Origin of the sequence: Bacillus cereus group sp. N11, from assembly GCF_016483605.1 — a bacterium.
GTDB classification, from domain to species: Bacteria; Bacillota; Bacilli; order Bacillales; family Bacillaceae_G; genus Bacillus_A; species Bacillus_A toyonensis.
Genome location: NZ_JAEHBN010000002.1, coordinates 230,687 through 461,372 on the forward strand (window position 1 = coordinate 230,687; position 230,686 = coordinate 461,372).

Below are 230,686 nucleotides of genomic sequence, written 5' to 3' on the forward strand. Positions count from 1 at the left end.
TATAAATGCAACGTATGAAGCGACGCTTAAAGCAGTTAGTACGATGAGTAAAACGAGTATTTTAGACTACATGTAACTTATAAGGAGTGAGAAAAATGGCAGGAACAACGATGACAGGTATTGGTGGTAGACAACAAATTTGGAACCTCGGAAATAATATGATCGATACGTCAAACTTCGTCGAATTAGAAATGAATGCGTTAGATATGAGGAAAACACCATATACGAAAGAAAAGAATGACCTTACAAATGATAAATTATTATATACAAGCTTAAAATCAGAATTTAGTTCTTTCACACAAACCTTTAAAAACTTAGCGGCTTTTAAAGGGAATGAGAAAAAAGTAACGACAACGCAAGATGGTTATATAAATGTAAAAGCTGATGGTGGTGCGATTGCAGGAACTTTTAATATGACAATTACACAGCTAGCGCAGCGTCATCAAATAGCCTCTAATGAAATTAAAATAGATGATAAGCTTCCTAGAAGTGAAACATTACAGCTAGGTGGTAAGGAACTAAAAGTAACAACTGATATGACATATAAAGATTTAATTAATAAGATTAATGATGGAGATTATGGCGTATCAGCTTATACACTTGGAAATAAAATTTTCATGACCTCGAAAAAAGAAGGAACAGATGGAGTAATTAATTTTAAGGGGAACACATCTACACTATTTCAAGATATTGGTTTAGCTAATGCGGATGGCGTAGCGCTTAATATGATCAATGAAGCGCAAAATGCTATGTATACTATTAATGGTATTAAAGGGGAAGGTTCTACTAATACAATTGAAGCTCTTCCAGGTGTGAAGATTGAATTATTAAAGGTAACTGAGCCAAAAGTAGAAGGAACACCAGATGCGGGTACAACAACAGATCCAAAAGCAGATCCAAAAACAAAAGGTATAGACCTAAAATTCACAGTAAATGATTCAAACGTAACAGATGCATCGAATGTTATTAAGAAGATGGTTGCGGATTATAATAAAGCTGTTAATACGGTAGATATCTTTGCTGGAAAAGGTGGGGCTTTCCAAGGTCAAGCCATTATGCAAAGTGTACGTCAAGCGATGAACAATGTCGTAACATTTTCTCAAGATGGTAATTATTTATTCACATTTGGTATTCAATTAAAGCAAGATGGAACGATGGAAGTTAATGATGAAAAATTAACACAAGCATTAAAAGAAAAACCCGATGCAGCGAAGCAATTTTTCTTTAGTTCTAACGGTTTAGGGAAAATGATGGAAGAGCCGCTTGATAAACTATTTGGTGATAAAGGTGTAGTCGGTGAGAGAGTAAAAAATATTGACTCACGTGTAAGTGATTTAGATAAAAAGATTAAAGATATTGAGACGCAAAACTTGCAAAAGCAAGATGAAATTGTGAAGAAGTATCAAAAATTAGAAAGTACATTAGCGGCGCTTGATAGCCAGCTAAAAACAATTAAAGCAATGACAAAACAAAAAAGTGATGATTAATGAAAGTTGAGGAAGTGATCGTATGCAAGCATGGCAACGTTATATGCAAAATGATATTATGACGAGTAATCCGATTAAAAATACAATTTTTATTTATGAAAGATGTATTGTAGAGTTTCGTAATTTAGAAGAGCTTTTAAACACTTTTAAACTACAAGAAGGAGATGCGCTTCTTGAAAAGTTAGAACGTATTTTTGAAGAATTGAAGCTTCAATTAAACCCTGAAATTACGAAAGACTTATACGATAGTCTTTATGGTTTATACGATTGGATTAGCATTCAAATTCAAACGATGAAAGTAACGCGTGAAGCAAAAGATATGGATGCGATTGTGAAAGTGTTACAAGATTTAATAGACGGTTACCGCGGAGCACTTGAAAATGAACAATGATATTTATCGGACGTTTGTCGGCTGTTTTAATGAAATCGGTGAATTGCAAGTGTCAGATGGAGAGTTTGCTGAGAAGAGTGAGATGTTAAATCGCTGGATGATGACATTGGATGAAGAAACGCGTGCGCAAGTTGCAGCAGAAGTAAGTCCATTCATTATTAAGGCAGCGCAGCATATTCGAGATAAGCAAAAGATTTTGGAAGAAATGATTATGACAAATGATGGGCGAATGAAAGCTAATTCATTTTACGGTAAATATTAATAATATAGTTTGGAAACGGATTTCCCCTTTTTAAAGGGGGTCCATTCCGTTGTTTAAGTAAATAGTTCCGCTGATTGAGGTTTCATTTTATGACTGTAATGAAAAAATAGTAGTAATCTAAATAATATAAAAATGGACTTTAATGTGTAGTGCATGTATGGAAATAGTTCACGGATTACTGTCTGTATACAGTTTTTTGTATTCTTTTTTTATATTTTTGTATTTTTCTAAAGACAACAATGGAAAAATGGAATAAAATATGTAAGGGTACATAATAGTTAATATTTTAATAAATACATATAGTAAAATAAATAATGAAGTGAAACTTCCATCAGTGGATCATTAAGGAAGAAAAGGAAGGGTGTGGAATATGCCAGATTTAGTGAGTGATGTAAGCCATTATATGAATTATTTAGTGACGAAACGAAATACTGTTTCTAGTAATATTGCAAATGCGAATACACCTGGCTATAAAGCACAAGATGTAACATTTGCTGAGCAGATGAGTAAGAGTAGTGCGTTATATAAGAACAATGCGGCTGATTTAAAGAGCAATCCAGATTTATATCAAACGAATGAAATGCACTTACCGACAGTAAATATGAAAAATACATATGCAAAGATTCAAACGAAATCAATGCAAAAGAATCAAGATGGAAATAGTGTGGATGTAACGACAGAAATGCTAGATTTAATGAAAGCAAATCAGTTATACGGTATTTCAATTAATGCAATTAATACACAATACGCAATTAACCAAGCGGCACGTGGACGTTAAAGGTAGAAGGAGAGACAACGATGTTTCAGGCAATGAATGCAAGTGGCTCAGGACTAACGACAGCGAGAAAGTGGATGGAAGTTACTTCAAACAATATTGTAAATGCGAATACGACAGCAGCTCCGGGGGCAGATTTATATGAGCGTCGTAGTGTGGTGTTAGAATCAAATAATAGTTTTGCAAGTATGTTAGACGGGGCTCCTACTAACGGAGTGAAAATAAAAAGTATTGAAGCAGACAAAACGGAAAACTTAGTGTATGATCCGACGCATCCGCACGCAAATGAAGAAGGATATGTACGTTATCCAAATATTGATGTAACTGCTGAAATGACGAATGTTATGGTTGCTCAAAAAATGTATGAAGCAAATACGAGTGTATTAAATGCGAACAAAAAAATGCTCGATAAAGATTTAGAAATTGGACGAGGATAAGGGGGAAGATAGGGATATGAAAATTCAACCAATGTTACATACACAGCCATTTGGAGCAATTCAGTCAATTGGTGCACCGAAAACTTCGGAAACTTCTGTAGCTTCGGGAAAAAAGTTTATTGATTTATTGGAAGATATGAATCAAACGCAAAATAATGCGCAAACAGCAGTATATGATTTATTAACAAAAGGGGTAGGAGAAACACATGACGTTTTAATTCAGCAAAAAAAAGCTGAATCTCAAATGAAAACGGCTGCTCTCGTACGTGATAATCTTATTGAAAATTATAAGTCACTAATTAATATGCAAATTTAGGAAAGTGGACGGGTGTGTTTAAATGGAAAAGATAAAAAATGTTATCCAATCGTTAAAAACGTGGCATAAGTTAGTAATCGGTGCTGCGCTTTTAGCGGTTGTAACAGGAGCACTTTTATACTTCACCTTGCCAGATAAATATGTTGTTGTATATCAAAATTTAAATGATGCAGATAAACAAGAGATTACAGCAGAATTATCGAAGTTAGGTGTCGATTACCAATTAGCGGCCGATGGTTCAATTCGTGTGCAAAAGAATGATGCTCCATGGGTTCGAAAAGAAATGAATGGAATGGGCTTACCGTTTAATTCTAAGAGCGGCGAGGAAATATTATTAGAAAGCTCGCTCGGGTCAAGTGAGCAAGATAAAAAAATGAAGCAAATTGTCGGTACGAAAAAACAATTGGAGCAAGATATTGTACGAAATTTTGCGACGGTTGAAACGGCAAATGTTCAAATTACATTACCTGAAAAAGAAACAATTTTTGATGAAGAAAAAGCAAAAGGAACAGCGGCGATTACTGTTGGTGTGAAGCGTGGACAATTATTAACAGCTGATCAAGTTGCTGGTATACAGCAAATGATTAGTGCGGCAGTTCCTGGCGTGAAAGCAGAAGAAGTAAGTGTTATTGATAGTAAAAAAGGTATCATCTCAAAAGGAGCAGATGAAGCGCATTCTAACAGTTCCTCTTCTTATGAAAAAGAAGTAGAGATGCAGCATCAAATTGAAGGTAAGTTAAAGCAAGATATTGACGCAACGTTAATGACGATGTTTAAGTCAAATGAATATAAAGTGAATACGAAAGTGTCTGTAAACTACGATGAGGTTACACGTCAGTCAGAAAAATATGGCGATAAAGGTGTACTTCGTAGTAAACAAGAGCAAGAGGAAAGCTCTACTGCACAAGAAGGAGCAGATACGAAGCAAGGTGCTGGTATTACAGCGAACGGTGACGTACCAAACTACGGTACGAACAATAATCAAAACGGTAAAGTTGTCTATGATAATAAAAATGGTAACAAAATTGAAAACTATGAAATAGATAAAACAGTTGAAACAATTAAGAAACATCCAGAATTAACGAAAACCAATGTTGTTGTATGGGTAGATAATGATACGTTAGTAAAACGAAAAATTGATATGACTACTTTCAAAGAAGCGATAGGCACAGCAGCTGGGCTTCAAGTTGATCCGAATGGAAACTTTACAAACGGTCAAGTTAACGTTGTAACTGTTCAGTTCGACCAGCCGAAAGTTGAAAAAGAGAAAGAGCCAGAAAAAAGTGGTATGAACTGGTGGTTATTCGGTGGAATTACAGCTGGCTTGTTAGCACTAATTGGTCTAGTATGGTTCTTCTTAGCAAGACGTAAGAAAAAGAGAGAAGAAGAGGAATATGAAGAATACTTAGCCGAAGAGGAAATTGCCGCAAGTAACGAAAGTATTCTGGAAATTCCTGAAGAAAAAATAGTGCCAGAGCCAACACCGGAACCAGAAGGACCGAAAGAACCAACGTTAGATGATCAAGTGCAGGAAGCTACGAAAGAACATGTAGAAGGTACTGCAAAAGTAATTAAAAAATGGTTAAACGGACAGTAAGGGAGGAACAACGATGTTAGATGAAATCTCCTCCAAAGAAAAAGCTGCCATCCTCATTCGTACATTAGACGAAGGGGTGGCAGCAAAAGTCATTGAATATATGACAGCTGAGGAAAAAGAAGTATTACTTCGTGAAATTGCGAAGTTTCGTGTATATAAACCAGAAACGTTAGAAAATGTGCTAGGGGAGTTCTTATATGAATTAAATGTAAAAGAATTAAACTTAGTCACTCCAGATAAAGAGTACATTCGTCGCATATTTAAAAACATGCCCGAAGATGAGTTGGAAAAATTATTGGAAGATCTTTGGTATAACAAAGATAATCCGTTTGAGTTCTTAAATTCACTTACAGATTTAGAACCACTTCTTACAGTGCTCAATGATGAATCACCACAGACGATTGCGATAATTGCTTCTTACATTAAACCGCAACTTGCTTCTCAATTAATTGAGAGATTGCCAGATCATAAACGAGTAGAGACGGTAATGGGTATTGCAAAACTAGAACAAGTTGATGGTGAATTAATTAATCAAATTGGTGAGTTGTTAAAAGCGAAATTAAATAATATGGCATTTAGTGCAATTAATAAAACTGATGGCTTGAAAACGATCGTGAACATTTTAAATAATGTTTCACGAGGTGTTGAAAAAACAGTCTTTCAAAAGCTGGATGAAGTCGATTATGAGTTATCTGAGAAAATTAAAGAAAATATGTTTGTCTTTGAAGATTTACTTGGTCTTGAAGATCTTGCGCTTCGCCGTGTATTGGAAGAAATTTCAGATAACGGTGTTCTTGCGAAAGCACTTAAAATTGCAAAAGAAGAAATTAAAGAGAAATTATTTACATGTATGTCTTCAAACCGTAAAGAGATGATTCTAGAAGAATTAGATGGCTTAGGACCGCTTAAGATGACGGATGCTGAAAAAGCGCAGCAAACGATTACAGGTACAGTTAAAAAGCTAGAAAAAGAAGGAAGAATTATCGTTCAAAGAGGTGAAGGGGATGTCCTTATTTAAAAACAGAATTCCGAAGAATTCTGTTTCTTTTTCTGAAGAAACGTATGAATTACAATTTCCAAAACCAGCTTCAGTCCAAATAGAAGAGGAAGAATTACAAGCTGATCATGCAGAGCTTCGCGCCCAGCAAGAATCATTACATATGGAAATGAATCAGTTAAGACAAGGGCAGCAAATGCTAGAACGAGAGCGTCAGCAGCTAGTACAAGATAAAGAACAATTTCAAATGCATATTCATGAACAAATGGAACAGATGGAAGCAGCACGTATGCAGTTTCAAAAAGAACAACAGGAAACAGCATACGAATGGACAGAGTTATTGTGGGATCAATCTTTTCATCTAGCAGAAAAAATCGTAAACCAAGCGGTAGATTCGCGATTACTTGATGTGTTACCAATTTTAACTGGCATCGTTCAAACGTTGCCTACTTCATTTGAAAAATTAATAATAACAGTACATCCAGAAACGTTTGAACGTATTCAAGAAGAGAAGGAAAATACGAAAGAGTATTGGTTACTACAATTAGTAGAATGGAAATATGATTTCTCCCTGCAGTTCGGTGAATTTGTTTTGGAGGAAGAGAAAGAGTTTTTTGAATTTAAATTTGCACCTATATTTGCGAAACTTCGTCAGAAATGGGAAGAAGAGAAGTTGTTTGAGGAGCAAAATGTATGAACAACAAGCTCATAAATGAACAAAATAAGTGGAATACGTTTATCGACACACCGTTTTATACGAAAATCGGTAAAGTTCATAGTGTACAAGAACAGTTTTTCGTAGCGAAAGGACCGAAAGCGAAAATTGGAGATGTTTGTTTCGTTGGAGAACATAATGTTTTATGTGAAGTAATTGCGATTGAAAAAGAGAATAATATGTTACTCCCATTTGGACAGACAGAAAAAGTATGTTACGGGGATTCAGTTACATTAATTGCAGAAGATGTTGTCGTACCTCGTGGTGATCATTTACTTGGAAAAGTGTTAAGTGCGAATGGTGAAGTGTTAAATGAGGACGCTGAAAACATTCCACTACAGAAAATAAAATTAGATGCCCCCCCTATTCATGCATTTGAGCGTGAAGAGATTACTGATGTATTTGAAACGGGAATAAAATCAATTGATTCTATGTTAACAATTGGTATTGGTCAAAAGATTGGTATTTTCGCTGGATCAGGTGTTGGTAAATCTACTTTACTTGGAATGATTGCAAAAAATGCAAAAGCTGATATTAACGTTATTAGTTTAGTAGGAGAACGTGGCCGAGAAGTAAAAGACTTTATTCGAAAAGAATTAGGCGAGGAAGGTATGAGGAAAAGCGTTGTTGTTGTAGCGACGTCAGATGAAAGCCATCTGATGCAACTTCGCGCGGCAAAGCTTGCAACATCTATTGCTGAATACTTCCGTGATCAAGGCAACAACGTACTACTTATGATGGATTCTGTCACTCGTTTTGCTGATGCGCGTAGAAGTGTTGATATTGCAGTGAAAGAGTTACCGATTGGTGGTAAAACACTGTTAATGGAAAGTTATATGAAGAAGCTGTTAGAGCGATCTGGTAAAACAAAAAAAGGATCTATAACAGGGATTTATACCGTACTCGTTGATGGAGACGATTTAAACGGTCCTGTACCAGATTTAGCACGTGGTATTTTAGATGGGCATATTGTATTAAAGCGTGAGCTTGCTACGCTTAGTCATTATCCTGCCATTTCAGTGTTAGATTCAGTAAGTAGGATTATGGAAGAAATTGTGTCGCCTAACCATTGGCAACTTGCAAATGAAATGAGAAAAATCTTATCTATTTATAAAGAAAATGAATTGTACTTTAAATTAGGGACGATTCAAGAAAATGAAGAAAATGCTTATATTTTTGAATGTAAAAATAAAGTAGAAGATATAAATATGTTTTTAAAGCAAGGTCGATCGGATAGTTTCCAATTTGATGATATCGTTCAAGCGATACACCATATAGTATAAGGCCTCGTACGCGGAGGCCTTATTTTTTTGTTTTTTAATATTTCACAGATTTTTTTGGAAAAAAACTATATAATAGAAAAAGAGAGCGTTATAATAGGAAGGGGCTATGAAAACAGGTGGATAAACAGCAGTACGACACGATAAAATTGCAAATAAATCAAGAAAAAGAACATATTTTAAAAGAAGTGTATGAATTAACAGCTGAAAAAAGAAAAATAGAACAAAAAAAAGAATATGATTTATACGTTGTGAAATCACGTAGCAAAGTCGTACAAACTGGTCAACGTATTATGGCTGGCATGCTTTCTTCACATACGTTTTCACCTGAAAGAATAGAAGAATGGAATCGAAAAATTAAAAAAACAGAAGGTTTTATTCAAAAAAATGAAAGCCTTTTAGAACAAGTAAAAGAAAAAGAACGTGTCATTGATGAAATGTATCAAGAAGATTGCAAGAAGCTTGCAAAAGTGCAAGAAAAGCTAGAAGAAAAAATGCTTCTTGATTTAAAAATGTGTATGAATGGATGAGGTGAATGTAGTGATACAGTCCGTATTACCGGTGCAACAAAGTTTACCTCCGCAAAAAGAAAAAGGGCTAGAAATACAATCGAAAAATGAAAATTCTTCATTCGATCGTACGTTGAGAATGGAAAATAAAAAGCAGCCGAAAACGGAGAAAACGAAACGAGAAGAAGCACCAAAAGAAGAGAAAAAAGAATATAACCTTTCTAAACCATCGGTAACGAAAGAAGAACCAATTGTAAAGAAAGAAGAAAAAAAAGAGACAGAACAGTTGTTATTAGCTGTATCTGAGCAAATGGTTGCAATTGAGCAATTACGTGTGCAGCCAGAATTGTTATATCAATACATACAAAAAATACAAGAGCTGTATAAAGAATATGGAAATATAAAACTTAACGAATTACCCGCAGGTGAATTACAACAATTACAAGAGCTCCTTTCAAATATGAATATTAAAAATGCTATATGTTTAGAAGATACAATACAAATGGTGTTAGACAAAGTGAAGATGCCAGAGCAAATGATGCAGGCTTTGAAAGTTGTAGAGACAGAAACTTGTAATATTGCAAAGAAACAAGAAGAGTCTAAAGATGTAGATCTTATGAAATCAGAGAGCGATGTTGTGAAGGTAGAGTTGCCAGAAGTCGATTCGTTAAGCGATTCGAGTTCAACGGGTGCGGAGTTATTAAATAAAGCGACGAGTACTGATCAAATCGGAAAATCAAATAGTGGCGCTGAGAAGGTTACATTACCTGACTTAGGAAAGAAAATGGAAGCGCAAGTAGAAGCATTGCAAAAATTTGTAGTGAAACAAGAACGTGTTTTATTCCAGCTAAATCCAGAAAAATTTGGTACGTTAACTGTATTTATGAAAAAGCATGGCGATCAAATTGATGTGCATGTAGAAATGGAAAAACACGATGCAAAAAAACGTGTTGAAATCATTTTTGATGAATTGAGGCTAAAGTTAAAAGAAAAAGAAATTAATATTCAAATTAGCTATTCTGATAAAGATGAAAACCGTAAAGAACAGCGAGAACAAGAACAAAGACAAAAGCAAAAATTGGCAAGTACGCCACATGAGAAACAACAATCAAAAGAATTTGCGGGATTATTGGAGGAATAAAGCGTGCCAACAGTTGGGTTAAATACAACGAGTACAAATCATATTCCGTTACAAGCAGGAGCGCAAGCAAAAAACGCATCTGTTAATGGTGTACAATCGCCAGTTCAACAAACAAACGGAGTTTCAGCAGGAGCGCAAAAGACTCCTGGAGTAATGGGGAAAGATGATTTCCTAAAATTGTTTTTATCAAGTTTCCAACATCAAGATCCATTTAATGCAATGGATATGAATCAAATGATGAACCAGACAGCGCAGTTATCTCTTATGGAACAAGTGCAAAATATGACAAAAGCAGTTGACTCTTTAAGAACGACGATGTATTCGACAGCGCTTGATGGCGGCATGAAGTTTTTAGGGAAGTACGTAAGAGGTGTTGACGGCGACGGAAACAAAGTAACTGGTCAAGTAGAGACGGTTCGCCTTGCAGAGAATAATGATGTACAGCTCATTATTAATAATAAAGTCGTATCTCTTCGTTTCGTTGAGAGAGTGTCTGATAAACCGATTGGAGAAACGAATCCAGAGGATGTCAAGAAAGATGATCAAAAAACAACTGAAGAAGTAAAAACTACAAATTCATGAGGAGTGTCCATACGTTATGATTAAAGCGTTATATACAAGTATTACAGGAATGAATGCAACACAAAATGCATTAAGTGTAACTTCAAATAATATTGCTAATGCACAAACAGTTGGTTATAAAAAACAAAAAGCAATGTTTGATGATTTACTATATAACAATTCGATTGGTGCAAAAGGTGACGGTAAATACGCAGGAACGAATCCGAAAAGTATTGGTAACGGTGTGAAAATGAGTGGTACGGTTACGGATTATAGTGATGGTACAATTACGTTAACTGGTGGCAAAACACAAGCAGCAATGGAAGGTAATGGTTTCTTCGTTGTAGGTGATTCAAAAGGCGGAAATATGGAATTTACTCGTAAAGGTACGTTTGGGATATCTTCAGATTACTATATTACGAATACTGAAGGTCAATATGTATTTGCATATCCTGCAAATGAAGCAACTGGTGAAGTTGATTTATCTGGAATCCCAGGACCGTTGCAAATTCCAATGGGAACAGCAATTGGTGGTATTCGAACATCGAAAGGGACAATTAAAGGGAATATCCCAACTGGTGAAAAACAAATTACACAAGATTTACCTGTATATGATAATGCGGGGAATACATGGACAATGCGTGTAGAGTTTAAACAAACGAGCGAACATAATTATACATATAAAGTACAGATGCGTAATGACTCGAAAAAAGAAACAGAGTTTAAGGATGTTCAAGGTGCAGGTGGTAATATGACATTTGATGCTGTTGGAAATCCTAATCCGAAAGAGCAAAGAGCCAATATTCCATTTGATGGCGGCTCTATAAATTTAGACTTAAGTCATTTAACAAACCATCCAACAGATAAAACATTATCAGTAACAGACGTAGATGGTAGAGCAGCAGCGACGGTTAAAGATTGCTTCATTGCTGACGGTGGATATGTAATGGTAAAATATTCTGATGGAAGTATGAAATCTGCTGGTCAATTAGCTGTTGCGATGTTCCCGAACGAAGGCGGTCTAATGAAAACAGGTAATGGTAACTATACAGCGACGAATACAACAGGTATTTTAGCACTTGGAGCATCTGGTCAAAACGGTGCAGGTAAAGTACGTGGTGGCGCACAAGAAGGGGCCAATGTAGATTTATCTGTTGAGTTCGTTGACTTAATGCTGTATCAACGTGGATTCCAAGGAAATGCGAAAGTAATTAAAGTATCAGATGAAGTATTAAATGAAGTTGTAAACTTAATTCGATAATATATTATAAAGAAAACTTGTAATGTAGTAGAAAGGGTTTTTTATTCGTATGACAAGACAAGAGCGAGTTTTACAATTGCCTTTTTTCGAAAATAAACGTGAACTTGCCGAGCAAGTGTTAAAAATGGAACGAGAAGAGCATGTATATTTACCGGATCAATTTGAAATTAAGCAAGTGCCTCCGTATTCATTTGGTGAAAAGGATGCCATCATTGGCCGTATTCATGAGTTTTATTTCGTAAGTGTTGGTAGTGATGGAGTTTGGAAGTATCAACTGTTTAAGGACGAGATGAAGTGCCGTGAGTTTTTTGTTACGTTATCAGGGATAACGGATCAGCAAATTGCGTTTTGGTTCAATAATATCGAGTTGTTGAAAAACTCTTAAAAGTTCTTTTTTAGGGTTGGATAGTGAACCCAGCAATGTTTTGGAGCGGTTAGTTCCTAATAGAGTCTCGACTGGTGTGTAAGGACAGAGATATGGAGAGTTACTAATGTAGTTTAAGCAGTGGTAAGCGAAGTGTAGTTATAGTATGGGTGATATCTTTGGTCCTGTGAGGGGCTCGTAGATGTAAAAATAGAGCTATGTAAGGGTACTGTGATGGTTGGAGATAAGATAATTGTCTCATAGCAAACCAGTGCCTTTTGAATAGTTTGTGGGGATACATTTTTATAAAAGGAGAGGTGAGGAGGATGGCGCAGAATAAGTATCGCGTTACATTCATTTCGCCAAGTGAGGTTGAGCAGCGGACTGTAATGGCGGCGAATAGTTTGCCAGATCTAATTCGTAAAGTAGAGAGTATTATCGCAGATCCGAACGGTTATTTTGTGAATGATAAAAAAAATAATTGCTATTTTAAAGTGATTAAAGAAAATGTTACGTTTATTCAATACGAGCTACTATTTTCGGATAAGGAAATTCATATTGAAAAATTAAAACATATAGCGCCGGCTATATTAAAACAATTATTTAAAAAAATAAATGACCCAGAACTATATGCACTCGCGTTACTTGATGTTGATATAGCGACGAAACAATATGTACTCGAAGAAATGAATCAAGAATTAAGAATGAGAGTAGAAACGGAACTTTCAAAAAAATGGGAAGCAATGCCGACAGAAATTGTAGGAGCACAAGAAGTGTTATTAGAGGCACTTGCTTCACTTATACAAGATTAAGCGTAAATAAATTGTTCGACTATCTATATTTTTTATATAGGTAGTTGACTTTTTCGCTTTTATAAAGCTTAATAATTAAATATACGGAATTATTGGAAGGGGAGCGACACCTTTATGTCACAAGCACAAAGTATTTTATTAGAAAGTGGAACAAATGAATTAGAGATTGTCACATATACTGTTGGTGAAAATCTATTTAGTATCAATGTAATGAAAGTACGTGAAATCATTAATCCATTCCCTGTTACAACTGTGCCAGAATCTCATCATGCAGTTGAAGGTGTTGTTCAAGTACGTGGTGAAATTTTACCTGTTATTAACTTAGCAACGGCTCTTAATTTAAAATCAACAAAGCCACTTGATCAAACGAAATTCATCATCTCAGAATTAAACCAAATGAAAGTTATTTTCCGCGTTGATGAAGTACATCGTATTCAACGCATTTCATGGGAACAAATTGATGAACCAGCTTCCTTATCAATGGGACTAGAAGAAACGACATCTGGTATTGTAAAGCTAGATGGGAAAATCATTTTATTATTAGATTATGAAAAGATTGTATGTGAAATTAGCGGTACTGGTTATGATAATAAATCACTTTCAGGCTTAGAACAAAAAACAGATCGTGCTGAAAAAGTTATTTATATTGCAGAAGACTCAGCAATGCTTCGTCAAATACTAGAAGAAACACTATCATCAGCTGGATATACGAAAATGAACTTCTTCAGCAATGGTGCAGAAGCGTTAGCGCAAATTGAAAAATTAGCGAAAGAGCAAGGTGAAAAAATGTTTGAACACATTCACTTGCTAATTACTGATATTGAAATGCCAAAAATGGATGGACATCATTTAACGAAAGTGGTTAAGGATGGTGAAATAATGAATCGTTTACCGGTTATTATTTTCTCTTCATTAATTACAAATGAATTATTCCATAAAGGTGAAGCTGTAGGAGCGAATGCTCAAGTAAGTAAGCCAGATATTCAAGAGTTAATTGGCTTAGTTGATAAGTTAGTGTTGTAAAAGAGTTTTAAAAAGCGTTTTTTCGCTGGAATAAAACCTCTAGCGAAGTTTGGAAGCGGTCAGTGCCTAATAGAGCTCTGTATGATGTAAGACCAAAGATATGGAGTGGTTTCAAGTAAGCAGGAGAAGAGAGCTTTCGACTGAGGGTTGGAAACTCTCTTCTATTAGTGGGGACAAGGGAACTAGCCAGATATAGTAGTACTGGCTAGTTCCTTTTTAGTATTCTATACGCTGTACAGGTAGAAGGAGTATTTGTGGCTGTATGAATAGTCTCTATTTCGAGATTTTCAATTGGTTTAATTAATAAGTAGCGTTTGGTGTTTAAAAATATAAGAGAACGTATTTTGGTTTATATTAGTAATATTTCGTGGTAGCGCAAATTTTTTCGGTGAAAATATATTGAAAATACCATATAATATAATTATATGTAATTAATATGTATAATTGCATATTAATTAAAAAATACTCTTTCTTTTTTATACTTTCCATACGTTTTTGTATGTTAATTATTTGACAGACAATTTCGAAATGTTATAATATGGATATGTAAAAATTGCTATTTCTTAAAAGACATGGGAGTCAGATGAGAATTGTGAAAGGATGAGGGGGAGTGGCACAGATTATGTATCACCACACAGCAATCAATGTATTAAAACTTTTACAAAACATGTCAAATAATAAAATGAATGATATGAAATTAGAAACGGAATTTAAAAAAATAGAGAAACAATTCCGAGTGGAGTATGAAGAGTTAGTCGATTTATATAATAGAATGGTTTTATTCCAAATAGATATAGAAAAACATGGCGGTATGCGAGCTTATGAAAAATCAACAATTACATGGCTGAAGTCTGAGCTAGAGTTACTGTATGAAGTGTATCAATTTTGTCAACGTCACGGTTTAAACATTTTAAATATTTCAAAATACGTTAGTAAAAATGAACTAAATCTTTTTCCGAAAACAGAAAGTCAATTGCAAAATACGTATTATAAATTGAAAAAACGTGAAATACCGTTTGAAAATATTGAAAAACAAAAACCAGGACGAAAGCGAAAATATACACCCGTAAAAGAACAAATCGTTGAAATGAAAAAAGAAAACAAGCAAGAAGTAAGAAAAGAAGTTCAAAATACAGAGAATGAAAAAAGTCTTGTAACAGTTATATCTGGTATCGTTGATAATTTTGAAACAATTAGTCAATGTAGTGAAAGAAAAGAAGATGAACTCCATCAGTTTATGGAAGGCATTTATAAGCTTTCAAGCATGGCTGCTGGGCGTTCGGAAAATGAAAAGAACGTACGTGGTCTCGAAGGCGAATTACATGTATTACGAGCTGAAAATGAACGACTAAAGCGTGAAAAGGAAGAGCTTGTTCATGATATAAAAGAAATGACGCATCATTTAATTCATTTCATTACGAGTTCTGATATTGATCAAATTCGCACATTGCCTGTCTTCGTAAAAGAATGTAAACAAGATTTGCATAAATTAGGGTTATATAACGCACAAGACGGGAAAATGAAAATTATGGTTGATCGTAGTGGACAGGTTATGACTGTAACACAGTAATAAAATTTGGGTACAAAATAAAAGGGAGATACATAGTTTATATGTATTTCCCTTTTGTTTTGTGTGGAATCGTTTCAAAGAGGGAAGACAAATTTTTAAGATTGTAGTAATTTAGAAACCATTTGCGGAATTTGATTAGCCTGTGAAACCATACTGAGCGCAACTTCAGTTAACAATTTAAACTTTAAAAAATCGCTCATTTCCTGCGCCATATCCGCGTCTTCAATTCGAGAAGAAGCATCTGTTAGGGCCGTACTTTGACTATTTAAATTTTCAATATTAAACTGTAAACGATTCATCATAGCCCCAAGATCAGCACGATGAAGTGATACATTTTGCAAAGCCTCTTCAATTTTACGAATCGCCGCTCTTGCTTCTTGTTCTGTTGAAATCTTGATGTCATGTTGTGTAGGGGAAGGGGGGATATGGTTCGTCATATGTACTGTATGACCGATATCGTCTAACGTAATAGGACGGATTTGTCCATCAAATACAAATAAATCATTAAACTCAGTTGTCGCACCAATATAGCCAATTTGCTCTGTTAAAGATTGAAACTCTTTATTTAGTGAAGCACGATTTTTATTTGAATTTGTACCGTTCGCGGATTGAGCAGCTAAATCACGCATACGTTGTAAAATATTCGTCACAATTTGAAGGGCAGCTTCTGCCGTGCGAAGCATTGATATCGCATCCTCATTATTACGAATCGCCACATGCATACCACTTGCTCTCGCATGCATACGAGTCACAAGTGCAACATTCGCGGGATTATCAGAAGCGTTATTCAACTGCTTACCAGTGGCCAAGTGCTTCATCGCAACATTCATACGTTTCTCATTCTCATACAACGACTGCCTAGCATTCATACTCAAAACATTCGTACTAATACGCATAATAGACACTCCTTATAGATTGATATAGTCGGTATCTTTTAATCTAATAAACAGTTATGGAAGGATAGAGGGGCTTATGCTTATTTACTGTTTGTGTTTTAACATAAGAGGGGATCAAGATAAGCACTGACCGCTTCTAAGCATCGGGGATACTCTCTTCCACATAAAAAAGAAAGTTTTATAAATAATCTATCTATATAGAAAAAATAAACCTCTCCGCAAGCAGAGAGGTTTATTCAGGAAACTAACTCAAATGGCTTATTGTAATAATTTAGAAACCATTTGTGGCGTTTGGTTTGCTTGAGAAAGCATGCTGATACCAGCTTCGTTCAAGATTTTGAACTTAGTCATTTCAGACATTTCTTTCGCCATGTCAGCGTCTTCTACTTGAGAAGCAGCAGATGCCATGCTTGATGCTTGGCTCTTAAGGTTGTTTACATTAAAGTCTAGACGGTTTAATGTAGCACCTAGAGTCGCACGGTTAGAAGCAATAGCTTCTAATGCAGCATCGATTGCTTTAACTGCAGTAGATGCGTTGCCTGTTCCAGCAGTAGCACCACTAGTAGATTTACCTGCGATAGCAGCTGAGAATAGTGCGCCTACTGCACGAGCGTTCTCAATTGTTTTTCCAGATCCATCAACTTTGTTGTAGTTATCAATGGCAGCTGAAATTTTTTCAACGTCATCAGCGCTCATAGCATGTTTAATTGTGTTGAAATTAGTAGCAAATGTATCCATTTTTGTATCTGCATCTGTTGCATTAAGAGCTAAGTTAGATAAAGCGTCTGCAGCAGTTTTTGCTCCATTAACGTCAGTAGTTGCTACAGGTGCATTTTTTGCAACAGCTGCTTCGTAGATTTTTCCAATTTCTTTTGCGTTATCTAAAGTAGTACCAGAACCAGTTTCGAATTTTTCGATAGCAGCTGAAATCTTTTCAACATCAGAAGAATTCATGCTACCTTTTACTTTATCAAATTCTGTTTTAAATGCCTCTACAGAAGTAACTAATGAGCCTTTAGTGTCCCCTTTACCAGCAGAACCATCTAGTGCCACTAACTTGCCAGCTTCAGTACCTGCTTTAGTAATATCAGCAGCAACTGCACCTGTCAGTGCTGTGCCACTTCCAGCAGTAGAACCAGCGTCAGCAATTGTTAAGTTAGCAATTTTTAAAGCAGTTGTAGAAGTATCTGCTAAGTTAATTTGAATTTGTTTAGATTTGTCAAATGAATCTAATGTTTGAATTGCGATAGATTTATTAGAACCATCTAAAAGTTTTTTATCATTGAATTCTGTATTTTTAGAGATGTAATCGATTTGTTCTTTTAATGCAGAGAACTCTTTGTCTAGTGCTGCTTGGTTTTTATCTGTATTTGTGCCGTTAGCTGATTGGTTAGCAAGGTCACGCATACGAAGTAAAATGTTAGATACTGAGTTCATTGCTGAATCAGTTGTACGAATTAAAGAAATACCATCTTGTGTGTTATTAGCTGCTACTCCTAATCCGCTTTCACGAGCACGCATACGAGTTGCGATTGCAAGACCTGCTGCATCGTCAGAAGCGTTGTTGATACGTTTACCGCTTGATAAACGGTCCATAGCGTTGCTCATTTTAGCTTGGTTTTGGCGCATGTACTCTTGTGTACGCATGCTATTAATGTTTGTATTAATTCTCATGTTAAGAACCCCCATTTTTTTATATTGACTTTTCTGCAAATTGAAAAACGGTAATATGCGAAAAAATCAATTTCGAGATTTATTGTAATCCTTGCTACAACGGGTGTCAACTAAAAATTCGAATTAATAAATATAAAAAAATAACAGTTTAACAATATATTCATTTTTTTATTACATAATTATTAAAAGGATTATTGCAAACTTTAAAAAAAAACTCTAATATTAGATTATCTTTGTTTACCGAAAAGGTGATATTATGGTAGTTGGAAATATAGTAAAAGAAGTGCTTGCCTATAAAAAAGGACAAATTCAGCAAAAGCTAAGTAGTCCACAAGCATTCGTTAGTAGTCGTTTTCAAGAGAAGTTGCAGAGTGAACCTGCGAAGGAGACGAAGGGTGCTACGCAGCCGGCAAACATAGAAGATATGAGTCAGCCGGTACAATCTACGAAAATAGAAACGGTTGTTACTAAACCGGAACAATCTATTCATAAAGTAGAGGAAGCGAGTAAGCCTGAAGAAAAGGCTGAAACGAAGAAAGCAGATGAAGTGCAAGTTGCGCAAAAAGAGTTTGAACGACGTTTCCCAGAAACGAAAAATGAGGCTGTTGATACGTGGGGATTAACGAAGAAGTATAATATTCAAAAAATACGTTCTTCCAATGAAGGGAAGTATGAGGATATTATTGATCGCGTTAGCCGTACATATGGAATTCCGAAAACGTTAATTCAAAAAATGATTGAAGTAGAGTCTAATTTTAATCCGAAAACGGTGTCACATGCAGGGGCGATGGGACTTATGCAACTTATGCCAGCGAATGTGAAGGAGATGGGTGTGAAGAATCCATTTTCACCAGCTGAAAGTATTGAAGGCGGCGTGAAAGAGTTAAGCGGTTATTTAAAGAAAAATAACGGTGATTTAGTATTGGCACTTGCTTCTTATAATGCGGGTCCTGGTAATGTGAGAAAGTACGGAGGCGTACCACCATTTAAAGAAACGCAAGAATATATTAAAAAAATATTAAATATCGACGTTTCAAAATAAGAAATTTCATATATAGAGAGAACATGAAATTTTCGTGAACATGATATGGGAGTTGGCTAGATTTGAAATTACAAGATGATATTCCGTTAACAATTTATTTTGAAATCGGAAATACGAAAAAGAAAATTGAAGATCTGCTTCATATTACGAAAGGTACATTGTATCGTCTTGAAAATTCAACGAAAAATACGGTGCGTCTTATGCTTGAGAATGAAGAGATTGGAACCGGAAAGATTTTGACGAAAAACGGGAAGATGTACGTTGAAATCGTTGAATTGAAAAGGTAGGGAAGGGGATTGTCATGAGTGGCGAAAAATTAAGCCAAGAGCAAATTGATGCCCTGCTGAAGGCGGTAAATGAAGGCGAGGAAATGCCAGCTTTTGCACAAGAAGCAGGGAAGCAAGAGAAATTTCAAGAGTATGATTTTAATAGACCAGAGAAGTTCGGTGTTGAGCATTTACGTAGTTTGCAAGCGATTGCTTCTACGTTTGGAAAACAGACGTCACAGACGTTGTCAGCTCGTATGCGTATTCCGATTGAGCTAGAGCCTTCAACAGTTGAGCAAGTTCCATTTACGAGTGAGTATGTGGAGAAAATGCCGAAAGATTATTATTTATATTGCGTAATTGATCTCGGTTTACCAGAGCTTGGAGAAATTGTTATTGAGATTGATTTAGCATTTGTTATTTATATTCATGAATGCTGGCTTGGCGGAGATAGTAAGCGTAACTTTACGATGCGCAGACCGCTAACGGCGTTTGAGTTTTTAACGCTTGATAATATATTCTTGCTTCTTTGTAAAAATTTAGAGCAATCATTTGAAAGTGTTGTTGCGATTGAACCGAAGTTTGTAACGACGGAAACAGATCCGAATGCATTAAAGATTACAACAGCGAGCGATATAATTTCATTACTGAACGTAAATATGAAAACAGATTTTTGGAATACGACGGTGCGTATCGGGATTCCGTTCTTATCTGTTGAAGAAATTATGGATAAGTTAACGTCTGAAAATATTGTCGAACATTCTTCAGATAAACGTAAAAAGTATACGTCTGAAGTGGAAGTGAAAGTAAATCAAGTGTACAAACCTGTTCACGTTGCAATTGGTGAGCAGAAAATGACAATGAGTGACATTGAACAAATTGAAGAAGGCGATATTATTCCACTTCATACGAAAGTTTCGGATGAATTACTCGGTTATGTAGATGGAAAGCATAAATTTAATTGTTTTATCGGGAAAGATGGAACGCGTAAAGCGCTCCTATTTAAAAGTTTTGTAGAGTAGGAGGATCCATATGAAGCATGAAGTATCTCCTGTGTCCTTAATGGGATTAGAAGAATTTGCAGGAAAACGAAATGAAGCGGGTAAAGCACATATTGATACTGTTTCAGATATTTCGATTGAACTTGGCGTAAAGCTTGGGAAGTCATCTATTACGCTCGGTGATGTGAAGCAGTTAAAAGTTGGCGATGTTCTTGAAGTAGAGAAAAACTTAGGACATAAAGTAGATGTGTATTTAAGCAATATGAAAGTCGGCATCGGTGAAGCGATCGTAATGGACGAGAAGTTCGGCATTATTATTTCTGAAATTGAAGCTGATAAGAAGCAAGCTGCGCTTATGAAGGCGCAAATTCAAATGCAAGATAAAGAGTAGAGGAGGAGTCATATGTCGTATATGACGACCTTATTTCAAGTCGTTTTACTGTTTGGTGCGCTCGGTTACGGTGCATATTATATGACGAAAAAGACGCGCAAACAGCAGTTTTTTAAGCAAGGTGAAAATGGACATATTCAAGTAAAAGACGGTGTATATTTAAACCATCAAACGAGTGCTTTTTTATTTGAAGTGGATGGCAAGCAAGTATTCACTGTTATTAGTAATAACGGTGTGCAGTCTGTGCAATTAACAGGAACAGGAAATCAGTTTCAACAAGCGCTAGAAGACGCGGTGAAGAGTGAAACGAAAAAAGTAGAGGATCCATCATGAGAATAAAGAAACAGTTATCATTATTAGCCGTTATTTTCGTATTTTCTATCGTTTTTTCAATTATTTTTGTAAATCCAGCGTATGCAGCCCCGAACGGTTTTATTAATTTCGAAAATGGAAAAGAGTTTACGAGTAATTCAAGTGTACAGTTATTTGCACTCGTTACCCTTCTATCATTATCTTCTTCTATCGTTCTTTTATTTACGCATTTTACTTATTTTATGATCGTTCTTGGAATAACTCGTCAAGGGCTTGGGGTAATGAACTTACCACCAAACCAAGTGCTTGTTGGACTTGCTTTGTTTTTATCACTATTTACGATGCAACCGGTGCTAGGTCAGTTAAAGAGTGATGTGTGGGATCCGATGACGAAAGAACAAATAACAGTAAGTCAAGCTGCGGAGACGACAGCTCCGATTATGAAAGATTATATGGCGAAACATACATATAAGCATGATTTAAAAATGATGCTGAAAGTACGCGGTGAAGAGTTGCCGAAAGATTTGAAAGATCTTTCATTATTTACGCTCGTACCATCCTTTACGTTAACGCAAATTCAAAAAGGATTATTAACGGGGATGTTCATTTATTTAGCGTTTGTATTTATAGATTTGATTATTAGTACACTTTTAATGTACCTCGGGATGATGATGGTACCGCCGATGATTTTAAGTTTACCTTTTAAAATACTCGTTTTCGTATATTTAGGTGGATATACAAAAATCGTCGATATAATGTTTAAAACGGTCGCCTGAAGCGTTTGATGCTATGTGATAGGAGCCATATAAATGAATACGTCACCAATTATAGATATTTTTCAAACCTTTTTTTATAAAGGGGTTATGATTTTAATGCCGGTTGCCGGTGTAAGTATGATTGTCGTTATTATCATCGCTGTCATTATGGCGATGATGCAAATTCAAGAGCAAACGTTGACGTTTTTACCGAAAATGGCGAGTATTGTACTCGTTATTATCATTTTAGGTCCGTGGATGTTTCAAGAGTTAACGACGCTTATTTTAGATTTATTTGATAAAATTCCATCGCTATTGCGTTCGTACTAAGATAGGTGAACTGAAATGAATATGGAATTATGGGTGGCGACGTTTTTTGCGTTTTGCCGTATTACTTCATTTTTATATTTTTTACCTTTCTTTTCAGGACGGTCGATTCCTGCAATGGCAAAGGTTACATTTGGACTTGGTCTTTCGATTACAGTGGCCGATCAAGTTGATGTCTCTCACATAAAGACAGTTTGGGACGTCGCAGCTTATGCAGCAACGCAAATTGTAATTGGATTATCCCTTGCAAAAATTGTAGAAATGCTGTGGAACATTCCGAAAATGGCCGGACATATTTTAGACTTTGATATCGGTTTATCACAGGCAAGTTTGTTTGATGTAAACGCAGGGTCGCAGTCTACTTTACTATCAACAATTTTCGATATATTTTTTCTCATTATTTTTATTTCACTTGGCGGCATTAACTATTTCGTTGCCACGATTTTAAAGTCGTTTCAATATACAGAGGCGATTTCAAAATTGTTGACGACTAGTTTTTTAGATAGTCTACTCGCAACGTTATTATTTGCGATTACATCAGCGGTCGAAATTGCTTTACCGCTTATGGGAAGCTTATTCATTATTAATTTCGTCCTAATTTTAATCGCAAAAAATGCACCGCAATTAAATATTTTTATGAATGCATTCGTCATTAAAATTACATGTGGTATTTTATTTATTGCAATGAGCGTACCAATGCTCGGTTATGTGTTTAAAAATATGACAGATGTATTACTGGAAGAGTATACGACACTATTTAACTTTTTCTTAACGAAGTAGGGGGACGCGTATGGCAAAGGATAATAAAACAGAAAAGGCCACCCCGCAGAAGCGTAAAAAATCGCGTGAAGAAGGGAATATCGCCCGGAGTAAAGATTTAAATAATTTATTTTCTATTCTCGTATTAGCAGTTGTCGTTTATTTTTTCGGAGATTGGCTAGGGTTTGAGATTGCCAATTCTGTAGCGGTGCTGTTTGATCAAATCGGAAAAAATACAGATTCGACCGAGTATTTTTATTTAATGGGGATTTTGCTACTAAAAGTATCAGCTCCTATATTAATACTCGTATATGCTTTTCATTTATTCAATTATATGATTCAAGTCGGTTTCTTATTTTCTTCTAAAGTCATAAAGCCGAAAGCATCACGTATTAATCCGAAAAACTATTTTACGAGACTGTTTAGTCGTAAAAGTTTAGTAGATATTTTGAAATCACTGTTTTATATGGGATTAATCGGTTACGTTGCGTACGTTCTTTTTAAAAAGAATTTAGAGAATATCGTGAGTATGATTGGATTTAACTGGACTGCGTCACTTACTGAAATTATTAGGCAAATTAAATTTATCTTTTTAGCTATTTTAATTATTTTAATCGTTCTTTCTATTATTGATTTCATTTATCAAAAGTGGGAGTACGAGCAAGATATTAAGATGAAAAAAGAAGAAGTAAAACAAGAGCATAAAGATAATGAAGGGGACCCACAAGTAAAGGGGAAACGAAAAAACTTTATGCATGCCATCTTGCAAGGGACTATTGCGAAAAAGATGGATGGTGCAACGTTTATTGTAAATAACCCGACGCATATTTCAGTCGTACTTCGTTACAATAAACAAGTTGATGCGGCGCCAATTGTCGTTGCAAAAGGGGAAGATGAGCTCGCATTATATATACGGACGCTTGCCCGTGAACAAGAAATACCGATGGTGGAAAACCGTCCGCTCGCTCGTTCTTTATATTATCAAGTCGAGGAAGATGAGACGATTCCAGAAGATTTATACGTAGCTGTAATTGAAGTTATGCGCTATTTAATTCAAACGAATGAACTTGAAGTATAATAGCGCGTTTGGAGGGGATCTCTTTGTTTAAGATGGATTCTGCAAGAACCTATTTTTCTATCTTTTTAGCAGCGTCATTCGTTGTGGCGCTCCTAATTCCACTTCCACCATTTGTACTTGATATCGTTATCGTTTTTCTACTAAGTATGTCAGTACTTATTTATATGCGAGCGACAAGTATTAACGAGTGGGATGAATTAAAGTCATTTCCGACGATGTTGTTATTAATCGGGATTTTCCGCGTATCGATTAACGTTTCGACGACGCGAGCGATTTTAACAGACGGAAATGCGGGTCATGTTATTGAAGAGTTCGGTCAGTTCGTAATTGGCGGAAACTTATTAATTGGTATCGTTATTTTTATCGTTTTAATCATTTTCCAGTTTATCGTTGCAAACGGTGCATCTCGTACAGCTGAAGTAGCAGCTCGTTTTACACTTGATTCTTTACCAGGGAAACAAATGTCTATCGATGCGGATTTAAACCAGCGTATTATTTCAGAAAAAGATGCACAAGCAAAACGAAAAAAATTAAATATGGAAACAGAGTTTTACGGGGCGATGGATGGTGCCGGGAAGTTCATTAAAGGGGACGTTATTTTCGGGATTGTCATTTTATTCGTAAATATCATTTTCGGTTTAATTGTCGGAATGATGCAGCAAGGAATGAGCTTTGCAGATGCGGCTCTTCATTATACACAGTTAACTGTCGGTGACGGAATCGTAAACCAAATCGGTTCGTTAATGCTTGCGATTTCAACAGGTATTATCGTAACGCGTGTATTTGATGGTTCACCGGATACGGTAACGGAAGGTATCTTTAAAGAGTTATTAGCACATGAAGTTGTTGTATATGCGCTCGGTGGTTTGTTTATCGCAATGGGTATTTTTACTCCGCTACCATTCCTACCGTTTGCTCTCGTTGGTGGAACAATTATCTTCTTAGGAATTCGCAATAAAAAGCGAATAAAGAAAGAGAAAGAAGACGAGCTCCAAAAAGAATTAGAAATGATTCAAGGCGAGGATGAGCAATTACAACAAGTGGAAGATTCATTTGGAGTCTTTACAGATAAATATCCGATTATTGTAGAACTCGGTTTAGATTTAGCGGCACTTGTAAAGCAAAAAATTAATGGGGAGACAGCTCGTGATAAAGTTGTTCTTATGAGGAAATCGATTATTACCGACCTTGGTATTAACGTTCCTGGCATTAACTTTAAAGATAATACGAGTTTTAGACCACGTGGTCGTTACATTATTCGTATTAAAGGTGCGAAGGCGGCTGAAGGTGTTTTAAAATCAGGTTACTTATTAGCACTAAAAACACCGAACGTAATGGCTGATCTAGATGCAGAACCAGCGAAAGATCCAATCTTCGGTGAAGATGGATATTGGATTTTAGAGCATATGGTGCAAGATGCACAAATGAAGGGCTATCAAGTGTTAGAGCCACTTAGTATATTAATTACACATTTAGATGTTGTCGTTAGACGTAATCTTCATGAGTTAATTCAGCGTCAACATGTGAAAGACTTAATCAATTCTCTTGAAAATGATAATGGCGTTTTATTAGAAGAGATTAAGAAGAAAGAAATCGATTTATCACTCGTTCAAAATGTTATTAAACAACTTCTAAAAGAAGGTATTTCAATACGTGATTTACCAACGATTATTGAAGGTATTATTGACGGAAAAGAAGTGTATCAAAATCATGTTGATGGTGTAACGGCATTCGTCCGTGAATGTATTTCAAAAGTTATTTGTGAAAATGCAAAAAATCCGGACGGGAAAATTTATGCGGCGCTTTTCTCTGATTCAATAGAGCTAGATGCGGATGTTGTGAACAATTCCTATCAAGGTTACTTATTAAACTGGGATTTAGATTTAGAATCGCGAGTAGTTGAGCAAGTACAGCGCGTCTTTAAACAAGCGCGATTAATGGGAAGAGAACCAGTATTATTAACGCGTAGAAAAGATTTCAGATTTGCGATTGTAAGACTGCTAGAACGATATCAAATAGAAGCGCAAGTGCTTTGTATTAGTGAATTAGCACCAGAAATTGTTGTAGATCAAATTGCCTATATTGAATAGTAGGGGGTGAAGTAATGGAAAGTACAGAAAAGAAAGAAGCGTTAATGCGAATAAAAGCAGCTTCGAAAAATGAATTGTATCGAAAGTTATTTGACCAATATGGTACAGATTATTATTACGTTGTCGATGAAAGTGTAAAACGAAATATCCCGTTTTTTTGGAAAAAGGATTATGAAATGTTAGTTGCTTTTCCAGAGGATAAACAGGAAGAAGTGAATGAAGGAACAGCACAATTTCATGAACAATTAATGGATGTTGTGAATGATTCTTCAGAACAAATTGTGAAGGCAAATGGAATTCAATCAGTACTGCACAATTTAGAAAATGTAACGACTTCTATGTCATACGCGGCAATGCAAACAGGAAATAGTGAAGAATGGGCAAGAAAAAAAGAGAAACTATTAAAGTTGTTTGAAAAAGGAATCGTCGTGGTGAAACAGACGGAAGAAACGAAAGTAGTGAAAAAGCAAAAAGTTGTGAAACAAGTCGTTCCGACCAAGAAAAAAGAAGTAGTTGCAAAGAAAGAAAATCAAGAATCTGTACCGTTTATTATTCAAAAAGTAATTCGGATGCTAGAACAAAACGATGTAGAACAATATTTCATTCATGCATATGCTGAAAAGTTAAAAGTGAAGTTTGAAAATGCAACGATGATTACAGAAGAGGAAGTAATCGGATATATATTGGAAGATATGAGATCTCACTTCAACACTGAAAATGTATTTGAAAAAGAAGTACAAACAATTGCATTAATCGGTCCAACCGGGGTTGGGAAAACGACGACGCTTGCGAAAATGGCATGGCAATTTCACGGTAAGAAAAAAACGGTTGGCTTTATTACGACGGATCACTCTCGCATTGGGACAGTACAGCAACTGCAAGATTACGTAAAGACAATTGGATCAGAAGTAATCGCTGTGCGTGATGAAGCGGCAATGACAAGAGCACTTACGTATTTTAAAGAAGAAGCACGCGTCGATTATATTTTAATTGATACAGCCGGAAAAAATTATCGTACGTCAGATACAGTAGAAGAAATGATTGAAACGATGGGACAAGTAGAACCAGATTATATTTGTTTAACGTTATCAGCTTCTATGAAAAGTAAAGATATGATTGAAATCATTGCGAACTTTAAAGATATTCATATAGATGGTATCGTGTTTACGAAATTTGATGAAACAGCAAGTAGTGGCGAATTGTTGAAAATCCCAGCAGTTTCATCAGCTCCAATTGTATTAATGACAGACGGACAAGACGTAAAGCAACATATACATATTGCTACAGCTGAACATTTAGCGAAACAAATGTTACAAACATCGTAAGAAAAGAGGTGAAGAATAAGGCGGTTGCCTTATTCAAAGGAATATGAACGGTCTTTATATAGGTTCTATGGGAATGATGAATTACATGCAGCGTATTAATGTTCATTCGAATAACGTTGCAAATGCCCAAACGACAGGATTTAAAGCAGAAAATATGACTTCTAAAGTATTTGATGTACAAGACACATATCGCCGCGGAGATGGGGCTATGACAAATATCGGTTCGGTCGATTACGCTGTAGTACCAGCTGCGACGCATGTGAACTTAGTACAAGGAAATGTACAAATTACAAATAGTGCTACAGATTTCTTTTTAGATGACGGTGCGGCAGGCACATCATCATTTTTCGTTACATCTAAAAATGATGAAACGTTTTTAACGAGAGACGGAAGCTTCACATTAAATAGTGATCGTTATTTGCAAACATCTTCAGGTGCTTTCGTAATGGGAGAGAATAATGAGCGTATTCGTATTCCAGAAGGAGCAAAGGTTGCTGTACAAGCAGATGGTACATTATATGATGAAGTAACACAGAATAATATTGCCCGTTTGCAAACAAAAACAGTAGATGCAGAAACGAATGCTCGTCTCGTGCAGCGTGAAAACAAAAGCTTTACACTAGCAGAAGGAAATATTGCTAATTTACCGAACGGAACAGGAATAGTAAAAAATCATATGCTAGAAAATTCAAATGTAGATATGACGAAAGAGATGGCAGATCTTATGTCGAGTCAAAAAATGATTCAAGCATCTCAGCGTATTATGACTTCATTTGATAAAATTTATGAAAAAGAAGCGAATGAAATATTGAGATAAAGGAGACTTCCCGTTAAGGGGAGTCTTTTTTTTGTTGCTTATATTACAGTTACATCATAAAATGATATTGATAATCATTATCGTTTTATGATGTTTAATATGAATGGAAGTTGTGATGGTCGTATCAATTGTTTAACTAGGTGAATTAAAAACGAAGGGGAAGGTGTATTTATGTCTACTAAAAAGAAACTTTGCATTGGATTATGTTTAATTTCTAGAAAGAAAGAACAAGAGAGTATGTTTAATTCAGGGATAGATGAACAAGTAGAGTTGGCACTACAGGCAGAAGAGGCTAAGTTAGATTTTGTTTTTAAAGCAGATTATTTAGTGGCGCACCCGGATTTAATCGCTCGTAATAAGGGGAATGTAATGTTAGATCCGACATTATTATTTACTGCTATTGCGTATGCAACAGAAAAAATTGGAGTGGTTACGACTGCCTCCACATCGTTTTATCCACCATACATACTTGGGAGGCAATTACAATCTTTAAATTGGATTAGTAATGGCCGAGTAGGTTGGAATATTGTCACATCCATTGATGGTGCAGAAAACTTTGGAGAAGCCATCCTTATGAAGTTTTGAAAGTAGATAACACTGAAGTCATTAGAGAGATGGTAAAGCCTATTGAGCACAGTGGTGAATACTTTGAGGTGAAAGGACCACTTAATATTCCGCAGCATATTTCAGGAGAAATGCCATTATTTCAAGCGGGTGCTTCAGAGGCTGGCCGGAATTTCGCTGCTTCTGTTGCGGATGCGATTTTCGCCGCGATGCCAGATATAGAATCAGGAATCGAACTTCGTCAAAATTTAAGAAGAAGAGCAGAAAAGCATGGCCGAAAGCAAGATGATATACGGGTATTATCTGGATTATATTTCTTTATAGGTGATACATATGAAGAAGCGCTAGAGATGCATAGGCAAGCTCATCAACATCTCACAATGGAGAAGAGATTGGCTTTACTTGAAATGGTACTCGGATTAGATGCTAGAGGAATTCCACTAGAAAGTAAGATAAAGGAAGATATGTTGCCAAGTAGAGAGCAAACTGTACGCAGTAAAACACATGCCGAATTATTACGGAATTTCATCATTAAAAATGAACCAACTGTTGAACAAATACTAGAACGACCAGAAGTTGTTTGTTCTGCTCATTGGGTTACGATTGGTACACCACAAGATGTATTCCAGCAAATTATGAAAAGATTTGAAGCAGGAGCACTAGATGGATTTATTGCAATTCCAGGTGGGCCTCAGAAATCATTGGATCTATTCTTTAGTGAAGTTATTCCGTTATTTGTGAAGGCGGGTGTATTTAGGGAAGAATATACTGGTTCAACTTTGCGTGAACATTTAGAGGGGACTTTATCAAATACTTTGCTGTTAAAATAAGTGGAATACTATGTAGAAAATGCCTTTCATAAGAAGGCTTTTTCTTTTTGTTAAAATTTCAGAATTATCAATTGACTTTATGGGTCTTCTTTTTTTATATTAGTAGGTATAATAATAACTACTAATATAAAATGAATGCATCGTTTTCAAATGAGAGCTATGTAGATTGTGAGGGGTTACCGATGGATGAAATAATAAAAGAGTTACAAAAGCTAGGTTTTTCCCAATATGAATGCAAAGCGTACATTGGATTATTAAAACATTCCCCAGTAACAGGATACGAAGTGAGTAAACAAACAGGGGTACCTCGTTCGATGATTTATGAAGTACTTGGCAAGTTGATGGATAAAGGAGCGGTGCATATCGTTCCTTCTGACCCAGTGAAATATGTACCAGTGCCAGCTACGGAATTAATGGATCGAATGCGAAAAGACTTTGAAAAATCTTTTGCATTTTTAGACCAGAAATTAAATTGTTTAGAACAAGAGCGGCAAATTGATGTAATTTCGCATATTCGCTCAAATGATCGTGTTTTGAAAGAAATATGCAATATAATTAATAGAGCAAAAGAAGAGCTATGGATTTCAGTATGGGAAGAGCAAGTGCACGAGATTGAGCCGTTCACTCATCAAAAGGAAGAGGAAGGCGTACATATTTTTTCCATTTTATTTGGTGCTCCAGAAACAAAAATAGGAGCGACATTTCATCATAATTATATGACACCTCACGTCGTTGAAAAGAGAATGGGAGGTCATTTAACTGTTATCGCGCGTGATGGGGAAGAAGTATTAATTGCTAACTTTTCAAATGATAGCACTTCATGGGCGGTGACAACGTATGATCCAGCTTTAGTACTCGTCGCTACAGAGTATGTTCGGCACGATATTATGGTGGAAGAGATTACGAAGGAATTTGGAGCTGATAAATTAGATACATTATGGCGTGAAAACATAGATTTAGTTCATGTCGTAACAGGCAAACGCACGATGGAAGAAATGGAGGGAGATAATGGTGAATAAAGCTCAAGCACATATGACACTGCAGAGCGATGATTCATTTCAGCAAGGTGTAAAGGATTGTTTACCAACTGTATTTGGATATTTGAGCATCGGTATAGCAGCTGGTGTTATTGCGAAAACAGCAGGTTTTTCGGTCATAGAAATCGCCTTTATGTCCACGTTAATTTACGCAGGTTCTGCTCAGTTTATATTAGCGGGGATGTATGCAGCAGGTGCCCCAGCCTCAGCAATTATTTTTACCGTGTTCTTTGTTAATTTACGTCACTTATTAATGAGTGCGGCACTTGCGTCTTACTTCACGAAGATACCTCTTTTTAAAAATGTAATAATTGGTTCGCAAATTACAGATGAAACTTTCGGCGTTGCAGTGCAACAAGCAGCGCAAAAAGGATATTTAGGCGAGAAATGGATGATGGGCCTTAATGTAACAGCGTATTTAAATTGGATTCTTGCTACAGTTATCGGGGGGCTTTTTGGTGAGTGGATACCAGACCCTCATACGTACGGTATGGATTATGCATTACCAGCGATGTTTATCGGATTATTTGTACTTCAGCTAATAAGTAGTAAACCGAAACTAGCAATTCATCTCAGTGTAGCAATTGTAGCGATTCTTATCGCATACGTTTCACACTTATTTATGCCAGATAGTATAGCAGTTATTATTGCAACATTACTAGCTGCGACGATTGGAGTGCTGATTGAAAAATGGAAATGAGATTAGATGTATTATTACTATTACTAGCGGCAGGAGCTGTCACACTCGTTCCGCGTATTTTGCCTCTTCTCGTATTTAGTAAAATACAAATTCCAGACTGGGGTTTAAAATGGTTAAATTACATACCAATTGCGATATTAGCAGCACTTTTAGCACAAGTATTATTTATGCATGAGACGATGCAGTGGGATTATCTTATCGCCGCAATTCCAACATTTCTTGTCGCAATCTATACTCGTAGTCTATTAGGAACCGTATTAACTGGAGTGATTGTGATTATTTTGTTACGTTTCTTTTTCTAGAAAGGATTCGGCTCATATAATAGCGAAAGGTGTAATAATAAGAAATATATAGGGGTGGTGTTATGATACTTTTAACGATAGGAGCAATATTGTTAACGTTGTTTATTTTCTTTATTATCGGCTTTATTACGTTTATGATGTTTGTTGATAAGGCGACACCTCAAATTTATTATACACCTTGTGAATCAGTGACAGTGAAGTCTAAAGGTAAAGATAGAAGGAAGAAAAGTTGATGTTGTGCTTTTCTTCCTTTTCTTTTACATTCCTGAAAGAACTAACAACAACACTCCGAATAGAAAACTAATAAAAGAAAGAAAACCGATACATATCGATAACACACGATTATTTCTCCATTCGCGCCAGAAGACGATAGATCCTAAAATGCAAAGGAAAAACCAAATGGGTAAAAATATGAACTCACTCATTTTCTTGGGGAGTAACGAATAAAAAGTTGTTACATATAGTACCCAATTTGTTAAAAATAAAATACAAACGATAATGGATTGTGAATAGGGACGTTTTAAAAATTTCTCATTTTTAACTGTTATAAAAATGAGAGTTAGCGCTGATATAAAGGCAATGATTATGAAAATAAGTAAGAGTAATGTAAGGGGCATTAGAACCTCCTTTATAAGAGTGCTTTCATAAGAAATGAATCTATTAAATTGTATACTTGTTTTGTAGAGTGTTCGTTATATTTTTCAGTGTATGGATTTAAAAATCCATGCTCACCTTGTAGTTGTTTTATTTCTAATAAAGGATTATCTTGTTGCTGTAATGTTTTCGTTAAGGAGGATACTGAAAAACTAATTTCTTTTTCAGGAAAAATGAGTAATGTAGCACATGCAGGCTTCATGTGAACATAATCGCGTATACGAGAGCCGTAACATCCAATAATAAAATCTAGTTTTGGATTGTTACTACATAGCCATGAGATGGTAGCTCCAACGCTAAAGCCGATAAGTCCAATATGTGTGTAACGATTGGAAAGGCTATGAATGAGTTCCTCAATTTGCTTTTTTCCACCATCAAATCCAATGCGGTTCATAAAATATTGGTATGCTTTTTCTTCATTATTATAATGAAATGCCTGTTGTAGTTGTAGAAGATTCGGGCAGAATACATCTATTTGAGATGAAGTGAAGTGGTCAATTACATGATGCATATGATCATTTACACCATATATTTCATGTGAAACAACGAGAGCTAATTTTTTCTTCATCATTACAAAATTTCTCTTTGAAACTTGTATTCTTTCTCTACAAGGCAAATACGCAAGTGGAAGTTTTCATACCATTGCTCACGGCCTCTTTTTTTCGCTTCTTTATGTAATGTGTTCTTTTTCCAATTTTCAATTGCTTCAAGTGATTCCCAATAAGAAATTGTAATGCCGAGGCCCGAATTACCGCTTGCACTTTCTACACCTAAAAAACCAGGTTGCTGTTTCGCAAGTTCCTCCATTGTTTCGGCAACGGTACTATAATCTGTTGTATCATTTGATAAATTAGAAGTGAATATAACTGCATAATAAGGTTTGTTTTTTTCTAAATCAGATTTCATTGTCTTTCCCCCTTAATGTATAGTACGAATAATTCATCCATAGTTTGTATTTTAGCAGGTCACAAAAAGAAAAGAAGTGGAAAATTCAAATTTTTTCATCCCATGTAAAATAGAAGATAGAAGAAATTTATAATAAATAATCTAAAGAAAGAAAAACGCCACTTCAAAAAATTGAAGTGGTGTTTCTTATATTTCCTCTAAGCTATTAACTGGAACAGTTAATTCGCGACCTGGATTTTTTACTTCATATATGCGGGCGGTTTCGTTGCTTTCGTCGACGTGTTGAATCATAACAGGCATGCCTTGAAAACTGACATTAGCATGTTCCGCTGACACAGAAAGCTCTTTTGCACGTTGAATATTCATTTATATTCCTCCCATCATTATTATCTTTGCTAAAAAAGAGGAATAATATACCATTTCGAGACATTCTTAAAGTTTTTGTATTATTTGTAATGTTTCTTTAATAAATGAAGTGAAGATGGAATCAGGATAGGACTGTACGATTTCATATGCTTCTGTTACTTCTTCAAGAGCTCTTTTTTTATCATTAAGTTTGACATAACAAAGAGCACGATATGCCCCAGCTGTTATAAGCCGTGCGTGATCAAGTGGATGGTTTATATAATCTGGTATGATAGCACGTTGTAATGTTTTTAAAGCTTCTTCGTATTGTTTTAAACCATACAAAGCTTTTCCTTTTTCAAGATAATACGATCCATCATCTTGAAAAATTCGCTCATCTTTTAGTTTTTCTCGAAATTGTTCTACATGTTCTAATGCAATAGTATATTCATGAGTAATTGTGTTGTAGTAGTAAGCTTTTAAAAGATTAATAACCGCTGCAGATAAAGTATCTTCTGTAAAAATGGCAAATTGCTCTGATTTTTTTATGTAATGTAAATATTGTTCTTTATCAGCCGTTAGGACTTTTTGGTAAGATAAAATACGGTAAAATTCATCTGTTTTATAATACACTTGATGTTTTTTTGAAAATGCAAGTGCATCTAAAATGACACTTTCACATTGTTCGTAATTACCATATGCAAGAAAAATAATCGCCTCATATAAATATAACTCGATATGTATAATGAGATCCATTTCTAAATGTTTCTCTTCATAGTCATTTCGGATGCTAGCAATGAGTTGTAAACATTCAGCATACTTTTTACGTGTGAATATCGTAAAGGATAATTTTAATTTTGTTTCCGTACTTTCCCGGTATAACGTATATTTTTCAAAAATAGAAGTAGCCTTTTCCACGTAATGTTCAATATTGTAATCTTTCATTTTAGCCGCAGCTGTTACAAATTGTTTATATAAACGAGCGGTATTCAAAGTAGGAGGTAGCTCTTTTTGAACGATAGGTAGTAAAACCTCATATACTTCATCGTACTTATTTGCTTTTATTAGTTGTTCCATTTGTTGAATGAGTTCTATCATTTCCACATCATCATCTTCTAGTAAAAAACTCGTTTCGCATCCAAGTTTTTCAGCAATATATTGTAATGTTTTCATGGAAGGTGTAGCTTTTCCGTTTTCAATTTGGCTTAGCATACTTTTTGTCAGTTCTGAACCTGCTAAATCAGTTTGAGTAAGCTTTTTTTCTTTTCGTAACGTTTTAATTTTTGCACCGAGAGTAGCCATTATATGCTCCTTTATAATTTAAAAGTTAAATACAATTAAACTTTTTATTGTAAAAATTGGAAAGTTGATTATATAATAAGTTTAACACAATTTAACTTTTAAGGGGAGAGTGGCATAATGGGGGATGTAAGTATAGGTCAACATGATTGGAAAATGAAGATTGCAACGAGAAATATTATTTTAATGATGATTGGAAAAATGACGTCCTTGTTAGGGGCGGGTATTTATACGTTTGCAATGGGGTTATACGTATTAAAGACAACTGGTTCAGGAATGGGGTTTGCAACTACTCTTATTTGCGGATCAATACCAAGAATGATCTGTGGCCCAATTGCAGGTGCTGTAGCTGACCGCGTCAATCGAAAATGGCTTGTCATTGGCACAGATTTATTAAGTAGTTTAACGATGCTTATTATGTTTATTCTTGCAACTACTTTTGGGCCATCACTACTGTTTATTTATGTATCAGCGGCATTATTATCAATTTGTGCAAGTTTTTATTCTGTAGCATTAACTTCGTCTATTCCTAATTTAGTAGATGAGGAGCGTATTCAAAAAGCGAGTGCTTTGAACCAGACTGCAGCATCATTATCGAATATTTTAGCACCAATTATTGGCGGAGTTGTATTTGGTTTCTTTTCAATTAAGTCGTTCTTTCTGTTAAATAGTATTACATTCTTTTTAGCGGTAATTGTACAATTATTTATCGTATTTGATTTATATAAAAAAGAAATGGTTGAAAGTAAAGAGCATTTTTTGATGAGTATAAAAGAAGGTTTTTCATATATAAAAAGACAGCATGAAATATATGGTTTAATGAAAATAGGGCTATGGGTAAACTTTTTTGCAAGTGCACTGTTCGTTTCACTACCATTTATTATTATTCAAAACCTGCATTTATCCTCGAAGCAACTCGGTGTTGTAGAGGGCATGTTAGCAGTCGGGATGCTAATTGGTGCGATTGCATTATCAGTACGTAAAGAAGTGAATAATCCGTTTCGCTCTGTTTATATTGGGCTGTTTTTATTTGCGGGTTTAAGTTTATGTACAGTCTTCCCATTGTTAGTTACCATTCCGAAAGTAGTAAGTTTTATGTACTATATTGCTTTTATGATTTTAACGGGTATATCAATGATGGCTGTAAATATCCCGATGCAAGTACATTTGCAAAAGACGACAGATCCAAGTTATTTAGGCCGCGTTTTCGGTTTGCTTGAAACAATTGCTACTGCTATCGCACCGCTTGGTATGATTGTATATGGATTATTATTAGATATGTTACCGACTAGCATTGTTATGATGACAATAGGCGGAGGATTATTGTTAGTTGTTTTAGTTGGAGTGAAGAAGCATGTAGCGAAAAAGCAAGTGGATGTGTCAGCCTAAAAGAAAATTTGACTTAATGATAAAAAATGACCAAATTAGTATTTTAGTTTTTGAAACTCTTTTTCATGTATGTTACAGTAAAGTGAGCAGGCAAAGAAAAGGAGAAAACATCATGAAAAAAATAAGTTTTGTTATGCTTTTTCTGTTAGTTGTAATGGCTGGATGTAGCAATTATGACACGTATATTGAAACAGGTATGCAATCATTGAAAGATGAAAAATATAGTGATGCAACAATGTGGTTCGAAAAAGCAGAAAAAGAGAAATCAGGAAATGAAGCGAAATCATATAAAGAAATTGCCGAGATAATGGATCACGGAGCAACAGCATTAAAAGACGGTAAGTATTTAGAAGCGAAAGATATTGCAAATGAAGTGTTACAAAAGAAAAAAGATAATGAACTTGAAAAAGCTGTAAAATCAAATGCAGAGAATATGCTTCAAAAAGCAAAAGATGTGGAAGAGAAAGTAAATGAAAGAGTGGCAAAGCGGAGAAAAGTAGAAGAAGAAGGAATCGATAAACTTATTAAAGCTGTCGATAGTATAGATGAAGTGAAAGAAAAAGAGAAAAAAGTTTCAGAAGCATTAGATAAGGCTGAAGAGGCACAAGCAAAAATTGAGGCGAAGAAAAATAAATAGAGTTTTAGTTTAAAAGGCTGTCGTGTATAACGACAGCCTTTTAATTTTTGGCTGCGAAAGAAATGATGCTATGTAGTAAAAAAGAAATGATTTTAGAATTCCATCTGTCCTCATGATGAATCGTATAAATGTTACGCTGAAATTCAAATCTTGGAATTGGTATATAGCATAGCTCATTTCGTTGTATTTCTTGTTCAATAGCAAGTTTAGAAATAAAAGCGACGCCATTCCCATATTTTAAAATTTGTTTCATCGTTTCTAATGAATCTAGTTCAATTTCAGATTTGAATGTGATGTTATGTGCTAGTGTCCATTGTGTAAGTAAATCTCTCGTTGTAGATGGATTACGATGCAATAATATACGTTCTTTTTCGATATCTTGTAATGATACATTTGTCTTTTTAGCAAAATGATGTTCTTTGGAAAAAGCGAGAACAAGTGTATCAGGCATTACATTCGTTTGTTTTAAAAGTGGTTCATCAAATGGTGCAGCAGAAATTACTCCGAGATCAATTTCATGATTTTGTAGCATGATTCGAATTTCAGGAGCTGGTTTTACCATGAGTGTTATTTTTATATTAGGAAATTCGCATTGAAATTGGTGAACAACTTCTGGTAAAAGATAAGTCGCTGGTACATAACTAGCACCGATTGTTATAGCACCTTTATGAAAATCTTTAAACTCTTGTGTGACCCGCCTAGCTTCTTTCATAAGTGCATCTATTTTACAAGCATAATGATGCAATGCCTCGCCAGCCTCTGTTAAGAAATACCTTCCGGAACGTAATTCAAATAAAGACACACCGAGTTCCTCTTCTAAGCTTTTTATATGAAATGTAATAGTAGGTTGTTTCACGCCAAGTTTTTCTGCGACAATCGTAAGCTTTTTGTATTTCTTAATAAGCACTACAATTTCTAATTTTAAGAGATTCATTATGAATTGCCCGCCTTTTTTATTTTAACTATAGAAAAAATCTATAGAAATAAATAGTTTATTAGAAGTTTTTTAATTTAATCTTTACAGTACATTAACATTCAGTATAAATCTTCCATATAGAATGAAAGCAGGTTAAGAATGAGGGGAGAGAGGTGAAACGATGGATATTAAAATTCACGGATTAGAAAAGACATTTGGACAAACACAGGCGTTAAAACCACTGCAAATTGTCATGAAACAAGGGGAATTTACCACACTTTTAGGACCTTCTGGATGCGGAAAAACGACTTTACTTAGAATGATTGCAGGGCTTGAAGAGCCGGATAAAGGTGAAATATATTTTGGAGATAAGTGTATGTATTCCGGTGCGAAAAAAATAAAAACATCTCCTCATGAACGGAATATCGGTATGGTATTTCAAGATTTTGCTTTATGGCCGCATATGACTGTGTTTGAAAATGTTGCATTTGGATTAAGGGCTACAAAGCAAACGAATCATTTACGAGAAAAGGTAGAAGATGCGATAAAGCGAGTTCGCCTACAAGGTATGGAGAAAAGATATCCACACGAACTTTCTGGTGGACAGCAGCAACGTGTTGCATTTGCTAGAGCAATTGTAACAAAACCTTATTTTATTTTGTTTGATGAACCGCTTAGTGCACTCGATGCAATTTTGCGTGAAGAAATGCGCTTAGAGCTTATGGATATCGTTCATTCTATTGGCTTAACGGCATTGTATGTAACGCATGATCAAACGGAAGCTATGTCAATGTCAGATCAAATTATTGTCATGAAACAAGGAGAAGTATTACAAAAAGGAACGCCAGAAGATATTTATGTGAAGCCGTCTCATGAATTTGTTGCAAAGTTTGTTGGTAAGGCAAATTGGCTTGTAGAGAATAAACAAATGGTTCGTCCAGAGCACGTGAACTGGGCAAAAAATGAAGTGTGCGATACGTATACAGGTGAAATTCAGCACGTTACATATGTCGGAGAACGTTATGAAGTGAAAGTAAACATGGGGACACTCGGTGTATGGACAGCTTATCACAATTGTAAGCTAAGCGTCGGTAAACCGGTATCGTTATATGTACCAAAAAAATGTATTCATCATATAGGGGGAGAGTCGTATGAAGAAGTTCAGTTCGCTTAAGTCTTTATTTGTATGTACTTTACTATTTTCAGCTGTAGTAACAGGTTGTAGTTCAAAGACAGGTAGTGCAGATGCAAAAAATAAAAATTCTAATGAAAAGAAAATTGTTGTATATAGTGCAGGACCGAAAGGATTAGCAGAAAAAATTCAAAAGGACTTTGAAAAGAAAACCGGTATAAAAGTGGAAATGTTTCAAGGAACAACAGGTAAGATTTTAGCGAGAATGGAAGCTGAAAAGAAAAATCCAGTCGTTGACGTTGTCGTACTCGCTTCTTTACCAGCGATGGAAGGACTAAAGAAAGATGGTCAAACGTTACCTTATAAAGAAGCGAAACAAGCTGATAAGCTACGTTCTGAATGGTCAGATGATAAAGGACATTATTTCGGATATAGTGCTTCCGCATTAGGAATTGTGTACAACACAAAAAATGTGAAAACAGCACCTGAAGATTGGAGCGATATAACGAAAGGAGAATGGAAAGGAAAAGTGAATCTTCCAGATCCAGCACTTTCAGGTTCAGCTTTAGACTTTGTAACAGGATATGTGAAAAAGAATGGACAAGATGGATGGAAATTATTTGAACAACTTAAGAAAAATGAAGGTACAGTAGCGGGGGCAAACCAAGAAGCGTTAGACCCAGTTGTAACAGGTGCGAAAGATATGGTAATTGCGGGTGTTGATTATATGACGTACAGTGCAAAAGCTAAGGGTGAACCGGTTGATATCGTATATCCAAAAAGCGGAACAGTTATTAGTCCACGTGCGGCAGGCATTATGAAGGGTAGTAAAAATGTAGAAGGTGCAAAAGAGTTTATTGATTATTTATTATCAGATGATGTACAAAAACAAGTTTCTAAAGCGTATTTATTGCCAGGTAGAAAAGATATAAAAGCTGAAAATAGACCGGATGTAGAAGAGATTCCAGTATTACATATTGATTGGAAAACAGTTGAGAAAGAACAAGATGCAATAGGAAAACAATTTAAGAAAGTATTTCAATAAGATGGTGATTACATGGTAAATCGATTCGTGTCAGTAAGACAAGTTGGAATGACAGTAGCGTTGTTACTTGTGGCGATGTTAATCGTCATTCCGCTTTTTCTCATTTTATTTTCTAGTGTATATGAAAATAGCAGTTGGAATTTTTTAAAGCCTTTTGAAGTCATGCAGAGTGGCGGATTAGCTGGGATTTTTCTGAATTCGATGCTGCTAGGTGTACTCGTTGTAATAGGAGCTACAATATTTGCATTTCCATTGGCGTTCATTATGAGTAAAACAGATGTAGGAAAGTATAGTAAGTTAGATATTGTTTTTATGATTCCATTTATGACCCCGCCTTATATCGGATCGATGGGATGGATTTTGTTCATGCAACCTAACGGCTATTTTGAACAATTTTTTCCGATGCTAAAGACGATTTCATCATCGTTTTTTAGTTTAGGAGGTATGGTCTTAATTATGAGTCTGCATTTATTCCCATTCCTTTATTTCATGTTGAAAAACACGTTACTTCAGATTGGGAGTAGTAAAGAAGAAGCGGCAGCAGTTCATGGTGGGAGCTTTTTCTATCGTTTGCGAAAAATAATATTGCCGTTATTAGTATCAAGCTATGTCATGGGTGCTTTACTCATTTTCGTAAAGACGATTGCTGAATTTGGAACACCAGCTACATTTGGGCGTAGAATAGGATTCCACGTGTTAACATCAGAAATCCATAAATTTATTTCGAGTTGGCCGATTGATTTTAGTAGTGCAACAGCATTATCTTCTTTATTACTTAGTGCATGTATGCTCATTTGGTATATGCAAAACGTATTGAATCGAAAGTATACATATGCAATGGTTAGTGGAAAAGGTGTGAAATCTAAAAGGTATACTTTGTCTATATTTGCGCGCGTTGTAGCATGGGTTTATGTGATTAGTTTGCTAATCGTATCAATTGGTATCCCATACTTTTCTATACTGATTGCTTCATTGTCGAAATTAAGAGGCGGTGGCTTACATGTAAATAACTTTACAATAAGTCATTATGAAGCATTGTTTACAATGGGTTCTCCAGGATTAGAAGCTTTATGGAACAGTTTTCTTTTTTCGCTCGTAACAGCGGTTGTTGCTGTAATGATTGGAGTCTTTTTAGCACTTATGATTCGAAAGGGGAAGAAGTCTTCTGAAAAATGGCTTGATATGTGCGGTATGTTACCAAATATGGTACCAGGAATAGTGATGGTTGTAGGTCTTATTTTATTTTGGAATTCACCATATATGCCTATGTCCATTTACAATACACCTGTTATGGTTATCGTAACGTATGTTGTTCTTTTTTTACCTTATACAGTGCAGTATGTAAAATCATCGCTCGGACAAATTGATGACTCTCTTGTGCAGGCAGGAAGTATTTTTTCCGGGAATTATATTTATATTTTTAGGAAAATAATATTGCCTCTTATTATTCCTGGCATTCTCGCTGGATGGGCGATGACATTTACGATTTCAATACGAGAGTTAGTAGCATCGCTTCTCGTATTACCTCCATCAGTAGAAACGTCAGCAACGTTTATTTTTGCTCAATTTGAACAGGGGGAAGTATCTATAGGAATGGCGATGGCAGTTGTTTCTGTTGGACTTACAACACTATGCTTATTACTTCTGCAACATATGGAGCAAAAAAGAAAAGGGGTCGCATGATGAGGGTAGAAGTATGGGGAGGAGCAGGAGAGTACGGTCGTTCCTGCTATTTTGTAAAAAATAAAGAGACAAAAATCGTATTTGATTGTGGTATTAATCGATCGTATGAAGATAGTTATCCAAAACTAGAAAGAGAAGTCGTTCCATTTTTAGAGGCGGTATTTTTATCGCATATTCATGAAGATCATACGATGGGTTTACCTTTATTAGCGAAGTATGGATATAAGAAAAAAATATGGACAACTCGTTATACAAAGGAACAACTTCCAGCTTATTTTGAAAAATGGAGAAACTACAATCTTTCGCAAGGGTGGAATGTACCTTATAACGATCAAAATATAAAAGATTTAAATTATGTATGTATTGATGAGATTAGTAATCCAAATGAATGGATACAAATTACTCCTACATTGCGGTTTCAATGGGGGTATAGTGGGCATGTATTAGGAGCGGTTTGGTTTTTAGTGGATATGTGTAATACATACGTATTTTATTCTGGTGATTATTCCGCAGAATCTAATATACTACGAGCAAATTTACCTGAGAAGTTGCGAAGCAATATAAAAATTGCAATTGTAGATGCCGCTTACCATACTGATGATGTTTCGCAAAATGAAAGATTAGATAATCTATGTGCAGAAATTGAACGAGTTATGAAAAATAAAGGAATAGCATTACTACCGCTACCGCAACTTGGTAGGGCGCAAGATATAGTATTGTATTTATATGAACGATATAAAGAATTTCCGCTTATAGTAGATAAAGAAATTTTGGCTGGATTTGAAGAGATGTTCCTATATAAAGATTGGATAAAAAATAATGAAGAACTTCAATGGGTTATGGAGAGTTTAAAAAGAAACATAATCGTTATGGATCATGACATTAGTCTGCAAAATAGTTACGGAATAGTTGTAATGAGTGATGCGAATATGCAAACGAAACGCGCACAGTTATACTATGAACAAATTCGGCATGAAGAACGGAATTCCATTATTTTTACAGGACATATTGCGAAAGAGAGTTTTGCAGAAAAAGTTATGAAAGAGCATGTAAGGAATACATGTAGGGTGAATCGAGTTCCGTATAAAGTTCATCAAAGTATGGGTGATGTTAAGGCAATGTTAAATATATTATTACCGGAACATACTTTGTTAGTGCACGCTCTTAAAGAGGATACGGATCGATTACAACAAAAGCTAAGTACAGCAGGATATGAAAATATATATTCACTTGCAATGGAACGTATAGAAGTCATTTAAAATGTAAAGGGGATAGGTATATGAAAAAAGTATTTGTATTCGTAAGCATTTTCTTTTGTTGTTTCCTTTATAACGTGATGGAAGGGTTTGCTGCTAGTCCAATGAAACCTAGTTTTGAAGTGAAGTTATTATTAAAGCCAGAACAAGTATTAGGTTATAACAAAGAGATGAAGCAAGAGGTACTAGAACATTTCCAAGCTGGTACAAATGATGAAAGAATACAAGTGCAATTTTTAGATACGGCGAATAAAAGTTTAAGTAACGAAGGTTGGTTTGCGAGAATTCGAAAGAAAGAATTTAGTAAAGATTTTGAGCTAACATATAAAAAAAGATATCCTATTCAAAATGGTGTAATTCAAGATGCACTAGAAGTAGCTAAAAAAGAAGGATTTGATAGTAAAACGGATAGTTATGAGGCGGAAATAGATTGGGGATTTGGGAAGAAAACGTTAAGTATTTCAAATAAGAAAAGTTACAGTGCGAAAGGATATGGGGTACTTGATTTACCAAATGAACAAGCTTCTCAAAATATGTTAATAGAAAAGTTACCAGGGAAAATGAACAAATGGTTGTATACGAATTGGGGAGAAGAAATGTTAAGGGATTCTCATATTTACGGTCCTGTATTAATGAAACGATATACAGGTGAATTTGAAAATATAAAAACGAATATTGAAATTTGGCCATTAAGTAATACTGGGAAGATAGAAGATGACTTCGTAATAGAAGTGTCGTTTAAAACAAATGAGGAAAGTATTGCGACAAAACAAAGAGAATTATTAATGGCGAGTATAGAGAAAAAAGGATGGTTGTTACCGAAAGATAGTTTGAAGACAGAGCTTATTTTTCAGTAAATGAGAAAAAAGGAATCCATATTTCGTGGATTCCTTTTTCTAATATATGAGTATTAAGCTAAGTCAGCTGACACGAACATATCACTATTTTGAAGATTTTTAGAGCGTAAACTATAAGCAACTACCTTCTTTTTATGTTGTTTTACAACATCAACATGCTCCTCGTGACTATAAATATAAAATGTAAAATCCTTTTTGCCACGTTTTGCATTAATAATTAAAGGAGTGCCTTCATTGTGAGGCGGTGCATAATAGCGATCTAAAAATAAACCTTCATTAAAATCATGAATGATTTGAGACTTTTTTTCGTCTTCTACGCTCTTCCCATTAATAGTAATAGTCACATTCTCTTCTTCAAGTTGTGGATGTGTTTCGTACTTGCTAATAATGGATTCAATAACAGTGTTAGGAAGGCTAGAAACGATAATTTTAAATGCCCCAAATACAACTAACATTACAATAAACCAAGTCGTCATAGTATATCATCCCCTTTATTCTATTTAATAATATAACTCATATGGTAATAGTACATATGGTGAAGTTTTGTATAATTTGTGAAAAATATGCCATTTTTACGAACGAAATGTTAGAAAAATCAATTTTGTTACAAAAAGTTGAAATCGAAGTATTTTAAAAGAAAAAGGTTTATAATAAAAATATAACTAATAACCACATTACTAATTATAAGGAAGTGTAACTATGAGTACTGTAGCAATCGTGTATGGTATTATTCTTTCTACAATTATTGTTTTATTTTTCGTTGGAGTTTCACGTTATATTCATAAATGGAAAGAAGGCGTTGCGAAATTAAATCATATTGAAGAAGAACTTAGTGATTTAATGTTACATCATGGTAAGTAAAAGAGTTATTATTTAACTAAACAATGTGAAGGATATCACAAAACATGCTTTCCTAATGAAAGCATGTTTTTTTATTATGTGCTGAATAGGCACATATCATCTATTTTTTCCATACGATACATCGTTAAGTACAAAATGTTAGGAGCGGAAAAGAGGGATGATATGAGTACGTCAGGTTATGTTCCAGATAATAAAAATTTAAAGAAAAGCTCAGGAACTCCAAACCTTTTCTTTGATTCAAGAAAAAATGTCTTTTTTAAAAGGGATGAGAAAAACGTTGCATATGAAGTTACTTCAACGCAGTTACCAGCAATGATTGGAGGAGCATTTGTTGATTTATTTATGACGAAGGGACATATGCGAGAACCGCATTGGCATCCGAATGCATGGGAATTAGATGTTGTTGTATCAGGAGAAGCAGTTACATCCATTTTAAATCCTGAAACGAATCAATTGCAAAATTATCATGTAAAAGCGGGGCAAACAGTCTTTATTCCAATGGGATGGTGGCATTGGATCACAGCCATAACAGAAGAAGTACAATTACATTTGTTCTTCAATAACGATCAGTTTGAAACAGCAGAAGGATCAGACATACTTAGATTAACACCACCAGAAGTATTTCAAGCTGCATACGGTGTAAGTGCAGAGAAATTAGAGAAGGACCTTTCGCCAATTAAGGAGTCAGTTGTAATTGGTCCACCTAACTCCAAACGGCTAAAAGATGTTAAAGAAAGTGACGACTCAAATATAGTCGTTACGTTAAATGGACAAATAACTTCATGTGAAATAGAGTAACTCTTTCTTTTTTAGGAAGAGTTATTCTGTTTTGTATAATTTTGTAATTCAATTCGTTATAATAATTATATAGAAGGGAATGTATCTGGCATTAACGGGCAGTAAAACTCCCACCTTAAAATTCGGCTGGAGCGAAGATGTTAGGTGAGAGTCGGGCTGCCCGTAAACGCCGATTGGTTCAACTAATAATCAGTGGGGGATGAACACCCCCACTGATTATAGTTTCACTTTATTAGAGGGGGTATATTGTGAATATATTTAAGATTATAGGAATTGTTGCAGGAGTGATTCTAGTAGCTGTTATAGCTTTCTTTGTCATTATGAAGTACTATTTGTCAAAAGAAGATCCTGATTACGTATTAAAGTACATAAAAGAACATAAAGACGATGAAACATGTTCATTATTTATTAAAAGAAATGGAGAAGTATTAACTTCTATAAATGCCAATAAAAAATTACCATTGGCGAGTACGGCGAAAATCGTAATAGCAGTTGAATTTGCTAAGCAAGTATCAGAAGGGAAAATAAGTCGAGATGAACAAATTTCATTGCAGGAGCTAGAAAAATATTACGTTAAAAACACTGATGGTGGAGCGCATCCTAACTGGTTAGAAGATGCTAAAGCGAGAGAGTTAGTGAAAAATGGACAAATCGCTTTGGAAGAAGTCGCTAAAGGGATGATTCATTATAGTTCGAATGCAAATACAACATATTTGTTAGAAAAGCTTGGAATAGAAAGAGTAAATGAAAGTATAAAAGAGTTAGAGCTTACTAGTCATGACAAGTTCTCTTCGTATACTGCTTCACTATATATGAGAGGGTATGTAGAAAAAGAGCTTCATGAGCCAGAAAATCAATCTTTAGAAACGATACGTAACATGTCAAAGGATGAGTATAATAAACATGTGTTACAAATACATGAATGGATGAAAGATGAAGAAGAATGGAAAAAACGGGATATCCCATTAAAGGTAGATATGGAATTTCAGCGAATTTGGTCAGATCGATTAGTGGGTGCAAACGCTAAAGATTATATGAGTATAATGGGGAAAATAAATAGTAGAAATTATTTTCCAAAATCAATGCAAGATGAAATTGAGAATATTTTTAACGGAACAGTTAAAAATAGTAAGTTTGAATACGCTGGACAAAAGGGTGGTTCTACCGCATTCGTATTGACAAAAAGTTTGTATACTACGGATAAAAACGGCAATAAGGTGGAAGTTGTAATTATGTTTAACGATATAGATAATCAAGTTGCATATCAAAAACTTAGAAGTAACATAGATTATTTTATTCAAGATTTTATAACAAGTAAGGAATTTAGAAATAAATTATAATGAAATAATTTTATTATGTAAACAAAAGAGTGCTTTTTAAAAAGCACTCTTTTCTATAAATGATACAGGATTTTCTAATTATGCCATTGAATATAGATTGAAAATAAGAAAGGAAGTTGAAGAATGACGACAATATATTTCGTTCGCCATGCCCACTCAACATATACAAAAGAAGAACGTGAACGGCCTTTATCTGAAAAGGGACACTGTGATGCAGAAAATGTAACACGCTTATTAAAAGATGGGCATATTGATGTTGTGATCTCTAGCCCGTACAAAAGAGCAATTCAAACTGTACAAGGAATTGCGAATACATATAATGTATCGATACAAATAGAAGAAGATTTACGGGAAAGGTTATTAAGTTCAGAGCCACTAGAAGATTTTAATGATGCTATTGAGAATGTGTGGGAAGATTGGACTTTTGCATACGAAGGCGGAGAATCAAATAATGTAGCACAAAAGCGTGCTATATTATGCATGCAAAATATATTGGAAAAATATAAAGGGAAGAATATTGTAATAGGTACTCATGGGAATATTATGGTGTTACTTATGAATTATTTTGATTCGAAATATGATTTTCAGTTTTGGAAAACAATTCAAATGCCTGACGTGTACAAATTAACTTTTGATAATAATCGTTTCATTTCTGCTGAAAGAATAGAGGAAGCAGGTCATCGGATAAATATTTTGTAAAAGTTTATCAAAAAAAGAGGAAAGAGAGAAGTTATTGTAGAAGTATGACTTTGTAACATAAAAAATATATGTTAAAGGAGGCTGTTTACATGTTTGAGAAAGAGAAAGAAGGGCTTATTGAAGTTCACAACGTATATGAAATTGCACCAGCAGATGGAACAATTATTGGTATGGCAACGGAAGAAGAAATGGAAATTGCTGCTGAGCTAGAGTTACAGTACTGTGCCCATTCTCGTTTGTTAGAAGCAAATATTCAGTTAGACGGTTCCTCCTATAAAGAGTTACTTCAGGAGTTCCAGGAGTATGAAAGAAAATCGATGAACTTTTGGCGAGCATTACATAAACGTTTAGCTGTGCCATGGGCATGGGTACTACGTATTGATGTTGCGAATGGTCCTATATATGTAAGCAATGGGTATTCGTATTATGAAGAAATTGATGATGAAGAAGATTATGAATAGATAAGTAAGGAAGCAGCTTTAGTTGCTTCCTTTTTTTGTGTGTAATGAGTGAATAGCTTCAATGATAATATCTGGTCGATCATTTTCTATTCCGTGACTAGCATGTTCAGCTAGAATATATTGACTGTTTATAGAGAGGTGAAATTGTTCACGAATTAGTTTTTGCCACGTCGATTCAAGTTGTGTTGCTTCCTCTTTTGGCATGCCGCCCTCAATCATTTGAGTAATAGAATAATGAGGATCTCTACCGATAACGATTAATGGTATTTCTAATATTATATCCAGCTCTTTTATTGAACGAGCACAGTTTTTCCACTCGGATAGTTCAGAAACCGTCGCTTTATATAATGAGGGTGATGTAGAGAATTCTATATAATGTTTTGGTTTGTTGACGAGCATAGGTTTTTGTTCATTATAAAGTGTGTCGACATCCATTTTGGAGTACGTATTATATTTTTGAAGCCACATATCATCAGAATCAGTTTGATCAGAAATCGGTAAATGAAGTTCGTCTAATCGGTGTAAGTTCATGGAAGTAGAATCAACTAAAAGAAGTGCTTGTAGCCTATCTTCATGTAACATCGCAAAATGTTGTGCACATAATCCTCCATAGGAATGACCGATTAGAATGATTGGCTCATGAATATATAGTTTGTCTAGTAACATATGTAGTTCTTTTGCTACTTGTATCGTAGTACGCGGATACATTCCCAACTCACTTTTTCCGTAACCTGGGCGATGGTATGAAACGACTGTAAAGTGCTCGGAAAGCTTTTTCATAATGGGAAGCCAATCATAAAAGGAGCAAGTCATTCCAGTTTGAATGACTATAGTTTGTTTACTACTTCCTTTTATATATACTTCTATATTTTGTCCCAATATCTCTACAAATTTATGAATAATAATTCCTCCTAAGTTTGAAATAATTTTTGGCAAGCAAAAACGATACACCAAGCACCTATACCGAGTAGGACAGATGTACTAAGTGCAAATGAATTTTTTAAACTAATATAGACGATAAATAGTAGTAGTGCTGATGCAGGAAATCCATATAATACACCTAAAGCAAATTGACTCAATTCTTGTTTGTTGCCACCTTCGAAAGAAATCCAAAATAGACTAAGTAAACTGACAAGAGGAAGGGCAGCGATAAAGCCGCCTATCGTACTATAATGTTTAGCGACTTCAGTAATGATACCGATAATAAGTGCCGAAACGATAACTTTAACGAGGAAATGCATATTTTGCCTCCTTCGCTAATAAAGAAAAGGCTTTTTCAATTAATTGTTGTTCTTCTTTTGATAACTGTGATTCTAATATTTTTATCTTTTCTTTATCTAGTAAAGTATGCTTTTCTAATACTTCCATTCCTTCGGTTGTTAATGTAAGATTTACGACCCTTTCATCTTGTTTATTTCTCTCTTTAAGGAGGAAATCCTTTTGAATAAGGCGCTTTACGTGTTCAGATGCTGTGTTATGAGAGAGACTAAGCTCAGAAGCAACTTTTCCAATTGTTATATTTTTCTCACGGGAAACGATTTGTAAAATACGAATTGCTTGGTGGGAAAGGTTGTCCTCATATTCACATCGTAAGTGATAATAAATGCTCTCCCAATGTTGATTGATGTCTTTCATAATAATAAATCCCCCTGTTTTTATATCGTATAATAAGATATATTCGTTAATACAGAAATAAAATCCTTTTATTTGGATAAAAAATATTGAAAAAGTTTATTTTTATTGAAATATAAGGTAATCTATGTGTAAAGGTATACATTTAGCAAGAGAGAGGATGATAGCTGTGAATACATTTAAATGGATTAGTCATGAACAGATGTATGTAGATGAAATACATGTTGAAAAATGTGGTCCTCTTTCAGTCGGCGTATACGGTGGAAACCAAGAAAGTGATGCATATGAAAGAGGAGATGCGGTGCTTGCTTGGTGGGATCCTGAATTACAATTTGAATTTGTTATGATTTTTGATACACATCATAAAACGAAAAATATCCATTATATAATAGAAGCAATTTCAGAAAGAAAAGAGAAACTAAAAGAATTATTTTCATACCCAATACATTTAGCTTTTCATCATACACATATGTACTTATTAGCGTTATTCACAGATGAGTTATTTATTGAAAAATGTGATCAAAATGATGAAGAACTTGCATGTTTAATTTGTTTGCGAAAAGGCGAGTTCTTATATTGGCTATCAGTTGGTGATTGTTTCGCATACTTATTCCATTCTGAGCAAACGAAGAATGGAAAAGGACGATTAAATAAACGGAAGAATTACGAATATATTGGCAGGAAAAATATTTTCGCAGCAAATACACCTTGTTTTACTTCAGGTGTGAGGGGATTAGAAAAAGGTACGAATCACATTGTAATGGCAACGGACGGTATTTTAGAGTGTGATAAACGAAGGTTTGATGATGATCAATCTTTAGTAGAAATATTACACGACGGAAATAGCTTACAAATTGAGCCGGTATTAACAAATGTACTGCAGTGGAAAGGTAGAGATTGTGCCACGATTATCGGATGGTCTATCGATACTGAAAATAAACAATGCGCTAATTAATAACAAAAAGGAGTTCAAGGTTTGTTGTCCTTGAACTCCTTTTTGTTAAGCAATATGAATATGATACGTTTTCAACCATTCATTTACTTGTAGCATATACTCCATAGCACTCCTCGCTTCAAAAGTGTTAATCTCTTTATTACTTTGATCAGCAATTGAAAGTAGAATGGAATGGTTAATGAGTGAGAAAATAGGATTGTTTTTATTACTACACATATCAAGTGTTAAATTACGAATCGTTTGTAAGTAGTGTGGGTCTTGTGAAGTTGGATAAGCGCTTTTTCTTCTATTTCGTATATCGTCAGGTAAAGCTGGTTTTAGTGCTCTACGTAAAATGCCTTTTTCAATATTATCAATACTTTTTATGTTGAAAGGAACGTTCCATAAATATTCAACTAATCTATAATCGCAAAACGGCACACGAACTTCAAATCCTACAGACATGCTCATACGGTCTTTACGATCAAGTAAGAACGGGAGAAATCTCGTTAAAAATAAATAAAACATTTGGCGTTGTTTCGCGGATTTTTTACTTTCCCCTTCAAGAGTAGGTACTTCAAGAACTGCTTCATGGAATCGTGTATGAATATAATGCTCAGGATTACATTGCTTTGATACGTCGTTTAATAATAGAGAAGATGTGTTTTTCCAGTTTGTTAACCACGGAAACTTATCTACATATAATAGTTCTTCTTGATGAAACCAAGGATACCCACCGAATACTTCATCGGCAGATTCCCCGGATAAAGCTACAGTTGCATCTTTTTTCATTTCGCAAAATAGTAAATATAGTGAAGTTTCCATTTCGCCTGCACTTGGTAAGTCTTTCGCATGAAGGGGAACGAATAAGTGATTTGCTAATTCTTCAGCATTCACAATAATGTCATGATGCGACGTCCCTACATGTTCAGAAACACGTTTTACCCAAGGAGCATCTAGACCAGTTCGAGCAAATGTCAGTTCGAAATCTTTCGCGCTATTTAAAAAGTCGATTGAATATGTGTGAAGTGTTTTGTGTTCCTCTGCAAATTCTTTCCCCGCAAGTGCAGTAATACCACTAGAATCTAATCCGCCTGATAACATACAAACGAGCGGAACATCGGCAATTAATTGTCTTTTTACTGTATCTTGTAAAATAGATAAAATATGAGAAGATGTATCTTCTATAGAGTCTATATGGATCTTACTTTCTAAGTTCCAATACTTCGTAACTACTTTTTTATCACGTGTAAATGTTATAGAATGTCCAGCACGTACTTCTTGAATATGCTTAAACACACCACATCCTGGAGTTCGAAATAACCCTAATCCAAATATTTCATTTATTCCATCCGTATCAATTTCAGCAGGGACAGATGGATGCGCTAATAATGCTTTAATTTCAGATCCGAAAATAATACTTTCATTTCTTTCTGTATAAAAAAGTGGTTTTACACCTAAATGATCGCGTGCTAAAAACAATTGTTGTTTCTGATCATCCCATAAGGCGAAAGCGAAAATTCCATTTAAATGTTGTACGCAGTCTTCTTTCCATTCTAAATAAGCATGTAGTAACACTTCTGTATCTGAATGAGTTTCAAATGTATGTCCACATTTTTGAAGTTGCTCTCTCAGCTCACGGAAATTATAAATTTCTCCATTATAAGTAAGAGCATACGTATAATCACCAGTACGGAATGTTTTTGGTTGTGTCCCGCCTTCTGGATCAATTACAATTAATCGCCGGTGTGCAAAGGCCGCACGTGGTGAAAACCAAAATCCTTCAGCATCAGGACCACGATGCTGAATACTATTTGCCATCTTTTCTAAAATACCATGTTCATTGGAAAGATCCTTATTCCAATTTACCCAACCTGTAATTCCACACATACACATCTCATCTCCTAATTTAAAATGTTAAAAAGTAGATTAATGAAATAAAATGTACACTAAGTTAAAAAATAGCTATATAAATAGTGTACTACATTAATTAAAAGGCAGACTTGAGAAAATTTTCTTGTAATACATAGTTATGTGAGACAATGGCTTAGGGAAAGTATTCCATAACATACAAAAAATAAAAAAAGATGAGAGAAAATATTTTGTAAGACGTTATATAGGGTGTAAAAGCTTTTACAAAAAAATAAGGGGAATCGCTACATGAAATCAAATGAGAAAAATTTTATAAAAAGATTACAACGGCAAAAAGAAGATGCACTAGAATTCGTTGTCGATACATACTTACCACTCATAAAAGGAATCACGCACAAAGTTCTTCTTCCGGTTCAAAATGATGGACTCATAGAGGAATGTGTAAACGATATATTTCTTTCCATTTGGAATAACGCAAATAAATTTCACGGAGAGCCGAGTGACTTTAAAAAATGGATAGCGGCAATTGCGAAATTTAAGGCGATTGATTATTACCGGAAAGCAACTAAAAAAGTAGAAATTGGTTCAGATGAGTTTCATATCAGTACGGAAAGGTCAGCTGAAGACGAACTAATCGTTATGGAAGATAGAGAAGAATTAATGCAGCTTATTAATCAATTAGAACCGTTAAATCAAAAGGTATTCATTATGAAATATCTCCTCGGTATGAAGACAGAGGAAATCGGAGAGAAATTAGGATTAACCAGGGCGGCAATAGATAATCGTGTGTACCGTGGAAAAAAGAAACTACAACAAAATGCTACGAAAATTAGTTTTGGAGGTAGTGCAATATGAAAGACATTTATGAACTATTAAATGATATTGATATAGATGAAAAAGAACTTGAGGAAATTGAGGCTTCTGAAATTGAAAAAGAAAAAGTGAAGCGCAATGTAAAACAATCGATACGTACGAAGAAAAAGATGAAAAGTTGGAAAAAGGGTGTCGCTGCTGCATCTATTTTAGTCGGCGTATCGGTTGCCATGCTAGGCATAGGATTTCCTACATACGCTGGAGGACTACCAATAGTAGGGGACATATTCCGATTTTTAGATAATGGTAGAACAGGGCTATATGAAAATTATAAAGAGTTTTCGACTGAATTGAATATGACGAGAGAGAGTAATGGGGTTAAGGTTATAATTAATGATGTAATTTCTGATGGCAGAACATTATCTATAACGTATTCACTGGAAAGTGAGCAAGACTTAGGGGATGATCCTATTATATTAGGCGGATTGGATATAATGGACGCCCATGGTAGTTCAGGAAGTGGGAAAATGACTAAAGTTACTGAAAAAAAGTATGTAGGTATGGTAACAACGACGCACCATGATAGTAATAAAAAGGACAAAGTAAATTTTAGATGGAATATAGAGGGAATAGAGATGCCAGATAGGGAAAAATCAATACAAGGTAATTGGAATTTCGCGTTAACTGTAAAATCAATGGATAGTAAAGAGAGAACAATTGGTGAAAGTTCGGAAAAAGAAGGTATAAAGGCAAATATGGAAAAGGTCGCAATGTCGCCGGTTTCGTTTATTCTTTATTACAATCAAGAAGTTTCTAAGGGTGCGAGGAAAGAATGGGATAGTGTAGATGTTGAATTGACGGTTAAGGATGATCTAGGGAATGATTATTCGGGTGAAGGAAATGGAGGAAGTGGCAACGATCCTTACAATATTCGATGGAGTGCTACATTTCAAAAATTGAACGAAAATGCAACAAAGCTTATCGTTACACCTCGCGTACACTTACGAGTTCATACACCTGAAAATCATGGTGGAGTGGAGTATGTGAATGGAAAAGAGAAGAAAATTGAAGTGCCGAAAAAAGAAGCGAAGAGTAAAGATATTGTTCTAGATGATATCGTAATTGATTTAAAGAAATAAAAGAGAGACTGCCTAAAAACATTAGGCAGTCTCTTTTTCGTTAAAAACTAGTTACGAGTAAAGCATACGGATGCTGCGTTTTATACTCATCTTTCCACGGAATGTTTAGTTGTTCCCACGATTCGCCGCTATCATTGGATTGAAAGACGCCATTGTTATTTAAAGTGTAAAACGTATGTGGTTCTGCTGGATTTGTCGCAAACATCGAAATAACTGTACCGATTGCAGACGATAGTCCTTGCTGTACTTGCTTAAAAGGAGTATCTTTCGTTTTTCGATATATATAAGATTCATAAGGAATACGGTGATGAGCGAGATCGGCACTTGGCGCAGCAGAAACGAGAACAGTATCGCAATCAGCTGGATCGATAGCCATGCTGTATAAATAATGATGCTCAAGTCCTTCACTACATGAGATCCAGCTGTTTCCGCTGTTATAACTTTCAAGATAGGCACGATCAGGTCCGCCCATAAATCCGTCACCACATGATGCATAAAGGCGATTGGGGGCTTCGGGGTGCATGAGTAATTGATGGGCGTCGATAGGAGCACCGAATTTTTTATCAATCCATGTATGCCCTTTATCGTTACTTTGAATTACAGCACCAGCTTCGATTGAAACGTGAATTGTATTGGGATTGTTTGGATCAACTGTAATCCAGCGTACGTGATGAGTAAAAGGTCTAGGCGGGAAAGCCCACGTATAAGAAGATAATAATGATTTCATATTTTTAAGTTCCGTCCACGTTTCACCACCGTTTTCTGAACGGAATAAAGCACTCGGTTCAGTCCCTACATAAACGACTCCATATCCGCTAACTTGTTCATTAGGGCTTATCGTTATAGAAGTGATAGAGGAGTGTAAAATACCATCATCTTTAGGGAAATCAAAGTAACGATAGGAATCCCCAATTGGTCTCCACGAATCTCCGCCATCGTCGCTTAACCATAAACCTCGTCCAAATGTTCCGCAATATATGCGATTTTGTTGGAACGGATCAACGGCAATACAGGTAGGTTGCATATTTTGCAAGTGACAAGTCGTTTCGTAGTTACCATCTTGTTCTTTCACTACAACAAGTTCACGCTCCATACAGAGAAATAAACGTTTCATTTTCGTAACCTCCTTAAAATTTCTTTCAATAGTAAACAATATGAAAATAAAAAAGAAGTAGTCTTGTTTTTATTTGAGAAAAAGGGATTGTTTAAAAAGTAGCGAAGTGTGTATACAGAGGAAGCGGGGTTTACGGGCGGTCAATTCGGGATAAAGATGGGGAGTTTGTTTCATACTAACATACAGATATGGCACTTAAAGGAGTATAAGTATGGGACATTCACATGATCACGGGCATTCTAAAAATAAAAAGGCGTTACTACTTGCATTCTTACTAACAACAAGCTTTATGGTTGCTGAAGTTATTGGCGGATTTGTAACAAATAGTTTAGCACTATTATCTGACGCGGGGCATATGTTAAGTGATGCAGTATCCTTGGCTTTAAGTTTACTTGCGTTTAAGCTTGGAGAAAAAGCAGCGACGACTGCAAAAACATACGGGTATAAGCGCGTCGAAATGTTAGCGGCATTATGTAACGGTGTCGTTCTTATCGTCATTTCTATATACATTTTTATTGAAGCAATTCGTCGTTTTAAAGAACCAGTTGAGATTGCTAGTAATGGGATGCTCATTATTGCTGTACTTGGTTTGCTTATTAATATTTTATCAGCTTGGATATTAATGAGAGGCGGAGATGTGAAAGGTAATTTGAACTTAAGAAGTGCTTTCTTACACGTACTAGGTGATCTATTAGGGTCAGTTGGAGCGATTATTGCTGCGTTACTTATTAAATTTTTCGGATGGAATGTTGCAGACGCAATTGCTAGTATTCTTGTGTCTATTTTAGTCATTATTAGTGGGTGGCGTGTAACACGTGATACAGTCCATATATTAATGGAAGGTGCACCGCAGCACATAGATATGGATGAGGTGAAAAATACATTATTAACGATTGCGATTGTAAAAGAAGTTCATGATTTGCACATATGGTCTGTCACATCGGATTTTCAAGTATTAACTTGCCACCTGATTATAAAAGGTAATGAAACGCAAAGTGTATTAAAAGAGGCTACGGATGTATTAAAGGAGAAGTTTCATGTAGAACATGTCACTATCCAAGTAGAAATAGAAGGTGAGTTTTATCATAGCGAGACAACTTGCAAAGTATGAAAGAAAAAGGATCAGAAAAAGTGTCATAACATTTTTCGCAGGGCATACATATATATAATGTGGCCACAAATACTTTGTAAGGTAAATATTTCATAAGATTACTTTACTTATTAAGAATCATCTTTTATAATCAAAAGTGGTAATTGATAAAGATTATCATTTTCAATGATCGTAGAAAGGAGTTTTTTAAAAGATGAGTAGTCAACTCCGTTTTGCTGTTGAAAATCGTAAGAGGCATTTAATTGATGAGTTAATTGGAGCAGGGGTGTTTAAGATTCGCGACAGACAATTATACGAGCTATCTTTAGAGGAATTGGAAAAAGAGTACGAAGATATTGAATATTACGCGAATATTCAGGCATAGCATATAGATTAGTAAAGAGGGAGCTGGTTACACTTTTGTGTAACCAGCTTTCTTATTCTTTCATAGAAATCATTTTTTGTATTTCTTTCATGGGACGGAGCCAGTTTTGAGCCATCATTTGTTCCATTTGTTTTTCGTCCTGCTTTTGAAGTGCTTGAATGATAGAGTGATGTTCTTTAATAGATTGACTTGCAGGCACAAAGTTTTGGAAAAACAAATATTCAAGTCGTAAAACGTGAAGCTGCATATTTTCTAGAAAAGGTTCAATATATCGGTTTTTAGCAATAGAAGTAATTGTATTGTGAAATTGTATATCTAGTTTTAAAGCTTTTTTTGAATCTTTTTCATGTATAGATTGTTGAAAAGTATCATTTATCTCGGAAAGTAGTTTAATATCAGCATCTGTAACTTTTTGAAGTGCTTGTTTTCCTATAATTGAGTGAAGACCGGCCAGCGTCTCATAAATGATAGATACGTCTTCTAATTTAATAGGAGCAATTTTCGTTTTTTGACCGGGAATCATTTCTACTAGCCCAGAAAGCTCTAAAATTTGTAAAGCTTCTCTAACTGGTGTTCTGCTTACACCTAGTGCTTCCGCCAATTCCCCATCATTAATTTTTTCATCTGGTTGTAATACACCTTCTATAATCCAATCTTGTAGTTGGGTTAAAACGAGTGACTTTGCGGAAACTCTTCCAGGTTTTTTATAATTTTGAGGGACAGGCATAAATAATTCAATCCTTTCATTGTATGTTTTGTTTTTTTCTACTCATAAGTTTTAGCTTCGGTTTTCCTTCATCCGGCTTTTGGCTTAATATAAGCACCATTACAATGACACAAAAAGCACCTAATAACTGAAAAGATTGAAACGGTACGTGCAAAATAAGTACGGAAGAAATAATAGCTGCGAGCGGCTCTGTACAACCAAATAACGTTGTTTCTTTCGGCGTAAGGTATCTTATACTATCTAAGTACAAATAAAATGCTATGAGTGTCCCGAAAATGACTACAAATGTAATGAGCGGGAGGGTACTTAGTTTTACATACTTTATAGTGGATAATAAAATGAATTCGTTTGTGGAAACAAAGTGTAAAATCGTTACACTAATACCCCCAATAATCATACCCCAGCCAACGATAACAGATGAAGACCACTTTTCTAACAATTTTTTTGAATACAAACTATAAAATGCAAGAGATAGTCCAGATAAAATGCCCCAAATGATAGCTGGTGTAGATACAGCTAAGTTATGCATAGACCCGTTTGTTAATAAGAGAAAAGTCCCTACTAATGAGAGTGTAATTGAAATATAATCAATTTTTGATGGACGAACGTTCCATTTGAAAAGTAAGTATACAGTGATAAATATAGGGGCTAAATATTGTAACAAAGTTGCAACAGCAGCGTTTCCTTCTTTAATAGAGGCGAAGTACGTATACTGTACAGCAAGCATGCCGAAAAGACCGAACAAAATCATTTTACTAGCGTCGGATTTTTGCTTCCAGATGGTAAAAATCTCTTTTTTTCTCGTTCCGAATGATGAGATAATGAGTAGAATAACCCCAGATATAAGCAAACGGATCGTAACTAACCATTCGGTTGAAACATTTTCATATTGAAAAAGTTGTTGCGCAGCTGTTCCGGACAAGCCCCATAAACAAGCACCGATTATGACCATTATAATTCCTTTTAATCGATTTGGATCCATAAGACATATAATCCTCCTTCCAAAAATATATATTGGATACAATATGCAATATATCACAAAAAAGAGCATCAATAAACTGAAACTTCTAATTAAATGAAAAGTTATTAATAATGGAGACGAAATTTTTTTTGTACGTGGTAAAATATTGTAGAGAGGGCGGTATTGAAATGCTAGCAGGATTTTTGGTTTGTTTATTTGTTGGATTACTTATCATTTTTTTAGGGTATCAAATATATGTGAAAAAGAGATTGTTTTTGCTAGCAGGATATCAAGAAGAAACGTTTGTTGGAGATAAAAATAAATTAGCGAAGCTTTCAGGAGTATTTTCCTATATAGTCGGAGTTGCTACTATACTATTACCGTTTGGCTTAGAAAAAATAGGTGATGTAGTTGGTGTCGTATATGCTACCTTAATTGTTTTCGGTACAATGGTGTTTCTTATGAAAGCAAATATGTTAAATAAGAGTACTACAAAGTGAAAAAAGGCTCCATGCTATGGAAGCCTTTTTTCACTTTGTTATGAAGTATAAGTAAAAGCTGGAATAGGATCAACAAAGTTATTCCAATCTTGTTTCATTTCTTTTTCTGTTAATAGACAACTATCTAATGATTGTTCAATTAAAGAACGATCCATGTCAATTCCGATAAATACGAGTTCAGTTATTCGATCTCCATATTGTTCATCCCAGTTTTTCAATACTTCGGGTTCTTCTGTAATGATTTGATTTTTTTCCGCCTCAGGTAATGCCGCTATCCATTCACCAGCACCTTGAATTGTAATAGAGGAACCAGCTTGTGATAGAAGCCCTATCATAGTATTACGAGAGGCGAGCCAGAAAAATCCTTTCGCTCTTACAACATCTAATGGCCATTTTCCTAGCCAATTCATAAGGCGTTCAGGATGAAAAGGATATTTACGACGGTACACAAAGGAATGAATACCGTATTCTTCCGTTTCAGGTGTATGATGGTCACTATTTAATTCTTGCATCCAGCCAGCCGATTGACTGGCCTCTTCATAATTAAATAAATTTGTGTTTAAAACTTCTTGCAATGGTACTTTGCTAAATGAAGATTCAATAACCTTGGCGCTAGGATTTAATTTCTTTAGTAAATGATGGAGTTCTATCACATCTTCTTTTTCTAGTAGGTCTATCTTATTAAGAATAATTACATTTGCAAACTCAATTTGATCTATTAATAAATCAATAACTTCCCGAGTATCAGTTTCATCGATTGCCTGTTTTCGGTCTAGCAAACTTTCTCCATCTGCAAAATCATCCCAAAATCTATGTGCATCTACAACTGTAACCATCGTATCGAGGTGACAATTTTTCGTTAAATCAATGTTAAGAACTTCATCTGTATAAGTAAAGGTTTGGGCAACTGGAATAGGCTCACTTATACCAGAAGATTCAATAATAATATAGTCAATATCACCATTTTCAACAAGACGATTCACTTCTATCATTAAATCTTCTCGTAGTGTACAACAAATACAACCATTTTGAATTTCTACTAGTTTTTCCTCTGTGCGTGAAAAACCACCTTTTTTTATAAGGGACGCATCAATGTTTACTTCGCTCATATCATTAACGATAACAGCTACTTTTAAGTTGTTCTTATTAGTCAAAATGTGATGTAGTAAGGTAGTTTTTCCAGATCCTAAAAAACCACTTAATACAGTGATAGGTACTTTTTTCATGAAATAATCTCTCCTTCAAATCGTAATCATTACGTTTTATAATAAATGATGGGAAAGGAAAAATCAATAATAAATCATAATGATTACGATTTAAGAATAGAAATAGACTATAAAATTTATGCTGTAGTATGAAGCATTTGGACAAGCGCATGTTTACAAATAAATAAAATGGAGGCGAGAAGCTTGGTCTTTAATAGAGTTTCAAAAGAATTAATAGGCATAGCTCTTATCGCTATGTTTCTCTTTTTATTATTTTTTGTAGATTTTACAAGTCTAGTAAATTTGCACAAAAATATGTCGCAAGAATGGTTGAATGTGAATACGGTGTTTTTAAGTATCATTTTTGAAGCAATCCCCTTTATTTTATTAGGGGTAATTGTTTCTTCATTTATTCAAGTGTTTGTGACGGAAGATATGATTCAAAAAATACTGCCGAAATCTCCGATTGTTGCAATGATTCCAGCAGTATTTGTGGGAGTTCTTTTTCCAATGTGTGAATGTGTCATTATACCAATTGTAAGAAGGCTCATTCAAAAGGGGTTACCACTTCATGTAGGCATTGTTATTTTACTGAGTGCACCCATTATGAATCCAGTTGTTCTTTTATCTACTGTATATGCGTTTCAAAAAAATGATTACGTTGTATATGCACGCTTTGGGATAACAATTCTAGTTGCTCTATTCATAGGTCTAATTGTGTATTATCGCTATCGCGAAAGAAATGTTTTAAAAGACATAGAGGTTTCAGTTCAAACAAGCAAAAAAAAGAGTTGGAAAGATGTTATGAATCACACTGTAGATGAGTTTTTTGATACTGGTAAGTATTTATTGATTGGTGCTTTTTTAGCAAGTGTATTTCAAACGTTTTTTGATCGGAATGTACTGGATGCAGTAGCACATAATGAAGTAATTGCTCCCGTTATTATGATGGGATTTGGTTATGTTTTATCAATTTGCTCTGTAGCCGATGCTTTTATAGCGGCATCTTTTGGACATGTTTTCTCGGTAAAGGCACTTCTCGCATTTCTTGTGTTTGGGCCTATGCTTGATATGAAAAATACGTTAATGCTATTTGCGTATTTTCAAAAGAGATTTGTATTCTTTTTGATGGGAATTGTCATTGTATCTGTGTATACCATCGTGCAAATCATAATGTTATAGGAGGTGAGAAAGAATGGAGAAAGAGGAGCAGAAGGCGTATCATCGCTATATACGTGGCATTATTTTAATTGGTTTAGCAATGCTCTTATTTAAACTACTTGTAACAGGGAATATTTATAATTTTATCGCTCCAAAAATGATCAAATTTACGTATATAGCTTTTGTAGTAATTTTAATTTTGGGTACTGTACAAGTTTGGGGAGATGGAAGAGAAAAACAGCATGATTGTAATTGTTGTAAACATCATAAAACATCAAAATCAGGGATAAAAAGTTTCTTTGTATATGTTTTATTTGTTGTTCCGATAGTTAGTGCTTTTCTCTTTGGAAGTGTAACAATTGATGGAAGTTTAGCAGGAAAAAGGGGTATGAATCAAAGTGTACAGGCGAGAAGTATGGAAAGGAACGAAAAAGAGGGGAAACAGGTTAATTTTGATGGGCGAGAAGTATCAGTTGATCCAGAAGAAACATCAAATTTATCAACGACTTATGAAACGGAAGAGCAAGTAGTAAAAAGTATGTTAGGACAGCGTAAACTACAAGTAAAGGATAAGGATTATGTTCAAACAATGAATGTAATTGGTCAAAATGTTAATTGGTTTAAAGGGAAAGAAATTACATTCTTAGGGTTTATATATAAGGATAAAGATGTGACGGGTAATAAAGCAGTAGTGGCTCGATATGGCATAACTTGTTGTATTGCGGATGCATCAGTCTGGGGGATGATTGTCACTGGGCGAAACGTTGAAAAAATTCCAGAAGAAACATGGGTGGAAATAACAGGATTATTAGATGAAACGACATATAAAGGAACAGTCTTTCCACTTGTAAAAGTAAACAAAATCGAGAAAATTAATAAGCCAACTGACCCATATGTATATGATGCTTTACCTCAATAGAAAAGAATAAATTCTTTATATTTTCATGAAATAGAATCATAATCATGACGATAAAAAAATAAAGATAAGAGTAATTTGGTTTGTTAAAAATATGTGTATAAGGAGATATGCAATGAACTGGGTTACTCATAAACCATCGTTTGACTTTGAAAAATTTAGTCCTATTATTCGGTCACAATCTGCGTGGAGTGGGCATTTGAATTTCGCATATGACTTAGTACGATTTGAAAAACCAGCAACTTTAGTTGAGTTAGGTACACATCTAGGTGCTTCCTTCTTCAGTTTTTGTCAGGGAGTAAAAGATGGTGGGTTAACTACAAAATGTTTTGCTGTAGATACTTGGGCTGGAGATGGGCATACAGGTCCATATGGAGAAGGGGTTTTTCAAATAGTAGAAAAAGTTGTGAGTGCTAACTACCTTAATATAGGAAAATTAATTCGGTCTACTTTTGATGATGCTATAGATCAGTTTCAAGATGAAACGATAAATCTTTTGCATATTGATGGCTATCATACGTATGAAGCTGTTTCTCATGATTATAAAACGTGGTTACCTAAAGTTGCCAAAAACGGTATTGTATTATTTCATGATATTGAAGTGAGAAGTGGTGATTTTGGCGTGTATAAGTTTTGGGATGAGATCAAGGCGAAGCACCCTCATTTTCAGTTTGGACATTCATACGGACTCGGAGTATTATTTCCAAAAGGGTGTAGTGATAAGTTTTCGGAGATACTTAAAAATAAAGAAGAAATACAAAATTTGTATAAATAAAAGTGGAGCATGCATCATTTTAATGATGTGTGCTTTTTTTGGGGAGAAAAATGGTAGTCCTTAAAAGGTGAAGATAATAGTAAAAAATCTTATTGTGGCAAATATTAAAAAAGTTATTCTTAGATTATTCTATCTAAATAAAAATGTAACATTTTTTATATTTTCCATTGCGAAAAGTAACATCTACTTTTACAATAGAAAAGGTGTCCAATATATTATACTGAAAAAATAAATCGAAATAATATGAAAATTTTGTTTTGTCTTCGCTAATTGTATACTACATACATGTAAGACGACATACATCATGTTATCGACTTGTAAGGAGAGAAAAAAATGAAAAGTGTAAGATTACCATCGATACCAGAAATTATCGTTCTTTTAATGCTATTTCTTGCTGTCGTCTTTTCCTTCCAAACGATTTTTGATCTCCCAATTCAATTAGCGCTGTTTATTTCATGGTTTTTAGTTATTGCGCTTGGATTAAGGTTAGGATTTCGTTATCAAGAATTGCAAGATGCAATTACAAAAGGAATTTCTAATGGATTAGAAGCTATTCTTATTTTAGTTGCAGTAGGGGCTTTAATTGGAACATGGATTGCTGGTGGGGTTGTACCAACATTAATTTATTATGGATTAGAATTTATCCACCCAAGCATATTCTTACTGGCAACTTTAATTATTTGTTCTATAACTTCTATTGCGACCGGAACATCATGGGGAACAGTTGGAACAGCTGGTATAGCTATGATGGCGATTGGTGAAGGGCTTGGATTACCACTTCCGCTTGTTGCTGGTGCAGTTCTTTCAGGAGCTTATTTCGGAGATAAATTATCACCACTTTCTGATAGTACAGTTCTTGCAGCTTCTATGGCAAAAGTAGATGTTATTGCTCACGTTCGAGCTATGCTTGTATTAGACGTTCCGGCGTATATTATTACTAGTATTATGTTTACTGTAGCTGGCTGGATGTACGGCGGGGATAATGTAGATTTGAACCGAGTAGAGTTTTTAAAAGAAGCTTTATTAAAGCAATTTGATATTAAAATATGGATGCTTGTTCCAGCGGTCATTGTTATCGTTCTATTAGCAATGAAGAAACCGTCGATGCCAACAATTGCAATGGGAGCTTTAATCGGTGCAATTTGGGCAACTCTTTTCCAAGGGATGAACTTTGGAGAGGCAATTGGAACAGCTTATAATGGATTCTCAATTCAATCTGGTGTTGAGTTTGTCGATAAGTTATTAAACCGTGGTGGAATTAACGGTATGCTTGGCTCAGTAGCCGTTATTATATTTGGCTTAGGTTTTGGTGGATTACTTGAAAAGCTAGGTGTTCTTAAAGTAATCGTATCGAAATTTGAGAAGAAATTAAATTCTGCAGGTAATGTAACGTTGTCTACATTAATCGTTGCATTTTTAGCGAACGTATTTGGTTGTGCGATGTACGTATCACTTATTTTAACGCCGAAAATTATGGAAGATAGCTATGATAAACTAAAAATAGACCGTCGTGTATTAGCACGTAACTCAGAAGTAGGTGGAACGTTAACTTCAGGTATGGTTCCATGGTCGGATAATGGTATTTTTATGGCTGGTATTTTAGGTGTAGCAACGTTATCATATATTCCATTTATGTGGTTAAGTTTTGTATCGTTAATTTTAGCAGTTATTTACGGATATACAGGCAAGTTCATTTGGTATGTAGATGATGCGGATAAAGGAAAGCAAGCATCATAAATGAAAAATCACCTTCTACACATTGTAGAAGGTGATTTTTTTATTTTGTATTTTGAGCTATTGAGGTTATTTCATGCTCATATTTAGTGATTTTTTGTTGTATCTTTTTTAAGTTCTTTTCAGTATCTTTAATGTGCTGTAAAACATTTATCTTTTGTTGTTTCATTAATTCTAATCGTTGAAGGATAGTAGATTCTCCATCCATGGACCAGTCAATAAATTGTTTTATTTTTTGAATAGGCATACCAGTTTCTTTTAAACATAAAATCATCTCTAAATATTTGAGTGCTTCTTCGTTAAAAACTCGATCTCTTTTTTCATTTCTTTGAAGAAAAGGGAACAGTCCTTGTCGATCGTAATAATGTATTTGAGAAATAGTTAAGTGGTGCATTTTGGCGACTTGACCAATTGTATAATACATGTGATTCATCCTCTTGTTACCAGGGTATAATTCCGTTTTTATTTAATATTTTACCATTATAGTTTGTTGCACTTAATGCATATTTAATAATAATCTTAGCACTTTCATTGGTTGTATGGCCACCAGGTGCATTTCCATTAAGGTCGGTAGTTGTAAAACCAGGTGTTACCCCGAAAACTGCTGGACCGTTAGTACCAAATTCTTTGCTAAAAGCTAATGTTAAAGCGTTAATAGCTGTTTTTGAAGAATTATATCCTAAAGCATTAATTGGATGTGTTTCACCATTAGCGAACATTGTTTGTGAAGCCATGTCAGTTGTTACATTTATTATTTTGCTGTTGTTTGACTTCTTTAATGATGGTAAAAAGGCTTGCATCATTTGGAAAGTTCCAAAAAAGTTAATTTCAAATCCTTGACGTAAAGTTTCAATATTTAATTTGCTAGGTAGCGTATTGAAGTCTAGTGCTATACCTGCGTTATTGATTAGTAAATCTAAGTGATCAGTCGTTTCATACATTTTTTTCATTGCTTTTTGAATGGATTGTGAATTTGAAATATCTACTTGAACATAAGAAACGTTGGAAATATTTAAAGATTTCACAGCTTCTTGACCAAGTTGTTCATTGCGAGCACCTAAAAATACGTGATAGCCTTTCTCTGCTAATTGGCGAACGAGTTCATATCCAATTCCTTTATTTGCACCTGTTACAAAAGCGTATTTTTTCATATTGAATTCCTCCAGTATCTTTTTAGTAGGTCACAATGGAAAGGATACAGCCTAAACTTAAGTTTAGGTCAAGAGGAATTTTAAAAAATAAATATCAAATATTTATATATACGAGTGAGAATTCTTATCATTTGAAGGGAAGTCTGTTAATATAAGAAATGTAGGTATTAAATTTTCAAGGGGATGAAAAAATGGAGTACAGAATTGAAAGAGACACATTAGGAGAAATAAAAGTTCCGGCTGATAAATTATGGGCAGCGCAAACACAAAGAAGTAAAGAGAACTTCCCAATTGGAACAGAGCAAATGCCGCTTGAAATTGTAAAAGCATTTGCGATTTTAAAGAAAAGTGCGGCCCTTAGCAATCAAAAACTAGGGAAGTTATCAGAAGAGAAAGCAAAAGCAATTGTGGAAGCTGCTGATGAAGTGATTGAAGGGAAATGGAATGAGCATTTTCCACTTGTTGTATGGCAAACGGGTAGTGGTACACAATCTAACATGAATGTGAATGAAGTAATTGCAAACCGCGGGAATCAAATTTTGAAAGAAAAGGGATCTGACGTACATATTCATCCGAATGATGATGTGAACATGTCTCAAAGTTCAAACGATACATTTCCAACAGCGCTTCATGTAGCATGTGTAATTGCGGTAGAAAATCACGTATTACCAGCAATTACGAAGTTAAAAGAAACTTTAGCAGAAAAAGCAACTGCATTTGAACATATTATAAAAATCGGTCGTACACATTTACAAGATGCAACACCGTTAACTTTGGGACAAGAAATTAGTGGATGGCACCGTATGCTTGAAAAAACTGAGCGTATGATTGCTGAGAGCAATACATATATGAAAGAGTTAGCAATTGGTGGTACTGCAGTTGGAACGGGTATTAATGCTCATCCTAAATTTGGTGATATGGTATCTGAGGAAATTAGCCAATTTACAGGTAAGAACTTTATTTCTGCACCAAATAAGTTCCATGCATTAACGAGCCATGATGAAGTTGTATATACTCATGGTGCATTAAAGGCATTAGCGGCTGATTTAATGAAGATTGCTAACGATGTACGTTGGCTTGCAAGTGGTCCACGTAGTGGTCTTGGAGAAATTATTATTCCAGCAAATGAGCCAGGAAGCTCGATTATGCCAGGTAAAGTAAACCCAACACAAAGTGAGGCGTTAACAATGGTTGTGGCGCAAGTGATGGGAAATGATACAACAATCGGATTTGCTGCGAGCCAAGGGAATTTTGAGTTAAACGTATTTAAACCAGTTATTGCTTATAACTTCTTACAATCAGCGCACTTATTAGCAGATGCAATTGTTTCGTTTAATGATAATTGTGCAGTTGGTATTGAAGCGGATGAAGAAGTAATTAACGAAAACGTGAATCGTTCATTAATGCTTGTTACAGCATTAAACCCTCATATTGGGTATGAAAATGCAGCGAAAATTGCAAAACATGCTCATAAAGATGGTTTAACTTTAAAAGAGGCAGCATTGCAATCGGGATTATTAACAGAAGAGCAATTTGACGAAATTGTAGATCCGAAAAAAATGATCGCTCCAAAAGAATAATAGAAGAAGCCCAGATTCGAAATTTCGAATCTGGGCTTCTTTCTCACATATAAATTTTAATCCCTTTTTATGTTTTCTTCAACTGCACAACTGTAAGTTCTGAAATATTATTTGGTAGTGGTCGAATGGATTACTTTTATATGTGGGCAGTTCTCTTTTAAGAGTGAAATGAATTTTTCTTCGTCTTGTGGTACGAAAGTTTTCACGGAATCAAATAAATTGTAATCAATTTCTAATTGTTGTCGAGTCCATTTTTCTGAACGGAGTTTTTTGCCAGAGTATTTAATGTGACGAATGTCTTCAAATGGAATTTCAGTGCGCAGTATGAAACCGTGTTTTACAACAATTGATGATTTCGTTATATTATAGTGTGAAAAATAGAATGAAGAAAGATTCACGATATTTAACAGCATCATAAGAGTAAAAAAAATAGAATTTTCATTTTGGAAGAATAGTGAAATGAAAAAAATAATTATAAATAATATAATGAAAATGACGTGAAATGGATTTTTTTTTGCTTTAAATTTCAAGTAAGTCACCTCGATAAAAGTGTTCTTTAAATAAATTAAATCACAATATCTTAATGAAACCCAAAAAATATGCAAGATTGCATATTTTTTGGGTTTGTTATTCGTGTAAAATTTTTTGATAGGATAAATGTAAATAAAGTTTTTTTATAGTGGAGTGGCATGAAGTGGCTTATAAGAATAGAAATGTAGCGCTAGTCATATTTAGTTGTATAATGATTATGAGTGGCTGTTCAAATAAAATGGTTGAGGATGGAAACCGAAAACATGTATTTATAGAGACAAGTAAAGTTTTAGTAGAGGTTGTTTGCAAAAAATATAAAAGATGAAAGGGTGCTTCCATAAAAGGAAGCGCCTTTTTTGTAGTTAAAATGGAATATTTGATAGGGGGTAAATAGAGGGTTTGTTTCATTTCGGATATCACTTTAATTAAGTTATTACAGTTTCTCCATGGAATAATAATTTCATTATAGTTAGCGGTTATTTGAGAAATTTATAGATGATTTTATAAAAGTTTGCAAAATAGGTAAACGAAACATTGAAATGTCTGATTTATGTATGTTAAGATGATGAAGTGATAATAAACGTAATTGTAATTTGTTTGTTTTTAAATAAACATTTTGAAGGAGTGTTTAGTGTGAACGATATTTCAGAGAAGTTTTGGGATGCGTCGGTAGAGGAACTGAAAAAAGGGTATGTGTTTGATGAGGAAGCAGAGGAGTATATTTGTTTAGCATGTGGAGAAGCGTTTATTAAAGGAGTTATTTATCAACATAATCAAGTTTTGTATGAAGCAGAGAAGTTTGTCCAATTGCATATGCATAGTGAGCATACGTCTATGTTTGATTATTTATTAAATCTTGATAAGAAGTTTACTGGTTTAACCGATTTACAAAAGAAGATGGTTCAGTTTTTCCATATGGGACTGAATGATAAAGAAATTGTAAAAGAGATGGACGGCGGTAGCACATCGACGATTCGTAATCATCGTTTTACATTGCGAGAGAAGATGAAGCAAGCAAAAGTATTTTTAGCGTTAATGGAATTATCAGAAGAAAAATCGAAGGTACAAACGAAATTTGTACCAATTCATAGAACGGCAACGATGGTGGATGATCGATACAATATTACGGAAGAAGAAAATGATGAAGTATTAAAAACTCATTTTATAGATGGATTAGATGGCCCGCTTTCTAAATTTCCGAAGAAGCAAAAGCGTAAATTAATTATATTACGTCACTTAGTGAAAAAGTTTGATAGTAATCAAAAGTATTCCGAAAAAGAAGTGAATACAATTTTAGAAAATGTATATCCAGATTTCGTGACTTTAAGAAGATATTTAATTGAATATGGATTTTTAGATAGAACAGCAGATGGAAGTCAATATTGGGTGAAGTTATAATAATGCGGAAAGAAAATGAATAGAAGCAAATCATTATAACAACTATACAAAGAGATAGAGATGGAAAAAAGATTTTTAATAAAAGGAGAAATGTAATTTGAAACCACCTACAGATAACAATAAAGAAGGTGTGGAGTCACATAAGTTAGAAAGTGAGAGTAAACCGATTTGGAAATCGATGTCTATGTTTTTAGTACCGCTATTATTAAGTAATGTACTTCAATCAGTTGGACAATTATTTGGTATGGTCGTAGTAGGGAGATGGCTTGGTGTCAATGATTTAGCAGCTATATCAGCATTCTTTCCGTTATTTTTCCTACTCGTTTCATTCGTAATTGGAATTGGGTCGGGTAGTTCTATTTTAATTGGTCAGGCGTTTGGCGCTAAAAATGAAGATCGTTTAAAAGCTATCGTTGGTACGACACTTACATTTACGTTTATTATCGGAGTTGCATTGGCGATAATAGGCAGTATTTTTGCAATGGATATTATGCGTCTAATGGGAACGCCAGAAAATATAATTGAAATAAGTGTACATTATGCAAGAATTTTATTTATATCGATGCCAGTATTATTTTTATATTTTGCATACACAACATTTATGAGAGGGACAGGAGATTCTAAAACGCCATTTTACTTTTTAATTGTAAGTACAGCGCTAAATATGATCTTATTACCAATTCTTATTTTTGGCTGGCTAGGAGCTCCGAAATTAGATGTGTATGGAGCAGCATATGCTTCTGTTATATCGACAGTTATTACGTTTATTGTCATGCTAGTGTATTTAAAGAAGAAAAATCATCCACTACAACTAGATGGAACGGTAAGGAAATACCTTCGAATGGATGGTGAGTTGTTAAAGCTATTGCTACGACTCGGTATTCCAGCGAGTATTAATATGATATTAGTTTCATTATCTGAAATTGCGGTAATCGCGTTTGTAAATCGTTATGGTTCGGATGCAACAGCTGCTTATGGCGTCGTGAATCAAGTTGCCAGTTATGTACAAATGCCAGCCGTTAGCCTTGGCATTACAGTCTCTATTTTTGCGGCACAATCAATTGGTGCAAATCAATTTGATCGATTGCAGAAAGTTGTAAAGGCTGGAATTATTATGAACTATGTTATCGGTGGTATGTTAATATCTCTTATTTACTTGTTCTCAAGAGACATTTTATCACTATTTTTAACGAGTCAAACTACAATTGATATTGCTCATAGTTTAGTTATGATTACATTATGGAGTTATTTAATTTTCGGTCATGCACAAATTATTAGTGCGACAATGCGAGCGAGTGGTACAGTATTATGGCCAACTGTTATTGGTGTTGTATCAATTTGGCTAGTTGAAGTACCAGTAGCATATTATCTTTCTTACCATACAAGTCTTGGAATTGAAGGGATATGGATTGGATACCCAGCAGCATTTATTGTTAGTCTCATATTACAGTATGCATATTATAAGCTTTCATGGCAGAAGAAACGAATTACACGATTAGTTAGTTAAATAGTGAAAATGTCCCTAAGTTATTATACTTAGGGACATTTTTTTGAAGCGTATGTTTATCTCGCAAAATCCTGATTGATGAGGGCTAATAATTAGTGGGGATGAAGAAAACCCCCACTGATTAAAGTTTCACTTTATAAATAGCTTTTTAAAGTGATATCAAAATGTTGTCTAATAAGTTTTTTATCACTCATATAAAACTCCCACGCTTTTTCTGGTGCACCGATAATTTCAAAGGATTCTTCTGTAATATATAAAGCGCAATCATCTTCTAGTGCAATCCCCTCTATATTACCTTGGTGATTTTGTAAAAAGGAATGAAAAGCATTCATTCTATTTAATTGATTATAATGTGGGCAAAACCTTTTGTTAACAATCCCCCATCCGTTACTTTCTACATAACCAGAACCTTCATAATCTGATCGGATACTAGATGTGAACCAACACATAGCACCAGCACTATACCCTGCAATGAGTGTTCCTTGCTCGAGAGCCAATAGTAATTTCTCATCTAGTTTATGTTCTTTCCATTGTGTAAGCATTTCAACATAGTTTCCACCACCAAGGTAAATGAAATCGGCTGAATGAATCATCTCATCTATTTCATATTTAGAAGGTATATCGGTTATTGTACGTAAAATTTGTACATCACAATGGAATTGGTTTTCAAACGTGTCTAAAAATAATTTTATATAGCTTTCATCATCATGACTAGCTGTTGGAATGAATAATATTTTTGGGTACTGTTTATTTGTTAATTCTATAAGTCGTTCATTAATATGAAAGTGATTTAAATCTTGTAAATCACCACCACCAATGACAGCTAATTTCATAGTAAAGCACCACCTAATCATTTTTGTTATGTAAAAATTCGATAGAAGAGAGTTACATTCCTTCTCTAATGTAATGAATAAAGAGAAAATACAGTTTAAATATATTGGAATAGTAAAGGGAACGATGATTATATAGAGTGATGAATTAGAAACAGTTTATTGATATATAATATTGCATACTATTGTTTCAAAATATGGAAACAATATGGTTAAATGGATATAACGACTCATTAATTAATATTGAATTAGTGTATATATTTTATAAAGGCGTCGGAAATACTAGGGATTTTACAAACGTATTTTTTACTTTTTATAGGAACTTGTATTACAATATGGTAAAATTATATTAATATATTTATTCGGTATAGAATGAAAAAAGGAGCGTGAAAAAAGTGGATTTTCGATTTGAATTTACAACGAAGTTGAAAGAATACTTAGATGATGAGAAGGATGAAAAAGTAATAAAAGATGGACATAGAGATATAATTTTTCATTATTTATATGCATTAGAGAGTGAAATTGGCGTCGTTAAAAATCCTAACTTTACTTTTTTTGCATCAGGAAGACGTTCACATATAGTATTGGAGAATGTTGAATTTAAAACGGAAGTCAATGTGAAAAGTAATATAATTGAAATTACAAAAATAGTGGATAATGTAGCTATTCCGTTAGACACTATCGTAGCGAAAAATCGGGAATTATTTGCACTTGGGCGTAATGAGAAGTTTAGTGTACAAATATTAGAGCAGTATCTATTTGATACATTTGGAGAGAAGTTAGGTTTACAATGAATGGATATTCATAATTAGTGGATAGCAGTTTATATCATTCGTGTTTGACCTTTCATTTAATTTGTACTACAATCTGTAGTGTGAAAGGAGCCATACTATGTTTACTCAAAATTATAAGTTAAATGAGCAAGGGTTAAATCACTTCTTTGGACCGCTTGAAGCGAAAATAATGGAGATTGTTTGGTCCACTGAAGGTATTACCATTAAAGAAGTACAGCAGAAATTAAGTGAAGAATCACCGGTGAACTTTAATACTGTTATGACAGTTATGAACAGGTTAGTAGAGAAACTACACTTAGAAAAACAGACTGTGAGAAGAAGTGGCATATATCATGCAGTACAAACAAAAGAAGAATTCTTATCCAATCAAACGAAGAAAATGACGCAGGAATTAATGGGGGAATTTGGAGATTTAGTTGTAAATCATATGTTAGATGAGTTAGAGCAGGCTGATCCGACTTTACTAAAAAAATTAGAAGATAAATTGAGTCAGTTAAAAAAAGAGGATCGATAAAATGAAATGGCAAATGCGTAAAATCGTATTGTTAGCAGTAATTGTTAGTACTCTCTTTTTTTGTATGTTAACGTATTACGTTACATATCCATTTCTTTTTCAAAATAAGGCGTTCTTTCTTTCAAAGTTTTGCTTGTTTCAGTTAGAAAAACATATGAAAGAACTATCGTTGATTCGTATCATAATAGCTGGATTATTATTACTTACTGTACTGATAGTGTGCAAAAAAGTTTGGCGGCAATTTTTCTATAGTAAAAAATTACAAAAAGTACTTGTACCTTTTATTAGAAAAGGAAAACAAATATATATATTACCGACCGAGGAAATTGCAGCATTTACAATTGGATTATTTCGTCCGAAAGTTGTCATGTCAGAAGGGATACTTCACACGTTTTCAGAGGAAGAAATTGATGCGATTGTTTTTCATGAAGAATATCATCAAAACAATCGGGATCCACTAAAATTATTTTGTTTTACGTTATTAGCAGAAGGAATGTTGTACATCCCGATACTAAAAGGGCTGCTACAGCGATACCATACGTATCAAGAGTTAGCAGCAGATAAATATGCGATGCAAAAAATGAAATCCTCATTCGAGTTAGGTAACGCGTTATTAAAATTAATTAAAATAAAGACAATGGAAAATCGATGTGTGACAGCTTCATTTGCAAAAACAGCAATAAATTTACGAATTGAGCAAGTGTTAAATGAAAAAGTTGTGAAGCTTACTATCCCGTTACATACAAATTCGGTATATGTAACGCTAGGTTTATTCTGTATGTCGATTGTACTTATTGTCGGAGAGTGCATATAGCCTCTTTTTTTAACAATTAACACTACTAGGTGTAGTGTTTTTAGGGGGAATAAAATGAACGCAGCAGATTTAACAATTTGGCTTGTAGCTGGGGCGGGAGTATTGTCATTTATATCGCCATGCTCTTTACCTCTATATCCATCTTATTTATCTTATATTACAGGTGTTTCAATTCAAGATTTAAAAGAGAATCGTGGGATTATGCAAAAATCAGCGATTATACATACCGTATTTTTTATGATTGGATTTTCGGTTATATTTTATGCGTTAGGTTTGTCGGTAAGCTGGATTGGAATAACATTCTCATCTAACCAAAAATTGATTCAACAAATTGGTGGGGTTTTTATTGTTTTGATGGGGTTATTTATGACTGGATTGTTTCAGCCTAAGTGGCTTATGGCAGAGAAAAAGGTGCAGTATAGAAGTAAATCGACTGGATATATTCGTTCGATATTAGTCGGTATGACATATGCAGCGGGATGGACGCCATGTGTTGGGCCGATATTTTCAGCTGTACTCATGCTTGGTGCGACGAATCCTGAAGGGGCACTTCTTTATATTACAGCGTATACGCTTGGATTTGCAGTTCCATTTTTCGTGATGGCATTCTTTATCGGAAAGGTAAAGTGGATTGTTACATATGCCAATGTCATGATGAAAATTGGCGGCGTAATGATGATTGTAACAGGTGTTTTATTGTATACAAATCAAATGACGAAAATTACAGCGTTCTTTATTCGCCTATTTGGTGGATTTACAGGATTTTAAAAAATGAGGAGGAAGAAAAGTGAAGAAACTAATTGCTATTATATTAGTAGGAGCACTCGTTTGGGCGGGTGTTAACTTTTATAATTCAAAGAAAGAAGAAAAGGAAAGAAAAGCGAAACAAGCGGAGTTAAAAGAGAAAGAAGTATTACCACAAATAGGATTTAAAGCACCAAATATAACATTAAAAGGATTAGATGGAAAGTTGTATTCGCTAAATGATGCGAAGGGAAAACCATATATTATTAATTTTTGGGCATCGTGGTGTGGACCATGTGAAATGGAGGCACCTGACTTAGTTCGTTTTTATGACAAATATAAAAAGGATATTGAAATCTTTGCAGTAAATGCAACTGTTAGTGACCCAGTACAAGAAGCAACTGCATTTGCGGATCGCTATGGATTTGAGTTTCCAGTTCTTCTAGATATAGATGGAGTAGCTGGATTAGATTATAAAGTATTTTCTTTACCAACGACATTTTTTGTTAATAAAGATGGAATTATAGTAGATCATGTACGAGGGGTATTACCTCCAGATCAATTAGAAAAGAAATTTCAAAAATTAATTGAGGGTTAAGAGGGGATTTTGCAGCGATGGAGTGGATCATGAGGTTACAACCCGTATCTCTTATAATTGGAAGTCTATTTGGATTTATGCTGATGAAACGAAAGATGAAGCATCAAAATGTACTGTATGAAAAAATGATGGATGCTGTAACAAATGCGTTTCTTATTATCGTATTTGTATGGAAATTTGCACCGGCAATTTTAAATCCAGTATGGGCTTTTAGGTCGCCATTGCAAGCATTACTAGCTGTAGGAAGCATGCAGCACATTTTAATAGGGGGCATAATTGCGAGTGCATACATTGTTTGGAAAAGTAAAAAGGAGCAATTTTCGCTTCATATTTTACTTGATGCATTGCCTTTTGCATTGTGCGTGAGCAGTATCTTTTATTTTCTATTCCATCGAGAAGTAGGTGTACAAACGACACTACCATGGGGAATGAAAATATATGAATCTAAATTTTTATATCATCCTATTTTCGCATACGAGATCATCCTCGCCCTTTGTGTAATTGGTTTGTTATGGATGAAAAATGAAAGATTAGGAACTGGAAAAAATATAAGTGTTTTTCTAATTTGTGAGGGGACTGCTCATATTGTTATTTCGCTTATTAGTGAACAAAACTCGGTTCTATTTGGCCTGTCAATACAGCAAATACTTAGTTTTTGTGTTATTAGTTTAGGCATTTTGTTCATGCCGAAAAAATAAAAATAGCCATGTACGGAGAGTATCCGTGCGTGGCTATTTTTATTTTATATATTAAAAAATCGGCGGGGTAACAGAAAATAAGACAATTGCATTTTTCTCGAATTGATTTACCCATTTATGCTTTAAATAAGCAGGTATTTTTACACTATCACCAGTTTCTAATGTGTACTCTTCTTCATTTAAATACAATGTAATTGTTCCGCCTAATACAAATGCTAATTCTTCACCTTTATGTTCTAGAATATTATCTGATGAAGAAGTATTTGGGGGAACAGTCATAATTGCTGTTGCTAAATTACCTGTGAAATCAGGCGATAGCATTTCATATGATAAATTATCGATAATCATTTTTTTTCGTTTATGAGAGCGCACGATTAAATCGTCTGTATTTGTTTCTTCAAGTAGAAAACTAAATGTTGGAACATCCAGTGCCTTTGCGAGTACCTTTAACGTTTGAATGGAAGGGTTAGCAGAACCACGCTCAATTTGACTTAACATAGATGGTGTAATTTCAGCCATATTTGCTAGTTGTTTACTAGTTAAACCTTTTTCTTTTCTTTGCTTTTCAATCTTTTTACCAATATCTATATTTTCCATAAAACATTCTCCTTAATGATTATTAAATTATATTTAAATAAATTAAATTAAAATTAACTAAAATGAATAATTTATGTTAAACTATATTAAAATTAATTTAATTATAATTTATTGTATAGCAAGCTACAAGGATATGAGGAGGAAACGGAATGAAGGAAATAGAGGTATTAAAAGCAGAGTATCCATTAGTTAACAAGCTTATTGCAACAGAAGAAATATTTTGGATAAACCCGAATATAGAAAAATATGAAACAGCAATAACAGCTTCACCACTTAATGAAGAAGATGTCAAAGACGCGGAAGAGAGATTAAAGCGTTTTGCACCATATATTGCGAAAGTTTTTCCTGAAACGAAAGAAACGAATGGTATTATAGAATCACCTTTAGTAAAAATACCTTCAATGAAACAGTCTTTAGAGAAAAATTACGGGCAACTTATACTAGGAAAATTACTATTAAAATGTGATAGTCATCTTCCGATATCAGGATCAATTAAAGCTAGGGGCGGGATTTATGAAGTGTTGAAACATGCTGAACAATTAGCTCTGCAGCATGGAATGTTAACAGAGGAAGATAATTATTCTATTTTAGATAGTGACACATGTAGAGAGTTTTTTGCAAAATACTCAATTGCGGTAGGTTCTACAGGTAATTTAGGGCTAAGTATTGGGATTATGAGTGCGAAACTAGGTTTTAACGTAACTGTCCATATGTCAGCAGACGCAAAAGAATGGAAAAAAGATTTATTAAGAAATAAAGGTGTAAATGTTATTGAATATGAAGCTGATTATAGTAAAGCAGTAGAAGAGGGGCGTCAGCAAGCAGATGCAGATCCTAGCTGTTATTTTGTAGATGATGAAAACTCACATGATTTATTTTTAGGATACGCAGTAGCAGCATCTCGTTTACAAAAGCAATTAGAAGAGTTAGAGATTATAGTAGATGAAGAACATCCTTTATTCGTTTATCTTCCGTGTGGAGTAGGTGGGGGACCTGGCGGGATAGTATTTGGTTTAAAGTTATTGTATAAAAACAACGTCCATTGTTTCTTTGCAGAGCCAACACATTCTCCATGTATGTTACTCGGGTTAATGACAGGACTTCATGATAAAATCGCCGTTCAAGATATCGGGATTGATAATATAACAGACGCGGACGGACTGGCAGTAGGAAGACCGTCTGGATTTGTCGGTAAAACGATAGAACCATTTTTGAACGGAAATTACACAGTAAGTGATGAAGAGTTATATAGATTATTAAAAGAACTGGCTGATAAGGAAAATATTAATTTAGAGCCTTCTGCATTAGCTGGTATGGTTGGGCCAGTGAATGTATGTAAAAATGAAAACGAGTATTTACAAAAGCAACAGTTAACAGAGACGGTGAAAAAAGGTACTCATATTGTGTGGGGAACTGGTGGGAGCATGGTTCCAGAAGATGTGATGAATGGGTATTATAAGAAAGGTTTGGAATTAACAATATAAGAAAAATGAGGCTAGTTGTAGCCTCATTTTTTCATGTACATAAAAATCTTTGTTATTTTCACAATAGTTCTTTATAGTATAGATATGAAGGATTACTAATATCGAATAAATATAACAAAACAGCTTTATTTTACATAATAAGAGGATGTGTGTATACGATGTCATTACAGACTAAATATATAGCGGGTATTTCGCTTGGGGTTATGGGAGTAGGCTTTGCTGCTTCTATCCCTTTTCAAGGAACGATAGCTGGAGAGATTATACAAGGGGGATTTGAAGCTGGATTAGTTGGCGGACTTGCGGATTGGTTCGCGGTTACAGCATTATTTCGTCATCCGATGGGAATCCCAATTCCGCATACAGCTTTGTTACCTAAAAACCGTAAACGAGTAACGAAAGGGCTCATTCATACGTTAGAAAATGAGTGGCTGACGAAAGAAAGTATTACGAATAAAGTAAAAGAAATGCAGTTAGCGCAAATGGTGCTACAAATTGCTGAGAGAAAAATGCAGTCTGATGCTGTGAAAAAGGGAATTGTAACGATTGCTGAGAAAGCGATTGTTTCAATAGATACAGAAAAGTTAGCTGTTATTATTGAAAAAGAACTTAAAACATATTTGCATACAATTAATACGAGTAACATCTTACAAGTGCTTGTTGATCAATTAGTTGTGCAAGAATATGATGAAAAGACACTTGATTACATATTAGTAAAAGTGAAAGATTGGACAGCGCAAGATGAAGCTCGTTACCAGCTTGGAAGCTTAGGTATGAAGGCGATGGAAAACATAAAAGTAGATGGATTCTTACAGTTTACTTTGAAATCGTTTATGAATATTGTAGATGAAGATAAAATTGGCGGCATTTTGCAGAAATTTATTATTAGCAATATTAACAGCTTACAAGATGCAGATAATGGCACAAGACAACTTATCTTATCAAAAATTCGCCAAGAAATTATAAATGTAAAAGAAAATGAAGCTTTACTGCAGGAATTAGAAAATTGGAAAGAAAAATGGATTGCCAATTGGGATGCTACTGACAAAATTAAAGAGATGCTAGAGCAAGTACAACAAAGGGCAATTATTTTTGTGAAAAATGAAGAATTTACGGATAAATATGTTATTCCATTTTTACAAACACAAATGAATAAAATAAAAGAAGATGAACAAACTGTTCAAAAAATAGAAGATTGGTTACAAAAGCAAGTTGTCACACTTGTTGAAAAGAATCATTCGAAAATTGGAAAACTTGTACAAGAAAACCTTGATAAACTAGACGATAAAACATTAATTGAAATGATCGAAAATAACGTCGGTAAAGATTTGCAGTGGATTCGAGTGAACGGGGCTGTTTGCGGATTTATGATTGGCTTAATTTTAGAAGGAATTAAAGCGATTATATGAGAAAAACCTTCCACATTTGTGGAAGGTTTTTCTTATTTTTCGATAACGTTCATATTCAAATTATAAGCTTTCTCAATATTTAATTTGTACGTTCCATTTCCAGTTTTAATTGAATTTTTATACCAATGTTCTCGGTCGATTAATTCTGGATTTTCTTCTGAAGTATTATTTTCTTTTTTCGTTAAATCTTCAACTTGTTCCCAAGGTGTGTTTCCATGTGTTTCTTTTTGATTTGTTACTGCTGTTAAAGATACATCACTCTCTTTTGCAAGATGGACAGACACTCTTGAGCTTTCTTGTACAAACCAATTATTTTGTAATTGACCTGGATAAAGAGATAGTTCGTTATTTGAAGCACGGATTTCCACATTTTTATTTTGCGGAAGAACAAGCGTTGGTTTCACCTGTGGTGCCGAGTTAAATAACGTATGCTGAACAGGTAATGATTTTAATGTGATATGCATCGTTTCTCCAGCCGTTTGAACGGAAAGGAAATCATCTCGTTTTAAATTGAGTTTTTCATTTGCTTTCGTCGTCATTTCATACGTTCCCAAAAGATGAATTTGATTTGTATTATTTCCCTCTATGGTTAGAGGCTGATGTCCTGCATCTACTACGATTTTTTTGATAGATTCAGGTATATCAAGTGGTCCGTCTGGAATATTACTCGTTTGCCTCGTTGTATTCATAGAATGACGAACTTCGTCTAGTAATCCAGTAGATAATAAACAGTAAAAAGCAATTCCAACACTTCCTAAAACGCCGATAAAGAAAATACTAAAAATATCATATTTAATAAATGATTGTTCCTTTTTAGAAAATAGAAGGTATAGTAAAATTTCAGCGCCAAGTATAATAAGTAAAACAGGCCACCATGCTGTTAATGTATCCAATACTTGGGTGCCTTTAATGACTGAAAATAGTAAGAAGCAACCTAATGTAATAATGGAAAGCCCCATTGAGAATGTTCCAACGCGCCATGTTCTCATTCGTTTGTACCACCTTTATTTTCTTTATTTCCAAGTAACAATTTAAAGCCGCCGCCAATTAAAAGGAGAGCAACGATAGACGTTTGGAAATAGCGATAATATAGTTCGCTAAGATGAATATTAAATATAGTTGCAAAATAGTCATTCAAAATAGGAAGGACTGTTTGATCTAATAAATAATAACCACCTAATACAATTAATCCGATACCGATCCATCTTTGATGATTTATAAAATAATCTATGATAGGTTCGTCATTAACACGTTCTTTTCCGTATTTTGCAGTTTGCTGTAACGCATCAAAAAAGCTATAGAACCAAATGATTGGTACTAAAAATAAAAACGCAGAAAGTCTTAATAAGTCGAGCAAATAAATGGATAGTAAAAAGGCTGCCATAAGCTGAAGACCACGGCGCTGTAAGCCTAAATACATATGTCCTGCTCCAGGAAACATCGCTAAAATGGAAGCGAATGTTTTATTTTTCTTTCCTTGTTCTCGGTGCTCTTCAAACTCTTCAAAAATAGTACGGTCATCTAGTTGCTCTCCGCGTTCTTTTTTCTGTAGTTGTTGAACAACATCGAAGAAATTATAAATCCATAAAACAGGTAACGTCACGAGAAAGATAAGGAAACTTTCTTGAGATGTTAAAAGGGCAACGAAAATGATCATACTTCCGATTCCTGTACAAGCTACTAAAAATGTAAGGCCACGTTGCATAAGTCCTAATTGAAAGTGACCAAGTCCAGGGATAATTGATAGAAGAATGATATAAAATCGTTCGCTCTCTTTAGAGGACTCTGTAAATTCTCCGGCCGCTTGTTTTTTCGATTGATTAATAATAGTGATAACTAAATCTAATAAATTGATCGCCCATAACACGACTAGTAAAAATAGAGAAAGAAAAGCAATATCACGCTCTCCTAATGCTATTGTGCAAAATGCTGCAAAGATAAATAGAAATACAGCCCCTCCGCTATATAAAATAAACCGTCCAAACTTCTTTAAATATAAATGTCCAAGCCCAGGAATTAGCCCTAATACAAGTGCTAAAAAGGGGTTTTTATTCATGCTTTGAACCTCCGTCCTTTGTTGATGTGTCTACCGATTTGTTTACAATTTGTTGTGAGATAGAAGACTCGTTATGTTTTGAAGATTTCTCGAAATTTGATGTCGCTGTAAAAATATATTGGAATAAACCACTTACCATAAAAATAATTGTAGCCGCAGTCGCAATTATGTAGTGAATAATTGTGCGTTTTAGTGAGTTTGTTTTTATATATTCATTAGACTGTAGTGTTTCAAAATTAATTTGCGTCATAACTTCGTTCGTAAATGAATCATCATTTATCATTGGAAGGTTTTCATGTTGTTCATCAATACTTTCCATATAAAGTGCTAAACAATAATCACATTCAAAAAGATGTTCTTCCATAGATTCACGTTCATTGCTTTCTATAAAATCTAATGTATAATTGCGCCAATCTTCTTTTGAATAATGCATCATAGAAACTCTTCCTCCTTCCAATGTTTTTTAATCCATTTTCTTGCCCGATACAGTTTCATTTCGACTGTTTTCACTTCGATGTTTTCCTGCAAAGCAATTTCTTGATAACTTTTTTCTTCTAAATAATGCGAGAGAACGACATCACGGTAATTTTCAGGAAGTTCTCTTAGTTTTTGAGCAATGAGTAATTTTTGCTCTTTCGTCAATAGTAAAGCTTCAATGTTATGAGAGGATTTTATATTTTCCTCAGTTTCTTTACATAAGGAGAGTTCTTCGTGTTCTCTAGCTTTCTTCCTTTTATAATCAATAGCGTGATTGGTGGCAATACGCGCCATCCACGTTTTTAATCCGCGAAATTGATAATTTGGGAGAGAGGCGTGAATTTTTACGAATACTTCTTGTGTAACATCTTTCGCATCTTCTTCATGTCTTAAAATAGAAAAGATAACTTGGAAAATATAGTGACGATATGTTTGCACAAGGATACGAAAAGCATGTTCGCTTCCTTGCTGTGCTTTTTCAATTAATTGTTTTTCCTCAATGGGTCTCTCCCTCCTTTTTGACGCATTCTATTATATAGACGTAAGAAATGATAAGTCACCCTACACATGTTGTAAAAAAAGAATAATATATTTTTAGAAAGGAGGCTATATAAAAAAAGGTGTGAAAAAATGGTAAAAAGGAGTATATAATGAGCAAAGAGGAAATGTTACGCGGAGAAAGGATGTGAATGTTAGTAGGAGGACGTCCATACTAACAAACATGAAAATTAAAATATTAATAGCAGATGATAATTCTTTTATTAGAGAAGGTATGAAAATTATTTTAAATACATACGAAGAGTTTGAAGTATTAGCTACTGTAAATGATGGAAAAGAAGCCGTAGCATATTGTAAGAAGCATGAAGTCGATATTGTGCTTTTAGATGTTCGTATGCCAAACATGAACGGGGTAGAGGCGACGAAAATAATTTGTGAAGAGACGAAAACGAAGTCACTTATTTTAACGACGTTTGATGATGATGAATATATATTGGACGCAGTAAAAAACGGAGCAAAAGGTTATTTATTAAAAAATAATGATCCGGAACGTATTCGTGATGCGATAAAAGGAGTGTATAACGGTCAAACTGTTATGCAAGATGTAGTACTTGATAAAATTAAATCTAATTTAATGGAAAGTAAAGAGGAAGAATGTAAAATAGATAAAAGTCTTTTTACAGAAAGGGAGCTTAGTATTATCGCATTAATTGCGAAAGGTTTCTCGAATAAAGAAATTTCGAAGCAACTTTTCATATCCGAAGGAACAATTGCAAATTATATTACATCTGTTTTAGGGAAAACTGGACTTGAACATCGCACACAAATCGCGATTTATTACTTAACAGGGAAAGTAGATTAATGATATGGAATTTTGGTTAATTGTAAGTAAATTAATTGTCTTTATATATATTGTGTTCAGTTACATCCATTCAAACGTTACGAACTTACCGTGGGTTATACTTACTTTGCTTTTATATCTTTCTATAAACGTGCTGATCTCCATATTTAAAAAAGATACGTACAAAAAAATATTAACTTGTGTGTCAATTGGTGTAGTTATGTTATTGACATGGAAGGTTCATCCGTTTTTTATTTTGTTTTTACCTTTGAATGTATACGAAGTGACATTTCATTATATAGAGAAGAAATGGCAACTTTTTATCATTATGATGATACCTATTATTATTACAGATGAAAATATTCGAATGACGTATGGATTAATTGTTGCATTTTCTTTTCTCGTTTTAACTATGGCAAATCGATATATATCGCGTGTAGTAAAGCTGGAATCACAAAATGATAAGATGCGAAAAGATATGCAGCGACTGACGAAAAGCTTACATGAAAATAAAGAATACATAAGACAATCAGAGTACACGTTTAAGTTAGAAGAGAGAAATCGACTATCTCAAGAAATTCATGACAAAATCGGTCACTCGATGACAGGTGCGCTTATTCAAATGGAAGCAGCAAAGAGATTGCTTGAAATAGATAAAGAAAAATCTGCCGAGTTATTACAAAATGCAATTCATATTTCGAAAGATGGCATTGAAAGTATTCGGGTTACATTAAAAAATATGAAGCCACCTACTGAGCAAATTGGTATTCATCGTATGAAATTATTCATAGAGGAATTTGCCGGTAAGCATGATGTAAATATTCCTTTCGTATATAAAGGGAATTTAGATATGATTTCACCGATTCAGTGGAAGATTATCGGTGAAAATGTTACGGAGGCATTAACAAATGCGATGAAATATGCTGATGCGACAGTCATTTCAATCGATATTCATGTACTTAACAAGATGGTGAAAGTGCAAGTGAAGGATAACGGAAAAGGTGCAGCACTTGTAAAAAAAGGTCTCGGTATTATGGGGATGGAGGAGCGAACAGCATCTGTAAATGGAAAAATTATTGTAGATGGGACAAGTGGTTTTTCAGTAACAATGTTGCTGCCGATATAAAAGAATGGGACGAGGATGAATCATCTCATATGAAAAAAGTGAATAATCTCATGTGAAAAGAATGAACTTCTGCACTGAGCAGGTTCATTCTTTTTGTTTATACTAAAAGCAGAGAAACCGAAATAGGGGTGAAATGATGAATACATTAGAAATTAAAAATTTAACGAAAAAATTTGGTGATTTCATCGCGGTAGATAATATGTCTTTATCTATTAAAGAAGGAGAAATATTTGGCTTTTTAGGATCAAATGGTGCAGGTAAGAGTACAACGATTAATATGATTGCTGGTTTGCTAAGAAGTAATGAAGGTGAAATTAGCATACTAGGAAAAAATATAAAGAAACATAATCGATTTGCGAAAATGAATATTGGTATCGTTCCGCAAGATATTGCGATTTATGAAGAGTTAACTGCCTATGAAAATGTGAAATTCTTTGCTGGATTGTATGGATTACGAGGAGCCGAGCTAAAAGCGAGAGTAGAGGAAGCACTTCAATTTGTAGGGCTTAGTGATAAACATAAAAGTTACCCGAAAAACTTTTCTGGTGGGATGAAACGAAGACTGAATATCGCTTGTGCAATCGCTCATAGACCGAAGTTAATTATTATGGATGAGCCGACAGTTGGAATTGATCCACAGTCAAGAAACTATATTCTCCAGTCTGTTCGAAAATTAAATGAAATGGGAAGTACCATTATTTACACGAGCCACTACATGGAAGAAGTAGAAGAAATTTGTACGAAAATAGCAATTGTTGATCACGGTAAAGTAATTGCAGAAGGAACGAAAGAACAGTTAAAAGCGATTATTACCGATACGAAAGACATTTGGATTGAAGTAAAATCAGTAGAAAATTTAGATGTAGAAAAATTAAAAGAGATAAACGGTGTGAAAGCTGTTCAAATTGAAGAGAACGTAATTAAGGTAAACTCGGATGCAGGAGTAAATAATTTAAATAAAATTATTCAGCATTTCATTAATCATGACATTGAAATTCGTTCGTTAGAGGAGCAGGCTCCGAACTTAGAAACAGTATTCCTTACGTTGACTGGAAGAAACTTACGAGATAAATAAAAGGTAAATGAAGAAAAGGTAAAGGGAGGTTCATCAATTGAACATCTTCAATATTGCAGTTATGCATATTAAAAGAGATTTCAGGGACGTAAGAACTTTAGTTTTTATGTTAGCATTTCCTATTGTGCTTATGCTTGTGTTAGGAACAGCGTTAACGAATGCATTTAATAGTGATAGTCATTCTATTAAAGATATTCAAGTGCTATACAAAGACGAAGCGAGTAGCACGTTTTCTCAATCATTTGAAACATTTACGAAAGAAGTCGATAAATCGGGCATTCATTTTAAAAAAGCTTCTGAAGGTATAGATGGGAAAGAGGCAGTGAAGCAAAATAAATATGCTGCTTATGTAGAGTTAAATAAAGATGGTGCGAAATTTTACGGAAGTGACAGAAGTAGTATAGAGGGAAGTATTGTAGAGGGAATGCTTACAACATTTGTTGATAAGTACAATGTAGCGTTCGAAGTTGCAAAAGTAGATCCTAGTAAGGTTAGCGCAGTTATTTCAAACGGAAATCATAATGATTATATAAAAGAAACATCTTTACAAGCTGCGAAAAAACCAGGTTCTATGGATTATTATGCGGTTGTAATGACGACGATGATTGCACTATATGCTGCGATGGGAGCGAGTTCTTTAATTCGAGGAGAACGAATACGTAAAACAGGAGATCGTCTCATTGCTGCACCTATAAGTAAGGCTGAAATTTTCATTGGGAAGGTGCTAGGTAGTCTAGTAGCAAATGCCCTGTGCATATTACTCGTCATGTTATTTAGTAAATTTGTTTTTCAAGCGAATTGGGGCGACCATCTTGGAATTATATTTCTTATTTTATTAACAGAGGTTTTTCTGGCAATTAGCTTCGGTTTAGGGATCGGGTATATTACGAATACAGGTGAAGCATCTAGAGCAATTGTTTTAGTTATAGTGCAATTAGCTTCTATTTTTGGCGGAGCATACTTTGTAGTAGAAGAAAATGTCGTTACGAATTTATCACCATTAACGTGGGCAAATACAGCTGTTATGAAAATTATTTATGCGAATGATGTAGGAGCTGCACTACCGGTAATATCTTTAAACCTTGGAATTTCAGCACTCTTTTTAATCATTGCGATTATTGCATTACGCAGACGGGAGGGGCTATAGTATGAAAGATATTTTATGGCTTATACAAAAAACACTAACTGTTCTTTTGAAAAATAAAAAAGGATTATTCATTATTATTAGTTTGCCGATAATAGGAACATTAATCTCCTTTTCAATGTATGGGAATGTGGGGCAAGGGACGTTAAATATCGGAGTTATAAATAAAGAAAATCAACTTATAGCAAATGATACAGTGAAATTTTTAGAACGGTTAAATCATGTAAATGTGAGTAAGGTTAAGGAGTCTGAAGTAGAAGAAAAACTCACTTCCAAAAAACTTGATGGTGTGATTACGTTAGAGGCTGGTTTTTCCGAAAGTGTTCGAGAAGGGAAACCAGAGCATATTGAAATTTCATCGATTAAAGGTGATCAAGTAACAGGATTTATAAAATCTTATTTATACAACTATATTGATAATGTAGCAGCTATTAGTAAAGTAGCAGGAACAGATCAAAGTGCATTTGATAGTATGTACGCAGGATATCAAAAAGGTTCATTTAAAATGAAAACGGAGACGCTAGAAGATACTTCGAAAAATAAAGATATGACAAACCAAACGATGGGTTATCTTATTATGTTTATGCTATTTTCAGCAGCGAACTTATCAGGTTATATTTTAAAAGAAAAAGAAAATAGAACGTATTTTAGACTATTATCAACGCCGATAGATGGAAAGAAATTTATATTATCTAATGTCGGGGTAAATATGATGATACTAACAGTACAAATTCTAATTACAATCTTATTCCTAACGAATGTATTTCATACGAATATCAATATGCCTTTCATAGTGATGATTGGTGTACTCATGCTATTTGCTTTAATAGCGATTGGAATATCGTTAGTCCTTGTCGCCTTTTCGAAAAACTCAGCATCGGCAAATGCACTGCAAAATATGATTATTGTACCGACATGTTTACTGGCTGGATGTTATTTTCCGTATGACATTATGCCGAAAGCGGTACAAAAAGTAGCTGATTTTCTTCCACAACGCTGGTTGTTAGATACAGTATCAAAAATACAACAAGGAATTCCATTCTCTGAGTTGTATTTAAATATTTTAATCTTATTCGCCTTTGCGGTCGCATTCTTCTTAATTGCTATTTATAAGTTTGGAAGAAATAATGATGCGAGGAATTTTGTTTAATGTGAAAAGGATGTGACGTTAAGTCACATCCTTTTTTGTATGAAGCATGAAATCTAAACTTGAATGACAAAATAGAAAGGTGGAAAGAAAATGATCGGAAGGAAATCAAAATGATTAAAAAAATATTGCGAGTTACTTCTATTGTTATTGCTATTTTCGTTTTTATTTTAATATGGATGCATATCGATGTTACCTTAGGTAGGAAAATGGAAGCTGGGAAAAACATGCCGACAGAGTATGCACCTCATTATAGTGATTTTCAATTATATGTAAAAGGGAAGTCGTTTTATAAACAGTTATTTACCGACATAAGAGAAGCAAAGCAATCTATTTACACGTATTTTTTTATTTTGTCGGATGATAAAAGTAGCCATACGTTTTTAAATTTATTAAAAGAGAAGGCAAAAGAAGGAGTAAACGTCTATTTATCAGTTGATCGCATTAATGATTTATCATTTGAAGGAAAGATGATAAATGAATTGCGGGAAAGTGGTGTACATTTTACGTATAGTAGAAAACCTGAATTGCCATTCGGATTTTATTCACTTCACCATCGTAATCATCGCCGTATTACGACAATTGATGGGGAGATTGGATATACAGGTGGTTTTAATATAGGAGATGAGTACTTAGGAAAAGATAAGCGATTTGGATATTGGCGTGACTATCATGTGCGGCTTAAAGGAGAAGGAGCAAAAGATTTAGAAGAACAGTTTGCTTTAGATTGGAAACGAGATACGAAAGAAAATATAAAGAGAAGTACGAATAAAGCTAGTAAAGGGAACACGTTACATACGATGGCCAGTTACAATGGGCATAACGTCGCCGAAAAATATGTAGAGTTAATAAACCAAGCAAAGCATTCGGTTGTCATTACGACGCCGTATTTTATAGCGAAAAATAAAGAGCTAATGAATGCTTTAATCGCAGCACAAAAGCGTGGTGTTACAGTAAAAATACTTTGGTCATATAAACCAGATCTACCTCTTATAAAAGAAGCGGCGTATCCGTATATACGTCAAGCTGTTAATAATGGGATTACTGTATATGGGTATAAAAAAGGAATGTTCCATGGCAAATTAATGCTGATTGATAATGAGTTAACTGTTATAGGTACAACGAACTTTACTGCACGTAGCTTCTATATTAATGATGAGATGAATTTGTATATTCATGGTGGATCTATCGTCTCAGAAGTGAATGAGGCGTTAACGCAAGATTTTCATGATTCGAAAGAAATGACGAAAGAATTTTTTGAGAAGTTATCATTTTGGGAGCATTGTAAGGAGAAGTTGGGGGGATTGGCTGATTTTTATTTATAAAGGTTAATGAAAAAGGGTGTCTTTTAGAGACACCCTTTTCATGAGAAATAACTATTATTCATGCACAAGCATCGAAACATCATCATTAATCAACGTCCCCACATGTTCCCCTAAACATATTTTCTTCATCACCCCAGGCTCATCGAAGTTAAAGACATGTGCTGGTAAATTGTAGTCCCGAGCAAGCAATAAAGCGGCTTGGTCCATGACTTGTATGTTTTGTCTAACAACATCGTTATAGTTCAGCTTTCGATACATTTTTGCTGATTTGTTATGCTTCGGATCACTTGTAAAAACGCCGTCCACACCTTGTTTTGCGACTAATATGGCGTCACTATTCATTTCGATTGCTCTCTGTACACTTGGGTAATCTGTCGTAACGAAAGGTTGCCCGTTACCGCCTCCAAAAATAACGACATAACCGTTATCTAAATGATGGACTGCACGCAAGCGAATATATGGTTCAGCTACTGCGTTAAAAGGGATGGAAGTCATAACGCGTACTTCTTTATTTGTTTTACTAGTTAAAACACCGCGTAGCATTAAGCTATTAATAATCGTACCTAACGTACCGATATTATCAGCTTCTACACGATCAATTCCCCATTCTTCAGCTAGATGACCTCTGAAAATGTTACCGCCACCGATAACGATGGATACTTCGATACCTAAATCAACAATGGATAAAATTTCGTTTGCGATATGTTCTAATCGTTTGGAGTTAAAGCTATTTCCAGTTTGATCGGCAAGAGCGCCGCCGCTTAGTTTTATTAAAACTCTTTTATATGGCCTCATAACAATTCCCCCTATATAGATCGCAATAAAAAAGGAACAAAGGCGAATGCCTTTGTTCCTTTTTAAGAAAACGAAAAAGAAAAGAAGAAGATAGGACGAATTTTTTCACGTAACTTTTCATACTATCCACTCCTTTTCATTTTGATTTGTTTTAAGTATATATCTTTTTGATTATACGAAACAATCTGATTACTTATCAAGTTTATTTTATCATTTTTTAACAAAATGGTGTCAATGAAAAATATAAGAAAAATATTTGAATTTTTTGTGACAAACTTGTAGGTTTTTGTATGATTTTGTAGGTTCGCTTATATGATGTGTGAGTAGCTTTTATAAATTCAAATTGAAAGCGTTCGCATGAAGGGGATGAACATAAATGAAAAAATTCGGATTGGCAACACAAATTTTTGTCGCGCTTGTTTTAGGGATTGTAGTAGGGGCAGTCTTTTATGGCAATAAAACGGCGATTTCTTATATCACACCAATTGGGGATATATTTATTCACTTAATTAAGATGATTGTAGTACCAATTGTTATTTCAGCATTAATTGTTGCGGTAGCTGGCGTGGGAGATATGAAAAAGCTTGGGAAACTGGGCGGTAAGACAATTCTTTATTTCGAAATTATTACGACGATTGCTATTTTAATGGGATTACTTGCAGCGAATATATTCCAACCAGGTACTGGCGTTGATATGAGTAATTTACAGCAAAGTGATATTTCTTCTTATAAACAAACTGCAGATGCAACAGAGAAGAAAGGATTTGCTGAAACGATTGTTCATATTGTACCGAAAAACGTATTTGAATCTATCTCACAAGGTGACTTATTACCGATTATATTCTTCTCCGTGTTATTTGGTTTAGGAGTTGCGGCAATTGGAGAAAAAGGAAAGCCTGTCTTTAACTTTTTTGAAGGTGTACTCGAAGCGATGTTTTGGGTTACAAATCAAGTTATGAAGTTTGCACCATTCGGTGTATTCGCATTAATTGCTGTTACGGTTGCAAAATTTGGTGTAGCAACACTACTTCCGTTAGGAAAACTAGTGCTAGCTGTATACGTAACTGTTATACTATTCGTTGTGATTGTATTAGGTATTAATGCACGAATGGTTGGCGTAAACATTTTTACATTAATAAAAATTTTAAAAGAAGAACTTATTCTTTCATTTACGACAGCAAGTTCAGAAGCTGTTTTACCTAATATAATGAGAAAAATGGAAGAGTTCGGTTGTCCAAAGGCAGTTGCCTCTTTCGTAATTCCGACAGGTTATACATTTAACTTGACTGGATCGGCTATTTATCAAGCGTTAGCGGCATTGTTTGTTGCACAAATGTATGGTGTACACATGTCACTGACGGAGCAAATAACGTTATTATTCGTTCTCATGTTAACATCCAAAGGTATGGCGGGAGTTCCAGGTGCATCGTTCGTTGTTGTATTAGCAACGTTAGGTTCAATGGGGTTACCACTAGAAGGTATCGCGTTAATTGCGGGAATTGACCGCATTTTAGATATGATTCGCTCATCTGTCAATGTATTAGGAAATGCATTAGCGGCCATTGTTATGTCGAAGTGGGAAGGCGAATTCGATAATGAGAAAGCAAAACAATATGTAGAAACAGTCAAAGAAACAAAAGCAGCATAAGAAATCGTTAAGGAGTGAATAATCATGGCAACATTAACTGAAGTTAAAAATGGTGTGCGAATTGAAAAAGATTTTTTAGGTGAAAAAGAAGTACCAAATTATGCTTACTACGGCGTACAAACAATGCGTGCAGTAGAAAACTTCCCAATTACAGGTTACAAAATTCATGAAGGTTTAATTCAAGCATTCGCAGTTGTAAAAAAAGCAGCAGCACTTGCAAATACAGATGTAGGTAGATTGGAATTGAATAAAGGCGGCGCGATCGCAGAAGCTGCTCAAGAAATTCTAGATGGAAAATGGCACGATCATTTCATCGTCGACCCAATTCAGGGCGGTGCAGGTACTTCAATGAACATGAATGCAAATGAAGTCATCGCCAATCGTGCTCTTGAATTATTAGGAATGGAAAAGGGAGACTATCATTATATTAGTCCAAACAGTCATGTAAACATGGCACAATCAACAAATGATGCATTCCCAACGGCGATTCATATCGCAACATTAAACGCATTAGAAGGTTTATTACAAACGATGGGTTATATGCATGATGTATTTGAATTAAAAGCAGAACAATTCGACCATGTTATTAAAATGGGTCGTACGCATTTACAAGATGCTGTACCAATTCGTCTTGGACAAGAGTTTAAAGCGTATTCTCGCGTACTTGAACGTGATATGAAACGTATTAAGCAATCACGTCAACATTTATATGAAGTAAATATGGGAGCAACTGCAGTTGGTACAGGCCTAAATGCAGATCCAGAGTATATTGAAGCAGTTGTAAAACATCTTGCTACAATTAGTGAATTACCGCTTGTTGGTGCAGAAGATTTAGTGGACGCGACGCAAAATACTGATGCGTACACAGAAGTGTCTGCAGCACTAAAAGTATGTATGATGAACATGTCTAAAATCGCGAATGACCTTCGCTTAATGGCATCAGGTCCACGTGTTGGTTTAGCAGAAATTATGTTACCAGCTCGTCAACCAGGTTCTTCTATTATGCCAGGGAAAGTAAACCCTGTTATGCCAGAAGTTATTAACCAAATTGCGTTCCAAGTTATTGGTAACGATCATACAATTTGCCTTGCTTCAGAAGCAGGACAATTAGAATTAAATGTTATGGAACCAGTACTTGTTTTCAACTTACTTCAATCTATTAGCATTATGAATAACGGTTTCCGTGCCTTTACAGATAATTGCTTAAAAGGAATTGAAGCGAATGAAGATCGTTTAAAAGAGTATGTTGAGAAAAGTGTAGGAATTATCACAGCCGTGAACCCTCATATCGGTTATGAAGCAGCAGCTCGTGTTGCGAAAGAAGCAATTGCAACAGGTCAATCCGTTCGTGAACTTTGTGTGAAAAATGGTGTATTGTCACAAGAAGATTTAGAGTTAATTCTAGATCCATTTGAAATGACACATCCAGGGATTGCAGGAGCAACTCTTTTAAAGAAAAATTAAAAGAAGAGGGGGACAATCCCCTCTTTTTTGTTTACAATATAGAAATGCTATATATGAATAGAGGTAGGGATGTTATGAGTAAGTTTACAGTGGCTTCTAATGGTGCATTAGAAACAACATTAAGAGGAGCAGAAGTATTATCAACACCACTTTTAAATAAAGGGGTAGCTTTCACACAAGAGGAAAGAGAAGAGTTAGGTTTAAAAGGTTTATTACCGCCAGCGGTTTTAACATTAGAAGAACAAGCACGCCGAGCATATGAACAATTTAGTTCTCAGCCGGATGATTTATTAAAAAATGTATACTTAACGGCGTTACATGATCGAAATGAAGTATTATTTTATCGTATATTAACAGATCATTTACGTGAAATGTTACCGATTGTATATACACCAACTGTAGGTGTAGCAATTCAAAGGTATAGTCATGAATACCGTAAACCACGTGGTATTTATTTATCAATTAACGATCCATCAGGTATTGAAGATGCATTTGCCAATATCGGTGCAACAGCTGAAAATATTGATTTAGTCGTTGTAACGGATGGAGAAGGTATATTAGGAATTGGTGATTGGGGTGTTGGTGGAATTAACATCGCAATTGGGAAATTAGCTGTATATACGGCCGCAGTTGGAATCGATCCTAGCCGTGTATTACCAGTAATTTTAGATGTAGGTACAAATCGTGAGGAATTATTAAACAATCCATTTTATATCGGAAATCGTCACCCTCGTATAACAGGGGAAGCTTACGATGAATTTATTGATACGTTTGTTCAAGCGGTAAATAAACAATTCCCGAAGGCGCTTCTACATTGGGAAGACTTCAGTTCTCGAAATGCACGAAAAATTTTAGATAAATATCGTCATGACGTTTGTACATTTAATGATGATATTCAAGGTACAGGGGCAGTTTCACTTGCTGCTGTATTATCGGCAGTAAAAGCTTCTGGTGTACCGCTAAGTGAGCACCGTGTTGTTGTGTTTGGTGCTGGTACGGCTGGAATCGGTATCGCAGATCAAGTAAGAGATGCAATGGTTCGCGTCGGCTTATCAGACGAAGAATCTCATAATCGTTTCTGGTGTATTGACCGTAACGGATTAGTTACAGATACTATGGAAGATCTTCTTGATTTCCAAATTCCATATGCAAGAAAAGAAGCAGAAGTAAGTGATTGGAAACAAAATGATGTGATTGGGCTTGCTGAAGTTGTGAAATATGTAAAACCGACAATTTTAATTGGAACATCAACAGTTGCGGGCGCATTTAAAGAAGAGATTATTAAAGAAATGGCTTCTCACGTAGAAAGACCAATTATTTTACCAATGTCGAATCCAACACCACTTGCGGAAGCGAAACCAGCAGATTTAATCGAGTGGACAGAAGGAAGAGCGTTAGTTGCAACAGGAAGTCCGTTTGAACCGGTTACATATAACGGTGTAACGTATGTGATTGGACAGTCAAATAACGCACTTATTTTCCCAGGACTAGGTCTTGGTACAATTGTTGTTCGTGCAAGCGTCATGACGGATGGAATGTTCGCAGCAGCAGCTGAAGCAGTTGCAAGTATGGTAGATACAAGTCAGCCAGGAGCACCTATTTTGCCAGAAGTTGAAGAGTTACGTAATATCTCTGAACTAGTTGCAATTGAAGTAGCGAAAGTTGCAGTTGCAGAAGGTGTTGCTAGAGAGAACTTAAGTGATAACGATATTAAGATTGCAGTGAAAGAAGCAATGTGGAAGCCTGAGTATCGTCAAATAAAAGCGGTAGAAAAGGTTAGTATATAGAGAAAAAGCCCGTTTATAATAATAAACGGGCTTTACTTATACATTTTGAAAAAATATATAGGAAGTGGCAGCTTTGAATTGGAATCAATTATGGAAGAAAGATATGTATCTTTTAATTATATTAATGGTAGTTGTCCCAATTGCTGGAGAGCTTAATTTTCATCCTTTTAATGATATGTTTCGTGTTAGCTTCGGGACACCGCTTTTCTTCTTTTTATTACTATTTTTAAGAAGAATACCAGCAGCTGCTGCAGGTGTTCTCGTCGGTATATCTGTAGTTTTATTCCGTGTAAGTCTTGACTGGGTATTGCAAGGTTCATTCCATATGACAGAATCATTTTATTTGCGCTATCCTGTGTTCTTTTATTATTTTATTTATGGAAGCCTCTTTTCGTTTTGTAGGGTAAATAAGTTTCATCAGAAGCCAATTGTTATTGGGTGCCTTGGAATTTCAATTGAAATTATTGCAAGTATGTCAGAACTTGCGTTTTATCATATGCTCGTACTAGGCACAACAATAACAGTTTCTGAAGTGAATAAACTAATCATTATAGCTATTTTCCGTAGTTTCTTTGCGCTCGGTTTTTTAAATATGATGAATTTATATGAAACGAAATTAAAAGAATCCCAAGTTCGAAAAGAAAATGAAAATATGTTAATGTATCTCTCTAATTTATATGTGGAATCTGTCCATTTGAAAAAAACGTTACAAAATGCTGAGTTAATTACACAAGAAGCATATCAACTATATCGAAACTTACAATCGAACGATGACTTAAATAGCAAAACAGCTTTAAAAATAGCAGGAGAAGTGCATGAAATAAAAAAGGATAATCAAAGGATTTTTGCAGGGTTATCTAAACTGTTATTAGATAAAAATGTGGCTGAGTATGTAGAAGGACATGAATTAGCGGAAATAATTGTAAGAATAAATGAGAAGTATGCTGAAATGCTAGGAAAAGAGATACGTTTTTCTAAACATATAGAAGGTGAGCACGCTGCATATCACGTGTATACAGTTCTATCAATTCTTAATAATTTAGTTGCAAATGCAGTGGAAGCAATTGAGGATAGAGGTCTCATTAGTATAAAGCTATATAAACGAGATAAACATATATTCTTTGAAGTAATTGACGATGGTCCTGGTATTGCACAGAAGTATAAGAAATTAGTATTTAAGCCAGGGTTTACTTCAAAGTATGATCAAACGGGAACACCGTCAACAGGTATTGGACTTTCTTACATAAACGAAATGGTAACAGAGCTAGGTGGAGAAGTGAGATTAGAAGACCGAGAAACTGGCGGCGGGTGTAAGTTTATCGTTTGTTTACCGGAGTGCAGTTTAAAGCGGGAAGGGGAATAATGTTGTTTTATTATATCGTAGATGATGATGAAGTTTTCCGTTCTATGCTTTCGCAAATTATTGAAGATGGAGATCTTGGGGAAGTAATTGGAGAGTCGGAAGACGGAGCTTTTATTGAAGCGGACCAACTGAATTTTAAAAAAGTAGATATTTTGTTTATTGATTTATTAATGCCAATGCGAGACGGAATTGAAACAGTTCGTCATATTGCGTCCGCTTTTACTGGGAAGATCATTATGATTTCTCAAGTTGAATCGAAGCAACTTATAGGTGAGGCGTATACACTTGGAGTAGAATATTATATTACAAAGCCACTGAATAAAATTGAAGTTGTATCTGTTGTACGAAAAGTAATGGAGCGTATTCGTTTGGAGCGTTCTATACATGATATTCAAAAATCATTGAATAACGTTTTTAAGTGGGAACAGCCGCAAGTTCGAAATGAGCCAATACAAGAAGGGAAGAAAATAGCGGATTCAGGGCGCTATTTATTATCAGAACTCGGTATTGCGGGAGAGAACGGAAGCAAAGACTTGCTTAGTATGTTGGAATATTTATATGGGCAGGAAAAGGCACAAACATTTGAATTTGGATTTCCTGCGTTAAAAGATATTTTCCATCATATTACAATAAGAAAATTAGGGGATGTAGCTTTAGATACGGATATTGATAAAGAGAAGAAAGCATCTGAGCAAAGGGTAAGAAGGGCGATTTATCAATCGTTAAATCACTTAGCTTCCCTCGGGTTAACAGACTTTTCGAATCCAAAATTTGAAAGCTATGCTCCGAAATTTTTTGATTTTACTATAGTTAGAAAACGGATGACAGAAATGACGAAAGATGAAGTAGCGGCTTCTGGTCATATACGTATTAACACGAAGAAGTTTATTCAAGTGTTGTATTTTGAGGCAAAACGGTTGATGGAGGTAGAATGAAAAGAGATAAGTGTTTCAGATTGTAGACAAAGTCTTGTTCAAATGACATTGAGTTTCTTGGTGCTCAACACGCTTTTGACTCTCTTTTTTCATTAGAGTTGGAATAGAAGCAAAAAATAAATATAATATGGTTAATGCACCAACGGGGAGGAGGACAGGGCATGAATAAAGAAGAAAAGATCATAGTGGGTTTCAGGGACTTATATAATAAGATTGTTTGGCTTAATAAGGATAAGATGGAAGACAGTCTTAAGGGGTATAATTCTTCTGAAGTACATTGTATCGAATACATTGAAAAAAATGTAGATTCTAACGTGACAAAACTTGCGGAGTCCTTTTATATGACTCGCGGTGCCATAAGTAGAATAACAAAAAAACTTATAAAAAAAGGCCTTATCGAAAGTTATCAGAAGTCGGATAATAAGAAAGAAATCTATTTTAGGCTTACTGAACAAGGGAAAGTAATTTATAAAATACATGAGGATCTGCACAAAGAGTTTGAAGAACGGGATAAAGTTGTGTTTGATCAAGTAACCGAGGAAGAATTTGATAGTATACTTAGCTTTGTGGAAAAGTATAGTAGACATTTAGATACAGAAATAAAGAAACAAGGTGTACATATTAAGTCGTAATCTATTTAAAAAATAAAAATGAAACGAAAGGCAGTCCAAGGATGGATTGCTTTTTTATTGTTGTAATTTTGTTGACAGGGAAACAAAATGGAGTTATTGTTTTGTTGATAAGGAAACAAAAATAACTGTTGGGGTGAGAATGTAAATGTCCAAATTCAGATCACATAATGAACATAATACGGAAAGAGTCATAGATAAACACGCCTTACTATTCGGTCTTATCTCTGTGTTTCTTTGTGGAATAGGATTCAGCATTATAATACCTGTCGTTCCATTTTTAGTGCAGCCGTATACAAGTAATTCGGCAGAACAAGCGGTCGTCGTTACGCTATTAACTTCTGTTTATGCAGTCTGCGTATTTTTTGCGGCTCCCGCACTTGGAGCTTTGAGTGATAAATATGGTCGTCGTCCATTACTTTTAGTATGCCTTTTCGGTTCCGCAATCGGGTACTTAGTTTTTGGCATAGGAGGAGCTCTATGGATACTATTTGCTGGACGCATAATAGAAGGTATAACAGGAGGGAGCATAAGCACTATCTTCGCATATTTTGCAGATATTATTCCTCCAGAACAAAGAACGAAATACTTCGGATGGATAAGTGCGGTTGTAGGAGTAGGCACTGTTATTGGACCAACTATAGGTGGATATCTTGCCAAGTTTGGTTATTCTGTACCTATGTATTTTGGAGCAATCATAACTTTATTAAATGTTGTTTATGGAATCTTATATATGCCTGAGAGCCTTGACAAAAATAATAGATTGAAAGAGATTACCTTTGTAAGATTGAATCCATTTACACAACTTGCAAATATACTTTCCATGAAAAATTTAAAATGGCTACTTGTCTCAGCATTCTTACTTTGGATACCAAATGGATCTTTACAGGCAATTTTTTCACAATTTACAATGGATACTTTTAGTTGGAAGCCTGCGTTAATCGGACTTATGTTTTCAATTATGGGATTCCAAGATATCATTTCACAAAGTTTTATAATGCCAAAACTTTTGACAAAACTTACTGATAAACAGATAGCAATTCTCGGAATGGTTTCGGAGATTATAGGTTATAGTCTTATTGCAGCATCAGCTTTGTTCTCATTTTATCCGTTTCTTATCGCTGGAATGTTTATATTTGGTTTTGGTGATTCCATCTTTGGACCTTCATTCAATGGGATGCTCTCGAAGTCTGTCGATTCTAGTGAACAAGGAAGGATTCAAGGAGGTAGTCAATCTATTCAAGCTTTAGCAAGAATGATTGGGCCGATTATTGGAGGTCAAATTTATGTTTCACTTGGGCATGCCGCACCTGCTTGTATGGGGATCATCCTTATACTAGCCGCAATAACAGTCTTATATAAGGGCACGCATGAAAATATGTAAATTATCTACTTTATCCTCTTATTATAGACAGTAAGCCCCCTGCATCAAAATATGCACATCCATCTCTACGGTGTGTGTGTGAAAAACCTTTATCACTCTTCTTCATAAAATCATATCTTTTAAATTGTTGATGCGATGGCCGGTAAAACTTTTACATGAAAAATGTAGAAAATATTTAAATACTATGCTGGAATCTTTCAGAATCGCCTGTATAATAGGCGGTTTTAAGAGTTTAGGGACAAGTACTGAAACTCTATTTGCTTACAGTCTGAGGCGTTTATAAATAAGTATCTTTTTTGTTAAACCAACATTTTATATTTTCTCGTGAAGCATGTAAAATGTTAAGTAAGAGAAAATTGTTTTACAGTAAGGAAGTGTCAAAGCAATGAGTTTTACATTAAATAAATCGATTATTAAAGAAGTGTGCGGAGAGACCTCATATAAAAGAGGCGAAGCTTATTATAAATCAAATAAAGTAATAATAAATCATTATGATGAAAATAAAGAAATTTGCGAGGCAACAGTAAAAGGAAACGAAGATTTTCATGTTACAGTCGAAAAAATTAAAAAGGGTGATGTTGTTGCGAAATGTAGTTGTCCTTCATTAGCGTCTTTTCAAACGTACTGTCAACATGTTGCAGCAGTATTGATACAAATAAATTATAATCAGCAAACGGGTGGAATGCGCCCAGCTAGTAGTGAACACATGAGCGGAAATGATCAATTAACAAGTGGGATGTTTCAGTTGTTTGCAGACAAGCCACTGAGACCGAAAAGTAAACAACATCGTTTTGATACACGTGAAATACTTCATGTTGAATTTATTTGTACACCAGTAGTTACGAAACAAGGTGGAGCGCTTCTAGGAATGCAGCTGAAACTTGCCAAAACGTATTTCGTAAATCAGATTAGAGAATTTCTTTTTAAGGTGGAGAGAAGAGAACTTTTTAATTGTTCCAATGAGTTTACATATACACCAGATGTACATAGCTTTAAACAAGATACAGATGCGATTATTCAGCAACTTATTAAAATTCATCATAATGAAAAAATGTATGAGGATACGCTAGAAGTACATGCAAAACAAGATGATAGCATGATTTTAATACCGCCAGCGTCTTGGGGGGATATGCTTTCTTTACTTTCTAAAGTTGAGTGTGTGAGACTGAAGCAAAATGGACAATCTTTTCATGGTTTACAAATTTCAAAAGGACTCCTTCCATTACATTTTGAGTTTAATAAAGGGAGTAACAGTGGGTTTACGCTTTATATTGATGGCTTACAACGAGTTGAGGTAATGGATACGTATAGTTATGCTCTATTTGGAGGGAAACTGTATCAGTTGAACGCTGAGGATTGCAAGCGGCTTATCGAATTACAAAAAATGATGAATCGCTCTAGTAGTAACCAATTATACATTCCGGCAGATAAGATGGAATATTTTGTAGCGAAAGTTGTACCAGGTTTAATGAAGCTAGGAACTGTACGAATAGATGAGGTAGTATCAGATCGTGTTGAAACACCCGTATTAAAAGCGAAATTATATTTAGATAGAGTGAAAAATCGCTTGTTAGCAGGTCTTGAATTTCACTATGGAAACGTCATAATTAATCCGTTAGAAGAGGATGGACAGACGTCTGTTTTTAATCGTGATGAGAAAAAGGAAAAAGAGATTTTAGATATTATGAGTGAAAGTGCCTTTGCGAAAACGGAAGGCGGTTACTTTATGCATAATGAAGAAGCTGAGTACAATTTTTTATATCACGTCGTTCCAACATTAAAAGGTTTACTTGATATTTATGCGACGACAGCAATCAAATTACGAATTCATAAAGGAGATACAGCTCCTCTTATTAGAGTTAGACGAAAAGAGAGGATAGACTGGTTGTCATTTCGTTTTGATATAAAAGGAATACCGGAGGCGGAAATTAAAGGAGTATTAGTAGCTCTTGAAGAGAAACGGAAATATTACCGATTAGCGAACGGTTCTTTATTATCACTGGAGAGTAAAGAGTTTAATGAAATTAATCAATTTGTAAAAGAAACGGGTATTCGGAAAGAATTTTTACATGGGGAAGAAGTGAATGTTCCGCTTATCCGGAGTGTAAAATGGATGAACGGACTTCACGAAGGTAATGTTTTAAGTTTGGATGATTCTGTTCAAGAGCTAGTAGAAAATATTCAAAACCCGAAAAAATTGAAATTTGCTGTGCCAAATACTTTACATGCAGAAATGCGAGAGTATCAAGTGTATGGATTCGAGTGGATGAAAACACTCGCCTATTACCGTTTTGGAGGCATTTTAGCAGACGATATGGGACTCGGGAAAACACTGCAAAGCATTGCTTTTATAGACTCTGTTTTGCCTGAAATTCGAGAGAAAAACATGCCTATATTAGTAGTCTCTCCGTCGTCCCTCGTTTATAATTGGCTGAGTGAATTGAAAAAATTCGCCCCGCATATTAGAGCAGTTATTGCAGATGGAAATCAAATAGAGCGCCGAAAAATTTTAAAAGATATAGCAGAATTTGATGTCATAATTACGTCATATCCATTGCTGAGAAGAGATATAAGGTTGTATGAAAGGCCGTTTCATACACTATTTCTTGATGAAGCACAAGCGTTTAAAAACCCTACAACGCAAACTGCAAAAGCGGTGAAAACGATTCAAGCGGAGTATCGTTTCGGATTAACAGGAACACCTGTAGAAAATTCGTTAGAAGAGCTATGGTCTATCTTCCATGTCGTCTTCCCAGAATTATTACCAGGAAGAAAAGAGTTCGGTGATTTAAGGCGTGAGGATATAGCGAAGCGAGTGAAACCATTCGTATTAAGACGATTAAAAGAGGACGTATTAAATGAGTTGCCAGATAAAATAGAGCATTTACAGTCATCGGAGTTATTACCAGACCAAAAGAGATTGTATGCAGCTTATTTAGCGAAATTAAGGGAAGAAACGTTAAAACATTTAGACAAAGATACGTTACGTAAAAATAAAATTAGAATTTTAGCTGGTTTAACGAGATTACGACAAATTTGTAATCATCCTGCTTTATTCGTTGATGATTACAAAGGCAGTTCAGCTAAATTTGAACAACTGTTAGAGATTTTAGAAGAATGTAGAAGTACTGGGAAGAGAATTTTGATCTTTTCTCAATTTACGAAGATGCTTTCCATTATTGGTCGTGAGTTAAATCGTCAAGCGATTCCATACTTTTATTTAGACGGGAGTACACCAGCGCAGGAACGTGTAGAGCTATGCAATCGGTTTAACGAAGGTGAAGGCGATTTGTTTCTTATTTCTTTAAAAGCTGGTGGTACGGGTCTTAACTTAACTGGTGCAGATACAGTGATATTATATGATTTATGGTGGAATCCAGCTGTTGAACAACAAGCAGCAGATAGAGCATATAGAATGGGACAAAAAAATACGGTGCAAGTTATTAAGTTAGTAGCCCACGGAACAATTGAAGAGAAAATGCATGAACTACAAGAAACGAAGAAAAATTTAATTGCTGAAGTAATTGAGCCAGGAGAAGGGAAATTATCCTCCATAACTGAGGAAGAAATTCGAGAAATTCTTATGATTTAAAATAAAAAAAGCTATGCTTTCAAATTTATGAGAGCATAGTTTTTTTGTTTTAATAATTATATTTTGTTTTGAACAAAGTAAAGAAATCAAATGGTATTTAAATTATTTCTTTGTGCCTTTACTTTTGTATGGCTTTGCTGCTTTCTTTTTCTTTGCACTTGATTGCCAACGGTTCCATCCTTTACTTCCTGTACCTTGTCCTACACCTTTTTTCGGTTTCGCTTTCGTTTTGCTCATATGATCACTCCGTTATATAAAAATCTTGTTTGATAATAGTCAATGAATTAGAAAATACTCTTGATAAATGACTATGTTTGCTTTAAGTAAAAACAAACTGCTTGAATGCTATAGTATATCATGAAATTGCAAGTAAACTGAAAGGAATTACAAAGAAAATGAAAATAATAAGAAATACTGCGGATTCTATATTTCGAACGATTACACTAATTGTTGTGTATACGTTAGTTTCGGTTAGTGAAACATTTTTTGGATTGACGAGGCAGAAGAAGTAAAGATGTTAAATTAACAACAATCAATAAAGCCGTAAAATATAGAATTGAAAAATATTTTAAAACTTTTTGTTGACTTTCTTTATTTTTTGTATAGAATAATCATTAATAAAATGTTTCAGAGATGTGACAACAAAACGACTATGAAAGGACGAGTAGTAGTAGGACGTAGTCTAAGCGAGTCAGGGGTGGTGTGAGCCTGATACGAAGCCTATTATGAAGAACCTCCTGGAGTTGCTAACCGAAACCCTTTATAGGAAAGTAGACTTAGCCGGGCACTTCGCCGTTACAAGAAGAACAGTATCGAGATCTTCATCTCCGTACTGTATAAGTGAGCAACCTCTGTTGCTAATTTGGGTGGTACCGCGGAACCAAAGCCTTTCGTCCCAGTTTTTTGGGGAAGAAGGGCTTTTTTTGTTGGCTTCTTTTCACAACATCCAAACATTTTAGGGGGAAACCACCATGTATCAATCATTAATGACAGTAAGAGAGACTCAAATCGCAATTAAGGAAGTTAAAACATTTTTCGAAGACCAATTAGCAAAACGTCTTGAACTATTCCGCGTATCTGCACCATTATTCGTAACAAAAAAATCAGGATTAAACGATCATCTAAACGGTGTAGAACGTCCAATTGAATTTGATATGTTACATTCAGGAGAAGAATTAGAAATTGTTCATTCACTAGCAAAGTGGAAACGATTTGCACTACATGAATATGGATATGAAGCTGGTGAAGGTTTATATACAAACATGAACGCGATTCGTCGTGATGAAGAACTTGATGCAACACATTCCATTTACGTCGACCAATGGGATTGGGAAAAAATCGTTCAAAAAGAATGGCGCACTGTAGATTACTTACAAGAAACAGTACGAACAATTTATGGAATATTCAAAGATTTGGAAGATCACTTATTTGAAAAATATCCGTTCCTTGGAAAGTATTTACCAGAAGAAGTTGTTTTCATTACTTCCCAAGAGCTAGAAGATAAATATCCAGAATTAACGCCGAAAGACCGTGAACATGCAATTGCAAAAGAACACGGTGCAGTCTTCATTATCGGAATTGGTGATGCACTTCGTTCAGGTGAAAAGCATGACGGACGCGCAGCCGATTATGATGATTGGAAATTAAACGGTGACATTTTATTCTGGCACCCAGTATTACAAGCTTCATTCGAATTATCATCAATGGGAATTCGTGTTGATAGTAAATCACTTGATGAACAGTTAACAAAAACGGGTGATGATTTCAAACGTGAGTATGATTTCCATAAAGGTATTTTAGAAGATGTACTACCATTAACAATTGGTGGTGGTATTGGACAATCAAGAATGTGCATGTACTTTTTACGCAAAGCACATATCGGTGAAGTTCAATCTTCTGTATGGCCTGACGATTTACGTGAAGCTTGTAAGAAAGAAAACATTCATCTGTTTTAATTAATATAAGTGAGAGGGAGAGTAGCTTGAAAATAGAGTTACTCTCCCTTTTTTTATTGTGTAAACTAGTGGTTTACAGTGCGTATTACTAATAGTTTCTTTCTTTTTTATCTCCTTTTATGTAATAATTTGTTAAAGGAGGGGGCGTTATGAGTATAGGAGAACAGCTAAAAAAACTACGAGAATCAAAGGAGTTTTCGCAAGAGGATGTTGCTAAAAAAATTGGTGTGACGAGGCAAGCGGTTTATAAGTGGGAAAATGATAAAAGTTACCCTGACATTGATAATTTAATTTTACTGAGCGAAATGTACAACGTTACGCTAGATGAGTTAATAAAAGGGAATCAAAGCTTTAAAGAGAAAATACATATTGATGAAGAAGAGGCGGATTTTGAGAAAGAGAATGAGTTTGGTTTTTATATTGGATGTGGTTTGCTCATTATGAGTGCGTTCATTGAGTATGAAAAAATACAGGTGGTTGTATTAGGAATTGCACTATTCATGATGGTCTTTTACTCGGATGTGAAGAAAATTATTTTCAATGAATATAGATCATTTTTTCAAGGGAAAGAGAGAAACGATATGTGTGATAAGAAGTAAGAAGAGTCAACTATATTTCCTAGGAAAGAGTTTAAAGAATAATTTTATTTTTTTATAATGATTTTTGGATATCGATAATATATTAAAAAGCTGTTTGCGTAGAGTCTTGAAATCTATGCAAACAGCTTTTTATTTATATAGGAAAGAAATAGATTAATATGTTTTTGTAAGTTGCAATAAAAATATTAAATTAGCTCATTTGCACTAAAGGCTCAATTTTCGCCATAAATGATTGATGAAGTGCTTCCACACCTGTTACTAAATGAAGGCGGTCAATAACGACAGACACTTTAATTTCAGATGTACTTACCATTTTAATATGAATATCTTCTTCTTTTAAAGTAGTGAACATATTCGCAGCAACACCTGGATTAGATACCATACCAGATCCTACAATTGATACTTTTGCTAAATGATTTTCATGTTCTACAGACTCATAGTGAAGATCTTCTTGATTCTGTTCCAATACTTCTAGTGTTTCTTGTAAGTCATTAGAATGGATAGAGAAGGAAAGATGAACACTTCCTTCATTTGTAATACTTTGAATAATAATATCTACATTAATATGTGCGTTAGCTAACGTAGAGAAAATTGTTGAAAGTGAACCTTGCTCTAATCCTTTAATTGTTACACGAGTAATATTATCTTCAAAAGCAATACCTTTAACGATTGATTGTTGTTCCATGTTACATTCTCCTTTTACAATTGTTCCGTTTTCTTGTTCCATACTTGAGCGAACTTCTAAAACGACATGATGATTTTTGGCAAATTCAACAGCACGTGGATGTAATACGCCGGCGCCGAGGTTTGCCAGTTCTAACATTTCATCATAAGAAATTTCATCTAATTTGTAAGCTGTCTTTACAACTCGTGGATCCGTCGTGTATACGCCTGTTACATCCGTATAAATATCACATTTTTTCGCTTTTAGTGCCGCTGCTAATGCAACAGCTGTCGTATCAGAGCCACCACGTCCAAGCGTTGTAATTTCATTTTTTTCACTGATTCCTTGGAAACCAGCTACGATAACAATCGTGCCTTCAGTAAGATAAGACTGAATACGCTCAACGTTAATGTCAGTAATCCGTGCACTACTGTGTACAGATTCTGTCGTAATACCAGCTTGCCATCCTGTTAATGAAATTGCGTTATAACCTTTTGCTTGTAGTACCATTGTTAATAATGAAATAGTTACTTGTTCTCCTGTAGATAGAAGCATATCCATTTCACGTTTGCTTGGATTTTCCGCAATAGCGTTAGCAAGTGCTACAAGTTCATCTGTGCTTTTCCCCATTGCTGAAACGACAGAGACGATACTATGTCCTCGTTCATATTCTTCAATAATTAAATTTGCCACATGTTGAATGCGCTCAACACTTCCGACAGAAGTACCACCAAATTTTTGTACAATCGTTTCCATTACGAATTCCTTCTTTCGTCCATTTTTAAGAATAGATTAGGACATATATAAATCCCAATATTCCTGTAGTTACCAGAGAGAAAAACAAAAAACACCATCTCAAATAAGTGAGGATGGTGCTGTTACAGGAAAAGGGAAACAGAAAACGGAGCTAATAAAAAAACCGCCAAAAAAGGAATACCATGAAAATGATATCTCTTTTTTGTAGATAGCTCTTCATACGTACATGTCTGTACATATGACAGTTCTGTTTCTATTCGAAAACAGCCCCAATTGATAAATGCAGAGAAATTTATCAATTTCGGCAACACTTCCTTTCATCCAATTTCATAGACATCTCTGTGTCTCCATTAGAATACTCATAAGTATTGCAACCTCTATCTCACGTTTTAGGCGAGAGTGTTTGATTTATGAAGTTGTTGGTAACATTTGTTTTATAATAATTTAAATTATTCAGGGAATCAAGTGTTTTATATATATTTTCAAAATTCTTTCTTTTTAGAGATAAAGTTTGTGAAAAATGTAGCAAAATACATATATTACATGTACATTAAAAATATAGAGTATAGGAGGTCGGAGTATGAAAAGAAAAAGGCCTATTTATGTTGCAACAGAAATGAAAACGACAATAGAGAAATTATGGGAATATACGCAAGAACCAGACCTACATACAGAGTGGGATGCTCGTTTTACTGAAATTTCGTATTTAGAGAAAAAAGAGGGAGAACCACAGAAGTTTTTATATAAAACAAAGATAGGATTTGGGCTTGAAATAGGCGGAGAAGGGGAATCGATAGGTGAAATAAGAAAAGAAACTGGTGAACGGATTTCTTCTTTGAAATTTTGGACAGACAATACATTATCACTTATACGAATAGGGCGTGGTTATTGGAAGTATACACCGCATAAAGAGTGTATTCATTTTGAAACGCAATATGATTATGATACGAGATATGGTCGTATAGGAAATGTGATTGATTCATATATGTTTCGTCCATTATTAGGTTGGGCGACTGCTTGGAGTTTTGATGCTCTCAAATTATGGTTGGAAAAAGGTTTGCATCCTAGTTTGCTAATTAGAAGAACGATGACGTATTGGCTCGTTTGTTTTTTATTTGCTTTTGTATGGATATATCAAGGGATAGTGCCAAAACTACTGTTTACTCATTCAGAGGAAGTAAAGATGCTTTCTTTATTAATCGGTTCAAATGAAAGTAGTGTATGTATACTTAAAATAATTGGGGTGTTAGAAATAATTTTCGGTGTCGTATGGCTGTTGCCAATAATAAAACGAAAATTATTTATACTGCATATTATTGTATTACTAGTTTTAACGTTAGCGGCAGGATTTACGAATATCGCAAGCTTTACAGGGCCGTTTAATCCGATTACATTAAATGTTCTTCTAATGGGGTTATCAATTGTCGGTTATATAAATAGTTTCGATTTACCAAGCGCGAAAAATTGCAAGAGGGCGAGAAAGGGACAAGTGTATGGCTAATATGTATGAACGATTATTAGGGGATACCTATAAAAATCTTCATCCTGAATTGCAGAAGCGTTATGCGATTACAGAAGAGAATAGTTTTACAGGGGAAGGAAAGATGGATGAAATTTACGGTGGCTCTTTTTTCGTAAAATTTATATTGAAAATTGCATCGAAGTTTCGAATGTTTTTCTCGGAACGAGGGGAGGAAATTCCATTTACGATACAAAACATAGCTGAGCGAGATGAATATGGACAAGAATTAGTAAGGTGGAACCGTACTTTTTATTTTCATAATAAGAAAAGATATTTTAACGCAGTTATGCAATTGGATGAAAACGAAAATGAAATTGTAGATTATTTTGGCGAACCACATTTACTCGTTTCTACACTGCATTTTCATATCGATGAGTTAGGGGCAATGCATATTTCTTCAAAGGAACAATGGTTTTATATGTTTGGAAGAAAAATGCCGTTACCAAAATTTTTGTATGGTGAGGCAAAAATTGTTGAAAGTTATGATGAAACACTTAAGTGTTTTCGAATTCATGTACAAGTACGAAACCCGTTAATTGGTTCGCTTTTTTCATACAAGGGAACATTTGTAGAAAGGGAATAAACGATATGAAAAATATAATATTTGGGCTTGCTTGTTATGTTGTTTTTCTAATATGTGAGTGGTCGAATATAAATCCTGTTGAAGCAATTATATTATTATCTGTTTTATTATTTATACCGATGTCTTTTTGTATTATTGATAAAAGAACAAGAAATGGATCGTATTTATTATTTTATAAATTCGTATCGTTTTTATATCCAATCGCAGCAATTTGCGCAATGCTAGCTTTCGTCACAAATCACTATTTATTTGCGCTAGTTTGGTTTGTATATACAGGAATTGTTGCGTTATTTGGTGTAAGTAGATTGCTAGAAAGAGGATGGAAGCCGTTAGAGGAGACCGTCATAGATAGTGCGTTTATTTATTTGTTTTTAGGTGGTTTTTGGTTTTTTGCTTCAGTAGCAAAACTTTCAATTATGCATTTTAGCTCTGACATTGTTTTACTCACAGCTGCACATTTTCATTATTCGGCGTTTTTATTGCCATTATCAGCTGGTTTAATAGGGAGAAAAAGAGAAAAGAGAAGTAAAGTGTATGATGCTATTATGTTTATCATCATGATTTCACCTATGACAGTTGCAATAGGAATTACATATTCGAGGATATTAGAATTTTTTGCAGTTGTGATATATTTATGTGCTATTTATGGATATGGTATTTACGTTTGGAAAGCGAAATTTAATGCTATTCGTGCAAAGGTTCTCTTAATCATTTCGTCTAGTACGCTCATGGTTACAATTATGTTCTCACTCATATATTCATACGGAAATTTAAAACAAGTACTGACGATTACAATTGCTCAAATGGTTTGGATTCACGGTGTGGTAAATGGCATTGGAGTAGCATTACCAGCATTTGTAGGTTGGATGATTGAAAAGAGTGCTCCAAATTATAAGTACTATGGGAAACCAATGAGTAGATTAAGAGGAAGCGTGAGAATTGGTGGGACATTTTTACAGAATGGAAATTTAGTAGATAGTAAGGAATACAACGGTTTAGTTGATAAAATAAATGATTTTCATAGTGAGTCATTTGACGTGACGAAGGTTCCTTTAAGTATGATTCGTTTTTATGAAAATACAGCAGCGTATGAGTTACAATCGAATATTAAATGGGCTCGTTGGTTCCGTCCATTTGCATTTTGTTATACGAAAATGAGTAAACGAGTAGGACAAATACATTTAGGTATGGGCGATAAGTGGGAAACAATGTATGGCTCTATCATAGGTGTAAATGATGAGAAAGATGGAAGAGAGAATGTAAGGGCTTGGCTAAGGGAAAATGAAGCAGGAGAGTCTATTTTTTTGGCTCTGTATTCAAAACATACGCATAAGAACGAGACATATATGAATATCGCATTGCCTTTACCTTATTCGAATATGACAGGTATTTTAAAAGTATGTAATGATAGCAATGATTTAATCATTACTAGTAAGTTGAGAGAAAATAGTAAGGGAGATGAGGGGATTTATCTACATACTGGTTTCTTTACAATCCGTTTACCGTTAACAGAGATTTTTATCATTAAAGAGGGAAAGGGTCACATGCTAACTGCTCACCATAAAATGTGGATATTCGGAGTTAAGTTTTTAGAAATTGATTATGAGATTAAGAAAATAGAGGTGAAGTAAGAAAAGCTTGGAGGGATTCCAAGCTTTTTTACGTATGGGTAATTGTCATAGCGACTTGTTTATCTAAGTCTCGGTCCCAAACACGTTGAATTTCAAACGTGCCTTTTTTAAAAAATAATGGGAATCTTTCTTTAAACCAATCTTGCATAGGAAGATTGAGTGCTGTATCGATTGGCACCCATACTAATTCACCCTCAGGAGGATTAATAAGAAGCTCGCCTTCAAATGAGTCTGTCCAATAGTTGAATACCATATATCGAACATGCTCCTTAGGATTTACATATTCGTCTACCCCTTTAAAAGTTAAATTAGAAACGTGTAGTCCAGTTTCTTCTTTCACTTCTCGTATAGCAGCTTGGACGATACTTTCTGGGAAATCTACTTTTCCGCCAGGAGCTATATAGCCAGGAAAGCCTCGATGATTGGGACGTTTTAAAAGTAAAATTTCATTGTTACGCTGGATCATACACATTGTATAGATCTGGTGCTCGATGTTAGGTGAATTGGAAGGCATGACCATATTTTCTCCCTTGTATTTTTTTGATAATTTTACCATAAATATAGTAGTTTCATATTATAATTTAAAATAGAATATTAATATTTTTCAGATGTTTATTATAGAGTTTATAGTTAATTGAAAAGAGGTGAGGAAAATGCAGGGAGAAATACAAACCCAAAAAGGTTTAGGATATGTCGGAAAATTACTGTTGCCAGTCAAAGTATCACGGCATTTTAAGTTTTTGTGGATTGGACAATTGCTTTCAACTTTAGGGAGTTCTATAACAATGGTTATTTTGCCAGTCGTTGTTTACTCACTAACTGGTTCAACAGTTGTAATGGGGATGACTATGGCAATGTATATGCTACCTAATATTCTTGCTTTACCGTTTGCAGGGTTAGTTGTAGATCGAATTGATCGAGTAAAATTAATGTTATTTACGGATATAATCCGCTGTATAGTAATGCTATTACTTGCATCGCTTATATTTACGGATTTGTTAACGATTAGGCTGTTATATGTCCTCGTTGCCGTATATGGACTTATGGAAGGGATATTTCAGCCAGCATATTCTGCCGTGAGGGCGAAAGTATTCGTACCTGAAATTCGCAATGCAGCTAATGCATTAACGCAAATGAGTAATCAAGGCATACGGTTAATTGGACCAGCACTTGGTGGATTAATCGTTTCAGTTGCATCTGCTGGGATAGGATTTGGATTAGATGCAGCAACGTACTTATTATCATTTTTATGTTTATTATTTTTAAAAGAAATTAAGTTTAAAAAAATAAAATCGATTGAAAAGAGTAAGGTTGATTATAAAAAGGAGTTTATGGAGGGTGTTTTAGTTTTAAAAAGTCATCCGTGGCTTTGGATTACAATCTTAGTTTTTTCTTTCGTAAATATTTGTTATGCCGGCATTATCGTCGTATTAATTCCATGGTTATTTAATATTCATCATCATTTTGAAGCTTACGTTTACGGACTGGGAATGGCATCTTCTGGTGGCGGTGCTGTAATTGCCGCATTAATATTTGGTGGGAAAGAGCGGTGGCACAAGAGAGGGTTACTGGCCTATGGAGGTGTTTTAATTAGCGGCTTCGCTCTATTAGTTATGCCTTTTATTTCTTGGGCGCCTGCTTTAATATTCTTAATGGCAATTGAAGGATTCGGTATGATGATATTTGGACTCATTTGGGAAACGAGTTTACAAGAGCTCGTACCGGAAGAAGCTTTCGGAAGAGTAGCAAGCCTTGATATGTTAGGTTCTTTTGCTTTATTGCCATTAGGATATGTAGTTGTTGGTTGGTTAGCGAATGTAATAGGCGGAGAGGTAACTATATTAATGCTAGCATTATTCGTAATCTTTACAATTGTAATTGCTCTATCTGTCCCAAGTATTCGTAAGTTTGATTAATAATTTGAATGAATAATGAAAGGAGTTATTTTATATGGTTGTAGATTGCCTCAACGAATTTTTAGAATCGGAACTACAAGGCGAATATGTTGTAAAAGAACAGGTATTTGATACGAAGAATTTTACTGTATATATTGTGACTCCTGTTGATAATAAACTAGAGTATGAACGGCTCATATTACTGAAGCATCTTTCTAATGAAGAGCCTTCTGTACATATATGGGAAACATGTATTTGCAAGAAAGCAACGAAAATGGAAATTGCAAAAGAAGTGACAGAAGCGATCCAATCGGGTTTCATAAAAAAAGACTAAGCCATACTTAAAATAAGGCTTAGTCTTCATTAAATACAAATGTTTGTTTCATTTTTTTACCCTCATTTACCGGATGACCATTGTAAGAGAAATTCTTTTCTTCCCAAGTAATAACGACTTTAAAATTATGGCTATTAAAGTCTAATGGAAATACCATGTGGTCAAAGCTTGTATGACTTTTTGAGATGTTTTCATCAGATGTAGTAGGTGTAAAGGTAGCTTTAGATGTAGGCGTGTTATCAAGTATTTCTACAGATACATTTGAAACATCAGTACCGATATTTTTTACGAGTAAACTATACGTATCATATACACCTTGTTTTGACCGGATTACTTGTTCATTTGAGTTATGAGATTTATCAATTTCGATATACCATTGTTTAGACTTTAACACAATTGGTAGCGATTGAAATGTGTAAGCGCTAGCTTGCATTGGTAGTACTACACAAATAAGCACAAAGAGAAAGAATATTTTTCGTTTCATTTTTTGAGAACTCCCATTCTGTAACGGATTTATTTGTTATTATCTTCTCTTTATAAGAGGATATACCATTTAATGTAAGGGTGATTGTTAAGAATTATTACATTTGATTCATATGCTAATACACATCAAACGCAATGAAAAAAAAGGAATGGTGAACATAAGGGGAAGCGTATGTTGAGAATATTAATAAGTATGGGGAGCAGTGTTTTTCTGCAACTATTATTTTTGTATATAGTTATTTCTGGACTCTTATTAGACTTTAATCCTTGGTATGCAGTAATTGTGTATATAAGTATTGCGATACTTAGTTTTATTTTAGGTATATATTCAATTGTCAGTTCTGTAAGAGAAAGTTCAAATGTTACGCTGCTTACAATACCAATAGGAGTTGTAACTACATAATTTTCAGTAGTAATCATTGGCTTTACAGTATTTGCTTATTTTTTACTAGAAGGGGGATTCCCCCAATCATTCGATTGTAAAATGTGAAAATCGCTTCTAACATTCCACTAAACATATCTCCGATTGCAGGCACGGTTATTACAGTTGTTTTAATTGCTATATTCTTTATGAAAGCTGTGAGCAATAGAAAAGGGAATATCGAGGTAGATGTAAAGTTAGAGTGAAAAACTGTGTAGAGATTTTCCTGCACAGTTTTTTTTAATATGAAAAATTTACCAAAAATATGTTAAAATAATATTATCATACAACAAGGGGGATTTGTTTTATGGAAAATGGGCATCTTGCTAAAGTAGATTTAACGAAAAAAATTGAATCAAAATCTAAGTACAATAAGAAACTCGAAAAATATCAAAGGCGCTTATTAGCATTACAGCAAATTTTAAAAGAAGAAAAAATCGCGGTTATGCTCGTTATGGAAGGTTGGGATGCGGCTGGTAAAGGTGGGGCAATTAAGCGGGTGACGGAACATCTTGACCCGCGTGGTTTTCAAGTAACTCCAATTGGAGCGCCTGCACCTCATGAAAAACGTTACCATTATTTGCAACGTTTCTGGCGCAAAATTCCACAGTACGGGCAAATTACTATTTTTGATCGCTCATGGTATGGTCGTGTGTTAGTTGAGCGTGTGGAAGGATTTGCTACAAAGGAAGAGTGGATGAGAGCATATGATGAGATTAATGATTTTGAAAAACTATTAACAGATGACCATTACATAATAGGGAAGTTCTTCTATCATATTAGCAAAGATGAACAGTTAAAAAGGTTTAAAGATAGAGAGAATAATCCTTTGAAGAGATGGAAAATTACAGACGAAGATTGGCGTAATCGTGAAAAATGGGACGAGTATGTTGAAGTAATGGAAGAAATGTTTGAAAAAACAAATAAGCCAAATGCGAAATGGCAAATTATCGCGAGTAATGATAAATTATATGCACGTTTGAAAACATTGAAAGTGATTATTTCATTAATTGAGGATTATTTCTTAGAGCATGGTATAGAATTACCTTCTTATTATTATGAAATGAAAGAAGGTAAGGCAGAGGGCTTTGAAAATAATCAAGATGTAGTTGTAAAATAGTCGAAAGTTTGAATGTGAAATATAGGAAGATCTACCCTGTGATTTTGGGAGCCCCTCGGTAATGAGCGAAACATAAACCGTGGGGTTCTTTACATTAATAAATAAACTGTAGCATTTTAAATTTTGGAATTTTGTTGTTCTATAGTACATTAACAAGAGGTATTAGTTTTATAGAGAGGGTGAGGAAATGATAGAGACAGCAGATGCTTCAATACGTAATCGTATGTACACAGAAGAAGAGCAACAAAAATTATATAAACGAACATTAATAATCGTAAGTATTTCACAAATGTTCGGTGGAGCGGGATTAGCTGCTGGAATTACAGTAGGTGCACTTCTTGCGCAGCAAATGCTTGGGACAGATGCATATGCAGGATTACCGGCTGCTATGTTTACAATGGGGTCTGCGGTAGCGGCTTTCTTTGTTGGGAAGTTATCGCAAAAATATGGTCGCCGAATAGGACTTGCAACAGGGTTTATAGTAGGGGGGCTAGGGGCTATTGGAGTTGTATTGGCTGCTTTAACAAATAGTATTATTTTATTACTAGTCTCTTTACTCATATATGGTGCAGGTACAGCGACGAATCTACAAGCTCGTTATGCTGGTACCGATTTAGCAGATAAGAGACAACGAGCAACTGCTATTAGTATTACGATGGTTATGACGACTTTCGGTGCAGTTGCAGGACCGAACTTAGTAGGCGTAATGGGAGATTTTGCCCATTCAATCGGAATTCCTAACCTTGCAGGTCCGTTTATATTATCAGCAGCGGCATTTATACTGGCGGGTCTTATCCTTTTTATTATGCTTCGTCCAGATCCATTAATTATTGCTAACATAATAGAAACATATAAACGAGAACATACATATAAAGGGCAACCAGTAACAGAAGAAGTGAAAGAAAACAAACGAGGTATTACAGTTGGAGCAATCGTTATGATACTTACTCAAATAGTGATGGTTGCGATTATGACGATGACGCCAGTTCATATGGGGCATCATGGTCATGGTTTAAGTGCAGTAGGGCTTGTAATTGGTTTTCATGTAGGTGCAATGTATCTTCCGTCTCTCGTTACAGGAATGTTAATTGATAAAATCGGACGAACTACGATGAGTATAGCTGGTGGAATAATTTTATTAGCGGCGGGTGTCATAGCTGCGATGGCGCCGAGTGATTCTTTACTATTATTAATTGTTGCTCTGTCTTTACTTGGGTTAGGTTGGAACCTCGGTTTAATAAGTGGCACAGCTCAAATTGTTGATGCAACTATACCTTCTACACGTGCAAAAACACAAGGCAAAATAGATGTATTTGTTGCGTTAGCTGGGGCTTCTGGTGGAGCGATGTCAGGTATGATAGTAGCGAATTCCAGTTATGCCGCATTATCATTAGCGGGAGGAGTGCTAGCATTATTGCTTATTCCTATTATGATATGGTCTCGAAAAGGGGCGAGAAATTAAATGAGAAAGAGGTTCTAGTTACTAATTAGAACCTCTTTTTCAATACTTAACTTAAATCCCACTCCACAATAAGCCCTAAATGCGTAAGTCCACCGCCAAATCCGTATAGCAAAAGTGTATCTCCGTTATTTAATCTTCCTTTTTTTCTAGCTAAATCTAAAGCGAGTGGAATAGAGACGGAAGATGTATTCCCCATATCTTCCACACTCGTTAATGTTTTTTGAATAGATATTTTTGATTTTTCGCAAATAGATTCAATCATTCTTAAGTTAGCACTATGTGGTATGAACCAGTCTATATCATCTATTTGCAAATTTGCAGTATGTAATAGTTCTTTTATGCCGTATGGTACTGTTCGTACAGCCCATTTATATACTTCTCTTCCGTTTTGAACGATTTTTTCATTTGTTTGTAGTGGTGTGCCATTCATAGTAGTAGATAAGTTTGTTCTGTATAGATGAATACCACCGTTACCGTTTGTTCCCATGTGAGCAGCAATAAAGCTTGGTTTGTTTTCATCTCTTTCTAATAAAATAGCTCCAGCGCCATCACCGAACAAAATACAGGTCGTTCTATCGGTGTAATCAGTAACTTTAGATAATGTCTCTGTCGCTATGACGAGTACTTTTTGATGTGATCCAGAAGTGATTAAGCTATTACCGACATGCAGTCCGTATGTGAAACCAGCGCAAGTCGCATTTAAATCAAAAGCTAGTGTATGAGGTATGTTGAAGTATTGTTGTATTTGGCAAGCGACACTAGGAAAAACATAGTCAGCAGTAGTTGTAGCAACGATGATACAGTCAATATCTTCTAAGTTTTTCTTATATGTTGTACACAAATTTTCGACTGCTTTAATGGCTAAGTATGAGGAGTATTCGTCTTCGTTAGCAATTCTTCTTTCTTTCATGCCTGTTCTTTGCACAATCCATTCATCATTCGTATGGACCATTTTTTCTAAATCGTTATTAGACAATATTTGATTTGGAACATAAGTACCAATTGCGGTAATACGAGATTTAGAATTCATAGGGACATCTCCTAACTTATTTTTATAACCTTATACTAATACCAGGTTATAAAAAATGTCAATAAAGACTTTTATTGTATGGAAACGATACTGTTTAATTTACTCTGGAGGAATTTGACGAGTAGCGTAAAAATAATATACGAGAAGCTTTTGAAATTGATAATGAAGGGAGTGGGGCTCCTTGAAAAGAATTTTGCGCATGTTGCCTGTTGTCATTATTTGTAGCTTTATTCTTATTATTTTTCCAGAGAAATCTCATGCTTGTGATTGTATTAATGTAACAGCAGAAGATGCATTTCAAAAAAATGATGTAGTGTTTGAGGGGAAAGTAATTGAGATTGGAAGGAAAGAAGGGATTGGGATTGAAGTATTATTTGAAGTGAAGAAAATATGGAAAGGGACAACTTCTTCGCAAATTATCGTATATACAAATGGTGGTGATTGTGTGTTTCACTTTGTAGAGGGAGGAGAGTACTTAGTGTTTTCTTCTCAAAGGGGATCAGAAAAACAATTACACACACATAGTTGTAGTGGAACGAAGAGATTGGATGAGGCAGGGGTGGACAAAGCGGCTTTAAGTCATATTGCAAAAGAGTCTGTTCCGACGAAGAAAGTGAATTTAAAAGGTGGAATGGTGAGTGGTTTCAGTTGGTGGCAAGTTGCTATCATATCCATAGGTCTGCTATTGATCATTGCTGTTGTTAGTTTTTTTGTGAGAAGAACACGCAAAAAATGACGATTAAAGTAAAAATATAAAGATTTTCTTTCTGTTTCTATAGGGGGGGTAACCTTGTGAAAGCGAATTACTTATGCTACACTTTATATAACTTAAAATGAACGGAGGGGCTTCCTTTGATCTTAATCAGATTACGTCTCAATACTTTGTGCCAATAATTGAATAGCGCTCAAAGGCTCTGTCTGTGTACAGAGTGAACGGGATTGGTCTGCCTATTTTAAAGGAACCCTTTATTAAGCTTATATGTGAAAAAGAGGGAGGGACGAATACGCCCTCTTTTTGTTTTGCCTTTAAAATTAGATTGGGATCGTATAGGTGAACACTTGTTGTGGATTCGTATATGATCTTGAGACTTATTGACTATGAGATAGGATGGAAGTATAACTTTCTTCTATTTCTTTGGTGAACCCTTATCCGTTTACGAAAACACAGGCAGCGACCTGTGTTTTTTATTTTACGTAATCGAAATGGAGGAATAAATATATGGAAGAATTATTACAAAGAGCAGTTTTAGTTGGAGTGAATTTAGGAAATGAAGATGATTTTGTATATTCTATGGAAGAGTTAACGAATCTTGCAGAAGCTTGTGATGTAGAGGTAATCGGGCAAGTGACGCAAAATTTACAACGAGTAAACCCATCACATTATATTGGAAAAGGAAAGATTGAAGAAGTAGCAGCCTATGTAAATGAAGTAGATGCGAATATGGTAATCTTTAATGACGAATTATCTCCTTCACAAATTCGAAATTTAGAGGAAGATTTAGACTGTAAAGTTATTGATCGTACCATTTTAATTTTAGATATTTTTGCGCAACGTGCGAAAACGAAAGAAGCGCAGCTGCAAGTAGAAGTAGCGCATCTTCAGTATATGATGCCTCGTTTAATCGGTCTTCGTGAATCATTAGGAAGACAGAGCGGAGGCGTTGGTACGAAAAATAAAGGTGTCGGTGAGAAAAAATTAGAGTTAGACCGTCGTAAAATTGAAGAGCAAATTTCAGTTTTAAATAAAGATTTAGAAGCGCTTGTTGCTCAGCGTCAAACGCAGCGAAAGCAACGTAAGAAAAATGCAGTACCAGTTGTAGCATTAGTAGGCTATACAAACGCAGGAAAATCAACGACGATGAATGCAATGCTGGAAATTTATAATGGCACGGAAGAAAAACAAGTATTTGAAAAAGATATGTTATTCGCGACATTAGAAACATCTGTACGAAATATTGATTTACCAGATAATAAATCATTTTTATTAACGGATACGGTTGGATTTGTAAGTAAATTACCACATCATCTTGTGAAAGCGTTTCGTTCAACGTTAGAAGAAGTAGCAGAAGCAGACTTACTTATTCACGTTGTAGATTACGCAAATCCAAATTATGAACAATTAATTGATATTACAAATGAAACGTTAAAGAAAATTGGAGTAGAAAATATTCCAACGATATATGCATATAACAAATCAGATATGATAGATGTTGAAATTCCAAAAGTACAAGAAGACCGCGTGTATTTATCTGCGAAGAAGCATGTTGGAATTGAAGAGCTTGTAGAAATGATTCGCTCGTATATTTATAAAGAGTATACGAAGTGTGAAATGTTAATTCCGTATGATCAAGGACAGGTAGTTTCTTATTTCAACAATCATGCGCACGTTTTATCTACGAGTTATGAAAACGAAGGTACAAAAATTGAACTAGAATGTAAGACGAGTGATTACGAAAAGTATAAGCGTTTTGCGATTTAATTTGAGAGGCAACCCAGTATGTGATTGGGTTGCCTTTTTCTGTAATGTTTTGCCGCTGAAAGTTACAAGGATGCAAGCCAATGACGGAAGTTAAGTTATATTTCTGGAAAAAGAAATGAAAGCAGTATAGAATAGAAATGTTTCAAAAGTCAGAATTTATTACACCTACTTTAATAAATAAATATTTTGTACAGAAAGGGGAGATTCACATATGCAGGCAGTTTCGCAAAAAAACACAGTAGAAACACCGACAATATATCGAATATTATTTGCGATAAGCTTTGGACATTTTTTAAATGATTCAATGCAAGCAGTTGTGCCGGCGTTGTTTCCTATTTTGGAAAAAACGATGAATTTATCCTATATGCAAGTAGGGTGGATTGCATTTGCGTTAAATATGACGTCATCGATTATGCAACCGGTGTTTGGTATGTATTCAGATAAGAAGCCGTCACCATTTTTATTACCACTCGGCATGTTTTCAAGTATGCTTGGGATGATTGGACTCGCATTTGCGCCGAACTTTATAGTTGTTATTATTTCTGTTTTATTTATTGGCTTAGGTTCTGCAGTCTTTCATCCAGAAGGCGCTCGTGTTGCGTATATGGCGGCAGGTGCAAAACGAGGGTTAGCGCAAGCGATTTATCAAGTTGGGGGAAACACGGGGAATTCCTTAGCTCCCATTTTTACAGCGCTAATTTTCGTTCCGCTTGGTCAAATTGGTTCTTTAGGTTTTACAGCATTTGCAGCAGTAGGAATTATATTATTAATTTTCGTATCGAATTGGTACAAAAATGAATTAGCAACCGGCGCTGTAAGAAGGAAGAAGAGAGCTGCGCTTGAGGCGGAAAATGCAATTGTAAGTACACACATTAAATTCGTTATTATACTTCTTGTTTTTCTTACTTTTGTGCGCTCTTGGTACGGTGCCGGTATCGGGAATTTCTATCAATTTTACTTAATTGAGCATTACGGTTTATCTATAAAAAATGCGCAGTATTTCGTATTCGCATTTATGATTGCTGGTGTGTTAGGAACTTTCTTCGGAGGACCGTTAGCAGATCGATTTGGTAAGAAAAACATCATCGTATTTTCAATGTTAGGTTCAGCGCCACTTGCACTGTTATTACCACATGTCTCACTTGTGTGGGTCGTACCTTTATTTTTATGTATCGGTTTTATTAGTTCAAGTAGTTTTAGTGTAATTGTTGTATACGCGCAAGAGCTTGTACCTGGAAAAGTGGGAATGGTGTCAGGATTAATCGTAGGTCTTGCGTTTGGACTTGGGGCATTAGGTGCTGTAGTTCTTGGGAAATTAGCTGATATATATAGCCTTCAGTTCATTATGATATTATGTAGTTGTTTACCGTTAATTGGACTTACTTCATGGTTATTACCAAGTGATAAGAAAACGATAGAATAGGGGATGCACTATGAAATTATGTGAAAACGTAACAGAATTAATAGGAGATACACCTGTCGTCCGATTATCTAAATTTATTCCGGAAGACGCAGCGGATGTGTATGTGAAACTAGAAATGTTTAACCCATCACGTAGTGTGAAAGACCGTGCTGCTTATAATTTACTTCATGTTGCAGAAGAAAATGGTCTCATTAAACCAGGGGATACAATTATTGAACCGACAAGTGGGAATACAGGAATTGGTTTAGCGATGAACGCAGCTGCTAAAGGGTATAAAGCGATTTTAATTATGCCAGACAATATGTCAAAAGAGCGTATTAATTTATTGAAAGCATACGGGGCAGAAGTAGTTTTAACACCAGCAGAACAAAGAATGCCAGGAGCGATTGCAAAGGCGTTAGAACTGCAAAAACAAATACCGAATAGTTTTATCCCGCAACAATTTGAAAATCCAGCTAATCCGAATATTCACCGTTATACGACTGCACTTGAAATTTACGAACAAATGGATGGAGAGCTTGATGCTTTTGTTGCAACGGCAGGAACAGGCGGAACGATTACAGGGACTGGTGAAACGTTAAAAGAGAAATTACCAAACTTATATATTGCAGTAGTGGAACCGAAAGGATCTCCCGTTTTATCAGGTGGTGTACCAGGTCCTCATAAACTAGTAGGAACAAGCCCAGGATTTATTCCGAAAAACTTAAATACAGAAGTGTATAACGAAATTATTCAAATTGCAGACGAAGAGGCTTTAACGACAATGAGAAACTTAGCTAGACAAGAAGGCTTATTAGTAGGGCCGTCTTCAGGAGCTTCTGTGTACGCAGCAATTATGATAGCGAAGCGCCTAGGCGCTGGTAAAAAAATTTTATGTATTGCACCTGATACTGGTGAACGTTATTTGAGTATGGGGTTATTTGAATAAAAATGATAGAAACCCCTTAATGGTGAAATAGAGCTATTAAGGGGTTTGTTTTAGGGGGTTAAGAGGGGGAAAGCACGATGAAACTATTAAAACCAACGCATGAATATAGTGAACAAATTATAGAGTATCGGGAGGCTTTTTTACATGCAGGAGAACAACCACACGGTAGTAGCTCTTTACAAAATTTTGATTCCCTAGCTGAATGGTTTGAAAAAGTGAGTATACAAGAAGTAGGAGAAAACTTACAAGCGAATCGAGTGCCATCTAGTCAGTTTTTAAGTTTTGAAAAAGGGGAACTTATAGGTTTTGTGAATATTAGACATAGATTAAATCCAGAATTATTAAGGGAAAGCGGCCATATTGGATATAGTGTCCATCCGAATAAACGTCGCCACGGTTACGCTACGAAACAACTAAAGCTTGCATTAGCTGAAGCGCAAAAATTAGGATTGCAGAAAGTATTAATAACTTGTGATAAATCCAATATCGGTTCTGCTAAAACGATTCAAAAGGTTGGCGGTGTGTTAGAAAATGAGGTAGTTTCTTCTCATACTGGTGAAATTGTTCAGCGTTATTGGGTAGAAATTTGATTAAGTGTGAATTTGAAAAGGTAATATAATATGCAATATCGAAATAGATAAATGAAGAGTAAGGGGAGTACTGCAGTTTTAGGGGGGAATGAAATGGGATTAAGAGAGAAAGCGATAGAAATGTCGGAGATTTATAGAAAAAACCCGAAAATCGAAGCTATTATTTTAGCAGGTTCAGTAGCTAGAAAATTAGAGGATGAACATTCAGATATTGAATTACATATTTTATGGTCGGAACCACCAGAGGATGAGGATCGTAAAGAACCTATTAATCATATTGGTGGAAAAATTTCATCATATTATCCTTACGAGGAAGAAGAATGGTCGGAGACGTATTTGACGAAAGAAGGAATTAAACTAGAGATTAGTAATTTTTTAACAGTGACCGTAGAAAAAATTATTTCAGAAGTTGTAGAGCAGTATGATATCAATTATGAGAAACAATGTATTGTATCATCCATTCATGATGGTGTGAGTTTGTATGGAGAAGTGAAAGTACATACTCTAAAAGATAGAGTTGAAGCGTATCCAGAAGAATTGGCGCAAAAAATGATTGTAGAAAACCTTTGTTTAAGCAATCGTTGGCATAATCGAGAGGCTCTTTTAAAACGAAAAGATTGGCTTATGCTATATGATGTTATTTGTGAAGTTCAAAGAAATATATTTGGAGTCTTATTTGGTCTGAACCGCATGTACGTGCATCATCCTGCATTTAAATGGATGCCATATAATGTGGAACGAATGGGGATTAAGCCTGAAAATTTATATGAGCGTATGGCGAATATTTTAATAGGACATCCAGAGAATAGTGTGAAAGAGTTAGAATTGTTAATGGGAGAGGTATTACATTTAGTAAAACAATATACTCCAGAATTAAATATTGCGGAGCAACAAAAACGCATTCAATATGCAAAGTAAAAACAAAAGATGTAACAACGAGTTACATCTTTTGTTTTTTTATTTTACTAATTTTCTTAGTACAGGTAAACGTTGAATACGATTACCAAGAATATGTGAAGCGAGTCCACTCGTTAATACGAATAAAAGGTAAACAAGCCCTCCTGCCGCACCACATATAAATACAATGAGCAGTGATTCGATATAAGATTGGCCAGGAATAATCCAGCTTATAATTGCTTTTAATGCAATTACAACAGCAGACATTGCTGCGGAGTATATCGTAATAAGAAATACTGTTTTCACCGTTTCACCAATTTTAAATTTCGCAAACTTAATGATGCAATACAACATAATAATATTCGAAACGAGGTATCCGAGAATTGTTCCAAGTACAGCACCGTGTCCACCGAATAAGTGTAAAAGTGGTATGTTTACTACAATCTTCACAAGAATACCGATTGAGAATGCAATCATTGTTTTTCTTTGATAATCAATGCCTTGTAATATAGCTGCAGAAACTGTGAAAATCGCACCTAATATAGCAGAAGGTGCAAATGAAATTAAATATTGTGATCCATCAAGTGCAATTTTAGGATCTACATAAATCATTCGGAATGCATCGTAAGCGATGCTAGCAAGACCAAATGCAGCTGGGATAGTGAAGAATAACAATACTTGGAATATCTTCGAAATTTGTTCTTGTAATTCTTCTAGTTTTCCGCTTGTAAATGATTTCGTTATAGCCGGAATAATTGTTAATGAGAATCCAGTTGCAAGTGAAGCCGGAATCATAATTAACTTTTGTGCATAGTTCGTTATATAAGCGAAAACTGCATTCGCGGTTTCTAAAGGCTCTCCCATCGCTCTAAGGACATCAGCTACGGTATATTGATCTACTAACGTATAGAGTGGAATTGCAATACCCACAAATACAATTGGGATTGCATATCGAAGTAATTCCATATAAATATTTCGTAATGGAATATCGGATGCCCTTGACTTTAATTCACCTTCAGGAGGCTTTAATCCGTTATACTTTTTCCAGTACAGCATTAAAATAGAGGCGCTGGCAAGTGCCCCGATAACAGCACCGAATGTAGCAACAGCAACAGAAGAGGCTACGGAACCTCCAAATATTTTGGAAACGATGAAGCTACCAACTAAAATGAAAACAACGCGTGCGATTTGTTCTACGACTTGAGAAACAGCACTTGGTTTCATATGTTGAAAACCTTGGAAATAGCCGCGTGTAACACTCATAGCCGGTACGATAATAAGTGCGAAACTTAATGCCCGCATTGTAAGTGTTACGTCAGCGATAAATTGTGGATTTGGCGTTTTAGAGCGAATAATAAATTGTGATATGTAAGGCGCTCCAATAAATAAAATTAAAAATCCTAAAAAGCCCATAAATAGCATTAATTTTATGCTCGAGCTATACAATTTTTTACTTGTACTATAATCACCGAGTGCATTATGTTTTGCAACAAATTTGGAGACGGCAATAGGAATACCGGCAGTTGAAAAGCTTAATAAAATACCATACCAAGTATATGCATATCCGTATAAAGCGACCCCTTGTGTTCCAACTAATAATTGAAAAGGGAAGAAATATATAAAACCTAAAATACGTGAAATCATTGTTGCGCCGCTTAGTAAAGCAGTACCTTTTAAAACTTTTGAAGTAGACAAAATTTGTTCCTCCTACTCATGTTGCCTTGCATGTATCTCGCTATTTGAGGGCAGTAAGACTCCTACCTCAAAATGAGGCTGGAGAAAGAAGTTAAGTGGGAGCCCTGCTACTACGAGTAAACGCAAAATTGGTGAAACTTTAATCAGTGGGGCATCCTCCGCTGATTAAAGTTTCACTTTACCGTATACTACTATAAACCTGTTAGAGAAGTTAATACAGTATAAACCATATAAGTTCAAATACTATTCATACAAAAGTCATATTTCAAATTTTTAAATAGAATATAAGACATAAAAACTTAAAATATAAGTTGACACTATTTTTAATGTGTGATAAAAATGATAGTAATCAATTCGGAAAATAATATTTGGGCAATGAAAGGGTATAGTAATGAAAATCTCCCTATTTCAGAGAGCTGATGGTTGGTGTGAATCAGTATATAGATTATTCATGAAGTTCGTCCTGGAGCATCTTTCATAAATCTCACATTATGAGGAAATGGAAGACGGTAGTTTATACCGTTATCAAATAAAGTGGTGAAGATTTTTTCACAACTAGGGTGGTACCGCGATATTTATCGTCCCTACGTATTTACGTAGGGACGTTTTTTATTTAGGTCCTAACTTTGCTGTGGCTTCATAACTAGGGTGGTACCGCGATATTTTATCGTCCCTACGTATTTACGTAGGGACGTTTTTATTTAGGTCTTACTTTTGTTGTATCTTCATAACTAGGGTGGTACCGCGATATTTTTGTCGTCCCTACGTATTTACGTAGGGACGTTTTTTTATTAGGGAGGAAGTGAACGTATTAGAAAAAAGTATTGATAGAACAATATAAATACCAAATTATAAAACAGAAAAAGATAAAGAGAGGAGATTAACAGATGAATTCACAGCAATGGACATCGAAATTAGGTTTCGTATTAGCTGCAGCAGGTTCAGCAATTGGTCTTGGGGCGATTTGGAAATTCCCATATATGGCCGGCATCGGAGGAGGCGGCGCATTCTTCCTTATTTTCATCGGTTTCACATTATTAATTGGTTTACCGCTATTATTAGCCGAATTCGTTATTGGGAGAAGTACACAAAAAGAGGCCGTTGATGCGTATAGAGAAATCGCACCGAAAACGTTATGGCCGTGGTTAGGTAAATTAGGAATTGTAACATGTTTCATATTACTTTCTTTCTACAGTGTTGTAGGAGGATGGATTTTATTATATTTATGGAATGCAATTACAGGTAGACTGTGGGAAGGAAATGGGGCGTACGAAGCTACGTTCGGTGAAATCATTTCCAATCCGTATTTAGCAGTCGGATCACAACTATTATTCATCCTTATTACTATTTTCATCGTAAGTAAAGGTGTACAAAATGGTGTTGAAAAAGTAAATAAATATTTCATGCCAGCACTATTCGTTTTATTCTTTGTCTTAATTGTTCGTGCACTTACATTAGACGGTGCTGGTGAAGGAGTTCGCTTCTTCTTACAACCTGATTTCTCAAACGTAACGTCAGAAATTATTTTATATGCGATGGGGCAATCGTTCTTCTCATTATCTGTCGGTGTAGCCGTTATGGTAACGTATAGCTCATACTTACCGAAAGAAGAAAGTTTACCGCGTTCAGCATTTTCTATTGTAGCTTTAACGCTCGTTATTACATTACTTGCAGGACTTGCGATATTCCCGGTTGTATTCGCATTTGGAATGGAACCATCTCAAGGACCAGGATTATTGTTTATCGTATTGCCAGCTATTTTCAGTAAAATGGCGTTCGGAAAATTATTCTTCATCGTTTTCTTATTACTATTCTTCTTTGCTACTATTACATCAGCAATTTCGATGTTAGAAATTAGCGTTGCATCTTTAACTGCAAAAGGTAAAGGGAAACGTGAAAAAATGGCTTTAATCGTTGGATTATTAATCTTCGTTGTTGGAGTACCATCAGCATTATCATTTGGTATATTAAGTGATCTGAAGATTTTTGGAAAGACTATTTTTGATTTATCGGACTATGCAGTTAGTAACGTATTAATGCCGCTTGGTGTTCTATTAGTTTCTATCTTTGTTCCTTTAAAAATGAAGAAAGATGTATTAATGAAAGAGCTTGGTGTAAGTAAAAATAAAGGCTATAAACTATTCGTATTATGGTTATTCTTACTTCGCTATATCGCACCAATTGCGATTATTATCGTATTCCTAAATGCACTTGGAATTATTTAACAAAAAGGTAGCGTATCGTTATATGATACGCTACCTTTTTTATCCTTTTATTTGCCGGGCAGTAAGACCCCCACCTCAAAACTCAGCGAAAGCGAAGAAGTTAAGTGGGGGATGGGCACCCCCCCACTGATTAAAGTTTCACCTTATTTTGCTCTTTTTTGCAGTTCATTTACTGTGACGAATTGATATCCCTCTTTAGATAAAGAGTCTAAAATACCTTCAATGGTCTGTAAATTTTTATTAGATTTATCATACATAGGGTGTAATAAAATGATAGAACCTGGTTTTACATTTTTATTAACGTAGTCAATTTTATCAGCTGTAGATTTATAAAAAGTATCAGGCTCAAGATCCCACGTAATCGTTTCAATATTATTTTTATTTAAATAATAGGGTAGCCCAATTAATTTTTTTCCGTTAGGGGGTCTAAAATCAATTTCGTCTGTAAATCCTGTTTGGCGGATGAACGAATTCGTCTTTTCAATTTCTTCTTTAATAAAAGAAGGTGTTTTAAAAACCATTCTGTTATGAGAATACGTATGGTTTCCAAGTTGATGACCTGATTGAACAATTGCTTTTCCTAATGGTAAATTGTGTTCTAATTCGTTTCCGATAACAAAGAAAGTAGCTTTTGCATTGTATTTATCCAGTAACGGTAATATTTGTTTTACATTGTTAGTAGGACCATCATCAAAAGTTAAAGCGATCACTTTTTCATTAGTTTCTATGTGATTTGTTAGATTTCCAAATAATTGAAAGTTTCTTGCGTTCATTAATTTGTACGTTCCGAATAATGCTATGATAATAAAGAATAGCGTAACGATTGTAATGATAATTTTTTTCTTCATAATGTAACCTCACAATGATTTTTGATTCAATAAAAAGTATTATATCAAAATTAATTATTTATTGCTGAAAAAGCATGAAGATGCAAGGAGAGGAAATTTATCATATAATAAAATGCAAAAGGTATATTAGGAGGTGTTTATATGGCGATTATAATTCAATTGCCAGACACTGCAGCGTCTCATGCAAAGCCAAGTATGGAAATGGCGATACTTTGCGTGAGGTAGACAAGTAATATACAATCGCCTAAATGAGCTCGTATCATTTTTTATATTTGGCTTTGCACCTTATTGAAATGAATCATAAAAATAAGGGGCGAGCAGAGATGAAATACGTAAAAGCTGCGGCAGTTTTACCAGAAAGTTTAATTGCTGAAATTCAAAAGTATATACAAGGTGAAACAATTTACATTCCAAAACAAGAAACGAAACATTATAAATGGGGTACACGATCTGGAGGAAGAAAACAATTAGATGAAAGAAATAACGCGATTAAAGCAGCATTTAAAAGCGGAATTGCTATTCATCAACTTGCAGAAGAATATTTTCTTTCCGGAGAAACGATTAAAAAGATTGTGTATTCTAAGTGAAAAAAAGGAAAGAGTCTGGTTCAAATATTATTTTGAATCAGACTCTTTTTGTTTTGTATTTATTGGATGTGAATGGACATGATAATAGCGATAATGTGCCGTTTTTTACTAAATTGGATACATAGCATTTGAGTGAAAAGCAGAAAGGTGAACATATATGAATCATCTTGGACAAATAACGATAGAACTTTTTGTTGGTTTTTTTGTTTTATTAATTGCTACTAAAATATTAGGTAAAACACAAATATCGCAGCTAACACCTTTTGATTTTATTTCTGCCATTGTTCTCGGAGAATTGGTTGGAAATACTATATATGATCCGGAAATAAAAGTATGGTCTATTTTATATGCTGTACTTGTATGGGTAGTGTTAATTTATACAATAGAAGTAATAACACAAAAATTTAGAGGAACGAGAAGTTTTTTTGAAGGCTCTCCGTCAATCATTATCCGTAATGGATATATTGACCGGGAACAACTAAGTTCAAATCATTTGGATATTAACCAATTACAGCAAATGCTTAGGCAACAAAAAGATATATTTTCAATTCGAGAAGTTGAGTATATGATATTGGAACCTAACGGAAACATAAGTGTATTGAAAAAAAGTAAATATGAATCTCCTACTATAAATGACTTAAGTTTAAAACATAAGCCTGTATACTTACCGATTTCATTAATTAGTGATGGGAAAGTAGTTAAGGATAATTTGAGGGAAGCAGGTTTTGATGAAGGATGGCTTTATAAACAAATAAAGCAAAAAGGAATTACTAAATTTGAAGACGTATTATATGCAGAATGGAAAACAGACGATGGTTTCTTTTGTCAGGAAATGCAGCGGTAGAGAATAGGCGATGTATGTAATGTTTGTTTCTAAGTTATCTTTTACATATCAAAAAACTGAATCATTGTATACAATAAAACTAGATCAACAATTTGTATGGAGTGATAAAGATGGAAGCGTTTATTAGAAGTGATCAATATAATTTTATAAAATCACAAGCTTATATTTTAGCAAACGGGCATGCAACGGCAAATGATAGAGGAGTAATTCAAGCGTTAAAATCACTTGCAATTGAAAAGATAATACATGTATTTGAGAATTTAACGGATGAACAGAAAGAGTTAATCGATACGGTATTAACAGTTCAAAATAGAGAAGATGCAGAATCGTTTTTAATGAAAATAAATCCGTATGTCATTCCGTTTCAGGAAGTTACAGCGCAAACATTAAAAAAATTATTTCCTAAGGCGAAAAAGTTAAAACTTCCTGATATGGAAGAACTGGATATGAAAGAATTATCTTATTTAAGCTGGATTGATAAAGGATCCAGTAGGAAATTTATTATAGCGAAAAATGATAAGAATAAGTTTGTTGGTCTGCAAGGAACTTTTCAAAGTTTAAATAAAAAAAGCATTTGTTCATTATGTCATGGGCATGAAGAAGTAGGAATGTTTTTAGTGGAAATTAAAGGTGATGTACCAGGAACTTTCGTTAAAAAGGGAAACTATATTTGCAAAGATGGTGTAGCTTGTAATCAGAATATGAAATCACTTGATAAATTGAACGATTTTATTGAACGATTGAAGAAATAAAGAAGGAACCTCTAGTATTTAAACTGGAGGTTTTTATTTTTTGAAGAAGTAATAATAGGCTTCTTTTGTAGCTGTAAATTTATAAAAAAAGTTGGGGCATTTATAATGAAATTAGATAAAAATATCTATTTGGATACAGTTGCTTATATGCAAGGAGGAAAAACATGAATTACATTTCACCGAAAGAAGAAATGTTAAAAGCGAAACGGTGGCCTAAAGATACGATAGCGGCAGGTCGTGGTCATACCGTTGCTCTTAAATTGGATGGCACGGTAGTAGCAGTGGGGCGAAATAAAGAAGGAGAATGCAATGTAAGCAGCTGGTGTGATATTGAAGCAGTCGCAGCGGGTAATGTTCATATGGCGACGAACACGGGTAATGCACATACAATCGGTCTTGCATGTGACAGTACTGTGGTAGCTGTGGGTTGGAATAAGCATGAACAATGTGATGTACACGATTGGTATAATGTTGTAGCGGTTGCGGCAGGGTGGCGTCGTACCTTTGGCCTAAAACCGGATGGCACAGTAATAGTGGTGGGACGAAATAAAGAAGGAGAATGCAATGTAAGTAGCTGGCGTGATATTGTGGCGGTCACGGCGGGTGACTGGCATACAATCGGTCTTAAATTGGACGGCACAGTGACCACTGTGGGGAATAATCGATATGGCCAATGCGATGTAAGTGGATGGTGTGGTATGGTGGAGTTGGCGGCAGGTTATCTTCATACTGTTGGTTTGAAATCGGATGGAAAAGTGATGGCAGTGGGTAATAATAAACTTGGTCAATGCGATGTAGGCGGCTGGAAAGATATTATGGCAATAGCAGCTGGTACGAATCATACAATCGGACTTAAATCAGACGGTACCGTGGTGGCAGTCGGCTGGAATGAGTATGGTCAATGTAATGTAAGCGATTGGCGTGATATTGTAGCGATAGCGGCGGGTTGTGCGCATACGGTCGGTCTGAAATTAGATGGCACGGTGGTAGCAGTAGGTGATAATACATATGGTCAATGCGACGTAAGTAGCTGGTGTAACATCCGATTGCCTGGCAAATAGTTAATTCGTAACAAATCACTAGTAATATTATTCTATTTTAGGAGTAATTATGGAATGGGATATGTAAAAAAATAATCAAAATTAAATTTGCTGAAAAAGAATCCTTTTAAAAAGGGGTTCTTTTTATTTTTCCGTAAAATGAGGGTCTAAATGGAATTTTTGAACAAACTTTATTTCAAAGCTACAGTAGAACAAATAAATAAAGCATAGGAGAGTTGAAGAAATGCTTAAAAAGTTTTTGCTTTCTTTACCGGATGTTTTACTTGTATGCATTGTTATCTACATAACATACACAACTACTCTTAGTTTTGTACAGATGTTAGTAATTTCAATTGCAATCGGAATCGTCGGTGGTCTTGTTATAAGAATTTGTAAGGATGTATTCACGTATATAAGGTGGACAATTAAACAGAGGAAATCTTGAATATGTTGTATTGCTATTAGGAGGAGAGGAAATGACTAAGAAAAAGAGTAGAGTGAAAAATGAAATAGCACTTTGGACATTAACAGCGGTTGTTCTCATCATTGTATTGTACTTTTTTCAAAGATAAAAACGCATCGCACTTTGAAAAGAGAGTACGATGCATTTTTATTATTTTTTTTGCCAATTTTCTTTTATAAAGTCTGCACGGCCAGATTCTTTTTGCTCAGTAGCATATTTCTCTGGGTTCTTTTTATAGAAATGTTGGTGGTATTCCTCTGCTTCAAAAAAAGGTGCAGCCGGGCGAATTTCAGTTACGATTGGATCTTTAAACATTCCGCTTTCAGTAAGAGCTTGTTTTGATTTTTCAGCAAGCTCTTTTTGCGTTTCGTTATGATAAAAAATAGCGGTGCGATAAGATGGACCACGATCAAAGAATTGTCCGCCATCATCAGTTGGATCGATTTGTGGCCAATATAAATTTAGCAATTTTTCATATGGAAAAATAGAAGGATCGAATGTAATTTGTACAACTTCTAAATGACCAGATGTACCAGCTTTTACTTGTTCATATGTTGGGTTTTCTACATGACCACCTGCATAGCCAGAAAGCACTTTATGAATACCAGGAAGTTCATCAAATGGCTTTACCATGCACCAAAAGCAACCGCCTGCGAAGGTTGCGAGTTCGTATGTTTTTTCGGACATTGTTGTAATCCTCCTAAATGTATATGTTTTATATAGTATTATATAAATTGTTTTATTGCGCAATAAAAAAGATTTGAAAATATATGTTTTTTATAAACAAGATCCTCCACTCACATCAATTAATTGTCCAGTAACCCAGCGGCTGTCTGGAGAAGCGAGAAATGCAGCAGTATCGGCAATGTCTTCTACTTCACCTAAGCGATTGAAAGCGGAAATAGTAGTAGCGTACTGCTTCATCATCGGGTCGCTCAAGAGTTCTGCATTCATATCTGTTTTAATAAATCCTGGAAGTATTGCATTCACCGTTATTCCTCGTGCTCCAAGCTGTTTTGCTAGCGTAAAAGTCATTGTATTAATAGCGCCTTTCGTCATACTATATGCAACGAAATCAGGTAAAGAAATGCGGGTCGCAGCGGATGAAATATTAATAATTCGGCTATTGTCACGTAAACGTGGCAGTGCTTGTTGAATGATAAAGAATGGTGCTTTTGCATTTACTGAAACAATTCTATCAAAAAATTGTTCAGTTGTTTCTTCAATAAAAGCACCAGGACCAATGCCGGCATTGTTTATTAAAATATCAAATTGTGTTTCACCAGTGCGCTTTTGTAATTCAGTATCTAAAGCGTTATAAAGGTTTTCTACACCGTGTAAGGATTCTAAATTTGCGCCGATAGAAAAAGCTTGGCCACCATTTGATCGAATTTCATGAACAGTTTCTTCAGCGTCATCTTTTCGATTACCGTAATGAACAGCAACCAATGCACCGTCATTTGCTAAACGTTTAGCAATAGCACGTCCAATTCCTCGGCTTGCTCCTGTAACTAATGCCACTTTTCCTTTTAACATATTTTTCTCATCTCCCCATAAATTTTATATGTTTGTCAGTAGTTTTTCTTTATGTAGTAATGCGAACATACTTAAGTAATATATGAGTATGTGTAAGAAGTTCATTCCGATTTTGTTTTGAGAAAAAATAAATAGATTTCTAGTAAATAGAATGAATTTTATTTTTTTCTAAAAACATGTTGACAATGAAAAGAACAACGTCCTATAATACGTGTAACAAATAAAAGTTAATTAAGAATTTTCTAACTTTATATGTTGTATATGCAAAGAAGAGGAAAGTAGATGATTATGATCGTTTCAGAGAGCTACTCCTAGGCTGTGAGAGTAGTAGCAATCGAATCATTGAAGATCACCTCGGAGCATCGCTTGCGAAAGGGAAACTGAGTAGAGGGCGGCGGCATCGTCTCCGGTAAAAGGACGGGGGTCTGATTGGACCTACAGAGCTTATATTTCGCGAGAAGTATAAGGAAGCTGAGTGGTAACGCGAAACTCTCGCCTCAGCAATCAAAGCTACTAAGTTGTAGTAGTTGATTGCTGAGGCGAGAGTTTTTCTTTTATAAAAATAGAATAAAAGAATGCGTGGAAGAGGAGAGTAAATGATATAGATTGTTTCAGAGAGCTGCCCCAAGGCTGTGAGGGTAGTAACAATCGAATCATTGAAGATCACCTCGGAGCACTACTTTTGAAAACTAGTAAAAAGTAGCGGAATTGTTTCCGATAGAAAAACAAAAGTCTAATTGGACTTGCAAAGCTTATATTTCGTGAGAAGTGTAAGGAAGCTGAGTGGTACCACGATTCCCTCGTCTCAGCAATGGGTTGCTACAAGTATGTACGTAATCGATTGTTGAGATGAGTATATTTTTAAGGTTTGTATACTGAATATTCTGTTAAAATACTCATCTCAGCAATCGATGTAGAAATAGATTGCAAAAATAGAGAGAAAAAAAGAGGAGCGATGTGAGATGGGTAACCAGTACATTTATATGAATGGGGAATTTGTAGAAAAAGAAAAGGCAGTTGTTTCAGTATATGATCACGGTTTTTTATATGGAGACGGTGTATTTGAAGGGATTCGTAGTTACGGAGGAAATGTATTTTGTCTAAAAGAACATGTGAAACGATTATATGAATCGGCGAAATCTATTTTACTGACGATTCCAATGCCGGTAGAAGAAATGGAAGAAGCCGTTTTACAGACACTTCAAAAAATGAATACGCTGATGCCTACATTAGATTAATTGTTTCAAGAGGAAAAGGGGATTTAGGGCTTGACCCGAGGAGTTGCGTGAAACCGAGCGTAATTATTATTGCAGAACAATTAAAGTTATTCCCTCAGGAATTTTATGATAATGGACTAAGCGTTGTATCTGTAGCATCAAGACGTAATACGCCAGATGCATTAGATCCACGTATTAAGTCAATGAACTATTTAAATAATGTACTTGTAAAAATTGAAGCAGCGCAAGCAGGCGTACTCGAGGCGCTTATGCTTAACCAACAAGGATATGTTTGTGAAGGGTCTGGAGATAATGTTTTCATTGTGAAAGATGGAAAAGTGCTAACACCTCCTTCGTATTTAGGGGCGCTAGAAGGTATTACGAGAAATAGTGTTATCGAGTTATGTGAGCGTCTTAATATCTCGTGTGAGGAAAGGCCATTTACTCGCCATGACGTATATGTAGCAGATGAAGTGTTTTTAACAGGAACGGCAGCAGAGTTAATTCCAGTTGTAAAAGTTGATTCTAGAGAAATTGGAGATGGGAAACCAGGAAGTGTAACGAAACGATTAACTGAAGAGTTTAAAAAATTGACGAGAGAAAGAGGAGTACGTGTTCCAGGACTGGCGGAAAGTTTAGCGTAGAAAGGGAGAGGAGTTAATCGAAATGGAGGAACAGTATACAACATGTGAGAAATTACAGTGCGAAGAAGTGACAGGTGCCGGACACGTTATTCAATGCTTGAAAAAATTAGGTGTAACGACTGTTTTCGGTTATCCAGGCGGAGCGATTTTGCCAGTATACGATGCGTTATATGGAAGTGGATTGAAGCACGTTTTAACTCGTCATGAGCAAGCTGCCATTCATGCGGCTGAAGGGTATGCGAGAGCTTCTGGAAAGGTCGGGGTAGTCTTTGCTACCTCTGGACCAGGAGCGACGAATTTAGTTACGGGCTTAGCAGATGCTTATATGGATTCGATTCCTTTAGTAGTTATTACAGGGCAAGTTGCAACGCCTTTAATTGGTAAAGATGGATTTCAAGAAGCTGATGTTGTCGGAATTACTGTATCTGTTACGAAGCATAATTACCAAGTTCGTGAAGTAAATCACTTATCACGTATCGTGCAAGAAGCTTTTTACATCGCTAATAGTGGGCGACCGGGACCGGTATTAATTGATATTCCAAAAGATATTCAAAATGCAAATGTGACAAGTTTCTTTAATGAAGAAGTTAACATTCTAGGATATAAACCGGAATTTGTACCAGACAGTATGAAACTGAGAAAGGTGGCTAAAGCAATTTCAAAAGCAAAGCGTCCCCTTCTATATATTGGAGGAGGCGTCATTCATTCAGGTGGATCTGAAGAACTCATCAAGTTTGCAAGAGAGAATCGTATTCCAGTCGTTTCAACTTTAATGGGACTAGGTGCATATCCGCCGGGAGATCCATTGTTTTTAGGAATGCTCGGTATGCATGGTACGTACGCTGCAAATATGGCAGTAACAGAATGTGACTTACTACTTGCTTTAGGTGTTCGCTTTGATGATCGCGTAACAGGAAAATTAGAACTTTTTTCTCCACATTCGACAAAGGTACACATTGATATTGATCCTTCGGAGTTCCATAAAAATATAGCTGTAGAGCATCCGATTGTAGGGGATGTGAAAAAAGCGTTACACATGCTGTTACATATGCCTATGTATACACAAGCAGATGAATGGCTTCAAAAAGTGAGGAAATGGAAAGAAGAATATCCTCTTTCCTATAAACAAAAAGAATCCAATTTAAAACCACAGCATGTGATTGATTTAATAAGTGAATTAACGAATGGTGAAGCAATTGTCACGACAGAAGTAGGACAGCATCAAATGTGGGCTGCTCACTTCTATAAAGCGAGAAAACCTCGTACTTTTCTTACCTCAGGTGGATTAGGAACAATGGGATTTGGTTTCCCAGCAGCTATTGGTGCCCAGCTTGCTAAAGAAGAAGAACTTGTCATCTGTATTGCGGGCGATGCTTCTTTTCAAATGAATATTCAAGAACTGCAAACAATTGCAGAAAATAACATACCTGTAAAAGTATTTATAATAAACAACAAATTTTTAGGGATGGTAAGGCAATGGCAAGAAATGTTTTATGAGAATCGTTTATCAGAATCAAAAATTGGATCACCTGATTTTGTAAAAGTAGCAGAAGCATATGGAGTGAGGGGGCTAAGAGCAACAAATGCAACAGAGGCGAAAAAAGTGATGTTAGAAGCTTTTGCGCACAAAGGTCCTGTCGTAGTTGATTTTTGTGTAGAAGAAGGTGAAAACGTATTTCCGATGGTTCCGCCAAACAAAGGGAATAATGAAATGATGATGAAGAGGTGGGAAGAATGAGTCATACTTTTTCACTAGTTATCCATAACGACCCAAACGTCTTATTACGCATAAGTGGAATTTTTGCTCGGCGTGGTTATTATATTTCTTCATTAAATTTAAATGAAAATGAAATGGAGTTAACAACAGTTTGTACAGAACAAGAAGCAACATTACTCATCAGTCAGCTGAAAAAATTAATCAATGTACTACAAGTAAACAAATTATAAGGAGTGTATGGAATATGAAAACGTATTATGAGCAAGATGCAAAAGTAGAGTTATTACAAGGGAAGGCAGTTGCGGTAGTCGGATATGGATCTCAAGGTCATGCCCAAGCACAAAATTTACGTGATTCTGGTGTGGAAGTTGTAGTTGGCGTTCGTCCTGGTAAGTCATATGAAGTAGCGAAAGCTGATGGGTTTGAAGTAATGTCCGTTTCAGAAGCGGTTCGAACCGCACAAGTTGTACAAATGTTATTGCCGGATGAACAACAAGCACATGTTTATAGAACAGAAGTAGAAGAGAATCTTCGTGAAGGGCAAATGTTACTTTTCTCACATGGATTTAATATTCACTTCGGACAAATTAATCCGCCAAGTTACGTAGACGTAGCGATGGTCGCACCAAAAAGCCCAGGTCATCTCGTTCGCCGTGTATTCCAAGAAGGAAATGGTGTTCCGGCATTAGTTGCAGTGCATCAAGATGCAACCGGCACGGCATTACATGTAGCTCTTGCATATGCAAAAGGTGTAGGTTGTACACGTGCAGGTGTAATTGAAACGACATTCCAGGAAGAAACAGAGACAGACTTATTCGGTGAGCAAGCTGTGCTTTGCGGCGGAGTAACTGCACTTGTAAAAGCTGGTTTTGAAACGTTAACGGAAGGCGGATATCGTCCTGAAATTGCATACTTTGAATGTTTGCATGAATTAAAGTTAATTGTTGATTTAATGTACGAAGGTGGATTAACGAACATGCGCCATTCTATTTCAGATACGGCAGAGTTTGGAGATTATGTAACAGGATCAAGAATTGTTACAGATGAAACGAAGAAAGAGATGAAACGAGTACTTACAGAAATTCAGCAAGGTGAATTCGCGAAAAAATGGATTTTAGAAAACCAAGCAGGTCGTCCAACATACAACGCGATGAAAAAAGCAGAACAAAATCATCAGTTAGAAAAAGTAGGAACAGAGCTTCGTGAAATGATGAGCTGGATTAAGGAACCAGAAAAGAAAACGTTAGTAAAGAAATAGATTAAGAGAATATAAGTGAAAAATACGTAAGAGGGGATTTGACAAGATGAGAAGCGACATGATTAAAAAAGGTTTTGATAAAGCGCCACATCGTAGTTTATTAAAAGCAACTGGTTTGAAAGATGAGGATTTTGATAAGCCGTTTATTGCGATTTGTAATTCTTTTATTGAAATTATTCCAGGGCATAAGCACTTGAACGAGTTTGGGAAACTTGTAAAAGAAGCCGTTCGTGCAGCAGGTATGGTACCATTCGAATTCAATACAATTGGAGTAGACGATGGTATTGCGATGGGACATATCGGTATGCGTTATTCGCTTCCGAGTCGTGAAATTATTGCAGATTCAGTAGAAACGGTTGTAAATGCACATTGGTTTGACGGCATGATTTGTATCCCAAACTGTGACAAAATTACACCAGGTATGATGATGGCAGCTCTTCGTATTAACATTCCTACTGTGTTTGTTTCAGGTGGACCGATGGCAGCTGGGAAAACATCTAAGGGGGAAGTTGTTGACCTTAGTTCTGTTTTTGAAGGGGTAGGAGCTTATCAATCTGGGAAAATTTCAGAAGAAGAATTAAAAGATATTGAAGATCATGGCTGTCCATCTTGTGGCTCTTGTTCCGGCATGTTTACAGCGAACTCTATGAACTGTTTATGTGAAGTATTAGGTTTAGCCCTTCCTGGAAACGGTAGTATTTTAGCAATTGATCCAAGACGTGAAGAGTTAATTAAACAAGCAGCAGAGAAACTGAAAATTTTAATTGAAAGAGATATTAAGCCGCGTGATATTGTAACAGAAGAAGCAATTGACGATGCTTTTGCACTTGATATGGCGATGGGTGGATCAACGAATACAGTATTACACACGCTAGCACTCGCACAAGAGGCAGGGCTAGATTATGATATGAGCCGTATTGATGCTGTTTCAAGACGTGTACCGCATTTATGTAAAGTAAGTCCAGCCTCTAACTGGCATATGGAAGATATTGATCGAGCGGGTGGAATTAGTGCAATCTTGAAAGAGATGAGCAGAAAAGAAGGGGTACTTCATTTAGACCGTATTACGGCTACTGGGCAAACATTAAGAGAAAACATTGCTCATGCAGAGATTAAAGATAAGGAAGTGATTCATTCTCTTGAAAACCCTCATAGTGAAGAGGGGGGCTTACGTATTTTAAAAGGAAATCTAGCGAAAGATGGAGCGGTTATTAAAAGCGGGGCAACCGAAGTAAAACGATTTGAAGGACCTTGCGTTATTTTTAATTCACAAGATGAGGCACTGGCTGGCATTATGCTTGGGAAAGTGAAAAAAGGAGATGTAGTTGTCATTCGTTATGAAGGGCCAAGAGGCGGACCGGGTATGCCTGAAATGTTAGCACCAACATCAGCAATCGCTGGAATGGGATTAGGTGCTGAGGTTGCATTATTAACGGACGGACGTTTCTCTGGAGCTTCACGTGGCATTTCGGTAGGGCATATTTCACCAGAAGCAGCTGCGGGTGGAACAATCGCACTACTTGAACAAGGGGATATTGTATGTATTGATGTTGAGGAACGCTTGCTAGAAGTAAGAGTGAGTGATGAGGAATTAGAAAAACGTAAAAAAGAATGGAAACGACCAGAACCGAAAGTGAAAACGGGCTGGCTTGGACGATATTCTCAGATGGTAACATCGGCGAATACAGGTGCAGTTCTAAAGGTGCCGAATTTTGATTGAGTCAAAATAAAAGAGATAAGGATGATAGAAAATGGTGCAAAATGTGAAGGAGAGAGTGAAGATTGAAGATATCCTTATGGCTCATAACTGTATGAAGGATATCGTCATGAAAACGCCCTTGCAACGTGATAAGGTTTTATCTGAAAAATACGAATGTGAGGTGTATATTAAACGAGAAGATTTGCAAGTAATTCGGTCTTTCAAAATTCGCGGTGCATACAATTTAATTCAAAGTTTGTCGAAAGAACAATTACAAAATGGTGTTGTTTGTGCAAGTGCTGGCAATCACGCACAAGGAGTTGCGTATACGTGTAATTTATTAAATATTCCATCGAAAATCTTTATGCCAACAACGACACCAAAACAGAAAGTATCACAAGTTCAATTTTTTGGTGGTAGCTTTGCAGAAATCATGTTAGTTGGCGATACATTTGATGGTGCTTTTCAAGAAGCGCAGCGCTATTGTGAGGAAAATAGGATGACATTTGTGCATCCGTTTGATGATCCGTATGTAATTGCAGGGCAAGGAACAGTAGCTGTTGAAATTATGCACGATATGGATAAGGCAGTTGATTATCTCTTTACAGCAATTGGCGGCGGTGGGTTAGCATCAGGTGTAGGTACATATGTGAAAGGTGTTAGTCCAGCTACAAAGGTAATTGGTGTAGAACCGATGGGGGCTGCATCTATGAAAGAGGCTTTCCTTCAAAACGAAAATGTAGCATTAGAGAAAATAGATAGTTTTGTTGATGGAGCAGCTGTCAAAAAAGTAGGGAAGTTAACATTTGAAACTTGTAAAGATGTCATTGATGACATTGTTTTAGTACCAGAGGGAAAGGTTTGTACGACGATTTTAGAACTGTATAAGAAAAATGCAATTGTAGCTGAACCGGCTGGTGCACTCACTATTGCAGCACTTGATTTATACAGGGATGAAATAAAAGGTAAAACAGTTGTATGTACGCTAAGTGGTGGAAATAATGATATTGATAGAATGCAAGAAATGAAAGAACGTTCTCTCATTTACGAAGGGTTAAAGCATTATTTCATCATTGAATTTCCGCAGCGTTCAGGTGCGCTAAGAGAATTTCTTGATAAAGGATTAGGACCAGAAGATGACATTACGCGCTTTGAGTATATTAAGAAACATAATAAAGAAAATGGTCCAGCGCTGGTCGGGGTAGAATTAAAACATAAAGAAGATTATGAGCAATTAATTACTCGTTTTAAAGAAAATAATATTCAATTTGTGGAGCTTAATAAAAATCCTGTTTTGTTTGATTTGCTTATTTAGTAGAAAAAATAAAAAAAGATAGATACAAGCAAGGAAAATGCTACTTGTTCTATCTTTTTATAGTGAAACGAAATACTCTCCAAATTCATGAAGGAGAAAGCTAGTTAACCAAAAATATATCGCGATACGAATGATTATGTACAATGAAAATTCAAAGGGAGAAAGTTTTCTTTCTCCCTTTATTTTTTTAGTAGTCTAACAGAAAAAAGGAGCATAAAAGCAGGATTGCTATAAATATTATGAAAACGTTTTCTAACAAGTCTTTCAGTATGTCTATCAACTATTCTGTAGTATTTGTTACAGAGAAATAGATTTCGTGCTGTTTAGTTACGTGTGTTTATTATTTTTCCAGTACTATCAATTTCTACATCAGTTGAAACCGTTTGTAAATATTGTAGAGCTTTTTTCTTTTCTTCTTCATTTACTGGGGAAACTTGGTTATTACGAATGATGTAAGGGTTAAATGACATTTGGACATCCTTTCCTTTAAAAGTTAAAGTTAAGACGCCAGTTTCTGCACTTTTTCCATTCACATAACTCGGGAACAAAAAGTTACCTAATGAGTAAGCAATAGGAACTTTATTATAATACTCAAACCCTTGTAACCAATGCGGGTGACTTCCGACAATAGCGTCAGCACCTGCTTCAACCATTTTAGGTACATATTGTTTTTGGTATTCTACTGGACGATTTGATTTTTCAACGCCCCAATGCATATAGACGATTAAATAGTCTGCATCTTGTTTTTGCTCCTTAATTGTTTTAGTTACAAGATTTAAATCATATCCGTTCGCAACGCCAGGTTTATTGTCACCAGCTACCCAATTAGAATCAGGCATAAATCGAACGAAGGAAAGAAATTTGAACTTTTTCCCTTTTACGGTCATTTCTCGTGCAGTATATGCATCTTTTGCATTTTTTCCGGCCCCGATGTAAGGGAACTTTAATTTTTCTACGTGAGAGATAGTGTCTAATAATCCATCTTGCCCATAATCAAGTGTATGGTTATTCCCAATATTTACGATGTCATATCCAGTGTTTTTAATGGCTTGTAGTGTAGATGGATCACTTTTAATCCAAAACAATTGCCCAGGTGCTTTCTTTTCTCTCGTTGTAAAGGCCGACTCTAAATTAACAAAGGAAATATCTGCTTTTGTTATTTCTTCTTTTACATGTTGGAATGGATAATCAGCCCCGTTTTTTTCGATAATAGGACGTAATTGCCAATCGAACATTGTATCACCAGAGAAAGTGAGTGTAATTTCCGGGTCTTCTATTTTCTTTTTGCTTTTTGTAACTGTTTTACTAGATTTGCTTTGCAAATCGGGTTTGTCTTTCGCTTTTGAAATAAAAGAGTAGTTGATTAATACAACAATTGGTGTAATACAAAAGGCTATTAACAGAAATCGTTTTAGTAAAGTTTTCATATATACCTTCCTTTTGAGTTTATCCCGTTATTGAAAACTTCCGCATTTAGATTAAAATGAATCCACTAAAGGTAGTTATCGAAATATGTATAGTTACAAAAAAACGGGTTATAGTAGTGAAATTCATTTGTTAATATTCTCAATATTAAGTTAACATATAGATAACTTGTAAATCAATGTGTAAACCAAAATATAGAAATAAAGAATTCGAAAGGTGAAGAATGAGAAATGGTTATATTAGGGGCAGTTGTAAATGGCATTTGTATTATATTCGGTACTTTACTTGGTAAATTATTTAGTAAGATTCCAGAAAGTATGAAGGGAACAATTATGCATGCAATCGGTTTAGCGGTTACTGTACTTGGCCTTCAAATGGCATTAAAAAGTGAAAACTTTCTTGTTGTGATTCTAAGTTTAGTTATTGGTACTGTAATTGGGGAATGGTTACAATTAGAAGAAAAGTTAAAACTGTTAGGAGATTGGTTAGAAAATAAAGTTGGATCGAAGGGGAAAGGGAGTATATCAGAAGGGTTTGTAACAGCGACGCTTATTTTTGCAATTGGCGCGATGGGGATACTTGGTGCATTGGACAGTGGAATTCGCGGAAATCATAATATTTTATTCACAAAGGCGATTATCGATGGATTCATTTCGATTATATTAACGACAACTCTAGGAATCGGCGTAGTATTTTCAGCGATTCCAGTTATTTTATATGAAGGTGCTATTGCCATTTTTGCAACACAAATTAATAGTTTTGTCCCGAAAGAATTAATGAATCAATTTATAGTGGAAATGACAGCTACGGGCGGCATTATGATATTCGCCATTGGATTAAACTTACTTGGATTTATTAAAATTAAAGTAGCGAATTTACTTCCAGGTATATTGGTAGTTGGAGTAATTGTTTCAATTATTTATGGTTACGGTTTGTTAGTAAAGTAGTTGAGGATGGAGATACATATGGGGGAATTCCAATTTACAAAACGTGTTCATAAAATACTGGAGATTGCAGCAAAAGAGACTAAATATAATATAATTCAACCAGTTCATCTTTTTATCGGCATGTGTAAAGAAGGTACAGGAGTGTGCGCAGAGTTATATATGTATTTGTTTCGTAAAGTTGGCACGGATTTTTTAGAAGAACTTTCTTTACAAGAACAATATGAAATAGAGTACATAAAAATAGAACAATATAAATTAGCTAATAAAACGCTAGAAATTTTGCAAATAGCGAAGAAACGTATGGAACGTTTTCAGCAAGTATTAATAAATGAAGGACATGTAATATATGCATTATTTCGTTTAGGTATAGTGAGTGAAAAAGTTATAAACAAAGAAATACAAAAAGATGTGTTACGTATTATAGCTGAACCAAGAGATTTGGCGGTGGATTTAAAATGCTTTGATCCCATTTATAATAAATTATCTTGTAATGTTAGAAGAGCTAGCTCTGCTGATTTTGAAACATTAGTACGTTTTGTTACGTGGAAATTTGGTGAACGCTGGTTACAGTCGATAGATTATGGGTTTCAAACATATAAAGAAAAGGTACCTATTTATATTGCACAGCAGGGTGAAGTGATAGTAGGTTTCGCTTGTTATGATGTAGTCAGGGGAAAGAAAGGACTATTTGGTCCGATGGGGACAGCGAAACGAAATCGTGTGAAAGGTGTAGGGAAAGAATTGTTGCATCATTGTTTATATAATATGAAGCAAGACGGATATGAATATGCAATTATTGGACAAGCAGGTCCGATTGAGTTTTATGAGAGAAGTTGCAATGCTCGTTTAATACCGCTAGAAGATAATTGACCAACTCCATATAGGGGAGTTGGTTTTATTATGAAAAAAATGTGGAATTTACATGGTTTTTGCTAGGAAATAGCGGCTTTTGTAATGAATATTACGTCTAAATCAAATTACTAAACTTTTTACAAGAAAAGGTGTAGAATGGGTATCGAATGAAAGAAGGTGTGAAAATGGCCAGCTGGAAACGAAATTTAATGATTTGTTGGCTAGGTTGTTTTACCACTGCAGCCGGTATGAGTTTAGTAATTCCTTTCTTATCTTTTTATATTGAGGAATTAGGAGTGACTGGCACTTCGAGTATTGCGCAGTGGTCGGGACTTGCATTTGGTGTAACATTTTTAATGGGTGCGATCGTATCACCAATATGGGGAAAGCTTGGTGATATACATGGACGGAAATTGATGCTTATACGTGCTAGCCTTGGTATGGCGGTTATTATGACGCTTATGGGGTTTGTAACGGATGTGTATCAACTAGTCGCACTTAGATTTTTGATGGGAGCAGTATCTGGTTTCCTTTCAACCGCAATGACATTTATTGCAGCAGAAACTCCGAAAGAGCATTCAGGTTGGGCAATTTCCACAATTTCAACCGGGGGCGTGAGCGGCTCATTACTCGGACCATTACTAGGCGGTTATTTGTCTGAGTTAATTGGAATGCGTCATGTCTTTCTTGTTACAGGAGCTTTCTTATTCCTTTCCTTCCTCATCGTCTTTTTCTTCCTACATGAAGAAAATCACTCTGCTCAAGCAAAAAAGGTACAGCAAAAAAAAGTATGGACGATGGTCCCAGCAAAGCATGTAATTATTAGTTTATTTGTAACAACATTTATTATTCAACTTGCCAATATGTCAATTCAACCTATTATTACATTGTACGTAAAGAATTTGGAAGGACCAGGAACAGCTCATATCGAAATGATTGCAGGGGCAGTTATGTCTGCGACAGGATTAGCAGTTATTTTGGCAGCGCCTAAATTAGGAAGATTATCAGATCATATCGGTCCTCAAAAAACATTAGTAGTAGCATTGTTTGCTGCAGGGATTATCTTTATCCCGCAAGCATTTGTAACCTCAGCTTGGCAACTATTAATTCTTCGATTTTTATTAGGTATCGCACAAGCAGGATTATTACCTTCCGTACAAACTCTACTAAAACAACATACGCCAACCCATGTAACGGGACGAATATTTGGATATAATCAGTCGTTTCAGTTTTTAGGAAATATGATTGGTCCAGTGCTTGGGGGGCAAATTGCAGCTCATGCAGGCTTCCAATATGTTTTTTTCTCTACATCATCACTATTATTTATTGCATGCATTTGGGTTTATTTTCATAATAAGAACGAAGAGGTATCAGAGAAACAACATTTGGAAGTTAGTTAACTAAGTGAATGAAATAGAAAAAAGGATGAAGCAATGAATGCTTCATCCTTTTTCTTTAAAATTGAAGGCAAAGATAACTTAATGTACCAAGCTCGTAACTACGGTGAATGACTTTTCCGTCACTTTTACCACTGCCCATAGCGATAAATAAAGGAACAAAATGTTCTGCTCTTGGTACTGCTAATTGTACATGAGGCGCATTTTTCTCCCAATTAAACAATGCATCTTTATCGTTATTCTGCATATGTTTCATAATCCAGTCATCAAATTCAATTGCCCATTTTTCAGGTGTAGTTTGATTCCATTTCAGGGCTCGTAAATTATGAACGGTAACGCCACTCCCGATTACTAAAATATCTTCTTGTCCAAGTCCTTTAAGTGCTTCTCCAATCTCAAATTGTTCTTTTGCAGGAAGGAATGGATTGACTGATATTTGTACGACAGGAATATTTGCTTCTGGATACATGCGATGCAAGAGTGTCCATGAACCATGATCTAAACCTCTCGTCATATTATGATGAACTGGAATGCCTTTGTTTTTAAATTTTGTTTCTAACATAGATGCAATACTAGAAGAGCCTTTTGCCCGATATTTAATTTCGTATAACTCTGGAGGAAAACCTCTAAAATCATAAATTGTTTCATACTCGTCATCTGATGAGGAGATTGTTAATACTTCACTTTCCCAGTGAGCGGTAAAAATAACAATTGCTTTCGGTTTATATGTTTCTCCAAGTGTTTTTAAAAAACGTGTATAATCTGTATCTTGAATAGCAAGCATTGGTGAACCATGTGCTAAAAATAGTGATGGCATCATAATAGAAACCTCCTAAAGATATAATAATTACTTTATGTAAGTAACTATATAATTTTATTGTTTATTCGTCAATATAATAGTTTGATAGCTAATCGGAAAAGTACAGTATTTGTCATAATGAAAGCAATTGCATATAATACATAATAAGAATAATGAACGGATATTCATTATTTTGAGATACATAATAGAGTTGGGGGCTGACGAAATGAACGTACAGGAAAGTTTCGTTACGGCATTGGATGGATCGGAAATTTATTTGCGTAAGTGGTTACCAGAAGGAGATCCGAGAGGAATTATTCAAATTGCACATGGCATGACAGAGCATGCAGGGGTGTATACAGAATTTGTAGATGCTTTATTGGAAGCAGGGTATGGTGTTTATGCGCATGATCATAAAGGACATGGGAAAACAGTAAAAAAAGAAGAAGATTATGGTCATTTTGAACCAAATATAGGGTGGAATCAAGTTGTATCGGATGTTATCTTTGTTTCAGAAAGGATAAAAGAAGAGCAGTCAAGTCCTTTGTTTTTACTAGGACATAGTATGGGTTCTTTTTTATCAAGACGTGCTGTACAACTTAGGGGTGAACTATATGATGGATTTCTGATTTCAGGAACAGGTGGAAATCCAGGGCTTTTAGGGGCTATTGGTCATAAAGTAGCAACAATCGAAATGAAATTGCGTGGGGCAAAAACGAAAAGTCCAGTGCTAAACTTTTTATCTTTCGGAAACTTCAATTCGAACTTTAAGCCAAATCGTACGAAATTTGATTGGTTATCTTCAGATATAAATCAAGTTGATAAATATATCGCGGATCCGTTATGTGGATTCATTTGTACGACGAGTTTTTATAGAGAACTATTTTCTGGTGTATTAGAAGTAAATAAACTAGAAGAATACAAGAAGACGCCAAAACATCTTCCAATACATATATTCTCTGGTGATCGTGATCCTGTTGGAGATATGGGAAAAGGTGTAAAAGAAGTTTATGAAAACTATAAAAAATGTGGTGTGAAAGATATTACACTACGTTTATATGAAAATGGAAGACATGAAATGTTCCATGAAGTGAATAGAGATGAAGTGTTTAAAGATTTAATTTCTTGGTTAGATGCGCATAATAAATGAGAATGAAAGCTAAGCCCAAACTGTTTGTAGTTCGGGCTTATATTTATAGATAGTACGGATAGTCGCTAATGGAGTTTGCGTAGCGGCTATATATATTTGAAGATCGATTGAATGCCTATATAAGTTTTATATATAAATTTAGTGAGGAGACGAGTGTATGAAATTTGGAATTATTGGGCCATCAGAAGATGAAATTATGCCTTTTATTGAAGATATGTCTAATAAATAAATAACGAATCTTGCGATGTTAACGTTTCATAGTGGGACATATGAAAATGTAGAAGTTGTTGCATTATATTGTGGTGTATGTAAAGTTAATGCAGCTATTGCAGCTCAAATATTAATAGATAAGTTTAATGTGACGCATATTATTGTAACAGGTGTTGCAGGAGCAATCGATAAAGTATTAAAAATTGGAGATACAGTCATTTCAACAGAAATTGCGTATCACGACGTGGATGAAGGAATATTAACTGAATATCATCCATGGATGGAAAGTGTATATTTTAAAACGGATAGTAAACTTCTTGAATTAAGCCGAGCAGTAATCGAGAACAATCAATTTACCCAAAATGTTTATTTCGGAAAGATAGTTACTGGAGAGGCTTTTATAAGTGAGAGTGGCCGTACAGAAATAATTTCTACATACAACCCACTTTGTGTAGATATGGAAACAGCAAGTATAGCTCACGTTTGTTATGCCAATACGATTCCATTTATAGCAGTTAGATCTATAACAGATACAGAAGAAGCGTCTGGTATTGAAGTATTTGAAGATAATTGTGTTTCAGCTTCACATCATTCCATTCATTTTGTTAAAAAGTTACTAGAATCGTTGTAAAAGACATAGCTCTACTTTGAGAAAAAGCGAGTACTGAACTATAAGAAGCACGTGTAATACTGCTCTGTAGTTGAGTGTTCGCTTTTATTTTATGAACTAAATGCGTGGAGATGTAAGTATTGCAGCGAGGGATAGTAAAGATATTTATAGAATAATTGTAAAGTATCGTATTTTACTATGGAATGTGAAAATAGAACTACAAGTAATAAAAGAGAGGATAAATAAACTATGCAAATACGAGAAGCTGCATTAGCAGAAGCAAATGAATTAAGTGAACTCGCACTACATTCAAAAGCAACGTGGAATTATAGTGAAGAATTCATACTTTCTTGTAAGGCAGATTTAACAATTACAGAAGAGTACATAAAATATAATTTTGTATATGTTTTAGAAAAAAATAATATGAAGATTGGATTTTTCTCATTTTTACGTAATGAAAATGCTCTCGATTTTTTATACATTCATCCTCGCTACAAAGGAAAAGGTTACGGGAAAATACTTTGGAAGTTTGTAATAGAAAAAGCAAATGAATTAGGAATAAAAAGGTTTACGATTGATAGTGATCCGAATGCAAAAGGCTATTACTTGAAAATGGGAGCAAAGCTAATTGGAGAGACACCATCAACAGTATGTAAGAATCGATTTTTACCTCTTTTGCAATATGATGTGTAAAACTATTAATGTCAGGGGAAGATGAGAGTGGATAATGTGAAGAAAAAACAAATATATGAAATGTTAAAAAAATCGTGGTCGATTGAAACAAGTTCAAAGTGGACGAGCGAAAATCCGGCAAAGGGACAATGTGGTGTAACAGCTCTAGTCGTTCAAGAAATATACGGAGGGAAAATTAAAAAGACGAAAGTAGGAGAGGTGTGGCACTTTTATAACTGTATAGATGGGAAGGTGTTTGATTTTACAGAGACGCAATTTAATGAAAAATTGAAGTATATGGGCGTGGAATCAAATCGGGAAGAAGCATTTGCAGATACAGATGAAAAGCAATATGGCATTTTGAAGGAAAAGATAACGAAAGAATTAAATTTATCTTTTGACTCTTAATCTTTAATAAGTTACTATAATGGTGGTAACTTATTAAAGGGAACTTCATAGAGTTGAAAGGGGAAATACTTTTGAAAACAACTTATGTAAACGCTACAATTGCAACGATGAATGAAAAAAATGAAGTGATAGAAAATGGATATATCATTGTAGAAAATGATCAAATTATAGATGTAAAGAGCGGAGAATTCGCTAATGATTTTGAAGTAGATGAAGTAATTGACATGAAAGGAAAGTGGGTTTTACCAGGGCTTGTAAATACACATACACACGTTGTAATGAGTCTTCTAAGAGGTATTGGAGATGATATGTTATTACAGCCATGGCTTGAGACGAGAATTTGGCCACTGGAAAGTCAATTTACTCCAGAGCTTGCGGTCGCTAGTACGGAATTAGGATTACTTGAAATGGTGAAAAGTGGTACGACATCATTCTCTGATATGTTTAATCCAATTGGAGTAGATCAAGATGCAATTATGGAAACGGTATCAAGGAGTGGAATGCGCGCTGCTGTTTCAAGAACTTTATTTAGCTTTGGAACGAAAGAAGATGAAAAGAAAGCAATTGAAGAAGCTGAGAAATATGTGAAGCGTTATTATAACGAAAGTGGAATGTTAACTACGATGGTTGCACCACATAGTCCATATACATGTTCCACAGAACTGTTAGAAGAGTGCGCACGTATTGCAGTAGAAAATCAAACTATGGTTCATATTCACCTTTCGGAAACAGAGCGTGAAGTACGTGATATTGAAGCGCAGTACGGAAAACGTCCGGTAGAATATGCAGCAAGTTGCGGATTGTTTAAACGCCCAACAGTTATTGCGCATGGTGTAGTATTAAATGAAAATGAGCGTGCATTTTTAGCAGAACATGATGTTCGAGTAGCTCATAATCCGAATAGTAATTTAAAACTAGGTTCTGGTATAGCGAATGTGAAAGCGATGCTAGAAGCAGGAATTAAAGTAGGGATTGCAACAGATAGTGTTGCGTCTAATAATAATTTAGATATGTTTGAAGAAATGCGCATTGCAACTTTATTACAAAAAGGTATTCATCAAGACGCAACAGCATTGCCAGTAGAAACTGCTCTTTCTCTAGCGACAAAAGGAGCTGCAGAAGTAATTGGTATGAAACAAACTGGATCACTTGAGGTTGGAAAGTGTGCTGATTTTATTGCGATTGATCCGTCTAATAAACCGCATTTACAACCAGCTGATGAAGTGTTATCACACCTTGTATATGCAGCTAGTGGAAAAGATATAAGTGATGTAATTATTAACGGAAAACGTGTCGTTTGGAATGGTGAATGTAAAACGTTAGATGAAGAGCGTATTATATTTGAAGCAAGTCGTTATAAACGAGGTTTACAAAGATAGGTATGTGCAAGTTGTTTGAAAAAGCTGTCCTTTTTTAAAAAGGACAGCTTTTTTCTTGAGCGAATAAATATTCAATATAATGTCGCATCTTTCTGTTAATATTTCTGTTATAATATATAACGTTTATAATATTTTATTTTTAAGGAGAACAATTCATGAAGCGAAAAAAGAGCCATTTAATGGTAATGGCAATTATTACATCTTTATTTTTAACAGCTTGTAATAATAAAGCGAATAAAAGTGATACAGAGGCTAAAAAACAAGTGTTAAATGTAACAGTATCAGAAGAAATTCCTTCACTTGATACTGCAAAAACGATGGATGGGACATCATCACACGTTATGCAAAACATATTTGAAGGATTGTATGTGCTAGATGATCAAGATCATCCTATTCCAGCAGTAGCAAAATCGTTTAAAAGAAGTGAAGATGGTAAAAAATATACATTTGATTTGCGTAAAGATGCAAAATGGTCAAATGGAGACAATGTAACAGCAAATGACTTTATATTTGCATGGAAACGTGCAGTTAACCCGCAAACGGCATCTCAATATGCGGACATGTTCTTTCATGTGAAAAATGCGAAAGAAATAAATAAGGGAACAATGTCACTTGATGAACTTGGGGTTAAAGTTATAAATGATTATAAGTTAGAGGTTGAACTTGAACAGCCAATTCCGTATTTTTTACAGTTGTTAGCACTGCCGATATACTTACCACAGCATGAATCATTTTTGAAAGAACAAGGAAATAAATACGGATTGGAACCTAGTAATCTCATATATAACGGCCCATTTGTATTAGAAAAATGGAAACATGAACAAGAGTTCCAATTAAAGAAGAATGCTACATATTGGGATCAAAAGAAAGTGAAATTAGACGAAATAAATTTTCATATTGTAAAGGATACAATGACGGCTGTAAATTTATATGAGGCCGGCGATTTGGATCGAGTACCTATTAATTCTCAAGTTGTAGACAAGTATAAAGGGAATAAGGAATTACATATGTCAAGTGATCCTGGAATCGCTATGCTACGTTTTAATGAGAAAAATAATGCGTTAGCCAATAAGAAAGTACGTCAATCTATCTCATTAGCATTAAATAAAGATGATTTTGTTACTCACTTTATTAATAACGGGGCAAAACCTGCAAATGGACTTGTACCAGTTGGTCATATGAATGAAGAGACTGGCAAAGATTTTAGAAAAGAAAACGGAAATATTTCTTCATATGATTTGCAAAATGCGCAAAAGATTTGGGAAGAAGCGAAAAAAGAGCTTGGAGTAGAGCAAGTAAACCTCGAGTTTTTAACGTTTGAACAAGATAATGCAAAACGTATGGCAGAATATATAAAAGGTGATTTAGAAAAGAATTTGAATGGATTAACGTTACAAATTAAACAGCTGCCATTTAAGCAAAAGTTACAGTTAGAACAAACAGGTGATTACGATATAACGATGGCAAATTGGGGACCTGACTATAAAGATCCAATTAATTATTTAGAGTTATTTACGACGGGGAATCCGAATAATAAAATGAGTTACTCGAATTCTCATTACGATGATTTAATAAAGAAAGCGAAAAATGATTTTGTACTTGATCCGGAGAAACGATGGGAAGCGTTGCGAGAGGCTGAGCAGGTCTTATTAGAAGACGCTGCCGTGGCACCGCTTTATCACCTTGGTTCAGCTTATGTACAAAAGGATTATGTAAAAGGAATTGCAAAACATCAATTTGGTGGCGTCTATACTTATAAGAATGCTTATGTTGATAAGAAGTAAATAAAAAAGCCTTACTTTTAAAAGTAAGGTTTTTTTACAGAGTGTTGGGAAACCCTTTAGGGTTGTTGCCAGCACATGAAAAAGATGAATGCGTAATTGTTGTTACGTATTCACAAAAAGTTGCAAAAAAATCAGATTGAGCAGTTTATTTAAGTAAAACGAAGTTAGTAGTAAACGAAATTAAATAGCTAAGAAAAAAGCTCAATTTCTTAATTTTAATACTGAGAAACTGGTCAGTTATTAAAAAATTAGGGTATATTAACGGGGATTCATATTGGAACTAAGGCAGATCCATTTGACTGTATTCTTAAGTTGTAGACTTAGAGATTGAAGCTGGAATTAATTATTTAATTCCTATTTCTGTACATAATATCGTGGGGAAGAAGGTAGTACTTTGAGAACAACAGAAAATTTTAACGACAAGGCCGATATATATGCGAAATATCGCCCCGATTACCCTAATGCATATATTGATTATTTGTTTTCGGCTAACCAACTGAAAGAGGACCGAATTGTGGCTGATATTGGTTCAGGTACGGGGATATTTAGCCACCAGTTGCTTGAAAGAGGTTTAAAGGTTATTGGAGTTGAGCCAAATGATGACATGAGAAAGATGGCTGAGCAATCGTTAAAACTATATACTCGTTTTCAATCAATAAAAGCAACTGCTGAAAATACCACTTTAAAAGAGCATAGTGTGGATTTAGTAACTGTTGCTCAAGCATTTCATTGGTTTGATAAAGCAGCTTTCAAAATGGAATGCCAACGAATCTTGAAACAAAAGGCAAATGTTGCTCTCGTTTGGAATAGTAGAGATTTAACTAGTTCGATTATGAAAGAGAATGCAGAAATTTGCCAGAAAACCTGCCCGAATTTCACAGGATTTAGCGGTGGAATAGAGGAAACTCCCGAAGTATTCAACACCTTTTTTAAGGATGGAAAGTATGAGTTTAAAGAGTATCAAAATGATTTACTTTTTGATTATGAAGGTTTTTTGGGAAGGAATTTATCAGCGTCCTATGCTCCGAAAAAGGATGACGAAGAATATAAAAAATTTGTTTTTCTCCTGTCAGAGTTATTCGAAAAACATAGTAAGAATGGAAAAATTGTTCTCCAAAACATGACGCGAACCTATCTAGGAAATGTCTAAACAACCGGACATAAAGGGACTTTAATCGAAGTACCTATTTGAATTGTAGATTATCATGTACTAATTAAGATCTTCAACAACCGGGAGCGATTGTTGAACAACAATTAAAAGGGCGATACATATTATTCATGCATAATATGTATCGTCCTTTATTTTTTATGACCTTTTACGATTTAAGTCTTCTAACTAAAAAAATCTGTTGAAGAAAGCCGCGATGTTTATAAAAAGTTGTGAAGCTTTGCCCTTTTAGGTCATTTAGTCTAAAGGGGTGTTTATATTTTTAACAAAGAGCTTTTGTGATTGTTGAAGAGGAAGGTAGAAACATTAGATTAATAGCAGTATAGAGGCATTATTATAACTGAAGATTTTTATTTGTGATACATCTCACACCATAAATACATATATAACTTTACAATTAGAATATCAATTGATGGGAGGGTTAATCTTGATTAATCGTGATTTTAATGAAAATCCATTTATTGTGATATGGGAGTTAACAAGGGCATGTCAATTAAAATGTCTGCATTGTCGTGCAGAAGCACAGTATCATCGTCATCATCTAGAGCTAACATTCGAAGAAGGAAAAAAACTAATTGATGATATATATGAAATGGAAAATCCAATGCTTGTATTTACTGGTGGAGATCCATTAATGCGTCCAGATGTATATGATATTGCGGAATATGCAGTGAAAAAAGGTGTTCGAGTTTCTATGACGCCAAGTGCCACTCCAAACGTGACGAAAGAAACGATTCAAAAAGCAAAAGAAGTGGGACTTGCTAGATGGGCATTTAGTTTAGATGGGCCAACAGCTGAAATACACGATCATTTTAGAGGGACAGAAGGATCATTTCAATTAACAATGAATGCGATTCGTTATTTGCATGAATTAAAAATTCCTATTCAAATTAATACTGTTGTTTCTAATTATAATGTGGATGTACTTAAAGAAATGGCAATGTTAATAGAAGAATTAAAATGTGTACTTTGGAGTATATTTTTCTTAGTTCCAACAGGACGAGGTAAGGAAAAAGATATGATTTCACCAGCCCAACATGAAAGGGTATTCCATTGGCTATATAAACTTAGTAAAGAGGTTTCTTTTGGTATTAAAACAACAGCTGGTCAGCACTATAGACGAGTTGTGCTTCAAGAAAAAATGAAAGAAAATAGCAAGACAAGTCAGATCATTCAATATCAGGATGTATTGATGAATGGGACGACAGGGCGAATTGATGGGCTTGGTCGTGCTCCAAAAGGGGTGAATGACGGAAACGGTTTTGTATTTATTTCTCATATTGGAGATGTATATCCAAGTGGATTATTGCCTATTAAAACCGGGAATATTAGAATGACAGCACTAGCTGAAATCTATCGAAACTCCCCTGTTTTTCAAAACCTTCGTAATCCGGACAAGTATAAAGGCAAGTGCGGTGTTTGTGAGTTTCGATATGTTTGTGGGGGATCTCGTTCTAGAGCATATGCGATGACGGGGGATTACATGGAAAGCGAACCTTTCTGTGTATACATTCCAAAAGCATTGAGAAAACAGAAAAAGAACGTCAAAACGGGAAATGAGTAAAAGTTTGCTCATTTCCCGTTTTTTTAGATTTTATAATGTATTGTACTTCGCATCAATCGTACGATAAGAAATGAAAACCGATCGTTTTTTTCCATCCCTCATTAAAAATCTACTATTTGGATCCGTTGTACGGATACGAATTCTTCACACATAAATTCTATTAAACCGATTTTAATAAAGCATAAAAATTCGTATCATATGGAATATCATCTTGATACATATAATTTTTTAGAACGCCTTCTTTTTCAAACCCTAATTTTAATAGCACCTTATTTGAAGCTTCATTTTCAAGAAAGACAATTGCACCAATCCGTTTTAAATGAAGCGTGTGGAAACCGTATGATATAACCTCAGAAACTGCTTCCGTAGCATAGCCATTTCCCCAGTGTTCAGGGAGAAAGGCATAACTTATATTTGCTCGTTTATGCTCAGAAGACCAATCGTGAAAACCAATTGTTCCAATGAGTTCTTTTTTATCTTTTAATTCGATGCCCCATTTTATACCGTTTCTTGCATTGTAACTCAACTTGAAATTATTAATAATTTGCTTTACTTGATCTACATTCTGTAATGGTTTTTGGCCATAATAGCGCAGTACATCAGTATTAGAAAAGCATTGTAGTATACCCGGTGCATCTTCTTCCGTAAGTTCTCGCAAAATGAGTCGGTCAGTTTTTAATATAGGAAACATATTTTCACTCCATTTCTTATGAAACTAGAATGCATTTGTTATTATATAATTTAAACTGAAAATAAAGATTATTCAAGATGAAAGGGCAGGTTTGATTTATGTTAAAATTGGATGTGGAATATATTTCAAAAAAGAGGTTTAGAAATGGAGAAAAACTCAATATTAATTGTAGATGATGATCTAGATATTGTTCAATTTATTAATGTGAATTTAACGCAAGAAGGTTTTACTGTTTTTAGTGCTCATAACGGAGAAGAGGCATTAGAGATAATAAATAATAACAGTATTCAACTTGCTATTCTTGATATTATGATGCCTCAAATGGATGGTATAGAACTGTGTAGAAGGATTAGAGAGAAATATAGTTTACCAATTATGTTTTTAAGCGCAAAATCATCGGATGTAGATAAAGTAATTGGATTTAGTACTGGGGCAGATGATTATATTGTGAAGCCGTTTAGTACAATTGAATTTATAGCAAGAGTGAAAGCTCAATTAAGAAGGTATACATATTTTAATCAAATTGCTGTCCAAGTAATGGAAAAGAAAATAAACATTAAAGGTTTAGAAATAGATGAAATTTCTAGAGTAGTAAAGATATATGGACAAACAATTAATGTTACAAAAACTGAATATGATATTTTGCACTTAATGGCAGCTGCAAAGAACCGTGTGTTTACGATTGAAGAAATATATGAAAGTGTTTGGAATGAAAGGGCCTATGAAAGTAATAATACGGTAATGGTTCATATTGCGAGATTAAGAAATAAAATTGAAGAGAATCCAAAAGAACCGAGGTTTATACAAAATGTTTGGGGAGTCGGGTATAAAGTTGGAGATTAAATCATTACAAGGAATTAGAGCTAAATTCTTTTTTGCATTTATATGTAGTATTCTGTTAGCTACGGTAAGTATCATATTAGTTCAAATTTTATTTGGAAGTATATATAGTGACGTTGTCGCGCTAGAAGAAAAATATTCGTTTGTTTATTTTATGTTTTTTCTGCTGTTAACCACTATATATTTTGCATTACTGACAAAGACAACTATAAAAAGATTGAATGAGATCAATAAGAACGTGAAGGAAATAAGCAATGGTAATTTGGAAATACATATACCTATTTCGAAAAGCGATGAGATTGGTGAGTTAGCGACGAATGTCAATAGAATGGCCAAAAGTTTAAAAGAGTCTATTGAAAATGAAAAAAAATCACAGGAAATGAAAAATGAAATGATTAGTAATATTTCACATGACTTACGAACGCCTGTAACATCTCTAATTGGTTATGCGGACTTACTAGAAAATAAGCTTCATTCACATGGAGAAGAATGTGGACAATATGTAAGCATATTAAAGCGAAAAAGTTATGAATTAAAAAATCAAGTTGAAGATTTATTAGAATACTGTCAAATAAACTATAGAGAGATTGAATTACATAAAAATGTAGTAGATATGAAAGCATTAATTGAACAGGTCATGATTGATTTTTTACCACAGTTAGATGATGCCAATATGAGTTTTTATATTAAAAGTAATGAAGAGCTATATGTAAAAGTTGATGTAGCACTTATAGTGAGACTATTTGAAAATATAATTAGTAATAGCATTATGTACGGGAAAGATGGAAAAGAAATTTCAATTCAAATTTCCCAAAGAGAAAGGAATGTTGAAGTAGAAATTAAAAATTTTGGACAATGTATTCCGACAAAGAGTCTTCCTTACGTTTTTGAGAAGTTTTATCGTGGTGAAAAATCACGTAGCTCTCATACGGGTGGGAAAGGAATGGGACTTGCAATTTCGAGAAGTATAGCTCAGCTCCATAAAGGAGATATAACTGTATGTAGTAACGATAAAGAAACAATTTTCACTGTGAAATTACCACAGTATAAAAAAGTAAGAAAGTCGTAAGTATTTCTTTCATATGCCGTAATTTTTATTTCGTATCATTGAGAACAAAGATATGAGAGTAGGGATACAGCATGTGGAAGAAAAGTTTGTTAGCAATTATAGTTTCTTTTTTAATTATAAGTTGGAGTGTAGTTTATTTAGCTCATGGTATTATATCAGTCGTTGTTTGGTGGTGGATACAAGCATTTAGCGTAGTTTCGATTTTTATTTTGATAGGCTCAGTAGTAATGTTTGCTTGGAAAGGCATCTTTAGAAAGCGAATAGATAGAACGCTACTTTTAATAGTTCTGTTCTCTATCATTGGAGCTTGGCCTGTCGGGTGGTTCGCTAACATTGGGAGAATTGCATACCCAGCAGATGTACAGTCTACGAGTCCTAAAATAGTCGTTCGTTTTCCTTTGAATGAGCGGGCGTTAGTAGGGTGGGGTGGTGATCGCCTAGAGAAGAATTATCATGTGATAAAACCAAATGAAAGATGGGCATATGATATTCTCATTCCACCTGCTGAAGTGAAAAGTAGTAAGTTAGAGGATTATGGAATATACGGAGCGACAGTAATGGCGCCAGCTTCTGGAACAGTTGTATCAGTTAATAATGATGAAAAAGATTTAGTTCCGGGATCAGATGATTTTCAGTCAATGGCCGGGAATCATATTTATTTACGGTTAGATGAAACAGGGACATTTTTGATTCTCGCTCACTTAAAGAAAGGGTCAATTAAAGTTAAAGAAGGACAACATGTAAACGAAGGCTTCGTTCTTGCCCAAGTTGGTAACTCTGGAAGTTCAAGTGAGCCGCATTTACACATCCATCATCAAAGAGAGAATCCATCCGAGGTGAGTATGTTTTGTACGGAAGGCTTGCCACTTTATTTTCGAACTAAAAAAGGTGCGCTGATGCCGGAAAGAGGTACATACGTAAAAGGTAATTAGAAGAGAATTATTTTACTAAAAAGGGTATTCCATTTTTGATTGGAATACCCTTTTTCATTACCCTATAAATGTTTGATACAGTAAGAAAATATTTAAAACGATAACGAGTGCAGCAATTATCCAAGCGATGAAAGTTGTTATACGGTGGTTAACGAGTGCCCCCATAATCTTTTTACTACTTGTAAACATAATAAGCGGTACTAATGCAAAGGCAATCCCAAACGATAAGACAACTTGGCTCATAACGAGAGCATAAGTTGGGTTTACACCTAAAGCAATTATAACTAGAGGTGGAATCATTGTTATAAATCGGCGTAAATATAACGGAATATGCATGCGAATGAATCCTTGCATAATAATGTCACCAGACATTGTACCGACAGACGAGCTAGATAATCCTGCTGATAAAAGTCCGATTCCAAATAAAGCAGCGGATGCAGGACCGACTAAATTACTGAATTGGTTGAAAGCGACGTCAAGGTCTTCAACGTGCAAGCCGTTTTTAAAGAATAAAGCAGCTGCTACAATTAACATACTCGCATTAATGGCTCCAGCGATAACCATTGCAATAATGATATCAATGAATTCGAAACGGAAAATCTTTTTCTTTTGTTCATCATTTGTTCCGACTACACGGCGCTGTGTTAAGGCGGAATGTAAATATATTGCGTGTGGCATAACTGTCGCACCTAAAATACCAGCTGCTAAAAGAATACTATCCACGCCTTGGAATTTTGGGATAAATAGTCCTGAAAGAAGAGGGCTTAATTCCGGTTTTGCATAAAAGACCTGGACACCAAAAGCGATAACAACGATAAAAATCATCCCTGTTATGATTGCTTCTAATGGACGAAAGCCTCTGCGTTGAAATTCAAGAATAATAAACGATCCAGCTGCTGTAATTAAAGCTGCTGGTAACATTGGAATTCCGAATAACAAGTACAATCCGAGTGCTGCCCCAATAAATTCAGCTAAATCAGTTGCCATAATAACAAGTTCACCTTGAATCCATAAACCGATGGAAACAGGTCTCGGGAAATTTTCGCGAGCTATCTCTGGAAGGTTTCTCCCAGTAGCAATTCCTAATTTAGCTGATAAAGTTTGAATTAATACAGCCATTAAATTAGAAGCGAGAATTACCCAAAGTAATAAATAACCATATTGTGAACCAGCAGCAATATTCGTTGCGAAATTTCCAGGATCAATATAAGCGACTGAAGCGATGAAAGCAGGCCCTAAGAATGGTAATAGTCTTTTTAAGCCTTTCGTTTGTCCGCTTAGCGCTAAATGTGCTGATTGAACAGTTGTACTTTGAGAAGGGATTTGTTCGTCTTTTGATATATCTTTATTCATAGTAGTGTTCCCCTTTGAAATCTTAACTTGATGAAATTATTGTATTTATTCTTACTCATTATTTCAATACATTTATATATGTTATGTGTTGATTTCATTTGAACATAAAAGTTTCCTTAATGCAAATTATATGACTTTGTGCAATTAATGGTGTGGAAATACAAAAATATTTTGGAAGTTTATGGGCGCTGAATAAAGGAGAAGATAATAAATTAAAGGACTGTTTTTGAAATTTATGTGAACAAAAAGCCTATTATACAGCATATTAATTGATGGAAATGGATTTGTATGATATATAATATATTGGGATTGCAACATAACCATAGTGTTTTGGTGTGTAATCTTGTTTTTTATTTTTGTTAACTTATAGAAAATAGTATAAAGAGAAGGAAATGGGATGCATAAAACTTTGGATACATTTTCTTATTATATATGTTTTGATATGAACGTTAACTTATACATGATTTTAAAAATTAGATAGGTGGTAGAAATACATTGGCAACTACAAAACCATACAGAGTATTACTTTATTATATGTACACAACAATTGAAAACCCTGAAGAATTCGCTGCAGAGCATTTAGAATTTTGTAATTCACTTGAATTAAAAGGTAGAATCCTTGTAGCAAAAGAAGGTATTAATGGAACTTGTTCTGGAACTGTAGAACAAACAGAGAAATACATGGAAGCAATGAACAATGATCCACGTTTTGATGGTATCGTGTTTAAAATAGATGAAGAAGAAGGCCATGCATTCAAGAAAATGCACGTGCGTCCGCGTCCAGAATTAGTTACACTTCGTCTAGAAGACGACATTAATCCAAAAGAAATAACTGGAAAATATTTAGAGCCAAAAGATTTTTATGAGGCGATGAAACAAGAAGATACAGTTATTATTGATGCACGAAATGATTATGAGTTCGATTTAGGGCATTTTAAAGGTGCAATTAAACCAGATATTGAATCATTCCGTGAATTACCAGATTGGATTAGAGAAAACAAAGAAACACTTGAGGGTAAAAAGATTTTAACTTACTGTACAGGCGGAATTCGTTGTGAGAAGTTTTCTGGTTGGTTAGTTCGTGAAGGCTATGAAGATGTAAGTCAGCTTCACGGCGGAATTGTAACGTACGGAAAAGATCCAGAAGTACAAGGCGAGCTATGGGATGGACAATGTTACGTATTTGATGAGCGTATTGCTGTACCAGTAAACCAAAAAGAACATGTTATTGTTGGTAAAGACCACTTTACAGGTGAACCTTGTGAGCGCTATGTAAACTGTTCAAATCCAGAATGTAACAAGAAAATTTTATGTTCTGAAGAAAACGAAGCAAAACATTTACGTGCATGTTCTCATGAATGTCGTGTAAGCCCACGTAACCGCTACGTAATACAACATGAATTAACGGAAGAACAAGTAGCTGCTGCATTAGAGAAAATCGAAGCAGGTAAGTAAGCTGAATTCGTGTAATAAAAAAGGGTACTCCAAACTTTATTTTGGAGTACCCTTTTTATATTGTCAGGTTCTGTCTTTTGTCGATTTTTGTCGGTAAGTCGATATATCTGAAAAATCGCCGATATATTCGAAAAATCGCTGATAAAAATTTCATTTACTGAAGCGTATCATGTATTTGTAATTTAAAAAGAATTGTCTTTAATTTTTATCCTCTTTTTCTTTCACAGCAGAAAGTACAGTTTGTTTTACCCACGCTTGTCTTCTTCGATGCTGTATACCCCACTGGTATAAACTTTGTGCACCTAAAATAAAGGAAATGACTATACCGCTAATTGCTATTAACAGTGCAAAAAATTCAAGGGGCGATGATATTTTGTTTGAATCTGTGTTTCTTAAAAGGTCAATCATAGTAAACCCTAACATTTGGCCCACCACAGAGTAGAGAGTTAAAATTAATAATAAAAGGCTATCTTTTTTAGCGGCAACATTTTCTTGATATTTAAACAAACTATCAAGATTTTGTTTCGCGTTCGAGTATAAAATTTCAATGTTAAAAAGTTTTCTTAAGCGGAAGAAAATATCTTCACTTTGTGATTGAGATACTAATTCTAAAGAAAAATAATTCGCTGTAAACGAATTGATTGAATAAATTAATTTCTCTATTTCATTTGTATCTTGTTCAATATTTAGCTCAGCATAAGCGTTCGCCATCTTTAATAAAACAATTTTATGAAATAGGTTTAATAATAAAGCGTAATAAAATTCTCCGTACATTTGACTAGCAAGTTTAGTGACTTCTCGTTCACCTTCATTTGTTATACATGTGAAAATATGTTCTTCCATAATAAAATAACGGTTAGGAGCCCATCTTTGATAAGAATGCTTTGTTAAATAATCGTGAATATAAGGAACATTATTTGCACTAATATACGGCTTACCATCGTCTGTTAATCCGGAAAGACTGGAAGCTCGATATACATCAACTACATGAAGGTCTGACTTTTTATTAATAGATAATAAAGTTTGTACATACATTCGTTGGTCTTCAAAGAAGGGGAATGTTTGAAAGTATGAACTCCGCAACCTCTTATTCTCAAAGAAGTCTGTTAAGCCATGAAATAAATCGCCGAATATAAGTTTTTCTACTTGTGAATATTTTTTTCCATCACATTCAATACAAATGGTCTCGGTTGTATCATTTCTAGTTTCAAGCACACGGAAGCGAGAAGCAAATTCGATGGCTTCTGATAATGTCATGTTTGGAGCGGTTTTGACTTCTGTTCGAATTGTTAAAAAGCCAAGCTCATAAGGACAAAGTGTTACATCAATAGAATGTATCTTGAATGGAACGGAAATAAGATTTGTTGTTAAATGTCCATTTAAATTAAGGTCTTTAGAATAGCGCTGTAGTCCCTTTTGATGTTCTGAATGGGGAAAAAGAATTTTATTCGTAAATGAAAGATAGTATGCTTCCATATTTTGATGTGAAACTTGAAACTGTCCGTAATATGTATTTTCATCTTCAAGATGATCAAGTCGAAAAGGACGGAAATTATTTTTTTGTAAGAAAGGGAACATATTTTGTTCATATCCAGTTTTAAACGAAAACGGGAATATAAATTGAAATATAGCTGTTGTTACATCTTTTTCTTCGATTGTTTGCATTGCCTCCATTTGCATTGTTTCCTTTCCGTATAAGCTATAGAAACAACATGCCCAATTTTTCTTGAAAATAACCTTGTTTTTTCAATAGATTAAGAATGAAAATTCAGCTAATTTAACAAGGGACATGTATAATGTTATGTATACTAAAACTAGTATAATTGTGTGAGGAAAAGGGGATGTTGTATGCGCATTTTAGTATTAGGAGCTGGTGGCGTCGGTGGATTTTTTGGTGGCCGATTAGTAGAAAAGGGAGAAGATGTTACATTTCTCGTTCGCAGCAAAAGAAAACAACAATTAGAGGAAAAAGGACTTGTTATTCGTAGTGTGAATGGAGATTTTTCCTTTCAACCGAAATTGATAACGAAAGAAGATAGAACTTCTCCATTTGATGTGATTTTATTTTCAACAAAGGCGTATCACTTAAACGAGGCAATTCAAGATTTGAAGCCGTTTGTTGGCGAAAATACTGTAATCATTCCATTGTTAAATGGTATCGCTCATTTATCGCTATTACAAAAAGAATTCGGCGGGGAAAAAGTAATGGGCGGTTTATGCTTTATTGAGACGACGTTAAACGATCAAGGAGAAATTGTACAAACTAGTGCTGCCAACAGACTTGTATTTGGAGAAATTAAGCCTCAAGATTCAGAGAGAATAAAGCGTATTACGAAAGCATTTATAGGTACGAAAGCTAGCTTTGTTTTAAGTGAAAATATCACGCAAGATATGTGGCATAAATATTTATTTATTACTGTCATGTCAGGCGTTACAACATTAATGCGTGCACCGATAGGACCAATTCGTGAAAGTGAAGGTGGACGTGAATTTATCCGAAATTTATTTGAGGAATCTGTGCAAATTATGAGGGTATTAGGAGCTCCAGTTAAAGATAATATTGCCCAGGAACATATGAAAACAATTGATAAAATTTCTTATGATATGAAGTCCTCCATGCAGCGTGATATGGAAAAAGGTTCGTTTATTGAAGGGAAGCATTTGCAAGGATACTTACTAGATGTAGCAGAACAATTTTCTTTAGAAGCACCATTACTAGGAGTGGTATATCAAAATTTGAAGGTGTATGAAGAAATGACATTTAACAAACCCGTAATAGAATTAGATGTATGAAATAATAAAAAAGATAGCAATATATAAGTGTATTGCTATCTTTTTTATTTGCGTATGACAAATTATTTGTTTCTTTTAATTCTTTCTGTCAAGTTTATTTCCTGTTCACGTTTACCATATAACTGATTAATTTCATTTGCTACTGCATCTAAATATGAATCGGAAAAAAGCGGTTTCTTCTTTTTAGACATACGGGTCTCCTTTAAGGGTTTTTTAGTATTCATTATGTATATTTATCAGCGGATTATGCGCAATCATTTTAAATTTTTTCTTTTTAAAAATTTTTGTTTACATTTTGAAAATAAAGGAGTATTATAATCCACAGTTTCAATTTTCTAAATCGCTGAAACCGCATGGTACGGGGGACCCGTTCTTACGGATTAGTACATAATCCGATGGGGTGAATCCTTAAAAAAAGGTAGGGCTACTCATAGGCCCGAATCCGACAGCTAACCTCGTAAGCGTTATATTGAGAAGGAAGGTGGAGCTTGTGCGACAAAAAAAATAATGTCTACAAGTCTATTTCGCTATGGCTTGTAGACATTTTTTGTTTTCTGAAGAAATAGTTTGCTGGCTGTAACAAGCAGAATCGTTCGTACAAAATTATTGGAGAGTGGACAGCTGTGGTTTCATCTATTAAAAGATTTTTAATTGGAAGGCCGTTAAAATCAACTGAGTTAGGAGAGCAAAAGCTTAATAAAACGAAGGCGCTAGCCATTCTATCTTCTGACGCATTGTCATCAGTTGCTTACGGACCAGAGCAAATTTTAATTGCTTTAGCAGGTGTTGGAGCGATTGCGTATTGGTATTCCATTCCGATAGCTGTTGGGGTATTAGTATTATTGACAGCTCTTATTTTATCTTATCGTCAAATTATTTTTGCCTACCCACATGGCGGAGGCGCATATGTTGTATCAAAAGAAAACTTAGGGATGAATCCAGGTTTAATAGCTGGAGGGTCTTTATTAGTTGATTATATTTTAACTGTTGCAGTAAGTGTATCAGCAGGTACAGATGCGTTAACATCGGCTTTTCCTAGCTTACATGCACATAATGTAATCATTGCGATTATATTTGTTATATTTATAACCATATTAAATTTAAGAGGCGTAACAGAGTCAGCTTCCGTTTTAGCATATCCTGTTTATTTATTCGTTTTAGCACTATTTATATTAATTGGTGTAGGGATATACAATATTTTAACTGGTCACGTTTCGCAGGCCTTACACACGCCGATTGGAACGCCGGTTGCGGGAATTAGTTTGTTTTTACTGTTAAGAGCATTTGCATCAGGTAGTTCGGCTTTAACAGGTGTTGAAGCGATTTCAAACGCAATTCCAAACTTTAAAGATCCTGCACCAAACAATGCAGCGAAAACTTTGCTTGCGATGGGTGCATTACTTGCTGTGTTATTTTCAGGAATTGTATTTTTAGCTTATTATTACGGAATTACACCGAGTAAAGAAGTAACTGTTGTTTCCCAAATTGCTGAACAAACATTTGGACGTAATTTCATGTACTATTTCATACAAGGCACAACAGCTTTAATATTAATTCTTGCTGCTAACACAGGGTATTCTGCATTTCCATTATTAGCAGTTAACCTTGCAAAAGATAAATTCATACCGAGAATGTTTACGATTAGAGGAGACCGCCTTGGTTACTCAAACGGTATTATTATACTTGGAATCGCTTCGATTATTTTAATTGTAGCTTTCCAAGGTCAAACAGAACATTTAATTCCGCTATATGCAGTAGGTGTGTTTATTCCATTTACACTTTCTCAAACGGGTATGGTATTAAAATGGCTTCGTGAAAAACCTGAAGGATGGGCTTTAAGATTAACGGTTAATTTAATTGGAGCAGTCATTAGTTTTATCGTTATGAGCATGTTCTTTTTAACGAAATTTGCACAAGTTTGGTCAATCCTTATTTTCTTACCTGCTATTATCTTCTTGTTCCACCGAATTAAGAAGCATTATGATGCAGTGGGTGATCAATTAAGTTTAAAAACTTGTGAGCCCCTTATTCCGATTGAGGGGAATGTAATTGTCGTTCCTGTAGCTGGTATGACTCATGTAGTAGAAAATTCATTGAACTATGCGAAGGCTCTTTCTGCAGATCAAGTTATCGCTGTATATGTTGCTTTTGACAGAGAAGAGGAAAAGAAATTTGAAGAGAAATGGAAGAAGTGGCAACCTGAAGTAAGGCTTGTTACATTGCATTCTCATTATAGAAGTATTATTCAGCCGCTAACTAAGTTCATTGATACAGTGCAATATAAAGCGAGTGAATCAAATTATCGAGTTACGGTCGTTATACCACAGTTTATTCCGAAAAAAGGTTGGCATAACATTCTTCATAATCAATCAAGTTTACTCATACGTGCGTATTTACTCTATAAGAGAAATGTTGTTATTACGACAGTTCCATATCATTTGAAAAAGTAAAAAGATTTTTGAAGGATAGTTTCACGAAAGTGAAGCTATCCTTTTTGTGTATACGCTATGCATTATTGCATATTTAACTAAAAATTATATTAATATAATTTTATCCGTTGTGAGTAAGTAGTGTTTTCTGTTGTGATATATGGATATTTTAATCGGGAAAGTGAAACGAATTTTATTTTGGGATAAGGACATAAGAGCTTGAAAATAAAGGGAATGAAAATACTTCTTTACGTTATATAAATAGCTGTGTTTAAATGACCTTACAGTACAAAACTTACTTGAAAACAAAACGAAATATCATACTTTTATACGTGAATTAGTTTAAAATGAATAATATTTTTATGTAATATATTCACTGTATGAATGTGAAAATTGCAATAGAATAGAAAATTTATACAACTTTATTCATACTAAGCACATATGAAAAGGTATGAAATGTTTTATAACAATAAGTAAGTACTGTAGAAAAAAGTTAGGAGAGATGGTTCGTACATGAATCACGCTGAGAATGTTCTCTATTGTAACCATCTCAAATTAATTGCAAGAAAATAGAATAATAAAATGCGATAGTAATAGTTGCTAATACATAGGAGGAGTTAAAGTGAAAAAGACTTTAATTACAGGGTTATTGGTTACAGCAGTATCTACGAGTTGCTTCATTCCTGTAAGCGCTTACGCTAAGGAGGGGCAAACAGAAGTGAAAGCAGTATATGCACAAAATGTAATTGCTCCAAATACATTATCCAATTCAATTAGAATGTTAGGATCACAGTCACCGCTTATACAAGCATACGGATTAGTTATTTTACAACAGCCAGACATTAAGGTGAATGCGATGAGTAGTTTGACGAATCATCAAAAGTTTGCAAAGGCAAATGTAAGAGAGTGGATCGATGAATATAATCCGAAGTTAATTGATTTAAATCAAGAGATGATGAGATATAGTACTAGATTTAATAGTTATTATAGTAAGCTCTATGAACTAGCAGGAAACGTAAATGAAGATGAACAAGCAAAAGCAGATTTTACAAATGCATATGGAAAATTACAACTGCAAGTACAAAGCATCCAAGAGAGTATGGAGCAAGATTTATTAGAGTTAAATCGATTTAAAACAGTATTAGACAAAGATAGCAATAACTTATCGATTAAAGCTGATGAAGCAATAAAAACACTGCAAGGATCAAGTGGAGATATTGTGAAGCTAAGAGAAGATATTAAAAGAATTCAAGGGGAAATTCAAGCTGAACTAACTACTATTTTGAATAGACCTCAAGAAATTATTAAAGGTTCTATTAATATCGGTAAACAAGTATTTACCATTACAAATCAAACTGCACAAACGAAAACAATTGATTTTGTTTCTATCGGTACTTTAAGTAATGAAATTGTAAATGCTGCAGATAGTCAAACGAGGGAAGCAGCTCTTCGCATTCAGCAAAAGCAAAAAGAGCTACTACCACTTATACAAAAGTTATCACAAACTGAAGCAGAGGCGACACAAATTACATTCGTTGAAGATCAAGTAAGTAGCTTTACAGAACTAATTGATCGCCAAATCGCAACTTTAGAAACGTTATTAGCGGATTGGAAAGTTTTCAATAATAATATGATCCAAATTCAAACAAATATTGAAGAAGGCACGTATACAGACAGTAGTTTACTTCAAAAACATTTCAATCAACTTAAAAAAGTAAGTGATGAAATGAATAAGCAAACAAATCAATTTGAAGATTACGTTACAAACGTTGAAGTACATTAAAAATAAGTAACGATATAGGGAGAGAAGAAAAATGACAAAAAAACCTTATAAAGTAATGGCTCTATCAGCACTTATGGCAGTATTTGCAGCAGGGAATATTATGCCGGCCCATACGTATGCAGCTGAAAGTACAGTGAAACAAGCTCCAGTTCATGCTGTAGCAAAAGCTTATAATGACTATGAAGAATACTCATTAGGACCAGAAGGCCTAAAAGATGCAATGGAAAGAACAGGTTCAAACGCTTTAGTAATGGATCTGTACGCTTTAACAATTATTAAACAAGGTAATGTTAACTTTGGAAATGTATCGTCTGTTGATGCGGCTTTAAAAGGGAAAGTAATTCAGCACCAAGATACAGCTAGAGGAAATGCGAAGCAATGGTTAGATGTATTAAAACCACAGCTTATTTCAACGAATCAAAATATCATTAACTACAATACGAAATTCCAAAACTATTATGATACTTTAGTTGCTGCGGTAGATGCAAAAGATAAAGCGACTCTTACGAAAGGCCTAACTAGATTATCAAGTAGTATTAATGAAAATAAAGCGCAAGTGGATCAGTTAGTAGAAGACTTGAAGAAATTCCGAAATAAAATGACTTCGGATACGCAAAACTTCAAGGGTGATGCAAATCAAATTACATCTATATTAGCTAGTCAAGATGCAGGAATTCCGCTATTACAAAATCAAATTACAACGTACAATGAAGCAATTAGTAAATATAATGCAATTATTATCGGTTCATCTGTTGCGACAGCTCTAGGACCAATTGCAATTATCGGTGGTGCAGTAGTTATTGCTACGGGCGCAGGAACACCGCTAGGAGTCGCATTAATTGCAGGTGGTGCAGCAGCTGTAGGCGGTGGTACAGCTGGAATCGTATTAGCGAAGAAAGAGCTTGATAATGCACAAGCAGAAATTCAAAAGATAACAGGACAAGTTACAACTGCGCAATTAGAAGTAGCAGGATTAACGAACATTAAAACACAAACAGAGTATTTAACAAATACAATTGATACTGCAATTACAGCGTTACAAAATATTTCAAACCAATGGTACACAATGGGATCAAAATACAATTCTTTACTTCAAAATGTAGATTCAATTAGTCCAAACGATCTTGTTTTCATTAAAGAAGATTTAAACATTGCGAAAGATAGCTGGAAGAACATTAAGGACTATGCAGAAAAGATTTATGCTGAGGATATTAAAGTAGTAGATACGAAAAAAGCATAATAGTAATTGAACTGTTACAGCATTACGTACAGATAAATGATTTTTAAATAATAGAGAGCTCCTGTTCAGTAGTGAGCAGGAGCTTTTTTTACCTCTAACGTTTCATATCCTCATAAAAAGAATAGGTGATAATTATGCGTAATAAATTCTATAAAAAATGTCTTTTAACGATAATGATTGCTGGATTCGCAGCAAGTAACGCGTTTCCTTTACATCCTTTTGCAGCGGAACAAAACGTAAAAACATTGCAAGAAAATGCGGAAAATTATTCTCTTGGACCAGCTGGATTCCAAGATGTAATGGCGCAAACGACATCGAGCATATTTGCAATGGATTCATATGCAAAATTAATTCAAAATCAGCAAGAGACTGATTTGAGTAAAATAAGTTCAATTAATAGTGAGTTTAAAGGAAATATGGTTCAGCACCAAAGAGATGCAAAAATTAATGCAGCGTATTGGTTAAATAATATGAAGCCTCAAATTATGAAAACGGATCAAAATATTATTAATTACAATAATACTTTTCAAGCGTACTATAATAGCATGCTAGTAGCGATTGATCAAAAGGATAGCGGTAAATTAAAAGCAGATTTAGAAAAGTTGTATGCAGACATTTTAAAAAATCAAAATGAAGTAGATATTTTATTAGGGAATTTAAAAGCATTTCGCGATAGAATGGCGAAAGATACAAACAGTTTTAAAGAAGATACAAATCAATTAACGTCGATTTTGGCGAGTACGAATGCTGGTATTCCAGCATTAGAGCAACAAATAAATACATATAATGATTCAATTAAAAAAAGTAATGATATGGTTATCGCTGGTGGTGTACTTTGCGTAGCGTTAATAACATGTCTTGCTGGCGGACCGATGATTGCGATTGCGAAAAAAGATATCGCAAATGCAGAAAGAGAAATAGCCAATTTAAAAGATAGAATCTCTGGCGCACAAGCAGAAGTCGCAATTTTGACAGATGTGAAAAATAAAACAACAAATATGACAGAAACAATTGATGCAGCAATTACAGCACTGCAAAATATATCAAATCAATGGTATACAGTAGGTGCGAAATATAATAATTTACTACAAAACGTAAAAGGAATGAGTCCTGAAGAATTTACGTTTATAAAAGAAGATTTAAATACAGCGAAAGATAGCTGGAAAGATGTAAAAGATTATACAGAAAAATTACATGAAGGCGTGACGAAGTAAACAGTGGACTTGTTCCGCTGTTTATTTTTTCATCCTGTTTTTTGTGAGAGTTGAACTTGTCGTTTGATATATAAGTTTGCCATGTGTTTTATCAATATGGCTTTAGGATAATGTTTAGCCAAATTGATACTTATAACCCAGATAAACTTCTGATCAAGCCTTTTATATGTAATGTTTTAATGAAAAAAGTTATACTGTAAGCAAAATTAAAAATTGGAAAGGAAATATTAGAACATGGAAAATTATTTATTATTTATCCTTACAGCACTCCTTATTATAATGATGCCTGGTCCCGGTTTTGCTTTAGTTACAAAAAACACTATCTCTCATGGTAGAAATGGTGGGATAAAGACCGTCTTGGGAACGGTATCTGGAATGATGATTCATACAATAATGGCTACACTAGGACTCTCTGCTATCTTAATGAAATTTGCTATGCTATTTACATTAATAAAATATGCTGGGGCATTTTATTTAATTTATTTAGCTGTAAAGTCAATTAAAAGTGCCTTTTCTAAAAAAGAAGATATGTCAGGTTCAGTGGAAGTAAACTCTAAGGATATTGGAACGGTTAAAAGTTTTAGACAAGGATTTACCACGGCAATCTTAAACCCAAAAACTGCTGTATTTTTCCTAAGTTTTTTACCCCAATTTATTGTGAACAATCAAAGTCATTTCTTCCAATTTCTTTTGTTAGGACTCACATTTACGACTTTGACAGCAATATGGTATTTGCTTTATATCACGCTAATACGTCAATTAAGAACTTTTTTAAGAAAAGAAAAAGTGAACCGTACAATAGAGGGTATTACTGGCACAGTATTATTAGTATTTGGAGTTAGGTTATTTTTCCAAAAATAAATATGTAAATGAAATGAGAAATAAACAATGACGGTAATTTCTCGTTTCATTTATTCTAAAGTACCATTTTATAATTGATTTCACACCTTCATACCAATTTTCTTATCTCAGGATATTTGCTTTTCTTAGTTGAATTGTGATGTGGGTCCCCTATATAAAAAAAACCACAGTTTACATCTAAACTGTGGTTTTTTGACGTGCAAGGAATTATACAAATTATTAGTCACTATCTAAATTGCACTCCCCATTTATTAATATCTATCCCTATTTTTTAACTCTGCAACAGAAACAAGTCTAGTTTAGAATGAAAGTAATGCCATTGTTTAACATATGTCTCACTATGACATGTACATTTGAATGAAAGCAATAGAATTATTTAACACATGTATCGCCATAACATATGCAATGGATCTGTTAGAAATAAGATAAGCCGCAGTAAGAATTACCGATCCAGGTAAATAAATAGCAATATCCGAAAGCTGGTTCGTATGAAGTACTGTAAAAATTATAATTGAAATGATAGATGCAATAGCAGTACCAACATAACGCGAAAAACGATTTAATAATATATGGCGAAACATAATTTCTTCAATTACTGGACCCATAATTCCAAATAGGAGCAATGTGAATATAATAGGAATCCCTGCCCCTTGTGTAAGGACCTGTTCTTGGTTCTCTGGTTGACCTGTATTTAGAAAATGCATAATAGAATTTTCCACAATTACCATAAATAAAACCACTATAGGAATACTTACTATTTTCAAAATTGTCTTCTCTTTAAAATAAGTAAAACTTTGAATAATTTCTTTCCTAAAGAACATTACTCCTAGAATAGTAGGTATAGTCAAGCTCATGGCACCAAGAGCAAATTCTGATTCAACTAAATTGACATTAGTTAAAAGTGATATGCCAAATAATATGAACAAGCCAATTTGAAATAGTGTAAACATTGGATAAACTAGTAGCATAATAAGTTCTTTTTGATTCATTTTAATAAAGTTCACCTTATTACCTCCATAATTAAATTACTTAGAATCTTTGATTTTTCTTTCTGCATAAGGTTCTCCTTCTAATTTATACAAGATTCCGGACCGAACGGTTCGGTCCGGAATCTAATGATACTATAAGTTTCTAGTTTTTTAAACCCTTTTTACAAATTATTAACAAAATCAAAATAGTAAAAACCGAGTATGTTTATAGATCGATTGTTTATTTACAATCAAATTACAGCAATCATTAATGATTACCCTTTTATAGAATGAAATGAAAGAGGGAGTAGCTCATCCCTTTAGCTAAACATATTAATAAAAATTATATATAATAGTTATATGTCTATACATTAAAATTAACTATATATTTTTACTTCTTCTATGGTTTTAAATAGAATTAGTTGTATAATATGACTGAATTAACCGATTGTTCATATTATTATTAACAGAAAATTCATTCGAATGTTATAGATAACATAATGTAATGAACCTCAAACTGTATTGTTTTAGGTTCCTATAAGATAGGGATTGATAAGATATTTTTGCTTCAAACTTATTTATACTTACAATAAAAATTCAAAAAAAATCATAGTAAAAATCACCTTGAATATTAAGTTCGTTTTATTAGGAGGACCACAAAGCATGACTAAAGTTGATAAGGTAAAAGAAAAAATTATTGAAACATCTTTATATTTATTTAATACTAATGGGATAACTTATACATCCATTCAGGATATAATGACAGCTACTGAACTATCTAAAGGAGCTATTTATCGTAGATTCAAAAATAAAGAAGAAATTGTCCTTGCTGCCTACGACAAAAGTGGTGAGATTATGTGGAACCATTTTCATAAAGCGATGGAAAATAAAAAGACAGCAATCGATAAAATCCTTGCAATATTCCTTGTATATCAAGATGCAGCTAATAACCCTCCTATTGCTGGAGGCTGTCCATTACTTAATAGCGCAATTGAAAGTACTGGAGTATTTCCAGAATTACAAAAAGCAGCAGCAAAAGGTTATGATGATACAGTAATGTTAATGGCCTCTCTCATAAAGGAAGGAATAGAGAAACAAGAACTTAAAGAAGATATAGATATTATATCGCTCGCTTCTTTTCTTGCATCTTCAATGGAGGGAGCTATTATGGCAAGTCGAGTATCTAACGATAATATACACCATCATTATTTTATTGAACAAATAAAGCATCATCTTGTCTCTTATTCTAAATAAGTGAGAACGTGCATTGTTTCCATCCAATTTTTATAGACTTAAATTGAATAAATACCCCTCATAAACAGTATCTTCAGTTTATGAGGGGTATTTGAATAGTTTTTAGACGATGTTTCATGTTTCTTATTGAACGGCTTTGTTATCGTTACTACAGAAAAAGAAAAAAGAATGAATTACATATAAATCGATTTATATGTTTCAAGTGTATCTATATTGAGTTTGTAAATCTACACAAAAAGGTTTCATTGTATATACTAAGTGAAGTAGAAGTTCAGTTAGTAAAAATTCGGTAGTCGAATTTTTTTGCATAAAGCTGTATAATGCTTGTAACGAAAGGGAAATACAGGAAAGGGTTTGTAATAAGTTATTATGGAAAAAGATAAACAACAATTAAGCGTTGAAGTTGCAAGATTATATTATCAATCCGATTATAGTCAGCAAGAAATTGCTAACAAATTAAATATTTCAAGACCGACGATTTCTAGATTATTAAAGTACGCGAAAGAAAAAGGATTTGTTCAAATTAGTATAGCCGATCCATTTGCTGATTTAGATAACGTTGGGAATTTATTGAAAGAAAAGTACAACTTGTTAGAGGCGCATGTAGTATTTTCTCCAGTGCCAGAATATGCAACGATTACTGAGTATATTAGTAAATATGCGGCTGAGTACATGGAAAAGACAGTGAAAAACGGTGATATCGTCGGTGTAAGCTGGGGAATGACGATGTATGAAATCGCTAGGAAAATCGTACCACAACATGTGAAAGGTGTAGAAGTTGTCCAGCTAAAAGGTGGTATTAGTCATTCGAGTGTAAATACATATGCGAATGAGACCATTGCTTTATTTGCAGAGGCTTTTCAAACGACACCAAGAAATTTACCGCTCCCAGTTATATTTGATAATGCGGTGACAAAAGAATTAGTAGAGCAGGATCGACATATTCATCACATTATTGAAATGGGGAAACAAGCAAATATTGCAGTTTTCACTGTCGGAACAGTGCGTGATGAAGCGTTATTATTCCGATTAGGATATTTAGATAAGGATGAAACGAACATTCTGAAAAAACAAGCTGTCGGTGACATTTGTTCACGTTTCTTTGACGGAGACGGAAATATTAGTAGTGAAGAAATTAATAAGCGTACCATTGGAATTGAGTTAGAGGAACTTAAATTAAAGAAACGTTCTATTTTAGTTGCAGGTGGTAATAGAAAAATACAAGCAATTGATGGTGCGTTACGTGGCGGGTATGCAAATGTATTAATTATTGATCAGCATACAGCAAAAGAACTGTTACATTATCAAAAAGGTTAGAAATAAAAGGCTTTCTCAAAATTAACATCTTGAGAAAGCCTTTTATTTTGTTATGTATGAATTATGGGAGTGTTTTTTGAATACAAATTGCCTTTTTAAAAATAATTATGGATATTGAGATACATACTACCATTGTTAATATAAAAGTTTTGACTTTAAACGTGAATTGTTTCTTAGTTAGAATGCGCTTTATTTACTATAAGAAAATTCCTTTTTAAAAAAATGAACAAAATTTCAAAAGTATATTTACATTTGTTCAACTAAGAGTTAGAATGAAGTTGTTAAAAGATATGAGGAGTGATAATAATGAATATTGCAAAGTTAATTGACCATACAATTTTAAAAGCTAATTCTACAAAAGAAGATGTTATGAAAGTAATCGAGGAAGCAAAGGAATATAAATTCGCTTCTGTTTGTATTAATCCTACATGGGTAAAGCTAGCTGCTGAAGAATTAGCTGGACATGATGTAGACGTTTGTACTGTAATCGGTTTCCCATTAGGTGCAAGCACTACTGAAACAAAAGCATTCGAAACAAAAGATGCTATCGCAAAAGGTGCAACTGAAGTTGATATGGTAATCAACGTAGGTGCTTTAAAAGATGGCGACAATGAGTTCGTTGAAAAAGATATTTATGAAGTAGTACAAGCAGCAAAAGGAAAAGCTCTTGTAAAAGTAATCATTGAAACTTGCCTTCTAACAGACGAAGAAAAAGTTCGTGCTTGTGAATTATCAGTAAAAGCTGGCGCTGATTTCGTAAAAACTTCAACTGGATTCTCAACGGGCGGAGCAACTGCTGAAGATATCGCATTAATGCGTAAAACGGTAGGACCAAACGTTGGTGTAAAAGCATCTGGCGGAGTTCGTACACGTGAAGATGCAGATAAAATGGTAGCTGCTGGAGCTTCTCGTGTTGGAGCAAGCGCTAGTGTTGCAATCGTATTAAACGATGCAAAAGGTGCTACAGATAACTACTAATTAATAAAGTGTGAAAAGCGATAGATACACAAAGTATAGTGTATCTATTGCTTTAACAATTGAAAAGAATGTAAGCGGATACGAATGGGAGGAGACGGCTTATGAAATACTTAATCGGTGTTTTTGGCCTCGTATTGATTTTAGGTATCGCTTGGCTTGCTAGTAATGATAGAAAGAAAGTCAAATATCGTCCAATCATAACGATGGTTATATTACAATTCATTTTGGGTTTTTTACTATTAAATACAAGTGTAGGGAATATATTAATTAGCGGAATAGCAGATGGTTTTGGGGAATTATTAAAATATGCCGCTGATGGTGTGAATTTCGTATTTGGTGGATTAGTAAATCAAAAAGAGTTTTCATTCTTTTTAAGTGTATTAATGCCAATCGTATTTATATCAGCTTTAATAGGTATTTTGCAACATATTAAAGTATTACCTATTATTGTGAAATCTATCGGTCTAGCATTAAGTAAAGTAAATGGAATGGGTAAACTAGAATCATATAACGCGGTAGCTTCTGCGATTTTAGGGCAGTCTGAAGTGTTTATTTCAGTTAAGAAACAACTAGGATTATTGCCAGAGAAAAGAATGTACACATTATGTGCATCTGCAATGTCTACAGTTTCTATGTCTATCGTTGGATCATACATGGTGTTATTAAAACCGCAATATGTTGTAACCGCTTTAGTACTTAACTTATTCGGTGGCTTTATCATTGCTTCTATCATTAACCCGTATGAAGTTACTGAAGAAGAAGATATGTTAGAAGTGCAAGAAGAAGAGAAGAAGACTTTCTTTGAAGTACTAGGGGAATACATTATCGATGGATTTAAAGTTGCGATTACAGTAGCAGCTATGTTAGTTGGTTTCGTTGCTCTTATCGCATTCATTAATGCAGTATTTAAAGGTGTAATCGGTATTTCATTCCAAGAAATTCTTGGTTATGTATTTGCACCATTTGCATTTATTATGGGTGTTCCATGGCATGAAGCAGTTAATGCCGGTAATATTATGGCAACAAAACTTGTATCGAATGAATTTGTCGCTATGACAGATTTAGCGCAAGGGAACTTTAATTTCTCAGACAGAACGACAGCGATTATATCTGTATTCTTAGTTTCATTTGCAAACTTCTCTTCAATTGGAATTATTGCAGGGGCAGTTAAGAGCTTAAATGAAAAGCAGGGGAATGTAGTCGCAAGATTTGGTTTGAAATTACTTTTCGGTGCAACGCTAGTAAGTTTCTTATCAGCAACAATCGTTGGTTTATTATTTTAATAGATTCATATCATATAAAAAGGAATGGTGATTGTAATGAGAATGGTAGATATTATTGCAAAAAAACGTGACGGCAAAGAATTAACGACTGAAGAAATCAAATTCTTTATTAATGGATATACAGACGGAAGTATTCCTGATTATCAAGTGAGTGCACTTGCAATGGCAATCTTCTTTAAAGATATGACAGATCGTGAACGTGCAGATTTAACGATGGCAATGGTGGAGTCTGGAGAAACGATCGACTTATCAGCAATTGAAGGCATTAAAGTAGATAAGCATTCAACTGGCGGTGTTGGTGATACAACTACATTAGTATTAGGACCATTAGTTGCTGCTTTAGATGTACCAGTAGCAAAAATGTCAGGTCGTGGTTTAGGACATACGGGCGGAACAATTGACAAATTAGAAGCAGTGGAAGGATTCCACGTTGAAATTACGAAAGAGCAGTTCATTGATATTGTAAACCGTGACAAAGTAGCTGTTATCGGACAAACAGGAAACTTAACACCTGCTGATAAAAAGATTTATGCATTACGTGATGTAACAGGAACAGTAAATTCAATTCCTCTAATCGCAAGTTCAATTATGAGTAAAAAAATTGCAGCTGGTGCTGACGCAATCGTACTTGATGTAAAAACAGGTGCAGGTGCATTTATGAAAACAGAAGAAGATGCAAAAGAATTAGCACATGCAATGGTACGCATCGGAAATAATGTAGGACGTCAAACGATGGCTGTTATTTCAGATATGTCACAACCTCTTGGCTTTGCGATTGGTAATGCCCTAGAAGTGAAAGAAGCAATTGATACGTTAAAAGGTGAAGGGCCAGAAGATTTAACAGAATTAGTACTTGTATTAGGAAGTCAAATGGTCGTACTTGCGAAAAAAGCAAATACGTTAGAAGAAGCTCGTGAAATGTTAATTGAAGTTATGAAAAACGGAAAAGCAACTGAGAAATTTAAAGAGTTCTTAAGCAATCAAGGTGGAGATAGCTCGATTGTAGACAATCCAGAAAAAATGCCACAAGCGAAGTATGTAATTGATGTACCTGCTAAAACTTCAGGCGTGATTTCAAATATTGTTGCAGATGAAATCGGTATCGCTGCAATGTTACTTGGTGCAGGCCGTGCAACAAAAGAAGATGAAATCGATTTAGCTGTAGGTTTAATGTTACGTAAAAAAGTTGGCGATGCAGTAAAAGAAGGCGAGCCATTCGTAACGATCTACGCAAATCGTGAAAATGTAGAAGATGTAAAAGCAAAAATTTATGAAAATATTTCTATCGCTGAAACAGCAGTGGCTCCTAAATTAGTTCATACTGTTATTACTGACTAATTAACATTACATTTACTTTGAGGAGGAAATAATATGGATAAGAAAAAATATATTGAAGAAGCAAATAAGATGTTATCGAAAGCGTATATTCCGTATTCAAAATTTCCGGTTGGTGCAGCATTAGTTACGAAAGAAGGTAAAATCTATACTGGTTGTAATATAGAAAATGCTTCTTACGGTTTATGTAACTGTGCAGAAAGAACAGCAATATTCAAAGCAGTATCAGAAGGGGAGCGCAACTTTAGTTACTTAGTCATTACAGGAGAAACTGACGGACCTATTTCACCATGTGGTGCTTGTAGACAAGTGATTGCTGAATTTTGTGATCCGAAAATGCGAGTTTTACTAACGAATGTAAAAGGTGACGAAAAAGAAGTGACTGTTGAGCAGTTACTTCCTGGTGCTTTCACAATTGATGATTTAAAATAAGTTGAAAAGCCATTCCGCAATTAATAATTGTGGAATGGCTTTTTTGTTCTTTAAAAATAGAATGTAATATTTTGTTCATATTCCGTTCATAAACTTTGCGTAAAATGATTGCAGCGAATATGGAAAGTTTACAGCAGGAGGAATAGAATGAAGAAATTATATAATGCAGCATTCATTTACTTAATTATTGGTTTATTATCAGGAGTATTTGCGCGAGAGTATACGAAAGCACAAGGAATTAAAGGTTCCACTATGTTGCAATTAGTACATACACACGTACTAGTGCTTGGATTCATATTCTTTTTAGTCGCTGTTGCTTTAGTTAAAGTATTTCAAATACAAGAAACAAAAAATTTTCATACCTGGTTTGTTGTATATAATACAGGATTAATTATTACTATCGTAACAATGGTATGTAGAGGTCTTCTACAAGTAAATGGAACTGACTTTAACGGTTTAAGCCATATGGCTGGATTAGGTCATGTTATTATAAGTATCGGTTTCGTTTGGTTTATGATTTTACTCAAAAAGTCTATTAAATAGATAGGAGTGGAGAGTATGAGTGTAGCACTTTTATCAAGTATCATAGCAGTTTGTATGGCCGTTGGTGTTATGTTTCTTCGCTTTAAGTCAGCGAAAAAGCCGGTTACGAAAAAGAAAATTATTTTGCCGCCAATTTTTATGAGTACTGGCGCCATGATGTTCTTCTTACCGGAATTCCGATTAACATCGTTAGAAATAGTAGAGGCAATTATCGCAGGACTTATTTTCTCTATATTTCTTATTAAAACAACTAAGTTCGAAGTAAGAGGCGAACATATATATATGAAACCGTCAAAAGCATTTATATTTATTTTAATTGGTTTATTAGCTGTACGAGTCGCATTAAAATCATATTTAAGCCAAACACTTGATTTGGCGCAATTAAGCGGGATGTTTTTCTTACTCGCATTTGCGATGATTGTGTCGTGGAGAATTGCGATGTATCGCTCGTATGTTACATTGCAAAAACAACAATATTAAGTAGAAAAAGAGCTGGAATTTCATTATGAAAAGTCCAGCTCTTTTATGTTTTATACAATTGTTTCTTTAGTTTTAATTTCATTTGCTTAATTTCAAACGAATTTGAGCATCTTGTAATGCAACTGGTGTAACATTAAAACCATTTGAATCGACAATTTTTGTGTTTAATAAAATGGAATCTAAACTTCCACGAAATGTTTTTGTATAGTTTTGACGTAACATTTGTTGTTCTTGTTTTTCATCAACTGTTAATCCAGATGTTTTTTCTTTTTTTGATAATTCGTTAATACGGAATAAAATGTTTTTCATTTGTTTTCACCTCAAGTTAGATTTAATTACATTAGTTACTTACTAATGTATAGTTATTGTAACCTATCTTTCAATGAGTGTCAACGCCTATAAAAATCCTTTTTTTGTAAGTGTAATGGGTGATGAAAAATGAAAAAATTACGAATACTTGAAATGGAAAAGATATTAATATACAATACCTTAGTAGGGTATATTAAATTTTTGTTTTACATTGTGAGAGTAGTAAGTAAAGGGAGTATGTAATAATGAATGCAGTAATTTCAAAAAAAGAAACAATCATCTCATATACGATTGCTATTTTCTTTATTTTAGCTATGGTTACAGCGGGTGTGTTATTAAATGATCCGGAAGTCATTTTGCCGGAAATAGCAGCGATGGCAATTGCTTTATGGGCGTATCGTGAGCCAGGTTGGTTAAGGCAGCCAGAAAAAATCTTTATTGCACCGTCAATAACAGCTGGTATTGGTTTTATCGTGAATCAAATGGATTTAGCTTATATAGCAAAAGTAAGCGTAACACTTATATTCATGATGCTGTTTTTACGTATTATACAATCAAATTTTGCACCATCTATTGCGACAGGTTTATTACCTTCAGTGACAAATGCGACTGAATGGTCATTTGTTATCTCAGTCTTCGTTTTAACATTTATTTTAATGCTTGGTGTCCTTGTTTTTAAATTGAATAGCGGTATTGAGAGAAAAGTTAACATCCAATATAAATATATGGCTGTATTTCTAATACTAAATTTCATTTGGATAAGTATATGCTGGATCACTGGTCATGAACAATTAGCGGTTATTCCGCCAATATTAGTTGTTGTGTATGAATCACTTCAAAAACCGATGTACAATGAAAAAATGGTATGTAAACAAATAGTAGTATTAACTACATCTGCAACTGTTGGAACTTTATTGTACTTTGCAATCGACTCATGGATTATAGTCACTTTATTAAATATGATTTTAATGCTTATTTTATTAAAAATAGTTAGTGTACGTATTCCAGCAGCATATGCATTTCCATTACTGCCGCTCGTATTTCCAGATGAAATGATAAAGATGTTACCAGTAGGTTCATTTGTTGCGGGTGTATTCTTATTTGGTGCAGTATTACTGTATAAAAAGTGGGAGATGAAGCAAAAGGGAATGCAAATGTAGAGAAGAACATACAATCCTTAGTTAGCATAATAAATAGACACCCGCGGGTGTCTATTTTCATTAAATGAAATTTAGCTTAACGCATGTAAACAATTCACAAGTTCTGTTGCTTTTGAAAAGAAGGGAGAATGATCAGCTTCTAAAGTAATAATCTTCGAGCATGGAGTTTCTGTATTCATTCGGCGCTGAAAATCAATTGGAATCGCTCTATCTAGAGTTGTTTCAATATAAATGCGATCTACAGTTCCGAAGTTTTCTTCAGAAATTTTTAGCTGTTGTTGAAATGGTCCTAGTGGCTGAGGACGCATTTTTTTGGAAGATGCTTCTTTAATCTCTTCATTTTCGGTAGCATTTAAAAATGTTTTTTCAATTAGATTAGGTATAAGTTCAGCTGTCATGTCGTTCTCATTTATTGAAAATTGTGGACCAGCTTCACCATCTAATTTACTGCCAAGGCTTTCTCCGTTTTGTGGTAAGAATGCACAAAGATATACTAATTTATCGATTTTATTCGGTATAAGTTCAGCGGTTTGAGTGATCACAATTCCACCCATACTATGTCCAACAACAATAACTTTTTCAGTTTGTTGATTTATAGTAGCTGTTACTGCATCAACATAGGAATCTAACGTTATATTTTGTGAAGGAGTTGTATCTTTCCCGCTTCCAGGTAAGTCTAGTGTAATAACAGTGTGACCTAAAGCCTCTAGTTGAGGTTTTACTAATTCCCATGCCCATTCACCTTGCCATGCTCCATGTACTAAAACGTAAGTACTCATTTAATCAACACTCCTCTAATGTTTATATGCTTTATTTTTTTGTAAAATTGATAGTGTATACTTAGTGTATAGGAAGTAGTTTGATAAATATAATGAAGGTTATTTATAGATGATATAAATATCTTTTATATAAGGAGAACAGAATGAACGTCTTTGATTTTAAAGTTTTTAAATATGTGGCTCGGTTGAACAGCATTAGTTTAGCAGCTAAGGAATTACATATGACACAGCCAGCAATAACGCATATTATAAACAAACTAGAGAAACGATATGCTTTAACTTTATTTGAGCGCTCTAGACAAGGAACGATGTTAACTGAAAATGGAAAAGAATTTTTAGTTTGTGTAGAACGACTTCTAATGGAGTATGAAAATCTTGAAGAAACAGCTTTACACTTGAAGAATAAAAGTTTGTATAAGATTGTATTAGCTACGTATCCTTCCGTTACTGTATATTGTTTGGCAGAGTGTATCCAATTAGGTAATATTGATCAAAGTCAGTACGTGCTTGCAGTTAGAGAGGGAAGCTATCAAGAAGTTTTAAATTGGCTGTCTGCTGGAAGTGCTGATTTTTCTATTTCTATAAAAGAAAATCTAATACCAGGATTTCACTATGAAGTTATTGGTGAAGATCCTTATGTTATCGTTTCTTCAAAGAATATTCCACCTAATCTTACTAGTAAAGAGTTGAAAAATTATCCTTTTATTATGCCACTTTCTGGTTGTAAAGAAGTACTTGAACCATACTTAATGAAAAACGAAATAACAGTGAATAAAGTGATGGAGTCAGAGTCAATTAGCTCGGCATTAGCACTTACTTTACAAGTTAACGGTATAACGATCGTTCCGTTATCAGGACTTCATAAACAAATTATTCATGACTTTATCGTGCAACCGATAGACATTGAAATCCCGCGGCAACTCATTATGCAGTGGTCGCCTAAAAAAGAGAAAGATCCATTGTTTCTCGCGTTTGTTACGAATTTGCTAACACAATTACAACAAAAGAAAAATGAATAAAATGATACAAAAGGTAAGCTTATTTCATTGAAGCTTACCTTTTGTATGTATTACCAATATAGGGCGGTATCATAAAGTCCGATTAAAACGAGAAGTACACCAGCTATACGCTGAATATTTTTCCCTATTTTTCGGCTCTTTTTAAGTAGTGTTCCATTTAAGCCTAGGTAGGAGATAATGGACAGTAATACAACGACAGGTAGAACAGTTCCTATAGAGAAAAAGGTAGGAAATAAATACCCGTAATTAGATGTTAAAGAGAGTGGTATTAATGTTCCGAAAAATAGCACAAACATAGTAGGGCAGAAAGCTAACGAAAAGAAGAACCCAAGAAAAAATGAGCTGACTTCATTTTGTTTTCGTATAGATGTGATAGGGAAGATGGTAGAGAAGAAGTTTCTACCTTTTATAATACCTGATAATATTACCCCCATTATTATTAATAAAGGTCCGATCAGTTTACGTAACCATGGGAAATACAAAGTTAATATTTGCTGAATCTCTTTTCCTAAGAACCATACTAATAGTCCAAGTGTCGTAAAAGCTATTATTTTTCCTAAAATGAATAACAATATATGTTTCCAGATATTTCCCTTTTGTAAAGATTGATTGCCATAGATTGTAATGGCGCTAATGTTTCCTGTTAATTGGCATGGAGCAAGGGTACCCACTATGCCTAATAAAAACGCAAATAAAAGAGGGATTGATTTCGTAGCATTCGCGACATCCATTAAAGGAGACATGAGTTGATAACTCCACTCGCTAATTGTTGAAAACACGTTATATTCACCTTTCTAATTAAATTGTAATATCCCATTTTTAGTAATCTGTTTCCACGTTTTACCGTCATCTGTGGAAAGGAATACATTTGCTTGCATTGTAGCAAGAACTATCTCAGATGAATTTTGAGGGTTTTGTGCAATATACATCATGTTATCTTTAGCATCTAATGATGGAACTTGTATGTTTACCTCTTCATTTGTACCAATTGATTTTTTCGTAATCATTTGTTCACCTTTCTTATTGATAGAGGCATAAATAGCATCTTCATTATTTAATGTAACTGCGGTTGATTCAAGTGATTTAGAGAATAGTTCAAATGTATTCCCGTAATCTGTAGATAAATAAACACCATCTTTAGCACTTACTGCGATTACACTCGCTTGATCCGGATGTACTGAAAATGCATGGATTGTACTTGAAAGCCCCCTTAACTTACTATTTTTCCATTCTTGTCCGTTGTCCGTACTGACATAAAAACCTTGTTGTAATTTAGAATTAGGACGTTCATTGTATAAATAAATTGCTTCCGAATTATATCCGACAGCAAGGTTATGAAAATCAGATTCTCCATAGAATGCTAGCTTTTCCAGGTTATTGCCGCCATCAGAACTTTTCATTAATCCTAAAGGATTTTTTAAATTTGCACCTGGTTCCGGATGCCCACTAGCAAAAAATCCATTTTTAGTTGCCTGAAAGCCCATATAATCGTGTAACTGTGTAGCAGTTTCAAACCATTTTCCATTTTGATAAACTTTTATACCACTATGAGTTGCGATAGAAATACCAGGCATATTTCCTGCATAGCCAATTCCGTGAATGTGCGCTATTTTTCCAGATGTAATTTCTTTATAGAAGTTTTGCGGAATCGTATTTGCGTTATCTTTATTTTGGGGCTGAGATTGAACGGTTTCTATTTTTACTGGTGGTGTTTCTACGTTATTAGAGCATCCTGTAATGATAAATAATGAAGTAATGGCTAGTCCTACGTAATGTTTCACGTTTGTAGGCTCCTTTCTTATATATATGAGATGTTAAGTATATGGAATAAATGTCAAGAAATTGTGGAGTGATTAGATGCCTAGTAATGAAAGTTTATCTTCTATATAAACATTATTAATTGACGAAAAATTATAACAATAATAAAATGAATTATATTGGATAATCAGTTTCAAAATTATACATAGAACGCTAGGGGGATTATTATGAAATCAACATTTTTTGCTCAAAATAGAGAACGATTAGCGAAAACATTACATGATGAATCGATTACGATTTTATTTGCTGGACACGCACCTCATATGTCAGCAGATGCCCATTATAAATTTGTGCCGAATCGAAATTTTTACTATTTAACGGGAATCGATGAGCCCAATGTTATTTTCATGTTGAAAAAGTTTGGAAATAGTGTGGAAGAAACTCTTTTCATTGAAAAATCAGATCCAGTAATGGAAAAATGGGTCGGTAAAACAGTTTCTAAAGAAGATGCAGAACGAATTTCAGGCATACAAAAAGTTGTATATATAGAAAGCTTTGAGAAGACAATGGCACATACACTTTTCGCAGAAAATGCGCAACATGTGTATTTAGATTTAGAGCGTCGTGAGTGGAAGGGTACTGAGACGAAAACGTTAGCGTTTGCTAAACATGTAAGAGAACAGTACCCACACATAACAATTGGTAATGTATACCCGGAAATTTGTGAATTACGAGTGTTTAAAACAGAGGAAGAAATTGAAATCATTAAAGAAGCAATTGCTGTAACGAAAGACGGTATTTACAATGTGTTAAAGCATGCAAAAGCAGACATGATGGAATATGAATTAGAAGCTCAGTTTGATTTCACACTGAAGTCATCTGGGATTAAGCATCATGCGTTCAATACAATTTTGGCAAGTGGGAAAAATGCAACAGTTCTTCATTATGAAGATAATGATGCACAAATTCAAAATGGTGATTTAGTACTGCTAGATTTAGGCGCTCAAAAAGACTATTATAACGCTGATATTAGTTATACTTTCCCGGCAAATGGAATATTCTCTAGTCGCCAAAAACAAATCTATAATATTGTATTAAAAGCATTGAAAGAAACAACAGAGATTATTAAGCCAGGCTTAAATTTTGCTGCATTAAATGAGCATACAAAAAAGGTACTAGCAGAAGAGTGTAAAGCTATTGGTTTAATTCAAGAAGATGAGGAACTATCTAAATATTATTATCATGGTGTCAGTCACTTTCTTGGTTTAGATACTCACGATGTTGGAACATACAAAGAAAGAGTATTAGAAGAAGGTATGGTTATTACGATTGAACCAGGTCTATATATTGAAGAAGAATCAATTGGTATTCGTATTGAAGATGATATCCTTGTAACAAAAGATGGCTATGAAAATTTGTCAAAAGATATCATTAGAACAGTTGAAGAGATTGAAGGGTTTATGAGTAACAATAATGTAAATGTAAAAGAAGATGAAGTTGTTACAAAATAATAGTTAGAAGAGGCGCTCAATTTTGGGTGCCTTTTTATTTTGCTCATTTTATATCTCCATATTTTCTTGAAAATTATCTTCTATAATAATCTTGAAAAAGAAAAAGGAGGGATTTTCTATGAAGAGATTTGTATTAACAGCAGTTACAGTCTCCGTAATATCTTTAATTGCTGCATGTTCTGAGACCACAAATACAACAAATGATCATAAAAATATGAATGATAAAAAAACAACACAGACTGAAACGGCTACAAAGCCATTGAAAGTTGTAAAAGGGCCAGAAGTTACTTTAGTAGCGAAAGAAGAAAAACAAAAGCTAAGTAGCGGTGTTATTGTTCCAGTCTGGACATTTAATGGTTCATCCCCGGGTCCGGAAATTAGGGTGAAAAAAGGTGAAAAGGTTAAAGTGACATTAAAAAATGAATTACCTGCACCAGTATCTATTCATTGGCATGGGTATCCTGTCCCAAATAACATGGATGGAATTCCAGGCGTGACACAAGATGCGGTTGAATCAGGAAAAAGTTTCACCTATGAATTTGAAGCGAACGTACCAGGAACGTATTGGTATCATTCACATCAAGATTCTGTAAATCAACTAGATAGAGGTTTATATGGTGCTCTTATTGTAGAGGATACAAATGAAAAGTATGATAAAGATTACACGTTAATGTTAGATGAATGGATAACAGATAAAGAAGAAATTAATAAGCAGTTAAAAGAAATGACAAAAGCGCAAAAAGGTAATAAATCTAAGGATAATGAAAATACGAAAAAGAATGATGATATGAAAGGCATGGATCATTCAGGTATGAACATGGGTAGTGATAAAAAAGACTCTGGTAATATGGCAGGAATGGACCATGGAAATATGAAGATGGAAGGTCATGATATGAGTATGTATAACTTATTCACAATCAATGGTAAAAGCGGTGATGTAGTAGAGCCGTTAAAAGTGAAAAAGGGTGATAAAGTTCGTCTTCGACTCGTTAATGCTGGTTATCTATCACATGATATACACGTTCACGGTCATGATATAAAAGTAGTTGCGACAGATGGTCAACCAATAAACGATCCAAAAGCTATAAAGGATAAAGTAATTTCAATCGCACCGGGTGAACGTTATGATGTTGAATTTACTGCTAACAATCCTGGGAAATGGTATGTTGAAGACCATTCAGCAAATAAAGGTGCAAAAGGAATGAAAACCATTATTGAATATGAAGGTAGTAAAGAGATGAAAGACAGAGCAAATGAAAAAGAAAAACTACCGAAATTAGATATGACGAAATATGGTGAGAAAAAATTAGGTAATTTCACACTAGAGCAGCAGTATACTGCCACAAATAATATGGACTTGAATACGAAAATGAATGGAAATGAAATGGTTTATACAATTAACGGAAAAGTATTTCCAGATATTGATCCAATTCTAGTAAAAAAGGGTGACTTAGTAAAAGTGAAATTAGTAAATCGCTCTAAAAGAGACGATCACCCGATGCATTTGCACGGTCATTTCTTCCAAGTATTAAGTAAAGATGGAAAACCGATTGAAGGTTCTCCAATTGTTAAAGACACATTAAATCTGAAACCAGGAGAAGAATATGAAGTAGCCTTTGTAGCAGACAATCCGGGTGAGTGGATGTTCCACTGTCACGATCTACACCATGCTTCAGCAGGGATGGTAACGGAAGTAAAATATACAGATTACAAATCTGATTATGTTCCAAACCCTGATATTCCTAATAAGCCGGAATAATGTGAAATTCATGTAGTTTATCATAATGTAAAGCAGTTATCTTAGTAGATTGCTGCTTTTATATGTCATGTTGTGAATTGGTAATATTATTTTTATAAAAATTTAGACAATAAGAGAGAGCTATGCTGTAGGAAGAGTTTACAAGGTAAAAATGTTTTTTGGTTATTTAGGCATTAAAAAAAATAATTATTTATGATTAGATTAGAAATGGATAAATGTAATGTATTGTAGTTACAAAAGGCTAAATACTTATATTTGACCTTTCTTTTATTTTATACTACAATTCGTAGTGTGAAAGGAGAGCTGGTATATTTAAGCAAAAGTATAAGTTAAATGAAGAAGGCCTAAATTATGATTTTTTTATTTTTGTAGTATTAATTATAGGTGATCATTTGTAGCTATTTTTTTTGGAAATTAAAACTACATTATGTAGTGTTAGATTGAAGCAATGAGAGAATTTTCAAAGTCTAATGGATTTAAGTTTCTTTTATTACTAGGTATAGATGGTGGATAATAAAAGGATACTTTTCCTGAATAGTTAGAATGAAAAGAAATGGAAGTTAACATAAAAACATAATGATACTTGAATATGTTTGTAGGAAGGTGTTTTATACTTATGAAAAAAATTTTAGCTAGTGTAGCAGTAGCTTCTGTTACAGGAAGTGTATTTATTAGTACTGCTCAAGCGAAAAATACTGTTATACAAAAAGACACGAAGCATGAGCAAACTACTGATGTAGTAAAATATGAAAATCAAGTAACAGTAAATACGAATGTTCTACGTGTCCGCACACAGCCAAATACGTCTAGTGCAATTATGGGACGCGTGTATGAAGGGGAAGTTTTACAAGTTATTGGAGAAGAAAACAGTTGGTTGAAAGTCAATCATAACGGAAAAATTGGCTACGTAAGTAGTGAATTTATTTCGAAAAATGGCGTACTAGCAAAGACGAATATAGGTAAGAGTCGTAGTAAAATTGTAACTGCTAATGTATTACGTGTTCGCACACAGCCAAATACATCTAGTGCAATAATGGGGCGCGTGTATGAAGGGAAAGTTTTACAAGTTATTGGAGAAGATAACGGCTGGTTGAAAATTAACCATAATGGAAAAGTGGGTTATGTAAGCAGTCAATTTGTGAAAGACAGTGGCTCAAATGGAAGCGACAATAACAATGGGGAATTTCAAGTAGCGAGTGGGGATTACAAAGTTAACGTATCCTCCCTCCGCGTTCGTACAGGTCCAAGTACTTCCCACACGATTTTAGGTTCTATGTATAAAGGACAAGTAGTTCCAGTGACTGGTGAAGTACAAAATTGGTTCAAAATTAACTATAAAGGACAAGACGCCTATATTAGTAAAGATTACATTTCAAAGAGTGGTTCTAATGCAAATGAACAACAAAATAATGTTACAGTTCAAGCTGACGGTATATACATTGTAGACGCTACATCTTTACGTGTGCGTACAGGTCCTGCTACTTACCATAGTGTAATTGGTGGTGTATTAAACGGACGAACATTGCAAGTAACTGGCGTTGAAAATGGCTGGCTGAAAATTAATCATAATGGAAGAACTGGTTATGTAAGCAGTGAATATGTAAAATTTGTTAAAAGAGGTACACCACCAAAGCCTGAAACAAGTAATCCATCTACTGGAGCAACAGTTGATGACTACTATGTTAACGTAAGCGTGTTAAATGTAAGAAGCGGTGCTGGTACAAATCATGGTGTAATCGGTGCTTTATCAAAAGGAATAAAAGTACAAGTTCTATTTGAACAAAATGGATGGAAAAAAATTAATTACAACGGTAAAAACGGTTATGTATCAAGTAAATTCCTATCAAAAACAAGTGAGACTGATGCAGAGGAGCAGCGACAATCCCAAGAGATAAATACAACAAATGAATTTATTCAACCAGCTGTAGGAAGATATACTTCTGGATTTGAGAAACGTGGTAGGCAAATGCATCACGGATTAGATATTGCTGCTTCAGGAATAGTGCCGGTTGTTGCCGCCGCAGAAGGTGTAGTCACTCGCTCTTATTATTCTACAAGCTATGGTAATGTTGTGTTTATTTCTCACAATATTAACGGACAAACATATACGACTGTATATGCTCATTTAAGGAGTCGTTCTGTTTCTACTGGTCAAAAAGTGAAGCGAGGACAACAACTTGGCATAATGGGGAATACAGGACAATCTGAAGGACAGCACTTACATTTTGAAATCCATAAAGGTGAATGGAATGCACAGAAGAGCAATGCTATGGATCCAAAAACATATATTGGTTAAGTGAAAATTTATTATTTCAAGGTGGAATGGTATACCTTCTCAAGCAAAGAGAATTGAATATCTATGAAATTAATGTGTTATCAATTATATAGATATAGAAATTTTGGGCCAGCGATTCAAAGTGTTTTTAATCTTCATCTGTTAAGATATAAAATTAATGAAATCGATTCCCTCTAATATAATGAAATATTAGAGGGAATCGATTATAGCTGCTAATGTTTATGTTGTTCTTCTGTGGAAGAGGTTGGCGGGACATGCTCTGGGAACGTTATGAATACAGTCAGGATAATTACTACGCCAATGGAGAGTAATAATAGAAACCGACGATGGATATAAGTAGTAAAGGTTTCTGATAAAAGCTGAATTATACATGACATAGTTATCGTTATAGAAAGTAAAAGGCTAATGAATAGTATACTATGAGCTTGTTGCGCATTTAGCATTTCTGTAATCATTGCTCCCATCATACTTGCCATTAATCCAGAGAACATTCCTTCTAAGGCAGTATATAGGTGAAAACGTAGACCGACTAAAAGACCGATACAACCACTAATCAAAATAGCAAGCAAAGTAGAATATAGTAATTCCCCTTTAAAGAGAATACCTAAATAAAAACCTATACTTAAACCGATACTCATACTAAAAGACATAATAAATACCATATACTCCATTAGGGTACCCTTACGTTTAGAAATATATGATGTAATAATAATTGAGATACAACAAAGTGTTAAGGCAGTTAACGTATAAGCAAACATCATGATACCTCCCTGTCCTATCATTCACTTCATCATATGTTCGAATGGAGAGTACTTATGCTAATATATATCTGCAAATTATCTGCACAATTTAAAAAGGTAAGTTCAATATAATTCTCAAAAAATGATGGTTATCTTAGTAGATGATGCTTCATAAGGAATTGTTGTATTTAAAATTTTATAGAATATACTAAAGAAACTGTTTTAGTGTGATAACTGCAAGGATCATCAGTGGAATCTAAAAAATCTCTATGTAAAGCTACTAATTCAATGATGCATGTAAAACTGATATTACTTGTTCTGCCGATTATACTTTCAAAAAGCAACCATCAACAGATAGCCAACTCATTACATTTGAAGCTGTACGAAAATAATATGATCGCACATTTATGAAATGGGATGTTTGTAAAAGAACTGAGCGTTATTTTTCGCTCAGTTCTTTTGTTTATATAAAAAAGATTTTTAACTAAACCTGCTAAAAATTTGTGAAGAATTACACTTAAACTAACGAGGTGCGTTAGTTTAATAAGAATTAAGTGATATTATGAGTGAGGTGAGATTTTGGTTATTCAATTAAAGGAGCGCTTTAACGGAATAACGAAAAGAACCTAATTCCTCAATATAAATGTTGATAAATGGGGCTTTTTAATATGGGGATTTCCTTAACGTTGTAAATGCGCATTTTCCTGACGCTACCCCTACTTGACGAAACAAATGATAGGAAATTCATCATGATATATACATATTCATTATTGAAATTAGTAATAATAAAATGTATTATTGAAAAGCACTATTTATAATTCAAGTAATCAAGGCTATGTATCCATAATAATTTGAACATTCAGAAATTATAATATTATCTAAAAATGAGGTGAGGTTAATAGAAACAGTACATATTAAGTGGTATGGATTGTATAGTTTAAATGATTTTTATAATAGAGAAGAAGCTTTTAAGAAGGGAATATTTGCAATCTCTAGAGTATATGCTAAGAATGAAACATTGATCTATATAGGAAAAACCAAAAGAAGCTTTATACAAAAGATAAGGGAACTTAATAAGGATTGGATTTTTAATGAAAGCGAATTAAAAATTACATTAGGAATAATAGAGTTTCCTAGTGGTGAAAGTTACTCTGAAAAAAAGGTAAAAGAGATAAAATCCCTTTTGATTTTACGACATACCCCAGTAGAAAACAACACATCTTTATTGTACCATAGAGGGCAGTTTAATTTGAAAATTATAAATAAGGGAAGAAGGGGCTTAATTGTGAAAAAGATTTCTACAGGAGATCTAATGTGGACGTAATTGGAATCACCTTTGAATAAAATTGAAGGTTTCTTACGAACAGGTGCTTATCGATTTTTAATGTATTAAAATATTTTTGAATAACATATGTCAGATGCTTGAAAAAACACAAATTTTATTATGATATGAAATCTTGTATGGGAATTGTAATTCATTTCCATCGTTTAATAAAAATATTAAGAATTATAAGAAATGCATAAAGATTAGAAGAGAAAATAAACTCGGAGGTTTAAAAAATGGGACAAGTAAGCAGGTTTCAAGAAAAACAACAAAATCGTCGTAAAAAGGTGATTTTTAATATTGCATTTACTTTGGTATTAGTGACAGTTAGTATAGTGACATACCAGTTGTTTTCCCCTTCTGATACATCAAAGCAAGCAATTGCTCAAAAAAAGAAAGCAACAAAGATAGAAGAGAAGAAAGGTAAAGAGAAAGAAGCAGCGCAGTTAGAAGAGAAGAAACGTGAAGAGAAAGAAGCAGCGCAGTTAGAAGAGAAGGAACGTGAGGAGAGAGAAGCAGCACTGTTAGAAGAAAAGAAACGTGAAGAGAGAGAAGCAGCACTGTTAGAAGAGAAGAAAAATGAAGAGAAAGAAGCAGTACTGTTAGAAGAGAAACAAAAAGCAGAAAAATCGGTATCTCAAGAAAAGGGTTCTCAAACTAATCCTTCTTGGAAGCCAATTGGTACAAAGCAAGGAGCAAAACCTGAAATGAAATTTAAAGAAGGAACAGTAGATTGGAATGAGATGAAAGAAGCAATTTCTTATGCTGTTGATGTTCCAGAGGGCCAATTGATTTTCGAGTTTATTGGGAATAATGGTAATAATAAAGCTTACGGTAATATACGAGATAAACAAAGTAATAAAAAATATAAGGTTGATATTGATTGGGTAGAGAATCAGGGTTGGAAGCCAGTATCTGTCCAAGTGGTAAAATAGATAATAGAATTTTAATTAGGTGTTTAAAAGTTTACTTTTGTAAAAGTTCAAAAAAGAGTCCTGATCAATCAGGACTCTTTTTGGTATGTTGACAGCATTAATTACGTTGTACGAGAAAAAAAGAAAGGAATGAAATATTCTCCTCGTAGTAAACGACTTAGTGGTATCAATGTTTATATGACCAACACTCCTGCTTGAAAACATTAGAGATGTACAGAAACAAAAGCAGCAAGGTTTTTTCGGTTTGTTTAAAGACTAATTAATTGATTAAATGACTCTTCCAAAAAAATTTAAATCTATTAAATAGTCTAAGCACTCTTTCGTTTTTTTCATATTATATATTGAAAAAAATAATAGAAAGGGTGATCAAATGCCGCCAAAACCAAAACCAAATGATAAAGAAGTTCAAGTGAATAACCCTGCTGTTGATATCGCTAGTTTTCCAAATATAACTCAAAGCGAGACAAGCCTTGCGCGTTTTAAAGATTTTATTTTGTATGGATTTAATGATACCAATAATGCCACAGGGGTAGCTGGGGCATCAAGTTATTCAGGGTTTTCCTTTTCAAAAGATTTAGGTAAAAATTGGACCGATGGTGGGTCAATACCAGCCAATCCTGGAGGTCAAAATTTTGGTGATCCATCTTTAGCAGTTGATAGAAATGGAGTATTTTATTATTCACAAATTGGGGATGAATTGATTGGAGGCAGGCAAGAAGGTGTAATCACTGTTTCAACCGGAACGATCAGTCCAAACAAAACAATAACTATGAACCTTCCTCAAGTTGTTGGGCGAGGGCAGACTCCAGCTGCTAGTGATCCAGGAAATCAAGATAAAGCGTGGATTACAGTAGGTCCTGATGCTGATAATCCAGGAAATGAGGCTTTATATGTTGTATGGACTGACTTTGGCCCTCCTAATGTAGGTACAAAAATTCGTTTTTCAAAATTTGGAACAGGTGTAACATTAACTCCTATTATTCCAAGTCAAACGATTGTCGCTGGGGCTAATGCAGTGTTTGGAGCCTTTCCGGTAGTGGATAAAGCGGGGAATATATATGTTTTTTATGAAAGTCGTTTGCCAGGCACATTTGCTCAGCTAAATACTGCGAACCGTTCCATTCGTATGGCTAAGTCAATCGATGGAGGAAATACCTTCCCAATAAATGTACAAGTCTCTGCTGGCCTATTTGCAGCAGCGGCTACGGATGTTGTACCATGCGGACCAGCCAATGAACTCCGTCCTGTTATATTAACAGAGCAGCAACGGGTAATCAGGATGTTTGAGATCCCTCAAGCAGGTATAGGACCAGATGGTACGATCTATGTAGTATGGAATCAACGTAGAAATATTGGAGGTACAACCTTTATCGATGTCTTTTTAGCCTATAGTCAAAATGGAGGAAATAACTGGACTCAAGTGAATATCTCCAATAATTTACCACATGCATTCTTTCCATCAGTAGCTGTCAATAAAAAAGGAGCTCATATTCAATATAACCGCTTTAATGATCCTAATAATGTTGGCGGCATAGGTAATGGAACATTTGGTGTGTTTATGAAAACATTCTCTCTTCATAAGGGCGTTGGTAAAGTAGGGAAAGAAAATATGGTCAGCACCAAATTTTCTCAAGTGCCTAATAATCATATACCAAGCGGTGGGGCTTTCGTGAATTTTGATCCAAGAGTGTTTTCTTGTTATATGGGTGAATACAATCAAGTTATTACGGGGCCAGGTCATTCATTGCTCCATGCTTGGGGTGACAATCGAAATATTTTGAACGGACAGAATAATCCTGATGTATTCTTTAGAAAAACCGAGTCAAAGCCATAAACTAGTAAATTTCTCTAATAGGGGTCACCATACATGCCCATCAACTTAAGAAATTGGTAGTTCCCCAAAACGAAGAAAATTTTCGTTTTGGGGATACTTCAAAATATTAGCTTGATGGGCATGGGATAGTAACAACAAAACGCAAATTTTCAAAACGGTTTACCAATAATCGCTATACACCAGCTTGATACAATAATATTTGGTGTGAGTTCAATACATATTATTAAAATTAAGATGGTTTAAGTCGGAGGAAGGTACCTTAGGGTGTCTTTATATATATATGTTATACCGTCAGCATTTCAGAACAAAACAGCGACAGGATAGGAATGTATAAAAAATGCATGAATACATAGAACAAAAAAGGAGGTTCCCTTGCGAGGTTAGGATTCTCCCTTGTACTCGCTATTGATAATGAGACGTTATGTTAACCTTACATGTATAGAGTACTTGTTTTAGTTACTTAATTTAACTTCCCATATAATGCGAAATATTTAATAATTACAATAGAAAAATTAAATCGAGTGATATACAAAGCATTTTGCGTGAGGGTACTGATGAAATTACAAATTAACGAATTATATAATCTATTAGACACATTTAAAGAAATAGAACTATCTATTGGATATAGTGGATTAATAATTTATAGTAATAGTGCATTAGAAAAGGAACAATTGGGGTATAGCATAGATAATAAAGGAGATTGGAGACAGTCTCGGTTTGTCATAGGGCACGAGGAGGAATATGGAAACCCTATCTTTGTAGATATGAGTAGAAGATATTTACCAATATATACTGCGGAACATGGCGAAGGTGAATGGAATCCAAGGATAATATTATCTTCATTAAAAGGATTTATTAAGACATTAAACTACCTATATGATTTATCAAAAGACAGGGAAACTCCGATTGAAAATAAAGATAATGCTTTATCTGTAAGCGATAAAGGAAAACTCCTAACTAAAATCATAATTCAAACAAAGCGACTAAACATCCGCTTTTGGCTAGGATACTTTCTAGAATGAATATTAGAGGATTAAATTCCGATAACGATAATTATGTAAATGAGCTGTCCATATGGGCAGCTTATTTTATTTTTCCGCATAGCTTACGTTATTTTGAAAAATACTCAGTATCCATACTAGTATTTTTGCATTTAAATTGTTTTTAATATATTATATTTATATGATAATATAAATATAATATGCAAAAAGGATTCGAATCTATTAATCAGATGTAAGTCCTTTTCAAAGATAAAAAGATTTTACCAAAGCGTAATATAACTTATGCCTGTCTTTTTAATATGTATCTAGTAAAAAGACATTTTTTATCAATACAATTGTGTTTTCAATAGAAATGGAAACTTTTAAATAGAAGTTTATTTACCTTTCAATGATAGGAGTTAATGTTCCTAGAACATAGAGAAACAAGGCGCCATACAGAGTAATCTGACAAACCTGAGAGGTATTGTATGTAGTTTGCTCATCTCATACAAAACAAAAGAGCCTTACCTCTCTAGGCAAGACTCTACTAGTTTAGTTGTATAATATTTACATAGTAACTAAGAAACAGAAAACATATAGCACTAAGTAGCAGAACCCTAACATTCCTCCTACAGCTAATACCTGTTTAACCCAACCCTTAAATTTTAGATTACTGTCAATCTCTTGCACTCTTTCCATATTTCCTCCTATTAAGGAGAACCCTTAAAGACTCTCACCTCGCTATGGTACCATTAAAGAATGACTAATAGAGGTCTAATTTTGTCTAAACGTATAAATATGCAATATTGCATACAAAAATGTATTGTTATAATTGTAAGCGCTTACTATAATAAGGGTATAAAGATTAACCAAATCTTAATACGAAAAAAGAGGAGAGAATAATATGGAAATCGCAATGGCAGTTTTAAAATTTATAGGTGGAGCAATCCCATTAGTTCAAGAACTTCTAAAAGCATTTATGTAAATTCACTATTTAGCAATTATTTATAAAAATTATCATACAAATGATCTGTATATCAAAAATGAATTGATTTACAGATTATTTGTGTGAGTAAGGTTCCTTTAACATTATTAAGGGACTTTTTTTAATTTCTAAATACTTAAGGTTACGTCACATCAACATCAAATTAAAAGTACTTTTAAAACATTAAAAAGTGCTCTTTATTTATTATAAATATGAAAGTTAATTTTTGAATATTCGTTCACTTTCATTTCAACACATAAATGTTCGTAATTACATACATTCTATTATCGCTAACAATATGATTCTCAAAAAATCCTAAATATTAAAAGCTGTTTGAAAGACATAGATCATCAAGTCAATATTGCAAAAAGCAAACGTCCCGAATGTAAAGAACCTCTTATTATAACAGGTACTCAGTATACAGAAGTGACAACAAAATGGTTAATAAATTTGAATTCCGTATAATTAACATAACATTTGACCTGAATTTCCCCCTAATGCGCTGTTATAAAATTTCAATTACCATATGTTTAATATGTTTATATAGATAAATAAATGTCAAATCTTGCTTTAATCGCTAATATTGACTAAGATAACTCTTATAACAAAGAGGCCATGTATTATGCGTTTCATAAGTGGAAAGACAAAGAGTTGCATCGTCATCTTTTAGCTAGTTGTTCTAATTTATCCTACATTAACTGCTCGTAAAATCTCGATTGAATCAACTAACAATTAGTGAGGAGAGTAATATTTACTAATGAAAGTGTCATTTTATAATATTGAGTATTTATTTTAGTTTTGCAACGCCCTCATTGTTAATGTTTGATAGATAAATAGGTCAAGAGAAGGGGAATATTAGATTTATGAAACAGAATATAAAAGTTTTAGCTATGGCAGTTGGTCTCACAGTGATGGGATCAACAGTAGCTACTTACACAAGTGCCGATACAGGTTGGAAACAAACTGGATCAGTATGGAATTACTATAATGTAAACGGTGTGAAGCAAACAGGTTGGCAGCAGGTAAACGGAGCATGGTATTACTTCAACGGAAGCGGAGCGATGCAAACAGGTTGGCAGCAGGTAAACGGAGCATGGTATTACTTTAGCGGAAGCGGAGCGATGCAAACAAATTGGCAGCAGGTAAACGGAGTATGGTATTACTTCAACGGAAGCGGAGCGATGCAAACAAATTGGCAGCAGGTAAATGGAGCATGGTATTACTTCAATGGAAGCGGAGCGATGCAAACAAATTGGCAGCAGGTAAATGGAGCATGGTACTACTTCAATGGAAGTGGAGCGATGCAAACAGGCTGGATCCAAGATAATGGTAAACAGTACTACCTTGAAAGTAATGGTGTTTGGAATCCAAATACTACATCTGTAAATAATAATTCACGACCTGATGGGAAACTATTAGACGCATTTCAAAATGAAATAAAAACTCATATTAATAATCAAAAAGAAAATATAACGATGACATACAAATCCCAAAACTCTAATATTAATGAGGTTCTAAACACACTTGTTAAAGAATATGACAAGGCAGTCGAATCTAACGAATATTTGAATCATAATATTTCGCATACGCAATATTCCGTTCGTGGTATTCCAGGAAATTACACGTTTACAGTACAGATTACATATCGTGAATCCAAAGGACAAACGGACTATGTAAAGGCGCAAGCAAAATCAATTATCAATTCCATTATCAAAGCTGGTATGGATGAACACGAAAAAGTAAAAGTAATCCATGATTATGTCGTAAAGCATGTTTCTTATGATACTTCTTTCCAAGCTTATACAGCATATGAAGCTTTAGCAAACCGCTCTGCTGTTTGTCAAGGGTATGCATTATTAACGTATCAATTGTTAAAAGAGGCTGGAATAGAAACTCATATTGTAACAGGAACTGGAAATGGACAACCACATGCTTGGAATCAAGTGAAAATTGAAGGGAAATGGTACCATCTTGATACAACTTTTGATGATCCAATTCCAGATGTGCAAGGACGAGTAACTTATTCATATTATAATCTGTCTGATGAACAAATCGCTAGAAATCATCAGTGGGATCGTAATAAATTTGCGCCGGCAACAACAAACTATGCTAATGAATTAGCAAAAAAAATCCAGTCGGGTAGCTCAAAATCATTGGAATATCAGGAAATATCAAAAGTCATTAAACATTAAAATTTATGTTTTGATGTAACTGTTTTAAAACAATTACTTAGGCATACAGAGATTATGAACCTACAGAGGTAAGTAATATCCGTATGAAAAAGTACATGTATTCACGTTGAGGGTGTTGCAAAACCAAAATGAATATTCTTATAATCAATAAAACTAGTTAAACATAAAATATATAGTGATTTAGTTTTTGTGATAGCAGTGGTTGTTGGAGCAGCAATTTAATTTGTCAAAATGGGATTAGGTTAAAAAAATGAAATAACCTTAGTAGAACAGTTCAATTGATTTGAACTGTTCTACTTGTGTTTGTAAGGTAAACGTCAAGTAACCCAAAATATATAATAAAAGTGGATTTTGGAGTTGTTTTTTGTGTGCTTCACTTGTTTCCATAATGGTTACTTCAACTGGTTTGATGTACATCCGAGGGTTTTATTAATAAAGGGGGGCTAGATCATAGGGGATGGGCATTGGAAGGTCCAGAGCTATTATGGCCAATTTGGGGATTAGCTCTGTTTTGCGCTACAATTGCTTATTATTATCGGAGGTGTGGTATGTGCAAATATTGCAAACGGATATAAAGTGAACATTTATTAAGTGTGGAAGTGTATTGCCAATGAATAGCAGGATAAATAATTTGTTACAGGAAAACAAAGCTCTTTTATAATTTAATTTTGACGGAATCGATACTTTTTTCCTTTTATCAGCTTGTGAAGTAGTATGGAAATTAGATTTATAATATAAAAGTCAGGCTAAAGTAATTGCAATAAGCAATTTGAATAGTAATCTTAAGTAAATAAAAAAGAGAGAAGAGCTCACAAATGTTCTTCTCTCTTTTTAAATCTAATTAGGGTTTCCATAACTGTAGATATCGATGGTGTAAATTAGTGAATATTGTCAAAGTAGTACTTCAAGTTAAGAGTATAAAAAGAAGTTTCTTTTTTCTGAAAATGTATATTAATACAAAATTAATTATTAATATCAATAAATGATTTTATGTTTCATTAATGGATTCATTGTCATCTACATTTATTATTTATTGCAACAGCTTTCATTTCCAAAATTAGATGTTTTAACAAAGGACAATATAAGTATCATTATAATGATTTTTCAATATAATCAATGTGTTAATGAAAGGAACTCTGTGTTATTTTTGCTTTTCTAGTAACTAATACAGCTTCAAACAAAGGACACAATTGCTACATGCTAAGTGTAATCTATTACTCATTCAAGATTCTGTTTATTCAATCTTTCTAAAAATAAAAAAATATTGAGCTCATAAATATACAAGCTTATAATGAGGGCGTCGAGAGAAAATTTATTACCTTTAGAGAAAGTATCAAACCTAGTTTTTTGCAAAAATCCTAATGACATTACAAGTAACCTTTTAAAATTGGACATACTGACATGATTACTCTAAGAAAGGTATGTGATTAAAAGGAAGTGTATTTGACACGAGAATGAAAACGTATTCAATGAGGTCTTGTTTTGAATCAGTCATTTTAATAACTTAGATTCAACTGCAATTAAAAATAACAAATTATGGGGGTGTTTATATGAATATGAATGTAGCATCTATTAAAGAAAAAAAGATTGTTAAATACAAAAGTTGTTTTGATGTGATTGGGCCAATAATGATAGGTCCTTCAAGTTCACATACTGCAGGTGCCTTGGCTATTGGAACAGTTGCCAATAAATTATTTCAAGGTCTTCCAAAAAAAGTTGTGGTAAAGTATTATGAATCATTTGCTGAAACCCATAAAGGTCACGGAACTGATTTTGCAATTATTGCTGGGATATTGGGATTTGCTGCCGATGACAGCAAAGTGCCAGATGCTATTAAAATAGCAGAATCTAAAGGAATTGACATTACCTTTATTGAAAAAGCGGGTGATAGTCCTGCTGGTCATCCAAATACGGCAGGTGTACATTTAGAGGATGAAAGTCGAAGTATTAGAACGATGGGTATTTCGGTCGGTGGTGGATTGATTGAAGTCAAACATGTTGAAATTGACGGATTTAGCTTAGATCTGCAGGGGCCATTGCCAGTTATTATTGCGATTTCTGAAAGAGCTGACTTTGAATTTGTCTTACGAAGGATCTTTAAACAATATGATGTGGAAATTAACAACTTTCATAGTTTAGAAGATAACAAGAAATATTTATATGCATTCGCTTTGGATTCTCTATTGCCTGGTAATGCTCAGAAGGAATTGGGAAATTTAAGTAATATAGCTAACCTTATTATTCTTTAGTTCCATTAAGGAGTGAAAAAAATGTATATGACCATAAAAGAAATTGTGGATGCAGCTAATAAAAGCCAAAAGCCAATTTATGAATTAGCAATGGAACAGGAAATCAAACAAACTAAAACTTCTTATGAAGAAGTTTGGAGTAAAATGGAACGGAATTTAGCGACTATGGAAAATGCCATAAATAAAAGTATCGAGGGCGACGGGGTATTTTCTCCAACCGGTTTAACCGGAGGTGATGCTGTTAAGATTAAAAATTATCGAGAAAATAGGAAAACTCTTTCTGGCGATTTGATGGTGCTAGGGATTCAAAGTGCTATCGGTGTTAATGAAGTAAATGCTGCATTAGGAGCTATTTGTGCAACTCCAACAGCAGGTGCGAGTGGGACAATCCCGGGAGTCTTATTTAGTATTAAAGATACGTTGCAGTTAAGTCATAAAGATATGATTCATTTTCTATTCACTTCAGCGTTATTTGGAACGATAGTCGCAAACAACGCTTGTATTTCAGGAGCGTACGGAGGATGTCAAGCTGAAGTGGGCAGTGCCTCAGCAATGGCGGCTGCAGCAGCGGTAGAAGCTGCCGGAGGAACACCACAACAATCTTCTGAAGCTTTCTCAACCGCATTACAAAATTTACTCGGTTTAGTGTGTGATCCGGTCGCTGGTTTGGTAGAAATTCCTTGTGTAAAGAGAAACGCCATTGGAACGGCAAATGCTTTAGCAGCAGCGGATATCGCATTAGCCAGCGTAAACAATCTCATCAGTGCTGATGAAGTTATTGAAGCGATGTATAGAGTTGGAAGACAAATGCCTCGCGAGTTAAGAGAGACAGGTTTAGGCGGAATTGCCGCTACACCTACAGGGATTTCCATTAAAAATAAAATCTTTGGAGAGAAACAATCAGATCAATGAACAATTATCGGATACATTGTGAAAAATTTAACAAATTTATTCTCTATTGTTGGCCTAAGGATGTCTGTATATTGGGGAATTGCCACTAAAATATACTACTATATAACTGAAACATTTTGTAAGTGGTAACAAACCCATCAGGTTGATGACTAGTGGAATTTTTGATTTTGGTCAAATGAGAAGAAGGGTAAACGATGTGGCGCACTTTTTAAGCAATTCATTTTTCAAGAACAATCTATATTCCTAAGTCTAAAAAGAGACGTAAGAATAGGACACAAGGAGGAAGTATTATATGAATGGGAATACTGCAAAAAACATAGAATTTCAAGCTGATAATACTGCAGTAAAAAATGATAAATATCCAGATCCTAAAAAATGGAATAAGCAGGATACTACCTGGGCATTGAGCCTTTTTGGAACAGCAATTGGAGCAGGAGTACTCTTTTTACCTATAAATGCAGGTTCAGGCGGTTTATTATCATTACTACTAATTACCATACTGGCATATCCTGTAATGTATTACTCACATAGGGCGCTTGCTAAAATGATTTACGCTTCTAATTCTGCTGATGAGGGGATTACAGGGACAATAAGAGAGTATTTCGGAAATAAGGCAAGTATTATTTTTAACATAGTATATTTTGTTTCAATTTATACGATCGTGCTGATGTATTCGGTTGCACTTACAAATACTGCAAGTAGTTTTATCGTGCATCAATTGCATATGCCAGAGCCTCCAAGGGCCATTTTATCGCTTGTATTAGTACTTGGTCTTATCGCTATACTAAATTTTGGTCAAGATATCACTGTGAAAATAATGAGCATGCTAGTATATCCTTTCATAGCTTCTTTACTTTTTATCGCAATATCTTTGATTCCACAGTGGAATACGTCAATGCTTAGTTTTTCAAATGTTTCTACTGCTTCAACAGGAACAGGATATTTTGGAACGATATTGATGATTCTACCAATCATCGTATTCTCGTTTAATCATTCTCCAATGATTTCATCATTTGTTATGAAACAAAGAGCTACCTATGGAATAGAAGCTACTAATGCCAAGTGTGCTCAAATACAAAAAGTTTGTTATATTATGACATTCTCTGTTGTTATGTTCTTTGTTTGGAGCAGTACCTTAAGTTTGACTCCAAATGATCTCATGATGGCAAAAGAACAGAACTTATCAATCTTGTCATATCTTGCTAATGAGCTTAATTCGCCTGTAATTACTATTGCAGCTCCTATCATTGCTTTTACGGCCATAACAAAGTCGTTCCTTGGACACTATATAGGAGCATATGAAGTAATGCGTGACATGATTATCAAGTCCAGTCGAACACGTGGGAAAGATATAGGAGAAAAAACAGTTAAGACAATCATCCTTACTTTTGTCGTATTAACATGTTGGTATGTTGCTTATGCAAATCCAAGTATTCTTGGACTTATTGATGCTCTTAGCGGACCGTTAGTAGCAGCTATCTTATGTCTATTACCGATGTATGCGATCTATAAAGTACCGGTACTAGCTAAATATAAAGGAAAAGCGAGCAATGTATTTGTCATTATTATAGGTATCCTTACTGTACTAGCAAGTATTAAATCATTATTCTAATCCACTATTTTGGGTTCTCATGTGAAAATCGTGGGATATGAAAAAAGAAAGATTGTTAGCGGAATTGAATTTTATATTGTGAAATCAAATAGATTATGGTTTTGGACAAACTTCTCACCTTGGAGAGTTTGTCCTTTTTTGATCATATGCTTAACTTCTATTCCAGCAATTACTTTTTTAGCTGCTTACACTGATTATAATTCAAGCATATTAGACTGCTGCCCCATGCCTATCAAGCAAATATTTTAAAGTATCCCAAAACGAAAAATTCATATCACTACAACAGTGATTTATGAGAATGTAGTGTTTTTTTGTTTTGGGGAACAATCAATTTCTTAAGTTGATATGCATGGGCGGTACCTCTTGTATGTCTTCCTTTATTTTTGGAGTAATTATGACTTTTATTTTAAAGTTTGGCGCCCATTAAAGATTTTTTAATAGAAATGTAGAAATATCCTTTAAAGCGATATAAAACATATAATTATACATACATAGAGGAAACTCATTCAAAATGGAAGAATAGAGAAATAACTGTTGTTATATTTATGGAAATGTTAGAACTAAAGAAAAACACCTTTTATAAAATTATGAAGGAATATGAAGAAGTAAATTAGGGCTTTTCCTATAAAGCGTACGACCAACACTTTAACGAAACGCTAGCAAACCATCCGAATTTAAAATCTGTACGTATCAACCTTGATGATGTAGTAAGAACTGTAATTAGAAGAAATTATAGAGATTTTATTCATAAGAGAATAAAATTAGATATACAGGATATTGATGAGATTGTATATAGTGATGGAAAATGGGTTGAATTTATTATTAATCAAATAATAGGAAATTCTATAAAGTACTCAAATAACAAAGAACAAATGATACGTATATACACAATTAAGAAAACTAACTCAGTAATACTAACTATAGAAGATAATGGAGTAGGGGTAATAACTAAAGATATAAATAGAGTTTTTGAAAAAGGATTTACTGGAGAGAATGGAAGGAGATTTAGCAAAAGTACAGGAATGGGTTTGTATCTATGCGAAAAACTGTGCTCAAAATTAGGAATGAAAATTGGCATTGAATCTGAAGTGAATAAAGGAACTAGAGTTACATTAATATTTCCGTTGTCAGGTATGGTAACTTTTGATCCTTGTTTATAAAGAGATGCTGCCATCTTTCCACGATTTTCGTATGAAACTTATAAACAAATTTAAAACGGTATGAAAAGAATAGAAATTCACTTCATACCGTTTGTATTATTTAGCTATTTAACATATTGGTATATGTAATTGTGAATCGGATGGATGTTAATCTGGATTAGTCATTACTATTTTTGATGTCCACTAATACTTAAAGTAAGATTTGGTTCGGTTGCTACACAGACCTAGTAAGCGAGAAATTGTACACTATATAAAACAGTAAAATAAATATCCGATTCCCTATCGTACAAGGAATTGGATATTTTGCGTCTAAATTGTGTCCAAATGTACAATTTTCTTTTTTTGATATGGGACCCCAAAGAGGAAAAAAGAGGTAGTTCATTAGGCAGATCAAGTTATCCAATTTGTAGGAATAAATCAAAAAAAGGAGTCGTACTTTTTAGAAGAACTCTTCTCTGCCATACTGAATAAAAAGGTAATAGAAATTAATGATTGTCGCTATGGCAACAATTCAAGAATCATGCAACCTTTAAGATTATTAATCACAAATGGAAATTGGTATTGCTTTAGTTGGGATTTAGACAAAAAAGAATTTCGAAATTTCCGTTGTGACTATATTCAATATACAAAGTATGAAGATAAGGAAAGCATTCCTTTTACTGAAGAGATAATTAGTTTGTTATATAGAAAACAATTCAATACACAACGACCTTTTTCTTTTAAAGTTAGTGAGAAAGGGGTAGAACAATTCTATAAACGCATTTACGATAACATGTCTTTTCAAGAAGAATAACAAAACAAATACATTATTGTGACTTTTGGAGAAAAGGAGATGGATTTTCTGGTTCAATATTTTTGTCTTTCGATAAAGAAATTAAAATCATTTCTCCGGAAATGCTACGCTCCAAATATAAGGAATATTTAAAAGAAATACTGGTGGATTGTTATGAAATAGAAAATAGTTCACCTGCAAATTAGCAGGTGAAAATCGGTTAAAATAACATTCCTGATTTAATTTCAATTAGGTTTTTGATGCAATTTTAAACTAGCCCACTGTTATAAAGTTAATATTTATGATGTTCCAAGAACGAAAATTTGTTGTCTTTTATAGCAATAGGATTTATTTTTATTACAAGTTAGGACAAAATCTCGTTCTGGAGTAGTTGTATTTTCTTAGCTTAATAGCGATGGGGTGGGACCCCTTTTAGCAAAAACGGAGTGGAAATGATGAGTATAAATAGTTTTGTGGGATTGATAAAGGACGAATTATTAAAAGAGGTAAGCATAAGAAGTGAGGATGAATTCGAGCCTGTAGTAGTTAAAGATATTCCTAGACTTTGGAAGTGTTTAGGGACAGGTAATTATGCCGCGGTATTTATGCACAAAGAACACAAAGGTTGGGTAGTGAAAGTTTATGCGCGAAAAGGAGAAGGGATTGAAAAAGAGTCAGAAGTATACCGAAGAATCGGAAATCATCCTTCTTATTCGAGGCTTATATATAAAGGAGAAAATTTCATAGTATTGAAACGTTTAAAAGAAATTACCTTATACGATGCTATTCATAAGGGGATTAAAATTCCTAAGCAGGTAATCCTCGATATCAATGAAGCTTTAGAGTATGCAAGAGAACAAGGATTAACTCCTTGTGATGTTCACGGGAAAAATGTGATGATGGAAAACGGAAGGGGATATGTAGTCGATGTATCTGATTTCTTAAAAACAAAAGAAGATAGTAAGTGGAGAGATCTAGAAAAGGCATATTTTACATTTTACTTGCCTTTCATTTATAAATTGCCTCTCCCTGTTAAAATACCGTATTTCATGTTAAACATTGTTAGACGTTCATATAGAAAATATAAGAAGCTTAAAAAGAAATTCAAATTGTAAAAGGACCACATACTTATCTTTAGGTTAGATAAGCGAACCACTAGTAAACAAAAGGAATGTACATTTTAAATCAGTAGTCAACGGTGCATAAAAGGGGGGACTGTAAAATCTTAGCTTAATAGGTATGTGGCGATATCCCTTATATAGAAATTATACATTAAAAAACCTTATAGATAATGAGCATTGCGAATAGAATGACTGATACTTTTTACGAGAGAGCACTTACTGAGAGGTGCTCTCTTTTTATTAGTCAAATAACAAGAAAAATGAAATCCAAAAGAACATTTCTACTGAGATTTTATATGCACTGTTCTTGGATGCTAGTTTACCTGTATACTTTTGGTCGGCTACATGTGATTCAGCTTGGTCCTTCCATGCCACTCAAAAATCCAGTCAAAAAAAAGAGGGAGAAGGCATTTTTTATTGAAGTTTGTTTATAGTAGCTTTTTAATCTGTTAGGGGGGATCGTAAAGTAGACTATTAATCTCTTTGATAATTTTAATTTTTCTTATAGTACAGGGCAAGCTGTATAAAAAATTTAATTTCGAAAGGAGAATCAATAAATATGAGCACGAAAAGAAGGATAGGGAATAGGTTATTACTTGTTAGTGCAATTTGTACAATAGCTATTCCTTCAGTTTCATATGCAGAGGAAGTAATTTCACCTGAAAATTTTGTGAATGATTCAAGTTTGTATGAGGGACGGAATACGGATGTATTAAAATCAAGCTTATATCCTGGTACATATAAAAATCCGTTCAATCACCAATTTATTTCGACATTAAAGGAAACAAACAACAATATAAAAAAAATAGACAATACTGAAAGTGAAAATCCTGTTATAGCTACTACCCTTTCATTTATCCGTTATATGGATACAGAAGACTATAAATCTGCAATTGATTTAACTTCTCGATCATTACAGAAAGTAATATCCGAAGAATGGCTGAAGAGTTATTGGAAGGGACTCCCTGCGCAATTACAAGCAGGTTCTTTTATGGAGATTGGAGAGGTAACACAAAAAGAGACAAATTCTGTTCATACAAATGTAGAGATTAAATTAGTTTTTGAACAATTTACAGTACCTTTATTAATTAAGCTAGATCCATCTGGAAAAATAGATGATTTTCAACTTAGTATGTCGTTTAGTCCAGTTGCAGAGCGTCCGTCATATAGTAAGCCTGAATCCTTTGTTGATAAAGAAGTAGTGGTTGGAAGTGGTGCGTTTCCATTACCAGGAACATTGTCTGTTCCGAAGGGGAAGGGTCCTTTCCCAGCGGTTATTCTTGTTCAAGGATCTGGAGCAACCGATCAGGATGAAACAGCGTTTGCTTTAAAACCATTTCGCGATTTAGCTGAAGGTCTTGCCTCGAAAGGAATTGCTGTCCTTCGCTATAATAAACGAACTTATGAACATGGATTGAAAACACAATCCAGTCCTTTTTATACAGTGGATAAAGAGACAACAGATGATGCTCTTCTTGTGACTCATTTTCTTAAAAATGAACCTCTGATAGATAAGAATCAAATTTATATTCTTGGTCATAGTCAAGGTGGAATGATGCTTCCGAAAATGATTGAAAAAGACCAAAATCAAAATATTGCTGGGGCGATTGTGATGGGAGGACCAGCCCGTACGATTCAAGATGTTGTTTTAGATCAATTTGAGTATCTTTTTTCTATTGGAGCAATGAAACCGGATGAATATAAATTTTACAAATCGCAATTTGAATTATTAAATGATCCCAACTTCTCTAGTCAGAATCCTCCAAAAGGTTTTTATTTAGGATCAGCAGTATTTTGGGATTCTATTCGTAAAGTTAAAGCAGCAGAAATGTCAAAAGAACAAAAGACACCGCTTCTAATTATTCAAGGAGAAAGAGACTATCAAGTTCAATCAAAAATCGAAATTCCTCTATGGAAAGAACAATTAAAAGAACGAGATAACGTTGATTATCGACTATATCCAAAGTTAAATCACTTCTTTACAGAAGGAGATGGAGAATTAAGTAAACCGGATGAATATTATAGTCCTGCTAATATCCCTGAGTATGTAATAAATGATATTGCTACTTGGGTGCAAGGAAGATCGAAATAAAATTAGCATCCTTCTTTGTGCCTCCGCCATGTTTCAAATACGCCAATTACTCCTCCAAAAGAAGAAACGAGAATGAAGCGAATATAAAGCGATTTATATCATAAAAGATTACTTTCTACTTATTTATTATTCTTTACAAAAAGAAGCCAAAGAATGAACAAAGATATTATTTCATCTCTTCAATCTCTAACATAAAAACAGATAAAGATCTTTAATAGGTATGAGAAGTATTGTTTGGCTTCTGGTGAAAAGACGTGAAACTAGTTTCGATATAGTAATAATAAAGATGCTTAATTTTGATATAGAATATAATAGCCTTACTACATATTGAATGTAGTAAGGCTATTTAAAGATTTGAAAACAGGATGAACCTATTCAAAATTGCCTACCAAAAACGATAAAAAATTAGATTTATAGTCTTATTCCTTACTGCATCTTGTAACTACAGCTTAGCTAGCTCTAAAGAAATAACAAACCGTTTTCTAATTCGATAATTCCAATTTCTAGAGCCTTCTGGACAGCTTCTTCCTTGTTACGTACTCCTAACTTTGTGTAAGCCGAGGAAGCATAGTTTCTGACCGTACCATTCGATAAATATAGCCTTGAAGCTATCGTATTGTATCGAAGTCCTTTTGCTACTAGCTGCAATATTTCTATCTCTCTGGCTGTTAGTTCATAAGCAGTTGCTTTTGATTGTGGTGTCTCGTTTTGCTCATCAAACTGCTTAAATATTTTGTGAGACATATCCTGATCAATCAGCGTCCCACCGCCATGAATAAGTCGGATCGTATTAGCTAGCTCTAACGTTTCAATGGATTTAAGTAAAAAACCATCCGCACCGTTACGAAGCGAGTCCAACGCCTGTTTCGTATCCTGAAACGTTGTAAAAATCAATACGCGGATATGTGGCCATTGTTGCTTAATTTTTTTTGTCGCTTCGACTCCATCCATTTGCTGCATATCTAAATCCATGAGTACAACGTGAGGTTGAAGGCGCCCACACAAGTCGATGGCTTGATCGCCATCTTCAGCCAAACCGACTACATGTATATCTTCATACCTGTCGAGTAGTGTACTCAAACTTTCCCGAACAAATGGCTGATCGTCGACAATTAATAAACGAATAAGTCCATCTTTTATTTCAGTTTGTCGCGGTATGGTACATGTAACAAGCATTCCTTCCTCTGGCTTTGTATATACAGACAATTGACCTTGTAAATTCATCGCCCGCTCTTTCATCGTATTCATACCGAAGCCTTCCTGCCATTCTACATTTCCCTTTCCATTATCTTGCACTTCTAATCTCGTATATTGTTGTTCAAACTGCAATGAAACTATAATTTCAGTCCCTTGACCATGACGTACCGCATTCGTAAGGGACTCTTGTAAACAACGAATGAATGCTATCTTCGCTTGACGAGACAGTTGATATTCATCTCCGAATGTTCGGAAGCTTACATCCACCTGAGCGTGCTCCTGAAATTCAGCTCCAAGATTTTGTAGAGATTGAATCAAGGAAGGCGATTGACACTGAGGATCCATTTGATGTAGGTAACCTCTCACGTCCTCGATGCTTTTACGTCCCATTTCAAGCAGGGAATCTAGCCTCTGTACACCCATTTCGGTAGCAAGATCGGTTCGCAACGTTTCCATCCCCATAATAATGGAAGTATAGGCGTGACCTACTGTATCATGTAGCTCACTAGAGAGCCTGTTTCGTTCTTCGGCCAGTGTAATGCGTTCAATCTGAGACATATATTGCTCAAGTACCGCGTTTTGTTTACGAATTACTTCATTTTGTTTATGATTGATGATTAATAAATGGAAAGCGAATCCCATTACATAAGCGAATCCGTAGTAGGTGACCATAATCCAATAGCTATTACTTGGCGCAACTGCATAGAAAATCCCGGTTATTACAAAAACTGATGTTGGAGCTGTCCAATAATAGGACAAATGCTTACTATTTGCTGCGATAAGAAACACCGATATAAGAAAAATATTGTAAGCTTCTGGAAATAAAGAGGTTAAATATATACATATTCCACCATATAGCAATATTTCTGTGAATAAGTAATATTTGTAATTGAACAGCAAGGCTACCCATGGAATAGAGAAGGCAATAATTTCCCAAAGAATAATAATCCAAAGTGGTAATGTTAAACCATCCTGAAAATTTAATGTTGCTAGGATGGTAGACACACTAACAAGTAGACGGATTCCTAACATAATCCAATCATACCAAAACCAATATTTAACCATATCAAACAATTCATTTACCCCCTAAGTAGCCTTCTTTCTCATTTCCTATATTATAGAATAATCCTTCTTGTATTGTTATATTTTTAAGTTTAAGCTGCCTACTATTCGTAGACTACAAACTTCTATCGATTTAGTTGCTGAATCATACTGCGTGTATAACCTCCAAATTTTTTCGTTAAACCATCTACCATTTTAATACTTATGGCGGTAAACACTATACCCATAAACATTATAAGGAGTGACTTTGGAAAAGTATCTATCTGTATGAAAATAATATTCATATCGATGTATCGATACAATAGTGGTGCTAACAGGAACATAAGTGGCATTACATAAAAAATGATTGCACTAATGAGACTGAAAATGCCAATCACAAATTTCTGCATTAACCAAAAGACAGCAGACCAAGTGCGGCGATCCGTAAGTCCTAATTTCACTTGAGCCCAGTCCGATGTATCCGTTGTTACACTTCTATCGTAAGAGTCTGTCGAAATATCAGTATAAATTTTCGTTTGTATGCGCTCGAATTGGATAAAAGTTGTGGTAGTTTGTAGTATGCGTATAATTAATGGAATCCCAACTACCGTAAATGAAAGGGTGAAACTGAATAGCAGAGCTATTAAGTAAAAACAAAAATAAAACAAACCTGTAATGAAAGTTAGTAATAAAAAATAACCATTCTGGATGAATCTTGATCTCATAAAGTGCATCGCTCCTATCTATGTAATAAACGCATCATACTGCTTTTTTTGTAAAACTCACTAGTGTAAAAATGTCATATGACATTTTTACATGATGATAAAAGGGGGGATTAGCCTATTCTTAGTTAAAAACAAGATTATTTTATTAATCATCTACAAAATAATCCCGTTCTTGGATCAGCAAGAAGGGATTGTTTTGTACTTTTATTTAATATGAGATGGACTTGTTTTTCGGATATGAAAAATAATATCGAATTGCTCAAGCAATGAAGTATCAAAGTATAACGAACCGTCTGGGAGGAGTTGTCCCCCTATACTTAGTAATGGCCTTTTTGCTCTAACCCATTTCTCTGCGTGTCCTTTAAGGTGACGGTTATCCAATAGAAACATTTTATATGGTACTTTTCCGAGGGTGTAATTGAAACTTTTTACATTTTGTGGAATAGTATCTGTTGCAATCTTACCTCCGGTGGAAGGATTATATTCGCTGTATAAAGTGAAATTTCCCTCCGTAGTTGTACTACCAATTGTGACATAATTATTGTCTAAACGTTCCCTCAAAAACTGCCCCGCAGCATAAGGGTATAATTTCTCATCGATAATTCCTTTAGCCATATGAATATTGTGTGCCCATACCATAGTTTTACCACCAAATGTCTCTTGTGCCCACATTGCATGATCGGCCAAGTATTGCTCGTGTAGCTTTATTACATTTGGGTAGTCATTAGAAAGCAGCATTGTGGTAAATTTCTCTATTGCATTCGCTGTTGCTTTTACCCAGATGTACTCGGATGAACCTACATCTTTGTTTGCCTGTTCCTTCTCATCTTTTAGTAATTGGGCTACTTTCTCAGCGTTTGCCTTGAACTTTGCTTTCATTTCAGGAGCAAGATTCATATATTCCTGTATACTTCCAGTGAAAGAAGAAAGGTCTTTATAGTTTTCTTCTACTTCTGCCCGCAAATCTGGTCGATGCTGCTTTACATAATCAATTACTTTATTAAAAACACTTTGGTCCATTGTTTTTAAGTCAAGTCCGATAAATTGGATTTTCTTTTTATTGGATGGATCAGCATTATAATCTTTCATCCACTCAATCATGGCAATAATTTCATCAGTAGGATATAACAATTTCAAAAACTCCCTAGGGTTTCCTTTTCCTGTTTGTATATATTCATTTAACTTTAATCCGTTTCCCCAATCTTCTTCCATTGTGAAATTTGTAAAACCCATCTCAGTAACCAAATATTTCACAAGTCGAAACTTCATAGTGAAAATTTCAGAGCTTCCATGAGTATTCTCTCCTAATCCTACATATTGTGCGCTCCCAATCATTTTCTTAAGTGGTTTTAAATCCACAAATGGTTTTGACGGTTCTATCGTTTTTAATGGATGCGCCTGTGATTGTATTGATTTAACGATATTTTTTTGGATTGATTGAGCTGAATCTTCAACTGCAACCGTTTGTGCTTTTCCTACTTCTCCACCTCCTGCGACTAATATAGCTGTACTAACCATTGCAACCATTCCACAATACCTCTTTTTTTTATTCATTTTTTTCACCTCAATTGAATTATTTTCAAAAGCAGGATTGATTCATGTACTTGCACGAATCAATTGCCGTAATTCAATTTTTATTTATTCCATATCATATTTTCTAGTTACATATTGTCACAAGATTATTTGACACAGGTCATAGGTTAAACATTACAGTTTCGTACTATCGGTTATGACAACTTATGAAGAATAATTACATGATTGAATCGTAAGTAAGGCTAGATTATGAATTTAAGAGGGGGAGATTGATTAATCAATATGAAAAAACATCTTCATTCTGTGTTGTATTTCTCGAAATGACAGGAAGTTGATTAGATAAACAAATTAATAAAAGGGGAAGGACGGATTACAATGATATTACATGCAAAATCATTCCACAATATGGATAAAGTCCAACGTGCTAAAAAAGGACTGCAACTGTTTTTAAGTATTTTGTTCATTACTTCTATTATTTTAAATGTAGTAATAATGATTACGAAAAGCATGCCGCTAATTGTGGTATATATGTTTACTCCTGCAATTTCTTCTATTCTAACTCGTATCATACTGCGAGAAGGCTTTAAAGATGTATCTTTTAGTCTAGATAACTTAAAGATATGGAAGGGGATTGCTTTGGCCCTGATAATACCTATGATAATATGTGGAATTACATATTCGATTGCCTGGTTTAGCGGATTTGCGAGGTTTCAGCTCCCACAAGGTGGTATGCTAGAACCTATCTACAATATACTTGGACTTCAGTATCTACCGATACCATTACGTTTCATTTTTATAGTAGTATTGAGCGGAATTTTAGGAAGCTTGCTTAACTTAATCCCGGTTATGGGAGAAGAGATGGGTTGGCGGGGTTATATGCTCACAAGGCTAGTCGATGCGGAATTTTCACGTCCAATCCTTATTAGTGGATTAATATGGGCAACATGGCATATCCCAATTGTTATTGCTGGTCTATATGTAGAGGGAACATCTGTCTTTCTCTCTGTACTTGGCATCTATTTTTGTATTGTACCATTCAGTTATATTACAGCTTATTTACGACTTATCACAGGTAGTGTTTGGCCGTCGGTTATCATCCACACTACTTGGAATGCTATTATTCAAGGGCCTTTTGCACGTGCAACTACAGGATATCAATTAGAGATTTGGATTGGAGAATCTGGCTTGATAACCGCTCTTATTATTTCGATTACTGCAATAATTGTGTATCGGATCATAAGGTTTACTAAACGTGTATAACTTTGAAATAAAAGTATGATATTTAAAAAATGTAATTTTGTTACTTTTAATTGAGCATTCACAGCATGGGATAGATTAGGAGAGTCCTCAACCCATATTTTAAAATCTTGAGTAAATGAATCCGTCTCGCTCCAAACATAATTATGTTTGGAGCGAGACGGATTCTTATATGAGAACTAATCGTAATATCAAATCACATTTTTTTACTTCAAGGACATATAGAAAAGAGAAGATATCTCATCTTTTGAAATGTAGTAGCTAATTTAGATGTGAATAGATTTAGAATTATTTATAAAATCATGAAATCTAGAAATACCAATTACAATGTTACGAAAGACGAATTAAGAGAGGATACTTGGATAATGCAACTCTCCCTATTGTGAAGCAATAAAGAAAAAGCGTATAATATTATAGTTATCCCATTTTTGGGAGCGACCCGCGAATGATAAATAAGATTGTTGTTTTATCATCGCTTCTAAACATATATACAATGAAAGTAACACTGGAATACAGATAGGGAGTTATACAATGAAATTAATTATTGCCGAGAAACCAGATCAAGGTTTGGCTCTTGTTTCACAGTTTAAATATCGCCGAAAAGATGGATATTTAGAAGTAGAAGCAAATGAGTTATTTCCAAATGGAGCGTACTGTACATGGGCAATTGGTCATTTGACGCAGTTATGTAATCCAGAACATTATCATGCAGAGTGGAAAAAATGGTCACTTAATACGTTACCGATGATTCCAGAACGTTTTCAATTTGAAGTAACAAAGTCAAAGTATAAGCAATTTAATATAGTGAAACAGCTGTTACATAATCCGGGGGTAACAGAAATTATTCACGCAGGCGATGCTGGGCGCGAAGGGGAATTAATTGTACGAAACATTATTAATCTTTGTAACGTGCAAAAGCCGATGAAACGTCTTTGGATTTCATCTTTAACGAAGCAAGCCATTTATCAAGGGTTTAAAAACTTACTAGATGAAGCAGATACGATTAATACGTATTACGAAGCATATACAAGATCTTGCGCCGACTGGGTTGTTGGTATGAATGCATCGCGTGTTTTTAGCATTTTGCTAAAGAAAAAGGGAATGAATGATGTGTTTTCCGCCGGACGTGTACAAACACCGACACTCGCATTAATCGTAAAGCGTGAGAAAGAAATTGAAGACTTTAAGTCAGAGCCGTTTTGGGAAGTGTTCGCAACCTTTAATATTGAAGGGAAGAAATATGATGGGAAATGGGAGAAGGATAATGAATCCCGCTTAAAAGACCCTGATATGGCGAATAAAATTGCGGCTTTTTGTCAAGGGAAACCGGCAGAAGTGAAGGAAATGAAAACGGAGCGTAAAGAGTTTCAGCCGCCGCTTTTATTTAATTTATCAGCACTGCAAGCGACAGCAAATAAAGCTTTTAAATTTTCGCCGAAAAAGACGCTTGATATAACGCAAGCACTATATCAAAAAGGGATAGTTTCTTATCCACGTTCGGATTCTAACTATGTTACACAAGGAGAAGCAGCGACGTTCCCTGATATTTTACAGAAATTAAGTCAGTTTGATGAATATAAAGGTTTATTACCGGCTCCGGTTGAATCGATTATGAACAATAAGCGTTATGTGAATGAAAAGAAAGTTACAGATCACTACGCAATTATTCCGACAGAACAAGTTACCAATCCAAGCAAACTATCAGGCGATGAAAAGAAAATTTACGATATGATCGTAAGAAGACTTATTGCGGCGCATTATGAAGTAGCAATCTTTGACTACACAACAATTACAACTCTTGTAGACGAACGTGCTGCGTTCATTTCGAAAGGAAAACAGCAAATACAAGAAGGTTGGCGTAAAGTTATTTTCCAAGACGATAAAGATGACGAAACGATTCTTCCAATTGTAGCTGAAGGTGACCAAGGAAAAGTTGTAAAGGTGAAAGTGAAAGAAGGAAAAACACAGCCACCGAAGCGTTATACAGAGGGACAACTTATTACGTTAATGAAAACGGCAGGTAAGTATTTAGAGAATGAAGAGCTGGAGAAAGTATTAAAGAAAACAGAAGGTTTAGGTACGGAAGCGACTCGTGCCGGCATCATTACGATGCTGAAAGACCGTAAATATATAGATGTGCAGAAAAACCAAGTGTATGCGACTGATAAGGGAAAAGTATTAATTACAGCAATCGGCGACAAAATACTAGCTTCACCGGAAATGACTGCAAAATGGGAACAACGTCTTGCAGAAATCGGAGAAGGTATCGCTTCACCAGCTACATTTATGGAACAAACGAAAAAGCTATCAGCTAAAATTATTGAAGATGCGGTAGAAATGTCGGAGAAATGGGATTTCACTGGATTACATGTTGAATCGATTGAGCGAAAAGGATCGAAATTTACGACAGGTAAAAAGGTTGGAAGTTGTAAAAAATGCGATGGTGATGTAATTGATAAATCTACGTTTTACGGTTGTTCCAATTACAATACAACACAATGTGACTTTACCATCTCGAAGAAAATATTAAGTAAAACAATTTCGCAAAAGAATATGACAAAGCTCTTAAAAGGTGAGAAGACCGATTTAATTAAAGGCTTTAAAAAGGGCGAGAAAACGTTTGATGCGAAGTTAGAGTGGAAAGATAATAAGATTAATTTTGTGTTTGAGAATTAAGTAGTTTCAACAAGTGACAAAGCTCTTTCCCCAGTAAAATGTTCTGTATTCGATTTGAAAATATAGATAGAAAAGAAAAAGCATGACAATTTTATGTCATGCTTTTTTATTTTATATTTACAGGGTTTTGTATACTAGCACTAAAATTTATTTGAAATAATTGTTTGAAAAGGTGGTATGAAATAGTGTTAAGTAGCAATAAAGTCTTTTAAAATATAAAAAAGTTTAAAGATTCTTCTTTAACTAAACGGCAGTTTAGTTTTAATACAATATTTGTTTTATCATTTACCCAAAGTGATAGAAGGTCAAAGAAAAGGCAGTAATAAAGAAGTGCCATTCCTAATGTGGACTGGCACTTGGTAAGGTGCAAAATTCATTATTTGATTTCGGTTGAGGAATTTGATTCATCTATTTTTCCTGTACTTTATTATGATTCCTTAGGCAGCCTTTTCTGTTTTAAATACCCATTGTTGGAGAGGTGGTTGATAATACGGTATCATCCACCCTAAAATTTTGCCGATAAAATAGGCGGCAATTAGTGTGCCGATTCCGATTGAGCCTAATGATTGAATGAAAATTATACAGATTGCACCAGCCACACAAATATTTATTAAATCGCTCAAAATCTTTGCTTTACCGAATTTTAAATTAAATTTTTCACTAATTGCATAAGTTAATGCATCATACGGCATTAATGGTAGTTTCGCTGTTGTATAGCCCATTAAACCGACCGCTATAACAAATAAACTAACAATCAAATATACACTTCGAGCAAGGAGAGTTTCAGGTGCAGGGAAAAGTTGGACAAGGAAGAGCGTTGCATCCATGAAAAAACCAAATAAAAACGAAATAATGAATTGACTCACAAATTCATTTAACTCCATTCGTTTACTTAATATTACTTGAATAATAATGTATAAAACATTTGCAAGCGCCATTGTCACACCAATCGATAAACCAATCGTTAGCGTACTTGCATATGCTAATGATGACACAGGCGATACACCAAATCCTGCTTGAATCGACATGCTAATGCCAATCGACATAAAAAACAACCCGAGCACGTATAAGAAGATGCGCTTCAAGGTTCTGTTCCAATGATTCATAGTATCTCTCACTTTCTAGTTAATATTATTAATATAAAGACTATAGCTATAGAATTAAATATAACGCCAAATTCGACATATGAAAAATATATATATGATAAACTAATCATATCAAAAAACATATGATGGAGAGATACAATGGATTTCAGGCAATTATATTACTTTAAAGAAATTGTGAAGCAAGGAAGCATTTCTAAAGCAGCAGAAGTGCTCCATATCGCGCAGCCCCCGCTTAGCCAATTATTAAAAAAGCTTGAAACTGATCTTGGCACAACTTTAATTCATCGATATCGTCAAAAATGGGAGCTTACAGCAACAGGTGAAATACTATACCAATATGCCAATCAAATGTTAATGCAAATTCAAGATGTAAAGCAGCAAATTCAAGAAATTGAACAAGGTATAGGCGGAACAGTAAATATCGGTGTATCGTCTACATGTTCGAATATGCTCATTGACTATGTTAGTACGTTTAGAACACAATACCCTAATGTCAAAATAAAAATAGTAACTGGAAATTCAGAAGAATTATTAAAAAAACTAGAACAAAGAGAAATTGATGTTGCCTTACTTTTACGATTGGGCAATAGTGAACAATATGAGATGAAAATATTAAAAAAACAACCAACCGCTGTGATTATTCCATCAAGTTGGGCAACATCGTTTTCATCACAGCATGTGACGATTGAACAGATTGCCCAGTTCCCATTCATTATGCTAGGAGCAATGGAAGGACTCTCCTTCAATGAAGACCTTTTCAAGGTGTTTGATAAACATCAAGTCAAGCCAAATTTCATTATCGAGTGTAAAGATATAAGGATGGTTGTAGCACTTGTTAGTAGAGGACTAGGATTATCCGTTATTCCAAGAATGGATTACACATCATCATTTTTAGAACATACAACGCTTTTTGAATTGAAACAATTTGATTTTCATTTAGAACCTGTAATAGTAAAATTAAAAAATCAAAGAATTTCCAAAGTAGCATCTCAATTTTGGGAAATGGTTGATTAGGAGATATGAACAAAGCAAAAATAGCCTTCAATCAAGTAATAAAGACATCTTACGAAAAATTGAGCCGGGATAAAAAGTTCTTTACTTGAGGAAGTTTCAAAACTGACTGTAGCTTACACCGATGTTTATAAAAAGTTATAGAGCATTTCTTTGAATGAGGAATGCTTTTTGTTTTTGCTTGGAATAAAAATATACAACAAAAATATTATCTTAAATAATAAAAATTTATTGTAAAACGATAAAATTTATATTAAAATCAAAATCAGAATAAAAAAGCGAGTTGCTTTTTATGGAAAAGGTAACAACGTTGTTTTTTATTAGAGGAGGTAAAACTATGAACAGTCACAATTTGATTATTGAAAATATGGATAACCCTCATGAGTTGGAGAGAATGTATAGAAAAGACCCGAAAGCTTTTAAAAAGTCATTCTCACAAGCATGGGAACAAAATCCGAATTCTCAGGTTCTGGGTATTTGGTATGAAAGATTACATTTCAAGGAGAAGGGAAATACAAGAAAGCCCTCCTTGATTCAAAAGGGTTTCTTATTCATGGGCATGTTAGCTATTCTAGCCGGATTAAGCACCAGAATCATTTTCCACTTTGTCGAACAGGAAGCAATTGCTCCGATTAATCTGGCTTTTGGTATAATCCCCTTTATTGCTGCCTATTTTGTCTACAATAATACTCCGAAAAAAAGTATTATTTATTCTCTTGCAGCGTTGTTCCTAATTTCTGGGCTTTATCTTAATATGCTGCCATTAAATGATAAAGACAGTATTATCCTTGCTTATTTACACCTTCCTATATTCTTATGGGTATTGGTAGGGATTGCGTTTACAGGAAATGAATATTCAAAAGGCAGTACAAGGTTAGCTTATATTAAATTTAATTTGGAATATAGTATTCTTTACGCCAGTATGGCAGTTAGCGGAATGATACTAGCAGTATTCACCATGCGGTTATTTAGTTTTGTTGACTTGGATATAGGAGAGTTCTATTTTAGTAATGTTGTTTTATTTGGTGCTGCCGCTCTCGCTATTGTGGCTGCATACTTAGTATCAATGAATCTTAAGTTTGCTAAAAATATTACCCCCTATATAGCTAAAATTTTTAGTCCGCTTGTCCTGATCACCTTGTTGATCTATCTTATAACGGTTATATGGGTTGGGAAAAATCCATTTTTGGACCGCAATTTCTTGATGGTCTTCAACGGAATACTTCTTGTTGTATTGGCTGTTACTATATTTTCCATTGTTGAGAGCGACTCAGATGAGAAAAAGAACATTTCAGATTATATAAATTTTGTCTTAATTGTTCTTGCGCTTATTATTGACAGTGTGGCTTTGTCAGCTATCGTGTTCAGACTTTCTTCCTATGGTATTACGCCTAATAGACTCGCTGTTTTAGGAGTAAATATACTGATTTGGGCAAATCTAATTTGGATTATGCTCTCTTATATGCGTTTTCTACAAAATAAATCCGGACCTTTACCTATCCAAGATGCCGTTACGAAGTATTTGCCAATCTACGGACTTTGGTCAGCGTTCGTTATATTTACTTTTCCTATCATTTTTAATTAAAGAGGATCTGTTAATGTAACGAAAAGTCAATCTTATATAACGTATAAAATTTTTAGAGCCGATAATTCAATTTTGCATGTATATAATTTCTCGACAATAAAAAACGTCCCAAAGTGGGACGCTTTTTATTATGCGTATTGCCGTTTTTTCTTAATAAGTAACAACACTTGTGAAACAAAAGCAAGTACTGGTAACTCAATTAACGGTCCAATAACGAGTGCAAGTGCGATAAGAGGCTCGTCTGGAAAAGCAGTCACAGCAATAGCGAGCGCAACAGGCGAGTTTCTTGCTAATGTTGTTAAGCTTAAACTTACTGTATCTTTATAAGATAAATGCAGGATACGCCCGATAAATTGTCCTAGTAAAAAATTAATGATGAAGAACAATAGAACAGGAATGAGTAATAATAACACAACATTCATATTTTGAAGTAAATATTTACCTTGTGATGCAAACATCGCTACAATTGCTAAACTTAAAAATACAATTTGAGCAGAGCTGAAAAACGGAATGATTTTATTCTCGAGTGTTTCAGCTTTTTTCATTTTATTCATAATGAATTTTGTAGCATGTGCAAGTAAAAATGGTAAGACGATAACGATTACGATACTTTCTATTAGAATAGAAGCCGCTACAGTCTTCATTACACCGGCAAATAAAAATAAATAAACGGGTAGCAATAATACTTGTAAAATTAAATTTACAGGCAAAATCGCTGTGGAAAGCGCTACGTTTCCTTTCGCTATTTCAGTGAATATTAAGTACCAATCTGTACATGGAGTAACCATTAACATTATAAACCCAACCCAAAGTGCTGGGTGATCTGAAAGAAATAATGCACCTAATCCCCAGGCGAGGAAAGGCGTCCATAAAAAATTAATGGTAAGGCTTGTTCCGGCAAATTTTAAATTGCGAAATCCGTTTTTAATCTCTTTCAATGGGATGCTGAGGAATAATCCATATAGCATGAAAAATAAGAAGGGGACAATAAATTTGTCTGAATACATATGTATGATATTAAATTGTCCGAGTACAATGCCGCATGTAACAGCAAATAGAATAATAAAAGTTTGAATCTTTTCTATAGTGCTCATGAATAAATCCTTTCTAAATATGAATTTCCCTCTCTAAGTTAATTATACAAGTAATAAAGTAGTATTTGGTGTTTTATTATTAATTTCAATTCGAGACTTTATTTTTTGTTAAAAGTTACTTGACTAAAGTAAGTGACTATATTACAATCACTTACATAAGGTAATTAAATAACAAAAAGTTATAGATTCCTGAAATGAAGGTCTCTATTGGAACTTTTTCTTAGAATAAGAATTTTTATGATGATGAATAATGAATATGAAAAGAAAGATTAGGTGAAGAAAATGGGACTATTTAGCTCATTATTTGGTAAAAAAGAAGAAATTACGAAAGTAGAGGAGAATAAAACAATGTCAAAAGTATTATTTGTAAAAGCAAACGATCGTCCAGCGGAGCAAGCAATTAGTTCAAAAATGTATGAAACATTTGTAAGTACTTATAAAGAAGCGAACCCAAATACAGAAATTACAGAGTTAGATTTATTTGCATTAGATCTTCCTTATTACGGAAATATCGCAATTTCAGGTGGATATAAACGCAGTCAAGGAATGGAGTTAACAGCTGAAGAAGAGAAGGCTGTAGCAACAGTAGATCAATATTTAAATCAGTTTTTAGAAGCTGATAAAGTTGTATTTGCGTTCCCATTATGGAACTTCACAGTACCCGCACCATTAATCACGTATATTTCATACCTTTCTCAAGCTGGAAAAACGTTTAAATATACAGCAAATGGTCCGGAAGGTTTAGCTGGTGATAAGAAAGTAGTTGTACTAGGTGCTCGTGGTTCAGATTATTCTTCAGAGCAAATGGCTCCCATGGAAATGGCGGTTAATTATGTAACAACTGTACTTGGATTCTGGGGAATTACAAATCCAGAAACAGTGGTAATTGAAGGACACAATCAATATCCAGATCGCTCACAACAAATTGTTGAAGAAGGTTTAGAAAACGTTAAAAAAGTAGCTGCGAAATTTTAATTACTGATAGTAAATGGAAAAACCAACATGGATGACCATGTTGGTTTTTTAGTCTATATTCTATGTTAAAAAATGTATATTCATAAAATAAAAGAAAAGTTTGAAAATAGTATTGCAAAATATTATATAGCGAATTATAATGAGTTCAAGAATAGTTGATACTTAAATTAAATATTCAGAAAATTCAATTAGTTAAAATTGGAAAATGAGATAAGGAAATTTGAATGGGGGTTATATTATGGCGAATAAAGTACCGTTTTCGTTCATAGTAGTTATTGGATTAATGTTATTTGCACTATTTTTTGGAGCCGGAAATTTAATTTTCCCAGCTATGCTAGGTCAATCGGCAGGAGAGAATGTATGGATTGCTAACGCTGGATTTTTAGTAACAGGTGTTGGATTACCATTACTAGGTGTACTAGCATTTGGTTTTTCGGGTAAAGATGATTTACAGTCATTAGCAAGTCGTGCTCACCCAGTATTCGGGATTGTGTTTACAACAGTTTTATACTTAGCAATCGGTCCGTTATTTGCAATACCAAGAACGGGTAATGTTTCTTATGAAATTGGTCTTAAGCCTTTTATGCCAGAAGGATTAGGTTCTACACCTTTAATTCTTTTCACAATTATATTCTTTAGCATCACTTGTTTTTTTTCGCTAAATCCTGCGAAAATTGTCGATATTGTTGGAAAAATATTAACGCCAATTAAATTGACATTCATCGGTATTTTAGTAATCGTTGCTTTTATTCATCCAATTGGAGATATGCAAGCACCAGTGGAAGGGTATACATCACATGCATTCTTTAAAGGATTCCAAGAAGGATACTTAACAATGGACACGCTTGCATCATTCGTATTCGGAATCATCATCATTAATGCAATTAAAGAAAAAGGTGCGAAAACGAAAACACAGATTATGGTCGTTTGTGCAAAAGCGACAATCATTGCAGCATCTATTTTAGCAATTATTTATACAGCACTTTCTTATATGGGAGCTTCAAGTGTTGCGAAGCTTGGACATTTAGAGAACGGCGGAGAAGTATTAGCGAAAGTTTCTAATTACTATTTCGGATCATATGGTGGAGTATTATTAGGATTAATGATTACAGTTGCTTGTTTGACAACTAGTGTGGGACTTGTATCAGCATGTTCTTCATTCTTCCATAAGTTATTCCCAAATATTCCTTATAAAGCAATTGCAATTACGCTATGTGTATTTAGTGCAATTGTTGCAAACGTAGGATTAACACAATTAATCGCAGTTTCTGTTCCAGTATTAACAGCAATTTATCCACTAGCAATCGTATTGATTTTCTTAACATTTTTCCATTCATTATTCAAAGGAAGAGCTGAAGTTTATCAAGTGAGCTTAATCGTAACATTTATCATCAGCTTATTCGATGGATTAAGTGCAGCTGGAGTTAACATTGAAGTAGTAAGCCAAGTGTTCACTAAATTCCTTCCGATGCAGGAAGTAGGATTAGGCTGGATCTTCCCAGCGATTATCGGTGGATTTATCGGATATGGCATTAGCGTTTTAAAAGTGAAAAACCAAGTTCAACCAGCAACTAGAGCGGATAAGAAAATAGGTTAAATAAAAAAAGTTATAGAACTTGTTTCTATAGCTTTTTTTGTTACTATTAATAATGAGAAAAAATAAAGTAGTAGGGGAAATAAAATGAAAAAAACAATTGATCATATCGGAATCGCAGTTCGTGATATAGATAGTACGATACGTTTTTATGAACAGGTTCTATCAGGGAAATTAATAGATCGTTACGTAAGTGAAGCACCAGGTGTGGAAAGTGAAGTTGCTATTATAGAAGTGGATGGAGATAGAATTGAACTACTTGCACCGACGAATAATACGACGTCGCCAATAGCACGCTTTATAAAACAAAAAGGGAAAGGTGTTCACCACGTTGCGTATCGTGTCGATGATTTAGATGTGGCTTTAGAAGAATTAAAAGAACAAGGTATTCGAACATTAGAGCATACACTTCGAATGAATAAACATGGTAGACGATTAATTTACCTGAACCCAGCGGATACAGAAGGAACGATTATTGAGTATTGTGATTATCCGGAAGAGAAATAGAAGAAGGATATTTTTTAAAAGGTGTTACGTTATTACGTAACACCTATTAATTTATCTCGCTATTTGTAGGAGTCTTACTGCCCGTAAAAGCTCTATTGGTGAGGGCTAATTAAAGTTTCACTTTATGTATTTCACATTTTTTTCACAAATGATTCACGAGAACTTTTCTTCTTAAGGAACTTACATAAATATATTTTATGATATAATTACAATCGACTTTAAAAATATAAGTTGTTTTAATTAGGGTAGTTACTATTATATTAGTAGTTTAAAGGCGGGGAGAAAGTAAGTATTATATAGCATGGAAATTTATACTTAATCAGGTTAATATTTCGTCAGAAAATCAAACTAGGAAGTATAAAGTAATGAAAGTGTAGCGATGAAGAAGAAAGAAGTGAAATGAGTGTGAAAGTAATGAGAAGGTTAGGGGCATGGCTAGTAATAGCATGTGTGCTTATTATATTGATACCAAAAAGCGCGTCTGCTCATGCATATGTTGTGAAATCAAATCCTGTTGAAAATGAAACGTTGAAGAAAGCACCAACTGTCGTGAAAATCGAATTTGATGAGGATATACAAGTTTCACATTTTAATACATTGTTTGTAAGAGATACCTCAGGTAAAAGAGTAGATTTAAAGGATGCTCATATTGATAAAAGAAACAAAAAACTATTAGAGGCAGGGGTAAAAGAGAATCTTAAAGACGGTCTCTATTCTATTCAATGGAAAGCTATTTCAGCTGATGGACATCCAATTCAAGGAGTTATTCCGTTCCAGATTGGGTTAGCCGAAGCGGGAGCAGATGATGTACAAGTAGAAGAGATGGGGTATGTCCCGCAAATCGATATGATTATGGAACGCGGGGTTCTATATACAAGTTTCTCACTATTTTTAGGAGTTCTATTCTTTAATCTTATTATATATAAAGGGGATGCAATAGAAGTTCACTCAAGGAGTAAGAGAATAATATGGATATCATTAATAGGTATATTCATTAGCTTACTATGCAATCTACCATTGCAAGCGAAAATAAATGCTGATGTTTCGTGGTTAGAAGCATTTGATCCACTATTATTAAAAGAAACATTGCAACTATCTGTTTTTGGTTATGTATGGATCACTCAAATGGCTCTTATTAGTGTGCTTATCATTGTTACTTATTTTGCGTTGAAGCGTGAGAAACTTTCATCGTTTAAAGTATGGAGCATTCCAATATTACTTTTTATTGGGTTACTCGTTATGAAAGCCTTTAATAGTCACGCATTTGGTTTGAAGTTTAAAGACATTGCTGTCGTTATGGACTTTCTACATTTATTCGCAGCTTCGTTATGGGTTGGCGGTCTATCATCGATTATTCTTCTTTTACGTAAAGAGGATGACAAGTGGACGAAGTATTGGGATGCAATTAAGCGTTTTTCACCATGGGCAACAGGTGCTGTCATAGTCATTGTATTAACGGGTCTTTTTAACAGTACATTTTTTATTCCCACGATTCATTCCCTATTTGATACGAAGTATGGATTAGCATTATTAGCAAAGATACTTTTATTCGTTTTCATGGGGATATTGGGAATTATTCATTATGTGAAAGGGAAAATGCGAACCCGACAAGGATTAGGCGCTACGCTGAAAGTAGAGTTGATCATTGGAATTATCGTTTTCATAATCGTAGCTTTTATGACAAACGTACAAACACCGCCGATGCCTCCTACTGGACCTTTTACAGAGAGTAAACAATTAGATAATGGATATGAACTTACTTTACATGTAAGCCCTAATAAGGTAGGACAGAATACATTTCATATTACTTTGAAGGATGAGAATGGACAGCCTGTTACTAATATGGAACAAATTGTATTGACGACTCAATCGTTAGATATGAATATGGGTAAAGGTTCATTTAAAGTTTCAGCAATTTCACCGGGAGAATATGAAGCGGAAGGTATGTATATTAACATGACAGGAAATTGGAATATACAAGTTCATGGGTTAACAAAATCTCTTGATAGCTTCGATACGGATTATAAATTTATTGTAGGTGGCAGATAAAGAGAAGGTATAGATAAAAAGGAGCTAATAGAAAATGAAACGTATAAAAAAATTAGGAACAACAATGATCGCAACAATAATTGCAATGGGAATTTTTTCGTTACCTGTAAGTGCGCACGTCACTGTGAAGCCAGCAACTTCGGATGTTAACTCTTGGGAGACTTACACGATAAAAGTACCAGTTGAAAAGAATGTAGCAACGACAAAAGTTACATTGAAAATACCGTCCGGCGTTGAGTTTCAACAGTATGAACCAGTGCCAGGGTGGAAAGTGGAAGAGCAAAAAGATAATGCTGGAAAAGTGAAAACTGTAGTATGGGAAGCAACAGGAGAAGGGATTTTATCTGGTCAGTTCCAACGATTTACTTTCGTCGCTAAAAACCCAGATAAAGAACAAAAGATAGCCTGGGATGCGTATCAACAATATAAAGACGGAGAAATTGTTGAATGGACAGGCGATGAGAAAGCTGAAAAACCGCATTCAGTTACTACAATTGCAAAAGGTACGTCCTTAACTGGAGAACATGGAGAAGTATCTAGTGTGGTAAAAAATGAAGGTACAAGTAATATGCAAGCAATAGCAATTGTGTTATCAGTTTTAGCGATTGTATCTTCGGTAGGTACGTTTGTTTTTGTAGTACGTCGTAAAAAGTAAGGTATAAGAAAGAGCCTACAAATAGTAGGCTCTTTTTCACGTTTATTTATTTCACTTCAACCTGCTGCCTTACAGTAAGTGTTTTCGGCTTTATATTTACAAAGCAAATACTCACGACAATAAATAATAGACCGATAAACAAGCTCATTGTAATGGCCTCATGTAAGAAAATTGAACTTACAATAATAGCGATAAGAGGGATAAGGAACGTATAAGCTCCAACTTTACTTGCTTCACCAGCTCCAACAAGTGTGAAGTAAGCGAGCCATCCCATTGCAATAACAAAGAACGAAATAAAGAGTAGCACACTAACAAATGGCATACTCCAAGCGATACTAGACCAGCTTTCAAACTCTGATCCAAATCCGACTAAGCAAAGACCTCCAATAATAAGCTGAAGTGTTACCATCCAAATAGCATTAACGCGGTGCCCGGTTTTTTTAATAAATACTGTACCTAGTGCCCATCCAATCGCACAACCTAATGCGAGAAGGATTCCAATGATAGAAATATGGCCGGTTAAGCTACTAGAGCTAATAACCCCCACGCCAATAAATCCTAGAATTAAACCGAAAATTTTTAAGCCATACATTGATTCTTCAAGCCATATCCACGAGAAAATGCCGAGTAAAACAGGCTGTAGAAATACAATTGCGGAAAATAATCCAGCGGGCATGTATTGAAGACCGATAGTTTGTAGTCCGTAAAAGATAATGATGTTAAGTAAAGAAGAAATAACGTATAAATGCCAAGTTTCTTTTAAATGTAGCGCTTTGTATTTCGGTAATGCGAAAATAAGTAAAATGAATCCCCCAATTAAAGTTCTAACGCCTGCAAATAAAACAGGTGGTGTATAATGCAAGGCAAATTTAGATAAAGGCCAATTAATTCCCCACATAATAACGAGAAAAGTAAGGATTATGGCCGTTTTTGTTCGAGAAAGCTGTGTCACGGTAAGACCTCCTTGTTGTATTTCATTTCACTATGATATCGACTGTGATAAATAAAATGAATCTTTTTTATAAGGGGTATAAGTGATTAGTTATGACCATTACACAACTACAAGTTTTGATTAAAACGGTTGAATTAGGTAGTTTTACGAAAGCAGCAAAAGCACTTAATA

The 230,686-nt window shown here is 34.5% G+C and carries 216 protein-coding genes, 10 pseudogenes, 2 riboswitches and 4 other annotated features (2 of these 232 cut by a window edge); of the genes and pseudogenes, 170 read left to right on the forward strand and 56 right to left on the reverse strand.

Annotated features, from left to right (window positions below; genetic code table 11):
• The 19 genes from JDS98_RS04990 to JDS98_RS05080 form a co-directional block, all read left to right on the forward strand.
• On the forward strand, positions 1–76 hold the 3' end of the coding sequence (locus tag JDS98_RS04990) for a flagellar hook-associated protein 3 (RefSeq protein ID WP_001266434.1). The gene continues 788 nt to the left of window position 1, outside the view; only the last 76 of its 864 coding nucleotides appear in the window; its start codon lies off the left edge, out of view; it ends in the stop codon at positions 74–76.
• A gap of 19 nt (positions 77–95) precedes the next feature.
• Complete coding sequence (locus tag JDS98_RS04995) at positions 96–1,487, forward strand: flagellar hook-associated protein 2 (protein ID WP_000929297.1); 1,392 nt, start codon at positions 96–98, stop codon at positions 1,485–1,487.
• A gap of 22 nt (positions 1,488–1,509) precedes the next feature.
• Positions 1,510–1,878, forward strand: a complete 369-nt coding sequence (locus JDS98_RS05000) for a flagellar export chaperone FliS (protein WP_001149525.1) — start codon at positions 1,510–1,512, stop codon at positions 1,876–1,878.
• Entirely contained in the window at positions 1,868–2,140 is a 273-nt protein-coding gene (locus JDS98_RS05005) for a hypothetical protein (RefSeq protein ID WP_001058081.1), read from the forward strand. Before JDS98_RS05000 ends, JDS98_RS05005 begins: the two co-directional genes overlap by 11 nt.
• Positions 2,141–2,510: 370 nt before the next feature.
• The gene (gene flgB / locus JDS98_RS05010; RefSeq protein ID WP_001113112.1) at positions 2,511–2,918 is read left to right on the forward strand and encodes a flagellar basal body rod protein FlgB; all 408 of its coding nucleotides are present in this window, start codon (positions 2,511–2,513) and stop codon (positions 2,916–2,918) included.
• A 20-nt stretch (positions 2,919–2,938) separates the two neighbouring features.
• Complete coding sequence (gene flgC, locus JDS98_RS05015; RefSeq protein WP_000484909.1) at positions 2,939–3,352, forward strand: flagellar basal body rod protein FlgC; 414 nt, start codon at positions 2,939–2,941, stop codon at positions 3,350–3,352.
• Positions 3,353–3,368: 16 nt separating this feature from the next.
• On the forward strand, positions 3,369–3,668 hold the full coding sequence (fliE, locus tag JDS98_RS05020) for a flagellar hook-basal body complex protein FliE (protein ID WP_097957111.1): 300 nt from the start codon (positions 3,369–3,371) through the stop codon (positions 3,666–3,668).
• A gap of 22 nt (positions 3,669–3,690) precedes the next feature.
• Entirely contained in the window at positions 3,691–5,265 is a 1,575-nt protein-coding gene (locus JDS98_RS05025; RefSeq protein WP_000411360.1) for a flagellar M-ring protein FliF C-terminal domain-containing protein, read from the forward strand.
• A 13-nt stretch (positions 5,266–5,278) separates the two neighbouring features.
• Complete coding sequence (gene fliG / locus JDS98_RS05030; RefSeq protein ID WP_000883355.1) at positions 5,279–6,283, forward strand: flagellar motor switch protein FliG; 1,005 nt, start codon at positions 5,279–5,281, stop codon at positions 6,281–6,283.
• The gene (locus JDS98_RS05035) at positions 6,270–6,959 is read left to right on the forward strand and encodes a FliH/SctL family protein (RefSeq protein ID WP_000051699.1); all 690 of its coding nucleotides are present in this window, start codon (positions 6,270–6,272) and stop codon (positions 6,957–6,959) included. The genes fliG and JDS98_RS05035 overlap by 14 nt, the downstream gene beginning before the upstream one ends.
• A complete protein-coding gene (gene fliI, locus JDS98_RS05040; RefSeq protein ID WP_098710910.1) occupies positions 6,956–8,260 on the forward strand; it encodes a flagellar protein export ATPase FliI in 1,305 nt (434 codons plus the stop codon). The genes JDS98_RS05035 and fliI overlap by 4 nt, the downstream gene beginning before the upstream one ends.
• Before the next feature lie 116 nt (positions 8,261–8,376).
• Positions 8,377–8,787, forward strand: a complete 411-nt coding sequence (locus tag JDS98_RS05045; protein WP_000360857.1) for a hypothetical protein — start codon at positions 8,377–8,379, stop codon at positions 8,785–8,787.
• 10 nt (positions 8,788–8,797) lie between these two features.
• Positions 8,798–9,907, forward strand: a complete 1,110-nt coding sequence (locus JDS98_RS05050; protein WP_199633611.1) for a flagellar hook-length control protein FliK — start codon at positions 8,798–8,800, stop codon at positions 9,905–9,907.
• Between the two features lie 3 nt (positions 9,908–9,910).
• The gene (locus JDS98_RS05055; protein ID WP_087950291.1) at positions 9,911–10,489 is read left to right on the forward strand and encodes a flagellar hook assembly protein FlgD; all 579 of its coding nucleotides are present in this window, start codon (positions 9,911–9,913) and stop codon (positions 10,487–10,489) included.
• 16 nt (positions 10,490–10,505) lie between these two features.
• The gene (locus JDS98_RS05060) at positions 10,506–11,729 is read left to right on the forward strand and encodes a flagellar hook protein FlgE (protein ID WP_000588325.1); all 1,224 of its coding nucleotides are present in this window, start codon (positions 10,506–10,508) and stop codon (positions 11,727–11,729) included.
• A gap of 49 nt (positions 11,730–11,778) precedes the next feature.
• Positions 11,779–12,114 carry a DUF3964 family protein gene (locus tag JDS98_RS05065; RefSeq protein WP_097957116.1) on the forward strand — a complete coding sequence of 112 codons (336 nt, stop codon included), beginning with the start codon at positions 11,779–11,781 and terminating at the stop codon, positions 12,112–12,114.
• 305 nt (positions 12,115–12,419) lie between these two features.
• On the forward strand, positions 12,420–12,905 hold the full coding sequence (locus JDS98_RS05070; RefSeq protein ID WP_097957117.1) for a LysR family transcriptional regulator: 486 nt from the start codon (positions 12,420–12,422) through the stop codon (positions 12,903–12,905).
• A 114-nt stretch (positions 12,906–13,019) separates the two neighbouring features.
• Positions 13,020–13,928: a chemotaxis protein gene (locus tag JDS98_RS05075; RefSeq protein WP_000075949.1), complete on the forward strand. Its 909-nt coding sequence runs from the start codon at positions 13,020–13,022 to the stop codon at positions 13,926–13,928.
• A gap of 622 nt (positions 13,929–14,550) precedes the next feature.
• Complete coding sequence (locus tag JDS98_RS05080) at positions 14,551–15,498, forward strand: DNA-binding domain-containing protein (protein ID WP_106080845.1); 948 nt, start codon at positions 14,551–14,553, stop codon at positions 15,496–15,498.
• 95 nt (positions 15,499–15,593) lie between these two features.
• Here the strand turns inward: JDS98_RS05080 and JDS98_RS05085 are convergent, their stop codons facing one another.
• Positions 15,594–16,394 (reverse strand): flagellin N-terminal helical domain-containing protein, encoded by an 801-nt coding sequence (locus JDS98_RS05085; RefSeq protein ID WP_097957118.1) that lies wholly within the window; start codon positions 16,392–16,394, stop codon positions 15,594–15,596.
• A 258-nt stretch (positions 16,395–16,652) separates the two neighbouring features.
• Complete coding sequence (locus JDS98_RS05090; protein ID WP_001222345.1) at positions 16,653–18,068, reverse strand: flagellin N-terminal helical domain-containing protein; 1,416 nt, start codon at positions 18,066–18,068, stop codon at positions 16,653–16,655.
• A 256-nt stretch (positions 18,069–18,324) separates the two neighbouring features.
• On the opposite strand from JDS98_RS05090, the gene JDS98_RS05095 reads away from it, so the two are divergent.
• The 17 genes and pseudogenes from JDS98_RS05095 (at position 18,325) to JDS98_RS05175 (ending at position 31,897) form a co-directional block, all read left to right on the forward strand.
• Positions 18,325–19,110 (forward strand): lytic transglycosylase domain-containing protein, encoded by a 786-nt coding sequence (locus tag JDS98_RS05095; protein ID WP_199633612.1) that lies wholly within the window; start codon positions 18,325–18,327, stop codon positions 19,108–19,110.
• A 62-nt stretch (positions 19,111–19,172) separates the two neighbouring features.
• Positions 19,173–19,397 carry a flagellar motor switch protein FliN gene (locus JDS98_RS05100; protein WP_000775712.1) on the forward strand — a complete coding sequence of 75 codons (225 nt, stop codon included), beginning with the start codon at positions 19,173–19,175 and terminating at the stop codon, positions 19,395–19,397.
• 14 nt (positions 19,398–19,411) lie between these two features.
• Positions 19,412–20,398, forward strand: a complete 987-nt coding sequence (fliM, locus tag JDS98_RS05105) for a flagellar motor switch protein FliM (protein ID WP_000012359.1) — start codon at positions 19,412–19,414, stop codon at positions 20,396–20,398.
• Positions 20,399–20,408: 10 nt separating this feature from the next.
• Entirely contained in the window at positions 20,409–20,768 is a 360-nt protein-coding gene (gene fliN, locus JDS98_RS05110; protein ID WP_000680020.1) for a flagellar motor switch protein FliN, read from the forward strand.
• 12 nt (positions 20,769–20,780) lie between these two features.
• Complete coding sequence (locus JDS98_RS05115; RefSeq protein ID WP_000121176.1) at positions 20,781–21,101, forward strand: hypothetical protein; 321 nt, start codon at positions 20,781–20,783, stop codon at positions 21,099–21,101.
• Positions 21,098–21,856: a flagellar type III secretion system pore protein FliP gene (locus JDS98_RS05120; protein ID WP_001220583.1), complete on the forward strand. Its 759-nt coding sequence runs from the start codon at positions 21,098–21,100 to the stop codon at positions 21,854–21,856. The genes JDS98_RS05115 and JDS98_RS05120 overlap by 4 nt, the downstream gene beginning before the upstream one ends.
• Positions 21,857–21,889: 33 nt before the next feature.
• Positions 21,890–22,165: a flagellar biosynthetic protein FliQ gene (locus tag JDS98_RS05125; protein ID WP_001098085.1), complete on the forward strand. Its 276-nt coding sequence runs from the start codon at positions 21,890–21,892 to the stop codon at positions 22,163–22,165.
• Positions 22,166–22,180: 15 nt separating this feature from the next.
• Positions 22,181–22,942 carry a flagellar biosynthetic protein FliR gene (locus JDS98_RS05130; protein WP_199633613.1) on the forward strand — a complete coding sequence of 254 codons (762 nt, stop codon included), beginning with the start codon at positions 22,181–22,183 and terminating at the stop codon, positions 22,940–22,942.
• Positions 22,943–22,952: 10 nt separating this feature from the next.
• Positions 22,953–23,999 (forward strand): flagellar type III secretion system protein FlhB, encoded by a 1,047-nt coding sequence (flhB, locus tag JDS98_RS05135; protein ID WP_098912060.1) that lies wholly within the window; start codon positions 22,953–22,955, stop codon positions 23,997–23,999.
• A gap of 23 nt (positions 24,000–24,022) precedes the next feature.
• The gene (gene flhA / locus JDS98_RS05140) at positions 24,023–26,089 is read left to right on the forward strand and encodes a flagellar biosynthesis protein FlhA (RefSeq protein ID WP_000475627.1); all 2,067 of its coding nucleotides are present in this window, start codon (positions 24,023–24,025) and stop codon (positions 26,087–26,089) included.
• 14 nt (positions 26,090–26,103) lie between these two features.
• Positions 26,104–27,414 carry a flagellar biosynthesis GTPase FlhF gene (gene flhF, locus JDS98_RS05145; RefSeq protein WP_000446163.1) on the forward strand — a complete coding sequence of 437 codons (1,311 nt, stop codon included), beginning with the start codon at positions 26,104–26,106 and terminating at the stop codon, positions 27,412–27,414.
• Positions 27,415–27,457: 43 nt separating this feature from the next.
• Positions 27,458–28,231 (forward strand): flagellar basal-body rod protein FlgG, encoded by a 774-nt coding sequence (locus JDS98_RS05150; protein ID WP_001013922.1) that lies wholly within the window; start codon positions 27,458–27,460, stop codon positions 28,229–28,231.
• 171 nt (positions 28,232–28,402) lie between these two features.
• Positions 28,403–29,625: pseudogene (locus JDS98_RS05155) on the forward strand (LLM class flavin-dependent oxidoreductase).
• Positions 29,626–29,807: 182 nt separating this feature from the next.
• Positions 29,808–30,644 carry a TrmB family transcriptional regulator gene (locus JDS98_RS05160; RefSeq protein WP_097957120.1) on the forward strand — a complete coding sequence of 279 codons (837 nt, stop codon included), beginning with the start codon at positions 29,808–29,810 and terminating at the stop codon, positions 30,642–30,644.
• Positions 30,634–31,362, forward strand: coding sequence for an AzlC family ABC transporter permease (locus JDS98_RS05165; protein ID WP_199633614.1), 729 nt, complete (start codon positions 30,634–30,636; stop codon positions 31,360–31,362). Before JDS98_RS05160 ends, JDS98_RS05165 begins: the two co-directional genes overlap by 11 nt.
• A complete protein-coding gene (locus JDS98_RS05170; protein ID WP_000425939.1) occupies positions 31,353–31,664 on the forward strand; it encodes an AzlD domain-containing protein in 312 nt (103 codons plus the stop codon). The genes JDS98_RS05165 and JDS98_RS05170 overlap by 10 nt, the downstream gene beginning before the upstream one ends.
• A 62-nt stretch (positions 31,665–31,726) precedes the next feature.
• On the forward strand, positions 31,727–31,897 hold the full coding sequence (locus JDS98_RS05175) for a DUF3951 domain-containing protein (RefSeq protein ID WP_000602233.1): 171 nt from the start codon (positions 31,727–31,729) through the stop codon (positions 31,895–31,897).
• A 24-nt stretch (positions 31,898–31,921) separates the two neighbouring features.
• Here JDS98_RS05175 and JDS98_RS05180 read toward each other — a convergent pair whose 3' ends face one another.
• The 5 genes from JDS98_RS05180 to JDS98_RS05200 form a co-directional block, all read right to left on the reverse strand.
• A complete protein-coding gene (locus JDS98_RS05180) occupies positions 31,922–32,281 on the reverse strand; it encodes a hypothetical protein (RefSeq protein ID WP_199633615.1) in 360 nt (119 codons plus the stop codon).
• An 11-nt stretch (positions 32,282–32,292) separates the two neighbouring features.
• Positions 32,293–32,886 carry a dienelactone hydrolase family protein gene (locus JDS98_RS05185; RefSeq protein ID WP_033663245.1) on the reverse strand — a complete coding sequence of 198 codons (594 nt, stop codon included), beginning with the start codon at positions 32,884–32,886 and terminating at the stop codon, positions 32,293–32,295.
• Positions 32,887–32,888: 2 nt separating this feature from the next.
• Positions 32,889–33,224, reverse strand: a complete 336-nt coding sequence (locus tag JDS98_RS05190; RefSeq protein WP_199633616.1) for an antibiotic biosynthesis monooxygenase family protein — start codon at positions 33,222–33,224, stop codon at positions 32,889–32,891.
• Between the two features lie 186 nt (positions 33,225–33,410).
• On the reverse strand, positions 33,411–33,590 hold the full coding sequence (locus tag JDS98_RS05195) for an H-type small acid-soluble spore protein (RefSeq protein ID WP_001025738.1): 180 nt from the start codon (positions 33,588–33,590) through the stop codon (positions 33,411–33,413).
• 66 nt (positions 33,591–33,656) lie between these two features.
• Complete coding sequence (locus tag JDS98_RS05200; protein ID WP_199633617.1) at positions 33,657–34,871, reverse strand: helix-turn-helix domain-containing protein; 1,215 nt, start codon at positions 34,869–34,871, stop codon at positions 33,657–33,659.
• A 117-nt stretch (positions 34,872–34,988) separates the two neighbouring features.
• Between JDS98_RS05200 and JDS98_RS05205 the strand changes: the two genes are divergently transcribed.
• Both JDS98_RS05205 and JDS98_RS05210 read left to right on the forward strand, forming a co-directional pair.
• Positions 34,989–36,257, forward strand: a complete 1,269-nt coding sequence (locus JDS98_RS05205; protein ID WP_000503120.1) for an MFS transporter — start codon at positions 34,989–34,991, stop codon at positions 36,255–36,257.
• A gap of 112 nt (positions 36,258–36,369) precedes the next feature.
• Positions 36,370–36,894, forward strand: coding sequence for a COG3014 family protein (locus tag JDS98_RS05210; RefSeq protein ID WP_199633618.1), 525 nt, complete (start codon positions 36,370–36,372; stop codon positions 36,892–36,894).
• Between the two features lie 40 nt (positions 36,895–36,934).
• Here JDS98_RS05210 and JDS98_RS05215 read toward each other — a convergent pair whose 3' ends face one another.
• Positions 36,935–37,828, reverse strand: coding sequence for a LysR family transcriptional regulator (locus JDS98_RS05215; protein ID WP_001050616.1), 894 nt, complete (start codon positions 37,826–37,828; stop codon positions 36,935–36,937).
• A 163-nt stretch (positions 37,829–37,991) separates the two neighbouring features.
• Here JDS98_RS05215 and JDS98_RS05220 point away from each other — a divergent pair, with 163 nt between their 5' ends.
• The 5 genes from JDS98_RS05220 to JDS98_RS05240 are packed head-to-tail and all read left to right on the forward strand — an operon-like array spanning position 37,992 to position 43,783.
• The gene (locus tag JDS98_RS05220; protein WP_087970139.1) at positions 37,992–38,984 is read left to right on the forward strand and encodes an ABC transporter ATP-binding protein; all 993 of its coding nucleotides are present in this window, start codon (positions 37,992–37,994) and stop codon (positions 38,982–38,984) included.
• Complete coding sequence (locus JDS98_RS05225) at positions 38,962–39,987, forward strand: ABC transporter substrate-binding protein (RefSeq protein ID WP_098710908.1); 1,026 nt, start codon at positions 38,962–38,964, stop codon at positions 39,985–39,987. The genes JDS98_RS05220 and JDS98_RS05225 overlap by 23 nt, the downstream gene beginning before the upstream one ends.
• Positions 39,988–39,999: 12 nt before the next feature.
• A complete protein-coding gene (locus JDS98_RS05230; protein ID WP_199633619.1) occupies positions 40,000–41,670 on the forward strand; it encodes an ABC transporter permease in 1,671 nt (556 codons plus the stop codon).
• Positions 41,667–42,929 (forward strand): MBL fold metallo-hydrolase, encoded by a 1,263-nt coding sequence (locus JDS98_RS05235; RefSeq protein WP_015000322.1) that lies wholly within the window; start codon positions 41,667–41,669, stop codon positions 42,927–42,929. Before JDS98_RS05230 ends, JDS98_RS05235 begins: the two co-directional genes overlap by 4 nt.
• A gap of 20 nt (positions 42,930–42,949) precedes the next feature.
• The gene (locus JDS98_RS05240) at positions 42,950–43,783 is read left to right on the forward strand and encodes a hypothetical protein (RefSeq protein WP_000755332.1); all 834 of its coding nucleotides are present in this window, start codon (positions 42,950–42,952) and stop codon (positions 43,781–43,783) included.
• A 53-nt stretch (positions 43,784–43,836) separates the two neighbouring features.
• Here JDS98_RS05240 and JDS98_RS05245 read toward each other — a convergent pair whose 3' ends face one another.
• Positions 43,837–44,259 (reverse strand): YfmQ family protein, encoded by a 423-nt coding sequence (locus JDS98_RS05245; RefSeq protein ID WP_097957130.1) that lies wholly within the window; start codon positions 44,257–44,259, stop codon positions 43,837–43,839.
• A 41-nt stretch (positions 44,260–44,300) separates the two neighbouring features.
• On the opposite strand from JDS98_RS05245, the gene JDS98_RS05250 reads away from it, so the two are divergent.
• The 6 genes from JDS98_RS05250 (at position 44,301) to JDS98_RS05275 (ending at position 47,942) form a co-directional block, all read left to right on the forward strand.
• The gene (locus tag JDS98_RS05250; RefSeq protein ID WP_001987133.1) at positions 44,301–44,417 is read left to right on the forward strand and encodes a hypothetical protein; all 117 of its coding nucleotides are present in this window, start codon (positions 44,301–44,303) and stop codon (positions 44,415–44,417) included.
• Between the two features lie 65 nt (positions 44,418–44,482).
• Positions 44,483–44,644, forward strand: a complete 162-nt coding sequence (locus tag JDS98_RS05255; protein WP_000108701.1) for a hypothetical protein — start codon at positions 44,483–44,485, stop codon at positions 44,642–44,644.
• Between the two features lie 162 nt (positions 44,645–44,806).
• On the forward strand, positions 44,807–45,442 hold the full coding sequence (locus JDS98_RS05260) for a cupin domain-containing protein (RefSeq protein WP_000107762.1): 636 nt from the start codon (positions 44,807–44,809) through the stop codon (positions 45,440–45,442).
• Between the two features lie 248 nt (positions 45,443–45,690).
• Positions 45,691–46,782 (forward strand): serine hydrolase, encoded by a 1,092-nt coding sequence (locus JDS98_RS05265; RefSeq protein WP_199631593.1) that lies wholly within the window; start codon positions 45,691–45,693, stop codon positions 46,780–46,782.
• Positions 46,783–46,905: 123 nt separating this feature from the next.
• Positions 46,906–47,481, forward strand: coding sequence for a histidine phosphatase family protein (locus tag JDS98_RS05270; protein ID WP_199631594.1), 576 nt, complete (start codon positions 46,906–46,908; stop codon positions 47,479–47,481).
• 89 nt (positions 47,482–47,570) lie between these two features.
• Positions 47,571–47,942 carry a hypothetical protein gene (locus tag JDS98_RS05275; RefSeq protein ID WP_000461765.1) on the forward strand — a complete coding sequence of 124 codons (372 nt, stop codon included), beginning with the start codon at positions 47,571–47,573 and terminating at the stop codon, positions 47,940–47,942.
• An 18-nt stretch (positions 47,943–47,960) separates the two neighbouring features.
• On the opposite strand, the gene JDS98_RS05280 is transcribed toward JDS98_RS05275, so the two are convergent.
• Genes JDS98_RS05280 through JDS98_RS05290 form a run of 3 tightly spaced genes read right to left on the reverse strand, consistent with a single transcriptional unit; the run spans position 47,961 to position 49,577 of the window.
• Complete coding sequence (locus JDS98_RS05280; protein ID WP_199633620.1) at positions 47,961–48,893, reverse strand: alpha/beta fold hydrolase; 933 nt, start codon at positions 48,891–48,893, stop codon at positions 47,961–47,963.
• Complete coding sequence (locus tag JDS98_RS05285) at positions 48,854–49,183, reverse strand: DUF3147 family protein (RefSeq protein ID WP_000545617.1); 330 nt, start codon at positions 49,181–49,183, stop codon at positions 48,854–48,856. The genes JDS98_RS05280 and JDS98_RS05285 overlap by 40 nt, the downstream gene beginning before the upstream one ends.
• Positions 49,167–49,577: a MarR family winged helix-turn-helix transcriptional regulator gene (locus JDS98_RS05290; RefSeq protein WP_000651923.1), complete on the reverse strand. Its 411-nt coding sequence runs from the start codon at positions 49,575–49,577 to the stop codon at positions 49,167–49,169. Before JDS98_RS05290 ends, JDS98_RS05285 begins: the two co-directional genes overlap by 17 nt.
• Positions 49,578–49,701: 124 nt before the next feature.
• Here JDS98_RS05290 and JDS98_RS05295 point away from each other — a divergent pair, with 124 nt between their 5' ends.
• Positions 49,702–50,529: a PP2C family serine/threonine-protein phosphatase gene (locus JDS98_RS05295; protein ID WP_002047737.1), complete on the forward strand. Its 828-nt coding sequence runs from the start codon at positions 49,702–49,704 to the stop codon at positions 50,527–50,529.
• Between the two features lie 45 nt (positions 50,530–50,574).
• Here the strand turns inward: JDS98_RS05295 and asnB are convergent, their stop codons facing one another.
• Positions 50,575–52,398 carry an asparagine synthase (glutamine-hydrolyzing) gene (gene asnB, locus JDS98_RS05300; protein ID WP_199633621.1) on the reverse strand — a complete coding sequence of 608 codons (1,824 nt, stop codon included), beginning with the start codon at positions 52,396–52,398 and terminating at the stop codon, positions 50,575–50,577.
• 270 nt (positions 52,399–52,668) lie between these two features.
• Here asnB and JDS98_RS05305 point away from each other — a divergent pair, with 270 nt between their 5' ends.
• Together JDS98_RS05305 and JDS98_RS05310 are read left to right on the forward strand one after the other, a co-directional pair.
• Positions 52,669–53,235: a sigma-70 family RNA polymerase sigma factor gene (locus tag JDS98_RS05305; protein WP_199633622.1), complete on the forward strand. Its 567-nt coding sequence runs from the start codon at positions 52,669–52,671 to the stop codon at positions 53,233–53,235.
• Positions 53,232–54,332 (forward strand): DUF4179 domain-containing protein, encoded by a 1,101-nt coding sequence (locus JDS98_RS05310; RefSeq protein WP_199633623.1) that lies wholly within the window; start codon positions 53,232–53,234, stop codon positions 54,330–54,332. Before JDS98_RS05305 ends, JDS98_RS05310 begins: the two co-directional genes overlap by 4 nt.
• Positions 54,333–54,372: 40 nt before the next feature.
• Here the strand turns inward: JDS98_RS05310 and JDS98_RS05315 are convergent, their stop codons facing one another.
• Positions 54,373–55,446 carry a WD40/YVTN/BNR-like repeat-containing protein gene (locus tag JDS98_RS05315; RefSeq protein WP_097957136.1) on the reverse strand — a complete coding sequence of 358 codons (1,074 nt, stop codon included), beginning with the start codon at positions 55,444–55,446 and terminating at the stop codon, positions 54,373–54,375.
• Positions 55,447–55,657: 211 nt separating this feature from the next.
• Between JDS98_RS05315 and JDS98_RS05320 the strand changes: the two genes are divergently transcribed.
• On the forward strand, positions 55,658–56,557 hold the full coding sequence (locus tag JDS98_RS05320; protein ID WP_000510053.1) for a cation diffusion facilitator family transporter: 900 nt from the start codon (positions 55,658–55,660) through the stop codon (positions 56,555–56,557).
• 193 nt (positions 56,558–56,750) lie between these two features.
• Entirely contained in the window at positions 56,751–56,921 is a 171-nt protein-coding gene (fbpA, locus tag JDS98_RS05325; protein WP_087950267.1) for a Fur-regulated basic protein FbpA, read from the forward strand.
• A gap of 52 nt (positions 56,922–56,973) precedes the next feature.
• Here fbpA and JDS98_RS05330 read toward each other — a convergent pair whose 3' ends face one another.
• Both JDS98_RS05330 and JDS98_RS05335 read right to left on the reverse strand, forming a co-directional pair.
• Entirely contained in the window at positions 56,974–57,648 is a 675-nt protein-coding gene (locus tag JDS98_RS05330) for a GntR family transcriptional regulator (RefSeq protein WP_001145066.1), read from the reverse strand.
• Between the two features lie 16 nt (positions 57,649–57,664).
• On the reverse strand, positions 57,665–58,630 hold the full coding sequence (locus JDS98_RS05335; protein ID WP_097957137.1) for a DMT family transporter: 966 nt from the start codon (positions 58,628–58,630) through the stop codon (positions 57,665–57,667).
• 167 nt (positions 58,631–58,797) lie between these two features.
• Here JDS98_RS05335 and JDS98_RS05340 point away from each other — a divergent pair, with 167 nt between their 5' ends.
• Positions 58,798–59,109 (forward strand): DUF3784 domain-containing protein, encoded by a 312-nt coding sequence (locus tag JDS98_RS05340; protein WP_097957139.1) that lies wholly within the window; start codon positions 58,798–58,800, stop codon positions 59,107–59,109.
• A gap of 38 nt (positions 59,110–59,147) precedes the next feature.
• Here the strand turns inward: JDS98_RS05340 and JDS98_RS05345 are convergent, their stop codons facing one another.
• Positions 59,148–60,335, reverse strand: a complete 1,188-nt coding sequence (locus tag JDS98_RS05345) for a GTP-binding protein (protein ID WP_097957140.1) — start codon at positions 60,333–60,335, stop codon at positions 59,148–59,150.
• A 168-nt stretch (positions 60,336–60,503) separates the two neighbouring features.
• On the opposite strand from JDS98_RS05345, the gene JDS98_RS05350 reads away from it, so the two are divergent.
• The 4 genes from JDS98_RS05350 to nhaC all read left to right on the forward strand — a co-directional run bounded on the left by JDS98_RS05350 (position 60,504) and on the right by nhaC (position 64,903).
• The gene (locus JDS98_RS05350; RefSeq protein ID WP_176549937.1) at positions 60,504–61,496 is read left to right on the forward strand and encodes a permease; all 993 of its coding nucleotides are present in this window, start codon (positions 60,504–60,506) and stop codon (positions 61,494–61,496) included.
• A 13-nt stretch (positions 61,497–61,509) separates the two neighbouring features.
• Complete coding sequence (locus tag JDS98_RS05355; RefSeq protein WP_199633624.1) at positions 61,510–62,394, forward strand: TIGR03943 family putative permease subunit; 885 nt, start codon at positions 61,510–61,512, stop codon at positions 62,392–62,394.
• Positions 62,395–62,506: 112 nt separating this feature from the next.
• Complete coding sequence (locus JDS98_RS05360; RefSeq protein ID WP_001104662.1) at positions 62,507–63,166, forward strand: class I SAM-dependent methyltransferase; 660 nt, start codon at positions 62,507–62,509, stop codon at positions 63,164–63,166.
• Between the two features lie 333 nt (positions 63,167–63,499).
• The gene (nhaC, locus tag JDS98_RS05365; RefSeq protein ID WP_000843971.1) at positions 63,500–64,903 is read left to right on the forward strand and encodes a Na+/H+ antiporter NhaC; all 1,404 of its coding nucleotides are present in this window, start codon (positions 63,500–63,502) and stop codon (positions 64,901–64,903) included.
• Between the two features lie 40 nt (positions 64,904–64,943).
• Here nhaC and JDS98_RS05370 read toward each other — a convergent pair whose 3' ends face one another.
• On the reverse strand, positions 64,944–65,324 hold the full coding sequence (locus tag JDS98_RS05370) for a MerR family transcriptional regulator (protein ID WP_097957145.1): 381 nt from the start codon (positions 65,322–65,324) through the stop codon (positions 64,944–64,946).
• Between the two features lie 16 nt (positions 65,325–65,340).
• The gene (locus tag JDS98_RS05375) at positions 65,341–66,051 is read right to left on the reverse strand and encodes an SDR family NAD(P)-dependent oxidoreductase (protein ID WP_000759568.1); all 711 of its coding nucleotides are present in this window, start codon (positions 66,049–66,051) and stop codon (positions 65,341–65,343) included.
• Between the two features lie 191 nt (positions 66,052–66,242).
• Here JDS98_RS05375 and fumC point away from each other — a divergent pair, with 191 nt between their 5' ends.
• Positions 66,243–67,631, forward strand: a complete 1,389-nt coding sequence (gene fumC, locus JDS98_RS05380) for a class II fumarate hydratase (protein ID WP_000456622.1) — start codon at positions 66,243–66,245, stop codon at positions 67,629–67,631.
• Between the two features lie 107 nt (positions 67,632–67,738).
• Here the strand turns inward: fumC and JDS98_RS05385 are convergent, their stop codons facing one another.
• Positions 67,739–68,161 carry a PH domain-containing protein gene (locus JDS98_RS05385; RefSeq protein WP_000669053.1) on the reverse strand — a complete coding sequence of 141 codons (423 nt, stop codon included), beginning with the start codon at positions 68,159–68,161 and terminating at the stop codon, positions 67,739–67,741.
• A gap of 634 nt (positions 68,162–68,795) precedes the next feature.
• On the opposite strand from JDS98_RS05385, the gene JDS98_RS05390 reads away from it, so the two are divergent.
• Both JDS98_RS05390 and JDS98_RS05395 read left to right on the forward strand, forming a co-directional pair.
• Complete coding sequence (locus JDS98_RS05390; RefSeq protein WP_000997950.1) at positions 68,796–69,560, forward strand: DUF2087 domain-containing protein; 765 nt, start codon at positions 68,796–68,798, stop codon at positions 69,558–69,560.
• 97 nt (positions 69,561–69,657) lie between these two features.
• Complete coding sequence (locus tag JDS98_RS05395) at positions 69,658–71,067, forward strand: MATE family efflux transporter (RefSeq protein ID WP_000804166.1); 1,410 nt, start codon at positions 69,658–69,660, stop codon at positions 71,065–71,067.
• A 134-nt stretch (positions 71,068–71,201) separates the two neighbouring features.
• On the opposite strand, the gene JDS98_RS05400 is transcribed toward JDS98_RS05395, so the two are convergent.
• Positions 71,202–71,900, reverse strand: a complete 699-nt coding sequence (locus JDS98_RS05400; RefSeq protein ID WP_000762102.1) for a peptidase E — start codon at positions 71,898–71,900, stop codon at positions 71,202–71,204.
• A gap of 392 nt (positions 71,901–72,292) precedes the next feature.
• On the opposite strand from JDS98_RS05400, the gene JDS98_RS05405 reads away from it, so the two are divergent.
• The 6 genes from JDS98_RS05405 (at position 72,293) to JDS98_RS05430 (ending at position 76,059) form a co-directional block, all read left to right on the forward strand.
• Positions 72,293–72,691 (forward strand): DUF3942 family protein, encoded by a 399-nt coding sequence (locus tag JDS98_RS05405; RefSeq protein WP_000347531.1) that lies wholly within the window; start codon positions 72,293–72,295, stop codon positions 72,689–72,691.
• A 97-nt stretch (positions 72,692–72,788) separates the two neighbouring features.
• Positions 72,789–73,205 carry a BlaI/MecI/CopY family transcriptional regulator gene (locus tag JDS98_RS05410; RefSeq protein ID WP_000495072.1) on the forward strand — a complete coding sequence of 139 codons (417 nt, stop codon included), beginning with the start codon at positions 72,789–72,791 and terminating at the stop codon, positions 73,203–73,205.
• 1 nt (position 73,206) lies between these two features.
• Positions 73,207–74,019, forward strand: a complete 813-nt coding sequence (locus tag JDS98_RS05415; RefSeq protein WP_097957147.1) for a M56 family metallopeptidase — start codon at positions 73,207–73,209, stop codon at positions 74,017–74,019.
• Positions 74,020–74,073: 54 nt separating this feature from the next.
• Entirely contained in the window at positions 74,074–74,787 is a 714-nt protein-coding gene (gene ccdA / locus JDS98_RS05420; RefSeq protein WP_000990446.1) for a cytochrome c-type biogenesis protein CcdA, read from the forward strand.
• Positions 74,788–74,806: 19 nt separating this feature from the next.
• Positions 74,807–75,361, forward strand: a complete 555-nt coding sequence (locus JDS98_RS05425; RefSeq protein WP_097957149.1) for a TlpA family protein disulfide reductase — start codon at positions 74,807–74,809, stop codon at positions 75,359–75,361.
• 17 nt (positions 75,362–75,378) lie between these two features.
• On the forward strand, positions 75,379–76,059 hold the full coding sequence (locus JDS98_RS05430) for a prolipoprotein diacylglyceryl transferase family protein (protein ID WP_199633625.1): 681 nt from the start codon (positions 75,379–75,381) through the stop codon (positions 76,057–76,059).
• A 51-nt stretch (positions 76,060–76,110) separates the two neighbouring features.
• On the opposite strand, the gene JDS98_RS05435 is transcribed toward JDS98_RS05430, so the two are convergent.
• Complete coding sequence (locus JDS98_RS05435) at positions 76,111–76,656, reverse strand: helix-turn-helix domain-containing protein (protein ID WP_097957151.1); 546 nt, start codon at positions 76,654–76,656, stop codon at positions 76,111–76,113.
• 149 nt (positions 76,657–76,805) lie between these two features.
• Here JDS98_RS05435 and JDS98_RS05440 point away from each other — a divergent pair, with 149 nt between their 5' ends.
• Positions 76,806–78,140 (forward strand): D-serine ammonia-lyase, encoded by a 1,335-nt coding sequence (locus JDS98_RS05440; RefSeq protein ID WP_097957152.1) that lies wholly within the window; start codon positions 76,806–76,808, stop codon positions 78,138–78,140.
• Between the two features lie 158 nt (positions 78,141–78,298).
• Positions 78,299–79,546 carry a DUF445 domain-containing protein gene (locus JDS98_RS05445; RefSeq protein WP_097957154.1) on the forward strand — a complete coding sequence of 416 codons (1,248 nt, stop codon included), beginning with the start codon at positions 78,299–78,301 and terminating at the stop codon, positions 79,544–79,546.
• Between the two features lie 32 nt (positions 79,547–79,578).
• On the opposite strand, the gene exsE is transcribed toward JDS98_RS05445, so the two are convergent.
• From exsE to JDS98_RS05465, 4 genes are read right to left on the reverse strand one after another with little or no spacing between them, the layout of a single operon-like run.
• Complete coding sequence (gene exsE / locus JDS98_RS05450; protein WP_001261438.1) at positions 79,579–80,535, reverse strand: exosporium protein ExsE; 957 nt, start codon at positions 80,533–80,535, stop codon at positions 79,579–79,581.
• Positions 80,532–81,602 carry a hypothetical protein gene (locus JDS98_RS05455; RefSeq protein ID WP_001039103.1) on the reverse strand — a complete coding sequence of 357 codons (1,071 nt, stop codon included), beginning with the start codon at positions 81,600–81,602 and terminating at the stop codon, positions 80,532–80,534. Before JDS98_RS05455 ends, exsE begins: the two co-directional genes overlap by 4 nt.
• On the reverse strand, positions 81,595–82,038 hold the full coding sequence (locus JDS98_RS05460; protein WP_000972343.1) for a hypothetical protein: 444 nt from the start codon (positions 82,036–82,038) through the stop codon (positions 81,595–81,597). The genes JDS98_RS05455 and JDS98_RS05460 overlap by 8 nt, the downstream gene beginning before the upstream one ends.
• Positions 82,035–82,517 carry an RNA polymerase sigma factor gene (locus tag JDS98_RS05465; protein ID WP_237672308.1) on the reverse strand — a complete coding sequence of 161 codons (483 nt, stop codon included), beginning with the start codon at positions 82,515–82,517 and terminating at the stop codon, positions 82,035–82,037. The genes JDS98_RS05460 and JDS98_RS05465 overlap by 4 nt, the downstream gene beginning before the upstream one ends.
• Before the next feature lie 283 nt (positions 82,518–82,800).
• Between JDS98_RS05465 and JDS98_RS05470 the strand changes: the two genes are divergently transcribed.
• The 6 genes from JDS98_RS05470 (at position 82,801) to cls (ending at position 89,235) form a co-directional block, all read left to right on the forward strand.
• The gene (locus JDS98_RS05470) at positions 82,801–83,439 is read left to right on the forward strand and encodes a response regulator transcription factor (protein ID WP_000694087.1); all 639 of its coding nucleotides are present in this window, start codon (positions 82,801–82,803) and stop codon (positions 83,437–83,439) included.
• A gap of 4 nt (positions 83,440–83,443) precedes the next feature.
• A complete protein-coding gene (locus JDS98_RS05475) occupies positions 83,444–84,544 on the forward strand; it encodes a sensor histidine kinase (protein ID WP_097957155.1) in 1,101 nt (366 codons plus the stop codon).
• Positions 84,545–84,680: 136 nt separating this feature from the next.
• Complete coding sequence (locus JDS98_RS05480) at positions 84,681–85,619, forward strand: ABC transporter ATP-binding protein (RefSeq protein WP_064449823.1); 939 nt, start codon at positions 84,681–84,683, stop codon at positions 85,617–85,619.
• Positions 85,620–85,656: 37 nt separating this feature from the next.
• Complete coding sequence (locus JDS98_RS05485; protein WP_199633626.1) at positions 85,657–86,766, forward strand: ABC transporter permease; 1,110 nt, start codon at positions 85,657–85,659, stop codon at positions 86,764–86,766.
• Position 86,767: 1 nt separating this feature from the next.
• Complete coding sequence (locus tag JDS98_RS05490; RefSeq protein WP_097957156.1) at positions 86,768–87,913, forward strand: ABC transporter permease; 1,146 nt, start codon at positions 86,768–86,770, stop codon at positions 87,911–87,913.
• Positions 87,914–88,023: 110 nt separating this feature from the next.
• Positions 88,024–89,235 (forward strand): cardiolipin synthase, encoded by a 1,212-nt coding sequence (gene cls / locus JDS98_RS05495; RefSeq protein ID WP_141555988.1) that lies wholly within the window; start codon positions 88,024–88,026, stop codon positions 89,233–89,235.
• Between the two features lie 54 nt (positions 89,236–89,289).
• Here the strand turns inward: cls and pyrH are convergent, their stop codons facing one another.
• A complete protein-coding gene (gene pyrH, locus JDS98_RS05500; RefSeq protein WP_001248057.1) occupies positions 89,290–90,030 on the reverse strand; it encodes a UMP kinase in 741 nt (246 codons plus the stop codon).
• A gap of 376 nt (positions 90,031–90,406) precedes the next feature.
• Between pyrH and JDS98_RS05505 the strand changes: the two genes are divergently transcribed.
• The 8 genes from JDS98_RS05505 (at position 90,407) to JDS98_RS05540 (ending at position 102,832) form a co-directional block, all read left to right on the forward strand.
• Entirely contained in the window at positions 90,407–91,678 is a 1,272-nt protein-coding gene (locus JDS98_RS05505) for a cation:dicarboxylate symporter family transporter (protein ID WP_000713298.1), read from the forward strand.
• Between the two features lie 24 nt (positions 91,679–91,702).
• Positions 91,703–93,142 carry an aspartate ammonia-lyase gene (aspA, locus tag JDS98_RS05510; protein ID WP_000224192.1) on the forward strand — a complete coding sequence of 480 codons (1,440 nt, stop codon included), beginning with the start codon at positions 91,703–91,705 and terminating at the stop codon, positions 93,140–93,142.
• Positions 93,143–93,216: 74 nt separating this feature from the next.
• On the forward strand, positions 93,217–94,929 hold the full coding sequence (gene malS, locus JDS98_RS05515; protein WP_141555963.1) for an oxaloacetate-decarboxylating malate dehydrogenase: 1,713 nt from the start codon (positions 93,217–93,219) through the stop codon (positions 94,927–94,929).
• A 64-nt stretch (positions 94,930–94,993) separates the two neighbouring features.
• Entirely contained in the window at positions 94,994–96,292 is a 1,299-nt protein-coding gene (locus tag JDS98_RS05520) for a sensor histidine kinase (protein ID WP_199633627.1), read from the forward strand.
• Positions 96,293–96,294: 2 nt separating this feature from the next.
• Positions 96,295–97,227, forward strand: coding sequence for a response regulator (locus JDS98_RS05525; RefSeq protein ID WP_097958981.1), 933 nt, complete (start codon positions 96,295–96,297; stop codon positions 97,225–97,227).
• A 161-nt stretch (positions 97,228–97,388) separates the two neighbouring features.
• Positions 97,389–97,859, forward strand: a complete 471-nt coding sequence (locus JDS98_RS05530) for a MarR family transcriptional regulator (protein ID WP_001030884.1) — start codon at positions 97,389–97,391, stop codon at positions 97,857–97,859.
• A gap of 145 nt (positions 97,860–98,004) precedes the next feature.
• On the forward strand, positions 98,005–99,240 hold the full coding sequence (locus tag JDS98_RS05535) for an MFS transporter (RefSeq protein ID WP_098711708.1): 1,236 nt from the start codon (positions 98,005–98,007) through the stop codon (positions 99,238–99,240).
• 385 nt (positions 99,241–99,625) lie between these two features.
• Positions 99,626–102,832, forward strand: a complete 3,207-nt coding sequence (locus JDS98_RS05540; protein WP_199633628.1) for a DEAD/DEAH box helicase — start codon at positions 99,626–99,628, stop codon at positions 102,830–102,832.
• A 102-nt stretch (positions 102,833–102,934) separates the two neighbouring features.
• Here JDS98_RS05540 and JDS98_RS05545 read toward each other — a convergent pair whose 3' ends face one another.
• Positions 102,935–103,069: a DUF3934 domain-containing protein gene (locus JDS98_RS05545; RefSeq protein ID WP_000047591.1), complete on the reverse strand. Its 135-nt coding sequence runs from the start codon at positions 103,067–103,069 to the stop codon at positions 102,935–102,937.
• Positions 103,070–103,475: 406 nt separating this feature from the next.
• Positions 103,476–103,733 (forward strand) — a binding site (T-box leader).
• Between the two features lie 70 nt (positions 103,734–103,803).
• Here JDS98_RS05545 and asnA point away from each other — a divergent pair.
• Positions 103,804–104,787, forward strand: coding sequence for an aspartate--ammonia ligase (gene asnA / locus JDS98_RS05550; protein WP_000284901.1), 984 nt, complete (start codon positions 103,804–103,806; stop codon positions 104,785–104,787).
• 149 nt (positions 104,788–104,936) lie between these two features.
• On the forward strand, positions 104,937–105,386 hold the full coding sequence (locus JDS98_RS05555; RefSeq protein WP_000021945.1) for a helix-turn-helix domain-containing protein: 450 nt from the start codon (positions 104,937–104,939) through the stop codon (positions 105,384–105,386).
• Between the two features lie 190 nt (positions 105,387–105,576).
• Here JDS98_RS05555 and JDS98_RS05560 read toward each other — a convergent pair whose 3' ends face one another.
• Positions 105,577–106,806 carry an aspartate kinase gene (locus tag JDS98_RS05560; RefSeq protein ID WP_098911490.1) on the reverse strand — a complete coding sequence of 410 codons (1,230 nt, stop codon included), beginning with the start codon at positions 106,804–106,806 and terminating at the stop codon, positions 105,577–105,579.
• Between the two features lie 201 nt (positions 106,807–107,007).
• Positions 107,008–107,194: riboswitch (Lysine riboswitch) on the reverse strand.
• A gap of 192 nt (positions 107,195–107,386) precedes the next feature.
• Between JDS98_RS05560 and JDS98_RS05565 the strand changes: the two genes are divergently transcribed.
• The 3 genes from JDS98_RS05565 to JDS98_RS05575 are packed head-to-tail and all read left to right on the forward strand — an operon-like array spanning position 107,387 to position 110,542.
• The gene (locus JDS98_RS05565) at positions 107,387–108,307 is read left to right on the forward strand and encodes a DoxX-like family protein (protein WP_000824131.1); all 921 of its coding nucleotides are present in this window, start codon (positions 107,387–107,389) and stop codon (positions 108,305–108,307) included.
• Entirely contained in the window at positions 108,300–108,911 is a 612-nt protein-coding gene (locus JDS98_RS05570; protein WP_000002649.1) for a DUF4166 domain-containing protein, read from the forward strand. The genes JDS98_RS05565 and JDS98_RS05570 overlap by 8 nt, the downstream gene beginning before the upstream one ends.
• A gap of 5 nt (positions 108,912–108,916) precedes the next feature.
• Positions 108,917–110,542 (forward strand): YndJ family protein, encoded by a 1,626-nt coding sequence (locus JDS98_RS05575; RefSeq protein WP_098711711.1) that lies wholly within the window; start codon positions 108,917–108,919, stop codon positions 110,540–110,542.
• 28 nt (positions 110,543–110,570) lie between these two features.
• On the opposite strand, the gene JDS98_RS05580 is transcribed toward JDS98_RS05575, so the two are convergent.
• Positions 110,571–111,056 (reverse strand): 8-oxo-dGTP diphosphatase, encoded by a 486-nt coding sequence (locus tag JDS98_RS05580; RefSeq protein WP_097954141.1) that lies wholly within the window; start codon positions 111,054–111,056, stop codon positions 110,571–110,573.
• Positions 111,057–111,195: 139 nt separating this feature from the next.
• Between JDS98_RS05580 and JDS98_RS05585 the strand changes: the two genes are divergently transcribed.
• Together JDS98_RS05585 and JDS98_RS05590 are read left to right on the forward strand one after the other, a co-directional pair.
• Positions 111,196–112,458: an MFS transporter gene (locus JDS98_RS05585; protein ID WP_097958988.1), complete on the forward strand. Its 1,263-nt coding sequence runs from the start codon at positions 111,196–111,198 to the stop codon at positions 112,456–112,458.
• A 34-nt stretch (positions 112,459–112,492) separates the two neighbouring features.
• On the forward strand, positions 112,493–112,771 hold the full coding sequence (locus JDS98_RS05590; protein ID WP_000259572.1) for a hypothetical protein: 279 nt from the start codon (positions 112,493–112,495) through the stop codon (positions 112,769–112,771).
• A 19-nt stretch (positions 112,772–112,790) separates the two neighbouring features.
• Here the strand turns inward: JDS98_RS05590 and JDS98_RS05595 are convergent, their stop codons facing one another.
• Positions 112,791–113,255: a hypothetical protein gene (locus JDS98_RS05595; RefSeq protein ID WP_000823157.1), complete on the reverse strand. Its 465-nt coding sequence runs from the start codon at positions 113,253–113,255 to the stop codon at positions 112,791–112,793.
• A gap of 727 nt (positions 113,256–113,982) precedes the next feature.
• Here JDS98_RS05595 and JDS98_RS05600 point away from each other — a divergent pair.
• Both JDS98_RS05600 and JDS98_RS05605 read left to right on the forward strand, forming a co-directional pair.
• Positions 113,983–114,795 (forward strand): polyphosphate kinase 2 family protein, encoded by an 813-nt coding sequence (locus JDS98_RS05600; protein ID WP_087969970.1) that lies wholly within the window; start codon positions 113,983–113,985, stop codon positions 114,793–114,795.
• 187 nt (positions 114,796–114,982) lie between these two features.
• Positions 114,983–116,257, forward strand: coding sequence for an MFS transporter (locus JDS98_RS05605; protein ID WP_098911494.1), 1,275 nt, complete (start codon positions 114,983–114,985; stop codon positions 116,255–116,257).
• Positions 116,258–116,303: 46 nt separating this feature from the next.
• On the opposite strand, the gene JDS98_RS05610 is transcribed toward JDS98_RS05605, so the two are convergent.
• On the reverse strand, positions 116,304–117,287 hold the full coding sequence (locus JDS98_RS05610; protein WP_199633629.1) for a ketoacyl-ACP synthase III: 984 nt from the start codon (positions 117,285–117,287) through the stop codon (positions 116,304–116,306).
• Between the two features lie 181 nt (positions 117,288–117,468).
• Between JDS98_RS05610 and JDS98_RS05615 the strand changes: the two genes are divergently transcribed.
• The 6 genes from JDS98_RS05615 to JDS98_RS05640 all read left to right on the forward strand — a co-directional run bounded on the left by JDS98_RS05615 (position 117,469) and on the right by JDS98_RS05640 (position 123,625).
• Positions 117,469–118,023, forward strand: coding sequence for a hypothetical protein (locus tag JDS98_RS05615; protein WP_000821918.1), 555 nt, complete (start codon positions 117,469–117,471; stop codon positions 118,021–118,023).
• A gap of 483 nt (positions 118,024–118,506) precedes the next feature.
• Positions 118,507–119,766 (forward strand): GTPase HflX, encoded by a 1,260-nt coding sequence (gene hflX, locus JDS98_RS05620; protein WP_097854264.1) that lies wholly within the window; start codon positions 118,507–118,509, stop codon positions 119,764–119,766.
• Positions 119,767–119,977: 211 nt separating this feature from the next.
• Entirely contained in the window at positions 119,978–121,189 is a 1,212-nt protein-coding gene (locus JDS98_RS05625; RefSeq protein WP_001149432.1) for an MFS transporter, read from the forward strand.
• Between the two features lie 10 nt (positions 121,190–121,199).
• Positions 121,200–122,117, forward strand: coding sequence for a cysteine synthase A (cysK, locus tag JDS98_RS05630; protein WP_097958994.1), 918 nt, complete (start codon positions 121,200–121,202; stop codon positions 122,115–122,117).
• A gap of 77 nt (positions 122,118–122,194) precedes the next feature.
• Positions 122,195–122,707, forward strand: coding sequence for a GNAT family N-acetyltransferase (locus tag JDS98_RS05635; RefSeq protein WP_000771302.1), 513 nt, complete (start codon positions 122,195–122,197; stop codon positions 122,705–122,707).
• 93 nt (positions 122,708–122,800) lie between these two features.
• Positions 122,801–123,625, forward strand: coding sequence for a DUF4037 domain-containing protein (locus tag JDS98_RS05640; protein ID WP_199633630.1), 825 nt, complete (start codon positions 122,801–122,803; stop codon positions 123,623–123,625).
• A gap of 39 nt (positions 123,626–123,664) precedes the next feature.
• On the opposite strand, the gene JDS98_RS05645 is transcribed toward JDS98_RS05640, so the two are convergent.
• Positions 123,665–125,299, reverse strand: a complete 1,635-nt coding sequence (locus JDS98_RS05645; RefSeq protein ID WP_097958997.1) for a putative polysaccharide biosynthesis protein — start codon at positions 125,297–125,299, stop codon at positions 123,665–123,667.
• A 366-nt stretch (positions 125,300–125,665) separates the two neighbouring features.
• Positions 125,666–125,888 (forward strand) — a binding site (T-box leader).
• Between the two features lie 298 nt (positions 125,889–126,186).
• On the opposite strand from JDS98_RS05645, the gene JDS98_RS05650 reads away from it, so the two are divergent.
• The gene (locus tag JDS98_RS05650) at positions 126,187–127,524 is read left to right on the forward strand and encodes a sodium-dependent transporter (protein ID WP_001088191.1); all 1,338 of its coding nucleotides are present in this window, start codon (positions 126,187–126,189) and stop codon (positions 127,522–127,524) included.
• Between the two features lie 143 nt (positions 127,525–127,667).
• Here JDS98_RS05650 and JDS98_RS05655 read toward each other — a convergent pair whose 3' ends face one another.
• Positions 127,668–128,372: a polysaccharide deacetylase family protein gene (locus JDS98_RS05655; RefSeq protein ID WP_097958999.1), complete on the reverse strand. Its 705-nt coding sequence runs from the start codon at positions 128,370–128,372 to the stop codon at positions 127,668–127,670.
• Positions 128,373–128,695: 323 nt separating this feature from the next.
• On the opposite strand from JDS98_RS05655, the gene JDS98_RS05660 reads away from it, so the two are divergent.
• The 5 genes from JDS98_RS05660 (at position 128,696) to JDS98_RS05680 (ending at position 132,040) form a co-directional block, all read left to right on the forward strand.
• Entirely contained in the window at positions 128,696–128,959 is a 264-nt protein-coding gene (locus JDS98_RS05660) for a CD3324 family protein (RefSeq protein WP_000878303.1), read from the forward strand.
• Between the two features lie 157 nt (positions 128,960–129,116).
• Positions 129,117–129,803 carry a DUF421 domain-containing protein gene (locus JDS98_RS05665; RefSeq protein WP_001015969.1) on the forward strand — a complete coding sequence of 229 codons (687 nt, stop codon included), beginning with the start codon at positions 129,117–129,119 and terminating at the stop codon, positions 129,801–129,803.
• A gap of 110 nt (positions 129,804–129,913) precedes the next feature.
• Positions 129,914–130,555: a FusB/FusC family EF-G-binding protein gene (locus tag JDS98_RS05670; protein WP_000387067.1), complete on the forward strand. Its 642-nt coding sequence runs from the start codon at positions 129,914–129,916 to the stop codon at positions 130,553–130,555.
• A 164-nt stretch (positions 130,556–130,719) separates the two neighbouring features.
• Positions 130,720–131,616, forward strand: a complete 897-nt coding sequence (locus JDS98_RS05675; RefSeq protein ID WP_097959000.1) for an RCC1 domain-containing protein — start codon at positions 130,720–130,722, stop codon at positions 131,614–131,616.
• Positions 131,617–131,839: 223 nt separating this feature from the next.
• Positions 131,840–132,040, forward strand: coding sequence for a hypothetical protein (locus tag JDS98_RS05680; RefSeq protein ID WP_000913388.1), 201 nt, complete (start codon positions 131,840–131,842; stop codon positions 132,038–132,040).
• Between the two features lie 168 nt (positions 132,041–132,208).
• On the opposite strand, the gene msrA is transcribed toward JDS98_RS05680, so the two are convergent.
• Together msrA and JDS98_RS05690 are read right to left on the reverse strand one after the other, a co-directional pair.
• Positions 132,209–132,745: a peptide-methionine (S)-S-oxide reductase MsrA gene (msrA, locus tag JDS98_RS05685; RefSeq protein WP_097879500.1), complete on the reverse strand. Its 537-nt coding sequence runs from the start codon at positions 132,743–132,745 to the stop codon at positions 132,209–132,211.
• A 90-nt stretch (positions 132,746–132,835) separates the two neighbouring features.
• Positions 132,836–133,594 (reverse strand): SDR family oxidoreductase, encoded by a 759-nt coding sequence (locus JDS98_RS05690; RefSeq protein WP_000911813.1) that lies wholly within the window; start codon positions 133,592–133,594, stop codon positions 132,836–132,838.
• 257 nt (positions 133,595–133,851) lie between these two features.
• Positions 133,852–134,097, forward strand: a binding site (T-box leader).
• 68 nt (positions 134,098–134,165) lie between these two features.
• Positions 134,166–134,405 (forward strand) — a binding site (T-box leader).
• Positions 134,406–134,556: 151 nt separating this feature from the next.
• On the opposite strand from JDS98_RS05690, the pseudogene ilvE reads away from it, so the two are divergent.
• The 6 genes and pseudogenes from ilvE (at position 134,557) to ilvA (ending at position 141,444) form a co-directional block, all read left to right on the forward strand.
• Positions 134,557–135,455 (forward strand): annotated as a pseudogene (gene ilvE, locus JDS98_RS05695) (branched-chain-amino-acid transaminase).
• A gap of 22 nt (positions 135,456–135,477) precedes the next feature.
• Complete coding sequence (gene ilvB / locus JDS98_RS05700; protein WP_097959002.1) at positions 135,478–137,193, forward strand: acetolactate synthase large subunit; 1,716 nt, start codon at positions 135,478–135,480, stop codon at positions 137,191–137,193.
• Entirely contained in the window at positions 137,190–137,402 is a 213-nt protein-coding gene (locus JDS98_RS05705) for an ACT domain-containing protein (protein WP_000019908.1), read from the forward strand. The genes ilvB and JDS98_RS05705 overlap by 4 nt, the downstream gene beginning before the upstream one ends.
• Before the next feature lie 14 nt (positions 137,403–137,416).
• The gene (gene ilvC / locus JDS98_RS05710) at positions 137,417–138,430 is read left to right on the forward strand and encodes a ketol-acid reductoisomerase (RefSeq protein ID WP_097959003.1); all 1,014 of its coding nucleotides are present in this window, start codon (positions 137,417–137,419) and stop codon (positions 138,428–138,430) included.
• Between the two features lie 46 nt (positions 138,431–138,476).
• The gene (gene ilvD, locus JDS98_RS05715) at positions 138,477–140,150 is read left to right on the forward strand and encodes a dihydroxy-acid dehydratase (protein ID WP_001255829.1); all 1,674 of its coding nucleotides are present in this window, start codon (positions 138,477–138,479) and stop codon (positions 140,148–140,150) included.
• Between the two features lie 31 nt (positions 140,151–140,181).
• A complete protein-coding gene (gene ilvA / locus JDS98_RS05720) occupies positions 140,182–141,444 on the forward strand; it encodes a threonine ammonia-lyase IlvA (RefSeq protein ID WP_097959005.1) in 1,263 nt (420 codons plus the stop codon).
• A gap of 57 nt (positions 141,445–141,501) precedes the next feature.
• Here ilvA and JDS98_RS30085 read toward each other — a convergent pair.
• Both JDS98_RS30085 and JDS98_RS05725 read right to left on the reverse strand, forming a co-directional pair.
• Positions 141,502–141,715: pseudogene (locus JDS98_RS30085) on the reverse strand (hypothetical protein).
• Positions 141,716–141,767: 52 nt separating this feature from the next.
• Complete coding sequence (locus tag JDS98_RS05725) at positions 141,768–142,871, reverse strand: CapA family protein (protein ID WP_000854523.1); 1,104 nt, start codon at positions 142,869–142,871, stop codon at positions 141,768–141,770.
• A gap of 228 nt (positions 142,872–143,099) precedes the next feature.
• Here JDS98_RS05725 and JDS98_RS05730 point away from each other — a divergent pair, with 228 nt between their 5' ends.
• The 3 genes from JDS98_RS05730 to JDS98_RS05740 all read left to right on the forward strand — a co-directional run bounded on the left by JDS98_RS05730 (position 143,100) and on the right by JDS98_RS05740 (position 146,068).
• The gene (locus JDS98_RS05730) at positions 143,100–143,816 is read left to right on the forward strand and encodes a DUF554 domain-containing protein (protein ID WP_000236016.1); all 717 of its coding nucleotides are present in this window, start codon (positions 143,100–143,102) and stop codon (positions 143,814–143,816) included.
• A gap of 18 nt (positions 143,817–143,834) precedes the next feature.
• Positions 143,835–144,686: a GNAT family N-acetyltransferase gene (locus JDS98_RS05735; RefSeq protein ID WP_141490606.1), complete on the forward strand. Its 852-nt coding sequence runs from the start codon at positions 143,835–143,837 to the stop codon at positions 144,684–144,686.
• A 167-nt stretch (positions 144,687–144,853) separates the two neighbouring features.
• Positions 144,854–146,068, forward strand: coding sequence for a multidrug efflux MFS transporter (locus JDS98_RS05740; protein ID WP_000179322.1), 1,215 nt, complete (start codon positions 144,854–144,856; stop codon positions 146,066–146,068).
• Positions 146,069–146,123: 55 nt separating this feature from the next.
• Here JDS98_RS05740 and JDS98_RS05745 read toward each other — a convergent pair whose 3' ends face one another.
• On the reverse strand, positions 146,124–146,885 hold the full coding sequence (locus JDS98_RS05745; protein WP_199633631.1) for a DODA-type extradiol aromatic ring-opening family dioxygenase: 762 nt from the start codon (positions 146,883–146,885) through the stop codon (positions 146,124–146,126).
• A 205-nt stretch (positions 146,886–147,090) separates the two neighbouring features.
• Here JDS98_RS05745 and JDS98_RS05750 point away from each other — a divergent pair, with 205 nt between their 5' ends.
• The 8 genes and pseudogenes from JDS98_RS05750 (at position 147,091) to JDS98_RS05785 (ending at position 155,809) form a co-directional block, all read left to right on the forward strand.
• Positions 147,091–148,014 carry an alpha/beta hydrolase gene (locus tag JDS98_RS05750; protein WP_097959010.1) on the forward strand — a complete coding sequence of 308 codons (924 nt, stop codon included), beginning with the start codon at positions 147,091–147,093 and terminating at the stop codon, positions 148,012–148,014.
• 157 nt (positions 148,015–148,171) lie between these two features.
• Positions 148,172–148,855 (forward strand): annotated as a pseudogene (locus JDS98_RS05755) (5'-methylthioadenosine/adenosylhomocysteine nucleosidase).
• A gap of 228 nt (positions 148,856–149,083) precedes the next feature.
• Entirely contained in the window at positions 149,084–149,527 is a 444-nt protein-coding gene (locus tag JDS98_RS05760; RefSeq protein WP_087969987.1) for a GNAT family N-acetyltransferase, read from the forward strand.
• A gap of 27 nt (positions 149,528–149,554) precedes the next feature.
• A complete protein-coding gene (locus tag JDS98_RS05765; protein ID WP_097959011.1) occupies positions 149,555–149,914 on the forward strand; it encodes a YunG family protein in 360 nt (119 codons plus the stop codon).
• A gap of 53 nt (positions 149,915–149,967) precedes the next feature.
• The gene (locus JDS98_RS05770) at positions 149,968–151,293 is read left to right on the forward strand and encodes a bifunctional S-methyl-5'-thioadenosine deaminase/S-adenosylhomocysteine deaminase (RefSeq protein ID WP_141490607.1); all 1,326 of its coding nucleotides are present in this window, start codon (positions 149,968–149,970) and stop codon (positions 151,291–151,293) included.
• A gap of 155 nt (positions 151,294–151,448) precedes the next feature.
• Positions 151,449–153,077, forward strand: coding sequence for a peptide ABC transporter substrate-binding protein (locus JDS98_RS05775; protein WP_097959013.1), 1,629 nt, complete (start codon positions 151,449–151,451; stop codon positions 153,075–153,077).
• Between the two features lie 394 nt (positions 153,078–153,471).
• Positions 153,472–154,227 (forward strand): class I SAM-dependent methyltransferase, encoded by a 756-nt coding sequence (locus JDS98_RS05780; RefSeq protein WP_199631580.1) that lies wholly within the window; start codon positions 153,472–153,474, stop codon positions 154,225–154,227.
• Between the two features lie 430 nt (positions 154,228–154,657).
• On the forward strand, positions 154,658–155,809 hold the full coding sequence (locus tag JDS98_RS05785) for a TIGR04053 family radical SAM/SPASM domain-containing protein (protein ID WP_140158522.1): 1,152 nt from the start codon (positions 154,658–154,660) through the stop codon (positions 155,807–155,809).
• A 160-nt stretch (positions 155,810–155,969) separates the two neighbouring features.
• Here the strand turns inward: JDS98_RS05785 and JDS98_RS05790 are convergent, their stop codons facing one another.
• Entirely contained in the window at positions 155,970–156,500 is a 531-nt protein-coding gene (locus tag JDS98_RS05790) for a GNAT family N-acetyltransferase (RefSeq protein ID WP_000483971.1), read from the reverse strand.
• Between the two features lie 144 nt (positions 156,501–156,644).
• Between JDS98_RS05790 and JDS98_RS05795 the strand changes: the two genes are divergently transcribed.
• From JDS98_RS05795 to JDS98_RS05805, 3 genes are all read left to right on the forward strand, one after another.
• Positions 156,645–157,343 (forward strand): response regulator transcription factor, encoded by a 699-nt coding sequence (locus JDS98_RS05795; RefSeq protein ID WP_098711717.1) that lies wholly within the window; start codon positions 156,645–156,647, stop codon positions 157,341–157,343.
• On the forward strand, positions 157,309–158,409 hold the full coding sequence (locus tag JDS98_RS05800; protein ID WP_141555960.1) for a sensor histidine kinase: 1,101 nt from the start codon (positions 157,309–157,311) through the stop codon (positions 158,407–158,409). Before JDS98_RS05795 ends, JDS98_RS05800 begins: the two co-directional genes overlap by 35 nt.
• Before the next feature lie 71 nt (positions 158,410–158,480).
• On the forward strand, positions 158,481–159,341 hold the full coding sequence (locus JDS98_RS05805; protein ID WP_097959017.1) for a M23 family metallopeptidase: 861 nt from the start codon (positions 158,481–158,483) through the stop codon (positions 159,339–159,341).
• Positions 159,342–159,398: 57 nt separating this feature from the next.
• On the opposite strand, the gene JDS98_RS05810 is transcribed toward JDS98_RS05805, so the two are convergent.
• Positions 159,399–160,694 (reverse strand): Nramp family divalent metal transporter, encoded by a 1,296-nt coding sequence (locus tag JDS98_RS05810; protein WP_001030659.1) that lies wholly within the window; start codon positions 160,692–160,694, stop codon positions 159,399–159,401.
• A gap of 495 nt (positions 160,695–161,189) precedes the next feature.
• On the opposite strand from JDS98_RS05810, the gene trhO reads away from it, so the two are divergent.
• Positions 161,190–162,149 carry an oxygen-dependent tRNA uridine(34) hydroxylase TrhO gene (trhO, locus tag JDS98_RS05815; protein WP_000246236.1) on the forward strand — a complete coding sequence of 320 codons (960 nt, stop codon included), beginning with the start codon at positions 161,190–161,192 and terminating at the stop codon, positions 162,147–162,149.
• Positions 162,150–162,347: 198 nt separating this feature from the next.
• On the opposite strand, the gene JDS98_RS05820 is transcribed toward trhO, so the two are convergent.
• A complete protein-coding gene (locus JDS98_RS05820) occupies positions 162,348–163,823 on the reverse strand; it encodes a hypothetical protein (protein WP_199631577.1) in 1,476 nt (491 codons plus the stop codon).
• 174 nt (positions 163,824–163,997) lie between these two features.
• On the opposite strand from JDS98_RS05820, the gene panE reads away from it, so the two are divergent.
• Positions 163,998–164,942 (forward strand): 2-dehydropantoate 2-reductase, encoded by a 945-nt coding sequence (gene panE / locus JDS98_RS05825; RefSeq protein WP_001221919.1) that lies wholly within the window; start codon positions 163,998–164,000, stop codon positions 164,940–164,942.
• A gap of 62 nt (positions 164,943–165,004) precedes the next feature.
• Here panE and JDS98_RS30435 read toward each other — a convergent pair whose 3' ends face one another.
• Positions 165,005–165,133 carry a hypothetical protein gene (locus JDS98_RS30435; protein ID WP_000038255.1) on the reverse strand — a complete coding sequence of 43 codons (129 nt, stop codon included), beginning with the start codon at positions 165,131–165,133 and terminating at the stop codon, positions 165,005–165,007.
• A gap of 140 nt (positions 165,134–165,273) precedes the next feature.
• A riboswitch (cyclic di-AMP (ydaO/yuaA leader) is annotated at positions 165,274–165,421 on the forward strand.
• A gap of 144 nt (positions 165,422–165,565) precedes the next feature.
• Here JDS98_RS30435 and JDS98_RS05830 point away from each other — a divergent pair.
• From JDS98_RS05830 to JDS98_RS05850, 5 genes are all read left to right on the forward strand, one after another.
• On the forward strand, positions 165,566–167,392 hold the full coding sequence (locus tag JDS98_RS05830; RefSeq protein ID WP_000254903.1) for an APC family permease: 1,827 nt from the start codon (positions 165,566–165,568) through the stop codon (positions 167,390–167,392).
• 601 nt (positions 167,393–167,993) lie between these two features.
• Entirely contained in the window at positions 167,994–169,154 is a 1,161-nt protein-coding gene (gene nheA, locus JDS98_RS05835; RefSeq protein ID WP_098056096.1) for a non-hemolytic enterotoxin NHE subunit A, read from the forward strand.
• 31 nt (positions 169,155–169,185) lie between these two features.
• On the forward strand, positions 169,186–170,394 hold the full coding sequence (gene nheB / locus JDS98_RS05840) for a non-hemolytic enterotoxin NHE subunit B (RefSeq protein ID WP_000162968.1): 1,209 nt from the start codon (positions 169,186–169,188) through the stop codon (positions 170,392–170,394).
• 134 nt (positions 170,395–170,528) lie between these two features.
• Positions 170,529–171,608: a non-hemolytic enterotoxin subunit C gene (gene nheC / locus JDS98_RS05845; protein WP_199633632.1), complete on the forward strand. Its 1,080-nt coding sequence runs from the start codon at positions 170,529–170,531 to the stop codon at positions 171,606–171,608.
• 234 nt (positions 171,609–171,842) lie between these two features.
• Complete coding sequence (locus JDS98_RS05850; RefSeq protein ID WP_098226067.1) at positions 171,843–172,469, forward strand: LysE family translocator; 627 nt, start codon at positions 171,843–171,845, stop codon at positions 172,467–172,469.
• Between the two features lie 338 nt (positions 172,470–172,807).
• Here the strand turns inward: JDS98_RS05850 and JDS98_RS05855 are convergent, their stop codons facing one another.
• On the reverse strand, positions 172,808–173,473 hold the full coding sequence (locus JDS98_RS05855) for a CPBP family intramembrane glutamic endopeptidase (protein WP_097959949.1): 666 nt from the start codon (positions 173,471–173,473) through the stop codon (positions 172,808–172,810).
• A 627-nt stretch (positions 173,474–174,100) separates the two neighbouring features.
• Between JDS98_RS05855 and JDS98_RS05860 the strand changes: the two genes are divergently transcribed.
• From JDS98_RS05860 to JDS98_RS05895, 8 genes and pseudogenes are all read left to right on the forward strand, one after another.
• A complete protein-coding gene (locus JDS98_RS05860; RefSeq protein ID WP_000169657.1) occupies positions 174,101–174,691 on the forward strand; it encodes a TetR/AcrR family transcriptional regulator in 591 nt (196 codons plus the stop codon).
• Positions 174,692–175,060: 369 nt separating this feature from the next.
• Positions 175,061–176,008: a sugar-binding transcriptional regulator gene (locus JDS98_RS05865; RefSeq protein WP_000409788.1), complete on the forward strand. Its 948-nt coding sequence runs from the start codon at positions 175,061–175,063 to the stop codon at positions 176,006–176,008.
• A gap of 306 nt (positions 176,009–176,314) precedes the next feature.
• The gene (gene deoC / locus JDS98_RS05870) at positions 176,315–176,986 is read left to right on the forward strand and encodes a deoxyribose-phosphate aldolase (RefSeq protein WP_001017434.1); all 672 of its coding nucleotides are present in this window, start codon (positions 176,315–176,317) and stop codon (positions 176,984–176,986) included.
• A gap of 101 nt (positions 176,987–177,087) precedes the next feature.
• Positions 177,088–178,269: a NupC/NupG family nucleoside CNT transporter gene (locus JDS98_RS05875; protein WP_000876190.1), complete on the forward strand. Its 1,182-nt coding sequence runs from the start codon at positions 177,088–177,090 to the stop codon at positions 178,267–178,269.
• A gap of 36 nt (positions 178,270–178,305) precedes the next feature.
• Positions 178,306–179,607 carry a pyrimidine-nucleoside phosphorylase gene (locus JDS98_RS05880; RefSeq protein WP_001983022.1) on the forward strand — a complete coding sequence of 434 codons (1,302 nt, stop codon included), beginning with the start codon at positions 178,306–178,308 and terminating at the stop codon, positions 179,605–179,607.
• Between the two features lie 33 nt (positions 179,608–179,640).
• A complete protein-coding gene (locus JDS98_RS05885; protein WP_000358544.1) occupies positions 179,641–180,036 on the forward strand; it encodes a cytidine deaminase in 396 nt (131 codons plus the stop codon).
• 147 nt (positions 180,037–180,183) lie between these two features.
• Entirely contained in the window at positions 180,184–180,579 is a 396-nt protein-coding gene (locus JDS98_RS05890; protein ID WP_097958321.1) for a DUF2871 domain-containing protein, read from the forward strand.
• Positions 180,580–180,594: 15 nt separating this feature from the next.
• Positions 180,595–181,088 (forward strand): annotated as a pseudogene (locus tag JDS98_RS05895) (CcdC family protein).
• Between the two features lie 49 nt (positions 181,089–181,137).
• On the opposite strand, the gene JDS98_RS05900 reads toward JDS98_RS05895, so the two are convergent.
• Entirely contained in the window at positions 181,138–181,368 is a 231-nt protein-coding gene (locus JDS98_RS05900) for a DUF896 domain-containing protein (protein WP_000789785.1), read from the reverse strand.
• Positions 181,369–181,613: 245 nt separating this feature from the next.
• On the opposite strand from JDS98_RS05900, the gene JDS98_RS05905 reads away from it, so the two are divergent.
• Positions 181,614–182,528 (forward strand): hypothetical protein, encoded by a 915-nt coding sequence (locus tag JDS98_RS05905; protein ID WP_199633633.1) that lies wholly within the window; start codon positions 181,614–181,616, stop codon positions 182,526–182,528.
• A 71-nt stretch (positions 182,529–182,599) separates the two neighbouring features.
• Here the strand turns inward: JDS98_RS05905 and JDS98_RS05910 are convergent, their stop codons facing one another.
• Complete coding sequence (locus tag JDS98_RS05910) at positions 182,600–183,307, reverse strand: alpha/beta fold hydrolase (protein WP_000109315.1); 708 nt, start codon at positions 183,305–183,307, stop codon at positions 182,600–182,602.
• Positions 183,308–183,450: 143 nt separating this feature from the next.
• On the opposite strand from JDS98_RS05910, the gene JDS98_RS05915 reads away from it, so the two are divergent.
• On the forward strand, positions 183,451–184,326 hold the full coding sequence (locus JDS98_RS05915; RefSeq protein ID WP_001100321.1) for a LysR family transcriptional regulator: 876 nt from the start codon (positions 183,451–183,453) through the stop codon (positions 184,324–184,326).
• A 50-nt stretch (positions 184,327–184,376) separates the two neighbouring features.
• Here the strand turns inward: JDS98_RS05915 and JDS98_RS05920 are convergent, their stop codons facing one another.
• Together JDS98_RS05920 and JDS98_RS05925 are read right to left on the reverse strand one after the other, a co-directional pair.
• The gene (locus tag JDS98_RS05920; protein WP_223268663.1) at positions 184,377–185,105 is read right to left on the reverse strand and encodes an urease accessory protein UreH domain-containing protein; all 729 of its coding nucleotides are present in this window, start codon (positions 185,103–185,105) and stop codon (positions 184,377–184,379) included.
• A gap of 15 nt (positions 185,106–185,120) precedes the next feature.
• A complete protein-coding gene (locus JDS98_RS05925) occupies positions 185,121–186,107 on the reverse strand; it encodes a F510_1955 family glycosylhydrolase (RefSeq protein ID WP_097958320.1) in 987 nt (328 codons plus the stop codon).
• 204 nt (positions 186,108–186,311) lie between these two features.
• Here JDS98_RS05925 and JDS98_RS05930 point away from each other — a divergent pair, with 204 nt between their 5' ends.
• The 3 genes from JDS98_RS05930 to JDS98_RS05940 all read left to right on the forward strand — a co-directional run bounded on the left by JDS98_RS05930 (position 186,312) and on the right by JDS98_RS05940 (position 191,650).
• A complete protein-coding gene (locus JDS98_RS05930; protein WP_199633634.1) occupies positions 186,312–187,595 on the forward strand; it encodes an aminopeptidase P family protein in 1,284 nt (427 codons plus the stop codon).
• 118 nt (positions 187,596–187,713) lie between these two features.
• Positions 187,714–189,354 carry a multicopper oxidase family protein gene (locus tag JDS98_RS05935; RefSeq protein ID WP_097958319.1) on the forward strand — a complete coding sequence of 547 codons (1,641 nt, stop codon included), beginning with the start codon at positions 187,714–187,716 and terminating at the stop codon, positions 189,352–189,354.
• Positions 189,355–189,970: 616 nt separating this feature from the next.
• A complete protein-coding gene (locus tag JDS98_RS05940; protein ID WP_098712031.1) occupies positions 189,971–191,650 on the forward strand; it encodes an SH3 domain-containing protein in 1,680 nt (559 codons plus the stop codon).
• A 212-nt stretch (positions 191,651–191,862) separates the two neighbouring features.
• Here the strand turns inward: JDS98_RS05940 and JDS98_RS05945 are convergent, their stop codons facing one another.
• Positions 191,863–192,408: a hypothetical protein gene (locus JDS98_RS05945; protein ID WP_000458513.1), complete on the reverse strand. Its 546-nt coding sequence runs from the start codon at positions 192,406–192,408 to the stop codon at positions 191,863–191,865.
• Between the two features lie 871 nt (positions 192,409–193,279).
• Between JDS98_RS05945 and JDS98_RS05950 the strand changes: the two genes are divergently transcribed.
• The 10 genes and pseudogenes from JDS98_RS05950 to JDS98_RS05990 all read left to right on the forward strand — a co-directional run bounded on the left by JDS98_RS05950 (position 193,280) and on the right by JDS98_RS05990 (position 205,413).
• Positions 193,280–193,714 carry a hypothetical protein gene (locus JDS98_RS05950; protein WP_033662984.1) on the forward strand — a complete coding sequence of 145 codons (435 nt, stop codon included), beginning with the start codon at positions 193,280–193,282 and terminating at the stop codon, positions 193,712–193,714.
• Positions 193,715–193,950: 236 nt separating this feature from the next.
• Positions 193,951–194,649: a YrrS family protein gene (locus tag JDS98_RS05955; RefSeq protein WP_199633635.1), complete on the forward strand. Its 699-nt coding sequence runs from the start codon at positions 193,951–193,953 to the stop codon at positions 194,647–194,649.
• Between the two features lie 370 nt (positions 194,650–195,019).
• Positions 195,020–196,483 carry a hypothetical protein gene (locus JDS98_RS05960; protein ID WP_097958315.1) on the forward strand — a complete coding sequence of 488 codons (1,464 nt, stop codon included), beginning with the start codon at positions 195,020–195,022 and terminating at the stop codon, positions 196,481–196,483.
• Positions 196,484–197,037: 554 nt separating this feature from the next.
• The gene (locus JDS98_RS05965) at positions 197,038–197,505 is read left to right on the forward strand and encodes a copper resistance protein (RefSeq protein ID WP_098712030.1); all 468 of its coding nucleotides are present in this window, start codon (positions 197,038–197,040) and stop codon (positions 197,503–197,505) included.
• Positions 197,506–198,261: 756 nt separating this feature from the next.
• Positions 198,262–198,448 (forward strand): annotated as a pseudogene (locus JDS98_RS05970) (hypothetical protein).
• An 863-nt stretch (positions 198,449–199,311) separates the two neighbouring features.
• Positions 199,312–200,640, forward strand: coding sequence for a transglutaminase domain-containing protein (locus JDS98_RS05975; protein ID WP_199633636.1), 1,329 nt, complete (start codon positions 199,312–199,314; stop codon positions 200,638–200,640).
• A 370-nt stretch (positions 200,641–201,010) separates the two neighbouring features.
• Positions 201,011–201,215, forward strand: a pseudogene (locus JDS98_RS30090) (hypothetical protein); the annotation flags it as partial.
• Positions 201,216–202,190: 975 nt separating this feature from the next.
• Positions 202,191–202,889 (forward strand): L-serine ammonia-lyase, iron-sulfur-dependent subunit beta, encoded by a 699-nt coding sequence (gene sdaAB, locus JDS98_RS05980; protein WP_199633637.1) that lies wholly within the window; start codon positions 202,191–202,193, stop codon positions 202,887–202,889.
• Between the two features lie 21 nt (positions 202,890–202,910).
• A complete protein-coding gene (gene sdaAA, locus JDS98_RS05985) occupies positions 202,911–203,801 on the forward strand; it encodes an L-serine ammonia-lyase, iron-sulfur-dependent, subunit alpha (RefSeq protein ID WP_000282013.1) in 891 nt (296 codons plus the stop codon).
• A 292-nt stretch (positions 203,802–204,093) separates the two neighbouring features.
• Positions 204,094–205,413 carry an aromatic amino acid transport family protein gene (locus JDS98_RS05990; protein WP_097954190.1) on the forward strand — a complete coding sequence of 440 codons (1,320 nt, stop codon included), beginning with the start codon at positions 204,094–204,096 and terminating at the stop codon, positions 205,411–205,413.
• 71 nt (positions 205,414–205,484) lie between these two features.
• Here JDS98_RS05990 and JDS98_RS30685 read toward each other — a convergent pair.
• Positions 205,485–205,595: pseudogene (locus tag JDS98_RS30685) on the reverse strand (IS6 family transposase); the annotation flags it as partial.
• A gap of 507 nt (positions 205,596–206,102) precedes the next feature.
• Here JDS98_RS30685 and JDS98_RS05995 point away from each other — a divergent pair.
• The 5 genes and pseudogenes from JDS98_RS05995 to JDS98_RS30105 form a co-directional block, all read left to right on the forward strand.
• Positions 206,103–206,573: pseudogene (locus tag JDS98_RS05995) on the forward strand (ATP-binding protein); the annotation flags it as partial.
• A gap of 484 nt (positions 206,574–207,057) precedes the next feature.
• The gene (locus JDS98_RS30100; RefSeq protein ID WP_255294251.1) at positions 207,058–207,366 is read left to right on the forward strand and encodes a WYL domain-containing protein; all 309 of its coding nucleotides are present in this window, start codon (positions 207,058–207,060) and stop codon (positions 207,364–207,366) included.
• Positions 207,367–207,800: 434 nt separating this feature from the next.
• The gene (locus JDS98_RS06005) at positions 207,801–208,460 is read left to right on the forward strand and encodes a protein kinase family protein (protein ID WP_000026521.1); all 660 of its coding nucleotides are present in this window, start codon (positions 207,801–207,803) and stop codon (positions 208,458–208,460) included.
• Between the two features lie 565 nt (positions 208,461–209,025).
• The gene (locus JDS98_RS06010; protein WP_106080526.1) at positions 209,026–210,558 is read left to right on the forward strand and encodes an alpha/beta hydrolase; all 1,533 of its coding nucleotides are present in this window, start codon (positions 209,026–209,028) and stop codon (positions 210,556–210,558) included.
• 1 nt (position 210,559) lies between these two features.
• Positions 210,560–210,712: pseudogene (locus JDS98_RS30105) on the forward strand (IS4 family transposase); the annotation flags it as partial.
• A gap of 305 nt (positions 210,713–211,017) precedes the next feature.
• On the opposite strand, the gene JDS98_RS06020 reads toward JDS98_RS30105, so the two are convergent.
• From JDS98_RS06020 to JDS98_RS06030, 3 genes are all read right to left on the reverse strand, one after another.
• Positions 211,018–212,829 (reverse strand): helix-turn-helix transcriptional regulator, encoded by a 1,812-nt coding sequence (locus JDS98_RS06020; RefSeq protein WP_199633638.1) that lies wholly within the window; start codon positions 212,827–212,829, stop codon positions 211,018–211,020.
• A gap of 113 nt (positions 212,830–212,942) precedes the next feature.
• Positions 212,943–213,521 (reverse strand): sensor domain-containing protein, encoded by a 579-nt coding sequence (locus JDS98_RS06025; RefSeq protein WP_097959098.1) that lies wholly within the window; start codon positions 213,519–213,521, stop codon positions 212,943–212,945.
• 204 nt (positions 213,522–213,725) lie between these two features.
• Complete coding sequence (locus tag JDS98_RS06030) at positions 213,726–215,048, reverse strand: erythromycin esterase family protein (protein ID WP_371399771.1); 1,323 nt, start codon at positions 215,046–215,048, stop codon at positions 213,726–213,728.
• Between the two features lie 381 nt (positions 215,049–215,429).
• Here JDS98_RS06030 and JDS98_RS06035 point away from each other — a divergent pair, with 381 nt between their 5' ends.
• Both JDS98_RS06035 and topB read left to right on the forward strand, forming a co-directional pair.
• Positions 215,430–216,314 carry a CPBP family intramembrane glutamic endopeptidase gene (locus JDS98_RS06035; protein ID WP_199633639.1) on the forward strand — a complete coding sequence of 295 codons (885 nt, stop codon included), beginning with the start codon at positions 215,430–215,432 and terminating at the stop codon, positions 216,312–216,314.
• A gap of 528 nt (positions 216,315–216,842) precedes the next feature.
• The gene (gene topB / locus JDS98_RS06040) at positions 216,843–218,987 is read left to right on the forward strand and encodes a DNA topoisomerase III (protein ID WP_087970019.1); all 2,145 of its coding nucleotides are present in this window, start codon (positions 216,843–216,845) and stop codon (positions 218,985–218,987) included.
• A gap of 437 nt (positions 218,988–219,424) precedes the next feature.
• On the opposite strand, the gene JDS98_RS06045 is transcribed toward topB, so the two are convergent.
• On the reverse strand, positions 219,425–220,093 hold the full coding sequence (locus tag JDS98_RS06045; protein ID WP_087970020.1) for a YczE/YyaS/YitT family protein: 669 nt from the start codon (positions 220,091–220,093) through the stop codon (positions 219,425–219,427).
• 138 nt (positions 220,094–220,231) lie between these two features.
• Between JDS98_RS06045 and JDS98_RS06050 the strand changes: the two genes are divergently transcribed.
• Positions 220,232–221,107: a LysR family transcriptional regulator gene (locus JDS98_RS06050; RefSeq protein ID WP_087970021.1), complete on the forward strand. Its 876-nt coding sequence runs from the start codon at positions 220,232–220,234 to the stop codon at positions 221,105–221,107.
• Positions 221,108–221,441: 334 nt separating this feature from the next.
• Positions 221,442–222,689, forward strand: coding sequence for a DUF4153 domain-containing protein (locus tag JDS98_RS06055; RefSeq protein WP_087970022.1), 1,248 nt, complete (start codon positions 221,442–221,444; stop codon positions 222,687–222,689).
• A 128-nt stretch (positions 222,690–222,817) separates the two neighbouring features.
• Here the strand turns inward: JDS98_RS06055 and JDS98_RS06060 are convergent, their stop codons facing one another.
• Positions 222,818–223,783 (reverse strand): arsenic resistance protein, encoded by a 966-nt coding sequence (locus tag JDS98_RS06060; protein ID WP_199631563.1) that lies wholly within the window; start codon positions 223,781–223,783, stop codon positions 222,818–222,820.
• A 282-nt stretch (positions 223,784–224,065) separates the two neighbouring features.
• Here JDS98_RS06060 and JDS98_RS06065 point away from each other — a divergent pair, with 282 nt between their 5' ends.
• The 5 genes from JDS98_RS06065 (at position 224,066) to JDS98_RS06085 (ending at position 229,563) form a co-directional block, all read left to right on the forward strand.
• Positions 224,066–224,758, forward strand: coding sequence for an FMN-dependent NADH-azoreductase (locus JDS98_RS06065; protein WP_000522498.1), 693 nt, complete (start codon positions 224,066–224,068; stop codon positions 224,756–224,758).
• 238 nt (positions 224,759–224,996) lie between these two features.
• Positions 224,997–226,355 carry a branched-chain amino acid transport system II carrier protein gene (gene brnQ, locus JDS98_RS06070; protein ID WP_087970024.1) on the forward strand — a complete coding sequence of 453 codons (1,359 nt, stop codon included), beginning with the start codon at positions 224,997–224,999 and terminating at the stop codon, positions 226,353–226,355.
• A gap of 84 nt (positions 226,356–226,439) precedes the next feature.
• Positions 226,440–226,859 (forward strand): VOC family protein, encoded by a 420-nt coding sequence (locus tag JDS98_RS06075; protein ID WP_000750859.1) that lies wholly within the window; start codon positions 226,440–226,442, stop codon positions 226,857–226,859.
• A gap of 399 nt (positions 226,860–227,258) precedes the next feature.
• Entirely contained in the window at positions 227,259–228,908 is a 1,650-nt protein-coding gene (locus JDS98_RS06080) for a copper resistance CopC/CopD family protein (RefSeq protein ID WP_199633640.1), read from the forward strand.
• Between the two features lie 34 nt (positions 228,909–228,942).
• On the forward strand, positions 228,943–229,563 hold the full coding sequence (locus tag JDS98_RS06085) for a YcnI family copper-binding membrane protein (RefSeq protein ID WP_070173026.1): 621 nt from the start codon (positions 228,943–228,945) through the stop codon (positions 229,561–229,563).
• Positions 229,564–229,609: 46 nt separating this feature from the next.
• Here the strand turns inward: JDS98_RS06085 and JDS98_RS06090 are convergent, their stop codons facing one another.
• A complete protein-coding gene (locus JDS98_RS06090) occupies positions 229,610–230,515 on the reverse strand; it encodes a DMT family transporter (protein WP_097959109.1) in 906 nt (301 codons plus the stop codon).
• A 92-nt stretch (positions 230,516–230,607) separates the two neighbouring features.
• Here JDS98_RS06090 and JDS98_RS06095 point away from each other — a divergent pair, with 92 nt between their 5' ends.
• Positions 230,608–230,686, forward strand: partial view of a LysR family transcriptional regulator gene (locus JDS98_RS06095; protein ID WP_000156755.1) — the start only. Its footprint extends 791 nt past the window's final position; only the first 79 of its 870 coding nucleotides appear in the window; the start codon lies at positions 230,608–230,610; its stop codon lies off the right edge, out of view.

What these genes read in the sequence shown, in the direction of transcription:
- JDS98_RS04995 (WP_000929297.1), top strand. Translation starts at nt 96, where the DNA reads ATGGCAGGAACAACGATGACAGGTATTGGTGGTAGACAACAAATTTGG.
- JDS98_RS05000 (WP_001149525.1), top strand. Translation starts at nt 1,510, where the DNA reads ATGCAAGCATGGCAACGTTATATGCAAAATGATATTATGACGAGTAAT.
- JDS98_RS05005 (WP_001058081.1), top strand. Translation starts at nt 1,868, where the DNA reads ATGAACAATGATATTTATCGGACGTTTGTCGGCTGTTTTAATGAAATC.
- flgB (WP_001113112.1), top strand. Translation starts at nt 2,511, where the DNA reads ATGCCAGATTTAGTGAGTGATGTAAGCCATTATATGAATTATTTAGTG.
- flgC (WP_000484909.1), top strand. Translation starts at nt 2,939, where the DNA reads ATGTTTCAGGCAATGAATGCAAGTGGCTCAGGACTAACGACAGCGAGA.
- fliE (WP_097957111.1), top strand. Translation starts at nt 3,369, where the DNA reads ATGAAAATTCAACCAATGTTACATACACAGCCATTTGGAGCAATTCAG.
- JDS98_RS05025 (WP_000411360.1), top strand. Translation starts at nt 3,691, where the DNA reads ATGGAAAAGATAAAAAATGTTATCCAATCGTTAAAAACGTGGCATAAG.
- fliG (WP_000883355.1), top strand. Translation starts at nt 5,279, where the DNA reads ATGTTAGATGAAATCTCCTCCAAAGAAAAAGCTGCCATCCTCATTCGT.
- JDS98_RS05035 (WP_000051699.1), top strand. Translation starts at nt 6,270, where the DNA reads ATGTCCTTATTTAAAAACAGAATTCCGAAGAATTCTGTTTCTTTTTCT.
- fliI (WP_098710910.1), top strand. Translation starts at nt 6,956, where the DNA reads ATGAACAACAAGCTCATAAATGAACAAAATAAGTGGAATACGTTTATC.
- JDS98_RS05060 (WP_000588325.1), top strand. Translation starts at nt 10,506, where the DNA reads ATGATTAAAGCGTTATATACAAGTATTACAGGAATGAATGCAACACAA.
- JDS98_RS05065 (WP_097957116.1), top strand. Translation starts at nt 11,779, where the DNA reads ATGACAAGACAAGAGCGAGTTTTACAATTGCCTTTTTTCGAAAATAAA.
- JDS98_RS05070 (WP_097957117.1), top strand. Translation starts at nt 12,420, where the DNA reads ATGGCGCAGAATAAGTATCGCGTTACATTCATTTCGCCAAGTGAGGTT.
- JDS98_RS05075 (WP_000075949.1), top strand. Translation starts at nt 13,020, where the DNA reads ATGTCACAAGCACAAAGTATTTTATTAGAAAGTGGAACAAATGAATTA.
- JDS98_RS05080 (WP_106080845.1), top strand. Translation starts at nt 14,551, where the DNA reads ATGTATCACCACACAGCAATCAATGTATTAAAACTTTTACAAAACATG.
- JDS98_RS05085 (WP_097957118.1), bottom strand. Translation starts at nt 16,394, where the DNA reads ATGCGTATTAGTACGAATGTTTTGAGTATGAATGCTAGGCAGTCGTTG.
- JDS98_RS05090 (WP_001222345.1), bottom strand. Translation starts at nt 18,068, where the DNA reads ATGAGAATTAATACAAACATTAATAGCATGCGTACACAAGAGTACATG.
- JDS98_RS05095 (WP_199633612.1), top strand. Translation starts at nt 18,325, where the DNA reads ATGGTAGTTGGAAATATAGTAAAAGAAGTGCTTGCCTATAAAAAAGGA.
- fliM (WP_000012359.1), top strand. Translation starts at nt 19,412, where the DNA reads ATGAGTGGCGAAAAATTAAGCCAAGAGCAAATTGATGCCCTGCTGAAG.
- fliN (WP_000680020.1), top strand. Translation starts at nt 20,409, where the DNA reads ATGAAGCATGAAGTATCTCCTGTGTCCTTAATGGGATTAGAAGAATTT.
- JDS98_RS05115 (WP_000121176.1), top strand. Translation starts at nt 20,781, where the DNA reads ATGTCGTATATGACGACCTTATTTCAAGTCGTTTTACTGTTTGGTGCG.
- JDS98_RS05120 (WP_001220583.1), top strand. Translation starts at nt 21,098, where the DNA reads ATGAGAATAAAGAAACAGTTATCATTATTAGCCGTTATTTTCGTATTT.
- JDS98_RS05125 (WP_001098085.1), top strand. Translation starts at nt 21,890, where the DNA reads ATGAATACGTCACCAATTATAGATATTTTTCAAACCTTTTTTTATAAA.
- JDS98_RS05130 (WP_199633613.1), top strand. Translation starts at nt 22,181, where the DNA reads ATGAATATGGAATTATGGGTGGCGACGTTTTTTGCGTTTTGCCGTATT.
- flhB (WP_098912060.1), top strand. Translation starts at nt 22,953, where the DNA reads ATGGCAAAGGATAATAAAACAGAAAAGGCCACCCCGCAGAAGCGTAAA.
- flhF (WP_000446163.1), top strand. Translation starts at nt 26,104, where the DNA reads ATGGAAAGTACAGAAAAGAAAGAAGCGTTAATGCGAATAAAAGCAGCT.
- JDS98_RS05150 (WP_001013922.1), top strand. Translation starts at nt 27,458, where the DNA reads ATGAACGGTCTTTATATAGGTTCTATGGGAATGATGAATTACATGCAG.
- JDS98_RS05160 (WP_097957120.1), top strand. Translation starts at nt 29,808, where the DNA reads ATGGATGAAATAATAAAAGAGTTACAAAAGCTAGGTTTTTCCCAATAT.
- JDS98_RS05165 (WP_199633614.1), top strand. Translation starts at nt 30,634, where the DNA reads ATGGTGAATAAAGCTCAAGCACATATGACACTGCAGAGCGATGATTCA.
- JDS98_RS05170 (WP_000425939.1), top strand. Translation starts at nt 31,353, where the DNA reads ATGGAAATGAGATTAGATGTATTATTACTATTACTAGCGGCAGGAGCT.
- JDS98_RS05175 (WP_000602233.1), top strand. Translation starts at nt 31,727, where the DNA reads ATGATACTTTTAACGATAGGAGCAATATTGTTAACGTTGTTTATTTTC.
- JDS98_RS05180 (WP_199633615.1), bottom strand. Translation starts at nt 32,281, where the DNA reads ATGCCCCTTACATTACTCTTACTTATTTTCATAATCATTGCCTTTATA.
- JDS98_RS05185 (WP_033663245.1), bottom strand. Translation starts at nt 32,886, where the DNA reads ATGAAGAAAAAATTAGCTCTCGTTGTTTCACATGAAATATATGGTGTA.
- JDS98_RS05190 (WP_199633616.1), bottom strand. Translation starts at nt 33,224, where the DNA reads ATGAAATCTGATTTAGAAAAAAACAAACCTTATTATGCAGTTATATTC.
- JDS98_RS05195 (WP_001025738.1), bottom strand. Translation starts at nt 33,590, where the DNA reads ATGAATATTCAACGTGCAAAAGAGCTTTCTGTGTCAGCGGAACATGCT.
- JDS98_RS05200 (WP_199633617.1), bottom strand. Translation starts at nt 34,871, where the DNA reads ATGGCTACTCTCGGTGCAAAAATTAAAACGTTACGAAAAGAAAAAAAG.
- JDS98_RS05205 (WP_000503120.1), top strand. Translation starts at nt 34,989, where the DNA reads ATGGGGGATGTAAGTATAGGTCAACATGATTGGAAAATGAAGATTGCA.
- JDS98_RS05210 (WP_199633618.1), top strand. Translation starts at nt 36,370, where the DNA reads ATGAAAAAAATAAGTTTTGTTATGCTTTTTCTGTTAGTTGTAATGGCT.
- JDS98_RS05215 (WP_001050616.1), bottom strand. Translation starts at nt 37,828, where the DNA reads ATGAATCTCTTAAAATTAGAAATTGTAGTGCTTATTAAGAAATACAAA.
- JDS98_RS05220 (WP_087970139.1), top strand. Translation starts at nt 37,992, where the DNA reads ATGGATATTAAAATTCACGGATTAGAAAAGACATTTGGACAAACACAG.
- JDS98_RS05225 (WP_098710908.1), top strand. Translation starts at nt 38,962, where the DNA reads ATGAAGAAGTTCAGTTCGCTTAAGTCTTTATTTGTATGTACTTTACTA.
- JDS98_RS05230 (WP_199633619.1), top strand. Translation starts at nt 40,000, where the DNA reads ATGGTAAATCGATTCGTGTCAGTAAGACAAGTTGGAATGACAGTAGCG.
- JDS98_RS05235 (WP_015000322.1), top strand. Translation starts at nt 41,667, where the DNA reads ATGATGAGGGTAGAAGTATGGGGAGGAGCAGGAGAGTACGGTCGTTCC.
- JDS98_RS05240 (WP_000755332.1), top strand. Translation starts at nt 42,950, where the DNA reads ATGAAAAAAGTATTTGTATTCGTAAGCATTTTCTTTTGTTGTTTCCTT.
- JDS98_RS05245 (WP_097957130.1), bottom strand. Translation starts at nt 44,259, where the DNA reads ATGACGACTTGGTTTATTGTAATGTTAGTTGTATTTGGGGCATTTAAA.
- JDS98_RS05250 (WP_001987133.1), top strand. Translation starts at nt 44,301, where the DNA reads ATGGTAATAGTACATATGGTGAAGTTTTGTATAATTTGTGAAAAATAT.
- JDS98_RS05255 (WP_000108701.1), top strand. Translation starts at nt 44,483, where the DNA reads ATGAGTACTGTAGCAATCGTGTATGGTATTATTCTTTCTACAATTATT.
- JDS98_RS05260 (WP_000107762.1), top strand. Translation starts at nt 44,807, where the DNA reads ATGAGTACGTCAGGTTATGTTCCAGATAATAAAAATTTAAAGAAAAGC.
- JDS98_RS05270 (WP_199631594.1), top strand. Translation starts at nt 46,906, where the DNA reads ATGACGACAATATATTTCGTTCGCCATGCCCACTCAACATATACAAAA.
- JDS98_RS05275 (WP_000461765.1), top strand. Translation starts at nt 47,571, where the DNA reads ATGTTTGAGAAAGAGAAAGAAGGGCTTATTGAAGTTCACAACGTATAT.
- JDS98_RS05285 (WP_000545617.1), bottom strand. Translation starts at nt 49,183, where the DNA reads ATGCATTTCCTCGTTAAAGTTATCGTTTCGGCACTTATTATCGGTATC.
- JDS98_RS05290 (WP_000651923.1), bottom strand. Translation starts at nt 49,577, where the DNA reads ATGAAAGACATCAATCAACATTGGGAGAGCATTTATTATCACTTACGA.
- JDS98_RS05295 (WP_002047737.1), top strand. Translation starts at nt 49,702, where the DNA reads ATGTGTAAAGGTATACATTTAGCAAGAGAGAGGATGATAGCTGTGAAT.
- asnB (WP_199633621.1), bottom strand. Translation starts at nt 52,398, where the DNA reads ATGTGTGGAATTACAGGTTGGGTAAATTGGAATAAGGATCTTTCCAAT.
- JDS98_RS05305 (WP_199633622.1), top strand. Translation starts at nt 52,669, where the DNA reads ATGAAATCAAATGAGAAAAATTTTATAAAAAGATTACAACGGCAAAAA.
- JDS98_RS05310 (WP_199633623.1), top strand. Translation starts at nt 53,232, where the DNA reads ATGAAAGACATTTATGAACTATTAAATGATATTGATATAGATGAAAAA.
- JDS98_RS05315 (WP_097957136.1), bottom strand. Translation starts at nt 55,446, where the DNA reads ATGAAACGTTTATTTCTCTGTATGGAGCGTGAACTTGTTGTAGTGAAA.
- JDS98_RS05320 (WP_000510053.1), top strand. Translation starts at nt 55,658, where the DNA reads ATGGGACATTCACATGATCACGGGCATTCTAAAAATAAAAAGGCGTTA.
- fbpA (WP_087950267.1), top strand. Translation starts at nt 56,751, where the DNA reads ATGAGTAGTCAACTCCGTTTTGCTGTTGAAAATCGTAAGAGGCATTTA.
- JDS98_RS05330 (WP_001145066.1), bottom strand. Translation starts at nt 57,648, where the DNA reads ATGCCTGTCCCTCAAAATTATAAAAAACCTGGAAGAGTTTCCGCAAAG.
- JDS98_RS05335 (WP_097957137.1), bottom strand. Translation starts at nt 58,630, where the DNA reads ATGGATCCAAATCGATTAAAAGGAATTATAATGGTCATAATCGGTGCT.
- JDS98_RS05340 (WP_097957139.1), top strand. Translation starts at nt 58,798, where the DNA reads ATGCTAGCAGGATTTTTGGTTTGTTTATTTGTTGGATTACTTATCATT.
- JDS98_RS05345 (WP_097957140.1), bottom strand. Translation starts at nt 60,335, where the DNA reads ATGAAAAAAGTACCTATCACTGTATTAAGTGGTTTTTTAGGATCTGGA.
- JDS98_RS05350 (WP_176549937.1), top strand. Translation starts at nt 60,504, where the DNA reads ATGGAGGCGAGAAGCTTGGTCTTTAATAGAGTTTCAAAAGAATTAATA.
- JDS98_RS05355 (WP_199633624.1), top strand. Translation starts at nt 61,510, where the DNA reads ATGGAGAAAGAGGAGCAGAAGGCGTATCATCGCTATATACGTGGCATT.
- JDS98_RS05360 (WP_001104662.1), top strand. Translation starts at nt 62,507, where the DNA reads ATGAACTGGGTTACTCATAAACCATCGTTTGACTTTGAAAAATTTAGT.
- nhaC (WP_000843971.1), top strand. Translation starts at nt 63,500, where the DNA reads ATGAAAAGTGTAAGATTACCATCGATACCAGAAATTATCGTTCTTTTA.
- JDS98_RS05370 (WP_097957145.1), bottom strand. Translation starts at nt 65,324, where the DNA reads ATGTATTATACAATTGGTCAAGTCGCCAAAATGCACCACTTAACTATT.
- JDS98_RS05375 (WP_000759568.1), bottom strand. Translation starts at nt 66,051, where the DNA reads ATGAAAAAATACGCTTTTGTAACAGGTGCAAATAAAGGAATTGGATAT.
- fumC (WP_000456622.1), top strand. Translation starts at nt 66,243, where the DNA reads ATGGAGTACAGAATTGAAAGAGACACATTAGGAGAAATAAAAGTTCCG.
- JDS98_RS05400 (WP_000762102.1), bottom strand. Translation starts at nt 71,900, where the DNA reads ATGAAATTAGCTGTCATTGGTGGTGGTGATTTACAAGATTTAAATCAC.
- JDS98_RS05410 (WP_000495072.1), top strand. Translation starts at nt 72,789, where the DNA reads ATGTTTACTCAAAATTATAAGTTAAATGAGCAAGGGTTAAATCACTTC.
- JDS98_RS05415 (WP_097957147.1), top strand. Translation starts at nt 73,207, where the DNA reads ATGAAATGGCAAATGCGTAAAATCGTATTGTTAGCAGTAATTGTTAGT.
- ccdA (WP_000990446.1), top strand. Translation starts at nt 74,074, where the DNA reads ATGAACGCAGCAGATTTAACAATTTGGCTTGTAGCTGGGGCGGGAGTA.
- JDS98_RS05430 (WP_199633625.1), top strand. Translation starts at nt 75,379, where the DNA reads ATGGAGTGGATCATGAGGTTACAACCCGTATCTCTTATAATTGGAAGT.
- JDS98_RS05435 (WP_097957151.1), bottom strand. Translation starts at nt 76,656, where the DNA reads ATGGAAAATATAGATATTGGTAAAAAGATTGAAAAGCAAAGAAAAGAA.
- JDS98_RS05440 (WP_097957152.1), top strand. Translation starts at nt 76,806, where the DNA reads ATGAAGGAAATAGAGGTATTAAAAGCAGAGTATCCATTAGTTAACAAG.
- JDS98_RS05445 (WP_097957154.1), top strand. Translation starts at nt 78,299, where the DNA reads ATGTCATTACAGACTAAATATATAGCGGGTATTTCGCTTGGGGTTATG.
- exsE (WP_001261438.1), bottom strand. Translation starts at nt 80,535, where the DNA reads ATGAGAACATGGCGCGTTGGAACATTCTCAATGGGGCTTTCCATTATT.
- JDS98_RS05455 (WP_001039103.1), bottom strand. Translation starts at nt 81,602, where the DNA reads ATGAATAAAAACCCCTTTTTAGCACTTGTATTAGGGCTAATTCCTGGG.
- JDS98_RS05460 (WP_000972343.1), bottom strand. Translation starts at nt 82,038, where the DNA reads ATGATGCATTATTCAAAAGAAGATTGGCGCAATTATACATTAGATTTT.
- JDS98_RS05470 (WP_000694087.1), top strand. Translation starts at nt 82,801, where the DNA reads ATGAAAATTAAAATATTAATAGCAGATGATAATTCTTTTATTAGAGAA.
- JDS98_RS05475 (WP_097957155.1), top strand. Translation starts at nt 83,444, where the DNA reads ATGGAATTTTGGTTAATTGTAAGTAAATTAATTGTCTTTATATATATT.
- JDS98_RS05480 (WP_064449823.1), top strand. Translation starts at nt 84,681, where the DNA reads ATGAATACATTAGAAATTAAAAATTTAACGAAAAAATTTGGTGATTTC.
- JDS98_RS05490 (WP_097957156.1), top strand. Translation starts at nt 86,768, where the DNA reads ATGAAAGATATTTTATGGCTTATACAAAAAACACTAACTGTTCTTTTG.
- cls (WP_141555988.1), top strand. Translation starts at nt 88,024, where the DNA reads ATGATTAAAAAAATATTGCGAGTTACTTCTATTGTTATTGCTATTTTC.
- pyrH (WP_001248057.1), bottom strand. Translation starts at nt 90,030, where the DNA reads ATGAGGCCATATAAAAGAGTTTTAATAAAACTAAGCGGCGGCGCTCTT.
- JDS98_RS05505 (WP_000713298.1), top strand. Translation starts at nt 90,407, where the DNA reads ATGAAAAAATTCGGATTGGCAACACAAATTTTTGTCGCGCTTGTTTTA.
- aspA (WP_000224192.1), top strand. Translation starts at nt 91,703, where the DNA reads ATGGCAACATTAACTGAAGTTAAAAATGGTGTGCGAATTGAAAAAGAT.
- malS (WP_141555963.1), top strand. Translation starts at nt 93,217, where the DNA reads ATGAGTAAGTTTACAGTGGCTTCTAATGGTGCATTAGAAACAACATTA.
- JDS98_RS05530 (WP_001030884.1), top strand. Translation starts at nt 97,389, where the DNA reads ATGAATAAAGAAGAAAAGATCATAGTGGGTTTCAGGGACTTATATAAT.
- JDS98_RS05535 (WP_098711708.1), top strand. Translation starts at nt 98,005, where the DNA reads ATGTCCAAATTCAGATCACATAATGAACATAATACGGAAAGAGTCATA.
- JDS98_RS05540 (WP_199633628.1), top strand. Translation starts at nt 99,626, where the DNA reads ATGAGTTTTACATTAAATAAATCGATTATTAAAGAAGTGTGCGGAGAG.
- JDS98_RS05545 (WP_000047591.1), bottom strand. Translation starts at nt 103,069, where the DNA reads ATGAGCAAAACGAAAGCGAAACCGAAAAAAGGTGTAGGACAAGGTACA.
- asnA (WP_000284901.1), top strand. Translation starts at nt 103,804, where the DNA reads ATGTATCAATCATTAATGACAGTAAGAGAGACTCAAATCGCAATTAAG.
- JDS98_RS05555 (WP_000021945.1), top strand. Translation starts at nt 104,937, where the DNA reads ATGAGTATAGGAGAACAGCTAAAAAAACTACGAGAATCAAAGGAGTTT.
- JDS98_RS05560 (WP_098911490.1), bottom strand. Translation starts at nt 106,806, where the DNA reads ATGGAAACGATTGTACAAAAATTTGGTGGTACTTCTGTCGGAAGTGTT.
- JDS98_RS05565 (WP_000824131.1), top strand. Translation starts at nt 107,387, where the DNA reads ATGAAAAGAAAAAGGCCTATTTATGTTGCAACAGAAATGAAAACGACA.
- JDS98_RS05570 (WP_000002649.1), top strand. Translation starts at nt 108,300, where the DNA reads ATGGCTAATATGTATGAACGATTATTAGGGGATACCTATAAAAATCTT.
- JDS98_RS05575 (WP_098711711.1), top strand. Translation starts at nt 108,917, where the DNA reads ATGAAAAATATAATATTTGGGCTTGCTTGTTATGTTGTTTTTCTAATA.
- JDS98_RS05580 (WP_097954141.1), bottom strand. Translation starts at nt 111,056, where the DNA reads ATGCCTTCCAATTCACCTAACATCGAGCACCAGATCTATACAATGTGT.
- JDS98_RS05585 (WP_097958988.1), top strand. Translation starts at nt 111,196, where the DNA reads ATGCAGGGAGAAATACAAACCCAAAAAGGTTTAGGATATGTCGGAAAA.
- JDS98_RS05590 (WP_000259572.1), top strand. Translation starts at nt 112,493, where the DNA reads ATGGTTGTAGATTGCCTCAACGAATTTTTAGAATCGGAACTACAAGGC.
- JDS98_RS05595 (WP_000823157.1), bottom strand. Translation starts at nt 113,255, where the DNA reads ATGAAACGAAAAATATTCTTTCTCTTTGTGCTTATTTGTGTAGTACTA.
- JDS98_RS05600 (WP_087969970.1), top strand. Translation starts at nt 113,983, where the DNA reads ATGGAAAATGGGCATCTTGCTAAAGTAGATTTAACGAAAAAAATTGAA.
- JDS98_RS05605 (WP_098911494.1), top strand. Translation starts at nt 114,983, where the DNA reads ATGATAGAGACAGCAGATGCTTCAATACGTAATCGTATGTACACAGAA.
- JDS98_RS05610 (WP_199633629.1), bottom strand. Translation starts at nt 117,287, where the DNA reads ATGAATTCTAAATCTCGTATTACCGCAATTGGTACTTATGTTCCAAAT.
- hflX (WP_097854264.1), top strand. Translation starts at nt 118,507, where the DNA reads ATGGAAGAATTATTACAAAGAGCAGTTTTAGTTGGAGTGAATTTAGGA.
- JDS98_RS05625 (WP_001149432.1), top strand. Translation starts at nt 119,978, where the DNA reads ATGCAGGCAGTTTCGCAAAAAAACACAGTAGAAACACCGACAATATAT.
- cysK (WP_097958994.1), top strand. Translation starts at nt 121,200, where the DNA reads ATGAAATTATGTGAAAACGTAACAGAATTAATAGGAGATACACCTGTC.
- JDS98_RS05635 (WP_000771302.1), top strand. Translation starts at nt 122,195, where the DNA reads ATGAAACTATTAAAACCAACGCATGAATATAGTGAACAAATTATAGAG.
- JDS98_RS05640 (WP_199633630.1), top strand. Translation starts at nt 122,801, where the DNA reads ATGGGATTAAGAGAGAAAGCGATAGAAATGTCGGAGATTTATAGAAAA.
- JDS98_RS05650 (WP_001088191.1), top strand. Translation starts at nt 126,187, where the DNA reads ATGAATTCACAGCAATGGACATCGAAATTAGGTTTCGTATTAGCTGCA.
- JDS98_RS05655 (WP_097958999.1), bottom strand. Translation starts at nt 128,372, where the DNA reads ATGAAGAAAAAAATTATCATTACAATCGTTACGCTATTCTTTATTATC.
- JDS98_RS05660 (WP_000878303.1), top strand. Translation starts at nt 128,696, where the DNA reads ATGAAATACGTAAAAGCTGCGGCAGTTTTACCAGAAAGTTTAATTGCT.
- JDS98_RS05665 (WP_001015969.1), top strand. Translation starts at nt 129,117, where the DNA reads ATGAATCATCTTGGACAAATAACGATAGAACTTTTTGTTGGTTTTTTT.
- JDS98_RS05670 (WP_000387067.1), top strand. Translation starts at nt 129,914, where the DNA reads ATGGAAGCGTTTATTAGAAGTGATCAATATAATTTTATAAAATCACAA.
- JDS98_RS05675 (WP_097959000.1), top strand. Translation starts at nt 130,720, where the DNA reads ATGAATTACATTTCACCGAAAGAAGAAATGTTAAAAGCGAAACGGTGG.
- JDS98_RS05680 (WP_000913388.1), top strand. Translation starts at nt 131,840, where the DNA reads ATGCTTAAAAAGTTTTTGCTTTCTTTACCGGATGTTTTACTTGTATGC.
- msrA (WP_097879500.1), bottom strand. Translation starts at nt 132,745, where the DNA reads ATGTCCGAAAAAACATACGAACTCGCAACCTTCGCAGGCGGTTGCTTT.
- JDS98_RS05690 (WP_000911813.1), bottom strand. Translation starts at nt 133,594, where the DNA reads ATGTTAAAAGGAAAAGTGGCATTAGTTACAGGAGCAAGCCGAGGAATT.
- ilvB (WP_097959002.1), top strand. Translation starts at nt 135,478, where the DNA reads ATGGAGGAACAGTATACAACATGTGAGAAATTACAGTGCGAAGAAGTG.
- JDS98_RS05705 (WP_000019908.1), top strand. Translation starts at nt 137,190, where the DNA reads ATGAGTCATACTTTTTCACTAGTTATCCATAACGACCCAAACGTCTTA.
- ilvC (WP_097959003.1), top strand. Translation starts at nt 137,417, where the DNA reads ATGAAAACGTATTATGAGCAAGATGCAAAAGTAGAGTTATTACAAGGG.
- ilvD (WP_001255829.1), top strand. Translation starts at nt 138,477, where the DNA reads ATGAGAAGCGACATGATTAAAAAAGGTTTTGATAAAGCGCCACATCGT.
- ilvA (WP_097959005.1), top strand. Translation starts at nt 140,182, where the DNA reads ATGGTGCAAAATGTGAAGGAGAGAGTGAAGATTGAAGATATCCTTATG.
- JDS98_RS05725 (WP_000854523.1), bottom strand. Translation starts at nt 142,871, where the DNA reads ATGAAAACTTTACTAAAACGATTTCTGTTAATAGCCTTTTGTATTACA.
- JDS98_RS05730 (WP_000236016.1), top strand. Translation starts at nt 143,100, where the DNA reads ATGGTTATATTAGGGGCAGTTGTAAATGGCATTTGTATTATATTCGGT.
- JDS98_RS05735 (WP_141490606.1), top strand. Translation starts at nt 143,835, where the DNA reads ATGGGGGAATTCCAATTTACAAAACGTGTTCATAAAATACTGGAGATT.
- JDS98_RS05740 (WP_000179322.1), top strand. Translation starts at nt 144,854, where the DNA reads ATGGCCAGCTGGAAACGAAATTTAATGATTTGTTGGCTAGGTTGTTTT.
- JDS98_RS05745 (WP_199633631.1), bottom strand. Translation starts at nt 146,885, where the DNA reads ATGATGCCATCACTATTTTTAGCACATGGTTCACCAATGCTTGCTATT.
- JDS98_RS05750 (WP_097959010.1), top strand. Translation starts at nt 147,091, where the DNA reads ATGAACGTACAGGAAAGTTTCGTTACGGCATTGGATGGATCGGAAATT.
- JDS98_RS05760 (WP_087969987.1), top strand. Translation starts at nt 149,084, where the DNA reads ATGCAAATACGAGAAGCTGCATTAGCAGAAGCAAATGAATTAAGTGAA.
- JDS98_RS05775 (WP_097959013.1), top strand. Translation starts at nt 151,449, where the DNA reads ATGAAGCGAAAAAAGAGCCATTTAATGGTAATGGCAATTATTACATCT.
- JDS98_RS05785 (WP_140158522.1), top strand. Translation starts at nt 154,658, where the DNA reads ATGGGAGGGTTAATCTTGATTAATCGTGATTTTAATGAAAATCCATTT.
- JDS98_RS05790 (WP_000483971.1), bottom strand. Translation starts at nt 156,500, where the DNA reads ATGTTTCCTATATTAAAAACTGACCGACTCATTTTGCGAGAACTTACG.
- JDS98_RS05795 (WP_098711717.1), top strand. Translation starts at nt 156,645, where the DNA reads ATGGAGAAAAACTCAATATTAATTGTAGATGATGATCTAGATATTGTT.
- JDS98_RS05800 (WP_141555960.1), top strand. Translation starts at nt 157,309, where the DNA reads ATGTTTGGGGAGTCGGGTATAAAGTTGGAGATTAAATCATTACAAGGA.
- JDS98_RS05805 (WP_097959017.1), top strand. Translation starts at nt 158,481, where the DNA reads ATGTGGAAGAAAAGTTTGTTAGCAATTATAGTTTCTTTTTTAATTATA.
- JDS98_RS05810 (WP_001030659.1), bottom strand. Translation starts at nt 160,694, where the DNA reads ATGAATAAAGATATATCAAAAGACGAACAAATCCCTTCTCAAAGTACA.
- JDS98_RS05820 (WP_199631577.1), bottom strand. Translation starts at nt 163,823, where the DNA reads ATGGAGGCAATGCAAACAATCGAAGAAAAAGATGTAACAACAGCTATA.
- panE (WP_001221919.1), top strand. Translation starts at nt 163,998, where the DNA reads ATGCGCATTTTAGTATTAGGAGCTGGTGGCGTCGGTGGATTTTTTGGT.
- JDS98_RS30435 (WP_000038255.1), bottom strand. Translation starts at nt 165,133, where the DNA reads ATGTCTAAAAAGAAGAAACCGCTTTTTTCCGATTCATATTTAGATGCA.
- nheB (WP_000162968.1), top strand. Translation starts at nt 169,186, where the DNA reads ATGACAAAAAAACCTTATAAAGTAATGGCTCTATCAGCACTTATGGCA.
- nheC (WP_199633632.1), top strand. Translation starts at nt 170,529, where the DNA reads ATGCGTAATAAATTCTATAAAAAATGTCTTTTAACGATAATGATTGCT.
- JDS98_RS05850 (WP_098226067.1), top strand. Translation starts at nt 171,843, where the DNA reads ATGGAAAATTATTTATTATTTATCCTTACAGCACTCCTTATTATAATG.
- JDS98_RS05860 (WP_000169657.1), top strand. Translation starts at nt 174,101, where the DNA reads ATGACTAAAGTTGATAAGGTAAAAGAAAAAATTATTGAAACATCTTTA.
- JDS98_RS05865 (WP_000409788.1), top strand. Translation starts at nt 175,061, where the DNA reads ATGGAAAAAGATAAACAACAATTAAGCGTTGAAGTTGCAAGATTATAT.
- deoC (WP_001017434.1), top strand. Translation starts at nt 176,315, where the DNA reads ATGAATATTGCAAAGTTAATTGACCATACAATTTTAAAAGCTAATTCT.
- JDS98_RS05875 (WP_000876190.1), top strand. Translation starts at nt 177,088, where the DNA reads ATGAAATACTTAATCGGTGTTTTTGGCCTCGTATTGATTTTAGGTATC.
- JDS98_RS05880 (WP_001983022.1), top strand. Translation starts at nt 178,306, where the DNA reads ATGAGAATGGTAGATATTATTGCAAAAAAACGTGACGGCAAAGAATTA.
- JDS98_RS05885 (WP_000358544.1), top strand. Translation starts at nt 179,641, where the DNA reads ATGGATAAGAAAAAATATATTGAAGAAGCAAATAAGATGTTATCGAAA.
- JDS98_RS05890 (WP_097958321.1), top strand. Translation starts at nt 180,184, where the DNA reads ATGAAGAAATTATATAATGCAGCATTCATTTACTTAATTATTGGTTTA.
- JDS98_RS05900 (WP_000789785.1), bottom strand. Translation starts at nt 181,368, where the DNA reads ATGAAAAACATTTTATTCCGTATTAACGAATTATCAAAAAAAGAAAAA.
- JDS98_RS05905 (WP_199633633.1), top strand. Translation starts at nt 181,614, where the DNA reads ATGAATGCAGTAATTTCAAAAAAAGAAACAATCATCTCATATACGATT.
- JDS98_RS05910 (WP_000109315.1), bottom strand. Translation starts at nt 183,307, where the DNA reads ATGAGTACTTACGTTTTAGTACATGGAGCATGGCAAGGTGAATGGGCA.
- JDS98_RS05915 (WP_001100321.1), top strand. Translation starts at nt 183,451, where the DNA reads ATGAACGTCTTTGATTTTAAAGTTTTTAAATATGTGGCTCGGTTGAAC.
- JDS98_RS05930 (WP_199633634.1), top strand. Translation starts at nt 186,312, where the DNA reads ATGAAATCAACATTTTTTGCTCAAAATAGAGAACGATTAGCGAAAACA.
- JDS98_RS05935 (WP_097958319.1), top strand. Translation starts at nt 187,714, where the DNA reads ATGAAGAGATTTGTATTAACAGCAGTTACAGTCTCCGTAATATCTTTA.
- JDS98_RS05940 (WP_098712031.1), top strand. Translation starts at nt 189,971, where the DNA reads ATGAAAAAAATTTTAGCTAGTGTAGCAGTAGCTTCTGTTACAGGAAGT.
- JDS98_RS05945 (WP_000458513.1), bottom strand. Translation starts at nt 192,408, where the DNA reads ATGTTTGCTTATACGTTAACTGCCTTAACACTTTGTTGTATCTCAATT.
- JDS98_RS05955 (WP_199633635.1), top strand. Translation starts at nt 193,951, where the DNA reads ATGGGACAAGTAAGCAGGTTTCAAGAAAAACAACAAAATCGTCGTAAA.
- JDS98_RS05960 (WP_097958315.1), top strand. Translation starts at nt 195,020, where the DNA reads ATGCCGCCAAAACCAAAACCAAATGATAAAGAAGTTCAAGTGAATAAC.
- JDS98_RS05965 (WP_098712030.1), top strand. Translation starts at nt 197,038, where the DNA reads ATGAAATTACAAATTAACGAATTATATAATCTATTAGACACATTTAAA.
- JDS98_RS05975 (WP_199633636.1), top strand. Translation starts at nt 199,312, where the DNA reads ATGAAACAGAATATAAAAGTTTTAGCTATGGCAGTTGGTCTCACAGTG.
- sdaAB (WP_199633637.1), top strand. Translation starts at nt 202,191, where the DNA reads ATGAATATGAATGTAGCATCTATTAAAGAAAAAAAGATTGTTAAATAC.
- sdaAA (WP_000282013.1), top strand. Translation starts at nt 202,911, where the DNA reads ATGTATATGACCATAAAAGAAATTGTGGATGCAGCTAATAAAAGCCAA.
- JDS98_RS05990 (WP_097954190.1), top strand. Translation starts at nt 204,094, where the DNA reads ATGAATGGGAATACTGCAAAAAACATAGAATTTCAAGCTGATAATACT.
- JDS98_RS06005 (WP_000026521.1), top strand. Translation starts at nt 207,801, where the DNA reads ATGAGTATAAATAGTTTTGTGGGATTGATAAAGGACGAATTATTAAAA.
- JDS98_RS06010 (WP_106080526.1), top strand. Translation starts at nt 209,026, where the DNA reads ATGAGCACGAAAAGAAGGATAGGGAATAGGTTATTACTTGTTAGTGCA.
- JDS98_RS06025 (WP_097959098.1), bottom strand. Translation starts at nt 213,521, where the DNA reads ATGAGATCAAGATTCATCCAGAATGGTTATTTTTTATTACTAACTTTC.
- JDS98_RS06030 (WP_371399771.1), bottom strand. Translation starts at nt 215,048, where the DNA reads ATGGTTGCAATGGTTAGTACAGCTATATTAGTCGCAGGAGGTGGAGAA.
- JDS98_RS06035 (WP_199633639.1), top strand. Translation starts at nt 215,430, where the DNA reads ATGATATTACATGCAAAATCATTCCACAATATGGATAAAGTCCAACGT.
- topB (WP_087970019.1), top strand. Translation starts at nt 216,843, where the DNA reads ATGAAATTAATTATTGCCGAGAAACCAGATCAAGGTTTGGCTCTTGTT.
- JDS98_RS06045 (WP_087970020.1), bottom strand. Translation starts at nt 220,093, where the DNA reads ATGAATCATTGGAACAGAACCTTGAAGCGCATCTTCTTATACGTGCTC.
- JDS98_RS06050 (WP_087970021.1), top strand. Translation starts at nt 220,232, where the DNA reads ATGGATTTCAGGCAATTATATTACTTTAAAGAAATTGTGAAGCAAGGA.
- JDS98_RS06055 (WP_087970022.1), top strand. Translation starts at nt 221,442, where the DNA reads ATGAACAGTCACAATTTGATTATTGAAAATATGGATAACCCTCATGAG.
- JDS98_RS06060 (WP_199631563.1), bottom strand. Translation starts at nt 223,783, where the DNA reads ATGAGCACTATAGAAAAGATTCAAACTTTTATTATTCTATTTGCTGTT.
- JDS98_RS06065 (WP_000522498.1), top strand. Translation starts at nt 224,066, where the DNA reads ATGGGACTATTTAGCTCATTATTTGGTAAAAAAGAAGAAATTACGAAA.
- brnQ (WP_087970024.1), top strand. Translation starts at nt 224,997, where the DNA reads ATGGCGAATAAAGTACCGTTTTCGTTCATAGTAGTTATTGGATTAATG.
- JDS98_RS06075 (WP_000750859.1), top strand. Translation starts at nt 226,440, where the DNA reads ATGAAAAAAACAATTGATCATATCGGAATCGCAGTTCGTGATATAGAT.
- JDS98_RS06080 (WP_199633640.1), top strand. Translation starts at nt 227,259, where the DNA reads ATGAGTGTGAAAGTAATGAGAAGGTTAGGGGCATGGCTAGTAATAGCA.
- JDS98_RS06085 (WP_070173026.1), top strand. Translation starts at nt 228,943, where the DNA reads ATGAAACGTATAAAAAAATTAGGAACAACAATGATCGCAACAATAATT.